General features: G+C 64.2%; 217 protein-coding genes and 1 tRNA gene (1 of these 218 running past the window's edge). 99 read left to right on the forward strand and 119 right to left on the reverse strand.

The window, feature by feature from the left end:
• On the reverse strand, positions 1-1,245 hold the 5' portion of the coding sequence (locus tag DOM54_RS16800; RefSeq protein WP_110717442.1) for a BCCT family transporter. The gene continues 333 nt to the left of window position 1, outside the view; only the first 1,245 of its 1,578 coding nucleotides appear in the window; it begins with the start codon at positions 1,243-1,245; its stop codon lies off the left edge, out of view.
• Between the two features lie 173 nt (positions 1,246-1,418).
• On the opposite strand from DOM54_RS16800, the gene DOM54_RS16805 reads away from it, so the two are divergent.
• Entirely contained in the window at positions 1,419-1,697 is a 279-nt protein-coding gene (locus DOM54_RS16805) for a hypothetical protein (RefSeq protein WP_110598502.1), read from the forward strand.
• Between the two features lie 9 nt (positions 1,698-1,706).
• Here DOM54_RS16805 and DOM54_RS16810 read toward each other — a convergent pair whose 3' ends face one another.
• Positions 1,707-2,012 carry a hypothetical protein gene (locus DOM54_RS16810; protein WP_110717444.1) on the reverse strand — a complete coding sequence of 102 codons (306 nt, stop codon included), beginning with the start codon at positions 2,010-2,012 and terminating at the stop codon, positions 1,707-1,709.
• 155 nt (positions 2,013-2,167) lie between these two features.
• Here DOM54_RS16810 and DOM54_RS16815 point away from each other — a divergent pair, with 155 nt between their 5' ends.
• Complete coding sequence (locus DOM54_RS16815) at positions 2,168-2,431, forward strand: type B 50S ribosomal protein L31 (RefSeq protein ID WP_110598504.1); 264 nt, start codon at positions 2,168-2,170, stop codon at positions 2,429-2,431.
• 72 nt (positions 2,432-2,503) lie between these two features.
• On the opposite strand, the gene DOM54_RS16820 is transcribed toward DOM54_RS16815, so the two are convergent.
• The 4 genes from DOM54_RS16820 to DOM54_RS16835 form a co-directional block, all read right to left on the reverse strand.
• Entirely contained in the window at positions 2,504-2,839 is a 336-nt protein-coding gene (locus tag DOM54_RS16820; RefSeq protein ID WP_110717445.1) for a GFA family protein, read from the reverse strand.
• The gene (locus DOM54_RS16825; protein WP_162619903.1) at positions 2,839-3,306 is read right to left on the reverse strand and encodes a VOC family protein; all 468 of its coding nucleotides are present in this window, start codon (positions 3,304-3,306) and stop codon (positions 2,839-2,841) included. Before DOM54_RS16825 ends, DOM54_RS16820 begins: the two co-directional genes overlap by 1 nt.
• Before the next feature lie 146 nt (positions 3,307-3,452).
• Positions 3,453-3,656 (reverse strand): cold-shock protein, encoded by a 204-nt coding sequence (locus DOM54_RS16830; protein ID WP_071229947.1) that lies wholly within the window; start codon positions 3,654-3,656, stop codon positions 3,453-3,455.
• Between the two features lie 296 nt (positions 3,657-3,952).
• The gene (locus tag DOM54_RS16835; protein WP_110717448.1) at positions 3,953-4,822 is read right to left on the reverse strand and encodes a LysR family transcriptional regulator; all 870 of its coding nucleotides are present in this window, start codon (positions 4,820-4,822) and stop codon (positions 3,953-3,955) included.
• A 149-nt stretch (positions 4,823-4,971) separates the two neighbouring features.
• Between DOM54_RS16835 and DOM54_RS16840 the strand changes: the two genes are divergently transcribed.
• Positions 4,972-5,814 carry an alpha/beta fold hydrolase gene (locus DOM54_RS16840; RefSeq protein ID WP_110717449.1) on the forward strand — a complete coding sequence of 281 codons (843 nt, stop codon included), beginning with the start codon at positions 4,972-4,974 and terminating at the stop codon, positions 5,812-5,814.
• Between the two features lie 12 nt (positions 5,815-5,826).
• Here DOM54_RS16840 and DOM54_RS16845 read toward each other — a convergent pair whose 3' ends face one another.
• Positions 5,827-6,777, reverse strand: coding sequence for a LysR substrate-binding domain-containing protein (locus DOM54_RS16845; protein ID WP_110717450.1), 951 nt, complete (start codon positions 6,775-6,777; stop codon positions 5,827-5,829).
• 169 nt (positions 6,778-6,946) lie between these two features.
• Between DOM54_RS16845 and DOM54_RS16850 the strand changes: the two genes are divergently transcribed.
• Together DOM54_RS16850 and ycaC are read left to right on the forward strand one after the other, a co-directional pair.
• Positions 6,947-7,813, forward strand: a complete 867-nt coding sequence (locus tag DOM54_RS16850; protein ID WP_110717451.1) for a pirin family protein — start codon at positions 6,947-6,949, stop codon at positions 7,811-7,813.
• Positions 7,814-7,903: 90 nt separating this feature from the next.
• The gene (gene ycaC, locus DOM54_RS16855) at positions 7,904-8,527 is read left to right on the forward strand and encodes an isochorismate family cysteine hydrolase YcaC (protein ID WP_110717452.1); all 624 of its coding nucleotides are present in this window, start codon (positions 7,904-7,906) and stop codon (positions 8,525-8,527) included.
• 127 nt (positions 8,528-8,654) lie between these two features.
• Here the strand turns inward: ycaC and DOM54_RS16860 are convergent, their stop codons facing one another.
• The 7 genes from DOM54_RS16860 to DOM54_RS16890 all read right to left on the reverse strand — a co-directional run bounded on the left by DOM54_RS16860 (position 8,655) and on the right by DOM54_RS16890 (position 14,851).
• Positions 8,655-9,410 (reverse strand): sulfite exporter TauE/SafE family protein, encoded by a 756-nt coding sequence (locus DOM54_RS16860; protein ID WP_110717453.1) that lies wholly within the window; start codon positions 9,408-9,410, stop codon positions 8,655-8,657.
• A gap of 103 nt (positions 9,411-9,513) precedes the next feature.
• Positions 9,514-9,924, reverse strand: coding sequence for an SRPBCC family protein (locus tag DOM54_RS16865; RefSeq protein WP_110717643.1), 411 nt, complete (start codon positions 9,922-9,924; stop codon positions 9,514-9,516).
• 412 nt (positions 9,925-10,336) lie between these two features.
• Positions 10,337-10,975 carry a superinfection exclusion B family protein gene (locus tag DOM54_RS16870; RefSeq protein WP_110717454.1) on the reverse strand — a complete coding sequence of 213 codons (639 nt, stop codon included), beginning with the start codon at positions 10,973-10,975 and terminating at the stop codon, positions 10,337-10,339.
• A gap of 81 nt (positions 10,976-11,056) precedes the next feature.
• Entirely contained in the window at positions 11,057-11,896 is an 840-nt protein-coding gene (locus tag DOM54_RS16875; RefSeq protein ID WP_206019132.1) for a hypothetical protein, read from the reverse strand.
• 52 nt (positions 11,897-11,948) lie between these two features.
• Positions 11,949-12,737 (reverse strand): hypothetical protein, encoded by a 789-nt coding sequence (locus DOM54_RS16880; RefSeq protein WP_110717455.1) that lies wholly within the window; start codon positions 12,735-12,737, stop codon positions 11,949-11,951.
• Between the two features lie 562 nt (positions 12,738-13,299).
• A complete protein-coding gene (locus DOM54_RS16885) occupies positions 13,300-14,172 on the reverse strand; it encodes an alpha/beta fold hydrolase (protein ID WP_110717456.1) in 873 nt (290 codons plus the stop codon).
• Positions 14,173-14,299: 127 nt separating this feature from the next.
• Positions 14,300-14,851 (reverse strand): TetR/AcrR family transcriptional regulator, encoded by a 552-nt coding sequence (locus DOM54_RS16890; protein WP_110717457.1) that lies wholly within the window; start codon positions 14,849-14,851, stop codon positions 14,300-14,302.
• 144 nt (positions 14,852-14,995) lie between these two features.
• Here DOM54_RS16890 and DOM54_RS16895 point away from each other — a divergent pair, with 144 nt between their 5' ends.
• Positions 14,996-15,589: a LysE family translocator gene (locus tag DOM54_RS16895; protein WP_110717458.1), complete on the forward strand. Its 594-nt coding sequence runs from the start codon at positions 14,996-14,998 to the stop codon at positions 15,587-15,589.
• Positions 15,590-15,712: 123 nt separating this feature from the next.
• A complete protein-coding gene (locus DOM54_RS16900) occupies positions 15,713-16,045 on the forward strand; it encodes an SIS domain-containing protein (protein ID WP_240613945.1) in 333 nt (110 codons plus the stop codon).
• Between the two features lie 29 nt (positions 16,046-16,074).
• Here the strand turns inward: DOM54_RS16900 and DOM54_RS16905 are convergent.
• From DOM54_RS16905 to DOM54_RS16925, 5 genes are all read right to left on the reverse strand, one after another.
• Positions 16,075-16,151: transfer RNA gene (locus tag DOM54_RS16905), tRNA-Arg, on the reverse strand.
• A gap of 92 nt (positions 16,152-16,243) precedes the next feature.
• On the reverse strand, positions 16,244-16,927 hold the full coding sequence (locus DOM54_RS16910; protein WP_110717460.1) for a metal-binding protein ZinT: 684 nt from the start codon (positions 16,925-16,927) through the stop codon (positions 16,244-16,246).
• Positions 16,928-17,130: 203 nt separating this feature from the next.
• On the reverse strand, positions 17,131-17,937 hold the full coding sequence (locus DOM54_RS16915) for a tRNA-uridine aminocarboxypropyltransferase (protein ID WP_110717461.1): 807 nt from the start codon (positions 17,935-17,937) through the stop codon (positions 17,131-17,133).
• Positions 17,938-18,195: 258 nt separating this feature from the next.
• A complete protein-coding gene (locus tag DOM54_RS16920; RefSeq protein ID WP_276309693.1) occupies positions 18,196-19,155 on the reverse strand; it encodes a bile acid:sodium symporter family protein in 960 nt (319 codons plus the stop codon).
• 199 nt (positions 19,156-19,354) lie between these two features.
• Positions 19,355-20,083, reverse strand: coding sequence for an SIR2 family NAD-dependent protein deacylase (locus DOM54_RS16925; RefSeq protein WP_110717463.1), 729 nt, complete (start codon positions 20,081-20,083; stop codon positions 19,355-19,357).
• 182 nt (positions 20,084-20,265) lie between these two features.
• Here DOM54_RS16925 and DOM54_RS16930 point away from each other — a divergent pair, with 182 nt between their 5' ends.
• From DOM54_RS16930 to DOM54_RS16950, 5 genes are all read left to right on the forward strand, one after another.
• Entirely contained in the window at positions 20,266-21,081 is an 816-nt protein-coding gene (locus DOM54_RS16930; protein WP_110717464.1) for a pseudouridine synthase, read from the forward strand.
• 13 nt (positions 21,082-21,094) lie between these two features.
• Positions 21,095-22,024, forward strand: coding sequence for a tRNA cyclic N6-threonylcarbamoyladenosine(37) synthase TcdA (tcdA, locus tag DOM54_RS16935; RefSeq protein WP_110717465.1), 930 nt, complete (start codon positions 21,095-21,097; stop codon positions 22,022-22,024).
• Entirely contained in the window at positions 22,017-22,247 is a 231-nt protein-coding gene (locus tag DOM54_RS16940; protein ID WP_110717466.1) for a DUF1653 domain-containing protein, read from the forward strand. The genes tcdA and DOM54_RS16940 overlap by 8 nt, the downstream gene beginning before the upstream one ends.
• 149 nt (positions 22,248-22,396) lie before the next feature.
• Entirely contained in the window at positions 22,397-22,903 is a 507-nt protein-coding gene (purE, locus tag DOM54_RS16945) for a 5-(carboxyamino)imidazole ribonucleotide mutase (RefSeq protein WP_110598534.1), read from the forward strand.
• Complete coding sequence (locus DOM54_RS16950) at positions 22,900-23,991, forward strand: 5-(carboxyamino)imidazole ribonucleotide synthase (RefSeq protein ID WP_110717467.1); 1,092 nt, start codon at positions 22,900-22,902, stop codon at positions 23,989-23,991. Before purE ends, DOM54_RS16950 begins: the two co-directional genes overlap by 4 nt.
• Positions 23,992-24,093: 102 nt before the next feature.
• On the opposite strand, the gene bfr is transcribed toward DOM54_RS16950, so the two are convergent.
• From bfr to lptF, 4 genes are all read right to left on the reverse strand, one after another.
• A complete protein-coding gene (gene bfr / locus DOM54_RS16955; protein WP_110717468.1) occupies positions 24,094-24,576 on the reverse strand; it encodes a bacterioferritin in 483 nt (160 codons plus the stop codon).
• Between the two features lie 291 nt (positions 24,577-24,867).
• Complete coding sequence (locus tag DOM54_RS16960) at positions 24,868-25,071, reverse strand: (2Fe-2S)-binding protein (RefSeq protein WP_110598537.1); 204 nt, start codon at positions 25,069-25,071, stop codon at positions 24,868-24,870.
• A gap of 393 nt (positions 25,072-25,464) precedes the next feature.
• Positions 25,465-26,529 (reverse strand): LPS export ABC transporter permease LptG, encoded by a 1,065-nt coding sequence (gene lptG / locus DOM54_RS16965; protein ID WP_110717469.1) that lies wholly within the window; start codon positions 26,527-26,529, stop codon positions 25,465-25,467.
• Complete coding sequence (gene lptF / locus DOM54_RS16970) at positions 26,529-27,608, reverse strand: LPS export ABC transporter permease LptF (protein WP_110717470.1); 1,080 nt, start codon at positions 27,606-27,608, stop codon at positions 26,529-26,531. The genes lptG and lptF overlap by 1 nt, the downstream gene beginning before the upstream one ends.
• Positions 27,609-27,963: 355 nt before the next feature.
• Here lptF and DOM54_RS16975 point away from each other — a divergent pair, with 355 nt between their 5' ends.
• From DOM54_RS16975 to DOM54_RS16995, 5 genes are all read left to right on the forward strand, one after another.
• Complete coding sequence (locus tag DOM54_RS16975; RefSeq protein WP_110717471.1) at positions 27,964-29,481, forward strand: leucyl aminopeptidase; 1,518 nt, start codon at positions 27,964-27,966, stop codon at positions 29,479-29,481.
• An 85-nt stretch (positions 29,482-29,566) separates the two neighbouring features.
• Positions 29,567-29,851, forward strand: coding sequence for a YciI family protein (locus DOM54_RS16980; protein ID WP_110717472.1), 285 nt, complete (start codon positions 29,567-29,569; stop codon positions 29,849-29,851).
• 150 nt (positions 29,852-30,001) lie between these two features.
• Positions 30,002-31,102, forward strand: a complete 1,101-nt coding sequence (locus tag DOM54_RS16985; RefSeq protein WP_110717473.1) for a branched-chain amino acid aminotransferase — start codon at positions 30,002-30,004, stop codon at positions 31,100-31,102.
• Between the two features lie 128 nt (positions 31,103-31,230).
• On the forward strand, positions 31,231-31,971 hold the full coding sequence (locus DOM54_RS16990; RefSeq protein WP_110717474.1) for an SDR family oxidoreductase: 741 nt from the start codon (positions 31,231-31,233) through the stop codon (positions 31,969-31,971).
• Between the two features lie 243 nt (positions 31,972-32,214).
• Entirely contained in the window at positions 32,215-32,646 is a 432-nt protein-coding gene (locus DOM54_RS16995) for a DNA polymerase III subunit chi (RefSeq protein ID WP_110717475.1), read from the forward strand.
• Positions 32,647-32,684: 38 nt separating this feature from the next.
• Here DOM54_RS16995 and DOM54_RS17000 read toward each other — a convergent pair whose 3' ends face one another.
• The gene (locus tag DOM54_RS17000; RefSeq protein WP_110717476.1) at positions 32,685-34,322 is read right to left on the reverse strand and encodes a methyl-accepting chemotaxis protein; all 1,638 of its coding nucleotides are present in this window, start codon (positions 34,320-34,322) and stop codon (positions 32,685-32,687) included.
• A gap of 271 nt (positions 34,323-34,593) precedes the next feature.
• Here DOM54_RS17000 and DOM54_RS17005 point away from each other — a divergent pair, with 271 nt between their 5' ends.
• The 3 genes from DOM54_RS17005 (at position 34,594) to DOM54_RS17015 (ending at position 39,058) form a co-directional block, all read left to right on the forward strand.
• Complete coding sequence (locus DOM54_RS17005; RefSeq protein WP_110717477.1) at positions 34,594-37,449, forward strand: valine--tRNA ligase; 2,856 nt, start codon at positions 34,594-34,596, stop codon at positions 37,447-37,449.
• A gap of 168 nt (positions 37,450-37,617) precedes the next feature.
• Entirely contained in the window at positions 37,618-38,331 is a 714-nt protein-coding gene (locus tag DOM54_RS17010) for a phosphatase PAP2 family protein (RefSeq protein ID WP_162619904.1), read from the forward strand.
• Between the two features lie 10 nt (positions 38,332-38,341).
• Complete coding sequence (locus tag DOM54_RS17015) at positions 38,342-39,058, forward strand: phosphatase PAP2 family protein (RefSeq protein WP_240613946.1); 717 nt, start codon at positions 38,342-38,344, stop codon at positions 39,056-39,058.
• A gap of 62 nt (positions 39,059-39,120) precedes the next feature.
• On the opposite strand, the gene DOM54_RS17020 is transcribed toward DOM54_RS17015, so the two are convergent.
• On the reverse strand, positions 39,121-40,173 hold the full coding sequence (locus tag DOM54_RS17020) for a GGDEF domain-containing protein (RefSeq protein WP_162619905.1): 1,053 nt from the start codon (positions 40,171-40,173) through the stop codon (positions 39,121-39,123).
• 373 nt (positions 40,174-40,546) lie between these two features.
• Between DOM54_RS17020 and DOM54_RS17025 the strand changes: the two genes are divergently transcribed.
• Positions 40,547-40,948: a DoxX family protein gene (locus tag DOM54_RS17025; protein ID WP_110598549.1), complete on the forward strand. Its 402-nt coding sequence runs from the start codon at positions 40,547-40,549 to the stop codon at positions 40,946-40,948.
• A 195-nt stretch (positions 40,949-41,143) separates the two neighbouring features.
• Here DOM54_RS17025 and DOM54_RS17030 read toward each other — a convergent pair whose 3' ends face one another.
• The 3 genes from DOM54_RS17030 to gloA all read right to left on the reverse strand — a co-directional run bounded on the left by DOM54_RS17030 (position 41,144) and on the right by gloA (position 42,813).
• On the reverse strand, positions 41,144-41,830 hold the full coding sequence (locus tag DOM54_RS17030; RefSeq protein WP_110717480.1) for a uracil-DNA glycosylase family protein: 687 nt from the start codon (positions 41,828-41,830) through the stop codon (positions 41,144-41,146).
• Positions 41,831-41,894: 64 nt separating this feature from the next.
• Positions 41,895-42,368 carry a TspO/MBR family protein gene (locus tag DOM54_RS17035; protein WP_110717481.1) on the reverse strand — a complete coding sequence of 158 codons (474 nt, stop codon included), beginning with the start codon at positions 42,366-42,368 and terminating at the stop codon, positions 41,895-41,897.
• Between the two features lie 4 nt (positions 42,369-42,372).
• Complete coding sequence (gloA, locus tag DOM54_RS17040; protein ID WP_110717482.1) at positions 42,373-42,813, reverse strand: lactoylglutathione lyase; 441 nt, start codon at positions 42,811-42,813, stop codon at positions 42,373-42,375.
• Positions 42,814-42,986: 173 nt separating this feature from the next.
• On the opposite strand from gloA, the gene DOM54_RS17045 reads away from it, so the two are divergent.
• Positions 42,987-44,012 (forward strand): metal-dependent hydrolase, encoded by a 1,026-nt coding sequence (locus DOM54_RS17045; RefSeq protein WP_110717483.1) that lies wholly within the window; start codon positions 42,987-42,989, stop codon positions 44,010-44,012.
• A gap of 65 nt (positions 44,013-44,077) precedes the next feature.
• On the opposite strand, the gene DOM54_RS17050 is transcribed toward DOM54_RS17045, so the two are convergent.
• The 3 genes from DOM54_RS17050 to metE all read right to left on the reverse strand — a co-directional run bounded on the left by DOM54_RS17050 (position 44,078) and on the right by metE (position 48,064).
• The gene (locus DOM54_RS17050; protein ID WP_110717645.1) at positions 44,078-44,686 is read right to left on the reverse strand and encodes an FMN-dependent NADH-azoreductase; all 609 of its coding nucleotides are present in this window, start codon (positions 44,684-44,686) and stop codon (positions 44,078-44,080) included.
• Positions 44,687-44,846: 160 nt separating this feature from the next.
• Complete coding sequence (locus DOM54_RS17055) at positions 44,847-45,635, reverse strand: C-type lysozyme, inhibitor (protein WP_110717484.1); 789 nt, start codon at positions 45,633-45,635, stop codon at positions 44,847-44,849.
• Between the two features lie 140 nt (positions 45,636-45,775).
• Positions 45,776-48,064: a 5-methyltetrahydropteroyltriglutamate--homocysteine S-methyltransferase gene (metE, locus tag DOM54_RS17060; protein WP_110717485.1), complete on the reverse strand. Its 2,289-nt coding sequence runs from the start codon at positions 48,062-48,064 to the stop codon at positions 45,776-45,778.
• Between the two features lie 125 nt (positions 48,065-48,189).
• Here metE and DOM54_RS17065 point away from each other — a divergent pair, with 125 nt between their 5' ends.
• Complete coding sequence (locus DOM54_RS17065) at positions 48,190-49,119, forward strand: LysR family transcriptional regulator (RefSeq protein ID WP_110717486.1); 930 nt, start codon at positions 48,190-48,192, stop codon at positions 49,117-49,119.
• A 48-nt stretch (positions 49,120-49,167) separates the two neighbouring features.
• Here DOM54_RS17065 and DOM54_RS17070 read toward each other — a convergent pair whose 3' ends face one another.
• The 9 genes from DOM54_RS17070 to DOM54_RS17110 all read right to left on the reverse strand — a co-directional run bounded on the left by DOM54_RS17070 (position 49,168) and on the right by DOM54_RS17110 (position 58,312).
• Entirely contained in the window at positions 49,168-50,802 is a 1,635-nt protein-coding gene (locus DOM54_RS17070) for an ATP-binding protein (protein ID WP_110717487.1), read from the reverse strand.
• A 282-nt stretch (positions 50,803-51,084) separates the two neighbouring features.
• Positions 51,085-51,804, reverse strand: coding sequence for a winged helix-turn-helix domain-containing protein (locus tag DOM54_RS17075; RefSeq protein ID WP_110598559.1), 720 nt, complete (start codon positions 51,802-51,804; stop codon positions 51,085-51,087).
• A 326-nt stretch (positions 51,805-52,130) separates the two neighbouring features.
• Positions 52,131-52,778, reverse strand: a complete 648-nt coding sequence (locus tag DOM54_RS17080) for a glutathione S-transferase family protein (protein WP_110717488.1) — start codon at positions 52,776-52,778, stop codon at positions 52,131-52,133.
• Positions 52,779-52,844: 66 nt separating this feature from the next.
• Positions 52,845-53,384 (reverse strand): peptidase associated/transthyretin-like domain-containing protein, encoded by a 540-nt coding sequence (locus DOM54_RS17085; protein ID WP_110717489.1) that lies wholly within the window; start codon positions 53,382-53,384, stop codon positions 52,845-52,847.
• 116 nt (positions 53,385-53,500) lie between these two features.
• On the reverse strand, positions 53,501-55,939 hold the full coding sequence (locus DOM54_RS17090) for a membrane-bound PQQ-dependent dehydrogenase, glucose/quinate/shikimate family (protein WP_110717490.1): 2,439 nt from the start codon (positions 55,937-55,939) through the stop codon (positions 53,501-53,503).
• Positions 55,940-56,043: 104 nt separating this feature from the next.
• Entirely contained in the window at positions 56,044-56,568 is a 525-nt protein-coding gene (locus DOM54_RS17095; RefSeq protein ID WP_110717491.1) for a retropepsin-like aspartic protease family protein, read from the reverse strand.
• A complete protein-coding gene (locus DOM54_RS17100) occupies positions 56,561-56,830 on the reverse strand; it encodes a DUF3253 domain-containing protein (RefSeq protein WP_110717492.1) in 270 nt (89 codons plus the stop codon). The genes DOM54_RS17095 and DOM54_RS17100 overlap by 8 nt, the downstream gene beginning before the upstream one ends.
• Positions 56,831-56,836: 6 nt before the next feature.
• Complete coding sequence (locus DOM54_RS17105) at positions 56,837-57,460, reverse strand: YbhB/YbcL family Raf kinase inhibitor-like protein (protein ID WP_110717493.1); 624 nt, start codon at positions 57,458-57,460, stop codon at positions 56,837-56,839.
• A 153-nt stretch (positions 57,461-57,613) separates the two neighbouring features.
• Positions 57,614-58,312, reverse strand: a complete 699-nt coding sequence (locus tag DOM54_RS17110) for an extensin-like domain-containing protein (RefSeq protein ID WP_110717494.1) — start codon at positions 58,310-58,312, stop codon at positions 57,614-57,616.
• Positions 58,313-58,555: 243 nt separating this feature from the next.
• Between DOM54_RS17110 and DOM54_RS17115 the strand changes: the two genes are divergently transcribed.
• Together DOM54_RS17115 and DOM54_RS17120 are read left to right on the forward strand one after the other, a co-directional pair.
• On the forward strand, positions 58,556-59,332 hold the full coding sequence (locus DOM54_RS17115) for an EAL domain-containing protein (protein WP_110717495.1): 777 nt from the start codon (positions 58,556-58,558) through the stop codon (positions 59,330-59,332).
• Positions 59,333-59,410: 78 nt separating this feature from the next.
• Positions 59,411-60,751 carry a GGDEF domain-containing protein gene (locus DOM54_RS17120; RefSeq protein WP_162619906.1) on the forward strand — a complete coding sequence of 447 codons (1,341 nt, stop codon included), beginning with the start codon at positions 59,411-59,413 and terminating at the stop codon, positions 60,749-60,751.
• A gap of 34 nt (positions 60,752-60,785) precedes the next feature.
• Here the strand turns inward: DOM54_RS17120 and madM are convergent, their stop codons facing one another.
• The 4 genes from madM to DOM54_RS17140 all read right to left on the reverse strand — a co-directional run bounded on the left by madM (position 60,786) and on the right by DOM54_RS17140 (position 65,041).
• On the reverse strand, positions 60,786-61,547 hold the full coding sequence (madM, locus tag DOM54_RS17125) for a malonate transporter subunit MadM (RefSeq protein ID WP_110717497.1): 762 nt from the start codon (positions 61,545-61,547) through the stop codon (positions 60,786-60,788).
• A 14-nt stretch (positions 61,548-61,561) separates the two neighbouring features.
• The gene (gene madL / locus DOM54_RS17130; RefSeq protein WP_110717498.1) at positions 61,562-61,963 is read right to left on the reverse strand and encodes a malonate transporter subunit MadL; all 402 of its coding nucleotides are present in this window, start codon (positions 61,961-61,963) and stop codon (positions 61,562-61,564) included.
• A gap of 143 nt (positions 61,964-62,106) precedes the next feature.
• Positions 62,107-63,645, reverse strand: a complete 1,539-nt coding sequence (locus DOM54_RS17135; RefSeq protein WP_110717499.1) for a malonate--CoA ligase — start codon at positions 63,643-63,645, stop codon at positions 62,107-62,109.
• Between the two features lie 31 nt (positions 63,646-63,676).
• Positions 63,677-65,041, reverse strand: coding sequence for a malonyl-CoA decarboxylase (locus DOM54_RS17140; protein ID WP_240613947.1), 1,365 nt, complete (start codon positions 65,039-65,041; stop codon positions 63,677-63,679).
• Positions 65,042-65,244: 203 nt separating this feature from the next.
• Between DOM54_RS17140 and DOM54_RS17145 the strand changes: the two genes are divergently transcribed.
• Positions 65,245-65,919, forward strand: a complete 675-nt coding sequence (locus DOM54_RS17145; RefSeq protein WP_110717500.1) for a GntR family transcriptional regulator — start codon at positions 65,245-65,247, stop codon at positions 65,917-65,919.
• An 84-nt stretch (positions 65,920-66,003) separates the two neighbouring features.
• Here the strand turns inward: DOM54_RS17145 and DOM54_RS20205 are convergent, their stop codons facing one another.
• Together DOM54_RS20205 and DOM54_RS17150 are read right to left on the reverse strand one after the other, a co-directional pair.
• Complete coding sequence (locus DOM54_RS20205) at positions 66,004-66,174, reverse strand: hypothetical protein (RefSeq protein WP_167406521.1); 171 nt, start codon at positions 66,172-66,174, stop codon at positions 66,004-66,006.
• 202 nt (positions 66,175-66,376) lie between these two features.
• On the reverse strand, positions 66,377-68,011 hold the full coding sequence (locus DOM54_RS17150; protein WP_110717501.1) for a BCCT family transporter: 1,635 nt from the start codon (positions 68,009-68,011) through the stop codon (positions 66,377-66,379).
• 192 nt (positions 68,012-68,203) lie between these two features.
• Between DOM54_RS17150 and DOM54_RS17155 the strand changes: the two genes are divergently transcribed.
• From DOM54_RS17155 to DOM54_RS17180, 6 genes are all read left to right on the forward strand, one after another.
• Entirely contained in the window at positions 68,204-68,851 is a 648-nt protein-coding gene (locus DOM54_RS17155; protein WP_110717502.1) for a thermostable hemolysin, read from the forward strand.
• The gene (locus tag DOM54_RS17160) at positions 68,844-70,310 is read left to right on the forward strand and encodes an AMP-binding protein (protein WP_110717503.1); all 1,467 of its coding nucleotides are present in this window, start codon (positions 68,844-68,846) and stop codon (positions 70,308-70,310) included. Before DOM54_RS17155 ends, DOM54_RS17160 begins: the two co-directional genes overlap by 8 nt.
• Before the next feature lie 31 nt (positions 70,311-70,341).
• The gene (locus tag DOM54_RS17165; protein ID WP_110717504.1) at positions 70,342-71,037 is read left to right on the forward strand and encodes an iron-containing redox enzyme family protein; all 696 of its coding nucleotides are present in this window, start codon (positions 70,342-70,344) and stop codon (positions 71,035-71,037) included.
• Positions 71,024-71,821, forward strand: coding sequence for an SDR family oxidoreductase (locus tag DOM54_RS17170; RefSeq protein WP_110717505.1), 798 nt, complete (start codon positions 71,024-71,026; stop codon positions 71,819-71,821). Before DOM54_RS17165 ends, DOM54_RS17170 begins: the two co-directional genes overlap by 14 nt.
• Positions 71,822-71,840: 19 nt before the next feature.
• Entirely contained in the window at positions 71,841-72,539 is a 699-nt protein-coding gene (locus DOM54_RS17175) for a tetratricopeptide repeat protein (protein WP_240613948.1), read from the forward strand.
• A gap of 148 nt (positions 72,540-72,687) precedes the next feature.
• The gene (locus DOM54_RS17180; protein ID WP_110717506.1) at positions 72,688-73,686 is read left to right on the forward strand and encodes an LLM class flavin-dependent oxidoreductase; all 999 of its coding nucleotides are present in this window, start codon (positions 72,688-72,690) and stop codon (positions 73,684-73,686) included.
• A gap of 376 nt (positions 73,687-74,062) precedes the next feature.
• Here DOM54_RS17180 and tal read toward each other — a convergent pair whose 3' ends face one another.
• The 7 genes from tal to DOM54_RS17215 form a co-directional block, all read right to left on the reverse strand.
• Positions 74,063-75,019, reverse strand: a complete 957-nt coding sequence (gene tal, locus DOM54_RS17185) for a transaldolase (protein ID WP_110717648.1) — start codon at positions 75,017-75,019, stop codon at positions 74,063-74,065.
• A gap of 246 nt (positions 75,020-75,265) precedes the next feature.
• Complete coding sequence (gene xylB / locus DOM54_RS17190) at positions 75,266-76,753, reverse strand: xylulokinase (RefSeq protein WP_110717507.1); 1,488 nt, start codon at positions 76,751-76,753, stop codon at positions 75,266-75,268.
• A gap of 70 nt (positions 76,754-76,823) precedes the next feature.
• Positions 76,824-78,299: a mannitol dehydrogenase family protein gene (locus tag DOM54_RS17195; protein ID WP_110717508.1), complete on the reverse strand. Its 1,476-nt coding sequence runs from the start codon at positions 78,297-78,299 to the stop codon at positions 76,824-76,826.
• Positions 78,300-78,359: 60 nt separating this feature from the next.
• Complete coding sequence (locus tag DOM54_RS17200; protein WP_110717509.1) at positions 78,360-79,493, reverse strand: ABC transporter ATP-binding protein; 1,134 nt, start codon at positions 79,491-79,493, stop codon at positions 78,360-78,362.
• 45 nt (positions 79,494-79,538) lie between these two features.
• Positions 79,539-80,363 (reverse strand): carbohydrate ABC transporter permease, encoded by an 825-nt coding sequence (locus tag DOM54_RS17205; protein WP_110717510.1) that lies wholly within the window; start codon positions 80,361-80,363, stop codon positions 79,539-79,541.
• Positions 80,360-81,205: a carbohydrate ABC transporter permease gene (locus DOM54_RS17210; RefSeq protein WP_110717649.1), complete on the reverse strand. Its 846-nt coding sequence runs from the start codon at positions 81,203-81,205 to the stop codon at positions 80,360-80,362. The genes DOM54_RS17205 and DOM54_RS17210 overlap by 4 nt, the downstream gene beginning before the upstream one ends.
• A 195-nt stretch (positions 81,206-81,400) precedes the next feature.
• Positions 81,401-82,720, reverse strand: coding sequence for an ABC transporter substrate-binding protein (locus DOM54_RS17215; protein WP_110717511.1), 1,320 nt, complete (start codon positions 82,718-82,720; stop codon positions 81,401-81,403).
• Positions 82,721-83,186: 466 nt separating this feature from the next.
• Between DOM54_RS17215 and DOM54_RS17220 the strand changes: the two genes are divergently transcribed.
• A complete protein-coding gene (locus DOM54_RS17220) occupies positions 83,187-84,176 on the forward strand; it encodes a LacI family DNA-binding transcriptional regulator (RefSeq protein ID WP_162619907.1) in 990 nt (329 codons plus the stop codon).
• 50 nt (positions 84,177-84,226) lie between these two features.
• On the opposite strand, the gene DOM54_RS17225 is transcribed toward DOM54_RS17220, so the two are convergent.
• The 3 genes from DOM54_RS17225 to DOM54_RS17235 are packed head-to-tail and all read right to left on the reverse strand — an operon-like array spanning position 84,227 to position 86,720.
• Positions 84,227-85,651: a sensor histidine kinase gene (locus DOM54_RS17225; RefSeq protein ID WP_240613949.1), complete on the reverse strand. Its 1,425-nt coding sequence runs from the start codon at positions 85,649-85,651 to the stop codon at positions 84,227-84,229.
• Positions 85,648-86,319 carry a response regulator gene (locus tag DOM54_RS17230; RefSeq protein ID WP_110708248.1) on the reverse strand — a complete coding sequence of 224 codons (672 nt, stop codon included), beginning with the start codon at positions 86,317-86,319 and terminating at the stop codon, positions 85,648-85,650. The genes DOM54_RS17225 and DOM54_RS17230 overlap by 4 nt, the downstream gene beginning before the upstream one ends.
• Before the next feature lie 56 nt (positions 86,320-86,375).
• On the reverse strand, positions 86,376-86,720 hold the full coding sequence (locus DOM54_RS17235; RefSeq protein WP_110717651.1) for a PepSY domain-containing protein: 345 nt from the start codon (positions 86,718-86,720) through the stop codon (positions 86,376-86,378).
• A 211-nt stretch (positions 86,721-86,931) separates the two neighbouring features.
• Between DOM54_RS17235 and DOM54_RS17240 the strand changes: the two genes are divergently transcribed.
• From DOM54_RS17240 to DOM54_RS17255, 4 genes are all read left to right on the forward strand, one after another.
• Positions 86,932-87,420, forward strand: a complete 489-nt coding sequence (locus DOM54_RS17240; protein WP_110717513.1) for a hypothetical protein — start codon at positions 86,932-86,934, stop codon at positions 87,418-87,420.
• Positions 87,417-87,770 (forward strand): hypothetical protein, encoded by a 354-nt coding sequence (locus DOM54_RS17245; protein WP_110717514.1) that lies wholly within the window; start codon positions 87,417-87,419, stop codon positions 87,768-87,770. Before DOM54_RS17240 ends, DOM54_RS17245 begins: the two co-directional genes overlap by 4 nt.
• A gap of 229 nt (positions 87,771-87,999) precedes the next feature.
• Positions 88,000-89,295 (forward strand): nitrate regulatory protein, encoded by a 1,296-nt coding sequence (locus DOM54_RS17250; RefSeq protein ID WP_110717515.1) that lies wholly within the window; start codon positions 88,000-88,002, stop codon positions 89,293-89,295.
• Positions 89,296-89,666: 371 nt separating this feature from the next.
• Positions 89,667-91,049 (forward strand): MFS transporter, encoded by a 1,383-nt coding sequence (locus DOM54_RS17255; RefSeq protein WP_110717516.1) that lies wholly within the window; start codon positions 89,667-89,669, stop codon positions 91,047-91,049.
• An 89-nt stretch (positions 91,050-91,138) separates the two neighbouring features.
• On the opposite strand, the gene DOM54_RS17260 is transcribed toward DOM54_RS17255, so the two are convergent.
• From DOM54_RS17260 to DOM54_RS17275, 4 genes are all read right to left on the reverse strand, one after another.
• Positions 91,139-91,609: a GNAT family N-acetyltransferase gene (locus tag DOM54_RS17260; protein WP_240613950.1), complete on the reverse strand. Its 471-nt coding sequence runs from the start codon at positions 91,607-91,609 to the stop codon at positions 91,139-91,141.
• 117 nt (positions 91,610-91,726) lie between these two features.
• Complete coding sequence (locus DOM54_RS17265; RefSeq protein WP_110717517.1) at positions 91,727-92,068, reverse strand: zinc ribbon domain-containing protein YjdM; 342 nt, start codon at positions 92,066-92,068, stop codon at positions 91,727-91,729.
• A gap of 89 nt (positions 92,069-92,157) precedes the next feature.
• On the reverse strand, positions 92,158-93,042 hold the full coding sequence (cobA, locus tag DOM54_RS17270) for a uroporphyrinogen-III C-methyltransferase (RefSeq protein ID WP_240613951.1): 885 nt from the start codon (positions 93,040-93,042) through the stop codon (positions 92,158-92,160).
• Positions 93,029-95,824, reverse strand: coding sequence for a nitrate reductase (locus DOM54_RS17275; RefSeq protein ID WP_110717519.1), 2,796 nt, complete (start codon positions 95,822-95,824; stop codon positions 93,029-93,031). The genes cobA and DOM54_RS17275 overlap by 14 nt, the downstream gene beginning before the upstream one ends.
• 669 nt (positions 95,825-96,493) lie before the next feature.
• Between DOM54_RS17275 and DOM54_RS17280 the strand changes: the two genes are divergently transcribed.
• The 5 genes from DOM54_RS17280 to cynS all read left to right on the forward strand — a co-directional run bounded on the left by DOM54_RS17280 (position 96,494) and on the right by cynS (position 102,370).
• On the forward strand, positions 96,494-97,813 hold the full coding sequence (locus tag DOM54_RS17280) for an NAD(P)/FAD-dependent oxidoreductase (RefSeq protein WP_110717520.1): 1,320 nt from the start codon (positions 96,494-96,496) through the stop codon (positions 97,811-97,813).
• 23 nt (positions 97,814-97,836) lie between these two features.
• Complete coding sequence (gene nirB, locus DOM54_RS17285) at positions 97,837-100,422, forward strand: nitrite reductase large subunit NirB (RefSeq protein WP_110717521.1); 2,586 nt, start codon at positions 97,837-97,839, stop codon at positions 100,420-100,422.
• The gene (locus DOM54_RS17290) at positions 100,419-100,910 is read left to right on the forward strand and encodes a nitrite reductase small subunit NirD (protein WP_110717522.1); all 492 of its coding nucleotides are present in this window, start codon (positions 100,419-100,421) and stop codon (positions 100,908-100,910) included. The genes nirB and DOM54_RS17290 overlap by 4 nt, the downstream gene beginning before the upstream one ends.
• Positions 100,911-101,016: 106 nt before the next feature.
• Positions 101,017-101,829: a formate/nitrite transporter family protein gene (locus tag DOM54_RS17295; RefSeq protein WP_110717523.1), complete on the forward strand. Its 813-nt coding sequence runs from the start codon at positions 101,017-101,019 to the stop codon at positions 101,827-101,829.
• A 100-nt stretch (positions 101,830-101,929) separates the two neighbouring features.
• A complete protein-coding gene (gene cynS / locus DOM54_RS17300) occupies positions 101,930-102,370 on the forward strand; it encodes a cyanase (RefSeq protein ID WP_110717524.1) in 441 nt (146 codons plus the stop codon).
• A 176-nt stretch (positions 102,371-102,546) separates the two neighbouring features.
• On the opposite strand, the gene DOM54_RS17305 is transcribed toward cynS, so the two are convergent.
• The gene (locus tag DOM54_RS17305) at positions 102,547-103,344 is read right to left on the reverse strand and encodes an ion transporter (protein ID WP_206019135.1); all 798 of its coding nucleotides are present in this window, start codon (positions 103,342-103,344) and stop codon (positions 102,547-102,549) included.
• Positions 103,345-103,507: 163 nt separating this feature from the next.
• A complete protein-coding gene (locus DOM54_RS17310) occupies positions 103,508-104,221 on the reverse strand; it encodes a DUF3581 family protein (RefSeq protein WP_110717526.1) in 714 nt (237 codons plus the stop codon).
• A 148-nt stretch (positions 104,222-104,369) separates the two neighbouring features.
• Between DOM54_RS17310 and DOM54_RS17315 the strand changes: the two genes are divergently transcribed.
• Entirely contained in the window at positions 104,370-104,885 is a 516-nt protein-coding gene (locus tag DOM54_RS17315; RefSeq protein ID WP_110717527.1) for a YchJ family protein, read from the forward strand.
• A gap of 157 nt (positions 104,886-105,042) precedes the next feature.
• Positions 105,043-106,308 carry a mechanosensitive ion channel family protein gene (locus DOM54_RS17320; protein WP_110717528.1) on the forward strand — a complete coding sequence of 422 codons (1,266 nt, stop codon included), beginning with the start codon at positions 105,043-105,045 and terminating at the stop codon, positions 106,306-106,308.
• 27 nt (positions 106,309-106,335) lie between these two features.
• Here DOM54_RS17320 and pdxR read toward each other — a convergent pair whose 3' ends face one another.
• Complete coding sequence (gene pdxR / locus DOM54_RS17325) at positions 106,336-107,835, reverse strand: MocR-like pyridoxine biosynthesis transcription factor PdxR (protein WP_420852767.1); 1,500 nt, start codon at positions 107,833-107,835, stop codon at positions 106,336-106,338.
• A 95-nt stretch (positions 107,836-107,930) separates the two neighbouring features.
• Between pdxR and DOM54_RS17330 the strand changes: the two genes are divergently transcribed.
• The 7 genes from DOM54_RS17330 to trhO all read left to right on the forward strand — a co-directional run bounded on the left by DOM54_RS17330 (position 107,931) and on the right by trhO (position 112,757).
• Positions 107,931-108,377, forward strand: coding sequence for a GNAT family N-acetyltransferase (locus DOM54_RS17330; protein ID WP_110717530.1), 447 nt, complete (start codon positions 107,931-107,933; stop codon positions 108,375-108,377).
• A 17-nt stretch (positions 108,378-108,394) separates the two neighbouring features.
• A complete protein-coding gene (locus DOM54_RS17335; protein WP_110717531.1) occupies positions 108,395-108,844 on the forward strand; it encodes a rhodanese-like domain-containing protein in 450 nt (149 codons plus the stop codon).
• A gap of 8 nt (positions 108,845-108,852) precedes the next feature.
• Complete coding sequence (locus tag DOM54_RS17340; protein WP_110717532.1) at positions 108,853-109,602, forward strand: GNAT family N-acetyltransferase; 750 nt, start codon at positions 108,853-108,855, stop codon at positions 109,600-109,602.
• 3 nt (positions 109,603-109,605) lie between these two features.
• Entirely contained in the window at positions 109,606-110,253 is a 648-nt protein-coding gene (locus DOM54_RS17345; RefSeq protein WP_110717533.1) for an FMN-binding negative transcriptional regulator, read from the forward strand.
• 13 nt (positions 110,254-110,266) lie between these two features.
• Positions 110,267-110,749, forward strand: a complete 483-nt coding sequence (locus DOM54_RS17350) for an OsmC family protein (RefSeq protein WP_110717534.1) — start codon at positions 110,267-110,269, stop codon at positions 110,747-110,749.
• Positions 110,746-111,672 (forward strand): ornithine cyclodeaminase family protein, encoded by a 927-nt coding sequence (locus tag DOM54_RS17355; protein ID WP_110717535.1) that lies wholly within the window; start codon positions 110,746-110,748, stop codon positions 111,670-111,672. The genes DOM54_RS17350 and DOM54_RS17355 overlap by 4 nt, the downstream gene beginning before the upstream one ends.
• A gap of 137 nt (positions 111,673-111,809) precedes the next feature.
• A complete protein-coding gene (trhO, locus tag DOM54_RS17360; protein WP_110717536.1) occupies positions 111,810-112,757 on the forward strand; it encodes an oxygen-dependent tRNA uridine(34) hydroxylase TrhO in 948 nt (315 codons plus the stop codon).
• Between the two features lie 76 nt (positions 112,758-112,833).
• Here trhO and DOM54_RS17365 read toward each other — a convergent pair whose 3' ends face one another.
• Together DOM54_RS17365 and glnE are read right to left on the reverse strand one after the other, a co-directional pair.
• Positions 112,834-113,451 (reverse strand): YrbL family protein, encoded by a 618-nt coding sequence (locus DOM54_RS17365; RefSeq protein ID WP_162619908.1) that lies wholly within the window; start codon positions 113,449-113,451, stop codon positions 112,834-112,836.
• 68 nt (positions 113,452-113,519) lie between these two features.
• Complete coding sequence (glnE, locus tag DOM54_RS17370) at positions 113,520-116,480, reverse strand: bifunctional [glutamate--ammonia ligase]-adenylyl-L-tyrosine phosphorylase/[glutamate--ammonia-ligase] adenylyltransferase (RefSeq protein ID WP_110717538.1); 2,961 nt, start codon at positions 116,478-116,480, stop codon at positions 113,520-113,522.
• A 205-nt stretch (positions 116,481-116,685) separates the two neighbouring features.
• Between glnE and DOM54_RS17375 the strand changes: the two genes are divergently transcribed.
• The 5 genes from DOM54_RS17375 (at position 116,686) to DOM54_RS17395 (ending at position 121,956) form a co-directional block, all read left to right on the forward strand.
• The gene (locus DOM54_RS17375; RefSeq protein ID WP_110717653.1) at positions 116,686-118,386 is read left to right on the forward strand and encodes a thiamine pyrophosphate-dependent enzyme; all 1,701 of its coding nucleotides are present in this window, start codon (positions 116,686-116,688) and stop codon (positions 118,384-118,386) included.
• A gap of 81 nt (positions 118,387-118,467) precedes the next feature.
• A complete protein-coding gene (locus DOM54_RS17380) occupies positions 118,468-118,785 on the forward strand; it encodes an NIPSNAP family protein (protein ID WP_110717539.1) in 318 nt (105 codons plus the stop codon).
• Between the two features lie 113 nt (positions 118,786-118,898).
• Positions 118,899-119,882 (forward strand): Bug family tripartite tricarboxylate transporter substrate binding protein, encoded by a 984-nt coding sequence (locus tag DOM54_RS17385; RefSeq protein WP_110717540.1) that lies wholly within the window; start codon positions 118,899-118,901, stop codon positions 119,880-119,882.
• A 61-nt stretch (positions 119,883-119,943) separates the two neighbouring features.
• A complete protein-coding gene (locus DOM54_RS17390; RefSeq protein WP_110717541.1) occupies positions 119,944-120,423 on the forward strand; it encodes a tripartite tricarboxylate transporter TctB family protein in 480 nt (159 codons plus the stop codon).
• Between the two features lie 3 nt (positions 120,424-120,426).
• A complete protein-coding gene (locus DOM54_RS17395) occupies positions 120,427-121,956 on the forward strand; it encodes a tripartite tricarboxylate transporter permease (protein WP_110717542.1) in 1,530 nt (509 codons plus the stop codon).
• 2 nt (positions 121,957-121,958) lie between these two features.
• Here DOM54_RS17395 and DOM54_RS17400 read toward each other — a convergent pair whose 3' ends face one another.
• The 5 genes from DOM54_RS17400 to DOM54_RS17420 are packed head-to-tail and all read right to left on the reverse strand — an operon-like array spanning position 121,959 to position 127,652.
• Complete coding sequence (locus DOM54_RS17400; RefSeq protein ID WP_162619909.1) at positions 121,959-123,860, reverse strand: MGH1-like glycoside hydrolase domain-containing protein; 1,902 nt, start codon at positions 123,858-123,860, stop codon at positions 121,959-121,961.
• The gene (locus DOM54_RS17405) at positions 123,857-124,912 is read right to left on the reverse strand and encodes an ABC transporter ATP-binding protein (protein ID WP_110717544.1); all 1,056 of its coding nucleotides are present in this window, start codon (positions 124,910-124,912) and stop codon (positions 123,857-123,859) included. The genes DOM54_RS17400 and DOM54_RS17405 overlap by 4 nt, the downstream gene beginning before the upstream one ends.
• Complete coding sequence (locus DOM54_RS17410; protein ID WP_110717545.1) at positions 124,912-125,697, reverse strand: ABC transporter permease; 786 nt, start codon at positions 125,695-125,697, stop codon at positions 124,912-124,914. Before DOM54_RS17410 ends, DOM54_RS17405 begins: the two co-directional genes overlap by 1 nt.
• Positions 125,694-126,581, reverse strand: coding sequence for an ABC transporter permease (locus DOM54_RS17415; protein ID WP_110717546.1), 888 nt, complete (start codon positions 126,579-126,581; stop codon positions 125,694-125,696). The genes DOM54_RS17410 and DOM54_RS17415 overlap by 4 nt, the downstream gene beginning before the upstream one ends.
• A 9-nt stretch (positions 126,582-126,590) precedes the next feature.
• Entirely contained in the window at positions 126,591-127,652 is a 1,062-nt protein-coding gene (locus DOM54_RS17420) for an ABC transporter substrate-binding protein (protein WP_110717547.1), read from the reverse strand.
• Between the two features lie 196 nt (positions 127,653-127,848).
• Between DOM54_RS17420 and DOM54_RS17425 the strand changes: the two genes are divergently transcribed.
• Genes DOM54_RS17425 through DOM54_RS17435 form a run of 3 tightly spaced genes read left to right on the forward strand, consistent with a single transcriptional unit; the run spans position 127,849 to position 130,576 of the window.
• The gene (locus DOM54_RS17425) at positions 127,849-128,592 is read left to right on the forward strand and encodes a GntR family transcriptional regulator (protein WP_206019136.1); all 744 of its coding nucleotides are present in this window, start codon (positions 127,849-127,851) and stop codon (positions 128,590-128,592) included.
• Positions 128,593-128,594: 2 nt separating this feature from the next.
• Positions 128,595-129,623, forward strand: coding sequence for an ADP-ribosylglycohydrolase family protein (locus tag DOM54_RS17430; RefSeq protein WP_110717549.1), 1,029 nt, complete (start codon positions 128,595-128,597; stop codon positions 129,621-129,623).
• A complete protein-coding gene (locus tag DOM54_RS17435; RefSeq protein ID WP_206019137.1) occupies positions 129,620-130,576 on the forward strand; it encodes a PfkB family carbohydrate kinase in 957 nt (318 codons plus the stop codon). The genes DOM54_RS17430 and DOM54_RS17435 overlap by 4 nt, the downstream gene beginning before the upstream one ends.
• Before the next feature lie 122 nt (positions 130,577-130,698).
• On the opposite strand, the gene DOM54_RS17440 is transcribed toward DOM54_RS17435, so the two are convergent.
• Positions 130,699-131,997 (reverse strand): carbohydrate porin, encoded by a 1,299-nt coding sequence (locus DOM54_RS17440; RefSeq protein WP_110717551.1) that lies wholly within the window; start codon positions 131,995-131,997, stop codon positions 130,699-130,701.
• Positions 131,998-132,239: 242 nt separating this feature from the next.
• Between DOM54_RS17440 and DOM54_RS17445 the strand changes: the two genes are divergently transcribed.
• Together DOM54_RS17445 and DOM54_RS17450 are read left to right on the forward strand one after the other, a co-directional pair.
• Positions 132,240-133,235: a GlxA family transcriptional regulator gene (locus tag DOM54_RS17445; RefSeq protein ID WP_110717552.1), complete on the forward strand. Its 996-nt coding sequence runs from the start codon at positions 132,240-132,242 to the stop codon at positions 133,233-133,235.
• The gene (locus tag DOM54_RS17450) at positions 133,232-134,431 is read left to right on the forward strand and encodes an MFS transporter (RefSeq protein ID WP_240613953.1); all 1,200 of its coding nucleotides are present in this window, start codon (positions 133,232-133,234) and stop codon (positions 134,429-134,431) included. The genes DOM54_RS17445 and DOM54_RS17450 overlap by 4 nt, the downstream gene beginning before the upstream one ends.
• Before the next feature lie 188 nt (positions 134,432-134,619).
• Here the strand turns inward: DOM54_RS17450 and DOM54_RS17455 are convergent, their stop codons facing one another.
• Genes DOM54_RS17455 through DOM54_RS17475 form a run of 5 tightly spaced genes read right to left on the reverse strand, consistent with a single transcriptional unit; the run spans position 134,620 to position 139,947 of the window.
• Positions 134,620-136,086: a sodium:solute symporter family protein gene (locus DOM54_RS17455; protein WP_110717553.1), complete on the reverse strand. Its 1,467-nt coding sequence runs from the start codon at positions 136,084-136,086 to the stop codon at positions 134,620-134,622.
• 3 nt (positions 136,087-136,089) lie between these two features.
• Positions 136,090-136,278, reverse strand: a complete 189-nt coding sequence (locus tag DOM54_RS17460; RefSeq protein WP_110717554.1) for a hypothetical protein — start codon at positions 136,276-136,278, stop codon at positions 136,090-136,092.
• A complete protein-coding gene (locus tag DOM54_RS17465) occupies positions 136,275-136,469 on the reverse strand; it encodes a hypothetical protein (RefSeq protein ID WP_110717555.1) in 195 nt (64 codons plus the stop codon). The genes DOM54_RS17460 and DOM54_RS17465 overlap by 4 nt, the downstream gene beginning before the upstream one ends.
• Positions 136,466-139,450, reverse strand: a complete 2,985-nt coding sequence (locus DOM54_RS17470) for a c-type cytochrome (protein WP_162619910.1) — start codon at positions 139,448-139,450, stop codon at positions 136,466-136,468. The genes DOM54_RS17465 and DOM54_RS17470 overlap by 4 nt, the downstream gene beginning before the upstream one ends.
• 2 nt (positions 139,451-139,452) lie before the next feature.
• On the reverse strand, positions 139,453-139,947 hold the full coding sequence (locus DOM54_RS17475; RefSeq protein ID WP_110717557.1) for a (2Fe-2S)-binding protein: 495 nt from the start codon (positions 139,945-139,947) through the stop codon (positions 139,453-139,455).
• Between the two features lie 449 nt (positions 139,948-140,396).
• On the opposite strand from DOM54_RS17475, the gene DOM54_RS17480 reads away from it, so the two are divergent.
• The 10 genes from DOM54_RS17480 to DOM54_RS17525 all read left to right on the forward strand — a co-directional run bounded on the left by DOM54_RS17480 (position 140,397) and on the right by DOM54_RS17525 (position 153,014).
• Complete coding sequence (locus tag DOM54_RS17480) at positions 140,397-141,551, forward strand: FAD-dependent monooxygenase (RefSeq protein ID WP_276309690.1); 1,155 nt, start codon at positions 140,397-140,399, stop codon at positions 141,549-141,551.
• A gap of 114 nt (positions 141,552-141,665) precedes the next feature.
• A complete protein-coding gene (locus DOM54_RS17485) occupies positions 141,666-142,481 on the forward strand; it encodes an alpha/beta fold hydrolase (RefSeq protein ID WP_110717558.1) in 816 nt (271 codons plus the stop codon).
• 188 nt (positions 142,482-142,669) lie between these two features.
• Positions 142,670-143,980, forward strand: coding sequence for an MFS transporter (locus DOM54_RS17490; RefSeq protein WP_110717559.1), 1,311 nt, complete (start codon positions 142,670-142,672; stop codon positions 143,978-143,980).
• A 139-nt stretch (positions 143,981-144,119) separates the two neighbouring features.
• Positions 144,120-145,106, forward strand: coding sequence for a TAXI family TRAP transporter solute-binding subunit (locus tag DOM54_RS17495; protein ID WP_110717560.1), 987 nt, complete (start codon positions 144,120-144,122; stop codon positions 145,104-145,106).
• Between the two features lie 259 nt (positions 145,107-145,365).
• The gene (locus DOM54_RS17500) at positions 145,366-147,300 is read left to right on the forward strand and encodes a TRAP transporter permease (protein WP_206019138.1); all 1,935 of its coding nucleotides are present in this window, start codon (positions 145,366-145,368) and stop codon (positions 147,298-147,300) included.
• 32 nt (positions 147,301-147,332) lie between these two features.
• Positions 147,333-148,205 carry a carboxylating nicotinate-nucleotide diphosphorylase gene (gene nadC, locus DOM54_RS17505; protein ID WP_110717561.1) on the forward strand — a complete coding sequence of 291 codons (873 nt, stop codon included), beginning with the start codon at positions 147,333-147,335 and terminating at the stop codon, positions 148,203-148,205.
• A gap of 5 nt (positions 148,206-148,210) precedes the next feature.
• A complete protein-coding gene (gene phnN / locus DOM54_RS17510) occupies positions 148,211-150,271 on the forward strand; it encodes a phosphonate metabolism protein/1,5-bisphosphokinase (PRPP-forming) PhnN (RefSeq protein WP_110717562.1) in 2,061 nt (686 codons plus the stop codon).
• 7 nt (positions 150,272-150,278) lie between these two features.
• Entirely contained in the window at positions 150,279-151,445 is a 1,167-nt protein-coding gene (locus tag DOM54_RS17515; protein ID WP_110717563.1) for an SIR2 family protein, read from the forward strand.
• 102 nt (positions 151,446-151,547) lie between these two features.
• Positions 151,548-152,303: an aspartate racemase/maleate isomerase family protein gene (locus DOM54_RS17520; RefSeq protein WP_110717564.1), complete on the forward strand. Its 756-nt coding sequence runs from the start codon at positions 151,548-151,550 to the stop codon at positions 152,301-152,303.
• 84 nt (positions 152,304-152,387) lie between these two features.
• Positions 152,388-153,014 (forward strand): N-carbamoylsarcosine amidohydrolase, encoded by a 627-nt coding sequence (locus tag DOM54_RS17525; RefSeq protein ID WP_110717565.1) that lies wholly within the window; start codon positions 152,388-152,390, stop codon positions 153,012-153,014.
• Positions 153,015-153,165: 151 nt separating this feature from the next.
• Here DOM54_RS17525 and DOM54_RS17530 read toward each other — a convergent pair whose 3' ends face one another.
• Positions 153,166-153,657, reverse strand: a complete 492-nt coding sequence (locus DOM54_RS17530) for a MarR family winged helix-turn-helix transcriptional regulator (RefSeq protein WP_110717657.1) — start codon at positions 153,655-153,657, stop codon at positions 153,166-153,168.
• Between the two features lie 380 nt (positions 153,658-154,037).
• Here DOM54_RS17530 and DOM54_RS17535 point away from each other — a divergent pair, with 380 nt between their 5' ends.
• The 3 genes from DOM54_RS17535 to DOM54_RS17545 all read left to right on the forward strand — a co-directional run bounded on the left by DOM54_RS17535 (position 154,038) and on the right by DOM54_RS17545 (position 157,927).
• On the forward strand, positions 154,038-156,293 hold the full coding sequence (locus DOM54_RS17535; protein ID WP_110717566.1) for a xanthine dehydrogenase family protein molybdopterin-binding subunit: 2,256 nt from the start codon (positions 154,038-154,040) through the stop codon (positions 156,291-156,293).
• Positions 156,294-156,354: 61 nt separating this feature from the next.
• The gene (locus tag DOM54_RS17540; RefSeq protein WP_110717567.1) at positions 156,355-157,326 is read left to right on the forward strand and encodes an XdhC family protein; all 972 of its coding nucleotides are present in this window, start codon (positions 156,355-156,357) and stop codon (positions 157,324-157,326) included.
• Positions 157,316-157,927, forward strand: coding sequence for a nucleotidyltransferase family protein (locus tag DOM54_RS17545; RefSeq protein ID WP_110717568.1), 612 nt, complete (start codon positions 157,316-157,318; stop codon positions 157,925-157,927). The genes DOM54_RS17540 and DOM54_RS17545 overlap by 11 nt, the downstream gene beginning before the upstream one ends.
• Before the next feature lie 13 nt (positions 157,928-157,940).
• Here the strand turns inward: DOM54_RS17545 and DOM54_RS17550 are convergent, their stop codons facing one another.
• Entirely contained in the window at positions 157,941-158,312 is a 372-nt protein-coding gene (locus tag DOM54_RS17550; RefSeq protein ID WP_110598641.1) for a diacylglycerol kinase, read from the reverse strand.
• A gap of 236 nt (positions 158,313-158,548) precedes the next feature.
• Here DOM54_RS17550 and pip point away from each other — a divergent pair, with 236 nt between their 5' ends.
• Positions 158,549-159,505: a prolyl aminopeptidase gene (gene pip / locus DOM54_RS17555; RefSeq protein WP_110717569.1), complete on the forward strand. Its 957-nt coding sequence runs from the start codon at positions 158,549-158,551 to the stop codon at positions 159,503-159,505.
• 79 nt (positions 159,506-159,584) lie between these two features.
• On the opposite strand, the gene DOM54_RS17560 is transcribed toward pip, so the two are convergent.
• The 8 genes from DOM54_RS17560 to DOM54_RS17595 all read right to left on the reverse strand — a co-directional run bounded on the left by DOM54_RS17560 (position 159,585) and on the right by DOM54_RS17595 (position 168,440).
• Positions 159,585-160,037: a hypothetical protein gene (locus tag DOM54_RS17560; RefSeq protein ID WP_110717570.1), complete on the reverse strand. Its 453-nt coding sequence runs from the start codon at positions 160,035-160,037 to the stop codon at positions 159,585-159,587.
• A 239-nt stretch (positions 160,038-160,276) separates the two neighbouring features.
• Positions 160,277-161,473 carry a M20 family metallopeptidase gene (locus tag DOM54_RS17565; RefSeq protein ID WP_206019139.1) on the reverse strand — a complete coding sequence of 399 codons (1,197 nt, stop codon included), beginning with the start codon at positions 161,471-161,473 and terminating at the stop codon, positions 160,277-160,279.
• The gene (locus tag DOM54_RS17570; RefSeq protein ID WP_110717571.1) at positions 161,461-162,879 is read right to left on the reverse strand and encodes a M20 family metallopeptidase; all 1,419 of its coding nucleotides are present in this window, start codon (positions 162,877-162,879) and stop codon (positions 161,461-161,463) included. Before DOM54_RS17570 ends, DOM54_RS17565 begins: the two co-directional genes overlap by 13 nt.
• A 59-nt stretch (positions 162,880-162,938) precedes the next feature.
• A complete protein-coding gene (locus DOM54_RS17575) occupies positions 162,939-163,982 on the reverse strand; it encodes an ABC transporter ATP-binding protein (RefSeq protein WP_240613954.1) in 1,044 nt (347 codons plus the stop codon).
• Positions 163,979-164,980 (reverse strand): ABC transporter ATP-binding protein, encoded by a 1,002-nt coding sequence (locus tag DOM54_RS17580; protein WP_240613955.1) that lies wholly within the window; start codon positions 164,978-164,980, stop codon positions 163,979-163,981. The genes DOM54_RS17575 and DOM54_RS17580 overlap by 4 nt, the downstream gene beginning before the upstream one ends.
• Positions 164,980-165,915: an ABC transporter permease gene (locus DOM54_RS17585; RefSeq protein WP_110717573.1), complete on the reverse strand. Its 936-nt coding sequence runs from the start codon at positions 165,913-165,915 to the stop codon at positions 164,980-164,982. Before DOM54_RS17585 ends, DOM54_RS17580 begins: the two co-directional genes overlap by 1 nt.
• A gap of 10 nt (positions 165,916-165,925) precedes the next feature.
• Complete coding sequence (locus DOM54_RS17590; protein WP_110717574.1) at positions 165,926-166,843, reverse strand: ABC transporter permease; 918 nt, start codon at positions 166,841-166,843, stop codon at positions 165,926-165,928.
• A gap of 76 nt (positions 166,844-166,919) precedes the next feature.
• A complete protein-coding gene (locus DOM54_RS17595; protein ID WP_110717575.1) occupies positions 166,920-168,440 on the reverse strand; it encodes an ABC transporter substrate-binding protein in 1,521 nt (506 codons plus the stop codon).
• A 247-nt stretch (positions 168,441-168,687) separates the two neighbouring features.
• Here DOM54_RS17595 and DOM54_RS17600 point away from each other — a divergent pair, with 247 nt between their 5' ends.
• Positions 168,688-169,608, forward strand: a complete 921-nt coding sequence (locus tag DOM54_RS17600) for a LysR family transcriptional regulator (protein ID WP_240613956.1) — start codon at positions 168,688-168,690, stop codon at positions 169,606-169,608.
• 6 nt (positions 169,609-169,614) lie between these two features.
• Here the strand turns inward: DOM54_RS17600 and DOM54_RS17605 are convergent, their stop codons facing one another.
• The 5 genes from DOM54_RS17605 to DOM54_RS17625 form a co-directional block, all read right to left on the reverse strand.
• On the reverse strand, positions 169,615-169,761 hold the full coding sequence (locus DOM54_RS17605; RefSeq protein WP_110717660.1) for an SEC-C metal-binding domain-containing protein: 147 nt from the start codon (positions 169,759-169,761) through the stop codon (positions 169,615-169,617).
• A gap of 73 nt (positions 169,762-169,834) precedes the next feature.
• Entirely contained in the window at positions 169,835-170,860 is a 1,026-nt protein-coding gene (locus DOM54_RS17610; RefSeq protein ID WP_110717577.1) for a 2,5-dihydroxypyridine 5,6-dioxygenase NicX family protein, read from the reverse strand.
• 254 nt (positions 170,861-171,114) lie between these two features.
• Positions 171,115-171,405, reverse strand: coding sequence for a cupin domain-containing protein (locus DOM54_RS17615; protein WP_110717578.1), 291 nt, complete (start codon positions 171,403-171,405; stop codon positions 171,115-171,117).
• A 72-nt stretch (positions 171,406-171,477) separates the two neighbouring features.
• On the reverse strand, positions 171,478-172,629 hold the full coding sequence (locus DOM54_RS17620) for a glycerophosphodiester phosphodiesterase (protein ID WP_110717579.1): 1,152 nt from the start codon (positions 172,627-172,629) through the stop codon (positions 171,478-171,480).
• Positions 172,630-172,831: 202 nt separating this feature from the next.
• Entirely contained in the window at positions 172,832-173,509 is a 678-nt protein-coding gene (locus tag DOM54_RS17625; protein ID WP_110717580.1) for a FadR/GntR family transcriptional regulator, read from the reverse strand.
• A 155-nt stretch (positions 173,510-173,664) separates the two neighbouring features.
• Between DOM54_RS17625 and DOM54_RS17630 the strand changes: the two genes are divergently transcribed.
• Entirely contained in the window at positions 173,665-174,828 is a 1,164-nt protein-coding gene (locus DOM54_RS17630; protein WP_110717581.1) for a trans-sulfuration enzyme family protein, read from the forward strand.
• Between the two features lie 28 nt (positions 174,829-174,856).
• Positions 174,857-176,335, forward strand: coding sequence for a Na+/H+ antiporter NhaC (gene nhaC, locus DOM54_RS17635; RefSeq protein ID WP_110717582.1), 1,479 nt, complete (start codon positions 174,857-174,859; stop codon positions 176,333-176,335).
• 45 nt (positions 176,336-176,380) lie between these two features.
• Here nhaC and DOM54_RS17640 read toward each other — a convergent pair whose 3' ends face one another.
• Complete coding sequence (locus tag DOM54_RS17640; RefSeq protein ID WP_110717583.1) at positions 176,381-176,755, reverse strand: VOC family protein; 375 nt, start codon at positions 176,753-176,755, stop codon at positions 176,381-176,383.
• Between the two features lie 376 nt (positions 176,756-177,131).
• Here DOM54_RS17640 and DOM54_RS17645 point away from each other — a divergent pair, with 376 nt between their 5' ends.
• Positions 177,132-178,610 (forward strand): DEAD/DEAH box helicase, encoded by a 1,479-nt coding sequence (locus tag DOM54_RS17645; RefSeq protein ID WP_110717584.1) that lies wholly within the window; start codon positions 177,132-177,134, stop codon positions 178,608-178,610.
• A 100-nt stretch (positions 178,611-178,710) separates the two neighbouring features.
• On the opposite strand, the gene DOM54_RS17650 is transcribed toward DOM54_RS17645, so the two are convergent.
• From DOM54_RS17650 to DOM54_RS17665, 4 genes are all read right to left on the reverse strand, one after another.
• The gene (locus DOM54_RS17650) at positions 178,711-179,346 is read right to left on the reverse strand and encodes a TPM domain-containing protein (RefSeq protein ID WP_110717585.1); all 636 of its coding nucleotides are present in this window, start codon (positions 179,344-179,346) and stop codon (positions 178,711-178,713) included.
• Positions 179,347-179,365: 19 nt separating this feature from the next.
• Positions 179,366-180,175 (reverse strand): TPM domain-containing protein, encoded by an 810-nt coding sequence (locus tag DOM54_RS17655; protein ID WP_110717586.1) that lies wholly within the window; start codon positions 180,173-180,175, stop codon positions 179,366-179,368.
• A complete protein-coding gene (locus tag DOM54_RS17660) occupies positions 180,175-180,798 on the reverse strand; it encodes a LemA family protein (protein ID WP_110717587.1) in 624 nt (207 codons plus the stop codon). The genes DOM54_RS17655 and DOM54_RS17660 overlap by 1 nt, the downstream gene beginning before the upstream one ends.
• 125 nt (positions 180,799-180,923) lie before the next feature.
• Positions 180,924-181,391 (reverse strand): HIT family protein, encoded by a 468-nt coding sequence (locus tag DOM54_RS17665; protein ID WP_110717588.1) that lies wholly within the window; start codon positions 181,389-181,391, stop codon positions 180,924-180,926.
• Between the two features lie 197 nt (positions 181,392-181,588).
• Between DOM54_RS17665 and DOM54_RS17670 the strand changes: the two genes are divergently transcribed.
• A complete protein-coding gene (locus DOM54_RS17670) occupies positions 181,589-182,035 on the forward strand; it encodes an Lrp/AsnC family transcriptional regulator (RefSeq protein WP_110599010.1) in 447 nt (148 codons plus the stop codon).
• 19 nt (positions 182,036-182,054) lie between these two features.
• Here DOM54_RS17670 and DOM54_RS17675 read toward each other — a convergent pair whose 3' ends face one another.
• From DOM54_RS17675 to DOM54_RS17690, 4 genes are all read right to left on the reverse strand, one after another.
• On the reverse strand, positions 182,055-183,638 hold the full coding sequence (locus DOM54_RS17675; RefSeq protein ID WP_110717589.1) for a gamma-glutamyltransferase family protein: 1,584 nt from the start codon (positions 183,636-183,638) through the stop codon (positions 182,055-182,057).
• 69 nt (positions 183,639-183,707) lie between these two features.
• Positions 183,708-185,030, reverse strand: a complete 1,323-nt coding sequence (locus DOM54_RS17680) for a TRAP transporter large permease (protein ID WP_110717590.1) — start codon at positions 185,028-185,030, stop codon at positions 183,708-183,710.
• The gene (locus DOM54_RS17685) at positions 185,020-185,592 is read right to left on the reverse strand and encodes a TRAP transporter small permease subunit (RefSeq protein ID WP_110717591.1); all 573 of its coding nucleotides are present in this window, start codon (positions 185,590-185,592) and stop codon (positions 185,020-185,022) included. Before DOM54_RS17685 ends, DOM54_RS17680 begins: the two co-directional genes overlap by 11 nt.
• Positions 185,593-185,675: 83 nt before the next feature.
• Positions 185,676-186,767: a TRAP transporter substrate-binding protein gene (locus DOM54_RS17690; protein ID WP_110717592.1), complete on the reverse strand. Its 1,092-nt coding sequence runs from the start codon at positions 186,765-186,767 to the stop codon at positions 185,676-185,678.
• 535 nt (positions 186,768-187,302) lie between these two features.
• On the opposite strand from DOM54_RS17690, the gene DOM54_RS17695 reads away from it, so the two are divergent.
• Positions 187,303-188,124: a transporter substrate-binding domain-containing protein gene (locus tag DOM54_RS17695; protein WP_206019140.1), complete on the forward strand. Its 822-nt coding sequence runs from the start codon at positions 187,303-187,305 to the stop codon at positions 188,122-188,124.
• Positions 188,125-188,224: 100 nt separating this feature from the next.
• Here the strand turns inward: DOM54_RS17695 and DOM54_RS17700 are convergent, their stop codons facing one another.
• From DOM54_RS17700 to dbpA, 3 genes are all read right to left on the reverse strand, one after another.
• Positions 188,225-189,232 carry a zinc-dependent alcohol dehydrogenase family protein gene (locus tag DOM54_RS17700; RefSeq protein ID WP_110717593.1) on the reverse strand — a complete coding sequence of 336 codons (1,008 nt, stop codon included), beginning with the start codon at positions 189,230-189,232 and terminating at the stop codon, positions 188,225-188,227.
• Between the two features lie 138 nt (positions 189,233-189,370).
• On the reverse strand, positions 189,371-190,231 hold the full coding sequence (locus DOM54_RS17705) for a PA4780 family RIO1-like protein kinase (protein WP_110717594.1): 861 nt from the start codon (positions 190,229-190,231) through the stop codon (positions 189,371-189,373).
• Positions 190,232-190,263: 32 nt separating this feature from the next.
• Positions 190,264-191,712 carry an ATP-dependent RNA helicase DbpA gene (gene dbpA, locus DOM54_RS17710; RefSeq protein ID WP_276309691.1) on the reverse strand — a complete coding sequence of 483 codons (1,449 nt, stop codon included), beginning with the start codon at positions 191,710-191,712 and terminating at the stop codon, positions 190,264-190,266.
• Positions 191,713-191,941: 229 nt separating this feature from the next.
• On the opposite strand from dbpA, the gene DOM54_RS17715 reads away from it, so the two are divergent.
• Positions 191,942-192,670: a YebC/PmpR family DNA-binding transcriptional regulator gene (locus DOM54_RS17715; RefSeq protein ID WP_110717596.1), complete on the forward strand. Its 729-nt coding sequence runs from the start codon at positions 191,942-191,944 to the stop codon at positions 192,668-192,670.
• 96 nt (positions 192,671-192,766) lie between these two features.
• On the opposite strand, the gene DOM54_RS17720 is transcribed toward DOM54_RS17715, so the two are convergent.
• Complete coding sequence (locus DOM54_RS17720) at positions 192,767-193,357, reverse strand: BPSL1445 family SYLF domain-containing lipoprotein (RefSeq protein WP_110717597.1); 591 nt, start codon at positions 193,355-193,357, stop codon at positions 192,767-192,769.
• A gap of 240 nt (positions 193,358-193,597) precedes the next feature.
• Between DOM54_RS17720 and DOM54_RS17725 the strand changes: the two genes are divergently transcribed.
• From DOM54_RS17725 to DOM54_RS17740, 4 genes are all read left to right on the forward strand, one after another.
• Complete coding sequence (locus DOM54_RS17725) at positions 193,598-194,599, forward strand: ABC transporter ATP-binding protein (protein ID WP_110717598.1); 1,002 nt, start codon at positions 193,598-193,600, stop codon at positions 194,597-194,599.
• Positions 194,596-195,357, forward strand: a complete 762-nt coding sequence (locus tag DOM54_RS17730) for an ABC transporter permease (protein ID WP_110717599.1) — start codon at positions 194,596-194,598, stop codon at positions 195,355-195,357. Before DOM54_RS17725 ends, DOM54_RS17730 begins: the two co-directional genes overlap by 4 nt.
• Positions 195,358-195,442: 85 nt before the next feature.
• Positions 195,443-196,474: a nucleoid-associated protein gene (locus DOM54_RS17735; protein ID WP_110717600.1), complete on the forward strand. Its 1,032-nt coding sequence runs from the start codon at positions 195,443-195,445 to the stop codon at positions 196,472-196,474.
• A 334-nt stretch (positions 196,475-196,808) separates the two neighbouring features.
• Entirely contained in the window at positions 196,809-198,425 is a 1,617-nt protein-coding gene (locus tag DOM54_RS17740; protein ID WP_162619911.1) for a methyl-accepting chemotaxis protein, read from the forward strand.
• 79 nt (positions 198,426-198,504) lie between these two features.
• Here DOM54_RS17740 and DOM54_RS17745 read toward each other — a convergent pair whose 3' ends face one another.
• Complete coding sequence (locus tag DOM54_RS17745; protein ID WP_110598686.1) at positions 198,505-199,968, reverse strand: catalase; 1,464 nt, start codon at positions 199,966-199,968, stop codon at positions 198,505-198,507.
• A gap of 421 nt (positions 199,969-200,389) precedes the next feature.
• On the opposite strand from DOM54_RS17745, the gene DOM54_RS17750 reads away from it, so the two are divergent.
• The 3 genes from DOM54_RS17750 to cyoD are packed head-to-tail and all read left to right on the forward strand — an operon-like array spanning position 200,390 to position 202,106.
• Positions 200,390-201,142, forward strand: coding sequence for a heme-copper oxidase family protein (locus tag DOM54_RS17750; protein ID WP_110717602.1), 753 nt, complete (start codon positions 200,390-200,392; stop codon positions 201,140-201,142).
• Positions 201,139-201,762: a cytochrome c oxidase subunit 3 gene (locus DOM54_RS17755; RefSeq protein WP_110717603.1), complete on the forward strand. Its 624-nt coding sequence runs from the start codon at positions 201,139-201,141 to the stop codon at positions 201,760-201,762. The genes DOM54_RS17750 and DOM54_RS17755 overlap by 4 nt, the downstream gene beginning before the upstream one ends.
• Entirely contained in the window at positions 201,759-202,106 is a 348-nt protein-coding gene (cyoD, locus tag DOM54_RS17760; protein WP_110717604.1) for a cytochrome o ubiquinol oxidase subunit IV, read from the forward strand. Before DOM54_RS17755 ends, cyoD begins: the two co-directional genes overlap by 4 nt.
• Before the next feature lie 22 nt (positions 202,107-202,128).
• On the opposite strand, the gene DOM54_RS17765 is transcribed toward cyoD, so the two are convergent.
• A complete protein-coding gene (locus DOM54_RS17765) occupies positions 202,129-203,082 on the reverse strand; it encodes an AraC family transcriptional regulator (protein WP_110717605.1) in 954 nt (317 codons plus the stop codon).
• Between the two features lie 183 nt (positions 203,083-203,265).
• Here DOM54_RS17765 and DOM54_RS17770 point away from each other — a divergent pair, with 183 nt between their 5' ends.
• Positions 203,266-204,333, forward strand: a complete 1,068-nt coding sequence (locus DOM54_RS17770) for an aldo/keto reductase (RefSeq protein WP_110717606.1) — start codon at positions 203,266-203,268, stop codon at positions 204,331-204,333.
• 50 nt (positions 204,334-204,383) lie between these two features.
• Here DOM54_RS17770 and DOM54_RS17775 read toward each other — a convergent pair whose 3' ends face one another.
• Positions 204,384-204,788: a transcriptional regulator gene (locus DOM54_RS17775; RefSeq protein ID WP_276309692.1), complete on the reverse strand. Its 405-nt coding sequence runs from the start codon at positions 204,786-204,788 to the stop codon at positions 204,384-204,386.
• 205 nt (positions 204,789-204,993) lie between these two features.
• On the opposite strand from DOM54_RS17775, the gene DOM54_RS17780 reads away from it, so the two are divergent.
• Positions 204,994-206,784: a sensor domain-containing phosphodiesterase gene (locus DOM54_RS17780; protein ID WP_110717608.1), complete on the forward strand. Its 1,791-nt coding sequence runs from the start codon at positions 204,994-204,996 to the stop codon at positions 206,782-206,784.
• 45 nt (positions 206,785-206,829) lie between these two features.
• On the opposite strand, the gene DOM54_RS17785 is transcribed toward DOM54_RS17780, so the two are convergent.
• The 8 genes from DOM54_RS17785 to DOM54_RS17820 form a co-directional block, all read right to left on the reverse strand.
• Positions 206,830-207,720: a putative RNA methyltransferase gene (locus tag DOM54_RS17785; RefSeq protein ID WP_110717609.1), complete on the reverse strand. Its 891-nt coding sequence runs from the start codon at positions 207,718-207,720 to the stop codon at positions 206,830-206,832.
• A 64-nt stretch (positions 207,721-207,784) separates the two neighbouring features.
• Positions 207,785-208,933 carry an N-methyl-L-tryptophan oxidase gene (gene solA / locus DOM54_RS17790; RefSeq protein ID WP_162619912.1) on the reverse strand — a complete coding sequence of 383 codons (1,149 nt, stop codon included), beginning with the start codon at positions 208,931-208,933 and terminating at the stop codon, positions 207,785-207,787.
• 28 nt (positions 208,934-208,961) lie between these two features.
• Entirely contained in the window at positions 208,962-210,209 is a 1,248-nt protein-coding gene (locus DOM54_RS17795) for a dicarboxylate/amino acid:cation symporter (protein ID WP_110717611.1), read from the reverse strand.
• Positions 210,210-210,323: 114 nt separating this feature from the next.
• Positions 210,324-211,184, reverse strand: coding sequence for a glutathione-dependent disulfide-bond oxidoreductase (gene yghU / locus DOM54_RS17800; protein ID WP_110717612.1), 861 nt, complete (start codon positions 211,182-211,184; stop codon positions 210,324-210,326).
• Positions 211,185-211,593: 409 nt separating this feature from the next.
• Positions 211,594-212,052: a DUF417 family protein gene (locus DOM54_RS17805; RefSeq protein WP_110717613.1), complete on the reverse strand. Its 459-nt coding sequence runs from the start codon at positions 212,050-212,052 to the stop codon at positions 211,594-211,596.
• Positions 212,053-212,153: 101 nt separating this feature from the next.
• On the reverse strand, positions 212,154-212,939 hold the full coding sequence (locus tag DOM54_RS17810) for a molybdopterin-binding protein (protein WP_110717614.1): 786 nt from the start codon (positions 212,937-212,939) through the stop codon (positions 212,154-212,156).
• Positions 212,932-213,837, reverse strand: a complete 906-nt coding sequence (locus DOM54_RS17815) for a cytochrome b/b6 domain-containing protein (protein ID WP_110717615.1) — start codon at positions 213,835-213,837, stop codon at positions 212,932-212,934. The genes DOM54_RS17810 and DOM54_RS17815 overlap by 8 nt, the downstream gene beginning before the upstream one ends.
• Positions 213,838-213,890: 53 nt before the next feature.
• Complete coding sequence (locus DOM54_RS17820) at positions 213,891-214,244, reverse strand: pentapeptide MXKDX repeat protein (RefSeq protein WP_110717616.1); 354 nt, start codon at positions 214,242-214,244, stop codon at positions 213,891-213,893.
• Positions 214,245-214,433: 189 nt separating this feature from the next.
• On the opposite strand from DOM54_RS17820, the gene DOM54_RS17825 reads away from it, so the two are divergent.
• The 4 genes from DOM54_RS17825 (at position 214,434) to DOM54_RS17840 (ending at position 218,648) form a co-directional block, all read left to right on the forward strand.
• Positions 214,434-215,144: a response regulator transcription factor gene (locus DOM54_RS17825; protein WP_110717617.1), complete on the forward strand. Its 711-nt coding sequence runs from the start codon at positions 214,434-214,436 to the stop codon at positions 215,142-215,144.
• A 2-nt stretch (positions 215,145-215,146) separates the two neighbouring features.
• On the forward strand, positions 215,147-216,619 hold the full coding sequence (locus DOM54_RS17830; RefSeq protein ID WP_110717618.1) for a sensor histidine kinase: 1,473 nt from the start codon (positions 215,147-215,149) through the stop codon (positions 216,617-216,619).
• Between the two features lie 50 nt (positions 216,620-216,669).
• Complete coding sequence (locus DOM54_RS17835; RefSeq protein WP_110717619.1) at positions 216,670-217,260, forward strand: NADPH-dependent FMN reductase; 591 nt, start codon at positions 216,670-216,672, stop codon at positions 217,258-217,260.
• Positions 217,261-217,424: 164 nt separating this feature from the next.
• On the forward strand, positions 217,425-218,648 hold the full coding sequence (locus tag DOM54_RS17840; RefSeq protein ID WP_110717620.1) for an MFS transporter: 1,224 nt from the start codon (positions 217,425-217,427) through the stop codon (positions 218,646-218,648).
• Positions 218,649-218,685: 37 nt separating this feature from the next.
• Here DOM54_RS17840 and DOM54_RS17845 read toward each other — a convergent pair whose 3' ends face one another.
• On the reverse strand, positions 218,686-219,642 hold the full coding sequence (locus DOM54_RS17845) for a LysR family transcriptional regulator (protein ID WP_110717621.1): 957 nt from the start codon (positions 219,640-219,642) through the stop codon (positions 218,686-218,688).
• A 215-nt stretch (positions 219,643-219,857) separates the two neighbouring features.
• Here DOM54_RS17845 and DOM54_RS17850 point away from each other — a divergent pair, with 215 nt between their 5' ends.
• The 4 genes from DOM54_RS17850 to DOM54_RS17865 all read left to right on the forward strand — a co-directional run bounded on the left by DOM54_RS17850 (position 219,858) and on the right by DOM54_RS17865 (position 225,111).
• Positions 219,858-221,357 carry a CoA-acylating methylmalonate-semialdehyde dehydrogenase gene (locus DOM54_RS17850; protein ID WP_110717622.1) on the forward strand — a complete coding sequence of 500 codons (1,500 nt, stop codon included), beginning with the start codon at positions 219,858-219,860 and terminating at the stop codon, positions 221,355-221,357.
• Positions 221,358-221,398: 41 nt separating this feature from the next.
• Positions 221,399-222,703 (forward strand): aspartate aminotransferase family protein, encoded by a 1,305-nt coding sequence (locus DOM54_RS17855; RefSeq protein WP_110717623.1) that lies wholly within the window; start codon positions 221,399-221,401, stop codon positions 222,701-222,703.
• A gap of 98 nt (positions 222,704-222,801) precedes the next feature.
• Positions 222,802-223,578 (forward strand): carbon-nitrogen hydrolase family protein, encoded by a 777-nt coding sequence (locus DOM54_RS17860; RefSeq protein WP_110717624.1) that lies wholly within the window; start codon positions 222,802-222,804, stop codon positions 223,576-223,578.
• An 84-nt stretch (positions 223,579-223,662) separates the two neighbouring features.
• A complete protein-coding gene (locus DOM54_RS17865) occupies positions 223,663-225,111 on the forward strand; it encodes an APC family permease (RefSeq protein ID WP_110717625.1) in 1,449 nt (482 codons plus the stop codon).
• Here the strand turns inward: DOM54_RS17865 and DOM54_RS17870 are convergent.
• From DOM54_RS17870 to DOM54_RS17880, 3 genes are all read right to left on the reverse strand, one after another.
• Positions 225,105-225,341 carry a helix-turn-helix domain-containing protein gene (locus DOM54_RS17870; RefSeq protein WP_240613957.1) on the reverse strand — a complete coding sequence of 79 codons (237 nt, stop codon included), beginning with the start codon at positions 225,339-225,341 and terminating at the stop codon, positions 225,105-225,107. The two genes, DOM54_RS17865 and DOM54_RS17870, sit on opposite strands and share 7 nt — an antisense overlap.
• A gap of 489 nt (positions 225,342-225,830) precedes the next feature.
• Entirely contained in the window at positions 225,831-226,781 is a 951-nt protein-coding gene (locus tag DOM54_RS17875) for a transporter (RefSeq protein ID WP_110717627.1), read from the reverse strand.
• A gap of 146 nt (positions 226,782-226,927) precedes the next feature.
• Complete coding sequence (locus tag DOM54_RS17880) at positions 226,928-228,175, reverse strand: acyl-CoA dehydrogenase family protein (RefSeq protein WP_110717628.1); 1,248 nt, start codon at positions 228,173-228,175, stop codon at positions 226,928-226,930.
• Positions 228,176-228,457: the final 282 nt, after the last annotated feature.

The following is a 228,457-nucleotide window of genomic DNA, read 5'->3' on the forward strand; positions in this document are numbered from 1 at the left end:
CCAGACACCCCCCGGCAGCGCCTGGGCCACGGTCAACGTCGCCACGTCGAACTGGAAATTCTGCAGCGGCTGGCTGAGGTCGATCGCGCCCTGGAGCTCGTAGAAGATGCCGGAACCGCCCAGCAAGGTGAACCAGACAGTGGTGACCACCGGCGCCATGACCGCCGTGGCGATGATCATCTCGCGCACCGTGCGCCCGCGGGAGATCCGGGTGACGAAGATCGCCATGGGCGGTGCGAAGCCGACGAACCAGGCGAAGAAGAAGACCGTCCACCACTTCATCCAGCTTGGCGAGGCCGTCACCGTGGTCATGGTCGACATCTCGAAGAAGTGGCCGAGATAGGTGCCGAAGCCCTGGAACCAGCTATCGACCAGAAACTGGGTCGGCCCGAATAGCAGAATGATGGCCCCGATCACCATGGCCAGAATGACATTCAGGCGACTCAGCACCTGAATGCCGCGATCGATGCCGGTCACCGCCGACGTCACGTAGATCGCCCCCAGCGCCGCCAGAATCCCCAATTGCACGTCATAGCCGCGCGGGAAGCCGAACAGGTCGTGGAGCCCGAAGCTGACCTGGGTCGCCAGGAAACCCAGCGGCCCGACCGTGCCGGCGGTGACGGCGATCGCACAGATGGCGTCGACCACGCCACCGAGAAAGCCGCGCACCAGGCGGTCACCGAGTACCGGCGCCAGCAGCGTTCGTGGCTGTAGCGGCATGCCGCGCTGGTAATGCTGATGCGAGAGGATCGCGACCGGCAAGGTGCCGAGAATCGCCCAGCCGGTGAATCCCCAATGGAAGAAGGCCTGGGCCAAGGCATTGGGTACGGCATCGGCCGTGCCGGGCTGGGAATCGAAAGCCGGCGGCGTGACCACGAAGTGATAGATCGGCTCACCGGCGGCAAAGAAGACGCCGCCCCCCGCCAACAGCGTGCACAGAATGATCGACACCCACCGGAAGGTACTCATGTCGGGCCGCTCCTGGGACCCGATTCGCGCCCGCCCAGCCGGGGAGAGCGCCACGCCGATGGCGATGAAGAAGGTCAGCAGCATCAGCCACTGGAACAGGCTGCCGAAGGTTCTGGCCGACCAGGTGAAACCGATGTCGATCACTCGGGCGACGGTATCCGGCGCCATCGCCGATGCCGTCAGAAAGATCAGGATGAAGCCGATGGTCAGAACAAGCACGACGGGATCGCCAAAACGGCCACCCTGCGTCGATGGCACGTTGGTGTCAGAGGTCATATCAGAGGGAGGGTTCTTTGGGCATGAAGCGCGCCACCCTACCGACCTTGGTCTAATACCGCAAATTCACCCTTACTAATTCATATGCCGCTCTACACCAAAATGCCAATGGTGGGGGCCTTCGAAACGGTTCTAATCTCAAGGGGAATTTCGCCGACGATGGGGTAAGGTCCATGAAAAGCACACCGTTCATCACCGAGAGTCTGCTGCAGCGCTGTCGCAGGGAACAGGCCAATCAGTTCCAGCGTGCGCGCCAGAGCTACGACCCCGCCTCGCTTGATGATCGCAAGGAGCTTTCGCTACTGGTCGAAGAGGCGATTCGGGAGGGAGAGAACTACACCTCGATCGCTCGCGGTCATCAGCATATCGGCCTGACCGAATCGGACCTGCTGGATCTCATCGGCCCCGAGAACGCCATCCGGGAGCGCATCGAACGATTTCAGCAGATTTGAACCTGCCGTTCAGTTGCCGCAGTGGCGCCGATACCGGTCGGATTCGGCGCCAAGCGTCACGCGCTCGTTGACCTTGCTGTAGTAGAACGGCGAGAAGGAGTGGTCCTGGCCGGCCACACGATACTCGCCGCAAACGCCGTACCCCTTCTGGATCTCTTTCATCGCCTGCAGCTCGATTTCGTCGTCACCATCCAGTTGGCTGGCGATCAGGGACTTGATGTCGTCATCGACCTGACTGTCAGACAGGGCCTGCCCGCCGAAGATGATGGCGAATGCCAGTAGGATGGCAGCGACGGGGATATAGAGATTGTGCATGGAGAGAGCGTCTGGCCGGCGAGGGAAAGGCGATGATAGCGGATCCCGCCATGTTTCGCACAGACGCGGCGGGCGATGCGTCCCCATGACGCAGCCAATTGCCTCACACCAAAGAAATGTAATAACATTACAAAACCAACCGAACGGAGAAGTCCATGAAAGCCGGCATCCACCCTGAATATCGTCAGGTGATCTTCCACGACACCAGCGTCAACCAGTACTTCAAGATTGGCTCGACCATGACTTCCGACGAGACCATCGAGTGGGAGGATGGCAACACCTACCCTCTCGTCCACCTCGATATCTCCTCGGCGTCCCACCCGTTCTACACCGGCAAGCAGCGCGAGGTCGGCACCGAAGGTCGTGCCGCGCAGTTCAAGCGCCGCTTCGGCAGCGTGACATCGCGTCGTCAGAGCTGAATCGCAGGCCCACCCCGTCGACTCGGCCGCATCAGCGGCCATGATTTCCAGGCGGGGCGGCTCACGCGCCCTTCATCGCGTCGCGTTATCGGCATCGCGCGTCGTCACGCCAGGAGGCAGCGTTTCCGCCAAGCGGAAATTGACCGCCACGATGGGGTCGGGATCCCCCGCCAACGTCTGGTAATGCGTCACGCAGCCGCACGCGGCGCACCGCAGGAACTCGATCTCCCGATCACCACGCTGATACGACGCCCTGCCCGCCGCGCCAGTGACGATCTTGACCTCATCAGGATGAAAATAGCCCCAGAGTGCCATGTAACGCCGGCAGATCCCGCAATTGCAGCAAGTCACCTGCGCCGGCTCCGGTGCGGTGAGCCTGACGTTACCGCAGTCGCACTGCAGCTCCATCACTCGAGACTCCTTTCAGGTGGCTGCATCAATTCGACAACGCAACCATCCGGCCCAACGATATACATCACCTTCGTTCCTTTCTTCTCAACTGCCGGTAGGGTCTGAACCTCGCCCTGCGCCTGCCAGCCGTGAAGACTGACGCTGCCGAGAGTGACCTCGATATCGTCGACATCGAACGCGAGATGAGCGACTCCCTGACGGTAACCGCCGCTGCGCGGAGCCTCGGCTTCAAGCGCATACTCCAGCAGCTCGACAGGAAAGCCATCGATTTCGACGATGGCCATTTTAACGTTCGTGTCTGGCGCACCGGTCACATGGGAGAGAAACGAGCCGGACATCTCGCCTTGGCGAACCAGCGTGGCACCGAAACATTCGCACCAGAGCCGTATCGATGATTCCAGGCAGCGAACGCTGAAACCGACATGATTGACCCGGGGAGCCGCCGGGCGAGGGGGTTTGGGCACGAGACTTCCTGGGCGGTGCAGTGGTTGCCATGGGGCGTTCCGGCCCCATGTTCACCGGCTGCAGACGCAAAAACACCAAGGCCCGCGTTAGCGGGCCTTGGTGCTGGAATCTCTATCGCGCTAGGGCGATGGATCTACCAAAAGTCTTAGAGCGGCTTGATGTTAGCAGCCTGAAGACCTTTTTTGCCCTGAGTGACGTCGAAAGAAACTTCCTGACCGTCCTGCAGAGACTTGAAGCCGTCGGCTTGGATCTCGGAGAAGTGTGCGAACAGGTCGTCGCCACCGTCTGCCGGAGAGATGAAGCCAAAGCCTTTAGTATCGTTGAACCACTTAACTGTGCCAGTTGCCATTTTCCGAATTCCTTATGCGCTTAGCGCGTAATTACGATTGCCGGGTGCTACCCGATGTAGTGGGTAAAACAAGGGGATATAACCAGGCTACCGAATGATTCGAGTGCAACTGACAATATGCGACTTGCTAACCAACTGATCGCCAGTCTGCGCCGTCATCGACGGATAGTCAACAGGTGTGTTGGTCGTAAGACGAAAATCTTGTCATCCCGGCCTAACGTCCTCATTTTCCAGCGCATCGTGATCCGGCTTCCCCCCGTCGGCAGGCCGCCATCGGCTCGCCAGTCGTGACCACCTCACCCCGGAACCGCGGGTGTCTCCACCTCTTCGGTTATCGCGTTGACCAGGCCGCGAACCGCACTCGAGTGACACTGGCGCCCGGTGCGGAGGAGGTAGACGATCGGCGGCGGCTCGGGAAACGGCGCCTGCACCACCTCCATCTCCGGCGTCACATGGCGGCGGTTCAACAGCGTCACGCCCAACCCCGAGAGCACTGCCGACTTCACGCCGGCAATGCTCGCGCAGGTCATGACGGTCGTCAGTCCCGGGGAGCTCGCCTGCCCCGCCTCCATCGCCCACTGGCGATAGAAACAGTCGTCATCGAAGGCGACGAACGGAATCGAACGGGTCATGTCCAGGCTCCAGTCCCGGGACTTCACCCAGTGCAGTGGCTCCCTGGCGACGACCGTATCGGACGCCCGCTGACGATGCTCGAACACCTGCATGAAGCCGACATCGATCTCGCCCCGGTCGATCTGCCCCTCCAGGGAGAGACTCTGGCCAACGTGGGTCCGCACCGTGACATCCGGATGCCGTCGCGCGAATCGCCCCAGGATACGGGCCACGCCGCCGCTGGTCGTATCCTCGGTCACGCCGAGCCGAACCGTTCCGCGCAACGGCTCCGTCCCCAGGCAGGAGACTGCCTCGTCGTGAAGATCCAGAATGCGCCGGGCGTAACCCAGCAGTTTCTCGCCTTCCGGCGTCAACAGACTCGCCCCGCTGCGCCGGGTCAGCAGCTCGCAGCCGATCGCCATCTCCAGCCGCCGGATCTTGTGGGAGATCGCCGACTGAGACAGCGCCAACGACTGTGCCGCCCGCGTGACCCCGCCCGTCTCCACGATCGCTGCCAGCGCCTGCAACGCTCCTAGCTCCAGCCTCGCGCTCACGTCTTCCGCTCCTCGGCCTGCGGGTCCCGGCCACAATAGCGGCGACCCACCACATGACAAAAACAGATCGATTTCATCATATAACGCATTTGTGTCATGCACGAGGTTTTCGCAAGCTCATCGACACCCACCCAACGCGGAGCCGAACCATGAACCCGATCGCGACCGACAATGTATTGATCGATGGCAAGCGTATCGCCCACGGCGTCTACGGACAGGGCGAGCCCGTCGTGCTGCTGCACGGCACGCCCTCCTCCTCCCTGATCTGGCGTAACGTCCTGCCCCGGCTGGTCGAGGCCGGATATCGCGTCCATCTCTTCGACCTGCTGGGTTACGGCCACTCCGAGCGACCGCGAGATCCCTCGGTCGATACCTCGATCACGGCCCAGGTCCCGGTGCTGGAAGCCCTGATGGACCACTGGGGACTGGAGACGGCACATATCGTGGCCCACGACTTCGGCGGCGGCATCGCCCAGCGCCTCGGCGTGTTTCACCCGCACCGATTGCGGTCGCTGACACTGATCGATGTCGTCAGCTACGACAGTTATCCGTCGCCCAGGACTCGCCAGCAGATGGCCGCGGGGCTGGAGCGGCTGATCAAGGTGCCCGACGACGAACACCGCACGCATTTCCGGGAATGGCTGTTGACCGCGGTCCATGACCCGCAGCGTCTCGAGGCATCCGCGCTCGAGACCTACCTCGACTTCATCAGCGGGCCCATCGGCCAGGCCAGCCTGTTCCAGCATCAGATACGCCACTACGACCCGAAGCACACGATGGAGGTCGCCGCCCGCCTGCCGGAGCTCGGGCGAATGCCGGTCAAGCTGATCTGGGGCGCGGACGATGCCTGGCAGAGTGTCGATTACGCTTATCGCCTGCACACCGACATACCGGGATCGGATCTCAGCGTACTCGAGAAGTGCGGTCACTTTTCGCCCGAGGACCGGCCGGAAGAGATCGCCCGTCTGGTCATCGAGTTCCTGAAGCGCTAAGGACGAGGCCGCTCAGCGCTCGGCGTCATGCCCGGGTTGCGCCGACGCGGAAATCCGCGTGGTGAAATCCTCCTGGCCGAAGTTATCGGCCAGGAAGTCGATCAACTGGCGCACGGCCGGGAGCAGGCCGCGGCGCGACGGGAAGATCGCCTGGACCACGCCATCGCGAGGCACCCAGTTCGGCAGCACATCCACGAGACGCCCCTCGGCGATATCCGGCCCCGCCACCAGCATCGGCAGTTGCACGATCCCCAGACCCGCCAGGGCCGCACGGCGCAGGGTGACCATGTCGTCGGTCACCAGTCGCGGGCGATGATCGATCAGTGTATTCACCCCATCCGGCCCTTCCAGGCACCAGGTATGGCCCGTGCCCGGCCGCTCCCAATCGAGCGACGGCAAACCGTGGAGATCCCCCGGCACGGCCGGGCGGGCGAGACGCTCGAACAGCGCGGGCGACGCCATCAGACGCTGCGGGCTGCGGGAGAGCACACGCTGACTGAGATCGCTGTCCTCAATGGGCGGGAATCTCACCCGAATCGCCAGATCGAATCCCTCGCGGACCACGTCCACCCGCCGGCCGCTGGCCTCCAGCTCGACCCGAACCAGCGGATGCCTCGCCATGAAGGCGGTGAGCAAGTCACCCACGATGAAGCAGAGCAGCCCCGGCGGGCAGCTCATCCGCACCAGCCCCTGAGGTTCGGAGATCGAGCGGTCGATGGTCTCCTGGGCCGCCTCGGCCTCCACCACCATGGCGGCGCAGTGGTCGTAGTACGCCCGTCCCAGGTCGGTGACGGTGAGGCTGCGCGTGGTGCGGTGGATCAGGCGCACGCCGATGCGAGCCTCGAGTTCGGCCACGCGCCGGCTCAGCTTGGACTTCGGCACCCCGATCGCCCGGCTCGCCGGTGCGAAGCCGCCATGCTCTACCACCTGGACGAAGTAATAGAGGTCGTTGAGATCCTGCATATGATCGTTCCATGAGTGAGACGCTGCGTTGGATTTTACCCCGCTAATCACTCGAATGTCCTACCTGTAAATTCGACCTATCGATTCAGCCCATCACCGCCTGCCTTCGACACGGCCGGATGATGGCTGACGCATCGCCCGAGGAATCATCGACAAACGGGAGGTCAGGATGAAAGACATCACCGGTATCTACTCCGCGCCTCGAGCCCACTGGGTCGGCAACGGCTTTCCCGTGCGCTCGCTTTTCACCTACGAACGCCTGGGCGCGCATCACGTCACGCCGTTCCTGATGCTCGCTTACGCCGGACCGAAAGCGTTCAAGCCGGCGGTCAAGCCACGCGGGGTCGGCGCCCATCCCCATCGCGGCTTCGAGACGGTAACCATCGTCTACGAGGGCGAAGTCGAGCATCGGGACTCCACCGGCAGCGGCGGCGTCATCGGCCCGGGCGATGTCCAGTGGATGACCGCCGGCAGCGGCATCGTCCACGAGGAGTTCCACTCCCCGGCGTTCACCGAGCGCGGCGGGCGTTTCGAAGTCGTCCAGCTGTGGGTGAACCTGGCGGCCGCGGACAAGTCGGCGCCCCCGGCGTACCAGTCGCTGAAGGCCGCCGAGATCCCCCGCCTCGAACTGGCGGAAGGGGCAGGACAGCTGGCGGTGATTGCCGGTGAAGTCGCCGGGAAGCGCGGGCCGGCGCGAACGTTCAGCCCGGTCAACGTCTGGGACCTGCGTCTGAACCAGGGCGGCGCCACCACGCTCGACGTGCCGGAGGGCCACACCACGATGATCGTCGTGCTCAGCGGCACCGTGCAGCTCAACGGCAACAAGATCGTCCGCGATGCCGAGCTCGCCCTGTTCGCCCGCGAGGGCCGAGAGATCGTGGTCGAGGCCAACAACGACGCCAAACTGCTGGTGCTGACCGGCGAACCCATCGACGACCCCGTCGTCGGTTACGGACCGTTCGTCATGAACTCGAACGAGGAGATCGAAGAGTCGATCCGCCAGTTCCAGGCCGGAAAGTTCGGCGCCACGGCGTAAAGGATTCGGGCGCTCTCGGGAGCGCCCGATAACTCGCGGGATATCGACGCCGATACCCCGCCGCTTCCAAAAAAATGAAGGAGATGCGTGATGGCCTATTCCTACCAGAGACTCGACAAGCACGATGTCGCCGTGCTGATGATCGATCACCAGGCCGGCCTGCTATCGCTGGTTCGCGACTTCGGCCCCGACGAGTTCAAGAACAACGTGATGGCGCTTGCCGATATCGCCGAGTTCTTCGACCTGCCGACGATCCTGACCACCAGCTTCGAGGATGGCCCCAATGGGCCGCTGGTGCCGGAACTGAAGGCGAAGTTCCCCGGTGCGGCTTATATTGCCCGCCCCGGCCAGATCAACGCTTGGGACAACGAGGAGTTCGTCCAGGCCGACAAGGAGACCGGCAAAAAGCAGCTGTTGATCGCCGGTGTGGTCACCGATGTCTGCGTCGCCTTCCCGGCCCTGGCCGCGCGCGAAGCAGGCTACGAGGTCTTCGTCGTCACCGATGCCTCCGGCACCTTCAACACGTCCGTGCGCGACGCCGCGTGGAGCCGCATGTCCCAGGCCGGCGTGCAGTTGATGAACTGGTTCTCGGTCGCCGGCGAGCTGCACCGCGACTGGCGTAACGACATCGAAGGCTTCGGCGGCATCCTCGCCAATCACCTCCCCCACTATTCGAACCTGATCCAGAGCCGCGATGCGACGCTGAAAAACTAGCCGAGAACCGCAACCGTGCTGCCGCCCCACCCGGCGCGGCAGCCTCTTTGCGCCGGGGAGCCCCCCCCCCCGGAAGCGAGACGCCAGGCCACGTTGACGCTCGATCCTGGACATTCGCCCGCCGGCCCTACAGCGCGAATGACCCCAGCGCACTCTTGCCCACCAGCACCACGCCGAAGACGATCAGCATCATGAGAACCACCTTGCGGAAGGACTCGGCACCCATCCGCTGGCGCACGGCCCCGCCAAGCCGGGTGCCGACATAGACCGGCACCAGCCCCGCCAGCGAAATCCAGATCGAATCCGCCGTCATCAGGCCAAGCTTCGCCAGCCCCAGCGCCATGATCAGGCTCGACAGCGTGAAGGAGATATTGATCGCCTGGATGAACCGCTTGGGATCGAGCCGCAGCGCCAGCACGAACGGCAGAATCGGCATCACCTGCGACCCGGTCGTGCCGTTCACCAACCCGGTCAGGAATCCCGAGACCGGCGCCAGCTTGCGCCCCAACCGATCCGATAACGGCCGCCCGGGGCGAAACAGCGTGAACGCCCCGTAGACGATCAGCACGACGCCGAGTATCGCGCCGGCCACGAGACTATCGATGAGGTCCAGCACGGTGAGGCCGAGCAGCAGGCCGGGAATGGTCGCCAGGAACATCGGCCAGAAGCGCCGCAGCGTCTCGCCGAAGTGCCCCGCCTGCCGCATCACGATGAGATTGCTGACCAGCGAAGGGATGATCACCAGCGGCATCCCCGACTTCAGACCCAGGCCCAGCGCCAGGATGGGCAGCGCGGAGGTCGAAAAGCCGAGGCCAGTGGCGCCCTTGACGAAGGCCGCCACCAGATAGGCAAAGGCGATGATAAAAATCGTTTCGAGATTCACAACGCATCCATAAGGCACAGAGCTCGCGCGATGGGTTAGATGGAAAGTGTGTGCCGAGCCCCAGGAGCGGGCCATCCTGCCAGTGCCGGGCGATCCGCCAGCGCTAGCCCGGCGAGATCGATGTTTCGGCCAGCCTTTTGAGCGCGAGCAGATCTTGGCGAACCCAATCGGCATCCCGCTCGAAGGTTGCCTCATCCATGCCGGGCTGCCTGAAGAGGGTCAACTGAACTTCCGCCCCTGGACCGTTGGCGATTACCCGCAACGGTACATAGACCACCTCGCCCGACGCCAACTCAACCCAATGATCCATGACGCCGTAAGGGTTGTGGTCCGTAAAGCGGATCAGGACAGATCCCCCTGGCCCTTTTGCCAACCACCTACCTTCCTGCTCGACCAACTCGGCCTGACTCAGTCCGGATGCCCAGGTCGGAAAAGCCTCTGGGCGCCAGAAGGCCTCATACAGTGAACGCCAAGGACGATCAACGGTAATGCCAAGCGTGATGGCCTCGTTCATATCGATAGCGCCTACGGCATCGGAGGGAATCATTCTAGCGACGCCATCTCCCGATCAGGATTGGGTATTGGTCGATAGATAGAGAGAAGAGGATGGTTAGCGTTACTGGACGTGGCGTATCAGCAGGAATGCCTCATAAGACGATGGCTTGGCCCATAAGCAAAGGTACGAAGCAGGACTAGAAAAACGTCCTAAACATATGATTTAAGAGTGGAAAGGCGTTATAGAAAAATAGATCTATGCCATTGGGTATGCCACAGGATGCAATCAAAGTGTCACACCTTCCCCTGTGCGATAGCTCGCCTCGAGGGGGCTTAGGATCATAAACTGATGTCGAGTCAGACCTAATAGAGCGCCAGCCATCAGCCGCGCGAGGTACTAGCGTCGACCGCATGGCCTTGTTGGATCGGATTCACCAAAATCGCCCTTCCATCAGAGCCAGATGTCGGTCAAGCTCATGCATAAAGCTCGGTCGATTCTCCATTATCCAATTCTGCCCTTCTTCATTCAGTCCCCATTGGCCTTCGTCTGTGTGATACACAAACTCTTCCAAATCGAGCAGGTGTGGATTCAGGCGCTTCTCCGCTTCGTCTGAAAGTGAAAGCGAAAACACAGAACCTACTGTAGTTCTCGATCCCAGACCAGTGGACTGCTCAAGCACGTCGGCATTGAGCAATGCCGACACGGCGGGCTGCTCAATCGGTAGTTTGACCGTCCGTGAAGCAGCAATAAAGAATTCACGAAGAACGGCTTTTTCAGCTTTATCCATGTTTTCCAAGCGGTTCCGAACAGACTCTCTTCGTCTTCGCTTGAGAAAATGACCTAGTACTCGATGATACATCCAGACGACACACTCGATGGCCAGGATCGCGACGCTAACAAGGAGCGCAATACCAAAGTACGGACCATATTCTTCTCTAAATTGGAGAAGGGAGAGGTACTGCAAAGTCGACGCAGGCGAAAACATCACGAGCGAGGTAAGTAACGCGACTGCGCCTACAAACTTCGTCGGAACCTTCGCAAGATCGACGATTCGTGAAAACCATTCCAAGTTCAGCCTCCTGTCCAACGCCCGGCCCTGGGGCTAAATGTAGCAAAGCGTAACGCAACCTCTAGCAGCCGCTTATTAATACTATTCACCCAAACTTTCAAACTCTTTGAGCATCTTAATACCCATATATATTGCTTCGTGCGCATGCTGTTCTGATATTTTTTGTCCGTGTATCGCGGCATTGCAAACCTTTAAAATGTAGTCGAATGAACTATGCAGACCTTTGTAGTTCGGTTTTTGGTTTACAAGCTCACGAAACAATTGCCTTGCAGACAAGTACTTCGACTTCATAGATAGCGGATCTGCGGTTTGTGTACGCTTCCCTAGAATATCCCTCATGGATTTCTCCAGCTCCATTCTAAGCTTAGCAAGCGCAAAGTTGGGATCATTTCCAGATTGATTAAGATAAGCTTCTAACTCATCTTCCATCTTATCAGGAGACTCTTGATCATTCAAAGTTGAATCAAGTTCTTCTTTTGCCTCTTGAACTTGCTCTTTGCCAGGAAGATGCACATTAACCGTTTGGCTTACAGCGTTAGATATTGCAGTAATCATATTGCTATAAACATTGAGGAATTCGCGAGCTTCCACTTTGAACTCGGCCACCTCCGCTTTTACCTGAGACATCTCTTTCTCAAAAGTTAGCAATTTTCCTAGGCTTATTTTTTTGCCATAGGTAGGAGCAAGAAGAAAATAGCCAACACCAATAAAGTCAAAGAAGAGGTCCCAATGTCCTCCTTTGGAGGAATGCCAATGCCGTATAGGCCCATTAGAAGAAATCCGACACCTATAAAACGGCATAGAAATGGAAATATATCGAAAAACAATATTGCTCTGATTTTCCCCACTGAGCTTCCTTTTGATTTTTACCCGACTCGAGGAGCGACCTTTTGATGGCGACTTTTGGGCGTGTTTTTGCACAAAAGATGACGGCGGAAAATTGTCCGGCGCGGCCGTTTGTTACAAAGCATTCTCAGAATACCGTCTTGATCACTTTTTGAATGCCTTCGACGAGCTCAAGCACGTCTTCCTTTGTAGGTTCTCGGTCTTTGTTGTGATCACAAAGGTTCCGCAAATCACCAAGATGCTGAATAAACCTCCACTTCGGGGTATCTATTATATCGTTCTCTTTCAGCAACTGATAAAAATCGGCTATAGATGAGTGCTTCTTTCGAGACTTAAGGCTATGCATCTGGCAAACGTGGCCGAGGTGCTTTTCTAGAACCACGCCAGCAACTGCCCCAGCCCCTCGAACAAACCCTTTTTTTGCTAACTCTTGTGCGGCACTGAGCTCGGAATCAAAAAGGTCTGCTTGCAGCACCTCCTGAATGTCAAAAAGCGAACTATCTAAACGCTTTTCTACAGCAACTAGAATCGAATTTTGCACTTGCATTTTTACTATGGCCGCTGACTTATCTGCTATAACACTCTTCTGATAACCTCTGGTTGTTCTGAGGCCGTATAAGTAATCCGATATACCGTAGGTGAGAAACGAAACTTCCTTTCTTTTTTCATCCTTGTACTGGCGCTTAAAATCTTCAAGACGATCAGGCAATAATTGCTTGATCAAAGCGAGAGCTTCCGAATACCAAGAATCATAATCGGTTGTAAAATTGGGAAGCTTTACCTTGCTCTTTTTCAATTGCGTAGTTATCTCATCAGGCAACCCAGAAACTTCGTCAAGCATGACCAGATAAAGGTGATCGCCTCTAGCAACAAGAGAGCGGACTTCCTCTTTAATGGATTCAATTTTAGATGCCACAGCTCTCTCCTGTGCTCTGTAACAGGAATTAGGTAGCAGGCGCGTTTTCTCACTTGAACGGGCATGCGCGTTTCACATTTTCGTGCCGCCACTTTAACTACCTGATCTCCTTGTGAGTTTTGATGAAACTGTTAAATAGCCCTCATAAATGAGCCTGCAGCCTCGCCTATATGCTCCCTGAGTTCGGAACCTATCAGACCTCTCAGGTTCTCCCAAGAACACCGTTTGTATCAATTTGCCACATTTCATTTCACTTCTCTATCTAAAGTCTCCCGCCTTTCGTCGAGTGGACTGCAAAACGCATCATTCCGCATCGTTTTTCAGGACTCCTGATCGCTCCGCCGCCCCAGTACTGACGCGGCTTAGAGTCCACTGCAACACTGCATCAAAATCGACCCATTTAGTGCGCAGGCGGGGCGGGGAGTCGACAGCGCGCAGGCGGGTTGCGGCGAGATAGGGGCAAGATGATGGCCACAGCGGCGTGGCCAACCACTTTCCGCGACAGCGACTCAATGATTTTGCAGTCGACCTGCCCGCACGCCCCCGCTAGTCAGGTTGTGAACTAGGCAAAGTCGGCATTGCCTTGGAAGAAGTCGAGGAGCGCGCTGGCCAAAGCCTCCGGCGCTTCCTCAGCCATATGGTGGCCGCAGTCCAGCCCATGCCCCACTACCGATGTCGTCCAGGGACGCCACACCTCCAGCACGTCGCCATAGAGTCGCTCCAGGTCGTCACGTAATGACCACAGCACCATGGCCGGGCACTGGATTCGTCTGCCCTGCTCGCGGTCCTCTCGGTCGTGCAGGTGATCCACGCTCAGACCGGCGCGGTAATCCTCGATCATGCTGTGAACGGTGGCCGGATCGTGAATGGCTCTATGGAAGTCAGCAAATGACGCTTTCCCCATCGCTTCGGGATCGCCGCCGTACCAGGCATCTGGATCGGCCAGGACGGCTCGCTCTGGCTTTTCAAATTGCGCGAAAAAGAACCAGTGCCACCACTCTGTGGCGAAACGCGCATCGCACCGTTCCAGCGCCTCGAGAATCGGCACGCCATCGAGAATGACGGCTTTTTCGATAGCCTCGGGGTGATCCATCGCCGTGCGGAAGGCCGTATAACTCCCTCGGTCGTGGCCGACGATGGAGAAGCGGTCGAAGCCGAGGTGCCGCATCAGCTCGATGCAGTCCCGTGCCTTGGCGCGTTTGGACGATCCGGAGTGGTCGGGTGTGTCGGCGGGCTTGGAAGACTCTCCGAAACCTCTCAGGTCGGGGCAGACGACGGTGTGATGAGCGGTCAGTAGCGGCGCCACGCGATGCCAGGTCGTGTGCGTCCGCGGATGGCCATGTAACAACAGGATCGGCGGTCCGGATCCGCCATACCGCACTCTCAAGGTCGCTTCGGATAGCGCTACCCTCTCCAACTGAAACCCTTCAAACATCACGCCCCATCCTTGTCCGTGATTGGCACGGATTCAGGGTAGTCGCAACGCCCCCCGTTCGCTCACCGGGAGAGAGGGGGTTTCCGGGGTTAGGGCACTACGCCGGGTCTCTCCGTGACGGACGAGGTCATGTCCGAAGACGCGGCAGCAGTCTGGCCGCTATCTGCTTGGCTCTCTGAACAGGCTCGAGATTGCCCTCTCGTAGCACGCCCATGACGGCACCATCGATAAGCAGTTGAAAGTCGCAGGCGAGTTCGTGACTCGGTGAGTGGCCGGCTTGCTCGAGCACTCGAGCGATGATCCGTATCTGCGCCAGCTTGTGCTCTCGGGCGATGCGATGGGTCTCGCTGCCACGGTCGGCGGCTTCCACCATGGCATTGATGAAGGCACAGCCTCGAAAGTCGGCTTGTCCGTAGCGCTCGGCGATGACATCGAACACACCAAGGAGCGAGCTGTCATTGGCGGCGAGACCTGCCTCGAGTGATGCCAGGGCGATCTCATTGCGGTGACGTAGCACGGCATGGACCAGCGCATCCTTGCTGTCGAAGTGACGATAGAACGACGCACGCCCCACGCCGGAGGTTTCTATCAACTCGCTGATGCCGACCGTATTGATGCCTCGTTGATAGAACAGCGCTTCCGCCGTCGCTATCAATCGCTCACGAGCCTGTATCGCCATGGTCTTCCCTCTATGCGATGTTGACATTGGATGGTAATGATCAGTACCGTTCTACGCAAACGGAACTGATCGTTTCCGTCTCAGGGATAGCGCTTCAGGGTCGCCATCGCTTCGAAAAGACCCTACTCGGAGATTACGAGGCCCATGTCGCAAGTCACTACGCTCGCTATCACGGCACTGCTCTTGTTCGGCTCCCCGGGGCCGGGGCCAATGACGATCGTGGCGACATCCGCCACCTTCGGGATCCGCAAGACGCTTTCACTCTATGCGGGCATTTTGACCGGGCTGGCGATCTCGATGGTGGCCGCGGCCCTGGGCCTGGCTGCGCTACTGGCGGCCTGGCCTAGTGCAAAGCTGACACTGCAAATCGTGGGCGGGCTCTACGTGCTCTATCTCGCCTACCGCATCGCGTCCACGCCACTCGACACGAACGCAGCCGAAGGCGCCCGCCTGACGATGCGCGATGGCGTTCTCCTCAACGTGCTCAACCCCAAGTCCTACGCGGTGTTACTGGTGATCTACTCACAGTTCTTACTGCCGCTATCGCCCACGGCTATCGCTTACGTTGCCACCATGGGGGTTTGCCTGGCGGTTGCCGTCTTCACCAATATCTTCTGGATGTGCGTCGGCGGCGCCATTCGGCCGCTCGTGCAGCGTCCTTTCTTCTCCAGACTGCTCCGCCTTACCTTCGCACTGCTGATGATCGGGGCGGTCTCCTGGGCTTTCGTTCAGAGTTGAGTCCCCATTCATCGCCCGACCGGGCCATGGCCAACAGTGCCGGGGCCTGACATGGATATCGTCCTAGCGCGACACGAAAAGCCCCGCACGTGGCGGGGCCGTTGTCTCTGCTGAAGCGGAATCGTGCATCGCCGCGCGGCGCTGGCAAGCGTCGCCAATGACTTCGGCTATGAGTCCGTGTTCTCACGCTATATCGAGGCGGTCGGCATGGAAGGCGATGTACTCTTCGGGCTTTCGACCTCCGGCAACTCCGCCACCATCATCCGAGCCGTCGAAGCGGCCCGAGCGAAGAAGATGCTCGTCATTCTACTGACCGGCAAGGATGGCGGTAAATTGGCGGGTCTGGCGGATGTGGAGGTTCGCGTGCCCCACTTGGGCGACGCCGACCGGATTCAAGAGATCCATATCAAGGTGATCCACACCATCATCCTGATGGTCGAGAAGCTGGTGGCCTGATCCTGGGATAACGCGGGAGAGGAAATAACTGGCGCCCGAAGCAGGACTCGAACCTGCAACCCACGGCTTCGAAGGCCGGTACTCTATCCAATTGAGCTATTCGGGCGCACGGCGCAGAAGATAACATTGCTCGGGCCTCCGATGCGAGTGCATCGGGGCCCGAAATGAAGTGCCCGACCCCTGGCACTTGTCCGGCGCTTAGTGCGCCATCATCTCTTCGGCGACTTCCTCACCGCTCAGGTCGGAGGGGTAGTAGGTCGGCCAGTTGGTGACCTCCTCGAGCAATGCTTGTCGGTCGTCGCCCATGTAGAGGTGGTAGTGGTCCGCATCGTTGGGCGCTATGGCGTGATCGCTGAACTGGAAGTATTTCGGCGCTTCCTCGTCGCCGCCTTCCCGCTCGAAGATATAGCGCACGCCGCGATTGCCGGCTTCATAGGTCAGAATTTCATGGCCGTCGTAGACGTACTCGCCGGTATGCGCTTCGTCCCCTTCGTAGAAGGTGACATCGTCGCCGTCGATGACGATCCGGCTCACGTCGGTCTGATAGCCCTTCTCGTAGTAGGCCTTGTATTCGGCCGCCGTCTTGTCGCCGTGCGCCGCCTTGTGGGCAAACACCGGGTCGAGGGTGCCGTCCTGCAGGTAGGGATAGACGGACTGCCAGTCCCCTTCCCAGTCGGAAAGCTGGCGATCCTCGACCTGGTCGTCGTCGAAGTAGCCGGCGTCAATGTTCTTGTCCTGGCCATGGTCATGAGCATGATCGTGGTCATGGCCGTGATCGTCATGGCCGTGATTGTGATCCGCCGCCCAGGCGGTTGAATAACTCCCCACCGTCAATAGTCCGACCACCACCACACCCGCGCTGTGCGCTGACAACAATTTCATGAAGTGACTCTCTTTTGTGAACAGACGAAGATAGAAACGCCACTAAACAATACGTTATATCATAACATTACATCAACCATGACAAGCGCTTGTCGACGAAGCCGCCAGAGAGAAGACGTTACGGATGCAATGCGGCCCTAGCCTCGCCTCGGTTGGGATCCCGGGCGCGAGGCGCGCTGGCAAACAGCGGCCAGCGGACGGGCTCAGACGTAGCTGACACCGAAGGCCCGTCGGTCGAGCAGCCGCTGCATGGCGGCATTGGGCTTTTCGATCTTGTGGTAGAAGCGGCTCGCGGCGTAGCTTTCGTTGAAGGCGTCGAAGTAGTCGTCGAGCACGTTGGCGGCGTCGGCGTCGCCGGTCTTGCGCAGCAGTTCGGCGGCGACTTCGGCGGTGCAGAGATGGGAAGCCGAGGCCGGCTTACGAAGCCGATAGCGGGTCAGACGATCCGTATGGAGCGGCAACACCGGCAGGTTTTCCAGATACGGGCTCTTGCGGAAGATGCGCCGCGCTTGACGCCAAGTCCCGTCGATCAGGATGAACACGGGTATGAAGCCATCCTGCTTGGCGCCGATCACCGCCCGCTCGTCGACCACGCGATGCTGATAGTCGGGCTGGTCGTCGGGGAAGACCACGAACGGCACGTAGCGCCGATCCGCCAGCAACTCGAGCAGGCGCGCCTCCGGTGCGGTGCGATACCAAGTGAAGGTCTCGGTCTGAGGTAGTACGTCGGCGATCAGGCGACCGGTGTTGGTGGGCTTGTTGTGCTCGTAGGGATGAGTCAGCAGCCATACCTGGGCGTCGCTGGTCGCCGTCACCCGGTAGGGGCAGAGGCAATTGAGCACTGGCAGACGACAGCCCTCGCAGCGCTCGACGAAGCTGCCGCGGGCCTTGAACTCGCGACGCGGCGGGAACGCCTCTTCGGCCGCCGGTTCACGCCGGGGTGCGGCGTTCGGCGCATCATTCTCGCTCGGCGACCGGTTATCGGTCGTCAGGTCGGCATCGTTACGCATGGCTCGGCGATCTCAGCACAAAAAAAGCGGGGCGCGCATTCTAGCACTTCGCCCCGCTGGCTCGGACCCGCAATCGAGGAAAGATCTGTATCAATCCCTCAGCGGGTGTCTACAACATGCCTGCGCTCGGCAATACGGCGTTGAAATCGACCTCGTGCGCGAGCCCGGTCAAAATACTCATTTACACCATGTAAACTCCGCTTTTTCGACCGATTTCGCCTTGTCTTGCCTTCGCTCGTCGAACTTGTGAACACCCTCTCAGCGGCCGAGGCTCTCGCTCGCTTTCGACGTCTCGCCGTGGGCGGGCACGCCGCGCTGTTTCCAGTATCCCGCCAGCACCGAGCCGGAGACATTGTGCCAGACCGAGAACAGCGCTCCCGGCAGCGCCGCGCCGGCGGTGAAGAACTGGTTGGCGAGTGTGACCGCCAGCCCGGAATTCTGCAGACCCACCTCGAAGGCGATGGTGCGCGCGGTGCGGATATCGAAGCCCAGCGCGCGGCTCAGCCAGTAGCCACCGGCGAGGCCGATGCTGTTGTGGGCGATGACGGCGATCGCCACGATCGGCCCCAGCGTTGCCAGGTTGCCGGCGTTGAGCGCGACCACGATGGCGATGATCAGCACGATGGCGGCCATGGCCAGCGTCGCCAGGGCCGACTCGATCTTGCGGATCCGTGCCCCCAGCAGATGGTGGACGACGACCCCCAGCGCAATCGGCGCGATCACCAGTTGCGCGATGCTCATCAGCATGCCCAGAACCGGCACGTCGATGGTCTGGCCGACCAGCAGCCAGGTGATGAACGGCGTGGCGACGACCGAGATCACGGTGGAAACCATGGTCATCGAGACCGACAGCGCCACGTGGCCGCCGGCGAGCCAGGTCATCACGTTGGAGGAGGTGCCCCCGGCGGTGGCGCCGACCAGAATCATCCCGGTGGTCAGCTCCGGGCTCAGGCCCAGCACGCGGGACACCAGCAGCGCGGCCACCGGCATGATCAGGAACTGCAGCACCACGCCGACGGCGATCGGCTTGGGCGCCTTGATCACGCGGGCGAAATCCTCGCGGGTCAGGGTCAGGCCCATGGCGAACATGATCACCACGAGCAGCGTCTTGATATCCGCTTTCAACCCGACGAACAGCTGCGGCTCGAAGGCGGCGATGACGGCCAGCAAGACGGCCCAGACCGGGAACAACCGGTTGATGCGTTCAAACATGATGATGTGTCCTAGCGATGGTGTGACTCGCCGATGGGGCGAGCCGGGGCCGCTCGAGCGGCTCTGTCGGGATCGATACGAAAAGAAGCCACGGTTCCGATATCGACCGGGCGCGCTATTCTGCCGTACCGCGAGCCGCGACTAAATAGGCAAAAGGCGGCAGATGCCGGGGTTTCCCGCCCCCGGCCGGCAAGTCGATGGGGATTCAGTCGCCGAAACCGCCCTGCTCTCGCCACCGTGCCGCCAGCGCCGGCACGCCCTGGCTGGCCGGTTCCGCAACGGGGCTGACGCCGGGCGGCGCCAGGTCGCGGGCGTGGGGATCGACCAGCCAGCACGGCGCCTCCAGCGGGGCCTGTTCCAGCAGCAGCGCCGCCGGCATCACCGCCAGCGAGGTGCCGACCACCAGCAGCGCATCGGCCTCGGCGACGATGTCGCAAGCTTCCGCGTAGCGCGGCACCGCCTCGCCGAACCAGACCACGTCAGGGCGCAACTGGCTACCCTTGTCGCACAGATCGCCGATCGCGATGGTGCCTCGGGCCGAGATCTCCTCCACCGGGTAGCGCAGATTGGCATCGACGGACGAGCGCGCCAATCGAATCTCGCCGTGCAGGTGCAGTACATGGCGGGAACCGGCGCGCTCGTGCAGGTCGTCGATATTCTGGGTGACCACGCTGACCCGGAACCCCGCAGCCTCGAGCTCGGCCAGCGCCAGGTGGGCGGCGTTCGGGCGCGCCCGGCGGGTCTGCTCGCGCCGCTCGTCGTAGAAGCGCAGCACGGTCTCCGGATCACGCGCCCAGGCTTCGGGCGTTGCTACATCCTCGACACGATGGTTTTCCCACAGGCCGTCGCCGTCGCGGAAGGTCCTGAGGCCGCTCTCGGCGCTGATGCCGGCACCGGTCAGCACCACCAGATGGGGTTTGGTGTGATCACTCATGACGCAATGCGCCTCTCTTCAGGCTGGACCTTCAGCGAGGCTAGCATAGGCAGGCGCCGCGAACATCCGACGCCGGTAAAAGCCAAGCGACCCTCGATCCTGTTCGAACGCTCGACAGGCCCTTGAGATAACCCGGCCCAACCCCGACAATAGCGACCCGTTCCGCTTTGCGAGCCCATTTCATGACCGCGACGCTTGCCACGACCGTGCGCCCGGCGCCGCTGGCGGTGATCTACCGCGATGCGCGGCTGGTCGCCGTGGCCAAGCCGCCGGGCATGCTGGTGCATCGCACGGCGCTGGCCCGCGGCGAGACCCGCTTCGTGATGCAGACGCTGCGCGACCAGCTTGGCCAGCACGTCTATCCGGTCCATCGGCTGGACCGACCCACCGGTGGCGTGCTGCTGTTCGCGCTGGACAGCGAGGCAGCGGCGGCATTGACGCGCTCCTTCACCGAGCAGCAGGTGAACAAGCGCTATCTGGCCGTGATTCGCGGCTGGGGGCCGGAAGCGATCAGCGTCGACGCCCCGCTGCGTGAGGAGGATGGTATTCGACCCAAGGCGGAGATGCCGGCGCAGGCGGCGCTGACCCATTTTCGGCGCCTGGCGACGGCGGAGCTTCCGGTGGCGATCGACCGCTATCCGCAGTCACGCTACTCGCTGATGGAAGCGCGGCCGGAAACGGGGCGTCGCCACCAGATCCGTCGCCATCTGGCCAGCTGCGGTCATCCGATCATCAATGACGCCAAGCACGGCAAGGGCATTCACAACCGCTATTTTCGCGATCACCTGGATTGCCCGCACCTGCTGTTGTCCAGCGTACAATTGACGCTGACACACCCGTTCGAGGGTCGCCGACTGACGCTGGAGGCGGCCCCCGACGACCATTTCTCCGCCCTGCTCATCCGGTTCGGCTGGCAGGCGCACCTGACGCGAAACGACGCCCGCTGGCAGACTTCCGACGACAGCATGACGCCAGCCGAACCGAGCGATGCCTTTTGATGATCGAGATCCCATGAGCGACGACGCCAAGACGCCTCAGCACGCCCCCGAATCCGGCAACGACGGCCTGCATGACGACTACGATTTCCGCTTCGGTGGTATTCGGCGTCTCTACGGCACCCGTGCGGCCAGCGCCTTTCGTCACGCCCACGTGGTGGTGATTGGTGTGGGCGGTGTCGGCAGCTGGAGTGCCGAGGCGCTGGCGCGCTCCGGCATCGGCAAGCTCACGCTGATCGATCTGGATGATGTCTGCGTCTCCAACGTCAACCGCCAGCTTCACGCCCTGGACGGCCAGATCGGCAAGCCCAAGGTGGCGGTGCTGGCCGAGCGCTGCCGCGCGATCTGGCCGGGCATCGAGGTGGTTGCCGACGAAGCCTTCATCACCCCGACCAATCTCGCCGACAGGATTCCGGCCGACGCCGACCACGTGATCGACGCCATCGATCACGTCGGCGCCAAGGCGGCGCTGATCCACTACTGCAACCGCCGCAAGCTGCCGATCACCGTGACCGGCGGCGCCGGTGGCCAGAGCGATCCGACCCGCATACAGGTCGCCGACCTCTCCCGTACCGAACACGACCCGCTGCTGGCCAAGGTGCGCTCGAAGCTGCGCCGGGATTTCGGCTTTTCGCGCAATCCCAAGCGTCGCTTCGGCGTCGAGTGCGTCTATTCGGACGAGCAGCTGGTCTATCCCGGCGAGGATGGCGAGGTCTGCCTGCAGAAGCCTGCACCGGGCGAGTCGACGCGGCTCGACTGCGCCGCCGGCTTCGGCGCCGTCAGCGTGGTCACCGGCACCTTCGGTTTCGTGGCGGCCGGGCGCGTGCTGACCCGGCTCGCCGCCAGGGCGAAACGCTCTGCCGCCCCGGCGAAGGCGCCTGCGTCGCTGAAGGCGTCCCCATCGGCAGCACCGTCAGTCGACATCCAGGAGATCCCCCATGAGTGAACATCACAAGCCGGTCCCAGGCATCTACCGTCACTACAAGGGCCAGTTCTACGAGGTGCTCGATGTCGCCCAGCACAGCGAGACCGAGGAGTGGCTGGTGGTCTACCGGGCACTCTACGGCGACTACGGGCTGTGGGTGCGCCCGCTCGCCATGTTCTGCGAGCAGGTCAGCGTCAGCGACGAACCGGTGGCACGGTTCGCGCTGGAGAAAGCATTCCGCTGACCCGGCCACGGGGCCTGCGGCGCTCGAGAGGCCATCGCCGTCCGCCGACAGGACGGGTATAATGCGCCGCTTTCCAAGCGACGGCCCGACAATTCCACACGGTGGTAGCCACAACAGGGGCCGGCGAATCATTTCCCACGGGAGGAAGCATGAGCGTACGCGTCGGCGTGATCATGGGTTCGAAGTCGGATTGGTCGACTCTCTGCCATACCGTCGAGACCCTCGAAAAGCTGGGTATCGAGCATGAAACCAAGGTGGTCTCCGCCCACCGCACGCCGGACCTGCTGTTCGAATACGCCGAGACCGCTGCCGACCGGGGCCTGGAAGTGATCATCGCCGGTGCCGGCGGCGCGGCTCATCTGCCCGGCATGTGCGCCGCCAAGACGCGCCTGCCGGTCCTGGGCGTGCCGGTGAAGTCGAGCACGCTCTCCGGGGTCGACTCGCTGCTCTCCATCGTCCAGATGCCGGCCGGCATTCCCACCGCGACACTAGCGATCGGCCGCGCCGGGGCGATCAACGCCGCCCTGCTCGCCGCCGCCATGCTGGCCAACCACGACGAGCGCATCCGCGAGGCGCTGGAGGCCTTCCGCGCCGAACAGACGCAGCAGGTGCTCGACAACCCCGATCCTCGACCCGCAGATCAGGAGCCCTCATGAGAATCGGTATCGTCGGCGGCGGCCAGCTCGGCCGCATGCTCGCCCAGGCGGGCGCGCCAATGGATCTTCGCTTCACCTTCCTAGACCCCGGCAGCGAGCCGTGTGCCGCCGTCCATGGCCAGCATCTGCAGGCAGACTGGCAGGACACGGAGGCGTTGAACACGCTGACCGCCAGCTGTGATGCCATCACCTTCGAATTCGAGAACGTGCCGGCCGAGGCGGTCGAACGGCTGGCCGAACGCCGCCCTGCCTATCCGCCCGCCTCGGCGCTGGCCACGGCAAGGGATCGTTGGCTCGAGAAATCGCTGTTCCGTTCGCTGGATATCGACGTGCCGCCCATCGCCCGGGTCGACAGTCAGGCCGACCTCGATACCGCGGTGGACGAGATCGGCCTGCCGGTGGTGATCAAGACCCGAACCCTGGGCTACGACGGCAAGGGCCAGAAGGTGCTGCGCGCGCCGGAAGAGGTCGCCGGCACCTTCGATGAACTCGGCGGCGTGCCGTTGATCCTCGAGGGTTTCATCGACTTCGACCATGAGATCTCGGTGATTGCCGTGCGCGGCCGCGACGGCGAGATCCGCCACTGGCCGGTGGTGCGCAATGAGCATCGCCAGGGCATCCTGCACTGCTCGGTGCCGCAGATCGCGCACCCGCTGCAGGCCCAGGCCGAGGATTACGCCAGCCGGGTCATGAACGAACTCGATTATGTCGGGGTGATGGCGTTCGAGTTCTTCGTCACCGCCGCCGGGCTGCTCGCCAACGAGATCGCGCCCCGGGTCCACAACTCCGGCCACTGGAGTATCGAGGGCGCGGTGACCAGCCAGTTCGAGAACCACGTCCGCGCCGTCGCCGGCCTGCCACTGGGCGAGACCGCCCGCCTGGCGCCGTGCGCGATGCTCAACGTGATCGGCGCCTTCCCGGAACGCGACGCCGTGCTCGCCCTGCCCGGCACCCGCTGGCACGACTACGGCAAGGCGCCCCGGCCGGGCCGCAAGATCGGTCATGTCACGGTGCTGGCCGCGGACGACGAGACGCTGAAGACGCGTATCGAGGCGGTCGAGGCGCTGCTGGTCAACGACCTGGGTTGAGTCTCGGCGTCGATCACGCCCGGCCCGGCAACGAAGAAGGCCCCGATGTCGCTGACATCGGGGCCTTCTGGTTGAAGCATGCGCCGGGTCAGGCGCAGCGCCTCACTCCTTGTCCGTCGTGAACATGTGCTTCTGCAGGTAGTTCTGGATGCCGACCTTGTCGATCAGGCCCAGTTCCGCCTCGAGCTTGTCGATGTGTTCTTCTTCGTCATCGAGAATCTTGATGAACAGATCGCGGCTGACATAGTCACGCACGGATTCGCAGTAGGGAATCGCTTCCTGCAGGTCGGCGCGGGCCTTGTGCTCGATCTTGAGATCGCTCTCGAGCATCTCATGGCAGTTCTCGCCGATATTGAGCTTGCCCAGGTCCTGCAGGTTGGGGATGCCTTCCAGGAACAGGATGCGCTCGATCAGCTTGTCGGCGTGCTGCATCTCTTCGATGGACTCTTCATACTCCCACTTGGCCAGCACGCTGAGCCCCCAGTCCTTGTACATCTTGCTGTGCAGGAAGTACTGGTTGATCGCGACCAGCTCGTTGCCGAGCACGGTATTGAGATAGGTGATGACCTTGGCGTCGCCTTTCATTGTCGTGTTCTCCTCATGGTGTCTCTGGCGATGGGGAGGCACGTTCTGGCTACGCACTCCCGTCGGATCCACGCTACCCGGCCGGGCGGCATCGATCCAGTGACGGCAGTATCACTCATGCGATCCAGAAATTACAACCATTACAGTGGGTTACGACAATATCTCATCTGCAAGCCGTTGGCAGATGGGAACGCGGCTGATAACGACTCGCGCTATCGCAAGCACCGCGTCATGGCGAAAATCGGTTTGTAATCAAGCAGAAGCCGTAGCCGAAGGAGGGACCGAGCGCGCTCAGACCGCGTAGGCGAGGTCGGGGTCCATTGCCATTTCCTGGCTGATTGCCTCGCGCATCACGCTCTTGCCGGTGCAGGCGCACTTGCCGCATTGGCCGGCACAACCGGTGCTCTCGCGAACTTCACGCCAGCTGCGAGCGCCGTCCGCAACGGCATTTTCGATATCGCGGTCAGTGACCCCTACACAGAGACAGACGTACACGGGCAAACCTCACTGGTAACGTGATAGCAAATGTAAATGATTCGCATAGGCAATTTCAACCCGCAATCGAAATCATCTCGCCAGACATTACTCGAGGCTGACTTAACGCAACCTGATGCCACCGTCGACGCTCGCCACCTCCCCGTCCCCGGATACCTCGCCGCTGCCGAACGTCACCTCCCGACGCAAGAACGCCGCGCCTTGTGGGGCGCGGCGCACTGATAATCCGCTCTGCTTTCGATGTCTGTCAGGAGCCGTTCACGAGCAGGCGAGCGAGGGCCAACACGTGAGAGAACGACCGGGCTTGCGCACGCGTTCACCTCGGGTCAACGAGAATACCGAACCTGTTCCCACCCGTGGCTGGTCAGCGCTCGGCCGGGCATGAACGGGTTCTCAGCCGGTACGACGCAACAGCCAGAAGCCCAGCAGGTAGCAGGCCGCCGTCGGCACCACCACCGCCAGCGATGGCGAAAAGCCGAACAGCACCGACGCCGGCGCCAGCAGGTCCTGCAGGTACTTGAAGGTCAGGCCGACGATCACGCCATAGAAGATACGCGTCCCCGCGGCAACGCTGCGCAGCGGACCAAATACGAACGAGGCCGCCAGCAGTACCAGGCCGGCCAGCGTCACCGGCAGCAGGCTCTTCTGCCAGAAGTAGAGCACTGGCTGCGTGGCTTCCTGCCCCTGCGCTCGCAGATAGTCGGCATAGCGCCAGAGGCTGGCGATGGGCTGGCTGTCCAGGGGGCGCAGCAAGCGGTTCAACTGGGCCGGCGTCAGCGCCGTGTCCCAGCTCTCGCTGGGCAGGGTCTCGGCACGCGTTGCACCCTCTTCGAAATGGGTGATCCTGACGTCTTCCAGCGTCCAGGCGCCGCCATCCCATACCGCTCGCGCCGCCTGGGTAGCATCGACCAGGCGCTGGCCTTCGAAGTGGTACCAGGTGACGTTGATCAGGGTATCGTCGGCGCGGATGGTGCCGAAGCGGTAGAAATCATCGCCCTCCCGCTGCCAGCCACCGCGATGCGACAGCACGGCCTCCGAGCCCTCGGACTGCTCCAGCCGCCACGCCTCGGCATGCTGCTCCGTCGCCGGGCTGACGAACTCGCCTATCGCCATGGTCAGCAGGATCACCAGCACCAGCGGCTTGAGCACGCCCAGCAGGATTCGCCCCAGTGAACGGCCCGAGGCACGCATCACCGTCAGCTCGTTGTTGGACGCCATGCCACCGAGACCGACCAGCGCACCGATCAGCACCGCAACGGGAGCGTATTCGTAGAAGCGCCAGGGCAGCCGCATGACCAGGTAGATCAACACATCCAGCGCGGTGTACCCCCCCGAGACGTCTCCCAGGTCGTTGATGTAGGAGATCACCAGGTCCAGGCCCAGCACCATGACCTGAACCACCAGCATCGCGCCGAGCACGTTGCGGGCGATGTAACGGTCGAGACGATCGATCAACATCAGCGGCCCCCCCGTGCCTGGTCACGACGAATCAGGAAAACGCCCAGCATCAGGTAGACCAGGTGGATCGGCCACATACCGATACTGGCCGGCAAGCTTCCTCGTGCGATCGCGTCCTGCGCCGCCAGCAGCAGGCTGAGGTAGCTGATGTGCAGGAAGATCGCCGGCAGCAGCTTGGCGAAGCGCCCCTGGCGGGGATTGACCCGCGACAGCGGCAGCGCCAGCAGGGTCAGGATGGGAATCATCAGCGGCATGGAGATACGCCACTGCAGTTGCGCCATGGACTCGTCGTCGCCGTCGGCGATCAGTGCCGGCGTGCTCATCAACTCGCTGTCGACATCGACCTCTCCGGTATCGTCGGTCGCCAGGCGAACGCCGTAGCTGCCGAATTCCAGCCTTTCCGCGACTGGGCTGCCGGGTTCGACGCTGTAGCGCTGGCCATTCTCGAGGACCAGGTAGCGGCTGCCGGTATCCGGATCGGTGGTCTGGTAGCCACCCTCGGCCCGCGTCACTACCTGTTGCGGCGAACCGTTGCCGCCGGTCTGGCGCTCGCTGATGAAGACATTCCGCATGCGCGACCGGTCATCGTTGAGAGACTGGGTGTAGGCGGTGCGGTCGTTGCCGAAATCCTGGAACCGACCCGGCGTCAGCAGCGAGAAGTCGAGCTGACTCTGCTGCTCGTCGATCAGGCGCTCGTTGTAGGCGGCGCCCGCCGGCGTCAGCCACAGGCTGCAAAGACCGACCAGCACCGCGATCAGGGCCGCCGGCAGCAGGGTGACCTGCAACAGCCGATTGGGACTGATGCCGCAGGCGACCAGCACGGTGATTTCGCTGTTCAGGTAGAGCTGGCCGTAGGCGAGCAGAATCGCGAGGAAGAACGACAGCGGCAGCACCAGCTCGAGGAAGCTGGGCATATGGAACAGCATCAGCGTGCCCAGCGCGCTGAGCGGCAGTTCGCCCTGGGCCGCGTCGGTGAAATAGCGAATGAAGCGACTGCCCATGATCACCAGCAACAGCACGCCGGCCACCGCCGACATGGTCAGCAGAATCTCGCGTGTCAAATAACGGGATACAATCAACTTCGACTCCTGATTTGGCTTCCTGCCGCAGCTCGACCCTGCACTCGGGCTGGACGATCCTGGCCATCGGACTTGCTGCCGGGAAAACGGTCACTGCTTGTCACCACGTCCCGAGGATACGAATCACCGACACGTCTTGTGCAACGCGCTTGGGCTTTGCGTAAACTGGCCCATCGATGGGCCATTCATCGGCGGCGATGGTTTGGCTGCTCGAGAACGTTTGCGATAGCGTTCCCGACGCACTGTCATTGCCGCGCACCTTTATCCGGCGCCATTATCCTGAATCACCGCTCGCTTGTCTCGTTGCCGACAGGCATGTGACGTGAAGCCAGCGCAATCGTTCATTGGAGACGACATGGAATTTTCCGTACTGACCGTCAATCCGGCCAAGGTCGAGACAGCCTGCCTCGTGGTGCCGCTATTTCAGGACGGCGAACTGCTGTCTGCCGCGGCCAAGCTGGATGACGCCAGCGAGCGCTTGATCGCACAGCTCGTCGAGCGCGGCGATTTCACCCCGGAGCTGGCCAATGTCCAGTTGATTCCATTCGCGCCGGGTCTGGCCGCCGAGCGCTTGCTGCTGGTCGGCCTGGGCAAGCGCGACGCTTTCAATGAAGGCGCCTTGCGCAAGGCGCTGGATGGCGCCTTCACCACGCTCGCCAAACTGCCGGTGGATAGCGCCGCGGTGGCCTTCACCGATGCCGAGGTCGAGGATCGCGATGCCGCCTGGAACGCGCAGATGACGCTGGAAGCCGCCACTCGCGCCGTCTACCGCTTCACCGAGTGCAAGTCCACCCAGCCGACACTGCCGCAGTTGCGCACGATCGAACTGCTGGTCTCGGAGGCCAATCAGGCCGATGGCGCCAAGGCCGGCGCCCGCATCGGCGCGGCCCTGGGCGATGGCGTCAACCTCGCTCGCACGCTGGGCAATCTGCCCGGCAATATCTGCACCCCGAGCTATCTCGCCAGTCAGGCCGAGACCCTGGCGGGAGAATCCGCCGGTTCGCTGACGGTGGAGATTCTCGACGAAGCCGAACTGGAAGCGCTGGGCGCCCACTCGCTGCTGGCGGTCGGTCGCGGCAGCGCGGAACCCTCGAAGCTGATCGTGATGAAGTACCAGGGCGCCGAGGACTCCGAGGAGTCGCCCCACGTTCTGGTCGGCAAGGGCATCACCTTCGATACCGGCGGCATCTCGCTCAAGCCCGGCGCCGGCATGGATGAGATGAAGTTCGACATGTGCGGTGCCGCCAGCGTGTTCGGCGCCATGAAGAGCGTGATCGCGCTGAAGCCGAAGCTCAACGTGGTGGCGATCGTCGCCAGCGCCGAGAACATGCCGGACGGCCGCGCGATCAAGCCCGGCGATATCGTCACCACGCTCAAGGGGCTGACCGTCGAGATTCTCAATACCGATGCCGAAGGCCGGCTGGTGCTGTGCGATGCCCTGACCTATGCCGAGCGTTTCACGCCGGCCAGCGTGGTCGACATCGCCACGCTCACCGGTGCCTGCGTCATTGCCCTGGGCGATCACGCCAGTGGCCTGTTCTCCAACGATGACGATCTCGCGCTGGACCTGCTCGAAGCCGGCGAGGCTTCCTGGGATCGGGCCTGGCACATGCCGCTGTGGGACGACTATCAGCAGCAGCTCGAGTCCAACTTCGCCGACCTCGCCAATATCGGCGGGCGTCCGGCCGGCAGCATCACCGCCGCCTGCTTCCTGTCACGTTTCGCCGACAGCTACCCGTGGGCGCATCTCGACATTGCAGGCACCGCCTGGGACAGCGGCAAGCAGAAAGGCGCCACCGGCCGGCCCGTGGGTCTGCTGACCCGCTACCTGCTGGATCGCGAGAGCGAGCGGGTGGTAACGCAGGAGGCGTAATGCCGAATCACGAACCGGGCTGCTCACGCCCGGTTCGTCGTTCAAAGCATCACCGATACTCCCCTCTCAACAAGGAAAATCCGACGTGTTCATCGTTTCGCTCTCCTACAAGGTGTCGATCGACCAGGTCGAGGCGCATCTCGAAGGCCACATCGCTTGGCTGAAAAGCGCCTATCAACGCGAGATACTGCTGGCATCGGGGCGCAAGGTGCCACGTACCGGCGGCGTTCTGCTCGCTCGCGGGGATCGTGCCGCGCTCGAGGCATGTCTGGCCGAGGATCCGTTCAAAGTCCACGATCTTGCCGAGTACGAGATCGTCGAGTTCGAGCCTTCCCTCACGGCGCCAGGCCTGGAAGGGCTGCTGGAATAAGCCGCTATCCGCCACTACCCACACCAACGCTTTGCATGCTAATTTGGATGGTCCGCTGCCTGGGGTCCCGGGCAGTTCCCAACCGAGGTCGTCGACCGCCTGCCGCCCCACTCGCGGGTCAGGCATCATGGACTGTCAGGAGAAGTCGCAGTGTCCACTTCAGGTTTCGAAGCCCGCCTTTCTTCCAACCCTCTCGATGCCATGCTGCGCAACGAGATTCTTGCCAACCCGGGCTTCGGCCGCTACTTCACCGATCATATGGTACATGTACGCTGGACCAAGTCGGACGGTTGGCAACGTGGCGAGATTCGCCCCTACGGACCGCTGCTGATCGACCCGGCCTCGCCGGTGCTGCACTACGGCCAGGAGATCTTCGAGGGCATCAAGGCCTACCGCCATGCCGACGGCTCGGTCTGGACCTTCCGCCCGGAGAAGAACGCGGCGCGCTTCCGCGCTTCCGCCCGCCGCCTGGCTCTGCCGCAACTCGACGACGAGACGTTCCTCGGATCGCTCAGAGCGCTGGTCGCCCAGGATGCCGACTGGGTGCCGACCCCGCGGAACGACACCGAGGAGTGCAGCCTCTACCTGCGTCCGTTCATGATCGGCAACGGCAAGTCGCTCGGCGTGAAGCCGGCCGCCGAGGTCGACTACTACCTGATCGCCTCGCCCGCCGCGTCCTATTTCAAGGGCGGCGGCAAGCCGGTCTCGATCTGGCTCTCCCAGCACTACAATCGCGCCGCGCCCGGCGGTACCGGCGCCGCCAAGTGCGGGGGCAACTACGCGGCCTCCCTGCTGGCCCAGGCCGAGGCCGAATCCCACGGCTGCGACCAGGTCGCGTTTCTCGACGCGGCGGAGAACAAGTGGATCGAGGAGCTGGGTGGCATGAACCTGTTCTTCGTCTACCGCGATGGCCGTCTGGTGACGCCCGCGCTGACCGGCACGATCCTGGAAGGCGTCACCCGCGACTCGATCCTGGAGCTGGCCCGCGACGAAGGCCTCACGCCGGAGGAGCGCCCGATCAGCATCGACGAGTGGCGTGAAGGGGTCGCGAGCGGCGACATCGTCGAAGTGTTCGCCTGCGGCACCGCCGCCGTGATCACCCAGATCGGCCAGTTGCTGACCGAGGAAGACCGGATCGTGACGCCGCCCACCGATGGGGAGCCGGTCAGCGCGAAGCTGCGCAAGCGCCTGCTCGACATCCAGTACGGTCGCAGCGAGGACACCCGCGGCTGGCTGATGCAATTGGCCTGATGCGAGTGGCCCGATTTCGTCCTAAGCTGCTGTAAGCACTGGATCGCTCGCCGGTCCCGAAACGACCGCCCTCCGGCGGTCGCTTCGTCTGGAGAGCCTCGACGCCCATTGATGAAAAGGATGATGCAATGAAACCCGTGATGATCATCACCGGTGCCGGCCGCGGCATTGGCGCCGCTACTGCGATCATGGCCGCCCAGAAAGGCTACGCCGTGGCCGTGAACTATCGCAGCGACAAGGCTTCCGCCGACAAGGTGGTCGCCGAGATCGAATCCGATGGCGGCCGCGCCATCGCGGTTCAGGCCGATGTCGTCGACGAAGCCGCCATCGTCGCCATGTTCGAGACGGTCGATCGCGAGCTGGGCCGGGTCGACGTGCTGGTCAACAACGCCGGAGTGGTCGACCAGATCGGCCGTGTCGACGAGATGAGCTTCGAACGCGTCGACCGGATGATGAAGATCAACGTGGTCGGACCGTTCATCTGTGCGCGAGAGGCGATCAAGCGCATGTCCACCCGCCACGGCGGCAACGGCGGCGCCATCGTCAACGTCGGTTCCGCCGCCTCGCACCTCGGCGGTGCCGGCGAGTACGTCGACTACGCCGCTTCCAAGGGCGCCATCGACACCATGACCGAGGGCCTGGCCAAGGAGGTCGCCGGCGAGGGCATCCGCGTCAACACCGTGCGCCCCGGGGTGATCCGCACCACCATCCACGCCAGCGGCGGCAACCCGGACAAGCCCAATGTCGCCGGCTCGGTGATTCCGATGGGCCGTATCGGCGAGCCGGAAGAGATCGCCAACGCGGTACTATGGCTGGCCGAAGCCGGGTTCACGACCGGGGCGCTGGTCGACGTCGACGGCGGCGTTTAGGAGAGGTCGGGCCTGCGCGAGCGACTGGCGTTGTTGCACGCCGCGTGCGGGCCTCGCCGAACCCCCTGTCATGTCTCGTTCCTTACGCGTCGCGCGCCTAGCCATTCATCTCGCCCGGCGCCGATTCAGGTAACATTGGTAACTCGCAACCCGGGCTCTTAGCTCTTAGCCGGGATTGGCTTTCTTCCCGCTTCCAGGCGCGAAGCGCCGCTCTTACCGCTTAACGCTCCCCGAAGGGGATTTATGACCAAGGTCGATTTCTACATCCTGCCCGATACCACGCTGGAAGCCCGGCTGACCTTCGCCTGTCGACTGGCGGAGACGATCTATCGCAAGGGTTACCAGCTGCATATCCACACCCAGGACGAAGCCATGGCTCGCGAGCTCGACGAGCTGTTGTGGACGTTCCGCGAGGATAGCTACGTCCCGCATCGGGTCGCGGGAGACGAGATGGACCCTGCCCCACCGGTCACCATCGGCTGGGAAGCCGTGCCGGAACCGGGCGTGCAGGCGATGCTCAATCTGAACGACGAGATTCCCGAGTGGTTCTCGCGGCTGGAGCGCGTCGCCGAGATCATCAACCAGCACCAGGACGTGCTGCGCACCAAGCGCGCCTGCTGGAAGACCTACAAGGATCGGGGGTATCGGGTCGAGGCGCACAAGCTGGGGCAGTGAGCCCCAGCCTGGCGCCTGCCTCTCGATGAGGGCGTGATCTACAGCTTGAAGATCTGAATCGCCTCGCGCATTGCTACCGATCGCTCCCGCAGGACATCCGCCATGCTCGAGGTCTGCTCGACCAGCGCGGCGTTCTGCTGAGTGGTCTGGTCGAGCTGGGACACGGCGTCGTTGATCTGCTCGATACCACCGGTCTGTTCCAGTGCTGCATTGGCAATCTGGTCGAACAGCGTATCGATCTCGCGGATCTGGCCATCGATTTCCTGCATCTGCGCCTTGGCATCGTTGACTCGCGTCGCGCCGGTGGCCACCTGAGCATTGGAGGTCTCGATCAGCCGCTTGATGTCCTGTGCGGCCGTCGCCGAGCGGTTGGCCAACTGCCTCACCTCACCGGCCACGACCGCGAAGCCGCGTCCATGCTCACCGGCACGCGCCGCCTCGACCGACGCATTCAATGCCAGGATATTGGTCTGGAACGCGATGTTGTCGATCAACCCGATGATCTCGGTGATCTGATTGGCGCCATGGCGAATCTCCTGCATCGACTCCACCGCGCCGAGAATCGCCCGCTGGCCGGTCTGAGAGGTCTCTCCGGTCAGCTCCACCAGCGCACGGGCGCGCTTGGCGTTATCAGCGCTGTGACGGGTCGTCGCGGTCATCTCTTCCATGCTGGTCGAGGTCTGCTGGAGCGCCGCGGCCTGTTCCTCGGTGCGCGATGCCAACTCCTGATTGCCGGCCGCGATCTCCTCGGCGCCCTGGCCAACGTCCAGACTCGACGCCTGGATATTCCCCACGGCCGCCCGCAGGCGATCCCGCATGCGCTGGATATCGCCCAGCAGGCTGTGCGCGTACCGACGATCCAGCGCGATATCGACACCCAGATCGCCACCGGCGATACGTTCCACCACGCCGGCGGTGTAGGCCGGCTCGCCGCCGAGCCGGCGCAGTACCTGAGCGATCATGAACCAGAAAGCGATCGTCACCAGAGCACCGGCAATCAGGCTGACGAGTGCCGAACGCAGCAGTTGCGCCATGACATGAACGTCGACGTCGCCCATGAAGACACCACTGGCCGCGTAGACGCCCCAGGGTTTGAAAGCTTCCACGAACGAGTGAACGCGTGGCTGCGCCGATGAGCCACGGGCGAAGTTGGAGCGATAGTCGACAAAGCCCTGACCGTTGGCCCGCGCTGCCTGGATCATATCGACGAAGATCAGCTTGCCGGTGGGGTCCGTCGCCTTGGACACGTCCTGGCCCTGCTCACGCTTGGGATGGGCACGAATATGCAGATCCTTGCCGAAGACGTAGATGTAGTTGTTGCCGCCCTCGAAGCGAATCTCCCGAATGGCGTCGAACGCCTGCGCCTGCGCCTCGGCTTCACTGATTTCGCCGCGTTCGGCGCGCTGCCGGTAATGCGCCATCAATGACACCGACATCTCCACCGCGGTCATCATGCGCTTCTCACGCTCCTTGATCAGCGCACTACGCATCTGCAACGCATTGGTGACCAGCATCGCGATCAGGATCAGCCACAGCACGGCGATGCCGATCCATCGCTGCCGGCGCAGCGACACGCCCCTGCGCGCCGTGCCATCGGCCGGCAGTAAGACGTCACTCCTGCCCGCCTCTCCCTCGATGCCGCCCGCGGCAGCCTGATATTCCGTTGCCTGGTTCATGTGTTATCGAATGCTCCCTGTCATCTATCCAGCTATCACATACGACTAAAGTCGTATGCCGAAGCGGCTTTATCGCCCCGAGAGCAAGGAGATTGAGTTTTGTTGCTAAATAAAGCGGCTCCCTGACGCCACCCTTGCTCAAGCGTTATAATCCCCGCCATTTTCGCGACGCCACGCCTCGATCCCGCGTCCGGGATGCTGCAATCCCGGACCGAGACCCGAGGCGCGGCGCCTGCCATCGACACCGATTGCCGAGCCCGATATAGCCGCCATGGACAAGACCTACCAACCCGATCAGATCGAAACCCGCTGGTACGAGAGCTGGGAAGCCGACAACCGTTTCGCCCCGAGTGGTCAGGGCGAGCCGTTCTCGATCATGATCCCGCCGCCCAACGTGACCGGCAGCCTGCACATGGGCCACGCCTTCCAGGACACGATCATGGACACGCTGGTGCGCTGGAAGCGCATGCGCGGCAACAACACCCTGTGGCAGGTGGGAACGGATCACGCCGGCATCGCCACCCAGATGCTGGTAGAGCGCAAGCTGGCCGCGGAGACCGGCCAGTCGCGTCACGACCTGGGGCGCGAGGCGTTCATCGACAAGATCTGGGAATGGAAGGAAGAGTCCGGCGGCCATATCACCCGCCAGTTGCGCCGGATGGGCGCCAGCGTCGACTGGAGCCGCGAGCGCTTCACCATGGACGACGGCTTCTACCAGGCGGTGCAGGAGGTCTTCGTCAAGCTGTTCGACGAGGGCCTGATCTATCGCGGCAAGCGCCTGGTCAACTGGGACCCGACCCTGCATACCGCGATCTCCGACCTGGAGGTGGAAAACCGCGAGCAGCAGGGCCAGTTCTGGCACTTCCGCTATCCGCTGGCCGATGGCGTCACCACCGCCGACGGCAAGGACTACCTGGTCGTCGCCACCACCCGTCCGGAGACGCTGCTGGGCGATACCGGCGTGGCGGTCAATCCGGAAGACCCGCGCTATGCGTCGCTGATCGGCAAGTTCATCGAGCTGCCGCTGGTCGGCCGCCGGATTCCGGTGATCGCCGACGAGCATGCCGACATGGAGAAGGGCTCGGGTTGCGTCAAGATCACCCCGGCCCACGACTTCAACGACTACGAGGTCGGCAAGCGCCACGACCACGCCCTGATCAACGTATTCTCGCAGGATGCGACCATTCTCGAACGCGCCGAGGCGTTCGACCTGCAGGGACGCCCGCTGCCGGACGTCGACGTCACGCTGCCTGGCGCCTACGCGGGGCTGGATCGTTACGTGGCGCGGGAACGCATCGTCGCCGACATGGAAGCCGCCGGGCTGCTCGAGCAGATCGAGACGGTCACCAATACCCTGCCCTACGGAGACCGCTCCGGCGATGTCATCGAGCCGCTGCTGACGGACCAGTGGTTCGTCGCCGTCGAGAAGCTGGCCAAGCCGGCCATCGAAGCGGTGGAGAACGGCGACATCGAGTTCGTGCCCAAGAACTACGAGAACATGTACTTCGCCTGGATGCGCGACCTGCAGGACTGGTGTATCTCCCGCCAGCTGTGGTGGGGCCACCGCATTCCCGCCTGGTACGACGCCGAGGGTAATATCTTCGTCGCCCGAACCGAGCAGGAGGCCCGCGAGAAGTACGCCATCGCAGACGGGGTGACCCTGACCCAGGACGACGATGTCCTCGACACCTGGTTCAGCTCCGGGCTATGGACCTTCGGCACCCTGGGCTGGCCCGAGAAGACACCGGAGCTCGAGACCTTCCACTCCACCAGCGTGCTGGTGACCGGCTTCGACATCATCTTCTTCTGGGTCGCCCGGATGATCATGCTGACCGGCCACTTCACCGGCCAGGTGCCGTTCAAGACCGTCTATGTCCACGGCCTGGTGCGCGACAGCCAGGGCCAGAAGATGTCCAAGTCCAAGGGTAACGTGCTCGACCCCATCGATCTGATCGACGGCATCGACCTCGAGACCCTGGTGGCCAAGCGCACCGGCAACATGATGCAGCCGCAGAAGGCACGGGCGATCGAGAAGGCCACTCGTAGCGAGTTCCCCGACGGCATCGAGGCCCACGGCACCGATGCCCTGCGCTACACCTTCCTGTCGCTGGCCACCACCGGTCGCGACATCAAGTTCGACATGGGCCGCCTCGACGGCTACCGCAACTTCTGCAACAAGCTGTGGAACGCCTCCCGTTACGTGCTGATGAACGCCGAGGACCAGGATGTCGGCCTCGGCGGCGAGAGCGTGGCGCTGTCGCTGGCGGATCGCTGGATCATCTCCCGACTGCAGCAGACCGAAGCGCAGGTCACCCGGGCGCTGGAGGAGTATCGCTTCGACCACGCCTCCCAGGCGCTCTACGACTTCGTCTGGAACGAGTACTGCGACTGGTACCTGGAGCTCTCCAAGCCGGTACTGTGGGACGAGAACGCCTCGGCGGAGGCTAAGCGCGGCACCCGCCGCACCCTGGTACGCGTGCTCGAGGTGATTCTGCGCCTGGCGCACCCGATGATGCCGTTCATCAGCGAGGAGATCTGGCAGCGCGTGGCGCCCCTTGCGGGCACGGCCTCCGCCAAGGATGCGACGAGCCTGATGATCCAGCCGTGGCCGGAAGCGGATGACTCGCGCATCGACGAGCAATCCATTCGCGATATCGAATGGCTCAAGGGGGTGATCGTCGCGGTGCGCAACATCCGCGCCGAGATGAACATCGCCCCCGGCAAGCCGCTGGATGCGCTGCTGACCAAGGGCGTTGCCGGCGACCGCGAGCGCCTCGCCGCCAACCGGTTGTTCCTGGCCAAGCTGGCCAAGCTGGAAAGCGTGACCTGGCTCGACGACCCGGCCGAGGCGCCCCTGTCCGCCACCCAGTTGGTGGGCGACATGGAAGTGCTGGTACCGATGGCCGACCTGATCGACAAGGACGCCGAGATGCAACGGCTGGCCAAGGAGATCGACAAGCAGGACAAGCTGATCGTCGGCATCGAGAAGAAGCTCGGCAACGAGAGCTTCACTGCCAAGGCACCCGAGGCCGTGGTCGAGAAGGAGCGCGGCAAGCTCAAGGAGTACCTGGCGGCGCGCCAGCACCTGGTCGAGCAGCGCAACAAGATCGCCGAACTCGGCAACTAGGCGCTTCCCCCCCTCGCGCCAGTCGGACGCCGGCCCTGCCAAGGGCCGGCGTCTTTTCGTCCAGGCCAATGAAAAAAGCGGCGGCGGCGAATCGGGACCAGTTTAGAAACACTGTTCCTTATGCTGGGCTTAAATTATAATGGCGAAAAGTCACACCGAGCCTTCGTCATGAATATCCGCCGAATCCTCTTCTACAACCTGCTCGCCCTCGTGCTGGTCATCAGTTGGTGGCTCCCGACCGTGCTGTTCTGGACCCGGCTGGACGACGACGTGTTTTTCTTCTTCAACCAGTTCATCGGGCCCGTCTACCCCCACTGGACGGAGCTCCTGGCGGTACTCAACACCCGAGCGTTCGACAAGATCCTGTTCGGTATGCTGCTGGGGATCCTGTGCATGGCCATGCTTCGCGACCGTAACGGCGGGTGGCCGAAGTGGCTGGCCATTGGCCTGGTCATGTCCGCCGTTGCCGCGACGCTTGGTGCGCTGCTGCACGAGCATCTGCTGATGGTGCGCCCCAGCCCGACGTTGTGGCACGGCCAGGTCAACCTCCTGAGCGATTACACCTCGCTCCACGCCAAGGATTCGGCATCCGACAGCTTCCCGAGCGATCACGGGCTGATGGCGATGGTCTTCGCCAGCTTCATGCTGCGCTTCGCCGACCGGCTGACGGCAGCGCTGGCCGTCACCCTGACGGGCTTGGTCACGCTGCCGCGAATCATGGTCGGCGCGCACTGGGTCAGCGATGTCTATCTGGGGTCGCTGGCGATCGCCCTGGTGGTCCTGCCCTGGGTACTTTGCAACGCCTGGATCGTGCGGCTGATCAACGGCATGGCAGCGGCATTCGACACCCTCTATCGGCGCTTTCGCCCGAGCCACTTCTGAGGAATTGGTCATGACAACGACGCGGATAGACCTCAAACGCATCATCGCCTTCAACCTGGCCGGCCTCGTGCTGCTGCTGAGCTGGGCGCTGCCCCACGGGCTGCCCTGGACCGACCTGGACGACAGGATCTTCTGGGCTTTCAACCAGTGGATCACCCCCGAAAATGGACTCTGGAACGATACGCTGGCACTACTCAACACGCGCTTCTTCGATGCCGCGTCGTTTGGCGTCATGGGCGTGCTGTTCGCCGTCGCCATGCGCCGCGATCCGCGACCCGACCGGGTGCGTCGCTGGTTCGGCATCGGCGTGACGATGCTGCTGACCGCCGGCGTCATTGCGGTAGTCACCAACAAGGCGATCACCTACGGGCATCCCAGCCCGACACGATTCTTCGCACACGCCGCCCACCTGACGGATATCGTCTCGATCCCCACCAAGGATTCGGCGTCGAACAGTTTCCCCGGTGACCATGGGCTGATGTTGATGATCTTCGCCGGATTCATGCTGCGCTTTGCCGATCGCCGCACTGCCGGCTGGAGCGTGGCCTTCGTGATGCTGCTGAGCGCACCAAGGATCATGGTCGGCGCGCACTGGTTCAGCGATGTCTACATGGGCGCGCTTAGCATCGCGCTGCTGGCCCTGCCCTGGGTCCTGTGCACGCCGGTGGCGACCACCGTGACGACGCTGGTCCAGCGCGGGCTTTCACGCCTGCCACTGCCCCGCTGAGCGCACACCGGCCTGAGGTGGAAACGAAGCGCTTCCCTCCGCCGCTTCAGCGGCGATTCCCTTCAGACGCGGTCCGTCTCCAGCGCTCGCTCGACCCCTTGGGCGAGGCGCTGCGAGTTTCGTGACGTCGCGGCATCGGCGTGTCCTTCGGCCACCACTTGATCGCGCCCGGCGGACTTGGCGGCGTAGAGCCGCCGATCGGCCAGTTCGATCAGCTCGCGCAGATGCAGGGCCTCGTCGGAAGTGGCGATTCCCATCGATAGCGTAACCGGCAGCTCGATGCTGTCGAGCCGGCAGGGATAGTGTGCCAGTCGATTACGCATACGCGTGGCGGCTTCGATGCCCTGGCTCTTGCCAGCACCGGGCAGCAATATCAGAAACTCCTCCCCGCCGACCCGCCCGACGCTGTCGTCACTGCGCAGCGTCTCCCGCAACAGGGTGGCCAAGTGGCGCAGAACGGCATCGCCGGCAGAGTGCCCGTGGTTATCGTTGATCTCCTTGAAGCGGTCGGCATCCACCAGCACCAAGGCAAACTCGCGATTGGTCTTCCAGTAGAGGGAGGCCCGATCGAAGATCGCACGTCGATTGAGCACCCGCGTCAGCGAGTCATGCATGGCGTCACGTCGATAGCGATGCTCATGGTGGTCGGTGATCGCCAGCACGCGCAGAATCACGATGCATAGCATGATGAAGACCAGCCCCAGACCCAGTTCGGCAAGAAACATATCGACACCGGAAGCCTGCCGGGGCGCACCAGGCAATGGGGGCAAATGGAGGACACCGAGAGAAAACATGACGAGACAACCGGTCGCGATGATCTTGGTGCGACGCCGAAGGTCGGCAAGCATCATTTCGACTTCGGCAAACAGGAGAAAGTAGATCAGACTGGTCTGATTGGCGGTGACGACGGCACCGACAATGACGAAAACCAGAAACGCGCCCAGCTTGACCGCCAGCGCGGTCGCCACGAACAGGCGACGATGCAGTACCAGGGTCACCACGTAACCGACAAGACAGGCCAGATTGAGCCAACCGAGGATCGGACGGCCGACGAGAAACAGCACAGGCGCGATCATCAACTGCACACAGAGTGCCAGCAGATAGATCTCGGCCATGATCTCGAAACTTCGCCGACGCTCCGCCGGGAGGGAGTCGGGCGCTTCGGTGCATTTCCGCCAAAGGGAGAAGAACTGGCTCCGCATTTACGACTCGTTGTTGTGTTTGGGTAGGACCTTTCTACGAACACTTTGCTCGAACAAGCGCCAGAAGAGACCCCGGCCCGGCGGGCCGATGCTCCCCTCTCATCGAAGAATCGGCACAAGTATTACCGTTTTCGGCGACAGAGGACATTGTCAGAATCGCCATCGGCAATGTAATCCAGCGCTTACAAAAAGATACCAATATCCCCGCGCCACGAATCCAGCGCAAGTTCTGTTAGCCTATGCGCGACAATAAGGCACTGGAACCTTGGACAATACGGAACCCCCTATGCGCTTCCTGCAAAACGATGATCTAGGCAAGCTGCTGCTGCGCCTGTGCGTTGGCGTCCTGATACTGCTGCATGGCATCAGCAAGCTGATGGATCCGACCAGTCTCAACGGGATTGCCCATCAGCTATCGGGCATGGGCCTGCCCTCCTTCGTCGCCTACGGCGTTCTGGTCGGCGAGATCGTCGCCCCGCTGATGGCGATCGTCGGCTGGCAAGCGCGGATTGGCGGGTTGCTGATGGCGGTCAACATGATCGTGGCACTGATACTGGTCCACATGTCCCAATTGTGGACACTCAATAGCCAGGGAGGATGGACGCTGGAGCTGCAGGGCATGTTCCTGTTCGGCGCCCTGGCGATCATGTTCCTGGGAAGCGGGCGTATGGCGGCCCGCCCGGACTAAGCTCTATCTGAAAAATCGACGAGCGATAGCCGGACAAGGCAAGAATCGGCGAAAGACGGACCGGACTGGCGCTCCAGTTGACGGGGGTAAATGAGCATCTTGACGGGGGCGCCGAGCTCGGCTGGCGTTCCAGCCGATTTTTAACGCCGTATGGTTGAGCGCAGGCATTTTTCGGACAACGCGTAGCCAAGCCGGTCAGGTCCCGAGCGCCGACAGCCGCCGGTCCAGCAGATCGGGAAAGCGCTTGAACCAGCGCTGGTTGAGCGGCGAGGGGTGCGGAAGCGGTGCAAGGGTGAAGCGGCGGATCTCGCCGGTCGGTAGCGTCAGCGCCGTGACACAGGTCGCGGTAAAACGATCTTCGCGGGCCCAGAACGCCTCCAACCCGTCTCGCACCTCGCGCGACTGGCCGATACCGAACCACAGGAAGGCTTCCCGTCCGAGTGTGATCACCTGATCGCCGGACCACTGCTGCGCCAGCAGTGCCGCGATCAGCGGCTGGAAGCGCCGCTTCACCGCCATCGGCCAGGCCTTGTTGCCTAGCGGCTTGTAGGGGACCGTGTTGATCCAGAACAGATCCTCTCCCACCTCCAGCGAGGATTCGAAATCCGGCAATGCTCGTCCGTGGCGGTGCCGATAGAGCGCGTCGCGAACCTTCTGCCCGCCGGCGCCGACGAACGGCTGCCCCATCTCGACCTCTTTCCCGCCGGGATCGCGGCCGAAGATGGCCAGTCTTGCCTCTCTGGGCCCCAAGCCGACGATCGGCGCCAGAGGGTCGCGGTCGTAGTGGTGATAGACCTCTCGATCCAGCCGCTCGAGCCCGGCTGCCTCGCGGCGCATCGCGGCCTCGATATCGGCAGGCAGCGGTCGTGTCGTCTGGGTCATGATGACGGCTCCCGGGGCCAGTCGAGATAACGCCGATCGGCGACTGCCGCGAGGCGCCGCGCTATCAGCCCCATGGCGCGTTGAGTATCAATACTCCCGCGTTGAGATAGGCGGCGAAGCTCACCCATATCAGGTAGGGCACCAGCAAGCCGGCCGCGAAGCGTGAATGGCGAGAGAATGTCACGATCGTCCATACGATCAGCCCCCACAGCAGCAGCAGGTCGAGCAGACCGATCAACATCCAGTGGGCGGCGAAAAACAGCCACGACCACACGCCGTTGGCGACCAACTGCAGCACGAACGGCGCCAAGGCTGACCAACGCGCCCCCTGGGGCACCGCCAGCGTCGCTTTCGTCGCCGCGACCGCCATCATCAGGTAGAGCAGCGTCCAGGCCGTTGGAAACAGCCAGTCCGGTGGCGTCAGGGGTGGCTTGGCCAGCGCCGCGTACCACGCGCCGGGCGGCGCGAGGATGCCGCTGCTGGCAGCGATCGCCACCAGCAGCAGCCAGCCGAGAAAGATACGCGTCGAGCGATGCACGGGATCACCAGCTACCGGTGTTTTCCATCGAGGCCCACGGCTCCTTCGGTGCCTGCGCCTCGCCCTTCTGGAGTAGTTCGATCGAAATGCCATCGGGAGAGCGCACGAAAGCCATGTGCCCGTCCCGCGGCGGCCGGTTGATGGTCACGCCAGCCGCCTGCAGCTTTTCGCAGAGGGCATAGATATCGTCGACCCGATAGGCCAGGTGGCCGAAATTGCGACCGCCGGTGTAGGTTTCCGGATCCCAGTTGTAGGTCAGCTCGACCATCGGCGACTGTTCGGCCTTGGCGCGTGGCGTGTCATTGGGCGTGGCCAGGAAAACCAGCGTGAAACGCCCCTTCTCGCTCTCCTTGCGTGACACTTCCTGCAGGCCCAGCAAGTCGCAGTAGAAGTGCAGCGACGCGTCGAGATCGGCGACGCGAACCATCGTGTGCAGGTATTCCATGGATTTGTTCCTGATTCGTCAGTGAGTTGGACCATCCCATGGTAGACCACCACCGTCGATCGGTGAATGACACGCCGTTGGTTACGTTCGAGTCGACGCGGTGGCCAACCTCGCACACACTGCGACTTTCGGCAGATGCCTTCACCCTCGACCGCCCACGATAGGGAGATCGTATGGACTCCGTTACCCAAGCCTGCCTGGGCGCCGCCATCGGCGGCGTGGTCATGCCTCGACTCGGCCGGCGCGCGCTGTTGATCGGGGCCGCTCTCGGTACCCTGCCGGATCTCGACGTGCTGATCGACTATGGAGACGCCGTTGCCGACTACACCCGTCATCGCGGCTTCAGTCACTCGCTGATCGTGCTGACCGGTGTCGCGACGCTTCTCGCGGGGCTCGCCGCACGATGGTCGCGCACGCGCGAGATCGCCTCCTTCCAGCACTGGTGGTGGCTATTCACCCTCTGCCTGACGACGCATCCGTTACTCGATGCCTTCACGACCTATGGCACTCAACTGCTGTGGCCGATTCCGTTGCGACCGATCAGTTGGCACACGCTGTTCATCATCGACCCGCTCTATACGCTTCCCTTGCTGACCGGGGTGATTGCGTTCGCGATACGTCCCGGCACTCACCGACTGTTGGCCGCAATGCTGGGGCTGTCCTGCCTCTACATCGGTTTCAGCCTGGCCGCCCAGGCGTTCGTCGAGCAACGACTCGCGCCCGTCCTGGCCCAGCGGGGCATGAGCAGCGACCCCATCCTGGTCCAACCCGCCCCCCTGACCACCCTGCTCTGGCGCGTCACCGTCATTCATGACGGCGCGGCCTACGAAGGCTGGGTCAGCCTGCTGGACGGCGACACCCCGCCGACGCTGGCACCCTGGCCACTGGGCGATGAATGGCAGGGAACTGCGCAGCGGACGCAGGATGGCCAGCGCCTCTCCTGGTTCAGCGGCCCGTTCCTGCGTTACCAGACCCGCCGCGAGGCGGGCAGAGAAAGGCTCCTGGCCACCGACCTTCGCCTGGGCGTGCCGGGAGCCCACCCGTTCACCTTCTCGATTGCCGAGCGCGAGGATGACGGCCGGTGGCGGCCGGTGACCAGCGAGCGCGCGGGTTCGGCCCGACCGGACCGGGCCGTCATGCAGCGTCTGCTGGCGCGAATCACCTCGTCCCGGGTCGAGCCGATCACCGCCCCCGACTGAAACGAGAGCCGCCCGCTACATCGGTAGCGGGCGGCTCGGGTCGACGCTGGAGCGCGGTTCGACGATCAGAAATGCGAAGCGACGTAGTGGCCGATCGCCTGCTTGGCTTCGGTCAGGGACTGATGCTTGCGATCGTCGCCCATGTTCAGGCCTTCGGCATAGATGGCGTCGACCTCCTTGATGCCGATCAGGCCCAGCATGTGCCTGAGATGTGGCGTTTGCGAGTCCATCTCGGTGCCGGCGTACATGCCACCGCGGGCGGCCAGAATCAGCGCCGACTTGCCCTCCAGCAGCCCTACCGGGCCATTGGCGGTGTACTGGAAGGTCTTGCCGGCGCGCAGGATACGGTCGAACCATGACTTGAGCTGACTCGGAATGCCCAGGTTGTAGAGCGGCACCGCCAGCACCAGCACATCACAGGCATCGATCTCGGCCAGCAGTTCGTCAGACACCTGGGCCAGTTGCCGCTGCTCGTCACTGCGCTCGGAGGGGTCGGTCATCCAGCTCGTCATTTCGGCGCCGGTCAGGTGTGGCAGCGGCTGCTCGACCACGTTGCGCTCGGTCAACTCGACGTCCCGCCCCTGCAAGGCGTCCTTGAACGATGCTGCCAGCACTCGGGACTGGCCACCCTCGCCGAAGAGGGAACTGGTGATGAGAAGAACACGTCGTGTCATGAAGCCGTCTCCACTATTGAAGTCACACCCAATCAAGATGCCGTCGATGAGCGGCAAGCGTTGCAGGGATTATTCGTTGCACTTCATGAAATAAAAACCGCTAAAAATAGCATCAATCGTTCGACAATTTCGTTCGTTCTCCCCTCATGGGCCGGGTCGCTCAGCGGCTGGCCTCCACGCCCTGCCCACAGCCCTGGAACTCGCGCGCTCCATAGCGCAGCGTCACCTTGACCGGCCACGGCTGACCATTCATGTCATCGAAACAGGCGCCGGCGCGGAGATCGAGTTCCATGGGGTATCGGCCGCTGTCGCTGACCAGCACCATGCGCGCGTCACCTCCGTTCTTCACCGAGGCGACCCGGTAGTCGAACGTATCGGTAGCCTGGCCATAATCGGACACCAGCGTCAGCGAATGGCTATTGCGATCTAGCGAGACGTTCCAGCCGGGCTCGTTACCGCTGGCGTAGAAGATGGTGTCCGGATGCGCCTTGCGCGTCGTCGTCGGGCGCTCGCTGGCCAGCGTGCAGACCAACCGGCCGTTGTCGCTCTCGACACGGGCATCGCGCCCCTGGCGCCAGAACGAAACCCCGCCGAGTTGGTAGCGGGAGCCGGCGCCCACCACGGCGCTCGGCAGTTCGGTCTCCCCCAGCGCGGTCCACAATCGCAGGCGCCGATCATCGGGCGTGGTGGTGACCAGATCCTGGGATGGCGTGCAGCGCCAGGCAGTGAACGTCTCGCCACCGTCGGCGAAGAAGGCACTCGGCATCAGCGGTGACTTGAGCGCAGCCAGGCCTGACGACGGCGCGGCGGACGTCACCCCTTGCTGGGTTCCACCGGCACAGGCCGTGAGCAGAAGCGACGCGGCCGACAGGGCCAGCCAGCGAACCGAGAGTCGATAACGAGGGATGAAGGCGCGGCGGTCTTTGCCAGCCTGGAGCGCATTGGGCATTTGCAAGGTTCCCGAGAGATGTCTGAACACGGATAGCCATCATAAAAAAGCGCCGCGGGATCGTCCCGCGGCGCAACGCTCAGCCTAACATGCCAGGCACGCTGGCGGGCCAGACCATGAACCCGTTCATCGCTCGATGCTCATGCGTAACGCTTGCGCAGCTCGTGGGCCGCTTCGACCATGTTGGCCAGTGCGGGCTCCACTTCTGCCCAGCCACGCGTCTTGAGGCCGCAGTCCGGATTGACCCAGAGTCGCTCGGGCGCGATCTTCTCCGCGGCCTTGGCCATCAGGTCGACCATCCAGGCGCGCTCGGGAATGTTCGGCGAATGAATGTCGTAGACGCCGGGCCCGATCTCGTTGGGGTAGTCGAAGTCCTGGAACGCATCCAGCAACTCCATGTCGGAGCGCGAGGTCTCTATGGTGATGACGTCGGCATCCATGGCCGCGATGGCGCCGATGATGTCGTTGAACTCGGCGTAGCACATGTGGGTGTGGATCTGGGTCTGGTCGGCGGCGACGGCAGCGCTCAACTGGAAGCACTCAACCGCCCAGTCGAGATACGCCTGCCACTCGGCCTGGCGCAGCGGCAGCCCCTCCCGCAGCGCCGGCTCGTCGATCTGAATGATGGCGATACCCGCGTGCTCGAGGTCGGCGACTTCATCGCGCAGTGCCAGCGCAATCTGTCGACAGGTCTCGGCGCGCGGCTGGTCGTCGCGTACGAACGACCACTGCAGAATGGTGACCGGGCCGGTCAGCATTCCCTTCATCGGCTTGTCGGTGAGCGACTGGGCATACTGGCTCCAGCGCACCGTCATCGCCTCTGGCCGCGCCACGTCGCCAAAGATCACCGGCGGCTTGACGCAGCGTGAACCGTAGCTCTGCACCCAGCCGTTCTGGGTGAAGGCGAAGCCATCGAGCTGCTCGCCGAAGTACTCGACCATATCGTTGCGCTCGGCTTCACCGTGCACCGGCACATCGAGCCCGAGCTGCGCCTGGCGCTCGACGACCATTGCGATCTCTTCCCGCATGCGGGCCTCGTAATCGGCCACGTCGAGGGTCCCCTTCTTGAAGTCGCGGCGTGCCGCGCGGATCTCCTGGGTCTGCGGGAAGGAGCCGATCGACGTGGTCGGGAACAGCGGCAGGGCGAGTCGCTTCCGCTGGGCGCTCGCTCTTGTCGCATAGGCGTTGCCACGGCGCGTGTCGGCGGCGACCACCCTGGCCAGACGCTCGGCGACCCGGGGCTTGTGGATGCGCCGCGATGCTCGGCGCGCCGCCACGGCCTGGTTGGCCTCCTCCACCCGCTGGCGGTCCGTCGCCGTTTCGTTGCCGTCGAGCACGTGGGCGAGCGTCACCACTTCACCCAGCTTCTGCCGCGCGAAGGCCAGCCAGCGCTTCAATTCGGAATCGAGTCCGGTCTCGTTGTCCAGGTCGACGGGGACGTGAAGCAGCGAGCAACTCGGCGCCAGCCACAGGCGGTCGCCCAGGCGAGCCTTGGCGTCCGCGAGCTCGCCGGCGAGTCGGGTGAGATCGGCACGCCAGATGTTGCGGCCATCGATGGCGCCTACCGAGAGCACCTTGTCGGATGGCAGCCTGTCGAGCACCGCGCCCAGTTGCCGCGGCGCCCGCACCACATCCACGTGCAGCCCCTCGACCGGCAGCGCGGTGGCCAACCCCAGATTGTCGCCGAGACCGCCGAAGTAGCTTGCCACCAGCAGCTTGACCGGTGTCGACTGGAGCGTGGCGTAGGCCGACTCGAAGGCGCGCTGCCAGTCGCCCGGCAAGTCCTGCACCAGCGCCGGCTCGTCGAGTTGCACCCATTCGACGCCCGTGCTTGCGAGGCGACTCAGGATGTCGTTGTAGGTCGCGACGAGCTCGCCGAGCAGCGAGAGGCGTTCGAGCCCGTCGCTCTTGGCCTTGGATAACCACAGCCAGGTCACCGGGCCGGTCAACACTACCTTGACGGGGTGACCTTCGGCCCGGGCTTCCGCGACCTCGTCGAACAGCCGCTCGCTTGCGATGCGGAATGTCTGTCCCTGATAGAGCTCCGGCACCAGGTAGTGGTAGTTGGTATCGAAGTACTTGGTCATCTCGCAGGCCGCTGCCGGCTCGCCGCTGGGCGCGCGGCCACGTGCCATCCGGAAGCCGGTATCGAGATCGACCTCGCCGCCGCTGTGACCGAAGCGCGGCGGAACGGCGCCGATCATCACCGAGACATTGAGCACCTGGTCGTAAAAGGCGAAGTCACCCACCGTCACCAGATCCAGGCCTGCGTCGACCTGATCCTGCCAGTGCGTTTTGCGAAGGCGCGCACCTTCCCGCTCGAGTCCATCGCGGTCGAGCTCGCCCCTCCAGTAGGCCTCGACGGCTTTCTTCAGCTCGCGATGGGCACCGATTCTCGGGTAGCCCAGAGTATGCACCAGCGTGGTCATGTGTGGGGTCTCTCAGCGTTAGCGGTTAGAATGGTGAAGATCATGGCTTGGCGGGCAGTGTCCCCGGCGACACATCCTGAATCAAACGCGTTTACCTAATCCTCAACGTGAGCAAAATTCATAGCATGCTCGAACTCCGCCACCTCCGCACGCTGATCGCCCTGCGCGATACCGGTTCCCTGGTCGAAGCGGCGGAGCGTGTCCACCTGACCCAGTCGGCGCTGTCCCACCAGATCAAGGATCTGGAGTCGCGCCTCGGCATGCCGCTGTTCACGCGCAAGACACGTCCGGTGTCGTTCACGCGTGCCGGGGAACGCCTGCTGACACTGGCCGAACAGGTTCTGCCTCAGTTGCGTCTGGCAGAGCGAGACCTGGCTCGGCTGGCAGGACACGAACAGGGACGCCTGCACATGGCGATCGAGTGCCACAGCTGCTTTCAGTGGCTGATGCCGACGGTCGACCACTTTCGCAATCACTGGCCGGAAGTCGAGGTCGACATCCCCAGCGGCCAGAATTTCGACCTGCTGCCCGGCCTGACCCGCGAAGTTCTCGATCTGGTCATTACCGACAATCCCGAGCCGCTGCCGGGTGTGCATTACGAACCGCTGTTCCGCTACGAGGGCTTGCTGGCAGTGGCCAAACAGCACGCCCTGGCCACCCGAAGCTGGGTCGAGCCATCGGACTTGATCGAGGAGACACTGATCGTCTACCCGGTGGACCACTCCCGGCTGGACGTCTTCACCCAGTTTCTCGACCCGGTCAGCGTGCGGCCGAAGGAGATCCGCAGCGCGGAGCTGACGGTGATGATGATGCAGTTGGTCGCCAGCGGTCGGGGGGTATGCGCCCTGCCCAACTGGGCACTGACCGAGTATCTGGAGCGCGACTACGTCAAGGCGTTGCCGCTGGGCAAGGAAGGGGTATGGAGCACGCTGTACGCAGCGATCCGAGAGGAAAACCTGGCGTTGCCCTGGATGGAAGACTTCATTCGCACCGCGAGAGACACGTCATTTTCGGTGCTTAGCGGCATCAAGCCGGCAGTCACGGAACCCGCCTGAACGACGAGCCACGAGGCGGGCGCGGAAGCGCGTGCCGGCGCTGGCTCCTCAGGACGACTCCTCGTCGAAGGTCAGCGGATGAATCGCCTCCCGCCCATGGAGCGGTAGCAGCAGGCTGAATCGGGCGCCTCCCAGGCTGGCGCTGCGATCGACCACGACATTGCCTCCGTGCCAGGCCATGATCTTCTGCACGATGGAAAGCCCCAAACCGTAGCCGCCGGAGCGGCGAGTGCGGCTATCGTCCAGCCGGGCGAATGGCTTGAAGATGGCGATCCGCTTTTCTTCCGGCACCCCCGGACCATCGTCCTCGACATCGATCCGGACGGCCCTCGGCTCGCGGTGGACCGTCACCATGACCCGGGATTCGGCATGGCGGCAGGCATTGGCGACCAGGTTCTGTACCGCGCGCTGGAGGTAGCGCGGCTCCGCTTCCACCTCGAGTTCCTCGCCATCGACCACGCCGAGTTCGAGATGCGGATGCAGCGGGCTCAGCGTGTCCAGCACTCGCCAGGCAACCGCCCGGCACTCCATGCTCTCCGTCTTGAGCGTGACGCCTTGCGCGTTCTCGCTGTCGAGCTTGGCATAGGTGAGGATCTCGTCGATCAACCGGTCGAGTTCGGATATGTCCTCGTCGATCCCCGCCAGCTGGCGCTGGGCGCTTTCATCCTTGCTGAGATCCTCGAGCATCTGGACCGCGAAGCGAATGCGGGCCACCGGCGTGCGCAACTCGTGGGAAACGGCACGAATCATCTCCTGCTGGCTGCGCAGTAGCGACTGGACCTGCGCGGCCATGCCGTTGAGCGCCATGCCCAGCCGGCCGACGAAGTCGTTGCTGTCGACCCGCACCCGCGAGTTGAGATGCCCGGCGGCAATCCTCGTCGCGGCGCGTTCCAGCCGCCCCACGCGCCCTTCGACACTCCACACGATGAGATAGATGGCCCCCGCCAGGGTCAAGAGCACCATGATCAGCAGCGCCAGCGCCAGCGATAGCGGCATCGACTCGAAACTGGGCAGTGGACCGATTCGCAACCAGCGATCCGGACCGACTCGGGCGTGGATATAGAGCGCACTGAGACCCGTTTCGAGACGCACCACCACTTCGCCGGCGTCGAGGCGCGTCGCCTGGATGGGGTCGACATCCGTCGGCGGCGAGGTGTAGAGACCGAGCGGCACGTGGAACTGCCGTGTGACCCGCTCGAAGCGTCGAGCCTGGATCTCGTCCGTCTCGCCACTGAGCCAGCTTCGCAGCACCTCGGTAATGCCGCGCAGCTGCATCTCGTTGAGACTGTTGATGCGCGCCGCCAGCACCCACTGGGAGTGCGGCAACTGGTAGAGAGAGCGCCAGCCCTTGTCGGTCGACTCGATGACGGGCCGGTTCTCGCGCAAGCGGGCCCGCTCGAAGTAGTTGAGCGAAAGCTCATCGAGCTTGAACAGCCCCAACGGCATGCCCAGTGTCGATGCCATTGATGCCAGCCAGTCGTTGCGCTGCGCCAACGGTTGGCGAGAGACGAGATCGGAAAGCAGCGCCAGCGGACCGCTGACGAGGTTCTCCCGATAATGTTCCTGGCGCACCTTGTCGACCATCAGGAACCCGAGCAGCACCAGCGCGAAGGTGATGACCAACGCCGCCAGCAACGACACGTAGAACCGAAAGAATGTGCTGTCGGTAAAGGAACGACGCATGATGAATCTCGCGCGGCAATCGGCTTCGTGGATGGCCAGAAGGCTAGTTTCGCCCGTCTCCACGAAGAGACGGGGGCCTGCTGCAGGAGGCGATCGATATCCGCCGTGCGGTACCCGGGATCCCGCGCTCGGTCGGCTTCACGACGACTTGCCCATCGTTCCCGCCTGGCATGGCCGGCCGAGAGACGATAGCCGTGATCGCGTGGGTCCTGACCGAGAAAGCCCGGCAATCTGCCGGTTCACGGCGCGGGAGACCCGAGCGGATACCGTTGTCGGTTCGCTTCAGCTATCCCTGACGAATAGATACCCTTTGCTCCGCACGGTCTTGATACGATGGGGGTGGTTGGGGTCGTCACCGATCTTGGGACGAATCCGCGAGACGCGCACGTCGATGGAGCGATCCTGTCCATCGTATTTGATGCCGCGCAGTTGGGAAAATATCTCTTCCCGGGTCAACACCCGGCCGGCGTTGTCAGCCAGTAGCCAGAGCAGGTCGAACTCGGCGCTGGTGAGATCGACCCGCTCCTCCTCCAGCCAGGCTTCGCGAGTGGCGCTGTCGATGACCAGATTGTCGAACGTCAGGCGGGTCGCTCCGCTGGAGGAGACCAGGCTGTCGGCGCGGCGCATCAGCGCTCTCATGCGCGCCAGCAGCACCCTGGGCTGAACCGGCTTGGGCACGTAGTCGTCGGCGCCCATCTCCAGGCCGAGGACCTGGTCCATGTCGTCGGTGCGAGCCGTCAGCATCAGGATGGGCCCGGCATAGTGCGGTCGCGCCCGCCGGCAGATGGACAGGCCATCCTCGCCGGGCAGCATCAGATCGAGGATCACCATGTCCGGCTGCTCCTCGACAATACGCTCCACGCCATGCGCGCCATCATGCTCCAGCCCGACCTGGAACCCGTTGGCCTCCAGATACTCACGCGTCAGATGTGCCAGACGCTCGTCGTCTTCGATGATCAATACGCGATCTTGATGTGCAGTGCTGTCCAAGCTGTCATCCATCCCTTTGAGTTGGCCTCGAAACCCTGCATACCGGTGTTCATTTATTCTGTGGCAGCTCACGCAATCACGGTTCAGCGACTGCATTATTGGCTGGCCATCATGGTACTACTGTCTCTGAAAACCGACTTCGAAAACAAAGACTGACGCTACGCTTAAAAACAGAACATAGCGAATTAAACAGCATCATACCCGAATTATTCCCTTTGTAACCCAGTATCGCTGGCGGCCAAAGTACCTTGGTTCGGAATCCTCCAGGCGCGCGCCGCCATCATGCCCGTTGCGACGCGGTACCTGATGTTGCAACGGGCAGATTCCGTCGCACGAGATCAGTAAGTCAGGCGTCCGTAGAGTTCGCCAAAGGCGCGCATGACGTGGCGTTGATAGGGTGGTCGCTGCTGCAGCCGTCGATACCACGCTTCCACGTTGGGCAGCGACGGTCGCGGTATCTCGAGTTCAAAGTAACGATAGAGCGTGGTGCCGGCCGGAATGTCGGCCAACCCCAGCCGATCTCCGCTGAGGAACGGACTCTGGGCCAGGCGCTCGTCGAGGATGCGGTAGAGCCGGTCGCACTTGGCCAGCGAACGTTCGATGGCGACATCGTCGTGCTGGTCGCCCGGCGTCCGATAGAAGCCCCAGAAGATACCACCGAAAAAAGCCGGCTCCAGCTCGGAAAGCGACCAATCGAGCCAGCGATCGATCAGCGATTGGGCTGCCGGAGAGGCGCGCCGAAAATCCTGTCCGCCATGCGCCGAAGCCAGGTAGCGAAGGATTGCGTGCGTTTCCCAGATGATGGTCTCGCCGTCCTCGATCACGGGAATCCGACCATTGGGATTCATCGCCAGGAACGCCGCGTCGCCCAGGCCGCCCTGCTCGCCCCCCGCCGGTCGATGGCTGTAGTCGAGTCCCAGTTCGTCAGCCAACCACAGCACTTTCTGGACGTTGTATGAGCTTTCACGCCCCCAGATCGTCAACATCGTTCGCCCCTCCTGTTCACGGCCCGTCTCTCGCGCCGTCTCGACCTCCGTTGCCCATCGCCAACCTCAGCGGCTCAAATCCACGTCCCGGGTCTGCCCCTCGCCGAGTTCGATCTGCTTGATGATGATCGGACTGCGCGAGTTGCCACCGGGAAGCAACACGCTGCCGGCGACATAGAAGACTCCGGAGGGGATGCCGCGCACGACGAAGTAGCCGTTGTCGTCGGTCTTGGCGTAGTGCGTATATTCCCGGGCCCGTGGGTCGGCAGGTTCGATCTTGCGCCCCGAGAGCGCCACGTCGGCGGCTTCGGCGGCGTAACGGGTCGCGGGCGCTACCGATACCGTCTCGTCGGCGCCGATCAACGTCCGGCCATCGGAGGTCTCGTAGGTCAAGCGCCCCTGCACGGCAGAAGTCCCCTTTTTCTCCAGCTTCGCGTACTCGTCGGCCGGAAAGGGAATCTGGCGCTTCACCACGGCCTCGTCGCTGCCGGAACCACCGAAGATATCGGGCATCTGAAACGATCCCGTCGACAGGCTCTCGCAGCCCGCCAGCACCAGCGTCATCGTCAGCGCCATGACGCCAAGCCGAAGATTTCCCGCCACCATCGATTCTCTCCTTGAATGATTGACACTGGTCGTCAGCGTCACACGCCCCATCCTGCCCGCCAATCGGGCAACAAGTTCGCAAGCCGTCACCAACCCGATGACGGCATGCCGTTCGCTTACGGCAGCGCGTAAGCAACGACATAGTCTCCCATGCGGGAGCCGAAAGTCCCGTGCCCACCAGCCGTGACGACCACGTACTGGCGGCCGTCCGCGCCGCGGTAGGTCATCGGCGTGGCCTGTCCGCCTGCGGGGAGCCGCGCTTTCCAGAGTTCGCGACCACCGGTCAGGTCGTAAGCCCGCAGATATTGATCCAGCGTGCCGCTGAGAAAGCTGACGCCACCGGCGGTGGTGATCGGCCCGCCCAGCGCCGGGACGCCGACGGCCAACGGGATCGGTAGGTCGAACGGCATGCTGTCTCTCGTCGTGCCGTTGCGATGCCGCCAGACCACTTCATGACTGCCGAGATCGATTCCCGCGACCTGGCCCCAGGGCGGCGCCTGGCAAGGCAGGCCGAGTATCGACAGGAATGGCCTCAGTTCGACGGCATATGGCGCCCCGTGATTGGGTCGAACGCCCTGTTCGCTGGCGGACGACGCCGGATTCCCCTCGCCGTCGCGGGGGATCAGACGCGAGACGAAGGCGAGATAGTTGGGGCTGGTGAACATGGCCTGACGCGCCGGATCGACGGCCACCCCGCTCCAGTTGAAAACGCCGACATTGCCGGGATAGGCGAGACTTCCCTTCAGCGATGGCGGCGTGTACTGCCCTCGATAGTCGAGGGAGTGGAACTGGATGCGGCACAGCATCTGATCGATCGGCGAGGCGCCCCACATGTCGCTGCCGGTGAGTGGCGGCGGCAGCAGGTTGAGTGTCGAACGCGGCTGGGTCGCCGCGGTGAAGTCACCCTCGACCGCACCGCTGGGCGCCTTGACCTCCTCGATCGGCACGATCGGCTCCCCGGTCCGCCGGTCGAGCACGTAGAGGCTGCCCTGCTTGGTCGGTTGAATCACCGCCGACAACATGCCATCGGGCGTCTGCAGATCAAGCAGGACGGGCTGCGCGGGGGTATCCATGTCCCAAAGGTCGTGGTGGACGAACTGTCGTCGCCAGCGGACTTCGCCGGTGGCGAGATCCAGCGCCACCAGTGCCGCGCCGTAGGTCTCGTCGTTCTCGTCGCGATCGGCACCGTACTGGTCCGGCGTGGCGTTGCCGGTCGGCAGATAGACCAGCCCGAGGCGCTCGTCGACGCTGAACGGCGCCCAGACATTGGGGGAGTTGCGAGTATAGGTCGCCTCGGGCGCAATGGGAGTGGTGGCTTCCGGATTGCCGCTGTCCCAGTTCCAGACCAGCGCCCCCGTACCGACATCGTAGGCCCGAACGACCCCTGAGGGCTCGTCGGTGGAGCCATTGTCGGTGACGTGACCGCCGACGATGACCAGGTGCTCGGTGACCACCGGCGGCGACGTGGTGTAGTAACCGCCGGGCGCGAAATCGCCGATGTTGCGCGTCAGGTCGACCTCGCCATCGATCCCGAAACCGGGACAGCGCTCGCCGCTTTGGGCGTCCAGCGCGATCAGCCTGGCATCGGCCGTCGGCACGAAGAGTCGTCGCGGGCACATCACGTCCGTCTGACTAATCGACGGCACCCGCGGCACGACGGGCCCTTCGTCACCCACGGCAGCGCCATCCTCGGTCGCAACGCCACTCCCAGCCATGTCGGCGTAATCGGACACGTCGTAGTAGGCAATACCTCGACAGGTCATGTGCGCCCAGCCAGAGAAGTCGTCGGCGCCCATCCTGCTGAGCTCGGGGTCGAAGGTCCATCGGACGTCGCCGGTTTCCGGCGCCACCGCCATCACTCGGCTATGGGAAGTGCACAGGAATAGATTGCCGCCCACCTTCAGCGGCGTGTTCTCGTTGGTCATCTCCGGTGGCGAGGTGGACGTCGCGATGTCACCGGTTCGAAGGCGCCAGGCTTCCTGGAGCCTGCCGACATTCTCCGGCGTGATCTGGTCGAGGGACGAATAGTGGGTACCGGCATTGGTGCCGCCGTAGGCGGGCCAGTTCTCTCCTGCCACCTGCGCCTCGTTGATCACCTGCGCCCTGCGTTCGGGATCGAGTCGTCCCTCGATGATGCCCGGTGCGGTGAACTGCGCGACCACCGCAACCCCGATCGTCAGGCCGACGGCCAGCGCCAGCGCGCCGCTTCCCAGCGGCGAGGCCAACGGCCTTCTCCACCACGGCAACAGCAGCAGGATCCCGAGCACGCAGGGTAGCGCGACCCGCGGCACCAGTTGCCACCAGTCGAGCCCCACCTCCCACAGCGACCAGGCCAGGGTCGCCAGCAGTACCAGCGCATAGAGCGGCAGTGCCGCCGGATGGCGACGAATCAGCAACCCGCCGCTGGCCAGTAGCCCGAGACCGGCGAGCAGATAGTAGCCGCTGCCGCGCAGGACGATCAGCCAGGCCCCGCCCACGACCAGAATCAGCCCCACGACCACCATGACGGCGCCCAGCACCCAGGCGGCGAGCCGATACGGTTTGCGTGCGCTCATATTGATGGCACTCCCTCGCTGGCAAGCTTCCCCGTGGGGACCTCGATGTCGCTCGTGTCCGGGGGCCTTTCTCCGACACCGCCGAATCTCCAGTATGGCTCAAATCAAGGGTCGGGCGGACCGACGATCATCTGACTGCCGCGTATCTGGATATCGAACCGGCCCAGAAAGCTCATGCCGAGCAGCACCACGTCGTCGCCGATACCGGCATGGATCGAACCGGGCACCTGTCGGGCGATCAGGCCCCCCAACCTCACACTCTCCAGCGTGGCCAGATTGCCACTGACGCGACCGTTGGCCGTGGTGAACATGACCTCTGGCCCGGGTTCGATCTGCAAGGTGCGAGCGAGAGACTGCGAGAGCGAGACGTAGGTGGCCCCGGTATCGATCAGGAACGTCACCGCCTGGCCATCGACCTCCCCCGGCGCCACGAAATGACCCTGCCCATTACGCTCCAGGGTGACCGGCGCCTGATCCGCGAACGTCGCGGTCGCCAGTTCCGCGTTGGGATGACTACGCCGCTGCTCCACCCCACGAAACCACCAGCCCGCCAGCAGCAGCAGGAGCACCCAGAACAGCACCATCATGCCGACGCCGGTGCGGCGGACACCTCGAGCGTCGTCATCCATCGCGATCGGCCGGCGACTGCAGCCGGATCGCGCCGTGCCAGGGCGCCTCCGGCGACAGCGTCCGTCCTCGCTGGAGCACATCGAGACGCCCCTCGCGAGCCAGCTCGCGCGAACTGGCCCGCACCGGCGCCATCAGCGGGCGCCAGTCGTCATCCAACTGGCGTGCGACCTCCGAAGGACAGAAGGTCTTGGCGGGACCGCGCGATTCAGCCATCGCCAGGATGGCGCGTCGCAGCGCCGCCGGATCGGGTGACGACGCCATGACGACTCAGCGCAGGTCCGGATTGAGCGTATAGGTCCCGGTGACGCTGGATTCGGCCAGTACGTGACCGGCCATCGCCTCGCGGACCTGCTCCCCGGTGAACTCCCCCGCCAGCCCCAGCGTCGGAACGTCCAGCGCGAACAGGCTGAACGTGTAGCGGTGGACGACCTCGTCGTTCCACGGCGGACAGGGACCGTCGTAGCCACCGTAGACACCCGCCATGTCGGGATCGCCGGCCAGGAACCCGGTGTAGCCGTTGATGCCGCTGATCCCCTTGGCGGTCTGTCCCGGTGGTTTCCCCTTGGGTACCACGCCGTCGGCCATCTCACCTTCCTCCAGCAGGTTGACCTCCGCCGGAATGTCGACCAGCACCCAATGATAGAAGTCGACTCGCGGCAGTTCCGGCGGCAACGTCTTGCCTTCCTGGTTGACGTCATCCGCCACGCCGGGAACGTCGGGGTCGGTCACCAGCATCACGAAGCTCCGCGTCTCCGATGGCGCATCCAGCCAGCGCACTTCCGGGTTGCGATTGTCGCTGAGGCGCATGTGCTGCTCCGGATCCGGGACGGCAAAAGCGAAGGTCGCCGGAATCGGCTTGCCCTCCTCGATACCCTTGATGGTCAGACGCATGGACTACTCCTCTCGGTCGGAAAACAGGATCGAATGGAAGCGAACGTCTCGTCACTATCGATGACAAGCACATCCGCGAGAGATACCGACAACCTTAGGTCCCTGCGAGGTTTTTGTCATGACCGAAGCCAGCGACGGCGTCGAGCGGGCAGGTTAGCGACAAAACGAGATACCTCGCATGCCGAGATGAAAATGGTTGGCATGGGCGGCGTTGTACTCGGGCCCCAGGGTGGTTCCGAAGTAGTGGCAGGCACCCTGCTGGGCCTCCTCGAGGAACCGGCCGCGTTCGCCACCGTCCCGCCAATCGTCGAGCACGCTGATACTGCGACCATCCTCCAGCCCGAAGGCGGCGACGTCCAGCGCCGACGCCGTGGCATGATCGCTTCGTCTCGCGTTCTCCCGATGGTAGATGTTGCGGCAGGCGAAGGAGCCATAGTGGCGGACGCTGGCGACCCGCTCGCCGAAGATCCGCTGCGACAGCGGTTGCAACTCGTGCTGCTCGTACAGGGTCCAGGCCAGGGCCAAGGGACAACTGGCGACGAAACTGGCATTGAACCGGACCTGGGTGTGGCTCACGCGCACGACGTTCTCCAACGGACAACCGGCGGTCGGCGTGTAGTCCGCAAGGGAGACGTAGCGAATGTCTGGCGCGGTGTCGAGCGCGTCCAGACAAGCGTCGCGATCCCCGGATAGCGCCTTCAGCTTCCAGCGCGTGACTGGTGTTATGGGGTCGCTGACGACCAGTGGCGCCAGCGGATTCCACTCCCGCGGAACCTCCCAGACGCCTTTGTCGAGGGCGACGCCCAACGCGATCAGCACCATATAGAAGAGAGTAGCCGGGGACGGTTTCATAGACCTCGCGAATGGAAGAAGAGATTCGTCATTGGGCGGCAGCGCTCGAAAGCGCCCTTCATGTGCGACAAGACCGTCGGCGTTCAGCGACGTTCCTTGCACCAGGATTCACACTTACCTACCAAATCACCGCTATTCGATCATAGTCATCTATTCTAAGCTTGGTTAACTTGTCGGAACCGCAATGGAGTGCGTTGCTGGCAAGGCTCATCATGGCAGTGCATGTCGTCAGGGAGGACAACAATGCCGGGTTGCGCCAGACACGATGACGTTTGCGGACGCTGCGATGCGCCGCTGGATTTCGATTTCACCATGGCATTCCAGCCGCTCGTCGACCTCGACGAGGGCCGCGTCTACGGCTACGAGTCCCTCGTCAGAGGCCCCGAAGGAGAGCCCGCCGCCGCCGTGCTGGCCAAAGTCGATGACAGGACACGCTATCGGTTCGATCAGGCCTGTCGTGTCAAGGCGATCGAGATCGCCCACCGACTGAACGCGCGGGGCGTGCTGTCGATCAATTTCCTGCCCAACGCCGTCTACGAACCCGAAGCCTGTATCCAGGCAACGCTGGCAGCCGCCGAGCGCGTCGGGTGGCCGGTCAGCCGGCTGTGTTTCGAGATCGTCGAAAGCGAGAGCGTCACGGACCGGCCCCACCTGCAAAATATCGTGGCCAGCTACCGTGCCAGGGGCATGAAGACGGCGCTCGACGACTTCGGCACCGGCTACGCCAACCTCGACCTGCTGGCAGACATCTCGCCCGACATGTTGAAGATCGACCGCCGGCTGATCAGCCACATCGATACGTTACCCCGAAAACAAATCGTGATCCGCCATCTCGTCGACCTGGCGCGCCATCTCGACATCAAGCTGGTTGCCGAAGGCATCGAGACCTTGGAAGAGGTTCGCTGGCTCTATCGGCACGGTATTGCAAGGCAGCAGGGATACTGGTTTGCCCGGCCGGTCGCGGAACAGCTACCCGTCTGCCCGGACTCGCGCTTCGCGCTGGTCAAGGGACGGTACTAGCAGTCGCAGGACGCTCGGCAGCTCTTTCCACCGTACGAACTCACGGTACCCTGGCTCATGGTTGCATCGAAAAGACGATTGTCACGACAGGAACGTCCCTCGGCGCCGGATGGTCTGGACACGCTGGATATCGCGGCACTGATCTACCGGCTCGACAACGGCGTACCGATACTGGTCGACGCCAATGCAACGGCGAAACGCCAGTTGCGCCTGGATGGACGCTTCCCCATGGCCGATCCCTGGCAGTGGCTCAATGCCGGACGGCATCCGGCCGCAGGACGAGATCACCCCGCCCTGCTGAGTGTCGCCTACGACGATTCACGACAATGGCACAGCTTCTACATCCGTCAGCACCGACAGCCGCCGCTGGCCGTGAAGCTCAAGGTTTCCTCGCTCGAGGCGCCTGGCGATACCGAATCCTCACGCCACGTATTGATCGCCATCGGCGAGGTAGCCGCTGACGACGCCGAGCCGAGCCTGCTGCCTCAGCACCAGCCCCAACTGCGTCAGATCCTCGAGAACCTGCCCATGGGCGTCTGCACGATCGATGCGGGCGGATACCTGCGCCAGGTGAATCGCGCATTCTGCGAGTTCTTCGGCTACGCGGAAAGCGAACTGCTCAACGCCCACTTTCGCAAACTGCTCCCCCCGCAGAGCCGACAGGCTGCGGAAAAACGTCATGCCGCCAGCTTTCCCCATGCCTTGAACCGGCGCCATTCGCTGGAGGTGAGGCTTCACGACGGCACCCCGCGCACCGTGATGCTCGAGGACACGGTCAGCCGTGACGAACGGGGTAATCCCCAGCGAGTCGCCTTTCTGGTCGACATCACCCAGCGGCGCGACGTCGAACGTCGACTGGAAGAGAAGAATCGGCGTCTCGAGTACCTCGCGACGCGTGACGACCTGACAGGTCTGCATAACCGTCGGATGGGCGGGGAGTTGCTCGAGCAGGCGCTGGAGCGCGGCAAGCGGGTTGGCGACAAGGTCGCCGTCGCGATGCTGGACCTGGATCATTTCAAGGCGATCAACGATCGCTACGGCCACGCCGTCGGCGACACGGTGCTGAAGGAATTCAGCCATTTCGTCGCCGGCGCGCTGCGCTCCAGCGACACGTTGATTCGGTGGGGCGGAGAGGAGTTCCTGATGATCCTGCCGGGGGTCGATCGCTTTTCGGCACAGGCGACGGTGAACCGTGTGCTGGCCCAGCTCCGCCACCAGGCGTTGAGTACACTGAACCTGCGCGTCAGCTTCTCCGCGGGTGTCGGCGAACACCGCCACCAGACTTCCAAGGGGCTGCTTGAGGAGGTCGATCTGGCACTCTATCAGGCCAAGTCCGCGGGCCGTGGCTGCGTTGCCATCGCACCGGTCCCGGCGTCCCGTCCGGGTCGGTGTCTCAACCGGGCGTTCTCGTCACCGTAGCAGAGCGGCCGGCTCACGGCCGGCCACCCTTCTCTCAGAAGATCGCCCTCACGGCGAGAAACAGCACCGTCGGCGCCAGCAGGATGCCGAGCCCGGTGTAGAACGTCGCGGTCATCGCTCCGTAGGGCACCAGGCGCGCGTCAGTGGCAGCCAGACCCGCGGCCACGCCACTGGTGGTACCGATCAGGCCGCCAAAAATCATCGCCGAGCGCGGATTGTCCAGGCCGATCAATCTGGCCGTCAACGGTGTCGCGATCATGGTGAGAATCGATTTCACCAGACCGGCAGCGATCGACAGCGCGATCACCTCCGAACTCGCGCCCAGGGTGGCACCGGTCACCGGCCCGACGATGTAGGTCACCGCGCCGGCCGCGATGGTGGTGATGTCCACCGGGTCGGTGTAGCCGAAGCCGATCGCCACGGCGGCACCGGCGACGAACGACACCAGCACGCCGAGGAACAGTGCGATCACGCCGCGCAGGCCAGCTTTCTTGATCTCCTGAAAACGCACGCCATAGGCGGTGGCGATAATCGCCAGGTCCCGCAGCATGCCGCCGCCCATCAGGCCGAGGCCGGAAAACAGCGTGACGTCGGAAAGCCCCTTGCTGCCGCCGGTGGACACGCCGCCGACGTATGCCAATGCCAGGCCGATAATGATCGCGATTGCCGAGCCGTGCAGGCGTCCGGCGGTCAGATGTCGACTCAGCCAATAGGCGACGTACATGGTCAGACCGACCACCGCAAACGCAGCGATCAGGTGGTATTTGTCGACCAGAGAGACGATGGAATCGTTCATGTCGGCATCCTCTCTCAGTGACCGCTAGGGGTGGTTGGGGCCGACTCGAGCGGGCTCGCATCGTCGACTTTCTTGCCGGTCAGCACCGGAACCAGTGCCAGCCCCAGCACCACCGCGAGGACGCCGGCGAGGATCGCCACCATGCCTCCGCTGAAGGCCGCGGCCACGTTCTGGCTCGCCGCCATGGCGACGACGATGGGAATGTACATCGCGTTCCAGAAGTTGATGCCACTTTCGGTCGTTTCCGGCAGTTTGCCGCGATCCTTGAGATATCCGGTCACGAAGATCAGCAGCAGCATGGCGATACCCACGCCACCCAGGTTGGCATCGATTCCCAGCAACTGGCCGAGTACGTCGCCGATGATCAGCCCGGCCAGCATGCAGCCGGCCAGGAGTGCTACACCGTAAATCACCATCGTTATCACCTCATGGGGCGTTATTGTCGAGAATGGTCATGATTAGCCCGGCTATCGGAGCTTGGCGTGTGTCGAGACAGCCACTCACGCGTGGCTGTCGTGCCGCGTTACCCACGCGGCGGGGTCAACAGTGAAAAGGCAGGCTACTTGCCGACCGTTTCGGCACTACGGTAGATATCGGCATAGCGGTCGCGCAGCGCGTTCTTCTGCACCTTGCCCATGACGTTGCGCGGCAGGCTGTCGATGAAGAACACTCGCTTGGGCTGCTTGTAGCGCGCCACCTTGTCCTCGAGCGCCGCCAGCACCTGGGATTCGTCGAGCGACTCACCGGGCTTCAGCACCACCGCAGCGGTCACGCCCTCGCCGAGATCGGGATGAGCCACGCCGATGACGGCCGACTCGGCGACCTGCGGCATCTCGTCGATCCACTGCTCGATCTCCTTCGGATAGACGTTGTAGCCGCCGGAGATCACCAGATCCTTGTCGCGCCCAACGATCTGCAGGTAGCCATCCGCATCGATCAGGCCGAGATCGCCGGTGATGAAGAAACCGTCGTCGCGGAACTCGGTGGCGGTCTTTTCCGGCATTCGCCAATAACCCTGGAAGACGTTCGGGCCGCGGACCTCCACCAGCCCCGTCTCTCCGGCCGCCACGCTCTTGCCGCTCTCGCGGTCCGTGATACGAACCTCGCTGCCCGGCAGCGCGAAACCGACCGTGCCCGGACGACGCTCGCCGTCATAGGGGTTGGAAGTGTTCATGTTGGTTTCGGTCATGCCGTAGCGCTCGAGAATGGCATGCCCGGTTCGCTCGGAGAATTCGCGATGGGTTTCCGCCAGCAGCGGCGCGGAACCGGAGACGAACAGCCGCATGTTGGCGGTCGTCGTCCTGTCCAGGCGCGGGCTGGCGAGCAGGCGGGTGTAGAAGGTCGGCACGCCCATCAACACCGTCGCCCGAGGCATCAGGTCGAGCAGTTGCTCGGGGTCGAGCTTGGGCAGGAAGGTCATCGACGCGCCCACTGTCAGAACGATGTTGCACGCCACGAACAATCCATGGGTATGGAAGATAGGCAGCGCATGCAGCAGATGATCATCGGCGCTGAAGCGCCAGGTCTGCGCCAGCGCCTGGCTGTTGGCCGCCAGGTTGCCGTGGCTGAGCATCGCCCCCTTGGAGCGCCCGGTGGTGCCGGAGGTGTAGAGAATCGACGCGAGCTCGTCGGCTTCGAGCTCGGCAATGCTGGTCTCCTCCTCGGCGCGCGCTACCCGCTCCATCAGAGATCCATCGGCCTCGCTGCCCAGGCTCTCGACGGCCGACACACCGCAGCGTCGCGCCAGCTCCCGAGCGGTTTCGATGTCGGCCGGACGACAGACATAGAGCCGCGGCTCGGCGTCGGTCAGGAAATACTCGACCTCGGCTTCGGTGTAGGCGGTGTTGAGCGGCAGATAGACGGCCCCCGTCTGCAGGCAGGCCAGATAGAGCATGATCGCCTGCGGGCTCTTGTCGACCTGGACGACGACCCGATCGCCCCGCTCGACCCCGAGGTCGAGCAGCACCCGCGCCAGCCGCCGCGATGTGGACAGCACGTCGCGATAGCGATACGCCTCGCCACTCGGCGTGTCGATCAGAACCTTGTCTGGGTCGCGCTCGAAGTTGCCGGAAAACTGCAGATACAAGTTGTGATTCATTCCACCTCTCCTGCTTTGAATGCGCGACCGATCAGGCATCGGTGCGGGAGCCATGACGGCAACGTGAGCGCCCCTGCTTGGCATCGCGGCGGATGTCGCTGGTACAGACCACCGTGCCCTCGCGACTGAACGCTTCGTGGTTCTGCTCGATCCGGTCGAGCTCGTAGAGATAGTTGACCATCAGGCCATGGGACTGGCGGCGGCCATTCTCGGACGTGTCGCCGGGCCAGTTGAGCCGATGGAGACTGGCGCCATTGCCCAGATGAAAGCGAGCGACCGGATCCAGCGGCAGGCCATTGTCGCGCTTGGCATCGATCAGATAGTGCGCCCCCAGGCCGCGCACCTCCGGCGCGAGCTTCTCGCGCAGCTTGGGGTTCTCGACCCAGCCTTCGGCATCCAGGCCGTCGGCGACCTCATCGGCCAGCTGGCAGGCACCGCTGTCACGCTCGGCCGCCAACCACTTGGCGAAGCCCGGGACGGGTGACAGCGTCACGAACTTCTCCAGGTTGGGGAGTTCGCGCTTGAGCTCCTGAACCACCTGCTTGATCAGGAAGTTGCCGAACGAGATACCCCGCAGGCCAGCCTGGCAGTTGCTGATGCTGTAGAACGCGGCCGTATCGGCCTCTTCCGGGCGCACGTCGTCGCCCCCCTCGAGAATCGTCTGGATACTGTTGGGAATGCCCTTGCACAGCGCCACTTCGACGAAGATCAGCGGCTCGTCTCCCGTGGCCGGGTGAAAGAAGGCGTAGCAGTGACGATCCCCCGGGTCCAGGCGGCGGCGCAGGTCCGACCAGTCGCCGATCGCATGCACGGCCTCGTAGTGAATGATCTTCTCGAGTACCGCCGCGGGCGTGTTCCAGTCAATGCTCTCGAGCACCAGGAAACCGCGATTGAACCAGGAGGCGAACAGGTGCTCGAAGTCGGCGTCCAGCGGGGCCAGTTCGGGATGGGTCTTGAGACAGCGCAACAGGTCCGCTCGCATCTTGACCAGTTCATAGGTGCCGCCGGGGCACAGGTTCAGCCGGCGCAGCAGATGCTGTCTTCGCGGCTCGCAGGCGGAGAACAGTCGCTGCAGACTGGCGTTGTCCCCCGTATCGCGATACGCGGCATAGGCTTGATGGATGGCATCGGGTTCGGCGGCGTAGCGCTCTCCCAGCAGTTGGAAGAAGGCGACGCGATCGCTGTCATCCAGCGAAGCGTAGCGCTCCAGCGCCTCCTGGGCGATCAGGATCTGGGAGGCTTCGCCACCGGGGTGCATCAGGGTCTCGCACACCGAGGTCAATCTCGCCAGACTGCTCGGCTTGTCGCCGCCCTCGCCACCGAACAGGTACTGGCCTCGGGTTCGGCGGCCGATACTGGAGAGCAGATCCTGCAGAAAATTCATGTTGACGTTCATGCCGGCCCTCTCGGATCGGAGGCTGAAGCTTCCACCGGTGCCGCGCGACGTCACCGGTGAGCGTGAACGGAGCGAGACAGCCGACCGGAAACTCATCCGATCACGCGAATCGGAAACCGGCAGTTAACATACATGTCATCGCTCTGTTATATATAACAGTTATGCCCCCGCCGACCGGGTGTCAATATAGGAGAAAGTCTAATATGGCCCGCATCCCGCATGCCCAGCGGCTTCGCGACCTGCTCGAGGATGCCATTGTCGACGGCCATTACGCGCCGGGGGACAAACTGGACCCGGAAGCCCTGGCCAGGGAGTACGACTGCTCGCGCACCCCGATTCGCGAAGCACTGCAGCAATTGGCGGCATCGGGCATGGTGCGCGTCCTGCCGAAACGCGGCACCTTCGTCGCGCAGTTGAGCGTGACCGAGCTGGTCGAGCGGTTCGAGGTCATGGCGGAACTGGAGGGCATGTGCGCCCGGCTGGCGGCGCGCCGCGCCACCCCCGAAGAGCTGGCGGCACTGCATCGTGCCCAGGCGGCCTGTCGGGCGTGCATGCGTTCGGGAGACGCCGACGGCTACTACTACGAGAACGGCATCTTTCACCACCTGATCTACGAGGCCAGCCACAACGACTTTCTGACCCAGGAAGCGGCCCGCCTGCATGCCATCCTGAAACCCTATCGTCGCCTGCAGCTACACGCCCGCCACCGCCTCGCCAGCAGTTTCGACGAGCACGAGGCCATCATGGCGGCACTGGAGAGGGGCGAAGCCGACGCTGCCGAGGCTGCGATCAAGGCCCATGTGCAGGTTCAGGGGGAGCGGTTCAACGATCTGGTGGCGTCAATGCAACGCCTGCAGGCCAGGCGCCGCGAAGGCTAGCGAGTCACGCCACAGGACATTGCCGGCGGCCTTGCACCGACGGCCTCGAGATGGCGGGTCGGGGCCGGTCCGACCTCGGGCGATTCAGAACAGCAGGGTAACGAGCAGCGCGGCGCCGCCGACGATCAGCGCCGTGACCACGAACAGGCTGACCAGCACATCGAGCCATCGGTCGATCCGGGAATCGGCAGACGGCACGTCGCGGCGAGTGGCGCCATGACGCGGTTGTCGGGAAGACTTCAAGGCCGGTGGCATGGATGAGCTCCGCGAGGCTTTATCGTCTTATTAACGGCGGCGTGAGGAAGAAATCCAGTCACAAATTAAGCCGTTTCCCCATTTTTCGCCACCGATGCCGGATTCACCCGGCTCTCCTCCGCGCGTGCCAGCCGTCCGGATCCTGCGACGAAAAACGGCCCCGATCCTCAGGGACCGGGGCCGGGATTCACCACGCCGGCGATCAGCGCGGGTTGATGCGGCGGTTCTTGATATCGGGGGCACGCCGGTAGCGATCCTCTTCGCCCAGCTCCTCGGCCTCGAAGGCATCGGCCCCGACCGGGGTATCGCTATGGCGCCGGTAGAGTGCGGTCAGCATGGCCTTGCGATCGGCGCGCAGCTCTTTCAACGTCACGAATATCATCCCGTAGAGGATGAAGGTGAAGGGCAACGCCGCCAACACCGAGGCCGACTGCAGCCCTTTCAGTCCGTTCTCGCCCCCGGCGGAGAGCAGCGTCAGGCAGATCGCCGCGATCAATACCCCCCAGATGATACGTTTCATCAACGGCGGATTGAGCGAGCCGTTGTCCGTCATCTGCGACACGATGTAGGTCGCCGAATCTGCCGACGTCACCAGGAAGATGAAGATCAGGCAGAGTGCGACGACCGACAGCACGTTCGAGAACGGCATCAGGTCGAACATGCGGAACAGCGCCGACGTGATGTTGTCCGCCGTTGCCTGGGCAAGACCTGCGTCGCTGTTCATCTCCATCTGGATGGCGGCACCGCCGAAGATTCCGATCCACAGGCAAGCCAGCAGCGGCGGTACCACGAGCACCCCGAAAACATACTGTTTGATGGTTCGCCCGCGCGAGATTCGCGCCACGAACGTTCCCACGAACGGTGACCAGGCAATCACCCAGGCCCAGTAGAAGATGGTCCAGTTCGAGGCCCACTGACTGTCATCGTAGGGCGACATCCGCAGACTCATGCCGATGAAGTTCTGCAGATAGTCGCCGATGCCCAGCGTGATGGTCTCGAGAATCGCGATGGTCGGCCCCGTGAACAGGATGTAGAACATCAGCGCGAAGCAGATGATCAGATTGAGGTTGGAGAGGTTCTTGATGCCCTTGTCGAGGCCCGATGTGGCCGAGACCATGTAGCAGATGAACATCGCGCCCATGATGATGAACTGCCACATCATGTTTTCGGGCACGTCGAACACCGAGTGCAGGCCACCATTGATCTGCAGCACCGCCAAGCCGATGGAGGTCGCCACGCCCATCACCGTCGCGACGACCGCGAAGATATCGAGGACCGGCCCGAGACGGCGCAATTTCGGGCGTTTCGCGGTGACCGACGACAGCACGTTGGAGACCATGCCCGCCTGCCCCTTGCGAAACTGGTAGTAGGCGATGATCAGACCGACGACCGAGAACGCCGCCCACTGGTGAATCCCCCAGTTGAAGAAGGCGTACTGAATCGCATAACGCGCCGATTCGGCGGACTCCGGTTCCACGTCACCATAGGGTGGCGTCATGTAATGCGTCATGGGCTCCGCCATGCCGTAGAACACCAGGCCGACCCCGAAGCCCGCCGCCAGCAGCATGCTGACCCATGAGAAGAAACCGTAAGTCGGTTTGCTGTCCTGGGGCCCCAGGCGAATCTTGCCGTACTTGCTGAATGCCAGGCCGACCAGAAAAATGACGAACCCGAACACGGAAATCAGGTAGAACCACCCGAAGTAATGTGTGGTCGCCCCCAGTGCCGCATTGGCGATATTTCCGAACCCTGTCGGGAAAATCGCGCCTAAGGCCACGATCGCCGCGATCACCACCGCCGAGACGATGAATACGCCTTGCTTGCCGAGTTTGGGCATGTCGTCCCCTTTTGATTGTGCTGATTTCCTTCGACGTCAATAGTGTAGACGACCCCGCCGCGCTCTGCGGAAGCCCCATCGCCCGCCTGGTCCGAACGGGGGCGAGAGATTCCCCCATCGGGTTCCGGCGTAAGACTTCGTTAAGCCCCTGCCCTTCAAGCTAGCCTCCATCATCTTGTCGGAGGGCTATCGATGTCGGGTTTACCTGCTTCAGCGGCGGATACCGTCTGGCGTGAAAGTCGCGGCGATCGAGAGCGAGCCACGCTCGAGAAATTCATTGCCGACACTTACCGGCAGCAGCATGGTGCGTCGATCGGCCAGTTCGCACCGCGACTCTACGGGCTATGGGAGCGCGATGAATTACAGGCTGCCGTCGGCGTCCGTCGCGCCGATGCCTCCCCGCTCTTTCTCGAGTGCTACCTGGAAACGCCCATCGAGCAGGCGCTCTCCGCGGTGCTGGATCAGCCGGTGGAGCGCACGGCACTGGCGGAGATCGGCAACCTGGCGGCACGCCGCCCGGGCATGACGGTCGCGCTGATTCGCGCCCTGATCGACTCGCTCGTCGCCGAGGAGTGCCGCTGGCTGGCATTCACCGCGACAGCAACGGTGCGCAACGGTTTTCGACGCCTCGGTCTCGACGTTCACCGTCTCGCGGACGCCGACCCGACCCGGCTGGGCGACACCCGAGGAGACTGGGGCAACTACTACCTGCATCGGCCCTGGGTCATGGGTGGCGACCTGATCGCCGCCTGGCATCGTCTCACCCCGAGTCACGGCCGCTCCGCCACCACTACCGTGCCAGCCGCGGCCCCGCATCTCAAGGACATCGATCATGCGTGAGCGATTTCTGGATCATCTCCGAGCGCTGGGAAACGACGATGCGGACCGCATCGCCCTGGAGGACGAAACCCGGTCAATCCGTTATGGCGACCTGATGGCGCTCGTCGACTCCCGGGCACGGCAGCTGCGTCGACTCGGCAGTCAACGTGTGGGTTTGGCGCTGGACAATGGCATCGACTGGGCGCTGTGGGATCTGGCGATGATGCGGGAAGCCATCGTCAACGTGCCACTGCCGGGCTTCTTCACCCCGGCGCAGTTGACCCACCTGGTTGACCAGGTCGGTATCGATACCTTGATCGGGTCCGGACCACTGGCAGGCACGCTGGGTTTCGATGCCACCCCGGAAGCCGACGCCATGCTCTGGCAACGTCGCGGTATCTCGCCACCGCCGGACTTGCCCGTGGGCACCCACAAGATCACCTTCACCTCGGGCACCAGTGGTACGCCAAAAGGGGTCTGTCTGAGCAGCGACAACCAGCTCACCGTCGCCGAGAGTCTCGCGGGTGTCGCCGCTAGCGTCGACGTGCGCCGGCATCTGGCGATACTCCCGCTGGCGACGCTGCTGGAGAACATCGGCGGCATCTATGCGCCGCTATGGCTCGGGGGCAGTATCAGCCTGCCATCGCTGGCCGCACTGGGCTGGCAGGGCGCCAGCGGCTTCGACAGTGCCAGTGGCTGGCGCGTCATCAGCCGCCAGGCGCCGGACAGCCTGATTCTGGTGCCGCAACTGCTGTCGGCGCTACTTACCCGGCAAGGCGATGCCCCCATCGGCTTTGGCCGCTTCTTCGCCGTCGGCGGGGCCACGGTTTCGCCAGCGCTGCTGGCGCGTGCGGAAGCCGCCGGTTGGCCGGTGTTCGAGGGTTACGGCCTCTCCGAATGCGCGTCCGTGGTCACGCTCAATCGTCCCGGCGAACGGCATCCCGGCAGTGTCGGGCGCCCCCTGCCTCATGTCGAGGTCAGACTGGCCGACGACGGCGAAGTGCTGGTCCAGGGCAATGTGATGCTGGGCTATCTGGGTGACAGCGCGCCGGCGCCGACGGTCTGGCCCACCGGCGACCTGGGGCAATGGGATGGCGATGGCCTGAGACTCCGGGGACGTCGTCGCCAGGTCTTCATCACCGCCTACGGACGCAATGTCGATCCAGCCTGGGTCGAAGCCGAACTGACCGCCGAACCCGCGATTGCCCAGGCCTGGGTGAGTGGTGAAGCGCAGTCTTTCAACCGTGCCCTGCTGGTACCGCGGGGCGACTGGGTCAACGATCGCCAGATCGAAGACGCGGTCGCCAGCGCCAATGCCCGATTACCCGATTACGCGCGTGTCTCGCTGTGGCAACGCAGCGCCCCCTTTACCGCACAAAACGGTCTGGCGACCGCCAATGGCCGATTGCGCCGCGACGCCCTGACCGCTCATTACCACACCAGGCTAACCAGCCCGGTCCCTCTATCGACAGATGCATAGGACATCCGTCCACGTCCGAGGAGACGACACCATGTCCCACTACGAAACCTTGCAACAAGCCACCGCTAGTCATCGCCAATGGCTGCTCGATACGCCGGTGATTCGCCAGGCGTTGGAAGGCAACATCACCAAGGAGATCTATCAGGCGTTTCTGGCGCAGGCTTACCATCACGTCAAACAGACGGTGCCATTGATGATGGCTTGCGGCGCGCGCCTGCCTCCGCGACTGGAGTGGCTGCGTGGCGCGCTGGTCGAGTACATCGAGGAAGAGTACGGCCACCAGGAGTGGATCCTGGACGACATTCGAGCCCTGGGCGGCGACGCCGAGGCGGTCGCCAGCGCGACTCCGGCGCCGGCGACCGAACTGATGGTGCGCTACGTCCGCGACGTGATCGCCTATGACAACCCGGTCGGCTTCTTCGGCATGGTGCACGTATTGGAAGGTACCAGCACCGCCATCGCCACCCAGGCCGCCGAGCAGATGCGAGACGGCGCGGGCCTTCCGGCCAACGCCTTCCGCTATCTCGAATCCCACGGCAGCCTCGATATCGGCCATCTGGCGTTCTTCGAAGAGCAGATCAACCGGCTCGACGACCCCGCCGACCTGCAAGCCATCATCGATGCCGCCAACATGGTCTACCGGCTCTACGGTGCCATGTTCCGCAACCTCCGCCAGGACGCCGACGATGCCGTCAGCCACGAGGGCCTGAGCCATGCGCTGGTCTGATCGTCGCATCCTGATCACCGGCGCCAGCGGCGGTATCGGACGCGAACTGGTGACCCTGCTGGCCCAGCGCGGTGCGCGGCTGCTGATCGTGGGGCGTAACGCCAGCGTGCTGAAAACGCTGGCAGCGTTGGCGCCAGACCGCATACACACGCTGTCCGCCGACCTGACGATGCCCGATGATCGCCACCGGGTGGTCGAGATCGCGGAAGAGACGCGTATCGATATGCTGATCAACGCCGCCGGCGTCAATCACTTCGGTCTGTTCGACGAGCAGTCCCCGGTGGCGATCTCGTCGATGGTGGACCTCAACGTGACCGCCACCCTGCTGCTCACGCAAGCGCTGCTACCGCGACTGCTGCACGAGAACAGCGCCTGGATCGTCAACCTCGGTTCCGCGTTCGGCGCCATCGGGCACCCTGGCTATACCGCCTATTGCACGACCAAGTTCGCCCTGCGCGGATTCAGCCAGGCGCTGCGCCGGGAACTGGCCGACACGCCGGTTCAGGTACTCCACATCTCCCCCCGGGCCACCCGGACCAGCATGAACAGTGACCGCGCCGATGCCCTCAATACCGAGCTGGGCAACCACGTGGACGAACCCGTCCAGGTCGCGGCGAGCGTGATCCGCGGCATCGAGACACAGGCTCGTGATCGGCAGCTCGGTTGGCCGGAGTGCCTGCTGGTCAAGTTGAACGGGATCCTACCCGGCATCGTCGACCGCGCGCTCAAGAAACGGCTGCCGACGATCCAGCAGCATGCACGCCGCCCGTCCCCCTCGCCATGATTCGTACACGGAGATCACCATGACAGCACATCGCCCCCTGAAGGTGCTGATTCTCGCCACCGCGCTTGCCACGATGTCGGGAATCGCGCTTGCCGGCAGCCCGCTCGCACTGGCGGCCGAATCCCCGACGGCGTCGGGCGCGGCGTCGGCGACCACGGTCGCCGCGGGTCTGCACGAGCTCCAGAGCCGCTGGGCCAATATCCAGTACAAGACGCCGGAAGCACGGCGTGCCGACGCTTTCGATCAGCTCTACCAGCGCGCTCAGGTCCTGCTCAAAGCGCAACCCGATAGCGCCGCGCTGCATACCTGGGCAGGCATCATCCGAGGCTCCCAGGCCGGTGCGGAGGGCGGCCTGGGCGCGCTCTCCCTGGTCAAGGAGACACGTTCCGAGTTCGAGCAGGCGATATCGATCGACCCGGCGACGCTGGACGGCTCGGCCTACACCAGCCTGGGCACCCTCTATCACCAGGTGCCCGGCTGGCCGCTGAGCTTCGGCGACGACGACAAGGCGCGCGAGCTGCTACGGAAAGGGTTGAGCCTCAATCCCGACGGGATCGACAGCAACTATTTCTGGGCCCAATACCTCCACGACGAGGGCGACGATGCGCAGGCTCGCCAGGCACTCGAGAAAGCGATGGTCGCTGCGCCGCGCCCCGGCCGGGAAACGGCCGACGCCGGACGTCGTCAAGACATTCAGGCGTTGCTGCGGGAGATCTAGACGCAGAATCCTCGTTCGAACCTCCGAGGAACCCGGTGGCAGCGTGGAGATCGACAGCGGGTATCGGTTGCATTCATCGCAACAGCCCTCATGATGGAGATCATGAGGGCGCTAACGAGCGTCCATTCATTTCCTGAAGGGAACGCTCATGTCACGACTTGCCGATATTCCTCTCTCGGTGCTGGATCTGGCGCCGATCACGCGCGACGGCACCGCAGCGGAGACGTTCCGCCGCAGCGTCGATCTGGCCCAGCAGACCGAGCGTCTGGGCTACAACCGCTACTGGCTGGCCGAGCACCACAACATCGATGGTATCGCCAGCGCGGCGACCAGCGTCCTGATCGGTCATATCGCCGGGGCGACCTCGACCATGCGCATCGGCAGCGGCGGGATCATGCTGCCCAACCATCCACCGCTGGCGATCGCCGAGCAGTTCGGCACGCTGGCGACGCTCTACCCGGAGCGTATCGATCTCGGCCTCGGCCGTGCCCCGGGCTCCGACGGCATCACCATGCAGGCCATGCGTCGCGACCCGCGCGCCGGGGTCAATGATTTCCCCGACCGCCTCGACGAACTCCGCCGCTACCTGGGCGATACCGTACCCGGCCAGCGGGTGCGGGCGATTCCCGGTGAAGGCACCCATGTGCCGATCTGGCTGCTCGGTTCCAGTGGCTACAGTGCCCAGCTCGCGGCCAGGCTCGGGCTGCCGTTCGCCTTCGCCGGTCAGTTCGCCCCCGGCTACATGATCGAGGCCCTGCATCTCTATCGCGAAGGCTTCCAGCCGGGGGTGCTCGACAAGCCCCACGCGATGCTCGGGATCCCGCTGATCGCCGCCGATACCGACGAGCGCGCCCGCTTTCTCGCCACCACCCAACAGCAGAAGTTCCTCAACCTGATTCGCGGCAAGAGCACGCGGACCCAGCCACCGGTGGCGGATCTCGACTGGTCGCGCCAGGAGCAGGCCATGGTCGCCCAGAATCTCGGGGCCGCTGTCGTCGGTGGACCCGAGAGCGTGCGCCAGCAACTGGACGAGCTGCTGGCCCGTACCGGGGCCGACGAGATCATGGTCAACACCGACTGTTACGATCACGCCGAGCGGGTGAAGTCCTACGAGATTCTGGCGGAGGTTCAGCGGGCGTCACGATAGTCGTCGCCGCCCGCAACTCTCCAGACTTATTTTGTTTTGGGTTGCTCGGCACTGACGAGGATCCAGCCACCCTCACCTGACCTCTGACGAGGGGACTTAACGCTCGTCCCCTCGCCGCTCCCCTTCTTTTAGCGCCGCAGGATCGCGAAACCCTGGCCCGTCGGAGACCTTCGCCGGGGTCGGCGCACAAAGGACATCCATGTCCTAATGCGCTTCTTGCGACATCCCTGTCGCAAGACCCCGCTACGGCACCTCAGGCCAGCGCGCTCCTGAAGGCGCCACGGTGGTCGGTTCCAATGAGTCCAATGGTGTCATATCGATAAAAAACACCCGGCATATAGCCGGGTGTCTCTGCATCGAGCTTGAAAGAAAAGACTTAGCCCAATCGCTTGGCCAGCAAACCTTCCAGCTTCTTCTGGTCGGCAGCGAAGGTGCGGATACCCTCGGCCAGCTTCTCGGTGGCCATGGCGTCCTCGTTGTGTTCCCAGCGGAACTGCGCTTCGCCGATCGGGTCGAGACGCTTGGCGCCGCTACCCTGATCGGTGATCTTGCGCGTCACTCCACCGTCCGTGGAGGCGAGTTCCTCAAGCAGCGCCGGCGAGATGGTGAGCCGATTGCAGCCGGCCAGCGCCCGGATCTGATCGGTGTTGCGGAAGCTGGCACCCATGACCACGGTGTCGTAGCCGTACTGGCTGGCGTAGTCGCACACGCCACGCACGAACTTGACGCCCGGATCCTCGTCCGGCGCGTAGGATTCGGTGCCGGTGGCCTTCTTGTACCAGTCGGTGACACGACCGACGAAGGGCGAGATCAGGTAGACGCCAGCCTCGAAGCAGGCCCGGGCCTGGGCATCGGAAAACAGCAGCGTCAGGTTACAGTTGATGCCCTCCTTCTCGAGCTTTTCGGCGGCGCGAATGCCTTCCCAGGTCGAGGCCAGCTTGATCAGTACCCGATCCTTGGAGACCCCCTGCTTCTCGTAGAGATCGATCAGGTGATGCGCCTTGTCGATGCTCGCCTTCTCGTCGAACGAGAGCTTGGCCGCCACCTCGGTAGAGACCCGGCCGGGCACCAGCTTGGTGATCTCGGTGCCGATAGCCACCGACAGGCGATCCACGGCTTCCTCGACGCGGGCGTCGACATTGCTGATGTCGGACTTGACCGCCGCCAGTGTCTCGTCGATCAGCGCCTGATAGCCCTCGAGTTCGAAGGCCTTGAGGATCAGGGAGGGATTGGTGGTCGCATCGTGCGGCTGATAGCGACGAATGGCATCCAGGTCGCCGGTATCGGCAACCACCATGGAAAGCTGTTTGAGAGAGTCGAGTTGCTGTGTCATGAATCGCTCCATCGTTGTGGCGTGTGATTGCATCCCGTCGCAATCCTGATTCTGAAAGCATAACACCGATGCGTGGTCATCGCCGTGCCACATACCGGGTTTCCGGTGATCGAAGATCAGGGGCAATTCTGGTCGGACAGGCGGCCTGCCACATTGGCATCCCAGCGGAAAATCACCCATCTGTTCTGTCTCATGAGGGGGAGAGGCGATGATTTCAATGCCCTCACCCGCTGCCATGGGCGAGTCTCAGGCGATGCCATACTCCCGGCTCAGCGCTTCACGATAGCGCCGGTAGATGCCGTCGTAGCTGGCGACAACTTCCGGCCGTGGCCGGGTCAGGGTGTCTTCGTCCAGCCGTACCCAATCCCGGCACAGCTTGTCCAGTGCCACCTCGGAGTCGCGATCGTCACACCAGCGTGCCTGAATGGCGCCGCCGAAGGCGGCAGCTTCGGTGACTTCCGGACATACCACCTCGAGATCGAGCACGTCGGCGACGATCTGACGCCAGACCGGACTCTTCGCACCGCCCCCGACGAGACGAATCTGGGTCGCCTCGCTCGCCAGCGAGCCGAGCAGCTCGAGCCCGTAGCGCAGCCCGAACGTGGCACTCTCTACCGCTGCGCGACACAGGTTTTCCGGCGTGGTATTGAAGCTGGTCATGCCGCTCATGCTGGCCTGTGCCTGCGGCAGCGCCGGCACCCGCTCGCCACTGAAGAAAGGCAATAGGGTGATGCCGCCGGCACCCGGTTCTGCCTTGGCCACGGCGCGATTGAACCCGTCGATGTCGAGCCCGACCAGTTCCCGCAGCGTCGTCGTGGCCGAGGTCACGTTCATGGTGCAGATCAACGGCAGCCAGCCGCCATGACTGGCACAGAAGTTGGCCACCATGGCGTCTTCCGGCACCACCGGTTCACCGGCATGAACGGCGATGGTGCCGGAGGTGCCGAGACTGATCGTGACCCGGCCCGGCTCGATGTTGCCGGTACCGATGGCGCCCATCATGTTATCGCCACCGCCGCTGGAGACGATGACGTCGTCGCTGAGGCCCAGCTCACGGGCCAGGGCCGGCCGCACCTTGCCCACCGCCTCGCGGGAGTCGATCAGTCGGGGCAGCACGCTGTCGAAGTCGAGTTCCGGGGCGATGATTTCGAACGCATCGCGCCGCCAGGTACGCGCCCGGGTATCGAAGTAGCCGGTGCCGGAGGCGTCGCCCGGTTCGGCCACGCGCTCACCGGTCAGCCAGAAGTTGAGGTAGTCGTGGGGCAACAGCAGCGTGGCGATCCGGCGATACGCCTGCGGATGGGTCTCGCGCAGCCAGGCGATCTTCGAGGCGGTATAGCCGGTCTGCAGCACCAGGCCCAGCTTGTCGATGCAGCCCTGCTCGCCACCGAGCCGGTCGATCAGCCGCTCGTTCCACTCCGCGGTCTCGGTGTCGTTCCAGAGCTTGGCCGGGTGCACCGGAACGCCATCCTCGTCCAGTGCCACCATGCCGTGCTGCTGGCCGGAGACACCGATCGCGCGAATGGCCTCCGCGCCGACGCCGGCATCCCTCAGCGCCTCGTCGAGCGCGCCACGAAATGCCTCGGTCCACTCCTCGACCCGCTGCTCCCGCCGCCCGTGGTCGCCCTGCTCCAGCTTGTGGGGTCGCGAGGCCTCGCCGACGATACGACCGTCGCTGCCATCGACCACCACCACCTTGGTGCTCTGGGTGCCACAATCCACGCCGATATACATCACATCCATCCCTTGATCAGTTCCGTCGAGACCGGCGCCAGCGCCGACCTCACCCTGTCGACCACGGCGGTCAATTGGCGACGAGATGCTCGACGCAGGCCCTGGCGCCATCACGGTAGAGACGATCCAGCGCATCGAGATAGGCCGAACGGAACCGCTCGTCATCGGCCAGATCCCCGAACAGCTGACGGTTCTCGATGAACGCGGTCGGCTGGTCGCGGTTACGCTTGGCGATCGCCATCAGCTCGTCCTTGAGTCGGTCGACCACCGTGATCGGCTCGCCCTGCTCGTCGGCCCCCTCCGCATAGCGGGCCCAGCTTGCGACGACCGCCGCGCTGCGATGGATCTCCCCGCCCTGGGCCAGTTGCTCCCGGATCACCGGCAGCAGCCACTTGGGAATGCGATCCGAGCTTTCGGCGCAGAGTCGCGCCAGGGTGTCCTTGATCTCCGGATTGGCGAAACGCGCGATCAGGGTCCGCTTGTAGTCGTCGAGATCGACCCCCGGCACCGGGCGCAGCGTCGGCGTGCCCTCGAGGTTCATGTAGTCGAGCAGAAAGTCGACGAACAGCGGATCCTGGCACACCTCGTGAGCGTAGCGGTAGCCGGCCAGGTAGCCGAAGTAGGTCAGCGCCTGATGGCTGGCGTTGAGCAGGCGCAGCTTCATCAGTTCGTAGGGCATGACGTCTTCGACCAGTTGCACGCCAACTTGGTCGTAGGCCGGGCGACCCGCGTTGAAATGGTCCTCCAGCACCCACTGGGTGAATGGCTCGCAGACTACCGGCCAGCGATCCTCGATGCCGAAGCGGGTTCCGATCTCCTCGATGTCGGCGTCGGTGGTCACCGGCGTGATGCGATCGACCATCGAGTTGGGGAAGTGGACGTTGGCATCGATCCAGTCGCCCAGTTCCATGTCCCTCGCCCGGGCATAGGCCACGAACATCTTGTGGGCGACTTCGCCGTTGCCCTGGATGTTGTCGCAGGACATCACCGTGAACGGCTCGACGCCACGATCGCGGCGCCGGGAAAGCGCCTCGGCCACGATCCCGAAAGTGGTCCTGGGCGTCTTCGGCGAGGCCAGGTCGTGCTCGACATCGGCGTTACCGAGATCGAACTCGCCGGTGACGTGGTGAAAGTTGTAGCCGCCTTCGGTCACCGTCAGCGAGACGATGCGAATCTTCGGATCCGCCAGCAGCTCCAGGGTGCCTTCGATGTCGTCCGGCGCGTAGCGATAGTCGATGATCGAGCCGATCACCCGCGCCTGGTACTCGCCCTCGGGATGCTTGATCACCAGGGTATAGAGATGATCCTGGGCGGAGAGCGCCGCCTGCATGCGGCGGTCGCCGGGCATCACCCCGACGCCGACGATCCCCCAATCCAGCGCCTCGCCCCGATTCATGAGGTCGTCGAGGTACATCGCCTGGTGGGCGCGATGGAAGCCGCCGACACCGAAGTGCACGATGCCGGGCGTGACCTGAGCCCGGTCGTAGGACGGCTTGGCGACGCTGCTGTCGAGCTGGTCGAGGGCCGCCGTGTTCAACGATGCCATAACGTTTCTCCTGAAAAAGTCACTGCCGTGGGTGGTCCATCGCACAGGCCACGGTATCGGTCAGGCTTCCGCAGCCGAAGGCGCCGCCGTCGACTCGCGGGCAATGGCCAGTTCGCTTTCGCTGTCGAAAAGATGCAGCTTGTCGCTGTCGCAGGTCAGCGTCAGCGTGTCGCCGAGCTGCACCTTACGATGGCCCGGGAGCTGTGCCGAAACGGAGTGTTTGCCCACGCTCAATTGCACCATGGTCACTGCGCCCAGCGTCTCGACGACATCCACCGTTCCCTCGATGCGATTGGTGGCCGCCGCGTCGCTCAAGCGGAGATGTTCCGGGCGGATGCCGGCCCAGACGTCCGCCCCGCCCCGCGTTGCCATGCTGGCACGGTGGGCAGCGTCGAGGGACAGCCGATAGCCATCTCCACTCACGACACCATCGACATGCTTGGCAGGCAGGAAGTTCATCGAGGGGTTGCCGATGAATCCGGCCACGAAGCGGTTGGCCGGGAACTCGTAGAGATTGATCGGCGTGTCGATCTGCTGGATCTTGCCATCCTTCATCACCACGATGCGTTCGCCCATGGTCATGGCCTCGACCTGATCGTGGGTGACGTAGAAGGTAGTGACCTTGAGACGCTTGTGCAGCTTGACGATCTCGGCACGCATGTCGACGCGCAGCTTGGCATCCAGGTTGGAGAGCGGCTCGTCCATCAGGAAGACCTGCGGATCGCGCACGATCGCCCTGCCCAGCGCGACACGCTGACGTTGCCCGCCGGAGAGTTCGCGCGGCTTGCGTTCGAGCAGATGCTGGATGCCCAGCGTCTGGGCCGCCTCGTCGATCTTCTGCTTGATCTCCTCGGCGGGACGTTTCTTCAACCGCAGGCTGAATGCCATGTTCTCGGCCACGCTCATGTGCGGGTAGAGCGCGTAGCTCTGGAACACCATCGCGATGTCGCGCTCCTTGGGCGGCACCTGGCTGACGTCCCGGCCGCCGATCAGGATTTCGCCTTCGGTATTGCGCTCGAGCCCGGCGATCATGCGCATGGTGGTCGACTTGCCGCAACCCGAAGGCCCCACCAGGACCACGAACTCGCCGTCACGCGTGACCAGATTGAAGTCGTCGACGGCATTGCTGCTGCTGGCGCCCTTGATTTGCGAACCATAATTCTTGGCGACGTTCTTGAGTTCGACGATAGCCATGTCGTTAACCCTCTATAGGAAATCCGTTACCAGCACGATCGCCGGTCATTTGACGGCGCCGAAAGTCAGGCCTCTGACCATCTGGCGTTGCGTGAACCAGCCGAGCACGATGATCGGCGCGATCGCCAGCACGGAGGCGGCGGACATCTTGGCCCAGAAGAGCCCCTCGGCACTCTTGAACGAGGCGATGTAGACCGCTAGCGTCGCCGCGCTATGGTCGGTCATGGTGATGCTCCAGAACGACTCGTTCCAGGCCAGGATCAGCGCCAGCAGCCCCGTCGAGGCCAGGCCGGGCAACGCCAGCGGCAGCACCACCTTGAACAGCGTCTGCATGATGCTGGCGCCGTCGATGTCGGCGGCTTCGACGATGTCCTTGGGAATGTCGCGGAAGTAGGAGTAGACCATCCAGACGATGATCGGCAGGTTCATGGCGGTGAACAGCAGCGTCAGTCCCAACGCGTTGTCCAGCAGCCCGACCGCGCTGTAGACCAGGTAGATCGGAATCAGCACGCCCACCGCCGGAATGAACTTGGTCGAGACCATCCACACCAGCAGGAAATCGGTGCGCTTGTTGGGGTAGAACGCCATCGCGTAGGCGGCCGGCACCGCCAGCGCCAGCCCGATGACAGTCGAGGCAACGGCGGTCAGCGCGGAGTTCCAGGCGTAGTGCCAGTAACCGCTGCCCTGCGCCAGGGCCATCTTGAAACTCTCCAGCGTCGGCGAGAAGAAGAAGTTCGGCACCACCGTGAATGCCTGCTGCTCGGTCTTGAACGAGGTCAGCAGCAGCCACAGGATCGGGAAGAAGATCAGCAGTGCCACGCCCCACGCGAGTACGCCCAGGGCGCCATTGGTAAACCGGTTCGAATTCATCGTGCGGCTCCCGCGTTGAGGTTCCCGGCAATGAAGCGAATCAGCATGATGGCGAAGATGTTCGCCAGGATCACGGCGCCGATAGCGGCGGCCGAGGCGATGCCGATGTCGTTCTGCTGGAACACGGTCTGGAAGATGTAGTACGGCAAGTTGGTCGTGGCAGTGCCGGGGCCGCCGCCAGTGGTGGTATAGATTTCCGCGAACGAGGTCAGGAAGAAGATGCTTTCCAGCATCACCACGACGTACAGCACCTGCCCCAGGTGCGGAATCACGATATGGCGAAACTCCTGCCAGGCACTGGCGCCATCGAGCTTGGCCGCCTCGATCTGGTCTTCCGGCAGCGATTGCAAGCCGGTCAGGAGCACCAGCAACGCGAACGGGGTCCATTCCCAGGTGATCATGATGATCACCGACAGCATCGGATAGTGGGCGAGCCAGTCGATCGGCTCCAGCCCCAGTTGTCTAGCCACCCAGGCGAACAGGCCATACACCGGGTGGAACAACATGTTCTTCCAGATCAGACCGGTCACGACCGGCATCACGAAGAACGGCGCGACCGCCAGCGTGCGTGCCACGCCACGGCCGACGAAGGTCCGGTTGAAAAGCAGTGCCAGCGCCAGGCCCAGGCAGACCGTGATGACCAGGCTGGCCGCGACGATGATCAGGGTGTTGGCCAGCGATTTCCAGAAAGTGGGATCGCTCAACAGGATGGTGAAATTGGTCAACCCGGCGAAGCCGTTGTACATCGGCATGATCAGGTTGTACTGCTGAAACGAGTAGTAGATGGTCATTGCCAGCGGCACGAGCATCCAGATCAGCAGGAAGATGACCGCCGGCGCCATCAGCAGTCGCGTCGTGCGAGCGAACGAGCGCGCACCGGCCTCTTCGGCGGATGGCGCGGTGGTCGAGGCGGTTCGAGAAATGGCTTTCATGCGTGATTCCCGTGGCTTTGGATTGCGTCATGCAACCACTGGTCCGACTTACGCAGCGACACCGCCGATCGCCATGGCGGCTCGGCGGTGTCCGTGGCGAATCGCTTACTGCGGTTTGCCGGTCTGCTGCATGATGCGGTCGGTGAAGGTCTGCCCCTGCTGCAGCGCTTCATCGACGCTGCTCTGACCGGACAGCATCGCCGCCATCAGCTGGCCGACCCGTGTCCCGATCGCCTGGAACTGAGGAATGGTGACGAACTGAACGCCGGTATAGGGCACTTCCTGCGCGCTGGGGTCGTTCGGGCTGGCGCTCTTGATCGCCGTCTCGACCAGCGGCGCGAACGGTGCTGCCTCGACGTACGCTTCGCTGGCATAGGTCGATTGGCGCGTTCCCGGCGGGACGGCCAGCCAGCCCTTGTCGTCAGCCACGGCCTGGATGTAGTCCTTGGAAGTCGCCCAATCGACGAAGGTCTTCGCCGCGTCCTGATGCTTGGAGGACTGCGGCACCGCCAGCGCCCAGGTGAACAACCAGTTGGAGCCTTTCTCAGTCGTCTCGTACGGCGCCTGAGCGAAGCCTACCTTGTCGGCGACCTGCGAGGTTTCCGGGTCGCTCACATAGCTCGCCGCGACGGTGGAATCCACCCACATCCCGCACTGACCGTTGGCGAACAGCGTCTCGGATTCGGTGAAGCCGTTGGAGGTCACGCCCGGCGGGCCATAGTTGTTGAGCAGGTCGACATAGGCGTGGGCCGCGTTCTTCCACTCTTCACTGGTCAGTTGCGGCTTCCAGTCCATGTCGAACCAGCGACCGCCGAAACTGTTGACCATGGTGCCGAACAGCGCCATGTTCTGGCCCCACCCGGGCAGTCCGCGCAGGCAGATGCCATAGACGCCATCCGAGGGCGAGTGGATCTTGGACGCGAACTCCTCGATCTGGCTCCAGGTCGGCTTGTCCGGCATCTCGATACCGGCCTTCTCGAACAGATCCTTGCGGTAGTAGGTCACCGAGGATTCCGCATAGAACGGCAAGGCGTAGAGCGTGCCGTCCACCGACAGACCATCCTTGACCGGCTTGAGCAGGTCATCGACGTCATAGCTCTCCGGCAGGTTCTCCATCGGCGCCAGCCAATCGTTCTGCGCCCAGATCGGGGTCTCGTAGTTGCTCACGGTCACCACGTCGTACTGGCCCGCCCCGCTGGCGATATCGGTCGTGACCTTCTGCCGCAACTCGTTTTCCGGTAGCGTCACCCAGTTGACCTTGATATCCGGATGCGCATCGTTGAATGCCGACATCATGCTCTGCATGGTCACCATATCGGGGTTGTTCACCGTGGCGACGGTGATTTCCGTGCTCTGTGCCATGGCGGCGGAGCAGGCACTCAAGCCTGCGATCCCGACACCTGAAATGAACAAGGCAAGTCTCATCTGGAATTCCTCTCGTAGCGCTCGTTATTGCTATGTTGTCGACGGCGGTCATATTCGACGGCTATCGCGCCGAGCATCGAACAATCCCACGGATCCGATCCGACCCGATCTACCCAGGCTGGCGTTGCGATGAAGAGGATCGACCGTGCATTCATGGATGCCTGCCCTGACGCACATGACATCAAGAAGAAATCATAGCGTTAACACTGAAGGAATCAAGCCGACATTATTTTAAATTATCCTTTAAAATCAATAATATAAAAAACATTAGACCAATGTTTAATGCCCTGAATAGACCTAAGTAGTAGAGAAAAACCAGTCTCTCACGGACAATATCGATGTTAGAAAATGACACAAAATGATATTAGATGCTCATGATGGTCACTGCGCCGGGACAGGTCGTCGGCTTGCCGGTCATGTTCTCGACAGGTCGAAAATCATGAGTGTCACCAGGGAGATGAGGTCGATGCCTCGAACCACGCTCGAAGATATTGCCCGACAGGCCGGGGTCAGCAAGATTACCGTCTCGCGGACCTTCTCTTCGCCGGAGAAGGTACACGCCGAGACCCGTAGTCAGATATTACGAATCGCCCGTGAACTCAATTACGTGCCCCAGTCGCAGACAGCCAATCGCGATCCCGCGATCACGCGAACGCTGGGCGTGGTCAACCCCAACATGAGCAACCCGTTCTTCGGCCGGATGACTCGGGAGATCACGCTGGCCGCCAGAGCCCGTGGCTATACGGTGCTGGTGTTCGACTCCTACGAGTCGGAAACGCTGGAAGACGAGGCGATCGGCAAGTTGATCGAGTTTTCCGTCGATGCCGTCATCCTGTCGGTCATCTCCTCGGACATCGACTATCACCCGGCCTATCTGGATCGCCTGGAGGCGGCGAGGATTCCCGTGGTACTGGTCGACCGCGAGCTCAAGGCCGCGCATTACGGCGGCGTCTACATCGACAATCTCGACTGCGGTTATCAGGCCGGGCGCTATTGCCTGGAGAAGGGACTGACGCAACTGCTCGCCGTGTCGGGTCCGGTCGACTCGATGGTCTCGATCGGGCGAATGTCCGGGCTGCGTGAAGCGATCGGCAGCCGACCGGTGTCGCTCGAGGTGATCTACAGCGATTTCAGCTTCGAGCCCGCCTATCTGGCGCTACGCGACTATCTGCGCGACCACTCCTGGCCAGAAGCGATCATCGGGGCCAACAACCAGATCACCATGGCGGTGCTGAAGCTTTGCCACGAACAGGGCGTCGTGCCGCAACGGGACGTCCAATTGTTCAGCATCGACGACATCGAGCACAGCGACGTATTCGGGGTGCACATCCCCTGCATTCACCACAACCTGCCGGAAATTGCCCAGCAGGCGCTGCAGCTGGCATTGGCGGCGATCCAGTCACCGGACCAGCGCGGATTCCGAACCGTGGTGCGAGGCCAGCTGCGTACCTGGTGACAGGTCGGGGCGACCGGGCACGGCTACCGCGGGCGTCGAGCGGAAGACGATCAATCGGGTGGCGATGTCGGGCCGGCAGCATTGCCCACCTGGGCAGAAACCGGTGACGCAGGCAGCCAGACATCGGCCGCCAGCCCGCCCAGCGCCGCTCGCTCGAGGCGCAGGGTGCCGCCGTAAAGCATCATCAGATCCTCGACGATCGACAGCCCCAACCCCGAGCCCGAACCCCGGGCATCCAGGCGCACCCCCCGCGCCAGCGCCGACTCACCCTGGGCACGCGTCATTCCTGGACCGTCGTCCTCGATACGCAGGCGAACCCCCTGGGGTACCTGGGAGACCGTGAACGAGACCCTGGTGCTTGCCCAGCGCAGCGCGTTCTCCAGCAGGTTGCCGGTGAGTTCCTGGATATCCTGCGGGTCGATACGCGCCGCCGCCCTGGGGTCGATATCGGCATCGAACCGCACGCCGCGACGCTCCGCGAGTCTGGCCAGCCCCTGCACCACCGGGGCGATCGCATCGCCGATCGCCACACGCCCGGAGAATGCCACGCCGCCAGCCGCCGAGGCTCGCGCCAGGTGATGGCGCACCGCGTCGTCGATGCGCGTCAACTCGGTGTTGATGGGCCTGCGCTGCTCTTCGGGAAAGCGCTCCGACAGGGTCTTGAGCACGCTGACCGGCGTCTTCAGCGCGTGCGCCAGGTTGCCGGCCGCCGCACGACCTCGCTCGATCAAGCGCCGGTCGCGCTCGAGCACGCCGTTCATGGCCAGCGCCAGCTCCTTGAGTTCCACCGGCAACTGCGTGTCCAGCCGCTCGATCTCACCCTCCTCCACTGCCCGCAGGTTGGCGGACATTCGTCTCAGTGGCGCCAGCCCCCAGCGCATCTGAAGCGCCAACCCCGCGAGCAGCAACACACCGAAGGCGGCCAGCGACAGGATCAACAATCGCTCGAAGCGCCCGACCTCGTGATCCAGCTCGGCGGTCGAACCCGCCAGTGCCACGTGGATGACGTCACTGTAGCCAGGCAACCGGAGGTCGCGCTCGATCATGCGAAGCGCGTCGTCACGCGGGCCGTTGACTTCATAGATATTGATCCCGTTGTGGTGGCCCGGAATGGGCAGCCGCTGGTCCCACAGCGAGCGCGACGTCATGGTGAGATCGCCTCCGTCGCTCACCTGCCAGTACCAGCCGGAGTAGACGCGGTCGAAGCGAGCGTCGCCCAGCGAGCGATTGAGCTGAAGGCGCTGGCCGACACTGTCGACCTGAATCCCGGCCAGCAGGGCATTGAGCTGGGATTCGAGCCGGCTATCGAAAGAGGCGGTGGCGGATTGGCGAAAATTGTAACTCAGCCCGACACCGGCCAGCGGAAGCAGCACGATGACCAGAAGCAGTGATGCCACCAGCAGACGCGCGCCCAGTGGCGCCAGGCGCAGACGCTCGCCCAGGTGGAGAATCCAGCGGGGTTGCCAACGCTTCAAGTATCGGCCTCGAGATCGACCAGACGGTAACCCTGGCCTCGGAGCGTCTCGATCCGGGCACGACCGAACTTGCGTCGCAGGCGGCTGATCTGCACATCGATGACATTGGAGTCGGGCTCATGATCCCGGTTGTAGACGTGCTCGACCAGCTCGGCCCGGCTGACGATGCGTGGAGAGGCGTGCATCAGGTAGGAGAGCAGCCGGGACTCCTGAGCGGTCAACGTGATGGGGCGGCCCGCCAGCGAGACGCTGCCGGAGTGGGTGTCCAGGGTCAGCTCTCCCACCCGAATCACGGGGTGGGCATGGCCGTGGCTGCGCCGGACCAGCGCGCGCAGGCGGAACAGCACTTCGGCGGTCTCGAACGGCTTGACCACGTAGTCATCGGCGCCGGCGGAAAAGCCCGCGGCCTTGTCCGACCAGCGCTCCCGCGCCGTCAGGACCAGCACCGGCAGATCGATGTCGTCCTCCCGCCACTGGGAGAGCCAGCGGGTGCCGTCGCCATCGGGCAATCCCAAGTCCAGGATGATCGCATCGTAACGCTCGGTGCGGACCAGGAAGTCGGCTTCCTGCCCGGTGGTCGTCGACTCGATCAGCAACCCGGCCTCGGCCAGGGCATCGGCCAGCGCCTCGGCCAGCGCCGCATCGTCCTCGACCAACAGTACCTTCATTACCGACTCCCCGGTTCCAGGCTCGCCCGCCGTCGCTGCTCGGCGGCGACAATCGTTCACGGCGATTTCTTCATCGCCTCGATATTGACTCCCTCGACGCTCAGCAGCTCGCCACTGGTTGCATCGAACTCGAACTCCACTACCTGCCCCTGAGGCCCGATCATCTCCACCTCGTATTCGATCCGGCCATCCTCCTGCTCCAGTTCGACTTCGAGAATCTGCCCTTCGTAGCGAGCTTCCAGCCAGTCCATGATCTCGTCGATACCGACCAGATGGCCTTCCTTGACCTCCTTGTGGAGATCCCGCCAATTGTCGCCATCGGCGCTCACGGGCACGAGTGCCCCGCTCATCATCAATGGCAGGGTCACGATCAGCAGCATGAGGAGGTTGCGAAGTTTCATGTCGCCAGTGTGCCGCAATCGCCATGAATCCGACATGAACATTCGGCCGGACGAGCACCATCCCTATCGGCCATCGAGGGGCGATTAACGCAATATGAATGTCGCCGTCAGTTCGACGCAAGGTCTGCGCGCGTATAACGGGTGACAGTGTCGACCCCGTTCGACTGACGCGATCCGCGTCTACCGGAAACGGTCCTTCAGGAGGTACGTGATGAAACATCGCCTATGGATACTCCCTGCCGTCGCCCTTGGCGGAGGTTTTGGTGCCAACGCCCTGGCCGACGACACCTCGCTCTCCTACGGCCAGTTGGAGAGGCTGCTCAACAGCGCGGAAGATTACGGTTTCAATCGCTACGAGAAACTGGATGCCGATCACGATGACAACCGTTTCGAGATCGAAGGCTGGCGCGCCGACGGCTGGGAACTCGACGTGTCGATGACGCTGAACGATGGGGCGCTGACGCGCGAGAGTCAGCGGAAGTCGATCGCTCCGGACTGGGGACTGACCAGAGAAGAATTGGACGCTGCACTCTCCCAGGCTCGGGCCGGGGGAATGCAACATTTCGCGGAACTCGAGGTCGATAGTAACGGGCACGTCGAGATCGAGGGCTACAATGCGCAGCGAGCGCAGTTCGAACTCGACCTGCACCGCGAGGCGCTGAATTCCGAACATCTCGACAACGGGAGTGACAACGGATGACCGACAACCGCCAGAACGACAACGCCGCCTGGCGCGCCGCCCAGCAGTGGCGCGAGCGGGTTCAGCAGACTCGCCCCGGCAAGGGAGCCAGTGGGATTCGACTGTTGCTGACCTGGCTACTGTTCGGCGCCATGCTGATCATCGGTACCCTGCTGGGGCTGTTCTTCCTCGTCATCGGCTGGGCCATGCTACCGTTTCTTCGCCACCGGATGAAAAAACGCGCCGAACAAGTGCGCGCCTCCCGGGCGCAATATGCCGGCGGCAGCGCCGACCATGGCGATGGAGCCCCTGCCGGGCGTTCTCAGCGTGTGCTCGACGGAGAATACGAAGTCCGTTCGAAGGAAAGCTGATTGCGCCCGCTCTCCTGCCATTGATCGCGTCGCTCGCGGTGTCGCATCGGCCATGATCGATCCGGTTTGCCGCTTCCTGTCATCTCAACGCGCTGACCGCGTGCGCCTCCACGGCGTACGCGGTAGAGTCATTTACGACCTTGGTAGAGCACGCCATCACGACTGCGCCGGCAGCGCCTTGCCGTGATGGCGTCGATAACAATAATCCGATATTGAGGCTCCGTGACCCATGAACGCGATCGACCGACTGTTGCGCGCGGCCAAGATTTCCGAGATCGAGCAGCTAACTGGCCTGGCGGAAACCGCTGCCGTCGTCGGCGATATCACTCGTTTCGTCCATGCACTGCAACGTGAGCGAGGCGCCTCCAGCATCTATCTCGGCTCAGGTGGCCTGCGCTTCACCAGGCAGCGGCATCAGCGAATCGCCGACAGCCTTCAGGCCGAGACCACGCTGCGCCAGCGCCTGGAGGAGTGGGCGACACCGAACGAGGCAGACCGAATCTCGCACCGCCTCGCCGGTGCCCGTCTGCTGACGCGGGTCGCGGCGGTCTGGCACGGACTCGACGCCCTCCCCGGCATCCGTCTCGATATCGACGCGCAACGCCTGACCGCGGACGACGCCGTGAGGTTGTTCAATCGGCTGATCAGCAATCTGCTGTCGGTCATCTTCGAAGCTGCGGACACGGCCAGTGACGCCGAAATCACCCGCGTGCTGGTCTGCCTGTTTCACTTCATCCAGGGCAAGGAACTGGCCGGGCAGGAGCGCGCTTGCGGCGCCTTCGGCTTCACCTCGGGCGCCTTCGATGAAGCTCACTGCCACACGATGCGGCAACTGATCGATGCCCAGCACCGCTGCTTCGAGACCTTCGCCGAGTTTGCCAGCGCCGACCTGATCTCTTGCTGGCGCCATGAGCTGGACCAGCCGATCCATGCCGCCATCGTTCGGCTGCGTGAACTGGCGACACTGGATGCGCCACTCCCCGACGATCTCGACGCCCCGGGCGAGCAGTGGTATGCCATCGCCACCCAGCGTATCGACGCCATGAAGGGGATCGAGGATCGTCTGGTGGAAGAGCTTCAGCATAACTGCCGCGAGCGCATCGCCCAGACCGAGCGCGACATCGAGGATGCCTCGGATCGCCAGGGTGCGCTGAACGGTGAGCAGTGGGTAACCCCGGTGAACCTGCTGATGTCGGCGCCGGAAGCGGATCAGGCGTCAAACCTCGGCGCACTGACCGCCAATGCGATGGATTCACGCTTCAGCCGCTCGCTGATCGAGCTGGTACAGCTGCAGAACGCCAGACTCCAGCAGATCAGCGACGAGCTCGAAAGCACCCGCAGGACCCTGCGCGACCGCAAGCGGATCGATCGCGCCAAGGGGTTGCTGATGACGCACCGGCAGCTGTCCGAAGACGAGGCCTATCGGCTTCTCCGCAAGACCGCCATGGACCAGAGCAAGCCACTGATCGAGGTCGCCCAGAACGTGATCGACCTGGTAGAGATGCTCTCCTCGAAGCACCTCTGAACCCCGGCGAGCCTGAACCAGGACTTCGAACCGCCCGCCAGACGTTGTTGGTGCAGTGGGCGGGGACGTTGCACCGGCCTGAGGCTCCATCCGCCCGCGCTCCCATCGTCGCGCATCACCGGATCGGGCTTATGTTGTTGAATCTCGTCGCTAACGGCGATTCTGGTATGCCTTCTGCTTGACTCGATGAGTTCGGACCAAAGGCGGCCCGACCGGGACGTCGTCAGACGACTCCCGACCCATCATCGCGGCGCCCGGCCAACGACGGCCGAGGCCCGCAACGGACAACGGCGTCCATCGCTTCTCATGCCCGGCATGACGAGCGGTGGACGCCGTTTTTTCATGCCCGTCACCATCGGAGAGAGATCTTCATGGACATCCGCCACAAAGCCAACAAGATCCGCCTGTTCAGTTTCTCCACGCCGCAGATGCGCGCCTTCCATCTATCCTGGTTCGCCTTCCATGTCTGCTTCTTCGGCTGGTTCGGCATCGCCCCGCTGATGGCCGTCGTCCGCGACGACCTGGGTCTGACCAAGAGCCAGATCGGCAACACGATCATCGCCTCGGTCGCCATCACTATCGTCGTCCGGCTGGCGATCGGGCTGCTCTGCGACCGGCTCGGTCCGCGCAAGACCTACACCTGGCTGCTCTGCCTGGGATCGCTACCGGTCATGTCGATCGGCCTGGCCGACAGCTTCGAAAGCTTCCTGCTGGCTCGACTGGCGATCAGCGCGATCGGCGCGTCCTTCGTCATCACCCAGTACCACTCCACCGTGATGTTCGCGCCCAACGTGGTCGGCACGGCGAATGCCACCACCGCCGGCTGGGGCAACCTCGGTGGCGGCACCACACAGATCCTGATGCCGCTGGTGTTTTCCGGCGTGCTGATGCTGGGTGTCAGCGAGACCCTGGGCTGGCGGCTGGCGATGGTGGTGCCCGGCATCGTGCTGTTGCTGACCGGCCTGGCCTATTACCGTTTCACCCAGGACGCGCCGGACGGAAACTTCAGCGACTTGCGGGCGCGTGGCGAACTGCCGCCGGCCACCCGGGAACACGGCGCCCTGCAGAGCTTTACCGCCGCGGCCCGGGACATCCGCGTCTGGGCGCTGTTCGTGGTGTATGCCGCCTGCTTCGGCGTGGAACTCACGATCAACAACATCGCCGCGATCTACTTCTTCGACACCTTCTCGCTGGACCTGGCCACGGCGGGGCTGATCGCCGGGCTGTTCGGATTGATGAATCTGTTCGCGCGCACTCTCGGCGGCGTGTTCTCGGACCTGTTCGCGCGCAACGGCGGGCTCAAGGGGCGCGTGCGCTGGCTGTTCATCGCGCTGCTATGCGAGGGCGTGGCGCTGCTGGGCTTCGCCCAGATGCAGACCCTGGCCGTGGCGATCGGCATCATGCTGATGTTCAGCCTGTTCGTGCAGATGGCCGAGGGCGCCACCTTCGGGGTCGTGCCGTTCATCAACAAGCAGGCGCTGGGCGCGGTGGCGGGGATCGTCGGCGCCGGCGGCAATGCCGGAGCCGTGGCCGCCGGCTTCCTGTTTCGCTCGGAGTCGCTCTCCTACCAACAGGGCCTTTTCTATCTGGGCCTGGCAGTCATCGCCGCCTCGCTATTCGCGCTCGCGGTCAGGTTCTCCACGGAGACAGAAGCGACCGAAGATGCGGCCTATCGCCAGGCCGACGGCGAGCGCCATGTCGCTCAGAATGCCGAGCGGGAGGCTGCTCCCGGCTGGGCGCGCCCCTTGCGATGACGCCTTGTCATCACGCCCCTCTCCATCACGCCCCTCTTCCATCGCGAGTCCATGCGATCTTCGCCGCTGCCCTAGGGTAGCGGCTTTTTTCAGAGGTCCCGGTGCATCAACGTGACGCGCTCGCCACGATAGATCACGGATTCGAAGGGCACCCAGCCCAGCCGCGCGTAGAGCGCCACCTGGTCGGGTGTGTAGAGATAAAGTCGCCGACAACCCGCTTCCCGGGCCTCGGTCTCCACCGCCGCCGCCAATGCCGAGGCGATACCGCGGCCGCGCCAAGCCGGCAGGACGAAAACGGAGGCGAGCCAGGGCCCCATGGCGGCCCGAGTGCTCATGTCGCTGAGTGTCAGGCTCGCAGTAGCTATCGGCTCGCCATCGTTCATGGCCACGAATACCGAAGGCACGCCTCTGGCACCGCAATCCTCGCGGGTGTCGTCCCGCCATTCGTCGAAGGTCGTGTGCGGGTGAAGCCCGCCCCAGGCGTCGAAGGTCCAACGCGATACCGTTTCGATGCCGAGCGTGTCAGCGCGGTCCAACCGAGAGTTCTTCCAGTCCATCATGGCCACTCGTGATGCTGAATCCCAAGCCGATCGACGGCTAGAGGAGCCCGATGGACCCCTCGCCGGAGCCGGCGTCGATTCAATGTCAGAGCTTCTTGATGTCAGACCTTGTCGATGTCAGACCTTCTTGACGAACTCGGACTTGAGTTTCATCGCTCCGATACCGTCGATCCTGCAGTCGATATCGTGATCGCCATCGACCAGACGAATGTTCTTGACCTTGGTGCCCACTTTCACCACCTGTGAAGAGCCCTTGATCTTGAGGTCCTTGATCACGGTGATGCTGTCGCCATCGACCAGCGGTGTGCCATGGGCATCGGTAACGCGCCGGGAGTCGGCATCACTGCTCGTGGCCTCGGAGAGGGTCCACTCGTGGGCGCATTCGGGGCAGACGAGAACGCTGGCGTCTTCGTAGCTGAATTCGGAACCGCACTGCGGGCAGGGAGGCAACTGGCTCATGGTCGTTCCTGATGGCTGGCTCATGGTCGTTTCCGATCGAGAGGAAGGCGCGGAGTTTACGCGCCGGCGGCCACCCTGCCCAGTGCCATTCAGCGATCTGTGGCCATCGCGTCGCGTCCGACCCAGGCGCTGGCCATTGTCACCACGCTACCCACCACGATCAGGCACGGCGACGGCAAGGGGCTGGCGGCGAGTCGCGCCGGCATGTCCGCCAGCGTACCGACCAGGGCTTGCTGCTGCGACAGCGAGGCGTTGGCGGTCAGCATGATCGGCCAGTCGGAGGGCAGCCCGGCGCCGATCAATTCTTCGCAGATGGTTTCGACATGACTCAGGCCCATGTAGAACACCAGCGTCTCGTCGCGCCGTGTCAGGCCACGCCAGTCAAGGGCCTGATCCTCACGGCAGGCCTGGGCGGTAATGAAGCGAACCTGCTGGGCGTGGGCGCGATCCGTCAGCGGCAGCCCCATGGCCGCTACCGCACCGGACGCGGCGGTGATCCCGGGGACGATCTCTGCCGGGATCCCGGCTTCGGCGAGCGCGGCAAGCTCTTCGCCCATGCGGCCGAAGATGCCCGGATCGCCGCCCTTCAGCCTCACCACGCGTTTGCCGGCCTGGGCCAGGCGCACCATCAGGCGGCCGATCTCCGCCTGGGGCACGCTGTGGTGGCCGCGCGCCTTGCCGACGTAGTAGCGCTCGCAACCCCGTGGGAGCAGCGCCAGGATATCCTCACCCACCAGCCGATCGTAGACGATCGCCTCGGCGCTCTCGATCAGACCCGCGGCACGCAGCGTCAGCAGATCCGCCGCCCCCGGGCCGGCCCCGACCAGATAGACTTGGCCGCGCTCGGCCGACGACGTGCCTATCGTCGAACGCCGGCCTTCGTTCGCCAGGCGCTCCCGGCCGATCTGCCAGACGCGAGCCATCCATTGACCCACCTTGATCGATACCGGGCGTGACGGGTTATACGCTGACATGGACGCTCTCCTCATCGAGCAGGGATTTCAATTCCGGTAGGCAGGAGCCGCATTGGGTACCGCAGGCGAGCCTGGCCCCCAGGGCTTCGACACTGGCATCGCCGGCACGGATCGCCTCGACGATCGAGCGCTGGCCGACCTGGTGGCAGCTACAGACGATCGCCCCCTGATCGCGGGCACCGCTGGCAAAACCGGCCAGGATGCGTCGGCGCGTGGCCGGGTCCAGCGACGCATTCGGCCCAGGGGCGAAACACGCATCCAGCCAGTGCAGGGCTGGCAATGCCGCCGGCGGCCCCACCATCAGCCACCAGCGCAGTCGACCCGCCTCGAGACCGCTGGCGCGCAGCCGCCCCCGGGCGCTGTCACGGCTCCACTGCGTCGCCGGCAGGGGCAGCCGGCTCTCGACCCAGGCCAGCCAGTCGTGATTTTCCAAGGTCGGCTCGCCGGCAAGCTGCCAGCGCAGGCTGTGAGCCATCGGAATGCGCGTCCAGTACGCGCAGTCGTCGCGTGGGTCCACCGTCCCGGCGAGATCGCCGGCGACGATCAATGTCGCCTCCCAGGCCGTCTCGAGCGCGTTCAGACTCACCGCGCCCTGTTTCGATTCGGGCTGACCGGAGATCGGATCGGTGATCGGCGCGATCAGTCCGCCGATCTTGGCTTGGCCGCTGAAGGCGTCGTTCCAGTGCATTGGCGCGAACAGCTCGCCACGTCGCTGGCCCTTGGCCAGCCGTGCTCGTGCCCGATACCGCCCCTCGACACCAACGAGCTCGACCAGTTGCTGGTCGGCGATCCCATGGCTTTCGGCATCGACGGGATGCATCTCGACGAACGGCTCCTGGCGATGATTCATCAGACGAGACGCGCGCCCGGTACGGGTCATGGTGTGCCACTGGTCGCGGATTCGTCCGGTGTTGAGTCGCAACGGCCGCCGAACGCTGATCTCCTGCTGCGGCCCCCGCGGGCGCACCGGCAGCAGTCTCGCCAGGCCATCCGGCGTGGCGAATCGGCCATCCTCGAACAGCCGTGCGGTACCCCGAGGGGCGCCACCGTTGACTGGCCACTGGATCGGCGCCAGCGCCTCGTAGCCGGTGCGGTCGAGCCCGGCCAGGCCGGATATGTCGAAAATTCGCCCGCCCTCGGCCTGCTCGTCGGGCGAGTTCTCGAATCCGGAAAGCCGTGCATGCTCCGTGAAGATATCGGCGGGATGCGCATAATCGAAGGCTTCGCCAAAGCCCAGCCCGGCCGCGACCCGACTCATGATCCACCAGTCGTGGCGCGCTTCACCGGGCGGCGGAAGCAACCCCCGCTGGCGCGAGATCCGGCGCTCCGAGTTGGTCACGGTGCCGTCCTTCTCCGCCCAGCTGCTGGCCGGCAGCACGATATCCGCCACCTCCAGCACTTCGGCGTTGGCCATGCAGTCGGAGACGATGACCAGCGGGCAGGCCGCCAGGATGCGCTTGATGCGGTTGGCGTCGGGCATGCTGACCACCGGATTGGTCGCCATGATCCAGATCGCGCGAATTTCGTCACGCTCGATGGCGTCGAACAGCTCCACGGCCTTGTGCCCCGGTTCGTTCGGCAACGTCGGCACGAGCGAGGCCGTCTGCCAGAAACGGGTGACCCGATCGATGGCACCCGGGGTGTGATAGTCCATGTGCGCGGCCAACTGGTTGGCCAACCCGCCGACTTCACGACCGCCCATTGCATTGGGCTGGCCGGTGATCGAGAACGGCCCGGCCCCCGGCAGCCCGATCTTGCCCCCGGCCAGGTGGCAGTTGATGATCGCCTGGCACTTGTCGGTGCCACTGCTCGACTGGTTGATGCCCTGGGAGTAGAGCGTCACCACGTGCAGATGGGTCGCGAACCAGTAGAAGAAGGTCTCCAACCGTTCGACGTCGATATCGCAGTCGCGGGCGATGCCCGCGAGGCGGGTGTCGTCCTCGCGGGCGGCGTTCAGTGCCGCCTCGAAGCCTTGGGTGTGGCGCTCCAGATAACGGCGATCGACCCGACCTTTCTCCTCCATCCACGCCAGCAGGCCATTGAACAGCCGCGCATCGCTACCCGGCTCGAGCCCCAGGTAGAGATCGGCAATCTCGCAGCTGTCGGTCACGCGCGGATCGATCACCACCACCCGCATCAATGGATTACGCGCCTTGGCCGCCTTCAGGCGCTGGTAGAGCACCGGATGGTTCCAGGCCAGGTTGGAACCTACCAATACCACCAGCTCGGCGCACTCAAGGTCCTCGTAGCAGCACGGCACGGCATCGGCTCCGAAGGCGCGCTTGTAGGCCGCCACTGCCGAGGCCATGCAGAGTCGTGAATTGGTATCCACGTGGGGCGTGCCGAGAAAGCCCTTGAAAAGCTTGTTGGCGACGTAATAGTCCTCGGTCAGCAGCTGGCCGGAGAGATACGCCGCTACCGCGTCCCGGCCGTGCTCGCGCTGCGTCGACGCCAACCGGGTGACCACGGCGTCCAGCGCCGTCGTCCAGTCCACCGGTTTGCCGTCGACACGGGGGTGTCGCAAGCGCCCTTCCTCGCCCAGGGTCTCGTGCAAGGCGCTGCCCTTGACGCAGAGCCGGCCGAAATTGGCCGGATGCGCTCCATCGCCCTCGACGCCGCTCACCCGCTCGCCGTCGTGCTCGACGATGACCCCACACCCGACGCCGCAATAAGGACAGGTGGTGGTGTCCTTGAAAGGCGGACAGGTGGTGGTGTCCGTAATCGCCGGACCGGTAGCGGTGTCTTCGGTAATCGAACGGCCCTTGGCCTGCCGATCTGACATTGCGAGCCTCCAAAAACGCAAAAGGCCTGACATCACTCAAGGTGACGTCAGGCCTCGTTGCCTGCTGGCGGCGAAACAGATGACTGTCCGCCCGCGCGTTATCGATCGTCTCATCGCCCTGGCTGGATCGATGCCGCCGTTGGCATCGACCGTGTCCATCGGGACGAGGACTCTCTGATCAACTTCGTTTGATGACCTGAAACAGGCAAGAACGGGTCCAACATTGCCAGAAAAGCCGAAGAACAAGGATTTGCCGCATTCGACCCATGGCGTTACCGGCCTCGCCCCACGCCTCGACGGGCGCTACGGCCCGCATTGGTGCAGCCATCGCCGCCTGCGCACCGATGTTGCGCAAACCCGACTTCTCCGGCGCCCGACCTCGATCTTTCCGGCGCCCGAATAGTTCCCCATCTCGCTGAAATGGCGATATCGGGATCGTGCTGGCACGCTTTTCGCTTCCTACGACATGACGACGACCAACGACGGTCGCGTCGACGCTAAACGATGCCCGCAATGCCGCCGGCATCCATCGCATGACAGCAAGACAGACACTGTTCGAATTTCAGGCAAAGGCGCCTGATGCCGCGAAGCCCCGCTTCGTGTCATCAGGCGCCTTTTTCGTTGCTGGCCACTATCCGAAGAGATGACCATGACGTCGGGAGATATCTCATGTCCCAGAACGATTCCTACAACGGCTTTCCGAACGCTTCCCGGAACCCGCCCTCGGATAACCGCGGCGCACCGGCGCACCTGGTGATCGTCGGCAACGGCATGGCCGGCCATCGCCTGCTGAGCGCACTGCTGAAACGACCGGACCGCCCCGACCGCATCACGGTCATTGGCGAGGAAGCCTCGCCGGCCTATAACCGCATCCTGCTGTCACCCTGGCTGGCCGGCGAGATCGAGCGCAACGCGCTCGATCTTCCCCTCGAGCACGTCGCGACAGCGGGTGTGACATGGCGGCTGGGCGAACGTGTGGTCACCATCGACCGGCGACGACGCCGGATCCACACCGACCGGGGCGAACCGGTGGCTTACGACCGCCTGGTACTGGCGACCGGCTCGCGTCCTGCCCTGCCGGACGTTCCCGGCATTCGGCTGGGCAATGTCGGCGGATTCCGCGATCTCGTCGATACCGCCTGGCTCACGTCGCGACCTGTGGGTAGCCGTGCGGTGGTCATCGGCGGCGGGCTGCTGGGACTGGAGGCGGCGGAAGGCCTGCGCAAGCGAGGGCTGGCCGTCACCGTGCTCCAGCGCAGCGAGCGCTTGATGAACCGGCAACTGGATGAGACGGCGGCGAGCTGGCTGCGTACCGAACTGGAGAGCCGCGGCTTGACCGTCGAGACCCACGCCCGGCTGGCCGCCTGCGAGGGCGATACCGATGGCAACGTGGCCGCGGTGCGGTTGGAGGATGGCCGCCGGCTGCCTGCCGACTGTGTGGTGGTGGCCGCCGGCATCACGCCCCGTACGGCACTGGCCCGACAGTCCGGACTGAGCACCGCCTGCGGCATCGTCGTCGACGCGACGCTGACGACCAGCGACCCCGCCATTCACGCCCTCGGCGAGTGCTGCGAGTTCGAGGGACGCACCTACGGCCTGGTCGACCCCATCTGGCAACAGGTGGATGTGCTCGCCGCTCGGCTCTGCGGCCAGCGCAGCGCCCCCTATCGCGAGATCCCGTGTGCAACCCGGCTCAAGATCGCGGATATCTCGATCTTTGCCTTCGGCCCGGTCGAGATTCCGCCGGGGCACGAGACGCTGACCTACGCCGATGCCGAGAACGGCGACTACCGTCGGCTGTTGCTGCACGACGATCGTCTCGTCGGCGCGGTGCTCTACGGCGATACCGCCGCCGGCCCCGGCTATTTCCATCACGCCCGTGAAGCCCACGACCTGAGCGCCTGCCGTGACGTACTACTGTTCGGCGCCGATGACGCCACACGACTTCTGGCCGATAACGCCACCCGGAAACTGGAGGAAGCGGCATGACACACGCCCCTGGTACGACACCCATGACGACACAAGCCCCGGTTGCCACGACCGACAAGCCCCGCCTGCTGGTGATCGGCAACGGTATGGTCGGCCACTACTGCCTGGAGCAACTGGTGGAGCGCGGAGCCCACCATCGCTATGCGATCAGCGTCTTCGGCGAGGAGCGTCATCGCGCCTACGACCGCGTGCACCTTTCCGACTACTTCAGCGGCAGCGACGCCGGTGCGCTGGCGCTGGGCGAGGCGGATTTCTGTGCCCGACACGGTATCGACCTGCGCCTGGGCGAAGCGGTCATCTCGATCGACCGCAGCGCCCGCAACGTCGTGACCGAGCGCGGCCGCTACGCTTTCGATCAGTTGATCCTGGCAACCGGCTCCTACCCCTTCGTGCCGCCGATCCCCGCGTCCGAGGCCGACGACAGCGGCCATGCCCGTCTGGTCTACCGAACGTTGGACGATCTCGACCGCATCCGCGAGGCGGCGTTGTCACTGGAAGATCGGGAAATCCGCCGCGGCGTCGTGGTCGGTGGGGGCCTGCTGGGCCTCGAGGCCGCCAACGCGCTCAAGTCGCTGGGGCTCGAGGCCCACGTGGTCGAGTTCGCCCCCCGCCTGATGCCGGTGCAGCTGGACGCCGAGGGCGGTGAGGCCCTCAAGCGTCAGATCGAAGCGCTGGGCGTGCAGGTGCATCTTGATCGTGCGACGAGCGAGATTGTCGCTGGCGACACCCACCGTTACCGCATGAACTTCGCCGACGGCGAGTGGCTGGAGACCGACATGATCGTGTTCTCGGCCGGCATTCGACCGCAGGATCGGCTGGCCCGCGACTGTGACCTGGAGATCGGCGAGCGTGGCGGCATCGTGATCGACGACACCTGCCACACCTCCGACCCGGACATCTTCGCCATCGGCGAATGCGCGCTGTGGAACGGCCAGGTCTTCGGCCTCGTCGCCCCCGGCTACACCATGGCGCGCACGGCAGCCGGCTGCCTGGTCGATAGCGGCGAGCCGTTCAGCGGCGCCGACATGTCGACCAAGCTCAAGCTGCTTGGCGTCGACGTGGGCTCCATTGGCGATGCACATGGGGCGACCGAAGGCGCCGTGAGCTACCGCTTCATCGACGAAGCCGGCCACGGCTATCGCCGGCTGGTGGTCTCCGGCGACGGCAAGCGCGCCCTGGGCGCCGTGCTGGTGGGGGACAACAGCGACTACGACACGCTCCTGCAATACGTGCAGAACAGCATCGCGCTGCCCGCCGATCCGGCCAGCCTGATCCTGCCCCAGGGCGAGGGCGCGCCACTGCTGGGTGCGGATGCCCTGCCGGAAAGCGCCACGATCTGCTCGTGTCACAACGTCTCCAAGGGGACAGTCTGTCAGTCCGTGGAGAACGGCTGCACAGACCTTGGCGCACTCAAGGCCGACACCAAGGCCAGCACCGGTTGCGGCGGCTGCACGGCACTGCTCAAGCAGGTCTTCGAGCATGAGCTGGAAAGTCGCGGGGTCGAAGTCGACCGCAGCCTTTGCGAGCATTTCGCCTATACCCGCCAGGAGCTCTACGACCTCATCCGTGTCGAGGGCATTCAAAGTTTCGAGGCGCTCCATGCCCGTCACGGTAAGGGGCGGCTGGGCTGCGATATCTGCAAGCCCGCAGTGGCGTCGATCCTGGCCTCGTGCTGGAACGCACCGATTACCAGCCCCTCGCTGGTGCCGCTGCAGGACACCAACGATACCTTCATGGCTAATATGCAGAAAAACGGCACTTACTCGGTGGTGCCGCGCATTCCCGGCGGCGAGATCACCCCGGACAAGCTGATCGCCATCGGCACCGTGGCCAAGAAGTACGATCTTTACACCAAGATCACAGGCGGCCAGCGCATCGATCTGTTCGGCGCGCAGCTTCACGAACTGCCGGAGATCTGGAGCGAGCTGATCGAAGCCGGCTTCGAGACCGGCCACGCCTACGGCAAATCCACGCGCACGGTGAAATCCTGTGTCGGCAACACTTGGTGTCGCTACGGCGTGCAGGACAGCGTGGCGATGGCACTCACCATCGAGAATCGCTACAAGGGCCTGCGCTCGCCGCACAAGCTCAAGTTCGCCGTTTCCGGCTGCACGCGGGAGTGCGCCGAGGCGCAGAGCAAGGATGTCGGCGTGATCGCCACCGAACACGGCTGGAACCTTTACGTCTGCGGCAATGGCGGCATGCGCCCACGCCACGCGGAGCTCTTTGCCACCGATCTCGATGACGAGACGCTTTTGAAGACCATCGACCGCTTTTTGATGTTCTACATCCGCACCGCCGACCGCCTGCAGCGCACCTCGGTATGGCGAGAAAACCTCGACGGCGGCCTCGACTACCTCAAGCAGGTGGTCTTGGAAGACAGCCTGGGTCTTGGCGCAGAGCTCGAAGCACAGATGCAGCACGTGGTCGATCAATACGAGTGCGAGTGGGCCGGTGCGCTCAAGGACCCGGAGAAGCTCAAGCGCTTCCGCACCTTCGTCAACGACCAGCGCAGCGATCCAGACATCATTGCGGTCAGCGAGCGTGATCAACCGCGCCCGGCCAGGCCCGAAGAGATCGCCGCCCTGGCTACGGAGATTACCTCATGAGCACTGCCATTCTCGAAGCCTCTGAACTCGCCGTGGCGGGGAGAAAGCGTGTCCGCCTCTGCTCGCGGGAGGATCTGGTCGCTGACTCTGGCGTCGTCGCCTGGCACCAGGGCCATCAGATCGCGATTTTCTATCTACCCGGTCGACCCGAAGCGACCGACGAGCCGTCTAATCGACCCGAAGCCGTCGGTGAGCTGTCTACCCGACCCGAAGCCGTCGGTGAGCTTTCTACCCGACCCGAAGCCGTCGGTGAGCTTTACGCCGTGGACAACCACGATCCGTTTTCCGGCGCCAACGTGATCGGCCGCGGCATCGTCGGCGATTTGAACGGCGAGCTGGTGGTCGCCTCCCCGATCTACAAGCAGCATTTTCGACTGCGAGATGGTTTGTGCCTGGAAGATCCCGACCAGCGCCTGCGCTGCTGGCCGGTTGCCTTCGAGGGCGACGACGTGGTGCTGCTGCCAGAGGAGACCGTCGGCCGGACCTGACCCGGTCTGGTCGGAGAGGCCGCCGATCCACGACAACCCCGATCGATTCCTGTCCTGACAGACGAGCAATAACGCTTCATACACAATCACAATCGAGGAAAGCGTCATGTCCTATCTACTCCCTGCCGAATTCACCACCAAGATGGTCGATGCCGGTGAATCCAAGATATTCATGTCCACCCGTGACACGATAATTCGCGCCTACATGGCCGGGGCGATCCTGGCGCTGGCGGCGGCGTTTGCCATCACCATCACCGTGCAGACCGGCCAGCCACTGGTGGGCGCGATCCTGTTCCCGGTTGGGTTCGTGATGCTCTATCTGATGGGCTTCGACCTGCTGACCGGAGTGTTCATGCTGACGCCACTGGCCCTGCTGGACCGACGTCAAGGCGTGACGCTCAATCGCGTGCTGCGCAACTGGGGCTGGGTGTTTCTTGGCAATCTGGGCGGGGCGCTGACCGTTGCCTTGATGATGGCGTTCATCTTCACCTACGGCTTCTCCATTGGCCCGGGCGTCGTGGGGGATAAGATCGCCGGGATCGGCGAATCGCGCACGCTGGGCTACGCCGAGTACGGCGTCGCCGGCTGGGCGACCATCTTCATCCGCGGCATGCTCTGCAACTGGATGGTCTCGATGGGCGTGGTCGGAGCGATGGTCTCGACCTCCGTCAGCGGCAAGGTGATCGCGATGTGGATGCCGATCATGCTGTTCTTCTACATGGGCTTCGAGCACTCGATCGTCAACATGTTCCTGTTCCCCTCCGCGATGATCATGGGCGGCGGCTTCTCGGTCATGGACTACCTATGGTGGAACGAGATACCGACCGTGCTAGGCAACCTGGCCGGTGGGCTCGCCTTCACCGGACTCACGCTTTACGCCACCCACGTCAAGACCGGACCCAAGCGAGACCTGGCCTGAACAAGGCTTGACGTCAGCCGCGACACGAAAGGGATCCGATCAATACATGCCAGGGCATCCGCGGGATGCCCTATCGACACCAAGATGGAGAGACTGACCCATGGACAAGCTGGAAATGCACCACACGCTGATGGCCGCCAAGGCGCGCAAGGGATTGAGCTGGGAGTCGCTGGGCGAGATGACCGGTCACTCGCCGGTCTGGATCGCGTCGGCCTGCCACGGCATGAATAGTGCCTCGCCCGAAACCGCGCGCAAGATCGCCGATGCGCTGGAACTCGGCGACGACGTGGCGAGAGCCCTGGAGGCCTTCCCCACCAAGACGTGGGACGGGGCAATCCCCCAGGACCCGCTGATCTACCGGCTCTACGAAATCGTGGGCGTCTATGGTCCCACGCTCAAGGATGTCATTCAGGAGAAGTTCGGCGACGGCATCATGAGTGCCATCGACTTCGAGATGGAAGTCGAACGGGAAGAGAACCCCAAGGGAGACCGCGTCGTGGTTACCATGAGCGGCAAGTTCCTGCCCTACAAGAGCTGGTAGTCGCGGGCTTTCGGCAATGCCGGAACAAAAAAAGCCCGCGCAAGAGGGGGGATGCGCGGGCGAGGCGGGGTGTTACTAGGAGACGCGACTCGAACGACTGCTGCAAAGCATCTGCATTCGATGAAAAGATATTAGCACCCTTATATTTTTCTGGCAATGGACTCTCCCAATCGAGCTCATCGATCCGCACTATCGCCACGCCCATGGCGCTCGGCCAGTTCCTGGCGATGGTCGTGCAGCTCCTGTCGCAACGAATCGATCTCCTCCCGAAGCTCGCTCACCTGCTCGATCATATGGCGCATCATCCGCCGGTTGGCCTGATGCTGGCGTGACTCGGATTCACCCTGATCCTCGACGAACAACGAGCTGACGTAGGCGGCGAAACTGCCGAACAGGCCGACGCCGCAGACCATCAGCATCACGGCAACCACACGTCCCATCGTCGTGACCGGATAGTAATCGCCGTAGCCCACCGTGGTGACGGTCACCACCGCCCACCACAGCGCCTCCTCGGCGGTATTGATCGGACTGTGGGGATCCGGGGCTTCCACCATCAGCACCGTCATCGCACCGAAAATCACCAGCAGCACGGTGGCGGTCGCGGCCGAAGCCAGCACGCCTTGGGCGCGATTGCGAAATAGCAGTTGCCAGATCAGCTCCAGCGATCGCAGCGCACGCAGCACGCGGATGACTTGAACGACTCGCACCAAGCGCGCCGCCTGTAGCCAGCCCGCGGGGATGCATGCCAGCAGATCCAGCCACCCCCACCGCATGTAGCGCCATTTGCTGGGCGCCCGGTAGAACCGCAGGCAGAAGTCGATGAAGAAGAAGAAGCAGACAAGGTAATCCAAGTAGCCGAAGAGCCGGCTGATCTCAGGAGGCACATCGAGGAATATATCGGCAAGCATGGCGCCAAGGACGTAGAAAGAGAGCGCCAGGATAAAAAACTGAAACGGCGTAACGTGTTCTTTCACGACGAGTCCCATTCACGTGAACAGCCCTCGCCGACAGCCATCGGGCCGCGGCGGGATCAGGGTGAATGACATTATCGGCGGTTCGGACGGTAAAACGCGAATCGTCTGGTTCGATGTGACATCAATCGCCACCTGGAGGCGGCGCTGGCGCGGCCTCCGGGTATCACGCCGAGCAGGGGTTGGCGGCTTTCAATTGGGCGAAGTTGGTCACGAAGGTGTCCATCTTTTCCGCGTCGTAATCCTGCAGGCCGCTGATCACGAGCTTCTTGGAGCCGATCCCCACGTCGTGGCCGTTGCAGCTCATGCGAAACTCGAGATGCGCTTCCCCGCGCTTGCCTTTCACAGCCAGATTGGCACCGGCGAAGTCGAGATCCAGATCGCAGGGATCGTGATCCTCGAGCGAGAACCCCATGCTGTCGTAGATCACCAGCGGACGCCGGGGGTTGAACATCACGCCCTTCTCCTCGAGCAGCGGCTTGAGGTAGTGCGGGAAATTGCGACCCGAGAAGGCGACGTAGCGACGGGTAAACGTCTCCACCGTGGAGGGGTCGCGGATCGTCCAGCCGCTGCGCTTGACGCTCAGATACCGCTTGCCGTTCTCGTCCACGACACTGACGGTGCCTGATTCATCCTCGAGGAAGCTCAGCGCCACGCGATCCCCCACCATGCCGCAAAAATGGAAGGTCATGTGCTGGGACAATCCATAGCGAGACAGGACCAGCGCAAACAGCAGGTCACCGGGGACACAGAAACGGCGCGCACAGGGGTCGTGAATCGGGTTGTAATCACCCGCGATCTGTCGCGCGAACCGACTGGCCTGCTCCGCCGTGATACAGATGCGGTTCGCGTCGGTAGAATGGAACTCGTCGAGAAACATAGGTGGTCGACCCACATGTCGAGTGACTTGGCGTTGGTTCTGGCTTGACGATGGTTCTGACAATCGGCGCCGCTCTTGTACCACAACTTCGCCTAAAGCGCAGTGCACCATTAACATTCAGAGACAAATGATAGCGTAGTTTACCCAAATGAATGTTCCAACCACAGTTACCGAAGCGCCAGGCGCCCTTCCCTGTCCCTGCGGCAGTGGCTGGTCGTACGATCGCTGCTGCGGGATCTACCATCGCCTGGAGAAATCCGCCCCGACGCCGGAGGCGCTCATGCGCTCCCGCTATACGGCTTTTGCGCTGGGCGGGCTGGGCAGCTATCTGATCAGCACCTGGGACCCCAGCGCGCTCGATCCGACCCTGACCAGTGCCTCGCTCGATCGGCGGGACCATCAATGGCTGGGACTCGAGATCGTCGACGCCCGCACCGCCGGCGCGAGGGCCACGGTCGAATTCAAGGCGCGCTCCCGTCCCCGGCATGCCGGCTCCGCCGGACCGGACCAGATCCTTCACGAGCGCTCCCGCTTCCGCCGTCACCGCGGCGATTGGCGCTATGTCGATGGCATCATCGATCCACCGCCCGTCGATAGCCCGTCGCGCAATGCCCCCTGTCCATGTGGAAGCGGCAAGAAAGCCAAACGCTGCTGCCTGCGGTGACACCGGCCCCGAGGTCAACCCGGTAAGCGAGTGGACCACACCCTGGCACCCCGCTACGCTTTTCTCCATCCGACGCACCGTCCGGGAGTTACCGGTGTGCCCACCCATTCATTCGCAGCGCCATGCCGCCGCGAGTTGCGAACAAGAAAGCAGGTGAATGGAAATTTCCGATAGCGTCACCCATCTCTTCAGCCAGTCGCAGGAAGCGCTCGGCCAGTGGCTCCACATCCCTGGCTGGATCGTGCTGCCGGCGCTGATCCTCCTTGCCGCTGTCATCATCGATCTCGTGCTGTACTTCACGCTCAACCGGATGGAGCGTCGTCTTCGCGACTCGCCCCGCCGCTGGGACGATCCCATTCTCCATGGCCTGCGCCTGCCACTGCGCTGGTGGGTCTGGATCACGGCCTTGATGGTCGGCCTGGGCATCATCGGCGCGCACTTCGAGATCGAGCGACTGACGACCGTGTTCTCGCGTCTCGGCGCACTGATCACGCTCTTGCTCGTCGGCTGGGGCGGCATTCGCCTGTTCCGGCGGCTGGAGCAGCGGCTGGTGTTCCCGCCGGTCAATTGCCACGCCAAGCCCGTCGACCCGACCTCGGCATCGGCGCTGACCAAGATCGTCGGTGCCGTACTGATCGTCACGCTGCTGCTGATCGGGCTGCAGATTCTGGGCGTGTCGATGTCGAGCATCCTCGCGATGGGCGGGTTCGGCGGCCTGGTCATCGGCTTCGCCGCACGGGATGTCATCGCCAACTTCTTCGGTGGCATGGTGGTCCATCTGGACAAACCATTCGTGGTTGGCGACTGGATCCGCTCGCCCGAGCGCCAGATCGAGGGCATCGTCGAGGACATCGGCTGGCGCCTGACCACCGTACGGACCTTCGCCGGGCCGCCCCTTTATGTCCCCAATGCCTGGTTCAGCCAGATTTCGGTCGAGACCCCGACACGGATGGTCAGCCGCCGCCTGTGGGAGACCATCGGCATCCGCTATCAGGATATCGGCAAGATCGAGAACATCACCCATGATATTCGCGAGCTGCTGCAGCAACACGAGGAGATCAATCAGGACGAGTTGATCACGGTCAATTTCGTCACCTACGGTCAGTACTCGCTGGACATCATGATCTACGCCTTCACCCTCGAAACGGATTGGCAGCGATTCCACGAGATCAAGCAGGGCATCCTGCTGAAGATTCGTGACATCATCGACCAGCATGGCGCCTGTTTGGCCCTTCCGGCATCTCGGCTCTATCTTCCCGAAGGCCTGGATCGCGAGGATGGCAAGCGAGACGGGACCCAAGGGGATCGTGAGCGAAAACCGGATGACAGCGACGACGGCGCCTCGCGATCCTCCAGCGGTAGACGTCACCCCTCCAGGGCCCCGGGGCCCAGCGACGACTCCGAGGGAGAGGGCGACGCTTGATCCAGGTCCCCGCAAGGATTACGCGGGCTAGGGCCCGCCACGATAAGCTAGCGCGCACCAGGCATCGCTCAGCCAGCGGCCAGCCGCGGCGATCTCGATGTCGGTCGCACCGGCATAGCCCAGTACCAGGCCTGGCCGTGCGGGGGCGCGCAGGAAATAGCGTGACAGCGGCGACAGCAGAATCCCCGCCTGCTCCGCCCGAGCGACCAGTTCGGCTTCCAGCGCCGGGCTCTCCAGCTCGGCGACCAGGTGCATGCCGGCCGTTCCCGCAGACAGTCTGAGACCGCTCGCCACGGCCGGCGCCAACGCTTGACGCAGTGCAGTCTGGCGTTGCCGATAGAGCTCCCGCATCCGTGAGACGTGGCGCGCGAAATGCCCTTCGGTAATGAACGTCGCCAACGCGGCCTGGGCCACGTACTGGCCTTCACGGTGGAGCCGAGCATTGGCCCGCCGAAACGGTTCGACCAGCAGGTCCGGCAGCACCAGATAACCCAGTCTCAATCCGGGATACATCACCTTGCTGAAGGTGCCCACGTAGATGACCGGCGCGTCGTCGACGAGCCCCTGAAGCGAGGCGATCGGCGCGCTGGCATAGCGGAACTCACTATCGTAGTCGTCCTCGATGATCCAGGCGCCGTGACGCTGGGCCGCCTCGATCAGCGACGTGCGTCGCTTGAGACTCATCGTCACGCCGCTCGGATACTGGTGCGAGGGCGTCACGTAGATCAGGCGAGGCGTCGCCACCGAGGACGCCAGGGCCGCGATCGCCATGCCCTCGTCATCCACCGGGACCGGCACGATGTCGAGCCCGGCGGCGAGGAAGCTGGCGTGCGCACCGCCGTAGCCCGGCTCCTCCATCCAGACCGCCTCCCCCGTATCGGCAAGCAACCGGGCGATCAGTTCGAAGCCCTGCTGGGCACCCTGGGTGACCAGGACCTGATCGGGCCGACAGCGTACCGATCGCGACAGCCGCAGATAGTCGCAGAGCGCCTCGCGAAGTGCCGGCACGCCTCCCCGGTGCTGATAGTCGTGCCACGCCAGCGGTGCCTGCTGTTGATGACGACGCAGCAGTCGCTGCCAGCGCTCACGCGGGAACCGGTCGAGTGCCGGCACCCCAGGTGCGAAGGCGGTGTGACGATCGCTCAGCAGGCCGCTGATATCGAGTATGCGCTGGCCCCGGGCGGAGAGTGTCGCCGATACCGCCAACCGCTCCGGCATTGGAGGTCTTCCCGCCGTGACCGCCGCGCCCCACTCGGCGACGAAGACACCCGCGCCGGGCCGAGTCTCGAGGAAGCCCTCGGCGGTCAATCGCTCGACCGCCCCCAGCACGGTATTGCGGCCCAGGCCGAGCTCGCGCGCCAGTTGCCGCGACGAGGGCAGTGCGCTACCCGGCCTGAGCTTTCCCTGCTGGATCCAATCCCGCAGCGACTGGTACAGGCGCTGGGTCAGGGTCAACGAAGAAGGCACGGCGAGACCCATCGTCAACGCTTCGACGATCCAAGGACGATGCACATTGGGTTGTGTCACTGGTCCCCTCGCTATTGCAACAACTGGCTCTTATCGAGGGACCAGCATGACGCCAGACTACTGCCAAGTCACGTCAATCCTGCTGGAAGCCCCCCATGACCGACATCCGCATCGCCACCCACGAAGAGATCGACGCCATCGCGCCGCTGGTCGACGGCTACCGCCAGTTCTACCGACAACCAAGCGACCTCGAGGGTGCCCGGGCCTTTCTTGGCGAACGCAACCGGCGCGGAGACGCTCACCTGCTGGTGGCTTACGACACTGGCGATACGGCCGTCGGCTTCGCCCAGTTGTTCCCGATACCTTCGACGACCACCCTCGGCTCGCGCTGGATTCTCAACGACCTCTTCGTCGTCCCCGAGGCTCGTTGCCGCGGCATCGGCAGCGCCCTGCTGCAGGCCGCCAGGGAGCTGGCGTCAGAGCACGGCATTGCCCAATTGATGCTGCGCACCCAGGTCGAGAACGCCGCCGCCCAGTCCCGCTACCGCGCGCTCGGCTGGCAACGCGACGACGCCTTCCACACCTTTCTCTTGACTGTCTGAACCCCCGGGAGCTCTCAATGACCGCGACCTCACTCGTACTCGATGTTCCGCCGGCTCGCCCCGAGCAGAGCGCTTCCGCCATGCGCGACAAGCTCAGGCTTCACACCGATGCCTGGGACCTGGCGATGGATCTCGCCAACGGCATCGAGGAGATCATCGTCATCGATACCCGGCGTCACGATCACTACCTTGCCGGTCACATCCCTGGCGCGATCAGCCTCCCCCATGTCGAGATGACGGCAGAGCGATTGGCATCGCTGGACCGTTCGCGCGTCTACATCAGCTATTGCGACGGCATCGGTTGCAACGGCTCCACCTGGGGCGCCTTCAAACTCGCCAGCGCGGGGCTGAGGGTCAAGGAGCTACTCGGCGGACTGGACTTCTGGAAACGCGACGGTCATCCGGTTGCCACCGGCCCCAGTGCCGGCAATCTGCGAGACCATACACTCACCTCCTGTGGCTGCTGAGACAGATCATGAAACCGATCACCAATGCGTACGGCCAGCCCGTGGGCAGCGATATCCCGGACTGGCGCGAGCCACCTTTTCCGGACCCGACCGTCCTGGAAGGACGCTTCTGTCGTCTGGAGCCGCTCGATCCAGGTCGGCATGCGCCATCGCTATGGCAGGCGTGGCAGATGCCCGACCCCGACATCGCCAACGATCGCGAGGCCAAGGCACGCTGGACCTACCTGGGCGGCCGTGCCTTCGACGATCGGGCGGGATGCGAGCGCTGGCTGGCGATGATGAGTCGCGACAGCGATCCGGTCTGCTACGCCATCATCGATCCGGCCGAGGATCGCGCCGTGGGCATGGCCACCTACCTGCGTATCGTTCCGGCCGACGGCGCGCTGGAGATCGGTCATCTCAACTTCTCGCCGCGCATGGCACGGACGCCGATCTCCAGCGAAGCGTTGATGTTGCTGATTCGACACGCGTTCGAGCTCGGCTACCGTCGCGTGGAGTGGAAATGCGACGCCCTCAATGCGCCATCCCGACGCGCGGCCGAGCGGCTGGGTTTTCGTCTCGAGGGCGTCTTCCGCCAGCACCGGGTGGTCAATGGACGCAACCGCGACACGGCCTGGTTCTCGATCGTCGATGACGAGTGGCCGGCCATCCGCGAGCGCCATCGCCGCTGGCTCTCGCCGGGCAATTTCGATGACGAGGGCCGCCAGCGCCAGTCGCTGGCCCAAGTGACGGCGGCCCTCTCTTCCGACGGAGGCTGAATCGTGTACCAACCGAATCCGTTTCGCCTCGACGATGCCGCAGCGGTGGAGAGAGCCATCGATCAGGCCCCGTTTGCGACCCTGATCACACCGGGACGCGACGGCGGCTTCGAGGCCGATCACTTGCCACTGCTGCTCGAGACCGCCGGCGGCGAGTCGACGCCTCGGCGGCTGCGCGGCCACATTTCCCGCGCCAATCCGCTGGCCGACACATCGGATGCCAAGGCATCCACCATCCCGGCCTTGGCTATCTTCCATGGCCCGCAGGCCTATGTCTCCCCGAGCTGGTATCCGGCCAAGCGCGAGCACGGCAGGGTCGTCCCGACCTGGAACTATCAGGTCGTGCACGTCCACGGTCGCCTGCGCCTGGTCGACGATCCATCCTGGCTGCGCGAACTGACGGGCGCGCTGACCCGCCGCTTCGAACGTGGTCGACCCGTTCCCTGGTCGATCGACGATGCGCCGGATGACTACATTGCGGGGATGTGTCGTGCCATCATCGGTGTCGAGCTGACCGTCGAGCGCATGGAGGGCAAGCGCAAGGCGAGCCAGCACAAACCGAGAGAGGAGCGCGAGGCGATCTTCCAGGGCCTTCGCGGCGAGCACGGGCGTACTCTCGCCGACGCAACGATTCTCAGCGGGATCGACTAGGAAGGAGGGTGCCATGTCCCACTACACGGCCACCATACGCTGGCGGCGCCAGCCGACGGAGAGGTTCACCGACGGTTGCTACAGCCGGGGGCACGAGTGGCGTTTCGACGGTGGCGTTACCATTGCCGCCTCTGCTTCCCCCCACATCGTCCCGCTCCCCTACTCGGTCGAGGCCAACGTCGACCCCGAGGAAGCGTTCGTCGCGGCGCTCTCCAGCTGCCATATGCTGGTGTTTCTCGGTATCGTTGCCAAACGACGCTTCGTCGTCGAGCACTACGAGGACAATGCCGTCGGCGTGCTGGAAGAGAACGATGCCGGCCGGTTGGCGATGACGCGAGTCACGCTTCGCCCGGCGGTGACGTTTTCCGGCAATCGCCGACCGACCCCTGAACAGCTCGACGCGATGCACCATCAGGCCCACCAAGGCTGTTTCATCGCCAACTCGGTCAAGACCGCCGTCGTCACCGAGATCGTCGCCCCCCGAGGAACCCCATGACCCGACTGATCACCTATACCGAAGCGCGCGACAAGCTCTCCTGGGCCGGCGCCGTGGAGGCTCTGCGCCAGGGCCATCTCGCAGCCCGGGCGGAGATCGACGACACCTTCCTTGGGCCTGCCGACAAGACCCTGCTCAATCGCTCCTGTTTCATCCCCGGTATCGGCTATGGCGCCAAGGCGGTCACCGTCTTCGACGACAATGCCGCCCGGGGACTGGATACCGTCCAGGGCGCCATGCTCTATTTCGCCCCCGACGATGGCCGGTTGCAGGCGATCATCGAGAGCCGGCTGGTCACCGAGATCAAGACGGCCGGGGACTCCGTGCTGGGTGCGCGACTGCTGGCCCGCCGGGAGAGCCGCCATCTGCTCGTCTGCGGTGCCGGCAACGTCGCGGCCAGCCTGATCGACGCGTATACCGCCCTGTTTCCCGGCCTCGAGCGCATCAGCCTGTGGAACCGAACTCACGACAAGGCAAGGGCACTCGCCGGCGCCTGTGAAGCTCGCGGCCTGAACGTGGTCGCGGTGAGCGACCTGGAAGCGACGGCGAGATCGGCGGATATCATCGCCAGCGCCACCATGGCCCGGGAGCCATTGCTATGGGGAGAGTGGATCGCGCCGGGCACGCACGTCGACCTGATCGGCGCGTTCAAGGCTGACATGCGTGAAGCGGACGACACGCTGCTGCAGAAAGCCCGGCTTTTCGTTGACAGCCGCGAGACCACGCTCGGCCATATCGGCGAACTCAAGATCCCCATCGCCAGTGGCGCCATCGCCGAGCACGACATCCTTGGCGACTTCTACGATCTGCTCAGCGGATGTGGGGGCCGACAGAACGATACCGACATCACCCTGTTCAAGAACGGTGGCGGCGCCCACCTCGACCTGATGACCGCCCGCTATATCGCCGACACCATCCGGTAGTCGCGCCGTCCGCTGCGACGGACGGTCGCTGGACGCCAACGCTCAGCGGCGTAAAATGCGCGGCGATCATCGGCGCCACCGTGGCGCCATCCCAACCCGGTCCGCCCTTTGCGAGGGCGACTACCAGGAGTCGAAGCATGTCATCAAGCGATCCCGCGATCGTAGTCGCGGCGTTGTATCAGTTCGTCACTCTCGACGACTTCGAAGCCCTGCGCGAGCCGCTGCTCGCCGAAATGCAGCGTCTCGATGTCAAGGGCACGCTGCTGCTCGCCAACGAGGGCATCAACGGTACCGTTTCCGGTTCCCGCGAGGGTATCGACGCGCTGCTCGACTGGCTCAAGCGCGATCCCCGCTTTGCCGAGCTGGGCCACAAGGAATCCTACTGCGACGCCCACCCGTTCTATCGCACCAAGGTCAAGCTCAAGCGCGAGATCGTGACCATGGGCTTACCCGACGTCGACCCGAACCGTCGGGTCGGCACCTATGTCGAGCCAGAGCAGTGGAACGAGCTGATCGACGATCCCGGGGTGCTTGTCATCGATACGCGCAACGACTATGAAGTGGCCATCGGCAGCTTCGAGGGCGCGGTCGACCCCAGGACCAAGTCGTTCCGCGAGTTCCCCGAATACGTCAGGCAACATTACGATCCCAGCCGCCACAAGAAGGTGGCGATGTTCTGCACCGGCGGTATCCGCTGCGAGAAGGCGTCGAGCTTCATGCTCAACGAGGGATTCGAGGAAGTCTTTCACCTCAAGGGAGGCATCCTGAGCTATCTGGAGCGGGTGCCGGAGGCGCAGAGTCGCTGGCGCGGCGACTGTTTCGTGTTCGATAATCGGGTCACCGTTCGCCACGACCTGAGCGAGGGCGAGTTCGAGCAGTGTCATGCCTGTCGCATGCCGATCTCCACCGCGGACCAGTCGTCGGACAAGTACACGCCGGGGATCAGTTGCCCCCACTGCTGGGATTCGCTGCCGGAAAAGACGCGTGCCAGTGCCCGCGAACGGCAGAAGCAGATCGAACTGGCCCGAGCCCGCAACCAGCCACATCCGATCGGCCGAAACCCGCGCGAATCGTCGAACGCCTGACGCCGGATGCAAAACGGCCTCCCGATCGCTTCGGGAGGCCGTCGTTCGAACTCCGCTGGTGTGGCACGGGGCCGGCTCAGTGCGCGCTGCGCACCAGTTCCCTTCTGTCCGGTTCGGGTAGCAGCCCGTAGCCACTCAACTTGGCAAAGAAACGTCGCATGCGGCGATCGACTTTCTGACGCGCGAACCAGGGCCAGACATTGGCCAGCGGCATGAAGTCCGGGTTGGAGACGCCGTCGATCAGCCATAGCCGGCGGGAGCCGTCGGCCAGGCATTGACAGACGATGTTGCGGTCGTTGATGTCGGACGGCACGATCCAGTTGTCGCGGAGATAGTGATACAGCCCCTGCAGTTCATCGGCGAACGCACGGGTAGCGAACCAGGCCGTCTCGCCCCGATCACGGTACTGTCGAATGGTGGAGGATATCTGGCCATCGGCATCCGTCACCAACCCGAACACCAGCCCGGGACCACGATCGGTCTCCACCGATCCAAAATATTCCGGGACATGGCGCCAATCGGCGAGGCCACGCGCCTTCAGAACGTCGAAGTAGACCTGTTCTCGCTCGTTCTGGTGGCTACCGCGCTCAGGAAAGCGGGGCACCTTGATGCAGCGCTCGGGCCGATCCGGATGCCGGTAGATCGCCCGGTCGTTGCCGTGGGCAATTTCGTTGAGAGGGGAAAGTCGATACACGGTGGGCCACTCCGAACCGTAACACAGGCGTCATGACCCGTTAATGTTATCTTAATCAAACGGTGTTTTCAGTGATCTTTCGTCTCATCGCCGGACTCCGGGCGCATCCAGCGATCCCACAGACGGGAAACCGTAGCGCGATGATCGGCGAAGGCCTCCCCCGCCACCAGGCTTCGCCCCTTGGCCAGTGCCGCCCGGTGACTGGCGTCGCGGTAGGCCAGGTAGGCCGCCTGCAGATCACGGGCATCCTGCTCGGGTAAGCTGCCGCTTTCCGCCAGCGCATCCAGCAGCCGCATGTTGTCGGTGACCTCGAGTAGCGCCGGCGTCGTTGCCGACAGGGCGAGCACGGCGTACTGGTTCATGAACTCGATGTCCACCAGGCCACCGGCATCCTGCTTGAGGTGGAACTGCCCCGCCTCTCTCGCCTCGGCACCGCTACCCAGATGCTCCCGCATCTTGTGCCGCATCCCGACCACTTCCCGCCGCAACTCGTCGCAGTCACGCTCTCGTCCCAGCACTTCCCGCCGGACGACCTCGAAACGCTCGCCCAGGGCATCGTCGCCGGCCACCGCCCGCGCTCGAACCAGCGCCTGATGTTCCCAGCTCCACGCCTCCTTGCGCTGATACTCGGCGAACGCGTCCAGCGACGAGACGAGCAACCCGGCATTGCCCGAGGGACGCAGGCGCATGTCGACCTCGTAGAGCGTGCCACTGGGCGTGGTGGCGGTGAGCAGATGGATGATCCGCTGACCCAGGCGGGTGAAGAAGACCAGGTTGTCGATCGACTTGGCACCGTCGGTGACACCCTGAGGCGCGGCGTCGTAAAGGAACACCAGATCGAGGTCGGAGCCATATCCCAGTTCGATGCCGCCCAGCTTGCCGTAGCCGACGATCAGGAAGCTCGCCTGACGCGACGGCTCCCGCGCGCTGGGCTGGCCGTATCGTGCCGTCAGCGAGCGCCACGCCATCCGCAATACGCTATCCAGCACCACCTCGGCGATCGCGGTCAGGTAATCGCTGACCTTCATCAACACGCGCCCCCCGGCGATATCGGAGGCGGCGACGCGCAGCACCTGGGTCTGCTTGAAGACTCGCATCGCCTCCAGCCAGCTCTCCTCGTCGTCTTCGGGAATCCTTGCCAGCGTCTGGCGCAGCTCATCCGACAACCGCTGCTTGTCGGCCGGCGAATAGAGCGTCGCGGGGGTCAGCAGCTCGTCGAGCAGAATGGGATGCCGAGCCAGCTGTTCGGCGATCCAGGGGCTGGCCGAGCACAGCCGGACCAGCGACGGCAGCACCTGTGGATTCTCGCGCAGCAGCGACAGATAGGCGGTACGCCGAAGCACCGCCTCGATCAGCGGCAGCACGCGCTCGAGGGCCACGCTCGGCGTGTCGCTCTCCGCCGCCGCTTCCAGCAGCAGCGGCATGACGGCGTCGAGCCGCTCGTGGCCGATACGCTGCATCGACTTCACGCCGCGGGAGTCTCGAAAGGCGCCCAGTCGCCGCAGCGACCCGGGCAGCTCGAAGCCTGCCGCCGCCAGCGTTCGCTCCGCTTCGGCGTCGTCCATCTCGCCCTGCCACAGCTGTCGCCAGGCGACGTCATGCCGGCCTGTCTCGTCCGCCTGGGGCGGCGATTCGTCATCGGGATCGGCGATCACCGCGTCGAAATGACGTCGTACCCGCTCCCGGCAGGCCGCAAGCGCCTCGCTCAACGCCTCCCAGTCCGGCATCCGCATGGCCATTGCCAACCTCGCCTGGTTCTCCGGGTCACCCGGCAGCGTCTGCGTCTGGCGATCCTGCTGCGCCTGCAGCGCATGTTCCAGATCCCGCAGGAAGACATAGTCCTCGCGCAACTCGTCGACCACCGCCTGCGGCAGCAGCTCCAGCGTGACTAGCTGCGACATGGCGTCTCGCAGCGAAGTCACCTGGAGTTCGGTATCCCGACCGCCACGGATCAGTTGGAACGCCTGGACCACGAACTCGACTTCCCGGATCCCCCCTCGCCCCAGCTTGATGTTGTCGTCCCGCCCCAGCCGCTTGACCTCGCGATGGATCATCGCCTTCATGTCGCGCAGCGACTCGATCGCGCCGAAGTCGAGATACTTGCGGTAGATGAAGGGCTTGAGCTCGCCGAGCAACCGGTAACCGGCATCGATGTCGCCGGCGACGGGCCGCGCCTTGAGCATGGCATAGCGCTCCCACTCACGCCCCTGATCCTGGTAGTAGCTGGTGAAGGTATTGAAGCTGCCGACCAGCGGCCCGCCATCGCCCAGCGGACGCAGTCGCATGTCGACCCGGAACACGAAGCCATCGGCGCTGATCGCGTCCAGCGCGGCGATCAGCTTCTGCCCCAGCTTGGTGAAGTACTGCTGATGCTCGTACTCGCGCGCCCCCCCTTGGGTGGTGCCCTTTTCGGGAAACGCGAAGATCAGATCGATATCCGAGGAGAGATTGAGCTCGCCGGCGCCGAGCTTGCCCATGCCCAGCACGATCAGGCGCTGGGGCGCGCCGTCGGCGCGTGGGGCGGGCGTCCCCCAGCGGGCCGCTAGATTCTCCTCGAGCCACTCCAGCGCCCCCTCGAGGCAGATTTCCGCCAGTTCGGAGACGGCGCGGGCGGTCTGCCACATGTCGGCACCGTTGAGGTCGCGCCAGACGATGCCCAGCATGCGCGCCTGACGGAACCGGCGCAGGGCGCGGTGGAGCGCCTCCTCGCTCTCCGCCTTCGCCAGCGCTTCGCGCAGTATCCCCTCGAGCCGCGTCCGGTCCGGAGCGGCTTCCAGCTCGCCCATCTCCAGCGCGGCGGGCAGCAGCGCCGGGCGTGTGGCCAGGGCATCCAGCGCGAAATCCGACAGCAGCACCAGGCGGGCGAGCTCGGCCCCCCGTGTCTCGTCCAGCGACTGCCACGCCTCGACGACCTCCGAATCCATCTCGGCGCCTAGCGACTCCTCCAGCCGCTGCCTGGCATCGCGGCCGGCGTTCTCCAGCGCCGCGGGGACATCGATGTCGGCAAACCAGCACTCGGGTAACGGCATTACGGGCTCCAGCGGGAAATCCAGGCCCGGTCAGCATAGCCAAAGGCCGGCAGGCGCCCAACCGGTAAATGGCATCGCATCGCGCGCAGACTTTGTCATACAACATTGGTCTAAGCGGGGCTTACCCGGGGCAGGAATAGGCGGTATGCATGAAGGGAGCCGGGCGACAGGCGCCCGGACGACGCTCGAATCACTCGGAGACACCATGACAGAGAATGCCCGACAGACCTCGCCCCGACCGCGCACCGGGGGTGAGGTGCTGGTGGACCAATTACTGATCCACGGCACCGATCACGCCTACTGCGTTCCGGGGGAGAGCTACCTGGCCGTGCTGGATGCCTTGTACGCCGTCCGCGATCGTTTCCAGCTCTACAATGCCCGCCATGAAGCCGGTGCCGCTAACATGGCGGAAGCCAGCGGCAAACTGACCGGAGAGCCCGGCGTCGCCTTCGTCACCCGCGGGCCCGGAGCCTGTCACGCGGCGATCGGTGTCCATATCGCGATGCAGGACTCGACGCCAATGATCCTGTTCATCGGCCAGGTTGCCCGGGAGGCGCTGGATCGGGAAGCGTTCCAGGAGATCGACTACACCGCCATGTTCGGCGGCGTGGCCAAATGGGTCGCTCAGATCGAAGATGCCAGGCGCATCCCGGAATACCTGTCGCGAGCCTACCGCACCGCCACCAGCGGTCGGCCCGGGCCGGTGGTCATCGCCCTGCCGGAGGACATGCTGACCGACACGGTCACGGTGGCGGATGCGCCGCGCTATCGCGCTACCGCACCACAGCTCTCCAGCGCCGATGTCGAGCAGGTGATGACTGCACTGGAAAGCGCCGCGAGGCCCCTGGTGCTGCTCGGCGGCAGCGGCTGGGACGACGAGGCCTGCCACCGGATCGCCCGCTTCGCCGAGGCCAACTACCTGCCGGTCGCCTGCGCCTTCCGTCGCCAGGATCTGATCGACAATCGCTCTCCGGCCTACGTTGGCGACTTCGGTACCGCGGTGTCGCCGACATTGACGGTCCGCCTGGCCGAGGCGGACCTGCTGCTGGTGATCAATAGCCGACTCGGCGAATTGACCACCCGCGGCTACACCACCGTCGCCATTCCCAATCCCGCTCAGCGCCTGATCCATCTGCATCTCGACGCCGACGAGATCGGCCGCGTCTACGCCCCGGAAATCGGCCTGGCGGCGTCGCCCAAAGCCTTCGCCAGTGCCGTGGCGACGCGGCAACTGAGCCACCGCGACCGCTGGCGGGCGTGGCAGCAGACCCTGCGTGGCGAGCATCTCGCCGACAGACAGCCACTGCCCGGCGATCAGGCGATGGTGCTCTCCCGCGCCCTGGTCGCCGCGGCGGAGATCCTGCCGGATAAAACGATCGTCACCCTGGATGCGGGCAACCACGCCGGTTGGGTGCAGCGATTCCTGTGTTACGCCCGTCCCGGCCGCCAGCTCGGCTCCACCTGCGGCGCCATGGGCTACGCCGTTCCAGCGGCCGTGGCCGCTTCGCTGGCCGCGCCCGATCAACGGGTCATCGCCTGTGTCGGTGACGGCGGCTTCATGATGAGCGGCCAGGAGCTCGCCACCGCGATCCAGCACGGCGGTCACGTGATCGTGCTGCTGTTCAACAATGCCAGCTACGCCACCATTCGCATGCATCAGGAACGCGAATATCCGACGCGGGTGGTGGGGACGGATCTGCATAACCCCGATTTCGTGGCACTGGCGAAGGCGATGGGTGCCAGCAGCGAGCGCATCAGCGACACCGACGCCTTCGTGCCCGCGCTGCAGCGCGCCTTGGCGCATGCCGGCTGCAGCGTGATCGAGATCACAACCGACATCGAGGCGATCTCATCGCGAACCACTTTGTCCGAACTGCGCCGGAGCGCCGATGGGAATGCCTCCTGACGCGTTGCTGCCACCAAGGTTGTATTACATCGTACGAATAAAAACGGTACATCTGTCGAACACCGAACAAGGACACCACCCATGATTGTGGATCTACGCACTTACACGATGGTTCCCGGCCGACTAAAGGCCTTTCTCGAGCTCTACGAGAGCGAGGGGCTGCCGATCCAGCGCCAACATCTCGGTGAGCCGATCGGCTACTTCACCGTCGAGACTGGCCCCCAGAATCAGGTCGTTCATCTGTGGGGCTACGAGAGCGCCGCCGACCGGGAGCGCCGCCGCTCGGCAATGGAGAGCGATCCGGCATGGATTGCCTACCGCCGCAAGAGTGCCGAGGCAGGAAACGTGCAGCATCAGGAGAACAAGCTGCTGCGTTCGGTGCCCTTTTCCCCGCTATGAGATCGTCGCATGCCCATGGATGTCGCCGGACGGCGTCCTGACAAACGGGCTTCCGATCCTCTCCTGGCGACCATGACGCCAAAGACAACCTGACCCATCGAGGACACGCCACCATGCCGATTCGCCAAATCACCCTGAGTATTGCCTGCGCCACCCTGATGGCGACCGCCGTCAGCGCCCAGGCCGACTATCCCGACCGGGACATCCGCGTGATAGTGCCCTGGGCCGCCGGCGGCGGTACCGATGCCATCGTACGCAAGCTGTCCAGTATTGCCGAGGAATCCCTCCCCGTCTCGATGTATGTCGAGAACATCGAAGGCGGCATGAGCGCGACCGGCCTGCTGCAGCTGACCAAGGCGCGGCCGGATGGCTACACCATTGGCGCGCTCACCTACGACAGCGTGATCACGGTACCCTGGCAGGGCACGATTCCCGGCTTCGGCACCGATCAGATGAAGCTGATCGCCCGCGTCACCAGTGAACCGGACGCCATCATTACTTCGGACGGCGCTCCCTGGAAATCCTTCGACGACCTCATTGCCGCCGCCAAGGAAAAGCCCAACACCATCCGTGTCGGCATCCAGAACATGGGCGCCCGTACCCACCTGACGCTGCTACAGCTGCAGGACCTGACCGGCGCGCAGTTCAAGATCGTCTCCTATCCCGGCGGCGCGGCACCCCAGAAGGAAGCCCTGCTCAACGGCGAGGTCGATTTCGTCATCACCAGCCTGGGCGACTTCGCGCCCCTGATCGAATCCGGCAAGGCTCGCGGACTGGTGGAGTTCTCCGACAAGCAGAACGAAGCCTTTCCGGACGTGCCGCCGGTCAGCGAAACCGATACCGACATCGACCTGCAGATGGGCAGCTTCATCATCCTGGCCGCCCCCGCGCGCACGCCGGACGCCACCATCGAAACCCTGGAAACCGCCTATCACGACGCGTTCGAGAGCGACGAGTTCCAGCAGTGGCTACCCAAGATCGGCGTCGCGCCGGACTGGCTGGGCAGCGGTGATGTCGACGCCTGGGTGAAGCAGACCCAGGAGACGCTGTTCGGCACCATGGACGAGCTCGCCGAGCAGGGCATCCTGAGCAAGTAATTCCTTCAACCGCGCCGGCCCGCGCTCGGCGGGCCGGCTGCTTCCGAACACGGAAACCGCCATGTCCCTCAAACGGTTCGCCACGGATGGTCGCCTCGTCGTGCCATGCGCACTGGCGATCATCACCCTGATCTATCTCGTCGATGCGCTGCAGCTGGGGCCGCCGATGAGAAACGGCAACATGACGCCGTCGTTCTTCCCCATCGTCATTTCGGTCGTGACACTGGCAGCGCTCGCCGTCGCCATCGCGCAGGCGTATCGATCCCTGTGCCGGCCATCCGAGTCCGAGGAGGCCGAGCCCCAGGGCGTCTCCTCCAAGGCAATCGTCGTGGCGCTGATCACGGCGGCTTACCTGTTCGCCTTCGATCTCATCGGCTACGTGATCAGCACGCTGGCCTACGTCTTCCTGATGACCCTCGTCTTCGGCGGTCGCCAGGGGCTGATCGCGAAGCTCGTCGGCACCGTCATCATCACGGCATTGGGATTCGCGCTGTTCGAGCTGGTCTTCAACGTCCGTCTACCCACGTTGTGGAGTCAATAACGTATGGATGTCCTCGGATCGATGTTGCATGGCTTCGCCATGCTGGCCCAGCCGGAAGTCCTGCTCTACATGGTCGGCGGATTTCTGATCGGCACCTTCTTCGGTGCCGTCCCCGGCCTCACCTCGCTGCTCGCCATCGCCCTGCTGCTGCCGCTGACCTATAGCCTCGATGTCACCGTCGCCCTGGTCGCCTGCGCCAGCATCTTCATGGCCGGCATGTGCAGCGGCAGCATCACCGCCACCACCATCAACATCCCCGGCGCGCCCTCTTCGATGATGACGGCCATCGAAGGGTATCCCATGCAGCAGCGCGGCGAGGGCGCCAAGGCCCTGGGCCACGCCGCCCTGGGGTCGATGATCGGCGGTTCGATCGGCGCCCTGCTGCTCATGGTGGTCGCACCGGTGGCGGCCGAGTTCGCGCTGCTGATTCGAACGCCGGGCAAGTTCGCGCTGATCGCCTTCGCGCTGATCGTTATCATCATTTCCCAGCGGGGTTCGATCACCAAGGGCATGATCGCCACCCTGTTCGGGGTGATGATCGCGACCATCGGCATCGATGTGATGCAGCCGGTGGCCCGATTCACCTTCGGCTCGGCGACCCTGGTTCAGGGTATCGACATCATGCCGCTGGTCATCGGCGCTTTCGCCATCAGCGAACTGCTGGTACAGGCGGACTCCCGCGGCAAGCACACCGTCGATCTCGACCAGGTGAAAGCGACCAAGGTGCGCCGACGCGACTTCATCCCGCCACTCTCGGAAGTGCGCGAGATCGGCTTGTTCCGCTACCTCAAGAGTGCCGCGATCGGTTATGCCGTGGGCACCTTGCCCGGCGCGGGCGGATCGATGGCGGCGTTCGTCTCCTACGCCGAAGCCATGCGCTCCTCCAAGCACCCCGAGCGCTACGGCAAGGGCAATCCCGAGGGTATCGCCGCGGCGGAGTGCGCCAACAACTCGATGTGCGGCGGCGCTTTCGTGCCCATGCTGACGTTCGGTATCCCCGGCGACCCCACTACCGCCATCGTGCTCGGCGTACTGGTGATCAACGGGCTCCAGCCGGGACCGGAGTTCATCGCCAACCAACTGGACCTGGTGGCACCGATGTTCGCCGCCCTGTTCGTCAGTGCGCTGATCCTGATCCCGCTGACCCTCTATCTGCTCGGCCCCTACTTCCTCAAGATCGTCTCGATTCGCCGCGATTTCCTCTACTCCAGCATCGCGGTCGTGGCGCTGGTGGGCAGCTACGTCGCCACCTACTCGACCTTCCAGATGGGCCTCTCCCTGGTGTTCGGCGTACTGGCGTATTTCATGCGCAAGCAGAAATACCCCACCGTCTGCCTGCTGCTCGGCTTCGTGCTCGGCCCGAGCCTGGAGGAGTACTGCCGTCGGGCGATGTCCATCAGCGACGGCAATCCAGCGATCTTCTTCACCAGCCCGGACAGCCTCTTTTTCCTGGTGCTGACCGCGGTGTTCTTCTATTTCATGGTGATCCGCAAACCCAAGGACCGCGGACTGGGAACGCCACCGGCGGGGTAAGGCTATCTCGAGAGCGGGCCGGAGAGTGGCACCAGGCCATGATCCGGCCTCGCCACGCCAGAGCTCCAGGGTGTCACATCGACCGTCTGCGCGACCGCCAGCGCCGCCATCAATGCCCCCCAGGAATAGAAGGAATCGGTATCGGGCTGATCGGTGATGGCGCCGGTTTCGGGGTGAAAGTTCTCGCCACAGTTCCGCTCCCGCCAGCCATCCTGGAACAGTCGCCAGCTCTTGTCGGCGAGTTCGCGGGCCTGCGCGTGAAATCCGGCACGCAGCAAGCCACGCTGGGTCCAGAAGTTGAGTGTCGGCCAGACACGCCCGCGCCAGTAGACATTGTCCTGATAACTGGGGTCGTCTCGAGCCACCGAGGGCAGCCCCACGTCACCCCCGAACTTCTCCCACGGGAGCAGGTAGTTGTTGACCAGCGCGGTTGCCTGCTCCGAAGTGGCCGCCCCGGCGACGAGCGGATAGAACGAAGTGGGCGCCAACTGGCGCACGAAGCTGCCATCCCGCAATCGATTGGCGAATACGCCACGCTCGGCATCCCACAGCTGGTCGCGGATGCGGGCCACGTGATCGGCATGACGTGCCCGCAGCCGGTTCGCCGTCGCCACCTCGCCGAGTCGATCCGCCATCGACACCAGCATCTCGTTATCCAGCGCCAGCAGACTGTTGGCACCGACATCGAATGCCTGCAGCAGGCCGGTGGCGGGATCGAACGGGGCATCGTCGTGGACCGGACTGTTGTCCATCGCCGACTCGTTCTTGGCGCCCAGCTTGGTACCCCGATAGAGCCCCCGCCCGACCCCCGGGGTGGTGCCATAAGCCACCAGCCCGGCACCCGCCAGTTCACGGTGACGCCACCACCAGTCGAAGTTGGCCAGCAGCCTGGGAAACGCCCAGCGGATCAAGGCTTCATCCCCACTGCGTTGATAGAGATTCCAGACGACGTAGCCAAGAATCGGGAGCTGGCTGCGGTCGACCCAGGCGTCGTTGCCGGTCACCAGGCAGGGAAAATTACCCGCCTCGGTCTGGAACGAGAAGATCGCGGCCAGATTGTCCTTGGCACCTTGAAGATCAATGTGTCCCCACAGCCAGGCGTTGAAGGCGACGTCATCGAGCCAGACGCCGAAGCCGCCGAACTTCCGTGCGCTCCAGAAACGGGTCAAGCCGGTGTAGGGCCGCCGATTGACGGCATCGTAGACATGGTTCCAGCGGATCACGTCATTGATCGCCTGCAGCGCCTGCAGCGCGCTGCCGGGCGGGTGCGTATCGGCCAGCGCCCAGTCGTCCCGGGGCAGCTCGGGCGGTGCGATCTCGCCCTGTCGACAGACAATCCGCTGCCGGGGCGCCTCTTCCAGGTTGAACCGCAGTGCCGCGGTCGTGCCACTCTCGGCTCGGGAGCCGAGATAGAAATAACCTCTGTCGAGGAACTCCTGGCGCAGCGCGTCCAGGTCGTCGTGAAAGGTCGCGAGCAGAGGCGCGTGGGCTGCCCTGACCCGCAGCGAGCGATCACGCGGCGCGTCGGCCACGCCATTCCGGAGCTCGCCACTCGCCTCGTCGAAATGCCAGCAACCGCCGCCATGGACGACCAGCGCGACCCAGAAGCGCAGTCCCCACTCACCGGTCTCGCGAGTCTGCCACTCGATCTCGATACCATCGACATCGAAGCCAAATCGCCAGTCGAGTACCGTACCGTGGAACTCACTCCGCAGGCGCGCTTCCCGGCCATCCAGCGAGCGCATGCCGAGTCGCGTCTGCGAGGGATCGAGCAGCGAAACCGCGTTCGCGCTGGCGGCGTAGAGCATCGGTGTCAAGCGAACGTCCAGTTCCGGATGGACGATTTCCGCCGGACGATCCGGGTTCCAGGTCCCCCAGCCGAGATGTCGCCGCCTCTCGCTCATGCTTCGACCGGAATGGTATCCGCCACGCGCCATGTCAGCCGCACTCGCTGACCTGGTTGTAGCTCGGCCGTGGCGCGATTCTGGGCAAAGACACGCAGATGAATGTCACCCCGGCGCAGCAGATAACTCAGGCTGTTACCGGCGAAGATGATCTCCTGAAGCTCCGCCTCGAGGTGGTTGTGGTCGGCACGAAGGGGCTCCCCCTTCTCGGCGATCGCCATTTTCTCCGGGCGTACCGCACAAGTGGCTTTCCCGACGCCGGCCAAGGGTGCGGTAGCGCGCAGCCTCGTGCCGTCGGAGAGCGCCAGTTCGCCCTCCTCGACATGACCTTCGAACAGGTTGGCATCGCCCAGGAAAGTCGCGGCGAAGGCTGTCGCCGGACGCTCGTAGAGTTCTCGCGGCGGCCCTTCCTGAAGCAGTTTGCCATCCTTGAGCACCCCGACCTTGTCGCTCAGCGTCAAGGCCTCCTCCTGATCGTGAGTCACGAAGATCGTGGTGATGCCCACTTCGCGCTGAATACGCTTCAGCTCAACCTGCATGCCGAGGCGCAGTGCCTTGTCGAGCGCACTGAGCGGTTCATCGAGCAGCAACACCCGAGGACGGAAGACGATGGCGCGCGCCAGGGCCACACGCTGGCGCTGGCCGCCGGAGAGCTGGTGTGGTTTTCGCTCGTCGTAGCCGGAAAGCCTGACCAGTTCCAGCGCCTCGCCGACTCGCGCCTTGATCTCGTGCCTCGGCGTGCTGCGCACCATCAGCCCGAAGGCAACGTTGTCGAACACGCTCATGTTGGGGAACAGCGCGTAGTTCTGGAACATCATGCCGATATTGCGCTTCTCCACCGGCAGCGACTCGACCGCTTCACCACCGATCAGAATTTCGCCACTGTCCGGAAAGCTGAAGCCAGCGATCTGGCGTAGCAGGGTCGTCTTGCCGCTGCCGGAGGGCCCGAGCAGGGCATAGAAGCCGCCGTCGGCGAATTCGATCGAGACGTCGTCCAGTGCCCGGAACTCGCCGAAGGACTTGTTGACATGGGATACGGTGACGGATGCCATCAGCGATCGCCTCCAAAACGGTAAAAGCGGGACACGATCACCAGCAGGGTGATGGAGAAGGCGATCACGAGCGTGGAGATCGCGTTGATCTCCGGCGTGAACCCTTTCTTGATCGCGGTATAGATCTCTACCGGTAGCGTGCTGACACCCGGCACCGACAGAAAGTAGGAGATCACGAACTGATCGAACGACACCGCAAACGCGAACAGGGCTCCCGCGATGAATCCCGGTGCCAGATACGGCAACGTGACGTGGCGGATGACCTGCCACGGACTCGCCCCCAGTGAGCGAGCGGCCGCCTCCAGGTCGGGGTCGAACCCCTTGATGCGTGCCGAGACGACGATGATCACGTAAGGCAACGCCAACGCCACATGCCCCAGGATCATGGCGTGCAGGCCTCGACCAATGCCGCTCCAGAAAAAGAACAGCAACATCGCGGTACCGGTGATCAACCACGGAATCGCGATCGGCGGAAACAGCGCAGCCTGCAGCACCTTCTTGAAGCGAAACTCATAGCGGAAGAAGGCGATCGACGCCGCCGTTCCCAGCACGCTGGCGATCACCGTGGTCACCATCGCCACCAGGATGCTGTTGCGCGTGGACTCCAGCAGTCGAGTGTTGTGGGCCAGCTTGACATACCAGTCGAAGGTCCAATCGATGGGGAGCATGTAGAACTGCGACGAATTGAAGGACATCGCGGCCATCACCAGGATCGGCAGGTAGAGAAACGCCAGCACCAGGCCGAGATAGATCCGCGCCAGCATATTGGTCGGCCGGGCTTTCATGATGCCCTCCTCAGGATCGGCTGAAAGATGGCAAAGATGATCAGCACGCAGGCCAGCAGGATGAACGACAGCGCCGCCCCCAACGGCCAGTTGAAGACCGAGGTGAACTGATCCTCGATCACCGTGCCCAGAAAGGTACCCTCGCGACCTCCGAGGATCCGTGGCTCCATGAAGGAACCGATCACCGGTACGAAAATCAGCACGGCGCCGGCGACGATTCCAGGCATGGAGAGCGGCAGGATGATGCGTCGTAGCACGGTCAGACGACCCGCGCCCATCGAGCGTGCGGCATCGATCAGATCGTCATCGATGGTCGACAGCGAGATGTAGCAGGTAAGAATCATGTAGGGCAGATAGGAGTGGACCAACCCGATCACCACCGCCTCGTAGGTGAACATCAGATTGAGCGAGCCGAAACCCGGAATCAGCCAGTCCAGCAGGCGTTCCAGCATACCGTTGCCGCGCAGCACCATGGTCCACGAGAAGACGCGGATCAGCGCGTTGCTCCAGAACGGGATGATCACCATCAGGAACAGGGCCTCGCGCCAGCGCCCCTTGATGGTCTTGGCCAGTACATAGGCGCAGGGAAAACCGATCAGAAAACACCACAACGCCACCTCGAAGCCGAGCCTCAGCGAGCGCAGCATCAGCGTGCGATAGAAATCTTCCTGGAAGAACGCCGCATAATTGGACAGCGTGACCTGCCAGTCGCGCCCCGGTAGCGGCACGTCGCTCAGGAAGCTGAAGTAGAGCATCGCTGCCAGCGGCAGGAGGATGGTGACGATCAGCCACAGATAGGCCGGCCCCGTCAGCCCCACAATGCTCTTGGCATTGGAGGGCTGTCGGCGGCGTGTCGGCGAACGCTCGGTGTCGGAAACAGCCATCGCCCCGAATTACTCCTGGTAAAAGGTCTTGGTTTCCTGCCACACCTCGAGCATCTTCTCGCGCGTCGCGTCGCTCATCGGTCCCATGAAGGGAAGATTGTTGACCGTCTTGAGCTCCTCGATCAGCGTCTTGTTGAAGGCGCCGTCGGGTAGCTGGGCGACGGCCTGCTCATTGGCGGAGATGGGTGCCCCTACCTCGGTGTCCCACTGCACGTAGAATTCGGGATCGATCATCCAGTCGATGAACTGCTTGGCAGCCTCGGGATGAGGCGCATCCGTCGGCAGCGAGAGCCCGTCGAGCCAGGCGATGGCGCCCTCGCGGGGCACGATGAACTCGATGGGAAGACCGAAATTGTTCTTCGAGCGCGCCGCCGATCCACTCCAGTAGGTAGCCAGATCGAATTCACCGGAAGCCATGTACTGATTCCACTCGTTCTCGGAGTTCCAGAAAGTCCGAATCTGCGGTTTGAGCGCGTGGAGACGCTCACGAATGAGGTCGTAGTCGCTGGGATCATTGATGTCCTGACCGGTCGCCAGCGCGGCGAACTGGCAGGATTCGACTGCGTCGTCACGCCAGCCCAGGCGTCCTGCATGCGCCGGGTTCCACAACTCCATGATGGAATTCGGCTTGGCGTCGAAAGCGCCGGTATTGATGGCAAACGACGTCACGCCCCAAAGCCAGGCGACGCCGAACAGCTTGCCGTCGTACAGGAGGTTGGAGTTCCGGGCGAGCCGTGGCTGCAGACCGTCGCTGTGCGGGTAGTCGGCCAGATCGAGGGGCTGGATCAACCCCTCCTTCGCCGCCTGCTGGGTGTAGGCGGAATTGACCAGAACCACGTCGTAGGTGCCGGGATTGGTGCGCAGCTTGGTCAGCATCTCCTGCTCGGAGTTGAAGTACTCGTGCTCGACGGTGTTGCCGGTGGCCTTCTCGAACTGTTCGAGCGACCAATCCTCGTCGGTGCCATACCCCTGCCAGTTGAGCACGCGGATCGTATCCGCTTGGGCCAGGCCCGTGGCCGTGGCGAGACCCGCGACGAGCGCGATGGAACGAATGCAGCCATACCCTTTCATGGTGTTGCCCCTTGTTTATCGGATTGTTATTTCGGCTACCGCCAACGTCGTTGCACCCGTTTCCCCCGCTCACCGAGCGCCGTCTCCAGGCGCCTTCTGAAGGCGCCTTGACGTGATTTCCCACACCATCGCGGCCGGCTGAAAGCGTGCTTCATTGCACTCGCTGCGGCGCATTGTCGTCGCTGACGCAAAGTGCTTGATCGACGTTCCGCTTCACTGTACAAGACTAAACATGCACAAACCTGTTCGATTTGACAAGAAGCAACGCGTCATCGACGAGTTGACTCGAAGGATTCACAGCGGCCGATTGCGCCGCGGCAAGCGTCTGCCCGGCGAACATCAGTTGGCCGAGGAACTCGAGGTCAGCCGCGGCACCTTGCGCGAGGCCTTGCTGGAGCTCAAGCGGCAGTCCTACATCGCAACGCAGACCGGGGTGGGCTCCATCGTGACCTACGACGGCGTCGAGATAGACCCGCAACGCGGCTGGGCACGGGCGCTGGCCGAAACCGGGGCCGACCTCCAGGTCGAGATGCTGAGATTGGCGACGATCGAAGAGGCCGACTTGCAGACCCGCTTTGGGGTCGAGCGCTTCATCGCCGTCGATCGCCGCCGCTTCACTCGCGGCGGGCTTTTCGTTTCGCTGGAACGCTCACGGATCCCTGCCCTGCCCGCGCTCGCAGACCTGCCCGCACGCGGCCTGGTCGATGATTCACTGACCGCGACGCTCAGGGCCGCCGGACTCGAGGTGGCGCGCGGCGAACAGAGCGTCGATATCGCCTATCTGGATGAAGAAAGCGCCAACCTGCTCACCCGAGACGTCGGCACGCCTGTGCTGCGGTCGACGCGAACGACGTTCAATCAGCAGGGTTCACTGGTCGAGCACGTGGTGAGCTTGCTCGATCCCGACCATTTTCGATTACATCTGCATTTTGGAACCTGATCATGTTCGATGCCGCCGATCACGAGTCTCCGCTGCGTCAACGGGCACTCGGTGCCTTCTACGGGCTCGCACTGGGAGACGCCTTGGGCATGCCGACTCAGTCACTGAGCCGACAGCAGATCGTGGCGACCTTCGGCGAGATCACCACGTTGGTCGATGCTCGCGCGGACCAACCGATCGCGCCCGGCATGCCGGCGGGCAGCATCACGGACGACACCGAACAGGCCATGCTGGTCGCGGACCTGCTCATCGACGGTCGCGGCTCGATAGATCCCCTGACCTTCGCCGAGCGGCTGATCGCCTGGGAAGATGACATGCGCGCCCGCGGTTCGCGGGACCTGCTGGGACCGTCGACCCAACGGGCGGTGGCGCGCATCACCCAAGGCATTCCGCCCGAGGAGGCCGGCCGCCTGGGCGCCACCAATGGTGCGGCGATGCGCGTCACACCGGTCGGCATCGCGTTCGATGTGGCGCACGCGGAACGCTTCATGGAGGCCGTCTACGCTGCCAGCAGCGTGACCCACAATACCGGCCTGGGCATGGCTGGGGCCGCCTCGGTGGCGGCGACCATCTCCGCGGGTCTCAATGGCGCGGCGCTGACGCAGGCGCTCGATATCGGCGTCGAATTCGCCGAGCGCGGCGAGAGGCTCGGTTACTGGTTCGCTGGTGCACGCCTCGCGCCGCGCATCCGTTGGGCACGCTCACAAATGGTCGGCATCAGCGACGCCAACGCCATCACCCTCCTCAACGACCTGGTCGGCACTTCGGTGCTGGCGCAGGAATCGATCGTGGCCGCCTTTGCCCTGGCCGAGCTGGCGGGCGACGCGCCGCAGCGCGCGCTTTGCCTGGCAGCCAGCCTGGGCGGCGACACGGATACCATTGCCGCCATCCTCGGCGCGATGCTGGGCGCATGCGCGGGATTGGACGCCTTGCCGAGTGAATTGATCGACCGGGTCAAACGTTGCAACCGCCTGGATCTCGAGCCTCGGGTCGAGGCGCTGCTGGCGCTACGCGGAAGCACCTCCTCGTGACTGACCAGCCCCACTCACCGGCTCCCGCCAGGCTCTGGCACACAGGCCAGGCGATCGTCGATATCGTGATGTCGATCGAGGCGCTACCGCCGCCGGGCGGCGATGTCATCGCGCAGTCGGCGAATCACGAGGTCGGCGGGGGATTCAATGTCATGGCGGCCGCCCGCCGCTATGGGATGCCAGTCATCTATGCCGGAGAACATGGAACCGGGCCCATGGGGTCCCGCGTGCGAGAGGCGCTCGTCAAAGACGGCATCGTGTTGGCGAAAGCGCCAAACCCCGCTGGCGACAGCGGCTTCTGCATCGCCCTGACCGATGCGGCTGGCGAGCGCACGTTCGTGTCTCATATCGGCGTGGAGGGACAAGTCGGCGCCGAGAGTCTCGAAGCCCTGCCGGTGGCCGACAATGACTGGATCTATGTCAGCGGCTACAGCCTGGCGTATCCCGGCAAGGCCTCCGCCCTGCTCGACTGGCTGGACACGCTGCCCGCAACCTGCGCCGTCGTCTTCGACCCGGGCCCGCTGCTGGCGCGTATCGATCACCGCCAGCTCGCGCGACTGCTGCCACGGATAGCGATATGGAGCAGCAACGCCAGTGAAACGCGAACGTTCGCCGGCCGTGACGATCTGGAAGCGGGTATCGCTGTGATCGCCTCGCGCTTGAGCGGGTCGGCCGCGGTCGTCGTGCGAGACGGACCGCGGGGGTGCTGGCTGCATCAAGCCGGCAAGACGCGGGCCATCGAAGGGTTCGCGAGCCAAGCCATCGACACCAATGGTGCAGGGGATGCTCATACCGGCGTCATGATCGCGGCACTGGCCGAAGGCAGCCCCATGCCCACTGCCTGCGCTCGTGCCAATGCGGCAGCGGCGATCGCCGTCTCCCGCCGGGGACCTGCCACGGCGCCCGATCGCGAGGAGCTGGAAAACTATCTCGAAGCCAACCCGGCCCATTAGGCGAATGACGCAGTCGGGCGAAGCGGGCTAACCGAGCGGGCGACAACCGTCAGCGACCCGACCCGGTTGGTTGCCAAGCCGAGCGCCGTCCCGCGCGCCCGGCTCTCGTCTCCCGCCGGCGCTCAGAAACTCGCCGTGATCATGGTGCCCGCCACCCAGGCGTTGTCGACCGAATCCACCGCCGACGGGTTGGCGACGTACTGTAGGTTCGGGCGCAGGGTGAGCGAGGGGGTCAGGTTGAAGCTGTAGTAGATCTCCGCGTCGTACTCGTGCCCCTGGCGCGGCAAGGGCGCAAGCGAGCCGGCCGGTGTGGCGTTGTAGTAGCCGACGTCGTCGTTGACGTGAAGATAGGCCAGGCCAATGCCCGCGTCGTCCTGCGGGCGGGCATCGAACGGACCCGTGTAGGTCGCGCCGACCGAGACGTAGCGATCGATACCGGCGGTGTCGCCGTTGTTGGCATTGCCCATGCTGAACAGGGTCAGGCCACGATCGGCGTTGCCGCCACGCGTGGTCACCTGTTGCTGGACCACGTAGTAGAGCCCGGTGTTGGTATCGCTGGTGCGAGTGTCCGGTCCATCGCCGTAGGCGCGATTCTCCACGTTCTGGGTGTAGAAACCGAGTTTGTAGGCACCGGCCATGCCATCCAACTTCGGCGTGTAGCCCACTTCGACGGGGAACAGGGTGCCCTCGGTGCCGCTGGTGCGCAGGTCGAAACCGTTGTCGTTCTCCAGGTTGCTGTCGTTGAGATTGAAAGCGCCGACCTGGGCGTACCACTCGGGGGTGAAGTTGGCACGGATCACCGCCGCCCACTGGGCGATCGGCCAGTTGTAGATGTTGTTGCCCCAGTTGCCGGGCTGGGCGCTGCCAAAGGCAAGGTTCTGGAAATTGCTGTCGATGGTGGCGAAGTCGTCACCGAACGGGATTCGCCCGAGCTTGACCGCGAGCGCGTCATTGAAGAACCGTTGGCGATACCAGAACTGGGTCAGTCGTGTGACCGGCCCGCGCCCCTGGACTTCCTGCACCGACGAGCCACCAACGGTGGCGCCGGGATCGCTCATCCGGTCATTGACGCTGTGGCCGTTGCGATTGGTGACGGTGACCTGAAACTCAGCCGAGGGAATGCCAGCGAGCTTATCGAGGTCGAAATTGGCACCGACCGCGAACTGGTCCGAGTATTTCGCCACATGGCTATCGTGGTAGCCGCCATCGAGGATCGTGGCCGCCTCGCCCACGTAGTCGAAGTCGAAGGAGATCCCGGCGTTCTCCAGCGCCGTGCGCTCACCTCCCCAATCCCCCAGCAGGTATGGCGAATCCGGAGAAAATGCCGAGTAGGCCTGCGCCGGGCCGATGATTCCGAGACCGCCCAACAGTAACGCCGACGCCCCACCGATTCTGATGACCCGCAACGTGACATGCATCATGACCTGAACTCCCAAAAAAATAATTAGCACGTCACTAATGCGCAGAGAATGATAGTCCCGACGGCCCCGCTCCGGTAGTCAATCGATCCGCGCCAGCCGACAAAGCCGACTAAAGGATGAAGCGCCGTCATCGGGGGAGTACTGCGGCGACAGGATTGAATGTCGTTTCTGGTGGCCATGGTGTCATTGCCGACATCTCCCGACCGGCGCAAACTGCCCGTCGAATGCCACCGGACGATGCCATGACCCACACCGTCGACCTGTTCGTCTATCCGGACTGCCAGTTGCTGGACGCCAGCGGCCCCTGGCAGGTCTTCGCCAGTGCCAACACGCTGCTGGGGCGGCCGCATTACGAGCTCCGCCTCAATGCCGTCGAACCCGGCGAGGTCCGGACCAACGGCGGCATGACGCTGGTCGCGACCCATGCCCTGGCGACGACAACCGTGGGCGGCACGCTGCTGGTGGCCGGCGGCCATGGCGTGCATGAGCTGGACGACACGGTCATCCGCAAGCTCGCCGAACGCGCCGCCTCGGCGTCGCGGGTCGGCTCGATCTGCAGCGGGGCCTTCGCGCTGGCCAGGACCGGACTGCTCGACGGCTGCTGTGTCACCACGCACTGGCGCCAGGCCGAACGCCTGGCGCGGGAGTTTCCCGAGATCGATGTCGCGGCCGATGCGCTCTACCGGAACAGCGGCAACCTCTACACCAGTGCCGGTGTCACCGCGGGCATGGACCTGGCGCTCGCCCTGGTCGCGGCGGACCACGATCATCGCCTGGCCGGCGAGGTCGCCCGCGAGCTGGTGATGTTCCTGCATCGGCCCGGAGACCAGGCGCAATTCAGTGAAGGGTTGCGCTGCCAGCTCGCCAGCCATGGCCGGCTACGCGCGTTGATCGATCGCGTGCTGAACGATCCGCTGGCCGACTGGAACAGCGAGGGTCTGGCCGCCGCGATGGCGGTGACACCACGCCACTTTCAACGTCTGTTTCGCCAGCAACTCTCGATGACCCCGATGGAGTTCCTGAGCCGGCTGCGGCTGGAGTCGGCGCGGCGGCTACTGGCCGAGAGCGATGCCCCGCTGGGACGGATTGCCGAACACTGCCGCATCGGTGGCGCCGAGCAACTGCGCCGCCAGTTCCAGCGCCGCTACGGACTCGCGCCCAGCGCCTATCGCGCTCGCTTCGGCCGAACCCTGTCCAGCCCGGCCCCGACCCACACCAGCAACCGAGAAGCCTCATGACGACCTCCGCGCCTTCCCGCCTGCCGCTCACCGTCTGGGGTCTGGCGCTGTGCCAGGCGCTGCTGGTCAGCGGCAATATCCTGCTCATCGCCGTCTCGCCGCTGGTCGGCGCCCAGCTCTCCGGCGATGCCGACTGGAGCACGCTGCCGGTCGCTACCCAGTTGCTGGGATTGACCGCAGCGACACTTCCCTCCGGCTGGTTGACCGCGCGCCTGGGACGCAAGCGTACCTTCCTGATCGGCAACGCCGCCGGGCTCATTGGCATCGCCATCTGCCTGCTGGCGTTGAAGGGTGCCGCCTTCCCGCTGTTCACTCTCGGCACCTTCGCCATCGGCATGAGTATCGGTGCGGGTATGCTCTATCGCTTCGCCGCCATCGATGCGGCGAGCCAGTCGCAGCGCGACCGCGCCCTCAGTCTGGTGATGGCGGGCGGCGTCATCGCCGCCTTCGCCGGGCCCTGGCTGGCGCGCTACACCCAACACGCCTTCGCGACACCGTTCCTGGGCTGTTTCGTCGGCCTGGCGGGACTCTACGCCCTGGCGCTGCTGCTGCTCTCGCGACTCGAACTGCCATCGCCCCGGGGTGCAGTCGACGGTGAATCGCCCCGCCGCCCCGGCCAGCTACTGCGAGAACCGCAGCTGCTGGCGGCGGTGGTCATCGCCACCTTGAGCTACGCCATCATGAATCTGGCCATGACCGCGACGCCGCTGGCCATGACGCACGCCGGCCACGGCTTCGCCGACGTCACCAACGTCATCCAGTGGCACATCCTGGCGATGTTCGCCCCCTCGTTCGTCACCGGCGACCTGACCCGGCGCTTCGGCTACCGGCCAATGATCGCCGCGGGGTCGCTGGCCCTGCTGGCCAGCCTGCTCTGCGCCCTGCTCCCGACCACGTTCTGGACCTTCGCGATCGGGCTGTTCCTGCTGGGACTGGGCTGGAACTTCACCTTCCTGCCCGCCAGCGCCTGGCTAACCACCACCTACCGGCCCGGCGAGGCGCCTCGCGTCCAGGCCATCAACGACTGCGCGGTCTTCTCGCTGACCACCCTCTCCGCGCTGCTGGCCGGTCCGCTCAACGCCTGGCTCGGCTGGCAGACGCTCAACCTCCTGCTGCTGCCGCTGGTCATGGTGCTGATGGTCGTGGGGCTCGGCATGTCCCGCCTGCAACGACCACTCATTGCCAAGCGGGATTGACCGGTCATTCCGTGACGGTGATCTACGACTAGGCATGCATGGCGATCGCCGCCGCGTGGCGGGAGCGTCTTGCCGTCGCCATCGCCAGGGCGACGGCCGGCATTGATCCCGGCCCTTCAGACGCCACACAGGACAAGCCCGGCACACCGCCGGGCTCATCCTGTCGTCACGCTTGCCGCTGATTCATCTCAGCGCCGCCTGGCGGTCTCCATGAACTCATTGGCCCGCTCGCGATTGGCCCGGGTCACCAGACTGACCGCCACGAACAGCACCACCGCGACCGGCAGCGCCCAGATCCCCGCCGGCAGCCCCAGCGGTTTGACACCGCTCAGGTAAAGATAGATGACGACCAGGCCGCCGCCGATGATGCTCGCAAGGGCCCCCGCCGCGGTGCCACGTTGCCAGTAGAAGGCGCCGATGATCGCTGGCACGATCACCACCAGGCCCGTCGAGGCCGCCACGGAGAGCACCGCAATCAGGTTGAGTTGCAGCTCCGCGAACAGGAAGGCGAGGATCGCGATGATCGGCAACACCCACTTGCCCACCTTGAGCTGCTTCGCCTCGCTGGCGTCGGCGACGACATTGGCATAGACGTCCCGCGACAGCATCGAGGAGAGCGTCAGCATGATCGAGTCGATGGTCGAGACCGCAGCAGCCAGAATACCCACCATGACGATCACGCCGAGCACGGGCGGCACATGCTCGGAAGCCAGCAGCGTCGGCGTTGCCAGATCCGACTTGGCCAGCTCGGGGAAGGCCACCAGCGCCGAGAAGCCCCAAAGCACCGAGACCACGGTGTAGATGAAGCCGAAGATCAGAAAGCCGATCAGCATCTGGCGCATCGACTTGAGCGATGACGGCATGAACAGACGCTGGCTGACCTGGGGGTTGGAGAGGCTGAAGAAGAACCAGGGAATGGTTAGCCCCAGAAAAGTGGTGAAACTGAAAAGGCCGGGCCCGGGTACGCTGAGAGAAGCCGGGTGCTCGCTGGCCAGCGTATCGAACAGTTCCGAAAAGCCGCCGAGCGAATGGACCACGAGAAGCGCCACCAATGTCGAAGCGACGATCATGAACAGCGCCTGCAGCGAATCGGTCCACATCACCGAACGGATCCCGGCAATGTAGGAGAACAGGATCGCCAGCAGCGTCGACACGATCACACCGGTGGTGAACGAGATCGCCCCGCCGCTCATGCCCGCCAGCAGGTAGCCGACGCCTGCCAGTTGCACCGCGGCATAAGGGATCAGAAACACGCAGCTGGCGACGGCGGTCGCCACCGCGACTTTTCCGTTGCCATAGCGATGACCCAGCATCTCGCTCGGCGTGACGAAACCGAAGCGCTTGCCCACCGCCCAGAACCTGGGTCCGAAGATCGCCACCAGCGAAACGCCGGCGAAGTAGACGATCTCGAACCCGAACGCCCCGACGCCGCCCGCGTAGGTAAGCCCCGCCAGCCCCACCATCATGAACGCGCTGTAGGTCGTGGCGCTGTAGCTGAGCGCCGAGACAAAGCCATTCATCTGGCGATTGCCGAGAAAGTAGCCAGACATGTCGACGCCCTTGCCGTTGGTCGCCTCGCCCCGCGACAGGTAGGCGACCACCACGGCCACCACGAGATAGATGAGGACCGCCCCCCAGATCAGATTGGTACTCATGGCTCAGCTCCCCGACTCGTCCTTGAAACCCTGGGTGATCATGATGTTGGCGACGATGACCAGGACGCCGACGACGAACCAGAACAGAAAACTGCCGTACCAGGCCTGCACCTGCCCGAGCAGACCGTAGGGCACCACGTAACACGAAAGGACCAGCGCCCAGACGAGCCATATCCAGCGGCGAGAATTCATTGCGTCACTCCTTTATTGTTGCCGTTGTTATCGAAATCGCTGCTATTGAAACCGTTGTCGTTGAGACACTCGTTATCGAAACCACCGTTGGCGAGTGCCGCTATCGAGCCGATACCGCCAGCGTCGGACGGCCACGCTCGCGCCGGCTGACGAGGCGAGGCCGTCGAGATCCCGGCGCGCGCGTCGCTCATGGCGACGACGCACCGCGCAGCTCGCCGATCCTTGCCGAAAGATGTTCCCAGGCCGGCTGGTCCGGGGCGAAACGCGCGCGCAGGTAACTCACCAGCGCGGTCAGTTGGCTGTCGCTGAAATCGGCACGGAACCCGGGCATCTCGCCAGCGCTTCCCCCGCTCGAACTGGGCGCCACGACGCCGTCGAGGATGGCCTGAATGACATTGTCCGGGCGCGCGCTGTGGAGGTTGGTGTTGAGCGCCAGCGAGGTTTCGGCCCGGGAATAGACCGGCATGTCACTGCCTTCGTGACAGGAAGCACAAGCGCCGTTGTAGAGTCGCTCTCCAGCATCGAACCCCGGCGGCGTGGCGGCCGAGAGGGCCAGACGATCGTCGGCGATCTCGGAGGCTTGCGCGGCATCGACCGCGGTCGGCATGAACGACGCCACGTAATGCGCGATGGCGCGCACATCGCTCTCCGGCAACTCACCCAGCCCCGCCACCACCGGCGCCATGGGCCCGGCGGCAACCCCATGATGCGCCGCCCGGCCCGTGCGGAGATAATCGTACAGCGCGGTTTCGCTCCACGGCACCGGGGCCTTCGACAGCTGACTCAACGCCGGCGCCTCCCAGCCGTCGACCAGCGCGCCGGCGAGATGATCATCGCCGCGCTTTTCCGCCCCTAGCGCGTTACGCGGCGAATGGCAGGCGCTGCAATGCCCAGCGCCCTCGGCCAGATAGGCACCGCGATTCCACAGTGCGCTGCGCGTCGGGTCCGGCGTGAAGGGTTTGGGGTCGTGATACAACAGGTTCCAACCCGCCATCAGTCCGCGGATATTGAAAGGAAAACGCATCTGATTGTCCACGGCTGGCGACGCCACCGCCGGTTGCGCCATCAGGTACGCATACAGCGATTGCAGGTCGGTGTCGCTCAGTTTGGCAAACGCCGTATAGGGGAATGCCGGGTAGAGGTGGCTGCCGTCGCGGCTGATACCGTGACGCATGGCGCGCGCGAAGGCGGCATACGACCAGCGGCCGATACCGGTCGCCTCGTCGGGCGTGAGGTTGGTGCTGTAGACGATTCCGAACGGGGTCTCGAAGGCGCGCCCCCCCACGTTGGCCGCGCCACCTTGGCTGGCGGTGTGGCAAACCGCGCAGTCGCCGGCCTCGGCGACCAGCCGCCCGCGCTCGATGGTCGCCTGCGAGTAAAGATTCGCGGCGGGGCGTGGCACCGGATCGATCGCCGCCTTCCACGGCAACCCCACCGCCGCCGCGCCGCCGAGCGAGATCAGCGACGCGGCGGCGGCGCCCACCCAGCGCCAACGCCGTCTACCCAAGAATGGCGCCGACCTGGCGGCTCGAGCATCGCCGCCGGTCGACTCACACAGCCCGGCGCGAATGCGCGCCGCCGTGAAAGGCGGCTCGCGAAAACGCTGCCCGGTGGCGTCGAACAGCGCATTGGCGATCGCCGCCGTGCCCGAGGCCAGCGTCTGCGCACTGAGACGCAGCGGCATCGAGACCGGGCTGTCGGCGGTGTCGTTCGGCGCCAGGGCGTCCGGCATACGGGCCGGTGGCGCATGACCACCAGCATCCAGCGTCAGTGCATCGATCGCTGGTAGCGTCGCACGAGATGCAGCGGCAAACTCGCCCCATTCATCGATGCCATCAGCGTGTCGCAACAGCAGCGTCGACTCGGGCAGCAACTGCTGACGCAGCGCCGAGGCCAGCACCTCGCGGTCGACCGGTTCGCCGGCATCCTGCCCCACCACCAGGCGGGTCAGCTGCACGCTACCCGTCACCGGATCGACGCTCACATCGGCGATCCAGGCGGAACGGGTACCACTTTCCCATTCTCCCTTGGCATCCGGCAGATGACTGTAGGCGAACCCTCGGCCCGTCAGCAGCCCGACGCCATCCTCGGCGGGATCGGGCTTCGGACCAGGGTGCCACGCCGCGCGTTGGCGGACGGCCTCGATCAGTGCCTGCCCGCGGCGATCATCAAGGTGCCGCAGGCGCAGCTCGAGCGGGTCACTCGCCTGTCGCCGGCTCCATTCATCGAAGAACGACTCTTCGGCGAAGACACGCACGCGATCGCTTGCCCTGCCGCTCTCGCCGCCCTCGTCGTCCTCTCGAACGGGATTGGCATGCCGATAAGGTGAGCGTGCCGGCCGGTCGGCGGGCGCTCCGGCGGACTCGGTGACGCCGGTCAGCAGCAGCGCCATGGCCGGCGCGGGCCTCGCCGCCCCGTACCCCAGTGCCAGCGCATCCAGTGTGTGCCCACCACTGGCCGCCACATCCCACGTCTCGGCCAGGCCCAGCGCGTCGACGTCCCGCTGATAGTCGGCATCCAGCCAGATCGCGACCGGCGCCCCGACCTGCCGCGAGACCAGCGCCGCGTCTGCGGCGGCATCGTCACAGGCGAGACGGCCAAGGCTTACCCCCTCCTGATCGCTGCGCTCGCTGGAGAGGCCGATCGCGGCCGGCGCCAGCGAAAGCAGTGCCGCGAGATCGCCACGCAGTGCTTCGGGCGTGGCGGTGTCGACCCACAGGCGGGCCCGGGTCGGAGAGACGTCGGCAATCACCCAGCCGGCACGCTCTCCCCAACGCAATCGGTTGGGCCAACCGTAGCGCCGGGACATGCCGTCCGACCGCCGGCCACTGAGCACCGCCCCGCGCCCGCCCGATCGCTCGCCACCCGCGCCGAGGTGATCGTCCAACAGCGGTGGCGGCGCCCAGTGCAGCCGCAGGCGCCGGGACGCCTGTCGCGCCAGGTCAGGATCGGCCGCCACCACCGCCACGAAATTGGCGATCTCGACAACGGTGGTGACGGTGGCCCACTCGCCCAGGGAGGCATGATCGATATCCAGCAGTCTCGAGCAGCCGAAGCGTCCCTCGTGAAACGCGACATCGGGGGGCCGGACGACCGCGGCATAGCGAAGGAGGCCGGAAAGAGCGTCGAAATCGCCGGGAACCGGGAGGTGTTCGACGGACGAAGCAGGCATGCTCATTCGCCACCCCCCGGCGCCACACCGGCGGCATCCAGCTCGGCCGCCAGGGTGGCGGCTTCGAGAATTTCGACATGGGTTCCGCAACGGCAGAGATTGTATTTGAGCGCGCTGACGATCTGGTCACGTGACGGCTGCGCACAGTGATTGAGCAGCCCCCGCACCGTCATGATCATGCCGTTGAGGCAGTAGCCGCACTGGGCCGCCTGGCATTCGACGAACGCGGCCTGCACCGGATCGAGACGACCCGACTCGCCCAGGCCCTCGAGCGTGACGACGTCGCGGCCGGCCACGGCCCCCAGGGAGATTACGCAGGAGCGGGCAACACGACCCTCGACCAGTACGCTGCAAGCCCCGCACTGACCCAGGCCGCAACCGTACTTGGGGCCATTGAGACAGAGATCGTTGCGTAGAACCTGAAGTAGCGGGGTCGCGGGGTCGAGCGACAGGTGCCGTATTTGGCCATTGACCCGCAAAGCGATGCTGTCCGTCATGCCGTTCTCGATTGGAGTTGTTCGTCAATTTGGCACTACCGTGGTGCAAGCTCGAACGCCATCGTACTTTTATAGTGCACACACCAGAAATGACGCTATCTAAACTTATACCATCCCCGCAAAGCGTAAAACAAGCGGCCTTTATAACCCCACAAAAATATAAATTTATATTTTAACAACAATGACTTAATGAAAAAACAGAGCATCCTGTCGAATCTGTAATTTTACGATAGAGAAAACCGTTGACTTGCCAATATACGGCGTATACGTTGTTTTTAACAGCCATGCTGGCCCGCCACCGAGGGGTACCGGGTTGCGCTCGAAGCTTCGAACCTTGCCAGTCGAATCCGCGCCCCCAGCGGGAATGTCGGGGTCAGGATAGCGCCATCCGGCGACGGACATGGCCCGGCGACGGCCGCTGCACGACAACAACCTATCGAGGAAAGCACATGAGTCAGAAACCGATGTCACCGAAACCCAGAGTGGCGGTCATCGGCGCCGGCCTGGGTGGCGCCGCCGTGGCCGCGCTGCTGCAGAAAGCGGGTTATCCGACCCAGGTCTACGAACAGGCCCCTGAATTCTCCCGGCTGGGCGCCGGAATCCACCTGGGCCCCAACGTCATGAAGGTGATGCGCCAGATCGGGATCGAGGAACGGCTCGAGGCGATGGGGTCGCACCCGGATTACTGGTTCAGTCGCGACGGCGTCAGCGGCGACTATCAATCGCGAATTCCACTGGGCGAATTCGCGAAGCGGGAGTACGGCGCCGCTTATATCACCGTGCATCGCGGCGACCTGCATGCCCTGATGGTCGAGGCACTCGATCCGAGCCAGCTGCATTTCGACAGGCGGCTGACGAGCGTCGACGACACCGGCAGCGAAGTGATCATGCGCTTCGCGGATGGCACCACCGAGACGGCCGACCTGGTCATCGGCGCCGACGGTGTCAACTCGCGCATTCGCGAAACGCTACTGGGCGCGGAGGATCCCACCTACAGCGGCTGGATTGCCCACCGCGCCATCGTCGATGCGGAAAAGCTCAAGGCCTACGATCTCGAGTTCGAGTCGTGCGTGAAGTGGTGGTCGCCCGACAAGCACATGATGGTCTACTACGTCACCGGCGATCAGCGAGAGTACTACTACGTCACAGGGGTGAAGACCCCCGACTGGCAGCATGGCACGTCGTTCGTCGACAGCTCGAAAGAAGAGATGCGCGAAATCTTCCACGACTATCATCCCGTGGTTCAGGCCTTGATCGACTGCACCGAATCGGTGACCAAATGGCCACTGCTGGAACGCAACCCGCTGCCGATCTGGCACAAGGGGCGCCTGGTGCTGCTCGGCGACGCCTGCCATCCGATGAAGCCCCACATGGCGCAGGGCGCTGCCATGGCGATCGAGGACGCCGCGATGCTGGTCCGTAGCTTGGAAGCGGTCGGCCCCGAGCATTACGCCGACGCCTTCGAACTCTACAAGACCAACCGCTTCGAGCGCGCCTCGCGGGTGCAGCAGGTCTCTCACGACAACACCTGGCTGCGACAGGACGAGGACCCGGCCTGGGTATTCGGCCATGACGTGACCACCCAGGAACTCAAGGCACCCTGATGCGTTGCCACACGGCCATGGCCCAGGCACCCGGCAACGACAGCCGGGATGCTGGAAACCCCTAGCAGGCCGACGTATCGACGCTTCCCAGACGTCCACGAGGAAAGACCTGACATGAGCACTTATCTCTACGGCGCCAATGTCCATGCCAACGGCATTCGTCAGCACTATCTGCGTTTCGGCGGCGAACGCGCCGCGACTGGCCAGCCGCTGGTGCTGATTCCCGGCATCACCAGCCCGGCGATCACCTGGGCTTTCGTGGCCGAGCGCCTGGGCGAGAGTTTCGATACCTACGTTCTCGATGTGCGTGGCCGAGGGCTGTCATCGACCGGCCCGGAGCTCGCCTATGACACCGATACCTGCGCCGCCGACGCCGCCGCTTTCATTGCCGCGCTGGGGCTCGAGAACGTCATTCTGGCAGGCCATTCGATGGGTGCCCGCTTCGCGATCCGCGCCGCCAGCCGCGGCGTGCCGACGCTCGACAAGCTGGTATTGATCGATCCGCCGGTCTCCGGGCCAGGCCGGCGCGAATATCCCAGCAAACTGCCGTGGTACGTCGACTCCATTCGCGACTGCATCAAAGGCTGCGACCTGGAGACGATGCGCCAGTACTGCCCGACCTGGAGCGACGAGCAGCTAGCGCTGCGAGCGGAGTGGCTGCATACCTGCTTCGAGCCGGCCATCGTGCAGGCCTTCGAGGAGTTTCATACGGTCGATATCCATCAGGACCTGTCTGCAATCACGGTGCCGACGCTGCTGATCTGCGCGGGCAGAGGCGGCGTCATTCAGGCGGAAGACAAGGCTGAAATCCAGACGCTTCTTCCGAGCATCCAGATCACCACGGCAGACAACGCCGGCCACATGATCCCGTGGGATGACTTCGAAGGTTTTTTTCTCGCCTTCGAGGATTTTCTGGGCCGCCGGCTATGACGGCATCGACAGCCTGACAGACACGGCACAACGGCAGCGAAGAGACCATCAGAACAACTGCCAACGAGGATTCGATGCCGCCATGAACCGTGTGGCGTCATCGACGAAGACCGCCCGCACGGCGGTCGGCCCGGCGATCGCGTCAGACAGCCGATGACAACCAGCAACAACAACGATCGGGAATCGCTATGTCTACCCTCTCCTCGGTGGCCGGCACTGCAGAGGTGTCGCCACACGACGAACTCTACCGACGCGTGATCTGGCGTCTGATACCGCTGTTGGGACTGTGCTACCTGACGGCCTATCTCGATCGGATCAACATCGGCTTCGCCAAGCTGCAGATGGCCGAACAGCTATCGTTCAGCGAGACCGCCTATGGTCTCGGCGCCGGATTGTTCTTCGTCGGCTACATCCTGTTCGAGGTGCCCAGCAACCTGGTGCTGGAGAAGGTCGGGGCGAGGCTCTGGCTCGCCCGCATCATGATCAGTTGGGGCATCCTCTCCGGCCTGACGATGCTGGTGACCCAGGCCTGGCAGTTCTATCTGCTGCGCTTCCTGCTGGGCGCGGCGGAGGCCGGATTCCTGCCCGGGGTGCTGTTCTATCTCACCGGCTGGTTCCCCTCCTGGCGCCGCGCCCGCATCATCGCCCTGTTCATGATCGGCCTGCCGCTCTCCAGTCTCGTCGGCGGGCCGCTATCCGGCACCATCATGACCTTCGCCGACGGCTGGCACGGGCTGTTCGGCTGGCAATGGCTATTCCTGCTGGAGGCGATTCCCACGGTCATTCTTGGACTGGTCCTGCTGGTGGCACTGCCCGACAGCCCGCATCAGGCCAGGTGGCTGAGTACCCACGAGCGGCAGGCGCTGGAATCGGAACTCGCCCGCGACAGCGCCGCCAACCCGAGTCAGCAGACCACTTTTCGCGACGGTTTCTTCAACCTGAAGGTATGGATGCTGGGCGGCATCGATTTCGCCATCCTGCTGAGTGCCTACGCCATCGGCTTCTGGCTGCCGACCTTCATTCGCAACGCCGGCGTCAGCGACAGCTCGACCATCGGCTGGCTGACCTCGATATCCAGTCTGGCCGGGCTGGTCGGGATGCTACTGGTCGGCTTCAGTTCCGACCGCCATCGCGAACGCCGTTGGCATATCATCGTGCCGTTTCTGATCGGCGCGGCGGCGATGTCGCTAAGCACGCTATTCGCCCACAACGCCGTGGCGACCGTGATCGTATTCGCCATCGCATCGTGCGCGATCATGGGCGCGATTCCGGTCTTTTTCAGCCTGCCGGCAACCTTTCTCAGGGGACAGGCGGCGGCGACCGGATTCGCGCTTGCCTGTTCGCTGGCCAATATCGCGGGCCTGGTCAGCAATTCGTTGATGGGCTGGATTCTGGATCTCACGGGGAGCAGTGCACTCGCCCTGCTCTGCTTCGCGGCGGCCCTGCTGTTGGGCTGCCTGTTGGTCCTGGCCTTGCCCAGCCACCAGGTCAACCGCTGAACCGCGTCATGCCACCATCACCAACAGGAGTCGAAGCCCCACCCAACCCACGACAACCTTGATTAAACTCATCGACCTCATAGCGCGTCGAGCAGCCCGTTTCTCGAACAACACAACGACAAATCTGGAGAACAGAGCAATGATCAAGCAACTCATCACCGCCGGCGTGATCGCCAGCAGCCTCGGGCTGGGCTTCTCGGCCCAGGCCGCACCACTCAACGAGAACCTGTGCGGTGGCAGTCCGAATGGCCTGTGGCAACTGCTGGGTGTCGGCATGGACGGCGTGCTCAAGGCCGAGAATCCGGATTCCAGCGTCACCTATCAGACGTCGTCCGGCGGCTTTGCCAACATCATCCAGATGCAGGGCGATACCTGTGACCTCGCCATCGTCCACGCCGGCGAAGCGATGAAGGCGATCTCCGGCGAACCGCCATTCCCCAAGGCGGTAAACAACTTCCGGGCGATCGGCGTGCTGTATAACTGGGCCCCGATGCAGTGGGTCATGACCCAGGACTTCTCCGACAAGTACGGCATCCACTCGCTGCAGGATATCGCCGACAAGAAGCCACCGCTGAGACTGGTACTCAATCGCAAGGGCATTCTTCCCTCGATGGTCGGCGAGTCGTCCCTCAAAGCGCTCGGCGTGACCCCGGACGACATCGAGTCCTGGGGAGGCAGCGTGGTCTACCAGGGCTCAGCGGTCGCCACCGAGCTGGTCCAGAACCGTCGCGCCGACATGTGGGCCAACGAGACCTTCGTCGGCAGCAGCGCGATCAGTGGCATGGCGGAAAATCGCCCAATGACCTTGCTGGCAGTGCCGGATAGCGTGATCAAGGCCATGGAGGAGGAGTACGGCGACAAGCCCTATACCGTATCGGCCGATGCCTATACCTGGCTCGATCATCCGGTTCAGACGCATACCGCCGCGGCCATGCTGGTGGCGCCGGCCACGATGGCCGACGATGAGGCTTACCGCATCACCAAGGATCTGATCGAACACATCGACGTCATGCAAGGGGTGCACCCGGCGATGAAGCAGCTCACACCCGAAACCCTGCTCGGGCAATCGGTCGTCGAGTTGCATCCCGGCGCCAAGCGCGCTTACGAGGAGGCGGGTCTACTCTAGCAGCCTTTCGGGCTTGACCGATCGTCGCGAAAACGACGGATTTTGTGTCAGATTGATCGATCGGATGAGGCGAATAGCCCCGCTATTTAACGAGTCCGAGCGAGTGAAGCTGACCAAAAGCCCGAGGTTTGCAGCAGATCAGCGTTACGTCCGACAGGCTGCCAGGCGGTCCGCGCGGCGCCGGAAGCCTTGGTGACCGGCGCCGGCGACGCCGCCAATGCCACTCGACCTCACGACACCACTCTCATGGGACGACAACATGACTCGCGGTAATCTCACTCGCCTGGCCAACGGCCTGATGTCGACGGGGCGCCGCCGCCAGCCGCAAGGCATCTTCAGCTGGCTGCTGAAGTGCTATGCAGCCGTCATTGCCGTGTGGGTAATCTGGACGACGATCTTCTCCACGGCGGATGTGCTGGCGCTGACCATCGTCTTCCTGACCCTGATGCTGGTGCTGGTGTTCTTCCTGATCGCGCCCAACGACAAACCCGGCGCGGAGACGCCGAGCCCGCTCGACTGGGGTCTGGTGGTTGCCAGTGCCTCCTGCGCCATCTTCTTCATCGGTTCGATCGACGATCTGGCCAACCGGATCAGCCTGTTGACGCCCCTGACCCCCGCACAGCTCGGCTTCGGTGTGCTGATCACCCTGCTCACCCTGGAGGCCACACGTCGCACCGTCGGTCTTGGCCTGACCCTCATCGCCACCGTTTTCATCATTTACAACCTGGCGGGACACCTGCTGTCGGGAATGTTCCGTCACGGCTACCTGCCGTTATCCTATTTCATCGATGTCAACGTCTATACCAGCGACGGGCTGTTCGGCGTTCCGGTTCGCGTCGCCGCCACCTACGCCTTTCTGTTCGTGATGTTCGGGACCTTTCTCGACAGCGTCCGCGGCGGCGATTTCTTCTTCAATCTCGCCGCCCGCCTGACCGGACGCTCGACCGGCGGGCCGGCCAAGGTCGCGGTGGTCTCCTCGGCGCTGTTCGGTACGGTTTCCGGAAGCCCCACCGCGGACGTGGTCACCACCGGCTCCATCACCATTCCCCTGATGCAGCGCCTCGGTTTCTCGCGCAACCTGGCGGCCGGGATAGAAGTCGCCGCCTCCACCGGTGGCAGTATCCTGCCGCCGGTCATGGGCTCGGTCGCCTTCATCATGGCCGAGTACACCGGCATCGCCTACAGCGAGATCATCATCGCCGCCCTAGTCCCCGCGCTGCTCTACTACATGGGCGTACTGGTGCAGGTGCATCTGTACTGCAAGCGCCACGGACTCGGCCAGCTGGCAGCCGAGGCAGTGCCGTCATGGTCTACGGTGATGCGTGGCGCCTGGCTATTTTTGATCCCGCTGGCGGCGATGGTGATTCCCCTGGTGATCGGTTACTCGCCGACCTTCGTGGCGCTGTTCGGTACCGGCGCGATCGTGATCTGCTCGCTGTTCAGTCGCCAGCACCGGCTGACACCGAAGTCGCTGCTCGACGCCCTGGCCACCACCACCTTTCGCATGGTCGGCGTCACGGCCGCCTGCGCCGCGGCGGGACTGGTGATCGGCGGCATCACCATGACCGGTCTCGCGACCAAGTTCTCGTCGATCGTGATGCTGCTGGCCGGCGACAGCACCTTCATGACGCTGTTCTTCACCGCGATCATCACCATCATCCTCGGCATGGGCATGCCGACACCCAGCGCCTACATCCTGGCCGCCGTGCTGCTCGGGCCAACCCTGGTCAACACGCTCGGGCTGCCGATGATGTCGTCGCATCTGTTCATCCTCTACTACGCGGTACTCTCGGCATTGACGCCACCGGTCGCCGTCGCGGCCTACGCGGCATCGGCGATCTGCGGGGGTAACCCGGTGAGCATCGCGGCACAGGCGGTACGCCTGGCGATCTTCGCCTTCGTGTTCCCGTTCGCCATCGTCTACAACCCCAGCATCACGCTGGACGGCACGCTGCTGAGCTGCGGGCTGGAGATCGCCCAGGCCTTCATCGCGACCCTGGCCATCGCCATTGCGACCGAGGGCTATCTCCGCCAGCGGTTGTCTCCCGGCGTACGACTGCTGCTGATGGCCGCCGGGCTGACCCTGCTCTCTCCGAGCGGCTGGCCGGTACTCGGCGGCCTCATCGTGGTTGCCGTCATTGTCGCGTATCAACTGTTCGGCGCTGGCGCTCGTCGCCCGGCAACCCATCCGTGAACACGCCCTGACCACCCACAAGGAGCAACGACATGACCCTCGAAAGACGAACGCCCCCCCAGGCCTGGCAGCTCGACCCGCTGGTGCTGGACGACCAGATCCGTGCCTTCCTGCGCGAAGATATCGGCTACTTCGATCTCACCGCGACGCTACTGATCGATGCCGAGCTGCCCGGTCGCTTCGAGATGCGCGCTCGGGAACCGATGACGCTCGCCGGCCTTGCCGCTGCCGCCCGTGTTTTCACGTTCTACGACGCCAGCATTCAGGTCGAGGTGCTGGCAAGGGATGGCCAGCAGGTCGACAAGGGCACCACCCTGCTCAAGATCGAAGGTCCGGCGCGCAGCATTCTGACCGCCGAACGCACCGCACTGAACCTGGCCCAGCATCTTTCCGGCATCGCCACCGTCACCGCGACCTATATCGAGCGGATCGCCGGTACCCGGGCGCAATTGATCGATTCCCGCAAGACCACGCCAGGGCTTCGCGCCATGGAGAAGCATGCCGTGGCCTGCGGTGGCGGTCGCAACCACCGCCTGGGTCTGGACAACGGCATCATGCTCAAGGACAACCACATCGCCGTCTGCGGCAGCATCACCGCCGCCGTCGCCCGCGCCAGGTCCAGCGTGCCGGTGCTGACCAAGGTCGAGGTCGAGTGCGACCGCTTCGACCAGGTGGAAGAAGCGCTCGCCGCCGGGGCCGACGTGATCATGCTCGACAACATGGCGGTGGAAGAGATGCAGCGGGCGGTGGCCATGGTCGATGGCCGTGTGCTGCTGGAGGCGTCCGGCGGCGTGCGCCTGGAAACCATTCGCGCCATCGCCGAGACCGGCGTCGACTTCATCTCGGTCGGACGCATCACGCAGTCGTCGCCAGCGCTGGACATCGGCCTCGACGACGCGGAGTGAGCGGGATGCGTTCGAACAATCCGCCGCGCGGCTTACTGGTACTGGTCGTCGGCCCCAGCGGGGCCGGCAAGGATACCCTGATGGAGCGGGCGCTGGCCGATTACACCTGCACCCAGCATGTGCTCCTGACGAGGCGGGTCATCACCCGTCCTGCCGATGCGGGCGGTGAAGATCATCAGGCGATGAGCGATTCGGATTTCGACGCGGCGCTCGGCGCCGGCGAGTTCCTGATCCACTGGCATGCCCACGGCCTGCGCTATGCGCTGCGCGCGTCGATTCGCGATGACCTGGCCCGCGGGCGCACGGTGCTGGCCAATGTGTCGCGCAAGGTCATCGGCGCCATCGCCGGACTGGGGCGGCCGGTTGCCGTGATCGACATCACGGCATCGCGCGAGGTCCGCGCGCGGCGCCTGTCGATGCGCGGGCGCGAAACCGCCAGCGACATCCTCGCCCGGCTCGAGACGCTGGAATGGCAGCCACCACGAGGCGTAGACCACTATCGGGTCGATAACGATGCCGACCTGAACACCGGCATCGAACGCTTTCTCATTGCGCTGGCCCGGGCCTGTGGTGGCGACACGCCGATTCGCCACCTGCCGATCGATAGCGGTCCTCGCCTGATCGGCTTCCTGTCGCTCCGCCACCCGCTGCGCGATGCGATACAGGCACTGCCCACGCCCCGCGTCGAGGTCGATATCCTCGGCCGGCCGCTGGTACTGGAAGTGCAGTGGGTCGACGACGACCACTGGCTGGCCCCCGATGCCATCGGCCTGGCTCGCGCCACCCTGGCACGGCTCGGGCTGATCGCCGGCATGCCCCTGCAACTGCAACCGGCACCACCGCCTGTCGGCGCTGCGGCACTGCGGCGCAAGCTTCGCGGCCAGTCATTGAACGAAGACGAGTTCTTCGGCGTGGTCCACGACATCGCCGACAACCGCTTCGACGAAGCGTCGACCGGGGCATTCCTGGCCAGCCTGGCCAATCACCTCGACGACGACGAGATCATCGCGCTGACCCGTGCCCGGGCGCGGATCGCCCAGACGTTGCACTGGGATCGCCCGATGGTGGTCGACAAGCACTCGATAGGTGGGCTCCCCGGCAGCCGGATCACGCTGATCGTGATCCCGATCGTCGCCGCGCATGGGCTGACCATTCCCAAGGCGTCGTCACGGGCGATCACCTCGCCGGCCGGCACCGCCGATACCATGGCGCTGTTCGCCGATGTCGAGCTCGGCCCGGACGACGTTCGCCGCGTCGTCAACGGGGCCAACGGCTGCATCGTCTGGAACGGGCGTCTGTCGCACACGCCCTTCGACGACATGACCAACGCCATCGTGCGGCCGCTGGATCTGGACTCGGCGCGGATGAGCGTCGCTTCTATCCTGTCCAAGAAGCTGGCCGCCGGCGTCACCCATCTGGTCGTCGACCTGCCGACCGGGCCCCAGGCCAAGTTGCCGACCCAGGAGAAGGCGCAGGAGCTGAAGCGGCTGATGGAGTCGGTGGGGGCCGCGCTCGGCATCCGGGTACTGGCACGGATCACCGACGGCACCCAGCCGGTGGGCAGGGGCATCGGCCCCAACCTGGAAGCACGCGACGTCCTGCAGGTGCTGAACAACGACCCCGGCGCGCCGCGAGACCTGCGTGACAAGGCGCTCGATTTCGCCGGTGCGCTGCTCGACTGGGCACCGGACGTGAGACCCGGCGAGGGGCGTGCGCGCGCCGAGACTCTGCTCGCCAGTGGCGCGGCAAAAGCCCGCTTCGAGCGCATCATCGAGCTGCAGGGTCGGCGTGGACTTCCGGCCGCGCCCGGCCCTTTTCACGCCGATATCGTCGCGCCGGCTAGTGGCCGTATCAACCATATCGATATCTGGCGACTCAACTCGATCGCTCGACTCACCGGCGCCCCGGGCGACACACTGGCCGGACTCGACCTCGTCGCCCACAAGGGTGAGCAGGTCGACATCGGTCAACCGCTCTACCGGCTATACGCCTCCAGCCAAAGCGCGCTCGACCGGGTCGTCGCCTTTGCCCGGACCGGCAACGCCTTCGAGCTGAAACGGGAGTGATGATGCCATGTCGCGGACGGATGTAAGCGACGATGCCACGGTCGACGCCTTCGGGCGTCTGATCGGGAGCCTGCTCGATCAGAATCTCGATCAGCGCAAGCCACAGGTGGTGACATTCTGGTGCGGTGCCGGGTTCTCCAAGGCATGGGACCCTCGCTCTCCCACCGATGGCGAGCTGTTCGCGATCGATCTCGACGATATTCGTGACTTCCCCAACCTGCAGCACTTGATGCACGTCATCGGCTGGGAGGATTACCGTCATCTCGATTTCGAGCGTTTCAAGAACCTGCGCTACGTGCTCGACATGCAGGTGCGCTATCCCGATATCCGCAACCGGTATTTCGACGATCAGAACCTGCGCCTGAGCATCAACGAGTTGCGAACGCTGGTCATGCGCCGCTTCACCGCCGCCTGCGACATCCACAACGTCGACGACGCCAGTCTGCGTTTCACCTCGCCTTACGACAGCGACGGCCAGCGCGCCATCGTCCGGCTGTTCTCCGCACTGGAAGACCGTGCCAGCAGCGCGAACCTGGGCGCCAACTGGCCGCTATACCATTTCCTGACCACCAACTACGACTTCACCATCGAGACCATCCTCGAACACGTCTATCGCCAGAACGCGCCGGTCTTTGGTCGTCTCTATCGGGGCGTCACGCCTCAACGGATCTGTGGCGGCACGATCTGGGAGCATCTGCCACGCACCGTCGACCGCAACGTGATCAAGATCAACGGCGGATTCGAGATTCTGCCGACGGCTCAAGGCTTCGACTTCGAATATCGCCAGCGCAGCGACGCCGAGATTCGCCAGGAGCCGCCGCTGCTGATCCTGCCATCCCAGGTCCAGGACTACGACGAGCCCTATTTCCATCAGGTATTCCCCAAGGCCGTGCGCCTGTTGCGGGAAACCGATGTCCTGGTGATCGTCGGATACAGCATGCCGCAGGAAGACTCCCTGGTGCGCTTCATCCTGCGTCAGCTCGCCGAGAGCCCCTTCGACGCCACCGGCAAGCATGTCTTCGTCATCGATACCAAGAACCACGCCACCATCAAGTCGCGACTGGAAGAGATGTTCTTCTATCTGCCGCGCACCGGCTGGCCACGCGAGCACTATTTCAGTGGCCGTTTCGAAGATTTCTGTCAACGCGTCGTCGAGCAGGGCGAGGTGCGGTAATGCCATGCCCGCCCACTCGACTTGCCACGACCCTGAGCCCGAGCGCAGCTCGCCCGCGTCGGACTCGCAATGCACCCAGGCCTGTTCACCGAGGAAAGCGCCATGACCCAGCTGTATCGCATCGGCCAGATCGTCCCGAGCTCCAACGTCACCATGGAAACCGAGATTCCCGCGATGCTGACCGCCCGACAACTCATCCGCCCGGCGCAGCGTTTCACCTTCCACTCCAGCCGAATGCGCATGAAGACCGTGCGCAAGGAGGAGCTGGCCGCCATGGACGGGGAATCCGATCGCTGTGCGCTGGAACTCTCCGATGCCCATGTCGACGTGATGGGCTATGCGTGTCTGGTCGCGATCATGTCGATGGGCCCCGGCTACCACCGTGAATCGCAGAAGCGCCTTCATCAGCGCAGCGTCGAGAACGGGCATCCCACGCCGGTCATCACCAGCGCGGGCGCGTTGGTCGACGCGCTGAAAGTAATGAACGCCCGTCGCGTCGTTGTCGTGGCGCCATACATGAAACCGCTCACCGAGCTGGTGGTGAACTACATCCGCGAAGAGGGCGTCGAGGTGCTCGGTTATCGCGCCCTGGAGATACCCGACAACCTCGATGTCGCCCGCCACGACCCGATGCGCCTGCCGGAGATCGTCGCCGAACTCGACGTCAGCGACGCCGATGCCATCGTGCTGTCGGCATGCGTGCAGATGCCGTCGCTGGCTGCCGTCTCCAAGGTCGAGGCATTGACCGGCAAGCCCGTGGTGACCGCCGCCATCGCCACCACCTACGCCATGCTCAAGGCACTCGACCTCGAGCCCGTCGTTCCGGGCGCCGGCGCGCTGCTCTCGGGCGCCTATTGAACAGGTTCATCGCCAGCAGGCAAGCCCGCGGCCGGGCTGGCCTGCTTTCCGCTATTCGTGAAGCCCATTCTCAAGGGGGTCGTCATGTCTGAATCCGCCGCCAGCAACTACGCCGGCGTCTGGGGCAACCGCATCGGCTTCGGCCACAAGGCTGCCCTGCTGGTCATCGATTTCATGAAGGGATATACCACCGAAGGCGCGCCGCTCTACGCCCCGGGCGTGGTCTCCGCCGTCAAGATAGGCGGTGAGCTGTTGCAGGTCGCCCGCGAGACCGCGACCCCGATCATCCACACCAATATTCGCTATCAGCCTGGCAGCTTCCAGGATGGCGGCATGTGGGTGAAGAAGGCCCCGGTGATGCGGGACATGGTCGAGGGCAACCCGCTGGCCGAATTCTGCGCCGAGGTGGCGCCTCGAGACGACGAGCTGGTCGTCACCAAGCAGTACGCCAGTGCGTTTTTCGGTACCTCGCTGGCGCCGACGCTGCATAGCCAGGGAGTCGATACGCTGATCGTGATCGGCTGCTCCACCAGCGGCTGCGTGCGGGCCACCGCCGTCGATGGCGTGCAGCACGGGTTCCGCGTCATGGTGGTCCGCGATGGCGTCGGTGATCGACATGAAGGGCCGCACGAGGCCAACCTGTTCGACATCGACAGCAAGTATGGCGACGTCATCGACAGCGACGAGGCCATGGCGTGGCTCAAGCGCTGAGAAACCCATGTCGAACGCCACGGCGCTCGTCCCGGGAACCGACGTGCCTGCCCCGGGATACGAATGGACTTGCCTCGAGAGCTCGAGACCGACACCGCCGCGGATCCAGATCGAGCGGTGTCGCTCGGTGACCGGCCGTATGGAGGGGTTATCACTCCTCCGAGGCGTTCATCTTGTCCAGCAGGTGCATGAGCGCCACGCGCTCGGCAGGATTGAGCTTGCCCATCGTCATATCGGAGATACGCTTGGCTCGCGGCACCATCGTCGCGACCAGCTCGCGCCCGGCCAGCGTGATGTCGACGATCACCTTGCGTTGATCGTTGGGATCGGATGACAGCGATATCCAGTCACGCGCCTTGAGCCGCTTGATCACGCCGCGAATGGTAGCGGGGTCGATGGCCGTCGCCTTGACCAGATCGGTGAGCGCGCTAGGGCCGTTGTCCATGATCGTGCAGAGCGTGACGAACTGTATGGCGGTGAGCTGTTTGTCACAGCTCTGGCTTTGGAAGATCGCGGTATGCCGCTGATAGGCACGCCGCAGCAGATGGCCGACCTGCTCGGAGAATTCGTAATCCTGCTGGTGGGGCGTCGCGGCGGCGTTCGGGTCCACTTCATCGACGGCATGACCGAAGGCATTCGACATGATCTCACTCTCCAAGCACCATCCTCCAGGCCTCGCCCAGCCGCCACCGCCCGCCGGGCATCGTCGATTTGCATCGCGGCGGCGGGCGCGGCAAGCAGGGAAAAAGCGCAGAGCGAGGCTGTGATTTTAGGTGTAGTCGCTGTAATTTCTGAGAAAAATACTACACCATTTGGTCAAATTTCATCCACCCACAAACCGAAAGAATCGCCATTCAACTGTTTTTCATGAATTAATTACCAGCTGATGGCGAGACAGGAAATCATCGACGATCGCAGTAACAGTGTCTACGTGCATTTCTACGCGAAATGATTGACTCACCGGCTCGCCAGCCAGCCTGTTTCCGGTGGAGACTTTCCCTACAACAACAGAGGCCGTGCGGCATGACGTCGACTTCACTCCCCACTCGCGAGCATCTACTGCAGGGCACCGACATGCTGGTGGTCTATCGCGCTCCGGTGATACCGCCGAAGCCCGCTCCCGGCCAGCCGGGCACACGCTCCGATTTCATCCCCACCGAGCCGGAGCTGTTCATCGCCCTGCTTGCCGATGGCCGCTTCCTCGCCTTCAACGGCCACGTCGACCTGGGCACCGGCGTCCGGACTGCGCTGACGCAGATCGTCGCGGAGGAACTCGATGTCGATGTCGAGCGCGTCATCATGGTATTGGGCCATCCGTTCGAGGTGCCGAATCAGGGGCCGACCATCGCCAGCGCCACCATCCAGATTTCCGCCGCACCGCTGCGCTGCGCTGCCGCCCAGGCCAGGCAGTACCTGCTGGCGCGGGCCGCCCGGCGCCTCGACATACCGGCGCAACAGCTGCAGGTGGAAGACGGGATCGTCTCCGTGACTCCGGGCGATGCCAGCCGAGGGCTGCGTTACGAGTCACTGCTGGCCGGCGAGCGCGTCGCCCTCGAGCTCGACACCGAGATACCGACCAAGGCGAGCCGTGACTACCGGGTGGTGGGACGCAGCACGCCGCGGGTCGACATTCCCGCCAAGGCCAGCGGCGAGTTCGTTTATGTCCACGATGTTCGCCTGCCTGGCATGCTGCACGGGCGCGTCGTGCGACCACCTTACGCGGGGCATGATCTGGGCACGTTCGTCGGTCGCAGCCTGATCGAGGCCGAGGAGGCGTCTGTGCGAGACCTGCCGGGTTTCGTTGCCCTGATCGTCAAGGGGGATTTCGTCGGTGTCGTGGCCGAGCGGGAAGAGCAGGCCGCGCTCGCCGCCAAGCGCCTCAAGGTCCGCTGGCGTCCACTGCCGGCACTTCCCGATCTCGACGATCTGGAGACCGCGCTGCGCCGCCAGCCGGCCGAACATCGCCCGTTGCTGCAGCAAGGCGACGTCGATGCGGCGCTGGCCACGGCATCGACGGTACTCGAGCGCACCTACCTCTGGCCCTATCAGTTGCACGGCTCGATCGGCCCCTCCTGTTCGGTCGCCGATTATCGCGACGGCTATCTGACGCTTCATTCCGGCACCCAGAATCCGCACAGCCTGCGTGCCGATATCGCGACGCTGCTGGCCATGGACGAAAGCCGTATCGAGATCCGCCGCCATGAAGCGGCCGGCTGCTACGGTCGCAACTGTGCCGATGACGTCGGCGCCGACGCCGCGCTGCTGTCGAACGCCGTGGGCCGGCCGGTGCGCGTGCAGCTGGATCGCGCTCAGGAACATGAATGGGAGCCGAAGGGAACCGCGCAATTGATGGATATCCGTGGCGGCAGCGACGACGACGGCAAGCTCTGCGCCTATGACTTCGTGACTCGCTACCCCTCCAACGACGCCCCGACACTGGCCCTGCTGTTGACCGGTGCCAGACAGCCCAGCGACGTACCTTTCCAGATGGGGGATCGAACCTCGGTGCCTCCTTATCGCTACCCGCACCTGAGAGTCGCCTGCGACGATGTCGCGCCGATCGTCCGAGCCTCCTGGCTACGCGGAGTCTCGGCCCTTCCCAACTGTTTCGCTCACGAGAGCTTCATCGACGAACTGGCCGAACGCGCCGGCGTCGACCCGGTGGAATATCGGCTACACTACCTGGAGCCGCGCGCGCAGGCGCTGGTGGCCGCCGTTGCCGAGCGGGCCAACTGGTTCGACCGACCGCCGGCAACCGCTGTCGGCGATGGCTGGTCCGAGGGCCATGGTTTCGCCTATGGCCACTACGTGCACAGCAGGTTCCCGGGATTCGGCGCGGCCTATGCCGCCTGGGCAGTGACCCTCCAGGTTCATCGCGATAGCGGCCGGATTCGTGTCGTGCGCCTCACGGTGGGCCAGGATGCCGGGCTGATGATCAATCCCGCCGGCGTGCGCCATCAGGTTCACGGCAACGTCATCCAGACCCTGAGCCGAACGCTGAAGGAGTGCGTGAGCTTCGAACGGGGCCTACCGGTCAGCCGCGAATGGGGTGGCTATCCGATCCTGCGATTCGACGAACTGCCGCTCATCGATCTGCTGCTGCTCGACAATGCCGGCGAGGCGCCGCTGGGCGTGGGTGAATCCACGTCACTGCCCGGGGCCCCGGCCATTGCCGCGGCGCTTTTCGATGCCACCGGCGTCCGTTTTCGCGAGCCCCCCTTCACCCCGGAGCGGGTGCGGTCGGCGTTGGCTTCGGCAGGGTCGACGGTCGCCGCCTGATCCGGTCACCTCACATCGCGGCCAGGGATGGCTCAGCTCTCAGGAAGGAACGACGCTCCTCATGCAACATCTCGATCTTCAGGTACTCGACGCGGCGCTCGAATGGGCCAACGACGGCGAGACGATCTGGTTATGCAGCGTACTGGCGACGTTCGGCTCGTCACCGCGCGAGCCGGGCTCGATGCTGGTCGCGAAAGCGGACGGCAGCCATGTCGGCTCGCTCTCCGGTGGCTGTATCGAGGAGGATTTCCTCGGCAGGATCGCCGAGGGGCATTTCGGCGATGCGCTGTCGGTGGTGCGCTACGGCGAAGGGGCCGACGAATCGCCCCAGGTCTCGCTGCCCTGTGGCGGGATTCTGGATGTGCTCGTCGAACGTCTGACGCCGGATGCCGAGACCCTGACACATCTGGAGGTGCTCCATGCCACCCTGCTCGGTCAACGCTCGCTGGTGCGCCGGATCGACCTGGCGAGCGGGCGCAAGCGCTTCATCGAAGCCGGCGAGAACGGCCCCCGGGTCGAGCGCGACGGCGAGGTCATCCACCTTCGCGTGGGGCCGGCGCTGCGCCTGATCATCGCCGGAATCTCGCCGGTTTCCCGTTTCTGCGCCGAATTCGCCCGTGCGCTGGGCTTCGAGGTGATCGTCTGCGATCCCAGGGAAGAAGCCCGGCGCGATTTCCCGATCGCGGGGATCGAGCTGCAGTCGGTGCTGCCGTCGCTGTTCATCGGCTCCGGCGCCGCGCATGCCGCCACTGCCATTGTCGCGCTGACCCATGACCCCCGGATCGACGATCTGGCCATGATCGAAGCCGTACGCACGCCGGCGTTCTACATCGGGGTGATGGGATCGAGGCGGACGTCCGAAAAGCGGGCCGAACGCCTCAAGCGCTCCGGCGGGCTGGATGACGACGCCATCGCGCGCATCCAGATGCCGATCGGGCTGCACCTCGACAGCAAGACGCCGGCCGAGATCGCCCTCGCCGTCGTCGCCGATGTGCTCCGCGTGCGGCGCGGCAAGTCACGCCATGAGCTCTGACCCCCAGCCCGACTCGCCAGCCGTCGTGGCACTGGTGATGGCGGCCGGTGTCTCCCGGCGCTTCGGCGGCGACAAGCGCCGCGCCACGCTACCGGATGGTCGTACCCTGCTGGCGACCACGCTGACCACCGTCGCCCTGGCCTATCCTCGCTGGTGGCTGGTCACTCGCCCGGAGGACGACCTGGAGCTGGGTGAGGCGTTCGATCCCGCCCGGCACCGACGGCTGGTCTCCGCCCAGGCACGGCACGGCCTGGGCGGGAGCCTGGGTGACGCGTTTCGCCATCTGATCGCCGAGGGCGACACGGCGACCGCCGCCGCCGTGGTACTGGCCGACATGCCGTGGCTCAGTGTCGCCACCTGTGCCCGACTCCAGCGGCATGCCGATGCCGAGCATATCGTCATTCCCAGTCACCGTGGCAGGCGCGGCCACCCGGTACTGTTCGGGCGACGTTTCTGGCCGACACTGGCCGCACTGGAGGCGGGCGACGGCGCCAGGGCCGTGGTGCAGACCAACCGGGAGGCGGTGTCCGTCATCGATGTCGACGACGACGGCATCTGGCGGGATATCGATACGCCGCAGGACTTGCCCGAGCCGTCGTGAGCGGCGGGCCGGGTCAACCGAAGAACTTGTCCCAGGCCAGCAGGCCCCAGGTCACCGCCGCCATGCCCAGCGCCAGCATCACCGCCGCCGAGCCGATATCCTTGGCCCGCCCGGAGAGTTCATGGTGTTCCGGCCCAATCCGGTCGACCACTGTCTCGACCGCGCTGTTGAGCAGCTCGACGATCAGCACGAAGATGCAGCTACCGACCAGTACCAGCCACTCGACGGGGTTCTTGCCGATCCACCAGGCAAAAGGCACCAGCACGATGCAGAGCGCCACTTCCTGACGAAAGGCGGTCTCGTTGCGGAATGCCGCCACCAGCCCCTTCAGTGAGTATCCGGTGGAGTAGATCAGGTGGCGAAAACCGGTATCGCGAGATTTCATGGATGTCCGTTGCAGTCGGGTTGCGACTGCCCTCTAACGTGACCGAGTATCGGCGCGCTGCCGTGTATAGGCGACGATGGTAGCAGAGCCGCATGCCGACATCATCGCTGTTGCGCAATGCGCTCCACGCCTGGAGCCCGGGGCGACGCGGGAGGTGGCTGGCCCATGGGCCGCCCGGCCTTTATGCTGGCACGACACCATTGCGATGCCGCATCACGTTGACAACAGGGTCAATCATGTCCGAATCCAACCCGCTCTATCCTGCTCTCGAACCTCACGCCAGTGGTCACCTGGATACCGGTGACGGCCACCAGGTCTACTGGGAGCGCAGCGGCAATCCGAACGGCAAGCCGGTGGTCTTTCTCCATGGCGGCCCGGGTGGCGGCTGCAAGCCGATCCACCGCCAGCTGTTCGACCCCGCGCGCTACGACATCCTGCTGTTCGATCAGCGCGGCTGTGGCCGTTCGACACCCCACGCCAGCCTCGCCGACAACACCACCTGGCACCTGATCGAGGACATGGAGCGCCTGCGGGAGATGATGGGTGCCGAGCGGTGGCAGGTGTTCGGGGGCTCATGGGGATCGACGCTGGCACTGGCCTACGCCGAGCAGCATCCGGACCGCGTCAGCGAACTGGTGCTGCGCGGCATCTTCACCATGCGCCAGCAGGAGCTCGACTGGTTCTACAAGCATGGGGCTCGCAACATGTTCCCCGAGAAGTGGGAACGGCTGGTGGAGATTCTGCCCGAGGCGCAGCGTGACGATATCATTCCCGCCTTCCACGAGCGGCTCATGGGCGACGATACCGAGCGCCAGCTCGAGGCCGCCCGACGCTGGAGCGTGTGGGAGGGCGAGACCTCGAAGCTGATCCCCGTCGATGCCAGCGATTCCCACGCCGCCGATCACTTCGCCCTGGCCTTCGCCCGGATCGAGAACCACTATTTCACCAACAAGGGCTTCTTCGAGCGCGACGATCAGCTACTGGCCCAGGCCGATCGACTGGCGGGCATCCCCGGCGTGATCATTCACGGCCGCTACGATATGGTCTGTCCGCTCCAGAACGCCTGGGATCTGGCCAAGGTGTGGCCGGACGCCAAGCTGGAGATCATCGAGGCGGCGGGACACGCGTTCAGCGAACCGCAGATCATGGCCGCGCTGGTACGGGCAACCGATCGATTCGCCGACCGCCCCTGAAGCGGGGTCGCGGAGCATAACCGTGAAACGCGAACCGCGGGAAACCACGAGTTTCCCGCGGTTCGCGAGCCGTGGCGACTCAGTTCTGGGGACGTTGCTTGGTGGCGTCGAGCCCGGTCTTCTTCTCGGTGGTCAGCTTGGTGATCTCGGCGGAGCTCTTGATGGCGCGGTCGAAGACATCCTTCAGGTCGGCCATCGTGCCGGTGCTTCCCAGGGCACCATTGGCGGCATCCTGGAAGTTCCAGTGACCGGACAGGCCATCCGCGTTCGGATTGTCGAGGGTCTCGATGGCGGTATAGACGTCGGGATGGCTCAGCATATAGCTGGCGGCCGCAGATACCTCCGGCGGCGTGTTGCCGCTGGTATCGTTGGCCAGCGCCTCGAGATCGCTCTTCCACACCGCGCCACCGTGATCCTTGACGTAGTCCGCGAGGATCTTGCTGGACCGGGCGACGGTGAGTTGATCTTCGAAGGAAGAGAAGGAGGACGGCTGGTTGGCGGGACTGTTGCCCGTCGGCGTCACGGTAGACATCGGCTTTTTCCCTGGCAGAAGGTTCGTTTTGATGATTGTGGCGCGGCTCGATGACATCGGCATGAACCTGGCGCGTTCTGCGAGCTCCCGTGCGCCGGGAACCAACCCGATTATGAAACGCCGCAAGCGCCACGAGGGGGCCGAAACGTGTCATTGATCGACACAATGAAAACGAACCGTCATCGAAGGTAACCCAATGATACGTTTCGCCACCTGGCGAACCGGCGGCGCGCCGTCGTTCAGGCGGTCCCCCTCTCCTCGCAGGCGAGATCGATGATCGTCGCCGCAACGGCCTGGGCCCTCGGCACCAACGTCTCGAGACGGCAATACTCCTCGTCGGTATGCATCTTGGCGCCAACCGGGCCGGTGCCGCACAGCGTAGGGATGCCCAGGCTGGCAGTGGTCCCGGCGTCCGAGCAGCCGCCGGTGAACTCGCCCTCGACATGGAACCCGAGCCGTTCGGCCTGGGCCCGGTAGCGCACGAACAGGGCCTCGCTCATGGCAGGCTCCATCGGCAGGAATCCTGAAATCTGGCGGATCGTCGCCCGCGTTCCGGGAACCTCCTCCTCGGCGATGATCGCCTCGATCGCCGTCAGCAGATCCAGGCGCTGCTGATGGGTGACGAAGCGCGTGTCCAGTTGAGCCGTCGCCGAAGGGGCCACGGTATTGCGCGAGATACCGCCCTCGATCAAGCCGACATTGGTGGTCACGCCACCATCGTAGTCGGTCAGCGCATGGAGCTTGACGATCTTGCGCGCCAGCGCCTCGACGGCACTGGCACCATCGGCGTGGCTGACACCGGAATGGGCCGCCTTGCCGGTCACTTCGATCAGGAAGGCTGCCCCGCCCTTTCGACCGGTGACGACATTGCCACTGATCCTGCCGGGTTCGGCGTTGAGCACGGCTCGTGCACCGCTGGCGGCTTGGCGAATGAAGGCCGTTCCGTCGCGGGAACCGATCTCCTCGTCCGCCGTGAACAGCGCCCGCACCGGGAACGGCAACGGCGCCACCCGCTTGAGCGCCCGCAGCACGAAGATATTGAGCACCAGTCCCGATTTCATGTCGGCGACACCGGGACCGAAAGCGGTGTCGCCGTCGCGGGTGAAGCCGCGCTCGGCAACCGTTCCCGTCGGGAAGACCGTATCGCGATGCCCCATCATCAGCACGTGACCGGCGCCTGCATCGCTGCCATCACCCTCCAGCCGAGCCTCGAGGATATCGCCGGCGTCCGGGCGCGGCGTGCGCGTCACCTCAATCCCGTCGGCCTCCAGCCACTCGACGATGACATCCGCCACCGCATCGGTACCGGCCTTGTCGTAGCTGTTGGAGTCGATATCCACCAGTCTCTGCAGGCACTCGATCATCGCCACCTGCTGCCCGGCCAGCCACTCGCAGGCCGTGGCCGTGATCCTCTCCGCGTCGTTCAGCGGTGCCATCGTTCACGCTCCTTCTTGATGTCTCGACCCTGCTCGGCCAGATCCCACCATAACCCGGCCATGATACCCAGACCTTCCCGCAGAATGCTCGCCAGGGCGTGCTCGTCGGGGGCGTGCTGGGAGCAGGCCGGGTAGGAGTGCGGTACCCATAGCGTCGGCAGCCCCAGCGTCTCGGCAAAGACATCGTTGGGCAGTGAACCGCCCAGGTTGGGCAGCAGCGTCGGCGACTTGCCGCTGGACTCGCGCATCGATGCCAGCGCCCAGCCCACCCACGGGTCCGTCGGGTCGAGTCGGGTGGCGTTCATCTGCGACATCCGCGCACTGCTGACCTCGATATCCTCGAAGCCGTGGGCATCCAGATGTTGGCGCAGATGCTCGAGGAAGCGCTCGCGGTCACTGCCGACGACGAAGCGCAGCTGGCAGTGCGCGTAGGCCTCTCCAGGAATGGCATTGGCCGGCGCCTCCGGATTGCCGGCCTTGATCGCCAGCAGCTCCAGGGTGTTCCAGCCGAACAGCCTTTCCGCCGGCAGCAATTCCGGTTCGCCCCAACTCGCATCGATCGCCGGGTCCCCCGGTGTCGCCCCGACCTCGAGTGAGGCAACGGCGTCACGAACCGGCGCAGGAATCGCCGGCGGGCGCAGGCCCTCGATCAGGATCCTGCCGTGGGCATCGACCAGCGTCGCCCAGGCATTGGCCAGCCGGGTGGCCGGGTTGGAGAGCACCCCGCCCCAGTTGCCGGAGTGATGGGCGCCGTCGCGGGCACGCAGGCGCAGGTCGAAGTTGAACGAGCCGCGGGAGCCGAGAAACAGCGTTGGCGAGTCCGCCGCCAGGCGCGGACCATCGGAGGCGATGAACAGATCCGCCGCCAGGCGCTCGCGGTGGGCTTCGCAGACCGCCTTCAAGCCCGGTGATCCGGTCTCCTCGCCCATCTCCAGGATCAACTTGACGTTGTAGCCCAGCCGGCCATCGCGCGCCTCGATGACGCTCTTCAGCGCCGTGAAATTGAGCGTGTGCTGCCCCTTGTTGTCGGCGGTGCCTCGGCCATACCAGCGCTCGCCCTCGACCACGATCTGCCACGGCGAAAGCCCTTCCCGCCACTGTGTGTCGTAGCCGCGCACCACATCGCCGTGACCATAGGTGAGCAGCGTCAAGGCCGCGTCGACCTCGATCCGCTCGGCCAGCAGGAAGGGCCCGAAGCCGCCGACCGGGTTGTCGACGATCTCCCAGGTGAAGCCCAGCTTTTCGATCTCGGGGATCACGAAGTCGGTCAGGTAACGGCGCAGTTCGCCGTCGCGACCCGCTTCCTGGCTTTCGCTACGCACGGCGATACGGGCGTCGAGTCGATCCAGGAAGTCGCCGCTGTCGAAGGCGTGCCAGGCGTGTTGCAGCGCTTTTGCTCGCGCCATGAATCTCTCCTCGTTGAATACGAACAGGGGTAACGGGCTGTCAGTCACGAAGGCCGGGCTCAAGCGAGATGACAGGCCACACGAGTGCTATCGTCACGAAACGCCTCCAGCCGCGGCCGTTGCTGTCGGCAGATCGCCTGCGCCTTGGGGCAGCGCGGGTGAAACGCGCAACCGGCGGGCGGATCGCTCGGGTCGGGCATGGTATCGCCCAGCCCGATATCCGGCACGCCCAGTCCCGGCTCCGGGGTCAGCGCCGAGTCCAGCAGTGCCCGGGTGTAGGGATGGCGTGGGGCGGCGAAGATCTGCTCCCGCGTTCCCTCCTCGACGATACGCCCCAGGTACATCACCGCGACCCGATCCACCAGATGCTCGACCACGGCCAGATCGTGGCTGATGAACAGATAGGTCAGCCCGAACTCGGCCTTGAGATCCAGCAGCAGGTTGAGGATCTGGGCCTGGACCGAGACATCCAGCGCCGAGGTCGGCTCGTCGCAGATCACGATGTCCGGACGCATGATCAACGCGCGGGCGATGGCCACACGCTGGCGCTGGCCGCCAGAGAGCTGGCCTGGGAACTGGTCGGCGGCGCGGCGCGGCAGCCCGACCACATCCAGGGTCTCGGCGACGCGTGCCGCCTGCTCGCGGGAGGTGCCGATGCCGTGCACCTGCAACGGCAACCCGACGATCTGGGCGATCCGCTTGCGCGGATTGAGCGAGGAGTAAGGATCCTGGAAGATCGGCTGGATGCGTCGCGCCAGCGCTTTCTGGCTGGCGCCCCGCAGCGGCCTGCCATCCACCAGCACGTCGCCCTCGCTCGGCGTGGTCAGCCCCAGCAGCATCTTGGCCAGGGTGCTCTTGCCGCAGCCCGACTCGCCCACCAACCCCATGACCTGGCCGCGCGGAATCCGCAGCGAGACATCGCTGACGGCGCCCAACGCGCGTCCGCGCCTGAACAGCCCGCCGCCCAGGGTGAAGGTTTTCGACAGTCCGCAAAGCTCCAGCGCCGGGGTCGGCGATCGCGAGGTCCGGGGCGACATGGACGCAGAGGGCATTGTTCGTGAAGGGCGGGAGTCGGCGACCCCGGTGGTCGAATGTGCGTTCATGACATCGTCTCCGGTTGACGCGGCGCCGGTACCGGCCGGTCGGCGTAGTGACAGCGGGCCCGGTGATCGCCCGGCAACGACATCAGCGGAGGCGTGCGCTCGCAGGTCGGTTGGGCCTGCGGACAGCGATTGCGGAAGGCGCATCCCTCGACATCACCGACGAGACTGGGCACGACACCGGGGATCGCCTGCAACCGGCTGCCGGGGGGTGTCCTGCCCGGCGTGGGTATGCAGCTCAATAGCCCGCGGGTATAGGGGTGTCCGGGGGCGGCGTAGAGTGCCGGCGTCGGTGCGGATTCGATCACCTCGCCGGCGTACATCACCGCCACCCGGTCGGCAATGCGCGCCACGACACCGAGATCGTGAGTGATGAAGATCACCGCGGTTCCGAATTCCCGCTGCAGCTCTCGCAGCAGGCGCAGGATCTGCGCCTGGATCGTCACGTCGAGGGCCGTGGTCGGCTCGTCGGCGATGATCAGGTCGGGTTCGCACATCAGCGCCATGGCGATCATGACCCGTTGGCGCAGCCCGCCGGAGAGTTGGTGGGGGTACTGGTCGAGGCGATCTTTCGCGGCGCTGATACCGACCCTCCCCAGCAGATAGATCGCCCGCTCGCGCGCCTCCCGCCGGCTGACGCCGCGGTGCCGGATCAAACCTTCGCAGAGCTGGTTGCCCAGGGTGTAGGCCGGATTCAGCGCGGTCATCGGCTCCTGGAAGATCATCGCCATCCGCGCCCCGCGCAGATCGCTGCGACGGCGTTCGGAGAGCGTGGTCAGATCGGTCCCGTCGAACTCGAGACGGTCGGCACTGAGCCTGGCCTTGCGCGGCAGCAGCCCCATCAGGGCCAGCGAGGTCATCGACTTGCCGCAGCCGGACTCCCCCACCAGGCAGAGCATCTCGCCGCGCTCGACATGAAAGTCGATCCCGCGCACGGCATGCAGCATGCCCGCCTCCACCGGCAGGTCGACACGCAGGTTGTTCACGTTCAGTAGTGGCATCAGTTGCGTCCTCCCGGGGCGTTGAGATCCCGCAGTCCGTCGCCGAGCAGGTTGATCGCCAGTACCAGCACGAACAGCGCGATACCGGGAATCGCGATGACCCAGGGCTGGAAGAACATGTAGGCCTTGCCCTCGGCGACCATCAGTCCCCACGACGGCAGCGGCGGCTGTACCCCCATGCCGAGGAACGACAGCGTCGCCTCGAGCAGGATCGCGTGGGCCATTTCCAGGGTCATCACCACGATCAGCGAGCCGGCGATGTTGGGCAGCACTTCGCGCAGCAGGATATAGGGCAGCGAGCAGCCCAGCGTGCGCGCTGCGTAGACGTATTCGGCGTCGCGCATCTGCTGGGTGACCGAACGCGACACCACCGCGAAGCGGTCCCACAGCAGCAGGCCCAGCAGCACGATCACCGTGGTCAGGGAGCCGCCGGTCAGCGATGCCAGCGCCAACGCCACCAGCACCACCGGCATCGCCAGACGGGTGGTGATGATGTAGCTGACGACCGCATCCACGCGGCCACCGAAATAGCCGGCCAGGACACCCAGCGTGGTACCGATGACACCGGAGATCAGCGCGACCACCAGCCCGATGGTCAACGAGATGCGAGTCCCGAACAGCAGCCGGCTCAAGGTGTCGCGGCCCAGCTTGTCGGTGCCCAGCACATGCGTCCACGAGCCCTTGTCGTGCCACACCGGCGGCACCATCCGGTTGGCGATGTCCTGGTGATAGGGGTCATGCGGGGCCAGCAGCGGCGCGAAGATGGCGATCAACACCGCCAGCGCGACCAACACCAGCCCGATCGCCAGCCCGCGATGGCCGAAGACCCGGCGCGTCACCCGCGACCAGGCCGGGGCCGGCAATGGAATCTCGCCGCCGAAGACAGCGGAACTCGCGGCTGAAGAAGCGCGAGGCGAAACATGGGAAGTCGTCATGTCATGCTCCTCAGCGGGTGCGAATACGGGGATCGAGCGCGGCGTTGGCGACATCCGCCAGCAGCGTCAACACGATGTAGAACAGCGCGATGATCAGCACCACGGCCTGCACCACGGGATAGTCGTTGCGCGAGATCGCATCCCAGGCCAGTTGGCCCAGGCCGTTGAGCGAGAAGACCGATTCGATGACCACCGACCCGCCCAGCATGAAGCCGAGCTCCACCGCGGCCAGTGCCACCACCGGGATCACCGCGTTGCGCAGCGCATGCTTGAAGATCACCGAACCGCCGCGCAGCCCCTTGGCCCGCGCCGTGCGGATATAGTCGGACTCGAGCACCTCGAGCATGCCGGTCCGGGTCAGGCGCATCATCGCGGGCGTGGCGTAATAGCCAAGGGCGATCGCCGGTAGCACGAAATGCTGCCAGCCGTCGCTACCGGCGGCCGGCAGCCACTGTAGCGTCACCGCGAAGATCACGATCAGCGTCAGACCGAACCAGAAACTCGGCATCGCCTGCCCTACCACGGCGAACAGCAACGACAGCCGATCGATCCAGGTATCTCGCTTTAGCGCCGCCAGGACGCCGAGCGGAATCGAGATAGCGACCGCCAGCGCCAGCGCGAGGCCGCCCAGCGTCAACGTGATCGGCATGCGATCGACGATCAGGTCGACCACCGTGCTCTGGTAGTAATAGGAACGGCCGAAGTCGAAGGTCAGCGCGCCACCCAGCCAGTCCAGGTACTGGCTGACGATGGGCCGATCGAGCCCGTAATCGACGCGGATTCGCTCGACCTGCTCGGCGGTGGCCTCTGGTCCGGCGATCGATGTGGCCAGATCGCCGGAGAGATGCAGCAGCATGAAGCTGACGATCGAGATAGTGAGTGCCACGCTGATCGCGACCAAAACCCGGCGGATGATGAAAGTGCCCATGGTACCTCCTCACGCTGCGCGGCCTCGTCTTGCCAGACACGGGGCCGCGCAGGCGGTTAGCGGATGTCGGAAAGCGTCACTTCCAGCTGGCCTCGGCAAAGCGCGGCAGCTCATCCGGGTAGGGCGTGAAATTCAGGTCGGCGGTATAGGCGTAGTAGGTGGAGTAGGAAAACAGCGGCGCCCAGTAGGCCTGCTCGGAAATCCGCTGCAGCGCCTTGCGATAATTGTCCTTGCGGACGTCTGGGTCGACCGAGGTGTCGGCGGTGTGCAGCCACTGCTGGACCTGCTCGTCCTGCCAGTGGTCGTCGGCGCCGCCACCGAAGTAGACGCTGGTGATCGCGGAAACGTCGTTGACCGAGTAGGAGCCCCAGGTCTTGAACGACATGTCGGTGTTGCCCCCGCGCTGCTGCTCCAGCAGTGCCGGCGAGGTCATGAAGCGCAGATTGGCGCGAATGCCGACATTGCGCAGATCGCCGATCATCGCCTCGGCGTAGTCCCGCTCGCGATAGGCGTAGAGGTTCAGCTCGAAGCCATCGCCATAGCCGGCGTCCGCCAGTAGCTGGCGCGCCTTGTCGGGGTCGTAGTCGTACTTGACGACATCCTGGGTCTCGCAGCCGAACTGGGCCGGGAAGCAGGGAGCATAAAGCGGACGACTGCCGCCCCGCACCAGGTTGTCGGCCATGCCCTGGCGATTGATCGCGTGATTGATCGCCTGGCGAACCTCGAGATGGCTCAGTGGCGAGCTCTCGCGCCTGGCCGCATCGAAGGAGAGGTAGCCGACCCGCATGGTCTCGCCGCTGTCCACGGTCAGGTTGGGCATGGCCTCCATCTGCTCGGCCTGGTCTGCCGGGACTCGCCAGATCCAATCGACCTGGCCGGTCATCAGTTGCGCCACGCGGGAGTCCTGATCGGGAATCACCTTGAACTCGAGCTTGCCGATCTGGGGCTGGCCGACCGGGCTATCGGCGAAGTAGTTGTCGTTGCGGACCATCTTGACGCCTTCCCCCGGCGTCACTTCGGTAATCCGGTAGGGGCCGGTGCCGATGGGCTGCCTGCTGAACCCCTCGAGGCCCATCTGCTGAAAATACTGATCCGGGAACACCGGAAGCGGCCCGGAAAGATACTCCAGCGCCGCCGGGAAAGGGCCGTTGAGATGGAAGCGGACATGGGTGTCGTCGATCTTCTCGACGCTCTCGATCCAGTCGGTGTTCTGACGCGTGACCACCTTGGAGTCCGGCGATACCACGTAGTTGAAAGTGAAGACCACGTCATCGGCATTGAACGGCTCGCCGTTCTGGAACTCGACGCCCTGCCGCAGCGTCATCTCCAGGGTGGTGTCATCGACCCAGTGCCATTCGGTGGCGAGCATCGGCTCGTAGTCGTTGGTCTCCGGGTTGCGGTAGATCAGCGTATCCCAGGCCAGGTGCGAGATGATCACCCCCTCCCGCAGGTTGTTGTGATACGGGCTGATGTTCTCGGGTTCGCTGTCGGAAGCGTAGACCAGGGTATCGTTGGCCTTGTTGGCCAGCGCCGGTAGCGACAGGCAGCACAGCGCCGTGCCGGCCACGATGTGGCGAAGCGTCAGGTTGGAGCGCATTTCGACCTCATTGTTGTGTTGTTGGCTGAGAGCGTGTTGCTGGAGCACCCGCCGTGCCGCTGGCGGTGTCGTGGCGGCGATCGGATCTTGTTGTGCAACCCCTTCGGCCGATGCCGTTTCCCTCGAAGCTATCGAACGCCCACCCATGCCACAAGTACAATGTTTAGAACCAACCATTGCCATTTCGGCAAAGGTTAATAAAAACAACATCAACCACAGTGCCGTGGAGAAGATCGGGGAGAGCACAATGGCAATGAACAGTCGCGCCCTTCAGGAAACTGCGCTTCGCTACTTCCTGGCGGTGGTGAAAAATGGCTCGATCAGCGCGGCGTCGCTCAAGCTGAACGTCGCGGCCTCGGCGATCAGCCGTCAGATCGCCCGGCTCGAGACCGAGCTCGACACCCAGCTGTTCGAGCGCCGCGCCAGGGGGATGGTGCCCAGCGCCGCCGGCGAACTGCTCGCCGCCCATGCCAGACGCATGCAACTGGAAACCGACCGAATTGCCAGCGAGATTCAGGCCTTGCAGGGGCTCGAGCGCGGCACGGTGCGCCTGGCCAGCTCGGAGGGGTTCGCGGTGGATTTCATTCCCTTGGCGATCGCCCGATTCCGGCGCCACTACCAGGGCATCCAGTTTCGGCTCAGCGTCAGTTCACCGGCCGAAGTGACACGCCGGGTACGCGAGGGAGAGGTGGATATCGGGCTGACGTTCAGCCTGGCGCCGGAGCGCGACATTCAGGTGGAATCGCGTCAGCGATCGCGGATTCAGGCGCTGATGGCCCACGATCACCCGCTGGCCGGCCGACGCGAGGTGAAGCTGTCACAGCTGCAGCCCCACCCTATCGCCCTGCCACCCCCGGAGACCACGCTGCGCCAGCTGTTCGACATCTGCTGCAGCCAGCAGAACCTGATCTTCGAGTCCGTCTTCACCAGCAACTACACCGAGGCGCTGGTCAACTTCGCCATGCTGGGTGGCGGGATCGCCCTGGCCGGCGAGATCTCGATTCGCCATCGGCTTCTCCAAGATCGGCTGGTCGCGGTGCCGATCCGCGATACCGGCATGGACGCACGCCACGTCGAACTGCAGACGCTCGCCAATCGCACCCTGCCGGCGGCCACCGGGGCATTCGTCGAGCATCTCAAGGGGATGATGGAAGCCAGCGGGCCGTAACGATTCTCAGCCGGCGTGGCACTTCTTGAACTTCTTGCCGCTGCCGCAGGGGCAAGGGTCGTTACGTCCGATATCCTTCATGGCGTTACGCACCGGCGCCTGCGCTTCGTGGTGGTGCTGGCAATGCGGGCCGTGGACGTGTGGCTGGGTCATGGGACGATACCGTGTCGAAGGGAGGATAACCGAGGCGCGATTATCCTCCAGAGTCACGCCTTGTGCCACGCCGTCAGTCGCGGCGCTGCATCTCCTTCACCGCGATGTCGCCATCGAGCACGATCGGCTCGTCATCGAGAAACAGGCTGCAGTTGCGCATCGGAATGTCGAGATGGCAGGCGGTGTCGTTACTGCCGCCCAGCTCGTTGTTGGGACCGGTCGAGAACATGACGTTACCGTAGAACGAACGCAGCTCCATCCCCATGCCTCCGGGGAACTGGGTCAGTCCGTGCCAGTCGGCGCGATGATCCAGGCCCCAGCCGACATGCGACATGCCGAGCCCGCGAGGATCCTTGAAGGTACCCATGTAGGACTTGATCAGCTCGGCATCCAGCCCACCACGAATATCGGTGATGAAGCCCTTCTCGATGGTGTAGGTCACCGGTTCGCGCACGTAGGTGTTGAACGGTAGCAGCACATCGCCCGGCGCCAGCACGATCTGGCCGTCGACCCCGTCGTCGGCACCACCGGTGAACACGAACGCCGCCGGCCAGTGATCCCAGCGCCCGGGCTCGTCGGTAAAGCCGTACTCACTCATGGTCGGATAGACGCCGAGGCGATAGGTGACATCGGTGCCGTGCGGGCTGGTAATCCGCATCGTGCTCGCCTTGGCGAGCAGCTCGGCCCCGACCTCGACCCGCTCGCGCAGCTCCTGGGTCGGCATCAACTTGGCGAGTAACGGTGCTGGCTCGACGGCGGTCAGAACCCGCGCGCCCGCCGCCTGGATCGCCATCTGTTCATCGCTGAACAGCAGGAAGATCAGATCGACGACCATATCGGCCTGCTTGAGCGCTTCCACCGCTTCCGGGTTGGAGGCCAGCCCCGTTTCGCCGACGGCCCAGGCGCCGCTGCCCGGCATCGGGGCCGGCAGGCGCATGTGATACATCCGCGCGCCGAGACGCTGCCCCGCGGCGAGGAAGGCATCTGCGTAATCCAACCGCTCCTGGCCCTGGGACAACACCACGACCTTTTCACCCTCGTGAACGCCGCTGAGCGTCAACTGCTGCAGACACATCTCGATCAGTACATGCTGTTCCATGATGCGCTAAACCTCCGAAATAGACGGTGTACGCCAGAACACGATCATCCCACTCGTGACCAACCTTTTTTGTATTGCCGCCCTGACGAGGATAGCGCGATCCTCGGAAAACCTAAATAGGGTGTCTACGCCATAATTGAACGATCTATCTCGAAGCGCTGCCGGGAATGACGCCGATCTGGCACGCCCCCCAAGACGCCCGCTGAACAGAGCGAGTGACAGCAAGGCAATGGCAATGGAGTCGGGGGCTGGGCTTACTTGATTTCGATCTCGATGAACACGAATTCGAAATCGTTGGCGTTGACCACGTTGTGTTCGACGCCCTTGTCCCGGTAGTAGGAGACACCGGTTTCCAGGGTCGAGAAGGTGTGGCCGTCCAGCGTCTCGAGTTCGAGCTTGCCGGTGGTCCGCGGCACCACGACGTAGTCGCGATCATGGGCGTGCCAGCCCGTCTCGGCGCCAGGCGGGAATCGCCACTCGGTCACCACGACACGGTCATTGTCGATCTGTACGGTTGGCTGGGCCTGGGGGCGCGAAGCGCTCATGCAGCAACTCCTCTGTCGAAATCGGGGGCCTGGACGGGCATCGGCGCGATCTCGCCGATGCCCGAGGGGGTGTCAGTAGCCGTGGCGCTCGAGGATCGCTTCCTGGTCCTGCGCCGGGTGGCCGTAGAATGTCAGCAGCTGTTCTGCCCGGTTGGTGAAGAAGCCATCGACGCCGCGCTGCCGGTAGCGCTCGAAGTCGGCCGGCTCGTCGACCGTGTAGAGATGCACCAGCATGCCGTCGTCGTGGGCCATGCCGATCATCCATGGCTCGGCCAGTTCCATGTAGCTGAACTGGCTACTGAATTTGCCATCATGCTCGGTCTGGACCGCCGACGGGCCGATCCCGACAGCACCATGATCCTTGGCGAAGTCGAGCCAGGTCCGGAAGGCTTCCGGCGAGGCCACCTGCTGGCGCGCGTAGTAGTCGGCCTTGCTCTCGCCCTCACCCTGCGGCTCGCTCGGCGCGGCCTCGATGCCGCCCTCGCCCAGCCACAGCAGCAACACCTGCGGCACCTCCGGCATGGTCTGTTCCAGCGCTTCGAGGCTGGCCTTGGAGAAGGTCTGCATGACCAGGCGTCCAGGGCCGTCGCCCACCCTTACCGCCCCGCCCTCCGCGGCCGGCCGAGTCTTGGCGGCGTCACCCAGCCAGCCACGCGCCTCGAGCTTGTCGCGCAGGTCCTGCTCGATCCCCGGGAACTGTTCGGGCACCTTGGTCTCGATATAGAGCCCCGGATGGTTGTCGCCGTTCTCGGCGATGTCGATCACCTCGTCCAGGGTCAGGATCTCGAGCCCGGAGTAGCTGTCGCGGGCGCGCTCCGGATAGCTCGCGTTGAACCAGCTGCCGGCGTCGAGCTGCTTGAGCTCATCCAGCGTGAAGCTCGACACCGGCGCGTCGGCCCGGTCGGGGAACACCTCGGCCACGTCGGTATTGCGGCCCAGGGTATTGTCATGGACGGCCACCAGGACGCCGTCCTTGGTACGCTGCAGGTCCAGCTCCAGATAGTCGACCCCGAGATCCCGTGCCAGGAGATAGGCGGGCCGGGTCGATTCCGGCGCCTGATAGGACGCGCCGCGATGAGCGATCACCGCATCGCAGGGTATCGGGATCTTGGTGCAAAGCGTCGAACCTTGGGGGGTCGCCCCGTCGTCGGCCTGGGCGGCCGCGAACGGCAGCATCAGGCTCAAGCCGCAGATCCGCAGCCAGTGTCGCTTCGCCTTGATCATCGTCGTCTCCTCGGAGGTTGTCGGGGTGCTGCAGGGAACGCTCCAGCGCTGGCCAAGGAAACACTGCATCAATGACTGCGCGGGCAAATCACGTCGTTGTGCGGTGCCGGGGCCGGAATCCTCACCTATCCCCATGGGCTCCGGTTCCTGTGCTCCGTACGCCTCGTGCTTTACGTCGCTCGCCAATTTATTCCGCGTTTCCCTAGCGCATGATCTCCACGTTATGCCGCGTGGCGGCCATCAACTCGCCGAAAGCGGCCACCGCCGCTTCGACATCGCGCCGGCGCATCGCCGCCAACAGCGTCAGGTGGTGCGGAAAACTGGCATCGAAGACCTGGTTTCTGTCCTGGGGCGTCTGCCACGAGACGTAGAGTTCGGAGTGAATCGAGCGTATCAGCTCGACCAGTACCTGATTGTGACTGGCGCGATAGATGGCAAGGTGGAACGCCGAGTCCGCCTCGTGGACCCGCAGGAAATCGTCGGCGGCGCGAGCGACCTGGTAGTCCGACAGAAACTGCTCCATCTCGTCGAGCTGAGCCTCGCTGGCATGCCGGGTGGCCAGCGCGATGGCCTTCTCCTCCAGCACCAGGCGCACATCCAGCATCTCCAGCAGGTGGCGCCGCGCATCCGTCACGTGCAGTCGCGAGAACAGGCGGAAGGTCTGCTGGTCGCTGACGTAGATCCCCTTGCCGTTGACGACCTGGATCACGCCCTCGGCCTCGAGCCGCTTCAGCCCCTCCCGCAGCGTGGAGCGCCCCACCCGCAGGCGCTGCATCCATTCGGCCACCGATGGCAGTCGATCCCCGGCCGACAGCCGTTGTTCGGCGATATAGCTGCCGATCTCGCCGGCCACCGTGTCAGATAAGTAGAGTCTTTTCATCACTGTCCCGCTGATGCCGCTGGGCGGCCGTAGGCAAAAACGGTAACCACAAACCCGCTTAGGTTCAATTGAAGCGCCAGTCGCCCTGTGATAATCCTACCTATCAGACAGGCTGACACCATGACACTTCCCGCTCACCCACCCTGGCGATTTTGATGGCACTCGACGACAACACCTCCGACGCCGCTCGGGATTCCGAGATCTGTACCCACGCCTTCGAGGAACACCAGCGCTACGAGGGGGCGATCGCGCCCCCCATCTATCAGACCAGCCTGTTCACGTTCCCGACACTGGAGCGCTTCACCGAGGTGATGCGCGACGAGCGCAGTCATTTCGTCTACAGCCGCGGGCTCAACCCCACTGTCAAGCTGCTCGAGGACAAGCTCGCCGCGTTGGAGCGGGGGGAGATGGCCAAGGCCTTCGCCTCGGGCATGGGCGCGATCAGCGCGACGATGATGACGCTACTCGACCAGGGCGACCATGTGCTGCTGGTCAACCAGGCCTACGGCCCGACGCGCCAGTTGCTGGAGCAGATGGCACGATTCGGCGTGAGCTTCAGCGAGACCGGCGGGAGTCGCGGCGAGGTCGAGGCGGCTCTGCGGGACGATACCCGGTTGATCTACATCGAGAGCCCCTCATCGATGCGCATGGCGCTGGCCGATCTCGACGGTATCGCCGAACTGGCCCGAAGCCGGGGCGTGCTCACCGCCATCGACAACACCTGGGCGACCCCGCTATACCAGAAGCCGCTGACTCACGGCATCGACCTGACCCTGCATACGCTCTCCAAGTACATCGGCGGCCACAGCGACCTGGTCGGCGGAGTCGTCGTCGGCCGGCGGGAGCTGGTGGCGTCGATCTTCGAGCACGGCCACCAGTTGCTGGGAGCGGCGCTCTCGCCCCACAGCGCCTTCCTGGCCCTGCGCGGCCTGCGCACGCTGCCGATAAGGATGCGCCAGCACCAGGCCAACGTGCTGGAAGTCATCCGCTACCTGGCGACCAAACCCTCGGTGGCGGGACTCCACCACCCGTGCCTCGCCACCGGCGAGCAGGCGGCGTGGGCCGAGAGACAGCTGAGCGGCCACGCCGGACTGCTCAGTTTCGAGATCGTCGATCCGTCCTATGTCCGCATCGCCGGTTTCATCGACACCCTGCGCGTCTTCCGCATCGGGGTGAGCTGGGGCGGCTACGAGTCGCTGGCCATCTCCCAGCGCCAGCCCGACGACACCGGCCCCGCCCTGATCCGCCTGGCGATCGGCCTGGAGGACGTGCAATCCCTGCTCGACGATCTGGAGCGCGCCTTCCGCACGCTGCAATAATCCCGCCACGTCAACCGGAGACGCCACGATGGCCACCACCCGACAACAACAACCCGGGTTTCTCGCCTCGCTCGGACTACTGCTCGTCATTGCCGCCACCATCATCTACGGCATCGTCATCGCAGCGTACGAAACGGAGATGGTCCTGATCACCGTCGGCGTCCTGGCGACGCTGTTCGCCGTCGCTCACGGCCGCCGCTGGGACGACATCATGACCATCCTCGCGGACAAGATCCGCACCGCGACCATCGCCATCCTGGTGCTCTACAGCATCGGGCTGATCATCGGGACCTGGCTGGTGGCCGGCGCCATCCCCTACTTCATCTACTACGGGCTGGAGCTGATCGACCCCGGCTATCTCTACGTCATGGCGTTCGTCGCCACCGCCATCGTCTCGACCTGCACCGGGACCTCATGGGGATCGGCAGGCACCATCGGCGTGGCGATCATGGGGATCGCCGGAGCCATGGAGATCAACCTGGCGATCACCGCCGGCGCCGTCATCTCGGGGGCCTATTTCGGCGACAAGCTGTCACCGCTCTCCGATACCACGATCATGGCGTCGATGGTGGTCAAGGTGGACCTCTACCGCCATATTCGCTACCTGATGTTCACCTCGGTGCCATCCTGCCTGGTCGCGGCACTCGCCTACTGGGTGCTGGGCACCAGCCTCCATGGCGATGCCCAGTCGCCGGCGATCGCCGCCACCACCACCCAGATCGAAGCGCTGTTCACCCTCAATCCGATCCTGCTGCTCCCGGCGGTCATCATCCTGACCGGATCGATACTGAAGAAGCCGACGCTGGTGGTACTGTTCGCCTCGACGCTGTGCGCCATGCTGCTGGCGCTGTGGGTACAGGGTCTGCCGCTGTCGGTGGTGGTCCAGGCCGCCGTCTCCGGCTTCAGCGTCGACATGCTGCCCTCCGCCCAGGCGGGAGAGATCAACGACACGCTGCGGACGCTGCTGGAACGGGGCGGCCTCTACAGCATGCACGGCACCGTGCTGTTCGTGTTCTGCGCGTTCTTCTTCGCCTCGGCGCTGGAGGCCTCGGGAGCGCTCCATGTGGTTCTCCACCGGACGCTGGAGCACGTGCGTTCCGCCAGCGGCACCATCCTCGCCTCACTGCTCGCCGGCCTCTGCATCATCTTCGCCACCGGCAACAGCTACGTGACCTTCTTCCTGACCCGCGAGATCTTCGCCGACCAGTACGCCAGCAAAGGGCTTCATCCGCTCAATCTCTCGCGCAGCCTGGAAGACGGCGGCATGATCCCCGAGCCGCTGGCGCCATGGACGGTCTCGGCGGTCTACATGGCGGCGACGCTCGGCGTATCCACGCTCGACTACGCCCCCTGGGCGCTGTTCAACTATCTCGGGATCGTGTTCTCGGCGCTGCTGGCGATCGCCGCGCCCTGGACGGGTAGCTTCGGCGTACGCCGACTGGCGCAGAAGGGAAATCCGCCTCGCTCGCGATTCGCCGGAGCCTCCGCGGCCAGCGATCCCCGCTGAGTCTCCCCGCCACCCATCGCCGAGATGGCGATGGGTGTCCCGCGATCATGCCCAGGCATTGACGTTGTCGGCATCCTCGAAATCCGGCCGCTGCGGGTGGACGACACAGAACCGGTGGCCGGTCGGCGCCTCCATGATGGTCCAGCGCTCCAGCCGCTCGACCACCTGCGCACCCAACCCCTCCAGCCGGGCCACCTCCGCCTCGATATCGTCGGTCTCGATATCCAGATGAACCCGACTGGGGTGATCCACCTGCTGTATCAGCACATCGAGCTGATCCGGAGGCGTGGCCAGCTTGCCGTATTTCTCGTCGGTCTCGTGACAGGGCCAGCCCAGTGCCCGGGCCCAGAACTCGATGGCGGAAGACTTCTCACCGCCCTGGCTGTCGATGACGAGTCCCGCCAGACGACTCTTGTGCATTGTCGTTCTCCTCTCCGTCATGCAGATTCAAAAGGCGTATCACTCCCCAGCATAGCCAGCGTCGGGCACGACGACCTCCCCCGATCGACGCTCACCGCCCCAGTCAGTCCTCACTTCGCCGCGAGCCCTTTTCGCCCCGGCCCCGCCCCGAGTTCGAATCCATTCATGCCAGTCATCGCAACGGGATGGCGGAGGCGGCGCACATGCGTTAAGCTGCGGGCCCATTGCCGTTATCTGTCTGACCGTCGTCACGCGAAGCTGAAAGAGTCGACGACCCTCCATTTTGCCGCCTCCAGGCGCATCAGCCAGCACTGGCATTCCCCGGTAGAGCGTAGCCGCTTCGCTTCGCCATTCGCCGCGACCTAGAGAATACCGAATGAGTTTTGCCTCACTGGGCCTTAGCGCCCCGTTGCTGAAAGCCGTTGCCGAGCAAGGCTATGACACCCCCTCCCCGATCCAGTCACAGGCGATTCCCGCCGTTCTCGAGGGAAGAGACGTCATGGCCGCCGCGCAGACCGGCACCGGCAAGACGGCGGGTTTCACCCTGCCGATCCTTCACCGCCTGTCCCAAGGCGATCGCCCCCGCGCCGGTTCACAGATTCCGGTGCGCGCGCTGATCCTGACCCCGACCCGCGAGCTTGCCGCTCAGGTCGGCGAGAGCGTGGCGACCTACGGCAAGCACCTGCCGTTGAAAAGCGCCGTGGTCTTCGGCGGCGTCAAGATCAATCCGCAGATCGCCACGCTGCGCCAGGGCGTCGACATTCTCGTCGCCACCCCTGGTCGCCTGCTCGATCTCTACCAGCAGAAAGTGGTTCGCTTCGACAAGCTCGAAGTGCTGGTACTGGATGAAGCCGACCGCATGCTCGACATGGGCTTCATCCATGACATCCGCAAGATTCTGGCCGTGCTGCCCAAGCAGCGCCAGAACCTGCTGTTCTCGGCGACCTTCTCCAACGACATCCGCAATCTCGCCAAGGGCCTGGTCAACGATCCGGTCGAGATCTCGGTGACCCCGCGCAACGCCGCCGCGGCGACGGTGAAGCAGTGGGTCCATCCGGTGGACAAGAGCCGCAAGCCGGCGCTGCTGTCGCACCTGATCCAGACTCACCAGTGGCAACAGGTGCTGGTCTTCACCCGCACCAAGCACGGCGCCAACCGCCTGACCAAGTATCTCGAGGGTCAGGGCATCGAGGCCGCGGCGATTCATGGCAACAAGAGCCAGAATGCCCGCACCAAGGCGCTGGCCGACTTCAAGAGCGGTGGCGTCCGCGCCCTGATCGCGACCGATATCGCCGCACGCGGGCTGGATATCGATCAGTTGCCGCAGGTGGTGAACTTCGAGCTGCCCAACGTGGCGGAGGACTACGTCCACCGCATCGGCCGTACCGGCCGTGCCGGCGCCAGCGGCCAGGCCGTCTCGCTGGTGAGCCTGGACGAGAAGAAGGAACTGGCCGGTATCGAACGCCTGATCAGCCAGCGTCTGACCAGCGAAGCGGTGGCGGGCTTCGAACCCACGCCCGGCGGTGGCCCCAAGGTCGACGAGAACGAAGGACGCCAGCCCCGCGGCGGCCAACGGCGTGGCGATGGCGGCCAGCGTCGCGGCAATGGCGGTGGTGGCCGCGGCAACAGTGCCGGCGGGCGCGGTAACGGCGGCGGCCGCGGTGGCGATTCACGCCGAAGCGAAGGCCGTGGCGCTTCCTCGGGCCAGGGCGGCTCTCAAGACGACAACCGTGGCAACCGCATCGACAGCGGCAACCGTGGCAACCGCAGCGGCGATGCCCCGGCCCAGCGCCGCCAGCGTTCGCGCGGTGGCCAGCGCCGCAGCGGCGGCGGCACGCCCAACGGTAACGTCTGACACCCGCCTCTCGGCCAGCCCCAAACGACAACGCCACCGTCATTGACGGTGGCGTTGTCGTATCCGGACGTCGGATCCTCGCCGAGGCGAGGCCCGGCGCTCAGTCGAGCACGATGAGCCGGTTGGGCAGTTCATTGCGCTCGTGGGTCGCCGGCACATGGGTCTCGAGCAGTTCGCCACAGCTATCGATGCAGTCGAGAAAGCCCTGCAGTGTCTCGCCGGCTTTGACGCGAGCGGTGAACGCCTCGACGATCGCCTGCCAGGTATCGTCGCTCAAGCGTGCCGAGATGCCCCGATCGACGAGGATTTCGACGTAGCGCTCTGCCTCGGAGACGAAGATCAGCATGCCGGTGCCTGCCTCGGTGTGATGCAGGTTCTGCTCCAGGAACTGGCGCCTGGCCAGGTTGGAGGCGCGCCAGAAACGCACATGCCGCGGAATCAGTCGCGTCAGCACCGATGGCAGCCGGAACACCACCGCCAGAACGATGAAGACCAGCCACTGCGCCAGCAGCAGATACCAGGCGCTGGCCCCGCCCAGCCAGCCCAGCCAACTGGCGATGACGCTCAGCGCGCCTGGGACGATGAGCGCCGTCAGTCCGGCCCACAGCAGCGGAATATAGGTGTAATCGTCCGCCTGGCGCGCCAGGACGGTGACGACCTCGGCATCGGTGTCGCGCTCGATCCGCGTGATCGCATCGCCGACTTGCCGTTGTTCGCTTTCACTCAATAAAGCCATGCTGTCGTTATCCTGTCGTCTACCAGCCACCGGACGCGCCACCGCCGCCGAAACCACCACCGCCGCCGCCAAAGCCGCCGCCACCGAAACCACCGCCGCCGAAGCCGCCGGAACCACCGAGAGCGCCGCCCAGCAGCACGCCGCCCATGGCGCCCCCGCGCCGACGCCGTCTGCCGCCGCGTCCACCGCCGCCGCCACCGCCACCGCCACGTACGATCAGCATGACGATCATGAACAGCGCGAAGAACCAGATCCCGGCCCCCCCCAGGTGTCGGGATTCCTGCTGGGCGGGCTGGGGCGGCGGAGCCGTCTCGGCCTGGGCGTCGCCGCCGAGCGCTGCGATCATCGCCTGAACACCACCCGTGATCCCACCGGCGTAATCCCCCTTGCGAAATGCCGGAGTGATGGTCTGGTTGATGATCGCGGAAGACCGGGCGTCGGTCAGCCGGCCCTCGAGGCCGTAACCCACTTCGATTCGAACGGCGCGCTCGTCCACGGCGACGATCAGCAGCGCGCCGTTATCCTCCCCCTCCTGGCCGATACCCCAGTGGCGGCCGAGCTGATAGCCGTAGTCCTCGATGGCCTCTCCCTGGAGGTTCGGCAGCGTCACCACGACGAGCTGCTCGCCGGTCGCCTCCTCGTGGGCCGCGAGCATGTCGGTCAGCCGATCGCGGGTCGAGGCATCCAGCAGGTCGGCGTTGTCGACGACGCGCCCGGTCAATTCGGGAAAGTCCGGGGCCGCCTGGGCGAGCAACGCGAATGCCAGTAGCCAGAGGCCCAGCGTCAGCGAGATAGCGCGCGTGTACGTTCGTCGCGTCGGACAGCGCATCAGAACTCCACCTTGGGCGCCTGGTCGGCGTTCTCCGCGGTGGCCTCGAAGTTCTCGCGAATCGGCATATCGCTGTAGAGCACGCTATGCCAGATCTTGCCCGGGAAGGTCCGGATTTCGGTGTTGTACGCCTCGACCGCCTGGATGAAATCGCGACGTGCCACCGCGATCCGGTTTTCGGTGCCTTCCAGCTGCGACTGCAGCGCCAGGAAGTTCTGATTCGACTTCAGATCGGGATAGCGCTCGGAAACCGCCATCAGCCGGCTCAGAGCGCCGGTCAACTGGCTCTGGGCCTGCTGGAATTGCTGCAGTTGCTGGGGATCGTTCAGCGTATCGGCGTCGACCTGGATCGAGGTCGCCTTGGCACGCGCCTCGGTCACCGCCGTCAGCGTCTCCCGCTCCTGGCTGGCGAAGCCCTTGACCGTCTCCACCAGGTTGGGCACCAGGTCTGCACGGCGCTGATACTGGTTCTCGACCTGGGACCAGGCCGACTTCACCTTCTCGTCCAGGGTCGGAATGTTGTTGATACCGCAGCCGGAGAGCGACAGCATCAATACCAGCAGCAATAGCCACCGCCACGGTTGACGGGCGGCGATGGGCAAGGCGGTCACGGGTGTCTGCATGAAGGGTTCCCGGTTGAAGGAGATTGGAAATCGGAGCCTCGAGGGTTCCCGAGTGCGCGGGCCCTGGCGGCGATGACGCCAAGTTACAGGTTGGCCGGCGCCATGGGAAGGCGGTTCCCCGCCGCTCACTCCGCGGCGTCGGTGGCACGGATCCGGGCGGCAAGCGCTGCCAGCCCGGCATCGTCCGCACGCCGGTAGTCATGGGAGGAGAGATAGCCTTCGTAGACATCGAAGAACTTGTCGACCCTGGACTCGACCGGCTTGAACGCGGCGTCGTCCCCCGTGCCATGCATGGGGAACAGCTTGGCGTGGAGATGGTCGACGCCGTAGCCCTCGAAGAACATGCCGCAGCGAGCCACGCCGTCCAGCGCCCGATCCAGCCGCCTGGCCACCTGCTTGGTCGCCACGATCAGCTCACGCAGCACCGCGTCTTCCTGTTCGAAGGCATAGCTACCGTGATGCGCCTTGGGGATCACCACCGAAAAGCCCTCGGTATTGGGGAAGATGGAGAGAAAAGCCAGGTGCGATTCGTCTTCCCAGATACGGTGTGCCGGCGCGCGACCGGCGACGATGTCGCAAAAGATGCAACTCATGAAGGCCCCTCTCGTGGCATCGATGGCCGACCTACGGATAGCCGGACAATGGCAGGCCCTCTATTAGTCATGACCCATGGGACGACGTCAATGCGGGTCACCGAGCGCGAACGAAGAGGAGAAGCCCGGGCTATCCGAAAGTCTTAAGCGAGCGTATGTTAGGTCAGGCCCATCCGATGCACCGACACCTGCCCGCCATGAACAAACTCGATAACGCCCTGCTCAATTTGCTGCTCAAGGATGGCCGCATGTCCTATGCGGACATGGCCCGCGAGCTCGACATTTCACGGGCCCACGCTCGCGACCGGGTGCAGTTACTGGTGGAAAGCGGTGTCATCGAACAGTTCACCGCCGTGGTCAACCCGTCGAAGCTCGGCAAGATCATCTCGACCTTCGTCGACCTGAAGGTCGCGCCTTACGCCATCGAGGCGATGGCGGCCGAGCTGGCGGAATGCCACGAGGTCATCAATCTCTACATCATGAGCGATCTTCGCAGTCTCCATATGCACACGCTGACGGACAGCCAGGAGACCTTCGACCGTTTCGCCCGCGAACATATCCTGGGCCGCCAGGAGGTCATCTCGGTGAACTGCACCACGCTGATGTCCCGCGTCAAACACGGACGCGGTGGCGCCAAGATCTGAGTGCCGCACTGGCGCGCCATCAATCGCCCTCGACACTGCCGTCGCTGCGCGGATCCGCACCGCCCTCCAGGCGCCCGTCGGCATGGCGAGTGATGCCGCCAGCGTGCCCCATGGTGTCGCTGTAGGCGTCGATGACATCCACCTGATGGCCGGCCTGGCGCAAGGCCGCGATCAGCGTCGGGTCGAAGCGCGACTCCAGCTTGAGTGACGTCGTGCCCTCCCCCCAGGTTCTTCCCAGCAACCAGCGCGGCGCATCGACGGCCTGCTGCAACGGCTGACCGTAGACCACGTGCCGCGTGAAGACCGCCGACTGGGTCTGCGGCTGCCCTTCGCCGCCCATGGTGCCGTAGACCATGGTTCGGCCGTCGTTGAGCCGCGCCAGGGCCGGATTGAGCGTGTGGAACGGCTTGCGCCCGGGCACCAGCGCCTGACGCGCCTGCGGATCGAGTGAAAAGCCGATCCCCCGGTTCTGCCACAGTACCCCGGTGGAGGGTAACACCACGCCGGAACCGAACTCCCAGAAGGTACTCTGAATGAAGCTCACCGCCCGCCCCTCACCGTCGATACACCCCATCCAGATGGTATCGCCAGGTTCTCCTACGTGCGGCCAGGCAAGCGCACGGGCCGGATCGATCCGCGCCGCCAGCCGGTCCAGAGTGGCGTCTGCCAGCAGGTCGAGTGGGTCGACGTCCATCCAGCGGGGATCGGTCACATGCCGATCTCGCACCAGAAACGCCTGCTTGGTGGACTCGACGAGCGCGTGAACGTAATCGAAACCCTCGGCTTCAGCGATTTTCAGGCGCTCGAAGAGCCCCAGGATCATCAGCGAGGAGACGCCTTGCGTGGGCGGCGGTAGATTCCACACCTGCCCCTGCTTGAGGCTCAGCGACAGCGGTGTGACCGCCTGCGGCGCGTAGCCGGCGAGATCGGCCCGGCGTAGCGGGCTGCCGAATCGCTCCAGCTCCTCGCCCATGGCCGTTCCCAGCTCGCCCCGATAGAAATCTCCCAGGCCGGCGTGCGCCAGCCGCTCGAAGGTCGAGGCCAGGGTCGGTTGACGAAATGTCTCGCCCTGCTGCGGCGCCGCACCCTCGCTAAGCAGATGGCCGGCAAACCCGGGAACGTCCGCCAGCTCACCGAGCTTGGCCGCCGTCAGCGCCGCCTGCCCCCGTGTCACGGGAACTCCCTGACGCGCATGGGCGATCGCCGCCTCGAACAGCCGTGACAGCGGCAACGTGCCCCCCCAGCGGCGCGAATGCGCGAGGGCCATCTCCCACCCCCCCACGGTCCCCGCTGTGGTCAAGGCGGCCAGCGGGCCGCGGGCGGGAATGCCTACATGCCCAGCGTAATAATCCCTATCCGCCAACTGCGCGGCGGCGCCACAGGCCTCGATGGCGACCGGCGTTTTGCCGGGCTCGGAGATGAGCCAGAAGCCATCGCCACCGATCGAGTTCATGTGCGGATAGACGGTGGCAATGGTCGATGCCGCCGCCACCATTGCCTCGATGGCATTGCCACCCTCACGCAGGATATCCCGACCGGCCTTGGCAGCCAGATGATGAGGCGCGACGACCATGCCGCGACTGGGCTTAGCATTACTCTGCATGGATCGTGATGCTCCCTGTATCCAAGGTATTGACCGAAACGCCAGCCACTAGACACCCGCCCTGGTGGGTTACCAGCCGATCGCCTTGGGCAGCCAAGTGACCAGCGCAGGCATCAGGCATAGCAGCGCCAACGTCAGGAACTGGATACCGATGTACGGCAGCACGCCGACATAGATATCCCGCGTGGAGATCTCTGGTGGCGCCACCCCCTTGAGGTAGAACAGCGACCATCCGAACGGCGGGGTCAGAAACGAGGTCTGCAGGTTCATCGCCACCAGAATGCAGAGCCAGGCGAGATCGACCCCCTGGGCCTGAAAATAGGGAAGCAGCAGCGGCATCAGGATATAGGAGATCTCGATCCAGTCGAGAAAGAACCCCAGCAGAAAGACCAGCGCCATCATGAACAGAATGCCGCCCCAGACCCCACCGGGCAGAAACGCGAACAGCGAATCGATCAGTCGATCGCCGCCCAGCCCCCGGAACGCCAGGCTGAAGACCTGCGCAGCGATCAGCACGAACAGCGTCATGCCGGTGATCTTGAAGGTCGAGATGACGGTGTCGCTCATCACTTTCCGAGTCAATCGACCGGTGCAGGCCACCAGAACGATGGCACCGATCGCGCCGACTGACGCCGCCTCCGTGGGCGCCGCCACCCCCCCGATGATCGACCCCAGCACCAGCACGATCAGCACCAGCGGTGGCGCGACCACCTTGGCAAGATCGATCATCAGCGTGCGGTTGTCGACCGTCGCGCGCTCAGCGGCATCGATCGGTGGCATCGTGTGCGGCTTCAGCTTGGCCATGATCACCAGATAGATCACGTAGAGCCCGGACAACAACAGTCCCGGTATCAACGCGCCCGCGAACAGCGTGCCGACGGACTCGCCAGAGATGTCCGCGAGCACGATCAGCACCAGGCTGGGCGGAATGATCTGGCCGAGGGTGCCGGCCGCGCAGATCGTGCCGCAGGCCAGGGCCTTGTTGTACTGGCGTGCCAGCAGCGTCGGCAGGCTGATCAACCCGACGGTGACGACGGTAGCCGCCACGATGCCGGTGGAAGCCCCCATCAGCACGCCGACGATGATGATGGCAACCGTCATTCCGCCCGGACGCGCACCGGCGACATGGCCGATGACATCGAGCATGCGCTCGGCCAGCCGTGACTTTTCCAACATCACGCCCATGAACACGAACAGCGGAATGGCGAGCAAGGTGTAGTTGGTGACGACCCCATAGACACGCAGGGGCAGGAGCCCGAACAGCGAGATCCCGAAGCCGAACACCCCGAACACGATACCGCTGGCGGCCAAGGCAAACGGTACCGGGATACCGATCAACAACAAGGCAAAGAGCGCCAGCACCATACCGACGGCCATCATTTCAAGCCCCATCACGCACCTCCGGCGAGTGTCCCGCCACCAGCGTGATCAGGTCGAGCAAGCCCCGCACGATACCCTGCCATGCCACCAGGGCGAAGCCGAGGGGAACGAAGGCCTTGATCACGTAGCGAGCCGGTAGCCCACCTGGATCGGGAGATCCTTCATTCAACGACCAGGATTGGTAGACAAAATCCAGACACATCCAGGCCAGGAACAGCATGCTCGGCACGACGATCAACAGCGAGATGATGATGTCGAGAATCTGCCGGGCACGCGGGCTGTAACACTGATAGAAAATGTCGACCCGTACGTGCTCGTTCTGCTGGAAGGTATAAGAGGCGCTGATCATCGCGATGACCGCCAGCAGATGCCATTGCAGCTCCTGCTCGGCCACGGACCCCACGTGCCAGACGTAGCGGAACAGCACATCGCCTGCCACCATCAGCACCAGCGCTAGCGTCAGCCATGCCGTGGCGCGACCCAGCCGCTCCATGCCGCGATCCAGACCGCGCAGGCAACGGACCAGGCCGAGCACGAACGGCTGGCTCTCGCGATCGGTTTCCATCGTAGTCATGACGTCAATATCCCCTGGACAACGAGAGAGCGAGTCCCGGCCAACGCTCGGCCATAGACTCGCCAAAACGGAGGGTGCCCGGCTCAAAGATCGAGGTTGAGAACGACCTTTTCGCTGACATCCAGCCAGGATTTCGCCGTTTTCATGAAGTCGAAATAGGCGGTATTGACCTTGGCGACCACGGGGTCCTTGGCGGCCTCTGCCGACAGGGTATCCATGGTCACTTCACGCAGTCTGGGCAATACGCCATCGGGTAGCTGGCGAACCGTCACGCCCTGATTCTGGGTCAGGTCGTTGAGCGCCTCGGAGTTGTTGGCATTGCACCAGGCGAAGCTGATTTCGTTGCAGGCAGCCGCGCAGTTCCGCACGACGGCCTTGAGCTCGTCCGGTAACTGCTCCCAGGCGCTGGCATTGATCAGCAGTTCCGATACGTTGGAGGGCTCGTGCCAGCCAGGGGTGTAATAGTTGCTGGCGGCGTTCTGCAGGCCCAACTGCCGATCGAGATAGGGACCGACGAATTCGGCGGCATCGATGACACCACGCTCCAGTGCCGGGAAGATCTCGCCACCGGGCAACACCTTGACATTGACGCCCAACTGCTCGTAGACCTTTGCCGACAGGCCCGCGATGCGCATGCGCAACCCTTTGAAGCTGTCGATGTTCTCGAGCGGCTTCTTGAACCAGCCGGTCATCTGCATGCCGGTATTGCCGACCGGCAACGCCTTGAGCCCGAAGTCGGCATAGACCTCGTCCCACAGTGCCTGCCCGCCGCCGTGGTAGAGCCAGGCGTTGACCATCATGACGTCCATGCCAAAGGGGACGGCGGTGAAATATTGCGCGGCGAAAGAGCGTCCCGCCCAGAAGAACGAGTTCCCCCAGTTCATCTGCACGGTGCCGCTGCGCACCGCATCGAAACCGCCCAATGCCGGCACCAGCTCGCCGGCCGGGAAGAAGTCGATCTTCATTCGGCCACCGGATGCCGCTTCGACCCGCTTGGCAAAATCGCTGGCCGATCCCGGCCCGGTGGAGTAGAAAGGCGCCCCGGCTGGATAGGCGCCGGTCATGCGCCAGTGAAATTGCTGCGCATCTGCGCCGCGCGCGATCATCGGGGCCCCGGCCAGGCCCACCAGCGCTCCGGCCCCCGTCTTGATGAAATCCCGTCGTTTGTAGGTCATTGCACTGTGCTCTCCGCCGAATGGTTGTTCGCGTTGTGTTCATCACGTCCTGAACAACCCTTCGCAAGCGCCGTGCCAACATCCTGCAGAAAACGCTCAAACCACTGATTTATAAAAACAGTTTGTTACCGTTTCGCATTACCGATCAGCGCCGCGCCGCCTTTGGCTACGCACCACGCTAGCGCCAGGGTTCGAGGCACGAAATGGACAATCGGCGAAAGAAACGACGTCCTGCTTTCGTATGTCAGAATCCGTGATCGCTTAATGTAAAAATCCGCTGGGTCGGTCACTCGAATCGGTAGCATTTGTAAAGCTGGCATCAAAATGATCAGCAATCTCCATTTCAGTGCAGTTTTCACCCGCACTATCCGCCGGAGGACCACTATCCACCATGCGCCCCTGGGCCCGGCGCTGGTCATTCGCCGAGGCCTGCGCCACCATGAACGAACGGCGTGATCCCGGATCATCGTCGCTACCGATAGTTCACCAATAAGCACAAGGGCCCTCAGAAGGCCATCGACCAAGGATTTTTCTCGTGACACGACGTTTTGACTCTCGTCTCGCTATCCCGCTTGCCGCCCTGGCGATCGGGCTTGGCCTGGCTTCCACCGCTCAGGCTGCCGCTCCGCAGCACGTTCGCATCGCCGTCGACGTGCCCTATCCGCCGTTCGAATACCGCAATGCTGCCGGTGAGCTGGAGGGCTTCGAGATCGACCTGGGCAACATTCTGTGCCAGCGCGCCAAGCTCGACTGCGAATGGGTGGTACAGGGCTGGGACGGCATCATCCCCGGCCTGCTCTCGCGCAAGTACGACGCCATCATGTCGTCGATGCGGATCACCCCGGCGCGGGAGCGCCAGGTGCGGTTCACGCGCCCCTATGCGATGTCACCCAAGGTGTGGGTCGCCCGCCGCGGCGAGACGATCGACCTCGATGACCCCGCCTCGCTGAAGGGGTTGTCGGTCGGCGTGCAGCGCGGCACCACTCAGGACAGCTACATCACTCAGCAGTACGCTGGCACGCTCGACATTCAGCGCTATGCCACCGCGGCCGATGTGGCGCTGGACCTGGAGTCGCAGCGGCTCGATCTGGCTTTCCTCAACTATCCGGTGGCGCTGGATTCACTGGAGATCGGCAATCCCGACAGCCCGTTCGTCCAGGTGGGCCCGCGCATCGACCGGCCGGAGTCGATCTTCGGCAAGGGCAACGCCATCGCCGTGCGCCCTCGCGACAAGGATCTGGCCGACATCTTCAACCAGGCGCTGGATGGCGTTTACGCGGATGGCACGTTCGAGACCCTGATGCACCAGTATTTCGACTACGACCTCCGCCCCGCTTCCCGCAAGACGGATAGCTGACAGCGATCGGAAGGAATGAAAAAGCGCCGCCGGACAGGCATCTGTCCGGCGGCGCTTGCGGTCTGCCCTCGGGGTCCGCGCTAGCGGTTGGCGCTCTTGATCAGAACTCCAGGCAGATCTTGCCAAAGTGCTTGCCGGACTCCTGGTGGCGGAAGGCATCCGCGATCCGGTCGAGCGAGAACGAGCTATCGATGACCGGCTTGAGTCCGGTGATCTCGAGGGCGCGAATCATCTCGACCTGATGACGGCGGCTGCCCACGATCAGCCCCTGCAGCCTGGCCTGCTTCGCCATCAGCTTGGAGGTGGGAATATCGCCGCCGCGACCGGTCAGGACACCGATCAGCGAGATGTGGCCGGCAATGGCCACGGCGTCGATGGATTGCGGCAAGGTGCCCGGTCCGCCGACTTCGATGACGTGATCGGCACCGCGACCGCTGGTCAGCGCCTGGACTTTCTTGCCCCATTCCGGCTCTTCGCGGTAGTTGATGGTGTGATCGGCGCCCAGCGCCTTGAGCCGAGCGATCTTCTCCTCGGTGGACGACGTCGAGATGACCCTCGCCCCCATCGCCTTGGCCAGTTGCAGCGCGAAGATCGAGACACCGCCGGTCCCCAACGTGAGCACGGTATCGCCGGCCTTGAGGCCACCATCGACCACCAGTGCGCGCCAGGCGGTGAGGCCGGCCGTGGTCAGCGTGGCCGCTTCGGCATGGGTATAACCTTCGGGCGCGTGGGTGAACCAGTGGGCGGGGCGTACCACCTGCTCGCGGGCGTAGCCATCGACGCCGTCCCCCGGCACCGTCTTGAAGTCGGCCACGCGCGCCGGACCGTCGAGCCAGTGGGGGAAGAAGGTCGAGACGACGTGGTCGCCGGTGGCGAACTCCGTGACGCCCTTGCCGACGGCTTCGACGACGCCCGCGCCGTCGGCCATGGGGATGCGCCCCTCCTCGGTCGGGGATTTCCCGCTGGCGACGATGTAGTCGTGGAAGTTGAGCGAACTGGCGTGAAGGCGGACGCAGATTTCTCCCGGGCCCGGCTCTCCCGGCCCTTCGACCTCGTGCAGCTTGAGCTGGTCCAGGCCTCCGGGAGACTTGAGATTGATGACTCGCATGCGGCACTCCTTGAACGCGACGACCTCGAAAGATCGCTTGATGGTGTGCTCAGAGTGTAGACGCTCCCCTCCCGCACCGTTCAAGCCGTGCCGACAACGCCACGCTTTTTGCCGGGGTGACAGCTGTCTCGTCGCCCTCTACCATGCCGGCTCGTCGTCATCCTGCTCCCGCGCCTGGCGCTCCGCCGCTTCTTCGCGAGCGGCATCGATGACCTGCATGACATCGCTGACATCGACGAGTGTCGCATCCGGCACGAACCGTCCCGTGAGCCGAACCTCGGGGTGGAGTTCGCCCGCCTCGTAGAGCGCCCAGATCTCCTTGCCGTAGTCGGTCTTCAGCAGTGCCGGTTCAAAGCGACCGAAGTAGCCGCGCAGATTGTCGACGTCGCGCACCAGCATCCAGGGCGCGTTGTTGTTGCCGGCCGCATCCACCGCCTGGGGCAGGTCGATGATCACCGGCCCTTCGGCGCCGACCAGGATGTTGAACTCCGACAGGTCACCGTGGATCAGCCCCGCGCACAGCATCTGGACCACCTCGCCGATCAGGCGCTGGTGATACTCGAGCGCCAGCTCCGGCGTCAATTCGACGTCATCGAGACGTGGCGCAACGTCGCCATCGGCATCGACGATCATCTCCATCAGCAGCACGCCATCGACGAAGCCATGAGGCGTCGGCACCCGCACGCCCGCCTCGGCGAGGCGGTAGAGCGCGTCGACTTCCGCGTTCAACCAGGCCGACTCCTGCTCGCGCTGGCCGTAGCGGGTCTTCTTCGACATCGCCCGCGCGCGGCGGCTGTTGCGCACCTTGCGGCCCTCCTGGTAGGCCACCGCCTGCTTGAAGCTGCGCTGCCTGGCTTCCTTGAACACCTTGGCACAACGCAGCTCGTCACCGCAGCGAACCACGAAAACCTGGGCCTCCTTGCCACTCATCAGTTGACTGACGACCTCGTCCACCAGGCCATCCTCGACCAACGGCTGCAATCGCTTGGGTACTTTCATGCTTTCGCCATCCTCACAGGTCCTCGCTATCCTCAGCGTCCGATTCGGCGCACCCGGCAGCTGCGCCCTTTCAGTTTACCGGCGCTCAACGTCGTCAGCGCCTGCTTGGCGATACCGCGCTCGACCGCGACATAAGCGCTGCGATCGAGCACCTTGATCTTGCCCACCTGATCGCCTTCGATGGCATCGTCGCCGTTGGTCAAGGCGCCCAGCACATCGCCCGGGCGGATCTTCTGCTTCTTGCCGGCATCGATCTGGAGCGTCGCCATGCGCGGTTGAAACGGTTGCTGTCCGGCGCCGGCACGGCCCGGCAGCGGCTCCACCGGCAGCCGTTCACCCAGGAACGCCTCGAGACGCTCGAGTCGATAGGCCTCCTTCTCGGTCAACAGCGTGCAGGCCACGCCGCGCGCACCGGCACGCCCCGTTCGGCCGATTCGATGCACATGCACCTCCAGTTCACGGGCGATCTGGTAATTGAATACCGCATCCAGGGCGTCGATATCCAATCCGCGTGCCGCCACATCGGTCGCGACCAGCACCGAGAGACTCTTGTTGGCGAACCGGATCAACGTCTGGTCGCGATCGCGCTGCTCGAGATCGCCATGCAGCGCCTCGGCGCTGAATCCCATGGCGGCCAGTTCGTCCGCCACTGCCTGGGTCTCGCGCTTCGTATTGCAGAACACCACGCTGGATTCCGGCCGGTAGTGCAGCAGCAACTGGCGCAGGGCCGCGAGACGGGCCGGCTCGTCGGCGACCTGATGGAAATGCTGGTGGATGCTCTGCTCGTCGTGGGTCGAGGCCACTTCCACCGTCACCGGCTCGCGCAGCATGCGGGCGGCCACCGGTCGCACGCTGTCACCATAGGTGGCACTGAACAGCAGCGTCTGGCGTGTCGCCGGCGTCGCCGCGACGATGGCGTAGAGGGCGGCCTGAAACCCCATGTCGAGCATGCGGTCGGCTTCATCCAGCACCAGCACGCCGAGCGCGGACAGATCCAGCGAGCCCTTGCGCAGATGCTCTTCGATGCGGCCCGGCGTGCCGACGACGACGTGCGCCCCGTGGGAGAGCGAGTTCAGTTGCGGACCCAGCGGTGCGCCGCCACAGAGCGAGAGAATCTTCACGTTGGCCAGCATGCGGGCCAGCCGGCGCAGCTCCTCGGCGACCTGGTCGGCCAGCTCGCGGGTGGGGCACAGCACCAGCGCCTGGACCTGGAACCGGGCGACCTCGAGCGCCGACAGCAGGCCGAGCCCGAACGCCGCGGTCTTGCCCGAACCGGTCTTGCCCTGGCCGATCACGTCCCTGCCGTCCAGGATCGGTGGCAGGCTGGCGGCCTGGATCGGGGTCATCGTCAGGTAGCCAAGCGAGGCAAGATTGTCTTGCAGCGTCGGCGGCAACGGCAGCGAGGAGAACGGCTCGGCCGGGTGCGCTGAGGATGACGATTCCTCGCCGCGACGCGTCTGGTGGTGATCGGTATCGGGCACGGCAGGCGCTCCTGGTCGAAATGAAGGGATCGATGCAGTCAACCGGCGGACGCCTCGGTCTCGCCATGTCATGCTCGGGCGCGGCAGGATAACAGAGCACGGCGAGATTGACGCCGTCTCGTCGCCCGGGGGTGGTCAATTGGTGCGGAAAAGGCCAAATAAACCTGCAACATCGGCGCGATGTTGCGTAAAATCTCGCCCGTCGTTGACAACCTGATAGGTAGTGACAATGGGTAGGGCCTTCCAGAACCGCAAGGAATCCATGGCCAAAACGGCCGATGCCAAGACCAAGGTCTACAGCAAGTATGGTCGCGAAATCTATGTCTGCGCCAAGTCCGGTGGCACCGACCCCTCCGGTAACCTGACGCTGCGCGGGCTGATCGACAAGGCCAAGAAGGACCAGGTCCCCTCGCACGTGATCGACAAGGCGATCGACAAGGCCAAGGGCAGCGGTGGCGAGGACTTCTCGCCGGCACGCTACGAAGGCTTCGGCCCCGGCAACTGCATGGTGATCGTCGAGTGCCTGACCGACAACCCGAACCGGACCTTCGGCGACGTGCGCGGCTGCTTCACCAAGACCAAGAGCAAGATCGGCACCCAGGGTACGGTCAGCCACATGTTCGACCACTGCGCGATCTTCGCCTTCGCCGGAGACGACGAGGAGGCCGTGCTCGAGGCATTGATGGAAGCCGATGTCGACGTCACCGACATCGAGAGCGAGGAGGGTCGCATCACCGTCTTCGCGCCGCACACCGACTACGCCAAGGCCAAGCAGGCGCTGCTCGATGCCTTCGGCGAACTCGAGTTCGAGGCCGACGAGATCCAGTTCCTGCCCCAGACCCATACGCCGGTCGAGGGCGATGACGTGGCGATGTTCGAGAAGTTCATCGACATGCTGAACGATCTCGACGACGTGCAAAACGTCTATCACAACGCCGAGCTGCCCGAGAGCGCCTGACCCCTCGCGCCTGCCGATCTCCCGGCTCGCAGCCAAAAGAAAACCCACCTCACGGTGGGTTTTCTGCGCTGGGCTAGTCACCCACTCTGGCTCGACTCAGGGGCTGACCTTGGAGATCTTGGCGCCGTTGAGCGAAACGCCACCCTGAATGCCCTGGTTGTTCATCACGAACGCCACCACCTCCTTATTGGCAGTGTTGTTGGTGATCTGGCCGTTGGCACCGATATCCGCCACTGCGACCCCGGCGCTGGCGCCTACCGACCAGCCGTTGTCGCTGCGCACCCGGTTGAGCGCCTTCTCGGTCATCAGCATGTAGACGATGGCCTGGGATTGGGCCCCGGCCTGGAAACCGATCGAGCCGCTGGTGGTGGTGTAGTAGCCCGCCTTGGCGCCATCGATCAGCAGCGAGCCGTCACCGTGGCTGGCACCGACGATAAAGCTGGCGCCCAGCACGCCCGGGAACACCAGTACGCCATCCGCGCGCTCCGCCAGCGACCGAGCTTCCGGCACCGAACGGTAGAGCCGGTCCAGCGTCTGTTGCACGTCCTGGTCGAGCTGCTGGCGCTGGGAGAGGCGGCTCTCCCGGTCGGCGGTCGTCGTCGTGGTACAGGCGGACAACGCCGTACCGCCGAGTATGGCAGCGAACAACACGATGGCAGTGCGATGAATGAAAGAAGAACGTGGCATGAATGGCCTCCTTGCTGATACGAGCTCGGTCTCTTTTCGACACCGGCCTTATCGATAAGATTTTTTATGTTGCCTGTTCGTTATAGACAACTCTGCGCCATTACGCCCGTTTACGCCCATGGCAGGCCGCCTTTCACGCTTTCCCGGTCCCATCGGCACGGTCCCGCTCTCTCACGGGTCCAGCCGGCGCGCTTTTTCGCCTACAATGATGGCCCCTCACGTCACGATGTATCGCCTTTCATGAATCACGAGACGCCCACAGCGCCAGCGCATCAGGCGAAAGCCGACTCCCCCGCCGACCGGCCGGCGCCGGTGATCGCCATCTCCGGCCTTTCCAAGCGCTACGACTCCGGTTTCGAAGCGTTGAAGCAGATCGACCTGGAGATCCAGCGCGGCGAGATATTTGCGCTGCTAGGCCCCAACGGGGCCGGCAAGACCACCCTGATCAGCATCATCTGCGGGCTGGTCAATGCCACCGGCGGCAGCGTCGTGGTCGACGGTCACGACAGCGTCACCGACTACCGCGCGGCCCGCGCCAAGATCGGCCTGGTGCCCCAGGAACTGACCAGCGACGCCTTCGAGACGGTCTGGAACACGGTGCGCTTCAGTCGCGGCCTGTTCGGCAAGCCGCCCAAGGACTCCCATATCGAGCAGGTGCTCAAGGCGTTGTCGCTCTGGGACAAGCGCAAGAACAAGCTGATCACGCTCTCCGGCGGCATGAAGCGCCGTGTCCTGATTGCCAAGGCCCTGGCGCACGAGCCGGAGATCCTGTTCCTCGACGAGCCCACCGCGGGTGTCGACGTCGGGCTGAGGCGCGACATGTGGGAAGTGGTCAGGGAGCTTCGCAACAGCGGCGTGACCATCATCCTGACCACGCACTACATCGAGGAAGCCGAGGAAATGGCCGATCGGATCGGCGTCATCAATGGTGGCGAGATCGTGCTGGTGCGGGAGAAGGCGGCGCTGATGCGCCAGCTCGGCAGCAAGCAGTTGACGCTGCACCTGCAGACGCCACTGGCCAGCGTGCCGCCCGCGCTGGCCCACCACCCGTTGACGCTGGCCGAGGATGGCAACGTGCTGGTCTACACCTACGATGCCAGCGAGGCCGGCGATAGCGACCACGTCAGCATCAGCGCGCTGATCAACGAGATCGAGGCCGCCGGGATCCGCTTCAAGGACCTGCATACCAAGCAGAGTTCGCTGGAAGATATTTTCGTCAACCTGGTCAGAGAGCGTCCATGAACCTGCAAGCCGTCCGCTCCATCTATACTTTCGAAATGGCTCGTGCCGGGCGCACGCTGCTGCAGAGCCTGATCTCCCCGGTCATCTCGACCTCGCTCTACTTCGTCGTCTTCGGCGCCGCCATCGGCTCGCGCATCCAGGAGGTCGAGGGAGTCAGCTATGGCGCTTTCATCGTGCCCGGCCTGATCATGCTGATGCTGCTGACGCAGAGCGTTTCCAACGCCTCCTTCGGCATTTTCTTCCCCAAGTTCACCGGCACCATCTACGAGGTGCTGTCGGCACCGATCTCGTACTTCGAGATCGTGCTCGGCTATGTCGGCGCCGCCGCCTCCAAGTCGGCCATTCTGGGTCTGGTGATACTGGGCACGGCCAACTTCTTCGTCGACCTGCATATCCAGCACCCCTTCATGATGATGCTGTTTCTGCTGCTGACCGCCCTCACCTTCAGCCTGCTCGGCTTCATCATCGGGATCTGGGCGGACAGCTTCGAGAAACTGCAGCTGGTGCCGCTGCTGATCATCACACCACTGACGTTTCTGGGTGGCAGCTTCTATTCGATCGATATGCTGCCGCCGTTCTGGCAGGCGGTAACGCTGGCCAATCCGGTGGTCTACCTGGTCAGCGGCTTCCGCTGGAGCTTCTACGGCATCAGCGACGTCAGCGTGATCGCCAGCCTGGTCATGATCGGCGCCTTCCTGGCCGTCAGCCTGGCCGTCATCAGCTGGATCTTCCGCACCGGCTATCGCCTCCGCCCCTGAGGAGGCCCCGGCCAGGACACGTCATCGTCCCTACTCGCGGGCCGCCGGCCGGTGGCCCGCCTTTTCACGTTTCACGAGCCATCTCATGCCGATACTGCAGACCTGCGCCCACCGCGTCGATAAAACGGGTGACGAACAGCCCGCCACGCTGACAAGCGGCGAAGCCATGAGCGACACCGCCACGGCAGAGTCGCTGCTGACCGCGTTCAACTCGAGCTTTCACGGCAAGCCCAAGGCGTGGGGGCACTTCGTCGAGAATGAGGCGGAAGATAGCGATGACGCCGATGGCGAAACGGCGCCATCGTCGCGTTTCGCCTACGAGCTGGCGCGCTATCGACGCGGCGAAATCAACTTCACCGACTTCACCCGCCAGACCACCGAGAGCCTGACGCCGCTGATCGACGCTCATCTCTCGATCGGTGGCCACTGGTGGTTCGTTCATTCGCGCCAGGGCGAGGCGGAAACCCTGACCCTGACCCTGCTCCATCAGCGTGACGGCTACGGTTTCGATCCCGATCTCAACATCGTCCCCGCCCGGCAGCTCAACCTGGGCCAGTTGATGCTGGCGGCCCGAATCGACCTGACCCAGTGGCAACGGGGAGAGTCACGCCAGTACATCACCTACGTGCAGGATCGGGGCAACAAGAAACTGGTGGAAGCCTTTCGACAGTGGCTGGGATGCCAGGAGGGCGTCAATGCCGGGGCCGAGACGCGCACCCTGCTCAAGGCGTTCAGCGACTACGTGGAAAACCAGGATCTGCCCGAGGAAGCGAGCCGGGAGAAGACCGATACCCTGATCGACTATGCCAGTGCCCAGGCCAAGCGCGGCGAACCGATCACGCTGGACGAACTCTCCGAGCTGGTCGACGAGCAGCAGCCCAAGGCGTTCTACGACTACATTCGCAACCAGGATTACGGTCTCGCCGCGGAAATTCCGCCGGACAAGCGCACCCTGCAGCAGTTCAAGCGCTTCGCCGGACGTGCCAGCGGCGTTTCCATCAGCTTCGACTCTCACCTGCTGGGCAACAGCATCGAGTACGACGACGAGCGGGACCGCCTGATCATCAAGCAGGTACCCGGGCAGTTGAAGGATCAGATCAAGCAGCGCGGTCAGTAACCCTCGACCACCCTCCACAGCCAAGCCCCCCCGGGGCCCGCCGTCTTGCGGGCTCCGGGCTTCCGCCACCGTCTACCGCACGCCTGCGGCAATCCCATCGCCCCGGTGCCCCCTTACCTGACAGCCGTGACTGAGCACGGTATCTGACAATGAATGGCGCGTTCTTCCTCGCTTGTCGTCGTCCATCATCGACCCTCGGGGGCGAGCAATAATTCGCAAACTACTTAATTAAACTTATCTTAAATTAGAATTGAACCCGCCGATATACACCTCACGCAGCGACTCCATGCCGCGTGCGACCTATCTAGAGGCGTATCCATTCGGGGGAACGAACATGAGAAGTGCGCTACACAGCGTCAAAGCCCGGCTAATCCTGGCGTTGGGCCTGATCATCCTGCTGCTGGTCCTGATCGGGGTACAGGGCATCGTCAGTAATCGCCAGACCCAGCAGGCCATGCAGACCATCGTCGAGGACAACACCCAGACGATGATAACGCTCGCCTCGGTCAGAGCCGCGGTCGCCGATAATCGCACTATCTTCGCCAAGATCGGCGGCGCCACGCCCACCCCGGCACAGCGTGAGACAATCGCCGAGAACCGCCAGCGCGCCGACGAAGCCTGGGGGCACTACTACCCGGAGCTTGCCACCACCGAGATCGAGCAGCAGCTGTCGCGCGAATACCTCGATACCCTGGCCAAGCTGCGCCGGCTGGTCGACAGCGGGGCCGATGAAACCGAGGTCGACGCGACCTACACCGCTATCTACAAGGTCGTGACCGAACTCTATCGGCTGGCGCGGGAGACCACGTTGACCGAGTACGAGAAAAGCGTGGCGGATTACCGCACCAGCCTTTACGTGGTCTTCGCGGCCATCGGCGTGAGCCTGCTGCTGGCCATCACCATCGGCTGGTGGTTGGCCCGCGGCATCCTGCGCCCGTTGAAGGAGGCCACCGAGTTCTCCACCGCGCTTGCCGGAGGCAACCTGGGCGAGCGTCTCGATACCCGCTACCGCGACGAGTTCGGGCGCCTGCTCGATGCCATGGCAACCATGCGTGACAAACTCACCGGTGTCATCCGCGAGGTCGCGAACAATGCCCGAAACGTCGAATCGATCTCCGCGGAACTGGCCGCCGGCAACGAGAACCTGAGCCAGCGCACCCAGGAACAGGCCGCCAGCCTTCAGGAGACCGCGGCGGCGCTGGAACAGATCACCAATACGGTCAAGCAGAACGCCGACAACGCCTCCCAGGCCGACACTCTCGCCGGACAGGTCAGTACCCAGGCCAAGCAGGGCGGAGAAGTGGTCAACGAAGCGATCAGCGCGATGCAGGAGATCGACAACTCCAGCAAGCAGATCGCCAACATCATCGGCCTGATCGACGAGATCGCCTTCCAGACCAATCTGCTGGCGCTCAACGCCTCGGTCGAGGCTGCCCGTGCCGGCGAGCAGGGCCGGGGCTTCGCGGTGGTGGCCCAGGAGGTACGTCAGCTGGCGAGCCGCAGCGCCGACGCCGCCGGCGAGATCAAGCAGCTGGTGTCGGAGAGTGCGCAACGGGTATCGCGAGGCTCGGAACTGGTCAACCGCTCCGGGGAGACGCTGGCCGAGATCGTCAGCAACGTGGAGAGGGTGACGGATCTGGTCTCGGAGATCGCCGTGGCGAGTCGCGAGCAGTCCACCGGCATCCAGCAGATCAACCTCGCGGTCGGCGAGATGGACAGCGTCACCCAGCAGAATGCGTCGCTGGTCGAGGAGTCCACCAGCGTGACCGGCAACCTGCAGGGCCAGGCGGAGCGACTGGCTCGCGAGGTCGGGTTCTTCCGTGGCTATGACGCCTCGCAGCCAGTGCAACACAACCTCGCGCCGCTGCCGGTAGCCACCACGCGGGCCAATGCCCCGCGCCAGGCCAAACGTCTGGAGACGGCGGAGGCTGATGAGTGGTCAAGCTTCTGACGCGCCAATAACCAGACGAGGCCCCGCTCACCAGTGGTGAGCGGGGCCTCTTGGTCGTGCCACGTGCCAGGTATCGGCGTTACTTGCCGCGATTGGCCTTCACACCCTCCTCGATGCGCTTGCCGATCGTGGCATCGATGTTGTGCCAGTATTCGAACACCCGGGACAGCACCGGCTCCTCGACGCCGCCGGAGACGTGACCGACGACGTTGTTGACCAGGCGATCACGGGCGGCATCATCCATCACCTTGTTGACCAGATCGTTGGCCTGGCTGAAATCGTCATCCGCCGGACGCAGGGTGTAGGCGGTGCGAACGAATTCACCATCGGCCTGCCACACCGCGTCTTCCGGATAGCGCTCGGGGTCGGCCTTGGAGCCGCCTTTGCTGTTCGGCGCGTAGACCGGGTCGCTGGCGTTGTGCATACGCATCGCGCCGCCCTTGCTGTAGCTGTTGACCGGTGACTTGGGCGAGTTGACCGGAATGTGCTTGTAGTTGACCCCCAGGCGGGCACGGTGCGCATCGGCGTAGGAGATCGAACGCGCCAGCAGCATCTTGTCCGGCGACAGCCCGGTGCCCGGCACCATGTTGTTGGGCTCGAAGGCGGCCTGCTCGATCTGGGTATGGAAATCCTCCGGATTGCGATCCAACGTCATCTTGCCCACTTCCATCAGCGGGTAGTCATCGTGGGGCCAGACCTTGGTCAGGTCGAAGGGATTGAGGCGATAGGTCTTGGCATCCTCGAACGGCATGATCTGGACCTGCAGCGTCCAGGTCGGGTAGTCGCCGCGCTTGATCGCCTCGAACAGGTCACGTCGGTGGTAGTCGGCATCACTGCCGGCCATCTGGTCGGCCTGCTCCTGGGTCATGCACTTGATGCCCTGGTCGGTCTTGAAGTGATACTTGACCCAGAAGCGCTCGCCTTGGGCGTTGACCCACATATAAGTGTGGCTGGAGTAGCCGTTCATGTGGCGCCAGGTGGCGGGAACGCCACGATCCCCCATCAACCACGTCACCTGGTGCGCGGACTCCGGTGCCATGGTCCAGAAGTCCCACTGCATGTCGTGATCGCGCAGCCCGTTGTCGGCGCGACGCTTCTGGGAGTGGATGAAATGCTGGAACTTCATCGGATCGCGTACGAAGAAGACGGGGGTGTTGTTACCCACCATGTCGAAGTTGCCTTCTTCGGTGTAGAACTTCAGGGCGAAACCGCGAGGATCCCGCCAGGTATCGGGGCTTCCCGATTCGCCGGCCACCGTCGAGAACCGCGCGACCATCTCGGTCTTCTTGCCCGGTTGAAGGAACTTGGCCTTGGTATATCGGCTGACATCCTGGGTGACTTCGAAATGGCCGAAAGCCCCGCCCCCCTTGGCATGCGGCTGGCGATCCGGAATCATCTCGCGGTTGAAGGCCGCCATCTGCTCCATCAGGTAGTGATCGTGCAGCACGATCGGACCGTCGGGGCCTACCGATAGTGCGTTTTCCTCACTCGCTACCGGGATGCCGGCATCCGTGGTCGTCGGTTTGCGGTTGTCGCTAGTCACGATGATCTCTCCCTAATTCAACGCTGCAGGACGATGATCGACCTGCACGAATAACTCCTGCGGCGATGCCCTCCGCGGGCGGTCGCGACGAGTCGATAGCCACGAGGCCATGCAGACTCGGTTGTCAGGTTCGCGACACGATTGCCTGAATGCTGTCCACCAGAACCGCTCGAGACTCGAGCGCGGGAAGTTGGCCCAAGCAGGACGTCCGCCCGATCCGGGCGCACCACAATTTATAGAGTGAACCCCGGGCCCTGTCCAACCGCTGGAAACCGACCTTCGGCCAATGGGGCGGCCATGGCGAATGGGCTCTCTTCGTGCGATTTCAGCGGTTATCTGTCGAGCCCGCTAACGGCGAGGGCTTCACGATAGACAAAGACTTGCTGGAACACCCTCCCGATAGCTACAGGCAATACCACCCATGCTCAAATTTCATCGCGATCGTCAGGAAAATCCTCCACCTAGACAGCGCTGGGGCCAGCGCGCAGCGTTCTGCTGGATCGTCGGCTTCATGCTCGCCTTCTTTCCGCTCTATGCGCTTGGCTTGCTCGGCATGCCGCGGCGCTCGGCGGCATTCTTCGAGCCCGCCTATCTGCCGTGGACGATGGCCGCCATGGTCGGGGCGGTGGTCATCCTCGTCGCCATGCTCTGCCTGCTGATCCAGCTCTGGATCAGCGTCCGCGACCGCCATGCCAATCGCGTGCCCGGTGGCGACCCGTGGGACGGCCGCAGCCTCGAATGGTCGGTCTCGTCGCCACCGCCCGAATACAACTTCCCGGTCATTCCCGAGGTCCACAGCCGCGACGCCTACATGCGCCAGAAGGAGACCGGCGGCGGCGCGCACCCACGACCCGACGACTACGGAGACATCGAGATGCCCGCCAACAGCGCCATGGGGCCGATCTTCGCCATCACCGGCTTCCTGCTGGCGTTCGGGCTGACCTGGTATCAGTGGTGGCTGATCGTGGCGGCAGGAGTGGCGTCGCTGATCGCTCTGATCGCCCGCGGCTATGTGCGTGATACCACGCGCTTGATTCCGGCAGCCGAGGTCCGCCGGCAGCACGAAACGTGGCTCGCGACGCTGGCATCGCTCACGCCGGTCACCCGCGCCGACGAGCAGAGCGCCGCCAACCGTGGCCTGCCGGCCTCGCCCATCGAGGGAGCGGTCCAATGAGTTCGACCCCTATCAGACACCCGGGGCTCAACCTGGGGCACGCCCACGCCGAGGCCCACGAGGCGAGCGAGTCGCTGGTCTTCGGCTTCTGGGTCTTCATGATGAGCGACCTGATCATCTTCGGTCTGCTCTTCGCCACCTACGTCACCATGCTCGGCGGCACCGCCGGCGGCACCGGCCCCGGCGAGTTGTTCGAGCTCAAGAGCGCGTTCATCGAGACCTCGCTGCTGCTGGTGAGCAGCTTCACCTTCGGCATGGCGTCGCTGGCACTCAAGTACCGCACCGATCGCAAGGTGCTGGTGGGCTGGCTGGTGGTGACGCTGCTGCTAGGCCTCGCCTTTCTCGGCCACGAGTTCCACGACTTTCACAAGATGTTCTCCGAGGGCGGCGTGCCGAGTCGCAGCGGCTTTCTTTCGGCGTTCTTCGCGCTGGTGCCGCTTCACGGGCTCCACGTGACCGGCGCCTCGATCTGGCTGATCGCGCTGCTGGGACAGATCGCCGTTCACGGACTCGATACCCAGACCAAGACCGGCCTGATGCGCCTGGCGATCCTGTGGCACTTTCTCGACGTGGTCTGGATCGGGATCTTCTCACTGGTCTACCTGGGAGGGACGGCATGAGTCATCGACAGCTCAGCGACGAGGAAGCGCGGGAAAAGGCGCAGGAGCTTCGCAGCTACTGCTGGGGCTTCGGGCTCGCGGCCGTGTTGACGCTGATCCCGTTCGGCCTGGCGGCGTTCACCCAGATCGCCGCCGCGACGCTCTATTGGATCATCGGCGTCTGCGGCGTGATCCAGATCGGGGTGCACTTCCGGTTCTTTCTGCACATCACGCTGGCCAGGAACAAGCGCGAGGACCTGCAGTTGATCCTCTTCACGGTGCTGATTCTCGCCATCATGGTGGGTGGCACGCTGTGGATACTGTTCAATCTCTATTACCGCATGATGCCATCGATGATCCTCTGAGCCGTGACCCCTGGCCTGTCGGCTAGGCGCGCCAGCGCTGCCTGTCTCGCTGCGGCGGCAGGCCGAAACAGCGCCGGTACTCACGGCTGAACTGGGAGGGGCTCTCGTAGCCGACGCGCTGCGCCACCGTGGTCACCTCGAGGGTGCCTGCGAGCAGCAACCGCCGTGCCTCCTGCAGGCGCAGCTGCTTCTGGTACTGCAGGGGGCTCATCGCCGTGACCGCCTTGAAGTGATGATGAAGCGACGACACGCTCATGTGCACGTTCTCGGCGATGACGGCGATCGGCAGCGGTTCGGCGTAACGTTCCCGCAGCAGGCGAATCGCCGCCGCGACCCGCCGGGTCTGGCTATCCTGCAGCGCGATCTGGCGGAGCCGGTTGCCGTGCCCATGACGAAGCAGGCGGTAGGCGATCTCGCGCTGGATCATCGGCGCCAGCACCGGGATGTCCTGCGGCGAGTCCAGCAATCGCAGCAGACGTAGCACCGCCTCCAGTAGCGGGGCGTCGAGCCGGTTCACATAGAGCCCGCGTGCCGGTTCCGTGGCCGGATCGGGCGGCAGGTTGTCGTCATGGATCAGCTCGCCGATCAGCTCGACGTCGAGATCCAGGCGTAGACCGAGGTAAGGCGCTGCCCGGCTGGCCTGGGAAACAGCCGCCAGTACCGGCAGGTCGACCGACGAGACCAAATAGTTCATCGGGTCGTATTCGTAGATTTCCTTGCCGATCGAAAGCCGCTTGGCCCCTTGGGCAATCACGCTGAACACGGGATCGTGGACCACGTACCGTGGCGGTCGAGGCGCGCTCAACCGGTGGATCGACAGGCCGGGTATGGCGCTCGGCAACTTGCCTTCGCGACCTCGCGTCAGACGATCGAGCAAGTCGACCAGCTCCCGGCGGTAATGCACGAGCAGCCCGTTGCTCTCGACCGCCAGCCCGTTCTCATGCAGCGGCGTCAACGCATCGACTCGTTGGTTCATGGTGGCGATTCCCCTCCCGGTGACCGGTTCAGGCTATCCCATCCCGATCCCGAGAGACATGTGAAGACGTGACTCCGGCAGGTTTAGGCAAAGATCCGACCGGATCGAGCCAATCCCGTTCCTGCCGTCGGCCATACTCACTCCCATGCAAGCCCTCTCCCATCGACAATCAGGAGTGTCATCATGCGCTACCGCAATCTGGGCAATACCGGCCTGTTCGTCTCCGAGCTCTGCCTGGGCACCATGACCTTCGGCGGCAACGGCGAGATGTGGGGCCAGATCGGCGACCTGCAGCAGGCGGACGCCGACAAGCTGGTCGGTCGTTCCCTCGACGCCGGGATCAACTTCATCGACACGGCCGATGTCTACTCCCAGGGCCAGTCGGAGGTGATTACCGGGCAGGCGCTACGGAACCTCGGCGTCCCGCGTGACGATGTCGTCGTCGCCACCAAGGTCTTCGGCCCCACCGGCACCGACGACCCCTACCGCTCCACCGGCATCAACAATCGCGGCGCTTCGCGCTATCACATCATGGAGGGCGTCAAGGCGAGCCTGAAGCGCCTGCAGCTCGATCACATCGATCTCTACCAGATCCACGGCTTCGATCCCGCGACGCCGATCGAGGAGACCGTGCGCGCGCTCCACACCTTGGTCGAGCATGGCCACGTACGCTATGTCGGCGTCTCCAACTGGGCGGCCTGGCAGATCATGAAGGCGCTGGGCATCGCCCAACAGAACGGCTGGCATCGGTTCGAATCGCTACAGGCCTACTACACCCTGGCCGGGCGTGACCTCGAGCGCGAGATCGTACCGCTGCTGGAGAGCGAAAAGCTGGGGCTGATGGTCTGGAGCCCGCTGGCCGGCGGGCTGCTCAGCGGCAAGTACACGCGGGACGGAGAGGCACGGGCCGGCGACCGACGCGCCACCTTCGACTTCCCACCGGTAAACCGGGCGCGCGGCTTCGACTGCATCGACACCATGCGCGAGATCGCCGATGCCCGGGGCATTTCGGTCGCCCGAATCGCACTGGCCTGGCTCCTGCATCAGAAGGTGGTGACCAGCGTCATCGTCGGCGCCAAGCGCCTCGATCAGCTCGACGACAACATCGCCGCGACCGAGGTGCATCTCGACCCGGACGAGCTGGCCCGGTTGGACCGGATCAGCGCGCTGCCATCGGAGTACCCGGGCTGGATGCTGGAACGCCAGGGCGACTATCGCCGCCAGCAGTTGGCGGAGTCCCGGCAGCGATAACCGCACGCCGCGACGGGGCGAGAGCCGGCCGGCCCCGTCGCCGGCGCCTGTCAGGGCACCCCCTCGATATCCTCCGGCTGCAAGCCGTTGGCCCTGGCAAATGTCAGGACCACCTGGCGCAAGATCTTGCGCTGCGCGTCGTCGAGCCCACGGTAGATGCGCAATATCTCGTCCTCCTCCCCTCCCACGGGTATCACCCAGGTCGCCTGCATGGTGCCGAGAACCTGCGTGGATCGGTCACCGTAGCGCAGGACCTGTGGCTCGACGCCCAGCCAACCAGCCAGAACCTGCAGCTTGTCCTGAGAAGGTATCGAGTCGCCGCGTAACCACCTTCTCACGCCCTGGAAAGTAACAGGCGCACCCCAGTAGCGCAGATTGAACTCACGTTCCAGCACCGAGGGGCGCGGCTGGTATCCAGCGGCGGTCAGTGCGGCTTTGAGGCGTAGCGCGAACAAGCTCTTTTCGTCCATTGAATCAATTTGAACTATTTGTTCAATTTCTGTTGAACCATTGTTCAAATTTGTATTGAATTATTCATTCAAATCCTTGCCGAGTTGCGAGTAACGACCATGGCACGAGGCCATGAAGGCACTATAGAACGGTTGTTGAAGCGCCACACGGACGGCATGAAGAAGACGGCTTTCGACGAGGTGCCACACCGTGCACCGGGATCGTGACGGAACGGGGCGGCAAGACGCCCTGCGTCATTCGGGAACCATCGACACGCTCACGTCGGAGCGAATCGACCGGATACGCTGGGTTGCCAGACGGCACTATCAGGTGACGGATGCGTGGTTCCTACCGGCAAAAGGGGGCCAGTGGCACGACCTCGGCGGGCCGATGACAGCGCTCGAATTCGCCGACGCCCAGGCCTTCTGCGACCGCACCCTCCGCCATGACGCGCTGCTGGTCATCGAGGATGCCCGACGACATCCCGACTTCGCCAGCCACCCCCAGGTCGTTGGACCACCCCATCTGCGCTTCTATGCCGGCGTGCCGGTGCGGGATTCCGACGGATTGGGCATGGGCACGCTCTGCCTCGTCGACACGGCACCGATCGCCTCGCCAACGCTCGATCTCGGTATGCTCCATGTCCTCGCCACTCAAGTCGAGGACGAGCTCGGCAAGCGTCCATCGCCCCAGCCGGCTTCGAAGCCGAGCCGAGAGCATATCGACACGCTGACCGGGTTGCCGAATCGACGCCTGCTCCAGATGCTGATGGAGGCGGAACTGGCAGTCGCCCGGCAGCGCAATCACAGCCTGTCGGTGTGTCTGATCAACCTGGATGGTTTCAAGTGCATCAACGAATCGCACGGTAGCGCCATCGGCGACGAAGTACTGCAGGTCATGGCGGGGCGCTTGCGCGATGCGGTGCGGAGACAGGATCTGGTGACGCATCTGGGGGGTGACGAGTTCGCCATCATGCTACGCGACAGGCTACAGCCCGAAGCCTGCAACCGGATCCTCGACCGGATCCGCCTCCCCATCAGGACATCGACGCACGTTCACAGCCTCACGGCCAGCATGGGCGTCACCTGCTATCCCGACGACGAAGAGGATCCGGACGCACTGCTTCATCACGCCTACCAGGCCATGTACTCGGCCAAGGAGGCTGGCAAGAACGGTTATTGCCGCTTCGATCTGGAGCATCATCACTCCAGGCGCAAACGCCTGGCCGTCGCCCGCGACGTGCACCTCGCCCTGTCACGACAGCAACTGGAACTCTTCTATCAGCCCAAGATCGATTATCACGGCGACACGGTCGCCGCCTTCGAGGGATTGCTCCGTTGGCGCCTCCCGTCTGGCGATATCCTGCCCCCGGGCTGTTTTCTTCCCGCCATCGAGAACAGCTGGCTCGATATCGAGGTGGGCAAGTACGTCATCGATACCGCGCTGAGGGATCTCGACCGAATCCTGCAGCGCGGACTCCCCTATTCGATCAGCATCAACGTCAATCCCTCCAGCCTTCTCGACAGCGGCTTCATCGACTATCTGCACCAAGCCCTGGCGCGTCATGACCGGGACCTGGCGGGAAGACTCACGCTGGAGATTCTGGAAAGCACCTCGCCCCCGGAAGAGCTCGACACCATCGTCTCCAACATTCAGGCATGCCTGCGGCTCGGGCTGCAGCTGTCGCTGGACGATTTCGGCACGGGCCAATCGTCGTTGAGCTATCTGCGCACGTTCCCGACCCAGAAGATCAAGATCGACCGATCCTTTGTGATCGGCATGCTGGACAACCCCGAGGACGAAGCCATTGTCGCGGCGATCATTGGCCTCTCCAAAAGCTTCAAGCGGCGGGTCGTGGCGGAAGGGGTCGAAAATGGGGCGATCGAGGCGCGCCTCAAAAGGCTCGGCTGCGATCTGGGGCAAGGCTTCTACTACAGCCCCGCCCTCCCCTTCGAACAAGCCATGACGTGGGCCCACGACTATTCGAGACGGCGGCAGTGAGCTGCCGCTGGTGGCACGCTTCCGAGAGGTGCAGGTTCACCGTTTTCAAACACGGGCATCGGCGAGCCGAACGAACTGTGTCAGCCGGATATCGACGGTCACGCTGAGCGAGTCCAGCGCTGCCGCCCGGTCCCGGCCTTCGGCGCTGGCACGATAGAGATGCGGCGTCATTGCCAGCAGGTCGGCGATGGCCTGCGGTTCGCCCAGCGCCAGCGGAAAGCGGATCGTCTCGACCTCTCGCCGAACCAGTCCATCGGGCGCGGCCTGAGAAGGTTCCCGCTCCGGCTTCAGGCTAGGGTAGATGATCTCGCGCAACTCTCTCAGATGGTCCGGCCCGACCTCGGCCTGAATCAATATCCCCTTGGGCGCGAGCACGCGGGCGAACTGAGAATAGACGGGAAAGCCGAACAGAGAGAGCACGCAATCCAGCGTGCCATCCTGAACCGGCAGCCTGGCATTGCTCGCCACCACCCATTGACTGCCGGCTCCCTCCTGCAGCTCACGCGACATCGCACGCTCCTGCCTGGCGGCGCTCAGCACCGCCCACTTGGAGATATCCAGCCCCAGCAACGATAGCGCGGCATCCTGCTCCCTCGCCGCCTCGGCCAGGCAACGCAAGTAGTAGCCCTCCCCGCAGCCGGCATCGAGACAGCGAAGCGCGCCCTCATCGGGCTGTGCCGAGAGTGCGGCGCGGGCGACAGCATCGGCGACCGGACGATAGTGGCCGGCATTCAGGAAACGTTGCCGCGCGGCGACCATCGCCTTGCTGTCGCCGGGGTCACGCGAGCGCTTGTGCTGGACCGGCAACAGATGGGTGTAACCCTGGCGCGCCACGTCGAAGCCGTGGCCGGCATCGCAGTGCCAGGTCCCGCCCTGAAGTTGCATCGGATTGCCGTCCAGCGGGCACGCCAGCGCGGAGAAAGGAGTGGAAGACATATCGCTACCGCTTGTTCGTGGAGCCCGCCAGTCTACGCGACATCCCTCGCCGGAGGGCGGATGGTCAGGCCGAAAGCCGTGCCAGACCGAATCCCGCCAGCGCCGTTGCCGCCCTCCCCGTCAGCAGCCACTGCCCCAGCGCCTCGCCCATGGCGCTGGCGAACTTGAAGCCGTGACCGGAGAATCCGCCGGCGATGATCAGACCGGGTAGCGGCTCATCGATCAGGAAGTGCTCGTCCGGCGTGCGGATATAGTGGCAGACCGCGCCGTGCTCGAGCTTGCCGACCCCGGGCAGATAGCGGTCGATCACCTGCTGCAGTTCGGCGACGTCGTCGGGGTGGTCGCCGAACGGCGCCATAGGCGCACCAGGCGCCAGCGGCTGGCCGCTGTCGTGGCGGCCGATCTTGAAACCGGCACCATCGATAGCCGGGAAACCGTAGTAGATGCCCAGTTCATCGTCGGTCAGGCTGAATCCGGGGAAGCGCTCCGGCCGATAGCGGGCGTCCGCCTCAAACCAGGCAAAGGTCTTGCGTACCCGGGTCAACGGCAGTGCGATACCCAGCGGCGCCAATAGCGGCCCCAGATGCTGGCCGGTCGCCGCCAGTACCCGATCGGCGACGAAACGGCGGCCGTCGGCGCAACGGGCCGTGAACCCTCCGTCATCACGGGGCCTAATATCGGTTACCACCGCCCCTGTCGTCAGCGTCACCCCAGCGCGCCGCGCCACCCGTTGGCGCCAACAGGCGATGATACGCTCGACCCGCAGCACGCCGGCCCGAGACTCGAAACCGCCGCGCATCGAGTCATCGAGTTGCCACCCTGGCCAGCGCCCGGCAGCCGCCTCGCCACCGAGCAGCTCCAGCGGCAGGTCGAACTGGCTTGCACTGGCTTCGACCTGCCGGATGAACGGCGCCGAAGCCGGACCGAGGTTGAGCACCCCCGTCGGAACGAACAGCGACTCGCCAGTCTCCCGCTCCAATTCCCGCCAGCGCTCCAGCGCGCGCAGAGCCAGCGGGACATAGCCGCTGCCCTCGCCGTAAGCCAGCCGGATCAGGCGCGTCTCGCCATGATGCGCGCCCTGGTCATGAGGCGGGCTGTGGGCATCGAGCAGTTGGATCGAATCCTCTCCGACCGAGGCCAGGTAGTCGGCCGTCGCCAGCCCCATGCTGCCGGCACCGATGATCAAGATCTTGCTGTGAAAGGTCTGTGTCATGCGTCGACGAATCCCGATATTCACTGGCTTACGTGGCGGTCGTGTCGGCGGCGCGCGGGGCCCGCTCGCCTTCACTGCGCGAGATGATGGCGGTGCCCGCCAGGTCGCCGGTGACATTGAGCGCGGTACAACCCATGCCGACCAGCGCGTCGATCGAGGTCAAGAGCGCCACGGTCTCGATCGGCAATCCGACCTGGGCAAAGACCGTCGCGATCATCACGATGCCGGCGCCGGGCACCCCCGCCGTGCCGATGGAGGTGAGCGTCCCGATCAGCACGATCTCGACCATGGTCATGAAATCCAGCGGGATACCCGCCACGTTGGCGGCGAAGACCGCCGATATCGCGATCCGGATCGCCGCGCCATCCATGTTGATGGTCGCGCCCAGCGGTAGGCTGAACCCATACAGACTCTGCGAGATTCCGAGCCGGCGCGCCGCATTCAGCGTCAACGGCAAGGTGCCGGTACTGCTCTGCGTGGCGAAGGCCGTGGCCATGGGCGTCCGGGCTTCACGAAAGAAGTCCCTGAGACGCACACCGAAGGCACTCATCAATACGCCGTAGAGCAGCAGATGCACCGCCAGCGCGAGATAGAGCACCACCACCATGTTGCCCAGCGAGAGGATGGTGTCCAGGCCCTGCTTGGCCACGGTGCCGGCCACGATCGCGAAAACGCCGATCGGCACGTACTGGAGCACGCCCGACATCACCTTCATGGTCACTGCGTTCAGGCCTTCGATGACGCCATAGAGCTTCTCACCCAGCTCGCTCTGCCCGTCGCCATGGCGCATCTTCAACAGCGCGATGCCGAAGACGAAGGCGGTGAAGATGATCCCCAGCAGGTTCGGCTGCGCCAGCGCGCTGACGATATTGTCCGGCACGATGCTCAGCAGCACGCTGACGATGCCCGGATTTTCCGGCACCTCGACACTCGCGCTGTCGTCGAGCGTCATCCCCGTGCCCGGCGACATCACCGACGCCACCGCCAGGCCGACGATGATCGCCAGCGCCGAGGTCACCACGTAGTAACCGAACACCTTGCCGCCGATTCGCCCCATCCGGCCGAGATCGGCCTGATTGATACCCACGATCAGGGTAAACAGCACGATCGGCACGATCAAAAACTGCAGCAACCGCAGCAGCAGTTCACCCAGCGGCGCCAACCAGGCCGCGACGGTCTCACCACCGATCAGCCCGACCGCTACGCCCAGCACCAGGGCGATGGTCACGCGCAGAATGAGAGAGGAGTCGAGATAGCCTCGAAACAGAGTTTTCATGAATGTGCCTATGACTAGCTGTGAGAACGACGCCTGGCGAAGCGGCGTCGATGCCGCATAGCGTAACGCAAAAGCCCGACGCAAGGCCGGGCTCGGTGAAGGGGCAGCGCGATATCAGCCGCCGATCTTGTCCTGTGTCTGGGTGTCGAAGTCGCTGGCGTCGTGACGCTCGTGAAGCTGGGTTTCCGGCTCACCGAAGGTACGGTTGACCATGCGGCCGCGCTGCACGGCCGGACGCGCATCGATCTCCTTGGCCCAGCGCTGGACGTTTTCGTAGCTCTCCACGTCCAGAAACTCTGCGGCATCGTAGAGCCGACCCAACGCCAGCTGGCCGTACCAGGACCAGATCGCGATGTCGGCGATGGTGTACTCGTCGCCCGCCAGATAGCGCGTCTCGGCCAGGCGCCGGTCGAGCACGTCGAGCTGACGCTTGGCTTCCATGGTGAAGCGATCGATGGCGTATTCGATCTTCTCCGGCGCGTAAGCGTAGAAGTGACCAAACCCGCCCCCCAGATACGGGGCGCTCCCCATCTGCCAGAACAGCCAGTTCATCGTCTCGACACGCAGGGCCGGATCGCTCGGCAGGAAGGCGCCGAATTTTTCGGCCAGATGGAGCAGGATCGAACCGGATTCGAATACGCGGATCGGCTTGTCGCCACTGCGATCCATCAGTGCCGGGATCTTGGAGTTCGGATTGACCTCGACGAAACCGCTGCCGAACTGATCGCCATCGCCGATCTTGATCAGCCAGGCGTCGTATTCGGCATCCTTGCCCAGCGCCAGCAGCTCCTCCAGCAGTACGGTGACCTTGACGCCGTTGGGCGTCGCCAGCGAATAGAGCTGGAAAGGGTGCTTGCCGACCGGCAACTCCTTATCGTGGGTCGGCCCGGCGACAGGACGGTTGATGCTGGCGAACTTGCCGCCGCTCTCCTTGGGTTCCCAGACTTTGGGAGGGATATAGCCAGTGTCACTCATGAAGCTTCTCCACTCTTGGTCGATAGCGCGCGAAACGCCTGTGTGAAGAAAGGTAGCTTGTTAAGGATCGCATCGCGAGTCGTATCTTCCCGAACCACGAGCCACCGGATGAACGGGCCACGGCGAGCCACCATCTATCGAGCGCAGCCAGTGTGAAGAGTGCTAGCGTCAGTTCGTCGTTCGGGGTGAGAAAGATGCAGCGCACGTCGTGGGCGCCTTTCATGCATCGCGAAAGCCGAACGGGACGGCAACCGGGTTATCGACATTCGAGCTCCCAACCGTGGCCACACTCCTCCCTGGCTGCCCAGGTCGCCAGCGCCCGATATCCCATCGTCTCAATGTGACTGATCAATTCAACCCCAGGGCCTATTGCTGGAGGCGAGGGCTGGCTGACCCGCATTGGCACGAATCAGGCAGACTCATCACGCCTTTTCGATGCCAGCAACGCTTCGGACGACGTCCACAAGGCAGCGCCCAGGAGTGCGAGATCCTTCACGAGAAAGCCTGCAGTGACCGATTCAAGCCCGAGGTCTGGCGTCGTGAGCAGGAAACTTAGCGTACCTATCAGTGCAAACGCGGCCATCAGGCTCCCTAGCGCAGAGAGTTTTGGAAAAGGCTGCCGCAGCGCGATGAGCACGGCCGTGATCACTTCGATCACACCGATCAGATTTGAGCCTCCTCGCTGTCCGAGCCAGGCATTGACCCACGAAAAGAATGGGCTGTTCTCGGTGAGCGGTGCTATTGCAGCGGCTTCATAAGCGGTGAATTTGAACAGGCCGTAGCCGAGAAAGATCAGCACCAGACTATAGCGAAGGATGATGAGGCCGGCGGTAGCGATCAGCGGTTGTAGTTTATCAAGCGCGTTCATACGAACCTCCGTGAGCCTTTTCAGCGATGACACGACTTGGTCAACACAGCAACTTGGTGGCCTTCGCGCCTGTGAATAGGGGCCGGTCATCGCCCCCTTTCTCAGATTCCCGCCCACCAGTTGTATCCCCTGTCTTCCCAATAGCCGCCCTTGCCGCCATGAAGGTTCCTGAAGCTGTCGACGAGTTCCACTCGCATGACGTACTTGGCCTGCTTGTAGCCCAACTGGCGCTCGGCCCGCAGGCGCAGGGGGGCACCATTGGCTACCGGCAGCGCGGCATCGTTCAAGCCGTAGGCGAGTATCGTCTGCGGATGATAGGCCTCGACCATGTCGAGACTCTCGTAGTAGAGGTCGCTACCGCCGTAGGTGTGATCGGCACAGTGAAAGACCACGAATCTGGCTTGATCCAGTGGACGCACGCGATCGAGTAGATCCGCCAGCGGCACACCGGTCCATTGGCCGATGCAGCTCCAGCCCTCGACGCAGTCATGGCGGGTAATCTGGGTCCGCGACGGCATCTCGCCCAGCTCGGCCAGCGACAATGTCGCGGGTTGCTCGACCAGACCGTCGATCGTCAATCGCCAGTCGGCGAAATCGTTCTCCACCCAGGCGCGATAATAGTCTTCCTGGGGATCGGTGGTGCCGTTGGGACGGAAGACCGGCGCTATCTGGCTCTTGTCGAACTCCTGCGCCAGCGCCTGCCGCGAGGCGATCAGCCGCTGCGCCTTGTAGGTCAGTTGCTCGACGCTGCCCAGGGCGCGCTTCACCGAAGCGTTGTCGGCGATCCGGTCGCAACCCGCCAGCAGGCTCCCCGCCCCCAGCGCCGCCATGCCGGAGAGAAGCCGGCGCCGACTTCGGTTCGGTCCGGACGATTGTGGCTTACTCATGCGAATCCTCCCGATTCACCGGCCCAACCGGTTTGGTAGTGATGCGATAGCGCCCTGTCACCATCGAACGCAGGTTATTGAAGACCCCCGAGACCAGCACCAGGGCGATATGCACGAAGAAAAACCCCACCAACGAAAACGCGCAGATGAAATGCAGGGTCCTGGCGCTCTGCCGGCCGCCGAACAGCTCCGTCAGAAGCGGCCAGGCCGCATTGATCGAGGGAGACATCGTCAACCCGGTGAGGATCATCATCGGTAACAGCACGAACAGCACCAGGACATAGGTGAGCTTCTGGATGCCGTTGTATTCGGCCTCGTGATGGAAGCGGAACCGCGCATGGTCGGCGATCGTCCTGGGTATGGCGCTCAGTTGTCTTCGCGTCGGGAAGATCGAGCCTCGTCGATGGCGGCTGATGAGGGTGTAAAGCAGGTACGCCACCACCGAAGGCGCAAAGATCCAGCCCGCGAGAAAGTGCCAGTTTCTTCCCATCGTCAGCCACTTGTCCCCCGGCAGCGTTGCCCAACGGGGAAAGGCACGTTGGCGTAGCTGGCCATTGTCGTCGGAGAGCCCCAACACACCCGTGGTATCGAGCGTGTAGCCGGCGACTCTTACCACGCCCCGTTGCTCGCCGTCGTCCCCGGTCTGGGCGTGAATCGCGATGAACGGATCGGAGAAACCGGATTGCTCTCCCCAGTACAGCGCAGGGTGGGCATTGAATATCTGCAGGCCGCTCATCAGCAGCACGATGAGACAGAGGAAGTTGGTCCAGTGCCACAGCCGAGTGCCCAGGCTATGGCGCTTGATCAACCGGGACGACTCCAAGGCTTCCGGCTCGGAAAGCGGCCTGGAACTGGAATCGGGTTTGGGATTGGCAACGGGGCCGATACCGGATGGCATGATTCACCTCGCTCTCAGGCATCCGGCGGCCGTGGCCGCCGGAAGGCCATGGCTCAATTATCGTGATCCATGCTGTCCTGACCCATGGCGTCGTCGTGGCTCATGCCGTCCTGGCCCATGGCGTCGTCGTGGCTCATGCCGTCCTGGCCCATGGCGTCGTCATGGCTCATGCCGTCCTGGCCCATGGCGTCGTCGTGGCTCATGCCGTCCTGGCCCATGGCGTCGTCGTGGCTCATGCCGTCCTGGCCCATGGCATCGTCGTGGCTCATGCCGTCCTGGCCCATGGCGTCCTGGGACATGCTATCGGTTTGCGTTTCCCGGGCACTGGCAAGGCTCGTGAAGAACACGCCACCGCTCAACAACGTGGCACTCAATGCCAGCAGTAACTTCGATTTATTCGCGATCATGACCTTCTCCGTATTCCTTGTCGGTAGCCACCTCCGTAGCGAGGCGGTGATAGCAAGGTAATCGGTGATTTCAGGCCAATCATCACGAAACCATAACGTCCGACCGTCCCGTTCCAGGCGTGACATTCGCGTGATGACTCGGTCGGGCATCTCGGCTATGTTCGGTCCTTTGATCCTCCGGAGTCCGATATGCCACGTCCGATACTCTGCGTGGAGGACGATCCCGATATCGGGCGTCTTCTGGAGACCATACTGGCCGAGGCCGGCTACGCGGCCGAATGGGTCACTACCGGGGAAGAGGCGTTACTGCGGTGGAAGACGTCGTCGATGATCATCCTGGATCTGATGTTGCCGGGTATCGATGGCCTTCAGGTCTGCCGGGAAATTCGTGGGCAGGATGCCGCCATCCCGTTGATCATGCTGACGGCGCTCGCCGGTACCCGAGAGGTGGTCGAAGGCCTGGAAATCGGTGCCGACGACTACATCACCAAACCCTTCGATACCGACATTCTGGTGGCCAGGATCCACGCCCTGATGCGGCGCCGGGAAGCGGTCGACACTTACCGGGCGCCGGACGCCCGCCCCGTGGTCGTCATGGATCTGGAGATCGATGCCATCCATCACCGCGCGACGCTGCACGGGCGACCGCTCTCCCTGACCGCCAGAGAGTTCGCCCTGCTCTCGTTCTTCTCGCGCCACCCCGGTCACGGTTTCTCGCGGAGTGAGCTGCTCGATGCGGTGTGGGGCGCGGAGTTCGACGGTTACGATCACACCGTCAACACGCATATCAACCGTCTGCGCAACAAGATAGAGGTCGATCCCGCCAACCCGCGTTACATTTTGACCGTGTGGGGCATCGGCTACCGATTTACCGACCTTCCGCCATCGGCGGCCGAGTGATCATGTGGCCACTGCTCAGAAGCGCCTATCGTAGTCTCTACGCCCGCATCGTCTTCATCTATCTGGCCAGCATGCTCGCGCTGTCCGCGGCGACCGCGCTGATCGCGGTCGATCAGTTCGACCAACTGGGCCGTGAGTGGCTGCAACGATCCCAGATCCACATGGCGCGACAGCTGGCCCGGACGCTCCGAGAGCCGCTCGGCCAGGGGCTCGACAACGACCGGGTGCGCACCGCCATTCACCAGATCATGACTATCAATCCCTCGCTATCGCTGTATGTCCTCGATGACGACGGCCGGGTGGTCGGTGCCTACAGCGAGGGGGCATGCGGTCTGGGCAAGCAGGTCGATCGGGGCGCCATCGACGAGCTGCTCTCGGAAATGCCGATGCTGCCGGTCTATGCGGACATGCCCTGTCAGGACGACGAAGGGGTGTTCTCGGTAGCGCCGGTGACCTTCGGCCCCGAAGCCTCCCGGGGCTACCTGTTCGTTCGGCTGGAGACCAACACCCAGGTCTCGATGGCCAACATCTGGCAGACCAGCGGCATCACCCGGACCCTGCTCATCGCCACTGGCGTTGCCCTGCTGTTGACGCTGGTCGTGGGACTTGCGCTGTTCGCGTTGCTGACCCGCCGGTTCACCCGGATGACACGCGCCGTGCGCCACTTCGCCCGCGGCGATTATCGACAGCGAGTGCCCGACCGGATCGACGACGAGATCGGCCGCGTGGGCCGGGCCTTCAACGAGATGGCCGCCACCATCGAAGCGCAGGTAGAGGCCCTGCGCGACAACGACCGCCAGCGCCGGGATCTGGTCGCCAACCTGTCCCATGAGTTTCGCACCCCGCTGACGTCGTTATCCGGCTACACCCGGCAACTGCTGCGCACCGCGAGTGCCGCCGACAGCCGCGAGAACCTCGAGGCCATACGCCTGAACGTCGATCGACTGACACGGCTGGCCGCACAACTCTCGCAGATGTCGCACGCCAATATCGCCGACCGCCCCCTGACCCTCGAGTCGTTCTCCTTTGCCGAATTGGCCAACGACATCGTCACCAAGTTCCGCCCCAGGGCCGAGGAGAATGGCATCATTCTCACCGTGGAGAACGAGGCGGACATGGCCCAGGTGGCAGCAGATGTGGAACTGATCGATCATGCCCTGACCAATCTGGTCGACAATGCCCTGTTCGCCACCAATGCCGGGGGCCAGGTCACGATCCGCATCCTCTATCTGGATGCCGACACCCTCAAGATCGGCGTCCGCGACACCGGCATCGGCATGAAGCCCGAGGAGCTTGCCCTGGTATGCCAGCGCTTCTACCGCACCGCCCTTGGCCGCGAGCGCGGCGACGGGACAGGCCTTGGCCTGGCAATCGTCTCCGATGTATTGAAACGTCACGACTCGAAGCTGACCCTCGAGAGCAAGCCGGGCCGCGGCTCATGCATCTGGTTCACGCTGCCGCTGGCGAAGCCGTGATAACCTGAGCTGGAGACAGTCCCGGCTCGCCGGACGTCACGGAGCTTCCCATGACCGATCGTATCCTCGTGTTCTACGGTTCCTACCGATCCGACCGCGCCGGCATCCGGCTGGCTGACTATGTGGTGCGCACGCTCGACGCCCAGGGTGCCGAGGCTGAGCTTATCGACGCCAAGGCGATCGATTTGCCAATGCTGGACCGCATGTACAAGGAGTATCCCGATGGCGAGGCCCCGGCGGCGATGGAGACGCTGGCAGGCAAGATTCGCGACGCGGACGGCTTCATCTTTGTCACCGGCGAATACAACTGGGGCGTGCAGCCCGGGCTGAAGAATCTGACCGACCACTTCCTGGAGGAGTGGTTCTGGCGCCCGGCCGGTATCGTCAGCTACTCGGCCGGCCGCCTCGGCGGCGCCCACGCCAATCTCGCCTGGCACGGCACCCTGGCCGAGATGGGCATGGTGGTCATCTCCAGCACGGTCACGGTCGGCCAGATCGGCAAGACGCTGGACGACTCCGGCACGCCTGTCGGCGATGCGGGCCGATCCCTCGAGCGCGCCTTCGGCCGTTTTGCCGAAGACCTGAGGTGGTGGGCCGAGGCTGGCAGGCGCCAGCGCGAGCATCGGTCCCCGCCTTTTTAAGCAAACGCGTTACACTGAAGTGACCGTCCCGCCTGCCGAGGCGGGCGACGCCGGCCATGGATTCGGGCCCGGCGTCGGCTTCATCGACAAGGAGTCTCCGATCCTCGCATGATCATCACCTCTCTTTTGCCACACCTAGGCCATCGCGGGCATTCGCTGCGGCGATGAGCGATACGCGTCTTTTCCGCTCGTTGCGGGTCTACAACTTTCGAGTCTGGGCGGTGGGTGCGCTGGTTTCCAATATCGGCACCTGGATGCAGCGAGTGGCTCAGGACTGGCTGGTTCTGACCGTACTCACCGACCACAATGCCAGCGCCGTGGGCATCACCATGGCGCTTCAGTTCGGCCCGCAGTTGCTGCTATTGCCGTTCACCGGCTATGCGGCGGATCGCTTCGATCGCCGTCGACTGATCATGCTCACCCAGGCCCTGCTGGGCCTGCTGGCGCTGGGGCTCGGCCTGGTCACGGTCACCGGCGTGGTCACACTGTGGCAGGTCTACGCGTTCGCGCTCGGCCTCGGCTGCGTGACCGCTTTCGACGGCCCGGCTCGCCAGGTATTCGTCAACGACCTGGTCGGCGAGACCTACCTCACCAACGCGGTCGCCCTCAATTCGACCTCGTTCAATAGTGCGCGCATGGTCGGTCCGGCGGTGGCCGGCGTGCTGATCGCCGCCATCGGCACCGGCTGGGTATTCTTGATCAACGCGGCCTCCTTCGCGGCGGTGCTGGGCTCGCTGTTCCTGCTTCGGGTCGACCAGCTTCATACGCCACTGAAGTCGGGCCGCCGCGCCGGTGGGTTGCTGGAGGGCTTCCGCTACGTCTGGAGACGTCCCGACCTGAAGGCGATGATGGTCATGCTGTTTCTGATCGGCACCTTCGGCTTCAACTTCCCGATCTATATCTCGACCATGTCGGTTTCCATCTTCAACGGCGGCGCCGACCAGTACGGCGTTCTCACCTCGGCGCTGGCGATCGGCTCGGTGGGCGGGGCGCTCATGGCCGCCCGCCGGGAGCGACCGGACCTGCGCCTATTGGGTATATCGACCCTCGCCTTTGGCGTCTTCAGCGCCCTGGCGGCGGTCTCGCCCCACGTCGTCCTTTTCGCCGCCATGCTCACCCTGACAGGATTCACGGCGCTGACCTTCAACACCTCGTCCAACGCGTTGATGCAGTTGACGACCGACCCCGCCATGCGCGGCCGGGTGATGGCACTGAGAATGGCAGTGATCATGGGCGGCACGCCACTCGGCGCGCCCATCGTCGGCTGGCTGGCCGATCACGCCGGACCGCGGTGGGCGATGATGGTCGCTGCCATGTCCGGTTTGATCGCGGCGGCGGTGGCCGCGCGGCTCATGTTCCAGCAACGCCGCCGGGTATCGTCGTCCTGATTCGGGGATCGAGCGTCGGCACGGCCGGCGCATGTCGTCATGGATGTCGGCCGGATCTCTGCCTGTCGCAGGGCAACACCTCCACCAGAGACCTCAGCTCCTCCAGAAAGCTTTCCAGTACCAGGTTGGGCGGTCGCCCCTTGCGGGTGATGGCGTAGTAGCGGGTGGCGTACTCGAAGGTATCGGGGGCGAGCCGTTTCATGCGACCGTGATCGCTCCAGCGCCGGGCGAAGTGGGTGGGCAGGAAGCCGAGATAACTGCCGGTGAGCACCAGGAAGGCGACGCCCTCGCGATCGGTGGCCGAGGCCATCGGCTTGAGCGCCTCGTGCACGCGCTTGATCTCGGGCGTCTGGGCATAGGAAGGCACCACCGCATCGTAGCCGGCGATCTCATCCACGCTCGGCGCCTCGCGCACGAACAGCGGATGCCGGTCGCTGCAGTAGAGCGCCGATTGCTCTTCGTACAGCGCCAGGTAGTCGAGCCCCGCTACGCGCTTGAGCTCCGGCACCACGCCCGCGTGCAGGCTGCCGCCGAGCACCGCCATCTCGATATCGTTGGGCGGGGCCATGCGGATATTGATGTGCACGTTGTCGCCGCGCGCCTTGAGTGCACGCAGCGCCTCGGTCACCTGCATGTCGGGCAGCGTGACCAGATTGTCGGTGATGCCGATGTTGAGCTCGCCGGTCAGGCGCGAGTGCAGGCCGTTGACCCGGGTACGGAAGTCTTCCACCGCGGCCAGCAGTTGCACCGTGGCCTCGTAAACGTCGTGCCCTTCGCTGGTCAGCCGGAAACCGCTGCGTCCGCGCTGACACAGGCGCATCGATAGCCGGGTCTCCAGGTCGCTCATCGCCATGCTGATCGCCGCGCGACTGATATTGAGCTCGACTTCAGCCGACGAGAAGCCGCCGCACTCCACCACCTTGCGAAAGATCCGCAGCAGGCGCAGATCCACATCCCCCAACTGCCCCATTAGCGTGATCTTGCGTGAACTCATGGCGGTACCTGTCGTTCCCGGCGCCCTATCGGCCGAACGCCCGCGAGCGGCGGGGAAAGTTAAGCAGGACGTTTAGTAAAATTAAGCATACAGGGATTTATTGACGCTATCCCCCAGCCTCAAGCTGGACCCTGGCCAATCGGGCAAGTGTTCGCCACACCGCGCCCTGCCCGAGGTTTCCCTTCGTCGATTGATACCCAAAGGATCGAGATCACATGTCCGACACGCTGACTCATTTCGTCGACGGCAAGCACGCCGCGCTGGACTCGACACGCACCAGCCCGATCTTCAACCCTTCCACCGGGCAGCGCTCCGGCGAGGTCCTGCTGGCCTCCCGTGCGGATGTCGAGCGGGTCATCGCCTCGTCACAGGCCGCGTTCGAACAGTGGTCGGCCTTCTCCCCGCTCAAGCGCGCCCGGGTCCTGTTCAACTACAAGACGCTGCTGGAGCAGCACAGCGACGAGCTGGCACGGCTGATCTCCCAGGAGCACGGCAAGGTGTTTTCCGACGCCAAGGGCGAGCTGACCCGCGGCCTGGAAGTGGTCGAGTTCGCCTGCGGCATGCCGCATCTGCAGAAAGGCGAGCACTCGCTCAACGTCGGCCCCGGCATCGACTCCTTCTCGCTGATGCAGCCGCTGGGCGTCTGTGCCGGCATCACCCCGTTCAACTTCCCGGCCATGGTGCCGCTGTGGATGTTTCCCATCGCCATCGCCGCGGGTAACAGCTTCGTGCTCAAGCCGTCGGAGAAGGACCCTTCCGCGACCCTGCGCATCGCCGAGCTGTTCAGCGAAGCGGGGCTGCCCGACGGCGTGCTCAACGTGGTCAACGGCGACAAGGAAGCGGTCGACACTCTGCTCACCGACTCGCGCGTGCAGGCGGTCAGCTTCGTCGGCTCGACCCCGATCGCCGAGTACGTCTACGCCACCGCCTCCGCCCACGGCAAGCGCGTGCAGGCTCTCGGCGGGGCCAAGAACCATATGGTGGTCATGCCCGACGCCGATCTCGATCAGGCCGCGGTCGCGCTGATGGGCGCCGCCTACGGCAGCGCCGGCGAACGCTGTATGGCGATCTCGGTGGCGGTACCGGTGGGCGAAGAGACCGCCGAGCGGCTGCGCGACAAACTGCTGGAGAAGCTGGACGGGCTACGTATCGGCGAGAGCCTCACCGACGGCGCCGATTACGACATGGGCCCGCTGGTCTCCCGCGGGCATCTGGAAAAGGTGAGCGGCTATATCGAGCAGGGCGTGCAGGAAGGCGCCGAGCTGGTGCGCGACGGCCGCCAGTTCCAGCACGACAGTGACGGCTTCTTCATCGGCGGCACCCTGTTCGACCACGTCAAGCCGGGCATGCGCATCTACGACGAGGAGATCTTCGGCCCGGTGCTGGTGATCGCCCGTGCCGAGAGCTTCGATGCCGCGGTCAAGATGGTCAACGACCACGAGTTCGGCAACGGCACCGCCATTTTCACCCGCGACGGCGACAGCGCGCGCCAGTACTGCGAGCAGATCCAGGTCGGCATGGTCGGGGTCAACGTGCCGATCCCGGTGCCCATGGCGTTCCACAGCTTCGGCGGCTGGAAGCGTTCGCTGTTCGGCGCGCTGCACGTGCACGGTGCCGACGGCGTGCGCTTCTACACCCGCATGAAGACGGTCACCGCGCGCTGGCCCTCCGGCCTGCGCGACGCCACCAATCAGTACACCATGCCCACTCTGTGAGCGCAGCGCCCCGAACACCATGTGACACGACAGGATTCCCCATGCACTCGATCGACAATCAGCAGGTGAAGGCGCTCGACCGCGCCCATGTGTTCCACTCCTGGTCGGCTCAGGGCGCGCTCGATCCGCTGGTGATCAAGAGCGGCGCAGGCTGCCGGCTGTGGGACTACGACGGCCGCGAGTATCTCGACTTCTCCAGCCAGCTGGTCAACACCAATATCGGCCACCAGCACCCGCGGGTGATCGCGGCGATCAAGGCCCAGGCCGATCAGCTCACCACCATCGCGCCGGCGCACGCCAACCTCGCCCGCGGCCAGGCGGCACAGAAGATTCTGGCCCGCGCACCGCGAGGCTTCGACAAGGTGTTCTTCACCAACGCCGGCGCCGACGCCAACGAGAACGCCATCCGCATGGCGCGCGCGGTCACCGGCCGCGACAAGATTCTTTCGGCTTACCGCTCCTACCATGGCGGCACCGGCGCGGCGATCGCCGCCACCGGGGATTTCCGCCGTGTGCCCAACGAGTATGCGCGTGGCCACGTGCACTTCTTCAACCCCTGGCTCTATCGCAGCGAGTTCTGGGCCGGCAACGAAGAGGAGGAGTGCCAGCGCGCGCTGCACCACCTGCGCCGGGTGATCGAGTGCGAGGGGCCGGCGAGCATCGCCGGGCTGCTGCTCGAGACCATCCCGGGCACCGCCGGCGTGCTGGTGCCGCCGCCCGGCTATCTGGCCGGCGTGCGCGCACTGGCCGACGAGTTCGGCCTGGTGCTGATCTTCGACGAGGTGATGGCCGGCTTCGGCCGCACCGGCGCCTGGCTGGCGCTGGAACACTTCGACGTGGTGCCGGACCTGATCACCTTCGCCAAGGGGGTCAACTCGGGCTATGTGCCCGCCGGCGGCGTGATCGTCAACCAGCGCATCGCCCACCACTTCGACGACGAGATGTTCTACGGCGGCCTGACCTACTCCGGCCATCCGCTGGCCATGGCGGCGATCTGCGCCACCCTCGATACGATGCAGGAAGAGGGTATCGTCGACAACGCCCGCCATATCGGCGAGACGGTGCTCAGCCCCGGCCTCGCCCGCCTGGCCCAGCGCCATGCCCATGTCGGCGAGGTGCGCGGCCTGGGGGTGTTCCACGCCATCGAGCTGGTCGAGGATCGCGACAGCCGGACGCCACTGGCCGCGGCCGAGGTCGGCAAGCTCAAGCAGGCGATGATGGAGCGTGGCCTGCTGGCATTCGTGGTCGCCAACCGCATTCACGTGGTGCCGCCGTGCATCGTCACCGCCGGTGAAGCCGAACAGGGGCTGGCGATCATCGACGAGGCGCTGGGTACACTGGGCTGACACCACGCCGGTTAATACACCGGCCAGCCCCGGCGGGCGTGACAGAGACACCGACGCGCCCGCCGCCATTCGCCCTATTCATTCGCAAGGAATTCCACATGCAGATCGCCGCCTGGCAGGCACTGAGCACGCACGGCGATATCGCCACCAATCTGGCGCGCCTGGACGAGAGCGCCCGTCGCGCCGCAGCGGAAGGCGCGGCGCTGTTGATCACCCCGGAGATGTTCCTGACCGGCTATGTCCTCGGCGACGACACCCGGCCGCTGGCGCAGGCGGCACCGCTGGAGCGCGCACGCGAGATCGCCGCACGCCACGCCATCGGCCTGGTGGTGGGCGGGCCGGAGATCGAGAGCGGCGCCTGCTACAACGCCGCCCACCTGATCGGCGCCGACGGCCAGGTGCTCGCGCGCTACCACAAGGCGCACCTGTTCGGCGATGTCGACCGCGATCAGTTCAACGCCGGCGACCGCCCCACCTGCGTGGCGGACTATCACGGCGTGCGCATCGCCCTGATGATCTGCTATGACGTGGAGTTCCCGGAGAGCGTACGCGCCGCCGCGCGCCAGGGCGCCGAGTTGATCTGCGTGCCCACCGCCCAGATGCAGCCGTTCGCCCACGTCAATCAGCGGCTCATCCCCACCCGGGCCTGGGAAAGCCAGGTCTATGTGGCCTATACCAACCAGCATGGCCGCGAGGCAGCGTTCGACTACGTCGGCCACAGCCTGATCGTGGCACCGAACGGCGAGCCACTCGCCGAAGCGCCCAGCGCCGGCGAGGCGCTGATCCACGCCGAGGTCGACCCCGCCGTCGTCGCCGCGGGCCGCGTTGCCAACCCGTATCTCGATGATCTGCGCCAGGAGCTGTTCAACCTCTAGACAGCGTCATCGCGACAACCCGTATTTTCAACCCCGTATTTCCAACCCCGAATTTCCAACCAAAAACAACGAGGAAATCGTCCCATGGATAACACCAACCCTGCGGACCCAACACGCCTTCACGGCAGTCTGGGTACCGGCAGTATCGTCTTCATGGTCATCGCCGCCGCCGCGCCGCTCACGGTGATCGGCGGCAACGCCCCCATCGCTCTGGCCTCCGGCAACGGAGCCGGGGCGCCGGTGGGCTTTCTCATCGCCTCGCTGGTGATGCTGATCTTCTCGGTCGGTTTCGTGGCGATGACACCCCACGTCAAGGAGGCCGGCGCCTTCTTCTCCTACGTCACCCTCGGGCTCGGCAGGCGCCTGGGCCTGGGCACCGCGTTCATGGCGCTGGTCGCCTACACCGCCATTCAGGCCGGCGTCTACGGCTACATGGGTTGGGCGGTCGGCGACTTCGTCCGCCACAGCGGCGGCCCCGCCATCCCGTGGTGGATCTACTCGCTGCTCACCGTCGCCATCGTCGCCTACCTCGGCTATCGCCATATCGAACTCAGCGCCAAGGTGCTGGGGGTGGCGCTGGTGCTGGAGATTGCCGTGGTGGTGATCATGAACCTGACCATCTTAGCCGACGGCGGCGCCCACGGTGTCGAGTTCTCCTCCTTCACGCCGGGTACCGCGCTCACCAGCGGCCTCGGGGTGGCGGTGCTGTTCGCACTCACCGGTTTCATCGGCTTCGAGGCCACCGCCGTGTTTCGCGACGAAGCCCGCCAGCCGGCACGCACCATCCCCAGGGCGACCTATCTCGCGGTGCTGATCATCGGCGTGTTCTACACCCTCTCGGTGTGGGCCCTGGTGGTCGCCAACGGCGCCGGTGAGGTCGCCGGCATCGCCCAGAAGACCCTGGATGGCGACGCCAACCTGCTGCTCGACACCGCCGAACGCTATACCGGCGGCGTGATGCGCGATCTAATGCAGGTGCTGCTGCTCACCAGCCTCTTCGCCTGCGTGCTGAGCTTCCACAATGTGCTCGCCCGCTATCAGTTCACCCTGGCGCGTCAGGGCACGCTGCCGCGGCGGCTGGCGCGCATCCATCCGCGCCATCGCGCGCCTTCCCACGCCTCGCTGGTGCAGACACTCACCGCACTGACGCTGATGCTGCTGTGTCTGGCGCTGGGACTGGACCCGCTGACGCAGGTCTTCGGCTACATGGCGGGTATCGCCACCGTGGGCATGATCGGCCTGATGCTACTGACCACCTTGGCCTCGCTGGCGTTCTTCCGGCGCCATCCTGAGCTCGCCGGGCAGCGCCGCTGGCAGACGCGGATCGCGCCGAGTCTCGCCGCCGTGCTGCTGCTCGCCAGCCTGGCCCTGGTGCTCTCCAACTTCACCCTGGTGACCGGCGGCAGCATCGGGATCAGCGCCCTGCTGGCACTGATTCCCCTGATCGCGCTGCTGGCGGGGGCGCTGTTCGGCCGCGCCCGTGTCATGGCCGGCGAAGCGCCGCTCTCACCGCCCGGCCCCAGGGCTTATTGATCCGCGTCGATTGCCGAGCCGGCCTTGCCAGTGGGTGTGGTGAAGCTGGCTTGCACCGGCTCGCCGGCAGCGTAGCGCCCCGGCGTACAGCCGAATACTTCATGAGAGCGGGCGATAAAAGCGCTGATACTGGTATAGCCCCGTGTCAGCGCGGTGCTCTGCACCGTCTCCACCGATGCCAGGAGTTCCAAAGAGCGCAGCAGCCGCGCGCGCTGGCGCCACGCAGGCACTCCAGCCCTCCGAGGATACGCCGTGGGGCACGTCCGGCGGCATCCACACTGCATAAGTGGCAGGTAGGACCCAGCGACCACGCTCCCCCTCGACTGTGATCAATCCCTTCGACGCCCCCAGCCAGTGGCCGCGGGCTGAGCCGTGTGTGGCGATCTGATCCCACCCACCAGCAGTGGACACCGCGTCAGGCTATACACCAGCACGGGGCGTCCCTGCATGAGGGCGCCCTATCGGTCGAACCCTGGACTGCCTCGATTAAAAATCCGTCATTGCCCTGTGTAGGCGGAATACCGAGATATGCCGCCGGATGGGCGCCGGCGGTAGAGGGTCTCCTGTGGCGCGCGTTCGTTGATGCAGGAAGGCATATTATCGTTATCCTTGCCGAATCACGGGAGCCGGTCGGCAAGCCGGGTTGACGCCAGTGCATTGCCTGATGGCTTGACCTCACGCAGGTGCAGGGAGGGCACCAACCTCGCCTTGCCCGTTACTCAGAAGAGCTGCAGCAGCCGCAAGTTGACGCGGGCGTTCTCCCGGAAGCCGTTTTCCACCTGGAGGTCGCGCCCGAACGCCACCAGCAGTTGCGTCGTCGGGCCGATGAAGTGGCTGCCGCCGACGCTGAACTTGCGTTGCCGCGGCTCGTCGTCGCGGTCCACGCCATCGACCCGGGTCTCGCCGCCCCAGGTCTGCGACAGGCCGACGAAGGCGTTGCTACCCGGGGTGAACTGGTAGCGCAGGTAGGCCTGCCCCTGGTAGAGCGGTTCTTGCCTGAGCGTGGCGCCAGCGCTGCCGTAATCATCGTTGTTGCCGTGGAACATGACATCCCCCGTCAGGTCGACGAACCAGTTGTCGGACAGTCCCTTGACGAAACCCACCTGCAGGTCGAGCTTCCAGCGATTCTCGCCGAGATTGAGCGCGAGGTCGCGTTCATAGCTGCCGGTGGGCAGATACAGGTACGGCGCAATGCCCAGGTAGGTGCGAGAGGCGGCATCGTTGATCGGCCAGAACGGGGTGGCCAGGATGATGTCGCCCACGCCACTGGTATGGCCCAGTGCCGCCGTGTCGCGCCCGGCGTCGAGCCGGCCGAAGGGCACCAGGATCTGCGGCGCCACCGTCACTCCGCCCATCGTGTCGTAGTGCGCCAGCCTGGCGATGCCGACGTCCGAGACCAGCCGGGGATCGTCCACGACTTGCCTGCCCTGCGAATAGAGGCGATCACGCTCGGCGTGCTGGTAGTAGAGCATCCCTATCGTCGTGCCCGCGGGCGCCGGCACGTAGTCGCCGACATCCACGTCGATGGCCTGCGCGGCCATTGGCGTCATCGCCGCCAACAGCAGGGCCGCCAGGAGGGGGGCCGGGTTCTTCCGGATTGCAGGCGAACGGCGCCTGGCCCTGGGCGCCTGGCGCAGCGGGCCACGGCTGCCGGGAAATGCCGATGTCATAGCGGAAATCCTCTCGAAGGTTGTCATCCGGGGTTGATCGGGCGCTGTCGCATCGCGGCACGGCCGGCGACGCTGCGCGCAAGCAAGGGAGGCACGCGCCCTGCCTGCCTGGCAGGGACGGCCACTCGCCGTTAGCGGCTGGCTCTTCATCCACGCGCCTCGGCCGCAGCCATCGCGTCGTACGCCTTCGAGCGCAGCAGCGTGTGGAGTTGGCGGCGGCGCACGCCCATGTTGCCGCCGTCGTACAGCGGGAAGCACAGCGCGTCCTGCATCAGGCCGGCCAGCGGGTACAGGTCGGTGTAGGCATCGACCCCGACGACGCGCATCGCGTCATAGACCGCCTGGACACACAATTCCGAGCAGTAGGTCTTGGAGATGATCGCGAGCTCGCTGCTGCGGCCCTCGGTGAGATCGAGCTGATGGCAGGACTTCCAGGTCAGGTAGCGCGCGGCCTCGATGCGCATCTTGATGTCGGCCAGCATGAAGCCGACGTTCTGGTGCTCGATCACGGGCACCTGGCCGGAGCGCTTGTCGGTGTGCGCGAACTCCAGCGCGACGTCGAAGGCCTTGCGCATGACACCCACGCAGGCCGCGCCGATCAGCGCCGCGGTCCACAAGAAGGCGTTCTCCAGCATGGCGATGCCGTCGCCGGGATTGCCCAGGATGTTGGCCGCCGGCACGCGCACATCGTTGAAGTGGATGCGCGGCGAGATCGTCGCGCGGTGGCCCACGGTGTCGAGAATGCCCGCCACCTCGATGCCCGGCGCGCTGCCCGGCACCATGATCACCGCCAGCGACTGCTGCGGCGGCAGGGTCGGATCGGTGCGACAGACGACGCTGTACAGGTGTGCCCCCTTGCCGTCCCAGCCCGTGCCGTTGGTGGTGTAGTGCTTGGCACCGTTGATGACCCATTCGTCGCCCTCGAGGCGGGCGAAGGTCTGCACGCCCGCGGAGGTGTCGGTACTGTCGTAGTTGGCGCCGCCGGTGACCTCGGTGAAGGCCAGCGAGGCCAGCCGCGAGCCGTCCTCGGCGAAGTCCGGCAGGAAGCGCTGCTGCTGTTCCTGCGATCCGTGGTGCACCAGCGCATGCAAGCCCAGACCGGTGGCCAGCAGGGCCGAAGGCACGTTGACGTCGGCGGTGGTGAGCTCCTCGGCCGCCAGCGCGAAGTCCAATGCGCTCATCGCCGTGCCACCGAACGCGGCGGGCAGCAATGCCCTGGTGAAGCCGGCATCGACCATCGCCTGGTAGAACGGCCGCGTGGCGTAGAAGCGCTCCTCCGGACTGGAGATGGGCGCGATGGTGGGGGCGACCTTGCTCAAAACGTCGGCGGCGAAGGCGCGCGCTCCCGCCTGCAGGGTCTGCTGGGATTCACAGAGCTGGAAATCGATGGCCATGGAAGAAACCTTTCTCGCAGGGTGGATGGACATGTGCTTCAAGCCCCACCGTAGGAAGCGTGCGCCGTTCGGTCTCGTCGATCCGTGCGGGATCGTTTGACGAATTGCGCAAACCCGTGGTTGCCCCTGCAAGCTGGCCCGGGGCGTTGTTGTGGATAGACGCGCTTCGAGACCTGGCCTGATATTTGCACGCAATGCATGGCGGGCTGCGCGCAACCCGCTTTCCATCGCCTTCGTGACGACTTCGACGTGGCGGCCTGCACTGAGATGAGGCATTCAGCG

Source organism: Salinicola acroporae (genome assembly GCF_003206615.1).
GTDB lineage: Bacteria > Pseudomonadota > Gammaproteobacteria > Pseudomonadales > Halomonadaceae > Salinicola > Salinicola acroporae.

Bases quoted from the DNA above. Each gene is read 5' to 3' on its own strand.
- DOM54_RS17795 (WP_110717611.1), bottom strand. From the start codon at position 210,209: ATGAAAACTCTGTTTCGAGGCTATCTCGACTCCTCTCTCATTCTGCGC.
- trhO (WP_110717536.1), top strand. From the start codon at position 111,810: ATGTCATCAAGCGATCCCGCGATCGTAGTCGCGGCGTTGTATCAGTTC.
- DOM54_RS17045 (WP_110717483.1), top strand. From the start codon at position 42,987: ATGGACTCCGTTACCCAAGCCTGCCTGGGCGCCGCCATCGGCGGCGTG.
- DOM54_RS17420 (WP_110717547.1), bottom strand. From the start codon at position 127,652: ATGAAAGGGTATGGCTGCATTCGTTCCATCGCGCTCGTCGCGGGTCTC.
- DOM54_RS17115 (WP_110717495.1), top strand. From the start codon at position 58,556: ATGCCGGGTTGCGCCAGACACGATGACGTTTGCGGACGCTGCGATGCG.
- DOM54_RS17570 (WP_110717571.1), bottom strand. From the start codon at position 162,879: ATGGCGCGAGCAAAAGCGCTGCAACACGCCTGGCACGCCTTCGACAGC.
- DOM54_RS17445 (WP_110717552.1), top strand. From the start codon at position 132,240: ATGACCCACACCGTCGACCTGTTCGTCTATCCGGACTGCCAGTTGCTG.
- DOM54_RS16810 (WP_110717444.1), bottom strand. From the start codon at position 2,012: ATGCACAATCTCTATATCCCCGTCGCTGCCATCCTACTGGCATTCGCC.
- DOM54_RS17295 (WP_110717523.1), top strand. From the start codon at position 101,017: ATGTCCTATCTACTCCCTGCCGAATTCACCACCAAGATGGTCGATGCC.
- pip (WP_110717569.1), top strand. From the start codon at position 158,549: ATGTCCGAATCCAACCCGCTCTATCCTGCTCTCGAACCTCACGCCAGT.
- DOM54_RS17625 (WP_110717580.1), bottom strand. From the start codon at position 173,509: ATGAAAAGACTCTACTTATCTGACACGGTGGCCGGCGAGATCGGCAGC.
- DOM54_RS17170 (WP_110717505.1), top strand. From the start codon at position 71,024: ATGCGCTGGTCTGATCGTCGCATCCTGATCACCGGCGCCAGCGGCGGT.
- DOM54_RS17645 (WP_110717584.1), top strand. From the start codon at position 177,132: ATGAGTTTTGCCTCACTGGGCCTTAGCGCCCCGTTGCTGAAAGCCGTT.
- DOM54_RS17025 (WP_110598549.1), top strand. From the start codon at position 40,547: ATGCGCTTCCTGCAAAACGATGATCTAGGCAAGCTGCTGCTGCGCCTG.
- DOM54_RS17515 (WP_110717563.1), top strand. From the start codon at position 150,279: ATGTCGCGGACGGATGTAAGCGACGATGCCACGGTCGACGCCTTCGGG.
- DOM54_RS17250 (WP_110717515.1), top strand. From the start codon at position 88,000: ATGAACGCGATCGACCGACTGTTGCGCGCGGCCAAGATTTCCGAGATC.
- DOM54_RS17175 (WP_240613948.1), top strand. From the start codon at position 71,841: ATGACAGCACATCGCCCCCTGAAGGTGCTGATTCTCGCCACCGCGCTT.
- DOM54_RS17535 (WP_110717566.1), top strand. From the start codon at position 154,038: ATGACGTCGACTTCACTCCCCACTCGCGAGCATCTACTGCAGGGCACC.
- DOM54_RS17685 (WP_110717591.1), bottom strand. From the start codon at position 185,592: ATGACTACGATGGAAACCGATCGCGAGAGCCAGCCGTTCGTGCTCGGC.
- DOM54_RS17475 (WP_110717557.1), bottom strand. From the start codon at position 139,947: ATGACGGACAGCATCGCTTTGCGGGTCAATGGCCAAATACGGCACCTG.
- DOM54_RS16865 (WP_110717643.1), bottom strand. From the start codon at position 9,924: ATGAACGAGGCCATCACGCTTGGCATTACCGTTGATCGTCCTTGGCGT.
- DOM54_RS17610 (WP_110717577.1), bottom strand. From the start codon at position 170,860: ATGGAACAGCATGTACTGATCGAGATGTGTCTGCAGCAGTTGACGCTC.
- DOM54_RS16910 (WP_110717460.1), bottom strand. From the start codon at position 16,927: ATGAAATTGTTGTCAGCGCACAGCGCGGGTGTGGTGGTGGTCGGACTA.
- bfr (WP_110717468.1), bottom strand. From the start codon at position 24,576: ATGAAAGGCGACGCCAAGGTCATCACCTATCTCAATACCGTGCTCGGC.
- DOM54_RS17320 (WP_110717528.1), top strand. From the start codon at position 105,043: ATGGAAATTTCCGATAGCGTCACCCATCTCTTCAGCCAGTCGCAGGAA.
- nirB (WP_110717521.1), top strand. From the start codon at position 97,837: ATGACGACACAAGCCCCGGTTGCCACGACCGACAAGCCCCGCCTGCTG.
- purE (WP_110598534.1), top strand. From the start codon at position 22,397: ATGAGCGTACGCGTCGGCGTGATCATGGGTTCGAAGTCGGATTGGTCG.
- DOM54_RS16950 (WP_110717467.1), top strand. From the start codon at position 22,900: ATGAGAATCGGTATCGTCGGCGGCGGCCAGCTCGGCCGCATGCTCGCC.
- DOM54_RS17095 (WP_110717491.1), bottom strand. From the start codon at position 56,568: ATGGATGACGACGCTCGAGGTGTCCGCCGCACCGGCGTCGGCATGATG.
- DOM54_RS17350 (WP_110717534.1), top strand. From the start codon at position 110,267: ATGTCCCACTACACGGCCACCATACGCTGGCGGCGCCAGCCGACGGAG.
- DOM54_RS17030 (WP_110717480.1), bottom strand. From the start codon at position 41,830: ATGACCCAGACGACACGACCGCTGCCTGCCGATATCGAGGCCGCGATG.
- DOM54_RS17155 (WP_110717502.1), top strand. From the start codon at position 68,204: ATGTCGGGTTTACCTGCTTCAGCGGCGGATACCGTCTGGCGTGAAAGT.
- DOM54_RS17215 (WP_110717511.1), bottom strand. From the start codon at position 82,720: ATGAGACTTGCCTTGTTCATTTCAGGTGTCGGGATCGCAGGCTTGAGT.
- DOM54_RS17550 (WP_110598641.1), bottom strand. From the start codon at position 158,312: ATGAAATCTCGCGATACCGGTTTTCGCCACCTGATCTACTCCACCGGA.
- DOM54_RS17530 (WP_110717657.1), bottom strand. From the start codon at position 153,657: ATGTCGAATGCCTTCGGTCATGCCGTCGATGAAGTGGACCCGAACGCC.
- DOM54_RS17340 (WP_110717532.1), top strand. From the start codon at position 108,853: ATGAAACCGATCACCAATGCGTACGGCCAGCCCGTGGGCAGCGATATC.
- DOM54_RS17010 (WP_162619904.1), top strand. From the start codon at position 37,618: ATGAATATCCGCCGAATCCTCTTCTACAACCTGCTCGCCCTCGTGCTG.
- DOM54_RS17105 (WP_110717493.1), bottom strand. From the start codon at position 57,460: ATGCGTCTGACCATCAAGGGTATCGAGGAGGGCAAGCCGATTCCGGCG.
- DOM54_RS17180 (WP_110717506.1), top strand. From the start codon at position 72,688: ATGTCACGACTTGCCGATATTCCTCTCTCGGTGCTGGATCTGGCGCCG.
- DOM54_RS17100 (WP_110717492.1), bottom strand. From the start codon at position 56,830: ATGGCGTCGTCACCCGATCCGGCGGCGCTGCGACGCGCCATCCTGGCG.
- DOM54_RS17605 (WP_110717660.1), bottom strand. From the start codon at position 169,761: ATGACCCAGCCACACGTCCACGGCCCGCATTGCCAGCACCACCACGAA.
- DOM54_RS17670 (WP_110599010.1), top strand. From the start codon at position 181,589: ATGAACAAACTCGATAACGCCCTGCTCAATTTGCTGCTCAAGGATGGC.
- DOM54_RS17545 (WP_110717568.1), top strand. From the start codon at position 157,316: ATGAGCTCTGACCCCCAGCCCGACTCGCCAGCCGTCGTGGCACTGGTG.
- DOM54_RS16995 (WP_110717475.1), top strand. From the start codon at position 32,215: ATGACCAAGGTCGATTTCTACATCCTGCCCGATACCACGCTGGAAGCC.
- madL (WP_110717498.1), bottom strand. From the start codon at position 61,963: ATGGTGATTTACGGTGTAGCACTCCTGGCCGGCTGCATGCTGGCCGGG.
- DOM54_RS17000 (WP_110717476.1), bottom strand. From the start codon at position 34,322: ATGAACCAGGCAACGGAATATCAGGCTGCCGCGGGCGGCATCGAGGGA.
- DOM54_RS17245 (WP_110717514.1), top strand. From the start codon at position 87,417: ATGACCGACAACCGCCAGAACGACAACGCCGCCTGGCGCGCCGCCCAG.
- DOM54_RS17755 (WP_110717603.1), top strand. From the start codon at position 201,139: ATGAGTTCGACCCCTATCAGACACCCGGGGCTCAACCTGGGGCACGCC.
- DOM54_RS16975 (WP_110717471.1), top strand. From the start codon at position 27,964: ATGGAATTTTCCGTACTGACCGTCAATCCGGCCAAGGTCGAGACAGCC.
- DOM54_RS17455 (WP_110717553.1), bottom strand. From the start codon at position 136,086: ATGAGTACCAATCTGATCTGGGGGGCGGTCCTCATCTATCTCGTGGTG.
- DOM54_RS17865 (WP_110717625.1), top strand. From the start codon at position 223,663: ATGGATAACACCAACCCTGCGGACCCAACACGCCTTCACGGCAGTCTG.
- DOM54_RS17525 (WP_110717565.1), top strand. From the start codon at position 152,388: ATGTCTGAATCCGCCGCCAGCAACTACGCCGGCGTCTGGGGCAACCGC.
- xylB (WP_110717507.1), bottom strand. From the start codon at position 76,753: ATGTATATCGGCGTGGATTGTGGCACCCAGAGCACCAAGGTGGTGGTG.
- DOM54_RS17735 (WP_110717600.1), top strand. From the start codon at position 195,443: ATGCCGATACTGCAGACCTGCGCCCACCGCGTCGATAAAACGGGTGAC.
- DOM54_RS17085 (WP_110717489.1), bottom strand. From the start codon at position 53,384: ATGGTGGCGGGAAATCTTCGGCTTGGCGTCATGGCGCTGACGATGACG.
- DOM54_RS17260 (WP_240613950.1), bottom strand. From the start codon at position 91,609: ATGATGGACTGGAAGAACTCTCGGTTGGACCGCGCTGACACGCTCGGC.
- DOM54_RS16820 (WP_110717445.1), bottom strand. From the start codon at position 2,839: ATGGAGCTGCAGTGCGACTGCGGTAACGTCAGGCTCACCGCACCGGAG.
- DOM54_RS17375 (WP_110717653.1), top strand. From the start codon at position 116,686: ATGACAGAGAATGCCCGACAGACCTCGCCCCGACCGCGCACCGGGGGT.
- DOM54_RS17220 (WP_162619907.1), top strand. From the start codon at position 83,187: ATGCCTCGAACCACGCTCGAAGATATTGCCCGACAGGCCGGGGTCAGC.
- DOM54_RS20205 (WP_167406521.1), bottom strand. From the start codon at position 66,174: ATGCCACCGGCCTTGAAGTCTTCCCGACAACCGCGTCATGGCGCCACT.
- DOM54_RS17715 (WP_110717596.1), top strand. From the start codon at position 191,942: ATGGGTAGGGCCTTCCAGAACCGCAAGGAATCCATGGCCAAAACGGCC.
- DOM54_RS17290 (WP_110717522.1), top strand. From the start codon at position 100,419: ATGAGCACTGCCATTCTCGAAGCCTCTGAACTCGCCGTGGCGGGGAGA.
- DOM54_RS17765 (WP_110717605.1), bottom strand. From the start codon at position 203,082: ATGAACCAACGAGTCGATGCGTTGACGCCGCTGCATGAGAACGGGCTG.
- DOM54_RS17385 (WP_110717540.1), top strand. From the start codon at position 118,899: ATGCCGATTCGCCAAATCACCCTGAGTATTGCCTGCGCCACCCTGATG.
- DOM54_RS17805 (WP_110717613.1), bottom strand. From the start codon at position 212,052: ATGAACGCGCTTGATAAACTACAACCGCTGATCGCTACCGCCGGCCTC.
- DOM54_RS17665 (WP_110717588.1), bottom strand. From the start codon at position 181,391: ATGAGTTGCATCTTTTGCGACATCGTCGCCGGTCGCGCGCCGGCACAC.
- DOM54_RS17050 (WP_110717645.1), bottom strand. From the start codon at position 44,686: ATGACACGACGTGTTCTTCTCATCACCAGTTCCCTCTTCGGCGAGGGT.
- DOM54_RS17575 (WP_240613954.1), bottom strand. From the start codon at position 163,982: ATGAACGCACATTCGACCACCGGGGTCGCCGACTCCCGCCCTTCACGA.
- DOM54_RS17650 (WP_110717585.1), bottom strand. From the start codon at position 179,346: ATGGCTTTATTGAGTGAAAGCGAACAACGGCAAGTCGGCGATGCGATC.
- DOM54_RS17675 (WP_110717589.1), bottom strand. From the start codon at position 183,638: ATGCAGAGTAATGCTAAGCCCAGTCGCGGCATGGTCGTCGCGCCTCAT.
- DOM54_RS17600 (WP_240613956.1), top strand. From the start codon at position 168,688: ATGGCAATGAACAGTCGCGCCCTTCAGGAAACTGCGCTTCGCTACTTC.
- DOM54_RS17160 (WP_110717503.1), top strand. From the start codon at position 68,844: ATGCGTGAGCGATTTCTGGATCATCTCCGAGCGCTGGGAAACGACGAT.
- lptG (WP_110717469.1), bottom strand. From the start codon at position 26,529: ATGTTGATCGATCGTCTCGACCGTTACATCGCCCGCAACGTGCTCGGC.
- cynS (WP_110717524.1), top strand. From the start codon at position 101,930: ATGGACAAGCTGGAAATGCACCACACGCTGATGGCCGCCAAGGCGCGC.
- DOM54_RS17875 (WP_110717627.1), bottom strand. From the start codon at position 226,781: ATGACATCGGCATTTCCCGGCAGCCGTGGCCCGCTGCGCCAGGCGCCC.
- DOM54_RS17075 (WP_110598559.1), bottom strand. From the start codon at position 51,804: ATGGATGACAGCTTGGACAGCACTGCACATCAAGATCGCGTATTGATC.
- DOM54_RS17540 (WP_110717567.1), top strand. From the start codon at position 156,355: ATGCAACATCTCGATCTTCAGGTACTCGACGCGGCGCTCGAATGGGCC.
- DOM54_RS17520 (WP_110717564.1), top strand. From the start codon at position 151,548: ATGACCCAGCTGTATCGCATCGGCCAGATCGTCCCGAGCTCCAACGTC.
- DOM54_RS17490 (WP_110717559.1), top strand. From the start codon at position 142,670: ATGTCTACCCTCTCCTCGGTGGCCGGCACTGCAGAGGTGTCGCCACAC.
- DOM54_RS17055 (WP_110717484.1), bottom strand. From the start codon at position 45,635: ATGCCCAATGCGCTCCAGGCTGGCAAAGACCGCCGCGCCTTCATCCCT.
- DOM54_RS17845 (WP_110717621.1), bottom strand. From the start codon at position 219,642: ATGAGTTCACGCAAGATCACGCTAATGGGGCAGTTGGGGGATGTGGAT.
- DOM54_RS17690 (WP_110717592.1), bottom strand. From the start codon at position 186,767: ATGACCTACAAACGACGGGATTTCATCAAGACGGGGGCCGGAGCGCTG.
- DOM54_RS17015 (WP_240613946.1), top strand. From the start codon at position 38,342: ATGACAACGACGCGGATAGACCTCAAACGCATCATCGCCTTCAACCTG.
- DOM54_RS16845 (WP_110717450.1), bottom strand. From the start codon at position 6,777: ATGCAGGATCTCAACGACCTCTATTACTTCGTCCAGGTGGTAGAGCAT.
- DOM54_RS17860 (WP_110717624.1), top strand. From the start codon at position 222,802: ATGCAGATCGCCGCCTGGCAGGCACTGAGCACGCACGGCGATATCGCC.
- DOM54_RS17560 (WP_110717570.1), bottom strand. From the start codon at position 160,037: ATGTCTACCGTGACGCCGACGGGCAACAGTCCCGCCAACCAGCCGTCC.
- DOM54_RS17740 (WP_162619911.1), top strand. From the start codon at position 196,809: ATGAGAAGTGCGCTACACAGCGTCAAAGCCCGGCTAATCCTGGCGTTG.
- DOM54_RS17615 (WP_110717578.1), bottom strand. From the start codon at position 171,405: ATGAGCGCTTCGCGCCCCCAGGCCCAGCCAACCGTACAGATCGACAAT.
- DOM54_RS17405 (WP_110717544.1), bottom strand. From the start codon at position 124,912: ATGGCATCCGTCACCGTATCCCATGTCAACAAGTCCTTCGGCGAGTTC.
- DOM54_RS17725 (WP_110717598.1), top strand. From the start codon at position 193,598: ATGAATCACGAGACGCCCACAGCGCCAGCGCATCAGGCGAAAGCCGAC.
- DOM54_RS17400 (WP_162619909.1), bottom strand. From the start codon at position 123,860: ATGAGCGAGAGGCGGCGACATCTCGGCTGGGGGACCTGGAACCCGGAT.
- DOM54_RS17205 (WP_110717510.1), bottom strand. From the start codon at position 80,363: ATGAATTCGAACCGGTTTACCAATGGCGCCCTGGGCGTACTCGCGTGG.
- DOM54_RS16930 (WP_110717464.1), top strand. From the start codon at position 20,266: ATGACCGCGACGCTTGCCACGACCGTGCGCCCGGCGCCGCTGGCGGTG.
- DOM54_RS17450 (WP_240613953.1), top strand. From the start codon at position 133,232: ATGACGACCTCCGCGCCTTCCCGCCTGCCGCTCACCGTCTGGGGTCTG.
- DOM54_RS17500 (WP_206019138.1), top strand. From the start codon at position 145,366: ATGACTCGCGGTAATCTCACTCGCCTGGCCAACGGCCTGATGTCGACG.
- DOM54_RS17620 (WP_110717579.1), bottom strand. From the start codon at position 172,629: ATGATCAAGGCGAAGCGACACTGGCTGCGGATCTGCGGCTTGAGCCTG.
- DOM54_RS17080 (WP_110717488.1), bottom strand. From the start codon at position 52,778: ATGTTGACGATCTGGGGGCGTGAAAGCTCATACAACGTCCAGAAAGTG.
- DOM54_RS17395 (WP_110717542.1), top strand. From the start codon at position 120,427: ATGGATGTCCTCGGATCGATGTTGCATGGCTTCGCCATGCTGGCCCAG.
- DOM54_RS16915 (WP_110717461.1), bottom strand. From the start codon at position 17,937: ATGCGTAACGATGCCGACCTGACGACCGATAACCGGTCGCCGAGCGAG.
- DOM54_RS17595 (WP_110717575.1), bottom strand. From the start codon at position 168,440: ATGCGCTCCAACCTGACGCTTCGCCACATCGTGGCCGGCACGGCGCTG.
- phnN (WP_110717562.1), top strand. From the start codon at position 148,211: ATGCGTTCGAACAATCCGCCGCGCGGCTTACTGGTACTGGTCGTCGGC.
- DOM54_RS17135 (WP_110717499.1), bottom strand. From the start codon at position 63,645: ATGAATCACAACTTGTATCTGCAGTTTTCCGGCAACTTCGAGCGCGAC.
- DOM54_RS17275 (WP_110717519.1), bottom strand. From the start codon at position 95,824: ATGTCAGATCGGCAGGCCAAGGGCCGTTCGATTACCGAAGACACCGCT.
- DOM54_RS17315 (WP_110717527.1), top strand. From the start codon at position 104,370: ATGAATGTTCCAACCACAGTTACCGAAGCGCCAGGCGCCCTTCCCTGT.
- DOM54_RS17330 (WP_110717530.1), top strand. From the start codon at position 107,931: ATGACCGACATCCGCATCGCCACCCACGAAGAGATCGACGCCATCGCG.
- DOM54_RS17580 (WP_240613955.1), bottom strand. From the start codon at position 164,980: ATGCCACTACTGAACGTGAACAACCTGCGTGTCGACCTGCCGGTGGAG.
- DOM54_RS17830 (WP_110717618.1), top strand. From the start codon at position 215,147: ATGTGGCCACTGCTCAGAAGCGCCTATCGTAGTCTCTACGCCCGCATC.
- DOM54_RS17750 (WP_110717602.1), top strand. From the start codon at position 200,390: ATGCTCAAATTTCATCGCGATCGTCAGGAAAATCCTCCACCTAGACAG.
- DOM54_RS17815 (WP_110717615.1), bottom strand. From the start codon at position 213,837: ATGCCATCCGGTATCGGCCCCGTTGCCAATCCCAAACCCGATTCCAGT.
- DOM54_RS16895 (WP_110717458.1), top strand. From the start codon at position 14,996: ATGTCGCAAGTCACTACGCTCGCTATCACGGCACTGCTCTTGTTCGGC.
- DOM54_RS17145 (WP_110717500.1), top strand. From the start codon at position 65,245: ATGGCCCGCATCCCGCATGCCCAGCGGCTTCGCGACCTGCTCGAGGAT.
- nhaC (WP_110717582.1), top strand. From the start codon at position 174,857: ATGGCCACCACCCGACAACAACAACCCGGGTTTCTCGCCTCGCTCGGA.
- DOM54_RS17585 (WP_110717573.1), bottom strand. From the start codon at position 165,915: ATGACGACTTCCCATGTTTCGCCTCGCGCTTCTTCAGCCGCGAGTTCC.
- cobA (WP_240613951.1), bottom strand. From the start codon at position 93,042: ATGTCAGCGTATAACCCGTCACGCCCGGTATCGATCAAGGTGGGTCAA.
- cyoD (WP_110717604.1), top strand. From the start codon at position 201,759: ATGAGTCATCGACAGCTCAGCGACGAGGAAGCGCGGGAAAAGGCGCAG.
- yghU (WP_110717612.1), bottom strand. From the start codon at position 211,184: ATGAGTGACACTGGCTATATCCCTCCCAAAGTCTGGGAACCCAAGGAG.
- DOM54_RS17855 (WP_110717623.1), top strand. From the start codon at position 221,399: ATGCACTCGATCGACAATCAGCAGGTGAAGGCGCTCGACCGCGCCCAT.
- DOM54_RS17565 (WP_206019139.1), bottom strand. From the start codon at position 161,473: ATGGCACCGCTGAACGACGCGGAGAGGATCACGGCCACGGCCTGCGAG.
- DOM54_RS17430 (WP_110717549.1), top strand. From the start codon at position 128,595: ATGTTCGATGCCGCCGATCACGAGTCTCCGCTGCGTCAACGGGCACTC.
- DOM54_RS17355 (WP_110717535.1), top strand. From the start codon at position 110,746: ATGACCCGACTGATCACCTATACCGAAGCGCGCGACAAGCTCTCCTGG.
- DOM54_RS17005 (WP_110717477.1), top strand. From the start codon at position 34,594: ATGGACAAGACCTACCAACCCGATCAGATCGAAACCCGCTGGTACGAG.
- DOM54_RS17335 (WP_110717531.1), top strand. From the start codon at position 108,395: ATGACCGCGACCTCACTCGTACTCGATGTTCCGCCGGCTCGCCCCGAG.
- DOM54_RS17195 (WP_110717508.1), bottom strand. From the start codon at position 78,299: ATGGCATCGTTGAACACGGCGGCCCTCGACCAGCTCGACAGCAGCGTC.
- DOM54_RS17380 (WP_110717539.1), top strand. From the start codon at position 118,468: ATGATTGTGGATCTACGCACTTACACGATGGTTCCCGGCCGACTAAAG.
- glnE (WP_110717538.1), bottom strand. From the start codon at position 116,480: ATGCCGTTACCCGAGTGCTGGTTTGCCGACATCGATGTCCCCGCGGCG.
- DOM54_RS17630 (WP_110717581.1), top strand. From the start codon at position 173,665: ATGGCACTCGACGACAACACCTCCGACGCCGCTCGGGATTCCGAGATC.
- DOM54_RS17680 (WP_110717590.1), bottom strand. From the start codon at position 185,030: ATGGGGCTTGAAATGATGGCCGTCGGTATGGTGCTGGCGCTCTTTGCC.
- DOM54_RS16890 (WP_110717457.1), bottom strand. From the start codon at position 14,851: ATGGCGATACAGGCTCGTGAGCGATTGATAGCGACGGCGGAAGCGCTG.
- DOM54_RS17480 (WP_276309690.1), top strand. From the start codon at position 140,397: ATGAGTCAGAAACCGATGTCACCGAAACCCAGAGTGGCGGTCATCGGC.
- DOM54_RS17840 (WP_110717620.1), top strand. From the start codon at position 217,425: ATGAGCGATACGCGTCTTTTCCGCTCGTTGCGGGTCTACAACTTTCGA.
- DOM54_RS17470 (WP_162619910.1), bottom strand. From the start codon at position 139,450: ATGCCTGCTTCGTCCGTCGAACACCTCCCGGTTCCCGGCGATTTCGAC.
- DOM54_RS17660 (WP_110717587.1), bottom strand. From the start codon at position 180,798: ATGCAGACACCCGTGACCGCCTTGCCCATCGCCGCCCGTCAACCGTGG.
- DOM54_RS17720 (WP_110717597.1), bottom strand. From the start codon at position 193,357: ATGCCACGTTCTTCTTTCATTCATCGCACTGCCATCGTGTTGTTCGCT.
- solA (WP_162619912.1), bottom strand. From the start codon at position 208,933: ATGACACAGACCTTTCACAGCAAGATCTTGATCATCGGTGCCGGCAGC.
- DOM54_RS17110 (WP_110717494.1), bottom strand. From the start codon at position 58,312: ATGAAACCGTCCCCGGCTACTCTCTTCTATATGGTGCTGATCGCGTTG.
- DOM54_RS17070 (WP_110717487.1), bottom strand. From the start codon at position 50,802: ATGCGTCGTTCCTTTACCGACAGCACATTCTTTCGGTTCTACGTGTCG.
- DOM54_RS17415 (WP_110717546.1), bottom strand. From the start codon at position 126,581: ATGGCTGTTTCCGACACCGAGCGTTCGCCGACACGCCGCCGACAGCCC.
- DOM54_RS17590 (WP_110717574.1), bottom strand. From the start codon at position 166,843: ATGGGCACTTTCATCATCCGCCGGGTTTTGGTCGCGATCAGCGTGGCA.
- DOM54_RS17065 (WP_110717486.1), top strand. From the start codon at position 48,190: ATGCTCGAACTCCGCCACCTCCGCACGCTGATCGCCCTGCGCGATACC.
- DOM54_RS16940 (WP_110717466.1), top strand. From the start codon at position 22,017: ATGAGTGAACATCACAAGCCGGTCCCAGGCATCTACCGTCACTACAAG.
- DOM54_RS17390 (WP_110717541.1), top strand. From the start codon at position 119,944: ATGTCCCTCAAACGGTTCGCCACGGATGGTCGCCTCGTCGTGCCATGC.
- DOM54_RS17310 (WP_110717526.1), bottom strand. From the start codon at position 104,221: ATGTTTCTCGACGAGTTCCATTCTACCGACGCGAACCGCATCTGTATC.
- metE (WP_110717485.1), bottom strand. From the start codon at position 48,064: ATGACCACGCTGGTGCATACTCTGGGCTACCCGAGAATCGGTGCCCAT.
- madM (WP_110717497.1), bottom strand. From the start codon at position 61,547: ATGAACGATTCCATCGTCTCTCTGGTCGACAAATACCACCTGATCGCT.
- DOM54_RS17460 (WP_110717554.1), bottom strand. From the start codon at position 136,278: ATGAATTCTCGCCGCTGGATATGGCTCGTCTGGGCGCTGGTCCTTTCG.
- DOM54_RS16885 (WP_110717456.1), bottom strand. From the start codon at position 14,172: ATGTTTGAAGGGTTTCAGTTGGAGAGGGTAGCGCTATCCGAAGCGACC.
- DOM54_RS17880 (WP_110717628.1), bottom strand. From the start codon at position 228,175: ATGGCCATCGATTTCCAGCTCTGTGAATCCCAGCAGACCCTGCAGGCG.
- DOM54_RS17850 (WP_110717622.1), top strand. From the start codon at position 219,858: ATGTCCGACACGCTGACTCATTTCGTCGACGGCAAGCACGCCGCGCTG.
- DOM54_RS16840 (WP_110717449.1), top strand. From the start codon at position 4,972: ATGAACCCGATCGCGACCGACAATGTATTGATCGATGGCAAGCGTATC.
- DOM54_RS17210 (WP_110717649.1), bottom strand. From the start codon at position 81,205: ATGGCGCCGGCGGTCATCTTCCTGCTGATCTGGATGCTCGTGCCGCTG.
- DOM54_RS17465 (WP_110717555.1), bottom strand. From the start codon at position 136,469: ATGAGCGACGCGCGCGCCGGGATCTCGACGGCCTCGCCTCGTCAGCCG.
- tal (WP_110717648.1), bottom strand. From the start codon at position 75,019: ATGACACAGCAACTCGACTCTCTCAAACAGCTTTCCATGGTGGTTGCC.
- tcdA (WP_110717465.1), top strand. From the start codon at position 21,095: ATGAGCGACGACGCCAAGACGCCTCAGCACGCCCCCGAATCCGGCAAC.
- DOM54_RS17240 (WP_110717513.1), top strand. From the start codon at position 86,932: ATGAAACATCGCCTATGGATACTCCCTGCCGTCGCCCTTGGCGGAGGT.
- DOM54_RS17705 (WP_110717594.1), bottom strand. From the start codon at position 190,231: ATGAAAGTACCCAAGCGATTGCAGCCGTTGGTCGAGGATGGCCTGGTG.
- DOM54_RS17730 (WP_110717599.1), top strand. From the start codon at position 194,596: ATGAACCTGCAAGCCGTCCGCTCCATCTATACTTTCGAAATGGCTCGT.
- ycaC (WP_110717452.1), top strand. From the start codon at position 7,904: ATGGCCTATTCCTACCAGAGACTCGACAAGCACGATGTCGCCGTGCTG.
- DOM54_RS17655 (WP_110717586.1), bottom strand. From the start codon at position 180,175: ATGCGCTGTCCGACGCGACGAACGTACACGCGCGCTATCTCGCTGACG.
- DOM54_RS17200 (WP_110717509.1), bottom strand. From the start codon at position 79,493: ATGGCTATCGTCGAACTCAAGAACGTCGCCAAGAATTATGGTTCGCAA.
- DOM54_RS16815 (WP_110598504.1), top strand. From the start codon at position 2,168: ATGAAAGCCGGCATCCACCCTGAATATCGTCAGGTGATCTTCCACGAC.
- DOM54_RS17810 (WP_110717614.1), bottom strand. From the start codon at position 212,939: ATGAGTAAGCCACAATCGTCCGGACCGAACCGAAGTCGGCGCCGGCTT.
- gloA (WP_110717482.1), bottom strand. From the start codon at position 42,813: ATGGAATACCTGCACACGATGGTTCGCGTCGCCGATCTCGACGCGTCG.
- DOM54_RS16805 (WP_110598502.1), top strand. From the start codon at position 1,419: ATGAAAAGCACACCGTTCATCACCGAGAGTCTGCTGCAGCGCTGTCGC.
- DOM54_RS17410 (WP_110717545.1), bottom strand. From the start codon at position 125,697: ATGAAAGCCCGGCCGACCAATATGCTGGCGCGGATCTATCTCGGCCTG.
- DOM54_RS17255 (WP_110717516.1), top strand. From the start codon at position 89,667: ATGGACATCCGCCACAAAGCCAACAAGATCCGCCTGTTCAGTTTCTCC.
- DOM54_RS17785 (WP_110717609.1), bottom strand. From the start codon at position 207,720: ATGTCTTCCACTCCTTTCTCCGCGCTGGCGTGCCCGCTGGACGGCAAT.
- DOM54_RS17150 (WP_110717501.1), bottom strand. From the start codon at position 68,011: ATGCCCAAACTCGGCAAGCAAGGCGTATTCATCGTCTCGGCGGTGGTG.
- nadC (WP_110717561.1), top strand. From the start codon at position 147,333: ATGACCCTCGAAAGACGAACGCCCCCCCAGGCCTGGCAGCTCGACCCG.
- DOM54_RS17440 (WP_110717551.1), bottom strand. From the start codon at position 131,997: ATGATGCATGTCACGTTGCGGGTCATCAGAATCGGTGGGGCGTCGGCG.
- DOM54_RS17020 (WP_162619905.1), bottom strand. From the start codon at position 40,173: ATGGCCGAGATCTATCTGCTGGCACTCTGTGTGCAGTTGATGATCGCG.
- DOM54_RS17140 (WP_240613947.1), bottom strand. From the start codon at position 65,041: ATGAACGTCAACATGAATTTTCTGCAGGATCTGCTCTCCAGTATCGGC.
- DOM54_RS17495 (WP_110717560.1), top strand. From the start codon at position 144,120: ATGATCAAGCAACTCATCACCGCCGGCGTGATCGCCAGCAGCCTCGGG.
- DOM54_RS17485 (WP_110717558.1), top strand. From the start codon at position 141,666: ATGAGCACTTATCTCTACGGCGCCAATGTCCATGCCAACGGCATTCGT.
- DOM54_RS17835 (WP_110717619.1), top strand. From the start codon at position 216,670: ATGACCGATCGTATCCTCGTGTTCTACGGTTCCTACCGATCCGACCGC.
- DOM54_RS16830 (WP_071229947.1), bottom strand. From the start codon at position 3,656: ATGGCAACTGGCACAGTTAAGTGGTTCAACGATACTAAAGGCTTTGGC.
- DOM54_RS17165 (WP_110717504.1), top strand. From the start codon at position 70,342: ATGTCCCACTACGAAACCTTGCAACAAGCCACCGCTAGTCATCGCCAA.
- DOM54_RS17265 (WP_110717517.1), bottom strand. From the start codon at position 92,068: ATGAGCCAGTTGCCTCCCTGCCCGCAGTGCGGTTCCGAATTCAGCTAC.
- DOM54_RS17090 (WP_110717490.1), bottom strand. From the start codon at position 55,939: ATGAGCGCACGCAAACCGTATCGGCTCGCCGCCTGGGTGCTGGGCGCC.
- DOM54_RS16990 (WP_110717474.1), top strand. From the start codon at position 31,231: ATGAAACCCGTGATGATCATCACCGGTGCCGGCCGCGGCATTGGCGCC.
- DOM54_RS17280 (WP_110717520.1), top strand. From the start codon at position 96,494: ATGTCCCAGAACGATTCCTACAACGGCTTTCCGAACGCTTCCCGGAAC.
- DOM54_RS17235 (WP_110717651.1), bottom strand. From the start codon at position 86,720: ATGAAACTTCGCAACCTCCTCATGCTGCTGATCGTGACCCTGCCATTG.
- DOM54_RS16925 (WP_110717463.1), bottom strand. From the start codon at position 20,083: ATGAGTGATCACACCAAACCCCATCTGGTGGTGCTGACCGGTGCCGGC.
- DOM54_RS17770 (WP_110717606.1), top strand. From the start codon at position 203,266: ATGCGCTACCGCAATCTGGGCAATACCGGCCTGTTCGTCTCCGAGCTC.
- DOM54_RS17640 (WP_110717583.1), bottom strand. From the start codon at position 176,755: ATGCACAAGAGTCGTCTGGCGGGACTCGTCATCGACAGCCAGGGCGGT.
- DOM54_RS17825 (WP_110717617.1), top strand. From the start codon at position 214,434: ATGCCACGTCCGATACTCTGCGTGGAGGACGATCCCGATATCGGGCGT.
- DOM54_RS17230 (WP_110708248.1), bottom strand. From the start codon at position 86,319: ATGAAGGTACTGTTGGTCGAGGACGATGCGGCGCTGGCCGAGGCGCTG.
- DOM54_RS16850 (WP_110717451.1), top strand. From the start codon at position 6,947: ATGAAAGACATCACCGGTATCTACTCCGCGCCTCGAGCCCACTGGGTC.
- DOM54_RS17820 (WP_110717616.1), bottom strand. From the start codon at position 214,244: ATGATCGCGAATAAATCGAAGTTACTGCTGGCATTGAGTGCCACGTTG.
- DOM54_RS17700 (WP_110717593.1), bottom strand. From the start codon at position 189,232: ATGCGAGTCATCAATCTCAAGTCTCCCGGAGGCCTGGACCAGCTCAAG.